This window comes from Photorhabdus asymbiotica (assembly GCF_003634575.1).
Taxonomy (GTDB): Bacteria; Pseudomonadota; Gammaproteobacteria; order Enterobacterales; family Enterobacteriaceae; genus Photorhabdus; species Photorhabdus asymbiotica.
The window spans coordinates 749,728-980,413 of record NZ_RBLJ01000001.1; the positions used below are offsets into that span (position 1 = coordinate 749,728).

General features: G+C 42.9%; 193 protein-coding genes, 2 tRNA genes, 7 pseudogenes and 1 riboswitch (1 of these 203 cut by a window edge). Of the genes and pseudogenes, 77 read left to right on the forward strand and 125 right to left on the reverse strand.

The window, feature by feature from the left end; genetic code table 11:
* The first annotated feature begins 750 nt into the window (after positions 1-750).
* The 4 genes from BDD30_RS03285 (at position 751) to BDD30_RS24950 (ending at position 2,548) form a co-directional block, all read left to right on the forward strand.
* The gene (locus tag BDD30_RS03285) at positions 751-1,200 is read left to right on the forward strand and encodes a hypothetical protein (RefSeq protein WP_015833768.1); all 450 of its coding nucleotides are present in this window, start codon (positions 751-753) and stop codon (positions 1,198-1,200) included.
* A 16-nt stretch (positions 1,201-1,216) separates the two neighbouring features.
* Positions 1,217-1,618: a hypothetical protein gene (locus BDD30_RS03290; RefSeq protein ID WP_015833767.1), complete on the forward strand. Its 402-nt coding sequence runs from the start codon at positions 1,217-1,219 to the stop codon at positions 1,616-1,618.
* 64 nt (positions 1,619-1,682) lie between these two features.
* Positions 1,683-2,084: a hypothetical protein gene (locus tag BDD30_RS03295; RefSeq protein WP_015833766.1), complete on the forward strand. Its 402-nt coding sequence runs from the start codon at positions 1,683-1,685 to the stop codon at positions 2,082-2,084.
* A 59-nt stretch (positions 2,085-2,143) separates the two neighbouring features.
* Entirely contained in the window at positions 2,144-2,548 is a 405-nt protein-coding gene (locus BDD30_RS24950) for a hypothetical protein (protein ID WP_015833765.1), read from the forward strand.
* On the opposite strand, the gene BDD30_RS03305 is transcribed toward BDD30_RS24950, so the two are convergent.
* Together BDD30_RS03305 and BDD30_RS03310 are read right to left on the reverse strand one after the other, a co-directional pair.
* Entirely contained in the window at positions 2,536-3,321 is a 786-nt protein-coding gene (locus BDD30_RS03305) for a DUF4225 domain-containing protein (protein ID WP_015833764.1), read from the reverse strand. The genes BDD30_RS24950 and BDD30_RS03305 overlap by 13 nt on opposite strands.
* A gap of 7 nt (positions 3,322-3,328) precedes the next feature.
* Positions 3,329-3,808: an Hcp family type VI secretion system effector gene (locus BDD30_RS03310; RefSeq protein WP_015833763.1), complete on the reverse strand. Its 480-nt coding sequence runs from the start codon at positions 3,806-3,808 to the stop codon at positions 3,329-3,331.
* Between the two features lie 711 nt (positions 3,809-4,519).
* Here BDD30_RS03310 and BDD30_RS03315 point away from each other — a divergent pair.
* Positions 4,520-4,822, forward strand: a complete 303-nt coding sequence (locus tag BDD30_RS03315) for an addiction module antidote protein (protein WP_015833761.1) — start codon at positions 4,520-4,522, stop codon at positions 4,820-4,822.
* A 110-nt stretch (positions 4,823-4,932) separates the two neighbouring features.
* Here the strand turns inward: BDD30_RS03315 and cobT are convergent, their stop codons facing one another.
* Entirely contained in the window at positions 4,933-5,982 is a 1,050-nt protein-coding gene (cobT, locus tag BDD30_RS03320) for a nicotinate-nucleotide--dimethylbenzimidazole phosphoribosyltransferase (protein WP_015833760.1), read from the reverse strand.
* Positions 5,983-5,986: 4 nt separating this feature from the next.
* Positions 5,987-6,604 carry an adenosylcobalamin/alpha-ribazole phosphatase gene (locus BDD30_RS03325; protein ID WP_015833759.1) on the reverse strand — a complete coding sequence of 206 codons (618 nt, stop codon included), beginning with the start codon at positions 6,602-6,604 and terminating at the stop codon, positions 5,987-5,989.
* Positions 6,605-6,967: 363 nt separating this feature from the next.
* Here BDD30_RS03325 and BDD30_RS03330 point away from each other — a divergent pair.
* Together BDD30_RS03330 and BDD30_RS03335 are read left to right on the forward strand one after the other, a co-directional pair.
* Positions 6,968-7,126, forward strand: a pseudogene (locus tag BDD30_RS03330) (type II toxin-antitoxin system RelE/ParE family toxin); the annotation flags it as partial.
* A 9-nt stretch (positions 7,127-7,135) separates the two neighbouring features.
* A complete protein-coding gene (locus BDD30_RS03335) occupies positions 7,136-7,441 on the forward strand; it encodes a HigA family addiction module antitoxin (RefSeq protein ID WP_015833758.1) in 306 nt (101 codons plus the stop codon).
* A gap of 46 nt (positions 7,442-7,487) precedes the next feature.
* Here BDD30_RS03335 and cobS read toward each other — a convergent pair whose 3' ends face one another.
* From cobS to BDD30_RS03410, 15 genes are read right to left on the reverse strand one after another with little or no spacing between them, the layout of a single operon-like run.
* Positions 7,488-8,234 carry an adenosylcobinamide-GDP ribazoletransferase gene (gene cobS / locus BDD30_RS03340; RefSeq protein ID WP_015833757.1) on the reverse strand — a complete coding sequence of 249 codons (747 nt, stop codon included), beginning with the start codon at positions 8,232-8,234 and terminating at the stop codon, positions 7,488-7,490.
* Positions 8,231-8,776: a bifunctional adenosylcobinamide kinase/adenosylcobinamide-phosphate guanylyltransferase gene (gene cobU, locus BDD30_RS03345; protein WP_015833756.1), complete on the reverse strand. Its 546-nt coding sequence runs from the start codon at positions 8,774-8,776 to the stop codon at positions 8,231-8,233. Before cobU ends, cobS begins: the two co-directional genes overlap by 4 nt.
* Positions 8,773-10,311, reverse strand: coding sequence for a cobyric acid synthase (locus BDD30_RS03350; RefSeq protein WP_015833755.1), 1,539 nt, complete (start codon positions 10,309-10,311; stop codon positions 8,773-8,775). Before BDD30_RS03350 ends, cobU begins: the two co-directional genes overlap by 4 nt.
* 18 nt (positions 10,312-10,329) lie before the next feature.
* Positions 10,330-11,043 carry a cobalt-factor II C(20)-methyltransferase gene (locus tag BDD30_RS03355; protein ID WP_015833754.1) on the reverse strand — a complete coding sequence of 238 codons (714 nt, stop codon included), beginning with the start codon at positions 11,041-11,043 and terminating at the stop codon, positions 10,330-10,332.
* Positions 11,043-11,837, reverse strand: coding sequence for a sirohydrochlorin cobaltochelatase (cbiK, locus tag BDD30_RS03360; protein ID WP_015833753.1), 795 nt, complete (start codon positions 11,835-11,837; stop codon positions 11,043-11,045). The genes BDD30_RS03355 and cbiK overlap by 1 nt, the downstream gene beginning before the upstream one ends.
* A 1-nt stretch (position 11,838) precedes the next feature.
* A complete protein-coding gene (locus BDD30_RS03365) occupies positions 11,839-12,636 on the reverse strand; it encodes a cobalt-precorrin-6A reductase (protein ID WP_015833752.1) in 798 nt (265 codons plus the stop codon).
* A complete protein-coding gene (locus tag BDD30_RS03370) occupies positions 12,633-13,358 on the reverse strand; it encodes a precorrin-3B C(17)-methyltransferase (protein WP_015833751.1) in 726 nt (241 codons plus the stop codon). The genes BDD30_RS03365 and BDD30_RS03370 overlap by 4 nt, the downstream gene beginning before the upstream one ends.
* Positions 13,352-14,413 carry a cobalt-precorrin 5A hydrolase gene (gene cbiG, locus BDD30_RS03375; protein WP_015833750.1) on the reverse strand — a complete coding sequence of 354 codons (1,062 nt, stop codon included), beginning with the start codon at positions 14,411-14,413 and terminating at the stop codon, positions 13,352-13,354. The genes BDD30_RS03370 and cbiG overlap by 7 nt, the downstream gene beginning before the upstream one ends.
* The gene (locus tag BDD30_RS03380; RefSeq protein WP_041381750.1) at positions 14,394-15,167 is read right to left on the reverse strand and encodes a cobalt-precorrin-4 methyltransferase; all 774 of its coding nucleotides are present in this window, start codon (positions 15,165-15,167) and stop codon (positions 14,394-14,396) included. The genes cbiG and BDD30_RS03380 overlap by 20 nt, the downstream gene beginning before the upstream one ends.
* The gene (locus tag BDD30_RS03385) at positions 15,160-15,729 is read right to left on the reverse strand and encodes a decarboxylating cobalt-precorrin-6B (C(15))-methyltransferase (protein ID WP_015833748.1); all 570 of its coding nucleotides are present in this window, start codon (positions 15,727-15,729) and stop codon (positions 15,160-15,162) included. The genes BDD30_RS03380 and BDD30_RS03385 overlap by 8 nt, the downstream gene beginning before the upstream one ends.
* Entirely contained in the window at positions 15,719-16,321 is a 603-nt protein-coding gene (locus BDD30_RS03390; protein ID WP_015833747.1) for a cobalt-precorrin-7 (C(5))-methyltransferase, read from the reverse strand. The genes BDD30_RS03385 and BDD30_RS03390 overlap by 11 nt, the downstream gene beginning before the upstream one ends.
* Entirely contained in the window at positions 16,318-17,454 is a 1,137-nt protein-coding gene (gene cbiD, locus BDD30_RS03395) for a cobalt-precorrin-5B (C(1))-methyltransferase CbiD (protein ID WP_015833746.1), read from the reverse strand. The genes BDD30_RS03390 and cbiD overlap by 4 nt, the downstream gene beginning before the upstream one ends.
* A complete protein-coding gene (locus tag BDD30_RS03400; RefSeq protein WP_015833745.1) occupies positions 17,451-18,083 on the reverse strand; it encodes a cobalt-precorrin-8 methylmutase in 633 nt (210 codons plus the stop codon). The genes cbiD and BDD30_RS03400 overlap by 4 nt, the downstream gene beginning before the upstream one ends.
* 14 nt (positions 18,084-18,097) lie before the next feature.
* Positions 18,098-19,057, reverse strand: coding sequence for an adenosylcobinamide-phosphate synthase CbiB (gene cbiB, locus BDD30_RS03405; RefSeq protein WP_015833744.1), 960 nt, complete (start codon positions 19,055-19,057; stop codon positions 18,098-18,100).
* The gene (locus BDD30_RS03410) at positions 19,054-20,436 is read right to left on the reverse strand and encodes a cobyrinic acid a,c-diamide synthase CobB (protein ID WP_015833743.1); all 1,383 of its coding nucleotides are present in this window, start codon (positions 20,434-20,436) and stop codon (positions 19,054-19,056) included. Before BDD30_RS03410 ends, cbiB begins: the two co-directional genes overlap by 4 nt.
* A 101-nt stretch (positions 20,437-20,537) precedes the next feature.
* Positions 20,538-20,724, reverse strand: a riboswitch (cobalamin riboswitch).
* Between the two features lie 502 nt (positions 20,725-21,226).
* Here BDD30_RS03410 and BDD30_RS23985 point away from each other — a divergent pair.
* The 4 genes from BDD30_RS23985 to BDD30_RS03430 all read left to right on the forward strand — a co-directional run bounded on the left by BDD30_RS23985 (position 21,227) and on the right by BDD30_RS03430 (position 24,951).
* The gene (locus tag BDD30_RS23985) at positions 21,227-21,415 is read left to right on the forward strand and encodes a hypothetical protein (RefSeq protein WP_249039921.1); all 189 of its coding nucleotides are present in this window, start codon (positions 21,227-21,229) and stop codon (positions 21,413-21,415) included.
* On the forward strand, positions 21,336-21,905 hold the full coding sequence (locus BDD30_RS03415; RefSeq protein ID WP_249039920.1) for a molecular chaperone TorD family protein: 570 nt from the start codon (positions 21,336-21,338) through the stop codon (positions 21,903-21,905). Before BDD30_RS23985 ends, BDD30_RS03415 begins: the two co-directional genes overlap by 80 nt.
* A 560-nt stretch (positions 21,906-22,465) precedes the next feature.
* Positions 22,466-23,980, forward strand: coding sequence for a trypsin-like serine peptidase (locus BDD30_RS03425; RefSeq protein WP_015833740.1), 1,515 nt, complete (start codon positions 22,466-22,468; stop codon positions 23,978-23,980).
* Between the two features lie 398 nt (positions 23,981-24,378).
* Positions 24,379-24,951 (forward strand): hypothetical protein, encoded by a 573-nt coding sequence (locus BDD30_RS03430; protein ID WP_015833739.1) that lies wholly within the window; start codon positions 24,379-24,381, stop codon positions 24,949-24,951.
* A gap of 100 nt (positions 24,952-25,051) precedes the next feature.
* Here the strand turns inward: BDD30_RS03430 and BDD30_RS03435 are convergent, their stop codons facing one another.
* From BDD30_RS03435 to BDD30_RS03445, 3 genes are all read right to left on the reverse strand, one after another.
* Positions 25,052-25,747, reverse strand: a complete 696-nt coding sequence (locus BDD30_RS03435) for a class I SAM-dependent methyltransferase (protein ID WP_015833738.1) — start codon at positions 25,745-25,747, stop codon at positions 25,052-25,054.
* Positions 25,748-26,934: 1,187 nt separating this feature from the next.
* Positions 26,935-27,363 (reverse strand): type II toxin-antitoxin system HicB family antitoxin, encoded by a 429-nt coding sequence (locus tag BDD30_RS03440; RefSeq protein WP_015833735.1) that lies wholly within the window; start codon positions 27,361-27,363, stop codon positions 26,935-26,937.
* 48 nt (positions 27,364-27,411) lie between these two features.
* Positions 27,412-27,690 carry a helix-turn-helix domain-containing protein gene (locus BDD30_RS03445; RefSeq protein ID WP_015833734.1) on the reverse strand — a complete coding sequence of 93 codons (279 nt, stop codon included), beginning with the start codon at positions 27,688-27,690 and terminating at the stop codon, positions 27,412-27,414.
* A 423-nt stretch (positions 27,691-28,113) separates the two neighbouring features.
* Here BDD30_RS03445 and BDD30_RS03450 point away from each other — a divergent pair, with 423 nt between their 5' ends.
* Complete coding sequence (locus BDD30_RS03450; protein WP_121302541.1) at positions 28,114-28,749, forward strand: gp53-like domain-containing protein; 636 nt, start codon at positions 28,114-28,116, stop codon at positions 28,747-28,749.
* A gap of 45 nt (positions 28,750-28,794) precedes the next feature.
* Here the strand turns inward: BDD30_RS03450 and BDD30_RS03455 are convergent, their stop codons facing one another.
* The 4 genes from BDD30_RS03455 to BDD30_RS03470 all read right to left on the reverse strand — a co-directional run bounded on the left by BDD30_RS03455 (position 28,795) and on the right by BDD30_RS03470 (position 31,264).
* A complete protein-coding gene (locus BDD30_RS03455) occupies positions 28,795-29,934 on the reverse strand; it encodes a glycosyltransferase (RefSeq protein WP_015833721.1) in 1,140 nt (379 codons plus the stop codon).
* A 34-nt stretch (positions 29,935-29,968) separates the two neighbouring features.
* Complete coding sequence (locus BDD30_RS03460; RefSeq protein ID WP_015833722.1) at positions 29,969-30,724, reverse strand: glycosyltransferase family 25 protein; 756 nt, start codon at positions 30,722-30,724, stop codon at positions 29,969-29,971.
* A gap of 99 nt (positions 30,725-30,823) precedes the next feature.
* Positions 30,824-31,075: a hypothetical protein gene (locus BDD30_RS03465; protein ID WP_041381747.1), complete on the reverse strand. Its 252-nt coding sequence runs from the start codon at positions 31,073-31,075 to the stop codon at positions 30,824-30,826.
* Between the two features lie 24 nt (positions 31,076-31,099).
* Entirely contained in the window at positions 31,100-31,264 is a 165-nt protein-coding gene (locus BDD30_RS03470) for a DinI-like family protein (protein WP_331430144.1), read from the reverse strand.
* A 587-nt stretch (positions 31,265-31,851) separates the two neighbouring features.
* Between BDD30_RS03470 and BDD30_RS24595 the strand changes: the two genes are divergently transcribed.
* Positions 31,852-31,974: a hypothetical protein gene (locus BDD30_RS24595; protein ID WP_015833723.1), complete on the forward strand. Its 123-nt coding sequence runs from the start codon at positions 31,852-31,854 to the stop codon at positions 31,972-31,974.
* A gap of 49 nt (positions 31,975-32,023) precedes the next feature.
* Here the strand turns inward: BDD30_RS24595 and BDD30_RS03480 are convergent, their stop codons facing one another.
* The 4 genes from BDD30_RS03480 to BDD30_RS03490 form a co-directional block, all read right to left on the reverse strand.
* Positions 32,024-32,449, reverse strand: a complete 426-nt coding sequence (locus tag BDD30_RS03480; RefSeq protein ID WP_015833724.1) for a tail fiber assembly protein — start codon at positions 32,447-32,449, stop codon at positions 32,024-32,026.
* 2 nt (positions 32,450-32,451) lie between these two features.
* The gene (locus BDD30_RS23405) at positions 32,452-32,598 is read right to left on the reverse strand and encodes a hypothetical protein (RefSeq protein WP_158307057.1); all 147 of its coding nucleotides are present in this window, start codon (positions 32,596-32,598) and stop codon (positions 32,452-32,454) included.
* Positions 32,599-32,667: 69 nt separating this feature from the next.
* A complete protein-coding gene (locus tag BDD30_RS03485) occupies positions 32,668-32,883 on the reverse strand; it encodes a hypothetical protein (RefSeq protein ID WP_015833726.1) in 216 nt (71 codons plus the stop codon).
* A 131-nt stretch (positions 32,884-33,014) separates the two neighbouring features.
* Complete coding sequence (locus BDD30_RS03490; RefSeq protein ID WP_170152938.1) at positions 33,015-34,100, reverse strand: glycosyltransferase family 9 protein; 1,086 nt, start codon at positions 34,098-34,100, stop codon at positions 33,015-33,017.
* 157 nt (positions 34,101-34,257) lie between these two features.
* Here BDD30_RS03490 and BDD30_RS03495 point away from each other — a divergent pair, with 157 nt between their 5' ends.
* From BDD30_RS03495 to BDD30_RS03510, 3 genes are all read left to right on the forward strand, one after another.
* Positions 34,258-34,383 carry a tail fiber assembly protein gene (locus tag BDD30_RS03495; protein WP_015833728.1) on the forward strand — a complete coding sequence of 42 codons (126 nt, stop codon included), beginning with the start codon at positions 34,258-34,260 and terminating at the stop codon, positions 34,381-34,383.
* 919 nt (positions 34,384-35,302) lie between these two features.
* Complete coding sequence (locus BDD30_RS03505; RefSeq protein WP_015833729.1) at positions 35,303-36,721, forward strand: phosphoethanolamine transferase; 1,419 nt, start codon at positions 35,303-35,305, stop codon at positions 36,719-36,721.
* A 646-nt stretch (positions 36,722-37,367) separates the two neighbouring features.
* Positions 37,368-38,063 (forward strand): methyltransferase domain-containing protein, encoded by a 696-nt coding sequence (locus tag BDD30_RS03510; protein WP_015833731.1) that lies wholly within the window; start codon positions 37,368-37,370, stop codon positions 38,061-38,063.
* 194 nt (positions 38,064-38,257) lie between these two features.
* Here the strand turns inward: BDD30_RS03510 and BDD30_RS03515 are convergent, their stop codons facing one another.
* From BDD30_RS03515 to BDD30_RS03590, 17 genes are all read right to left on the reverse strand, one after another.
* Complete coding sequence (locus BDD30_RS03515) at positions 38,258-38,884, reverse strand: tail fiber assembly protein (protein ID WP_015833732.1); 627 nt, start codon at positions 38,882-38,884, stop codon at positions 38,258-38,260.
* Positions 38,884-40,308, reverse strand: coding sequence for a phage tail protein (locus BDD30_RS03520; RefSeq protein ID WP_121302543.1), 1,425 nt, complete (start codon positions 40,306-40,308; stop codon positions 38,884-38,886). Before BDD30_RS03520 ends, BDD30_RS03515 begins: the two co-directional genes overlap by 1 nt.
* Positions 40,309-40,310: 2 nt before the next feature.
* Positions 40,311-40,883, reverse strand: coding sequence for a DUF2612 domain-containing protein (locus BDD30_RS03525; RefSeq protein WP_041381745.1), 573 nt, complete (start codon positions 40,881-40,883; stop codon positions 40,311-40,313).
* Positions 40,880-42,073: a baseplate J/gp47 family protein gene (locus BDD30_RS03530; protein ID WP_015833718.1), complete on the reverse strand. Its 1,194-nt coding sequence runs from the start codon at positions 42,071-42,073 to the stop codon at positions 40,880-40,882. The genes BDD30_RS03525 and BDD30_RS03530 overlap by 4 nt, the downstream gene beginning before the upstream one ends.
* Complete coding sequence (locus BDD30_RS03535) at positions 42,066-42,413, reverse strand: contractile injection system sheath initiator (RefSeq protein WP_015833717.1); 348 nt, start codon at positions 42,411-42,413, stop codon at positions 42,066-42,068. Before BDD30_RS03535 ends, BDD30_RS03530 begins: the two co-directional genes overlap by 8 nt.
* Complete coding sequence (locus tag BDD30_RS03540; RefSeq protein ID WP_015833716.1) at positions 42,410-43,165, reverse strand: phage baseplate assembly protein V; 756 nt, start codon at positions 43,163-43,165, stop codon at positions 42,410-42,412. The genes BDD30_RS03535 and BDD30_RS03540 overlap by 4 nt, the downstream gene beginning before the upstream one ends.
* Positions 43,165-44,118, reverse strand: coding sequence for a phage protein (locus BDD30_RS03545; protein ID WP_015833715.1), 954 nt, complete (start codon positions 44,116-44,118; stop codon positions 43,165-43,167). The genes BDD30_RS03540 and BDD30_RS03545 overlap by 1 nt, the downstream gene beginning before the upstream one ends.
* A 62-nt stretch (positions 44,119-44,180) precedes the next feature.
* Complete coding sequence (locus tag BDD30_RS03550; protein ID WP_015833714.1) at positions 44,181-44,486, reverse strand: phage baseplate plug family protein; 306 nt, start codon at positions 44,484-44,486, stop codon at positions 44,181-44,183.
* Positions 44,471-45,076, reverse strand: coding sequence for a phage baseplate protein (locus BDD30_RS03555; protein ID WP_015833713.1), 606 nt, complete (start codon positions 45,074-45,076; stop codon positions 44,471-44,473). The genes BDD30_RS03550 and BDD30_RS03555 overlap by 16 nt, the downstream gene beginning before the upstream one ends.
* Positions 45,077-45,078: 2 nt before the next feature.
* Positions 45,079-46,866, reverse strand: coding sequence for a hypothetical protein (locus BDD30_RS03560; protein ID WP_015833712.1), 1,788 nt, complete (start codon positions 46,864-46,866; stop codon positions 45,079-45,081).
* The gene (locus BDD30_RS24955; protein ID WP_231849198.1) at positions 46,859-46,981 is read right to left on the reverse strand and encodes a DUF6889 family protein; all 123 of its coding nucleotides are present in this window, start codon (positions 46,979-46,981) and stop codon (positions 46,859-46,861) included. Before BDD30_RS24955 ends, BDD30_RS03560 begins: the two co-directional genes overlap by 8 nt.
* A gap of 77 nt (positions 46,982-47,058) precedes the next feature.
* On the reverse strand, positions 47,059-47,469 hold the full coding sequence (locus BDD30_RS03565; RefSeq protein WP_015833711.1) for a phage tail assembly chaperone: 411 nt from the start codon (positions 47,467-47,469) through the stop codon (positions 47,059-47,061).
* Positions 47,470-47,581: 112 nt separating this feature from the next.
* Positions 47,582-48,022, reverse strand: coding sequence for a DUF3277 family protein (locus BDD30_RS03570; RefSeq protein WP_015833710.1), 441 nt, complete (start codon positions 48,020-48,022; stop codon positions 47,582-47,584).
* A 9-nt stretch (positions 48,023-48,031) separates the two neighbouring features.
* Positions 48,032-49,498, reverse strand: a complete 1,467-nt coding sequence (locus BDD30_RS03575) for a DUF3383 domain-containing protein (RefSeq protein WP_015833709.1) — start codon at positions 49,496-49,498, stop codon at positions 48,032-48,034.
* Positions 49,499-49,501: 3 nt separating this feature from the next.
* Entirely contained in the window at positions 49,502-50,044 is a 543-nt protein-coding gene (locus BDD30_RS03580) for a phage neck terminator protein (RefSeq protein ID WP_422615642.1), read from the reverse strand.
* A 404-nt stretch (positions 50,045-50,448) separates the two neighbouring features.
* Positions 50,449-50,868, reverse strand: a complete 420-nt coding sequence (locus BDD30_RS03585; protein ID WP_015833707.1) for an antiterminator Q family protein — start codon at positions 50,866-50,868, stop codon at positions 50,449-50,451.
* Positions 50,869-51,931: 1,063 nt separating this feature from the next.
* Positions 51,932-52,007 (reverse strand) — tRNA-Thr (locus tag BDD30_RS03590).
* 594 nt (positions 52,008-52,601) lie between these two features.
* Between BDD30_RS03590 and BDD30_RS03595 the strand changes: the two genes are divergently transcribed.
* Positions 52,602-52,982: a Dabb family protein gene (locus BDD30_RS03595; RefSeq protein ID WP_015833705.1), complete on the forward strand. Its 381-nt coding sequence runs from the start codon at positions 52,602-52,604 to the stop codon at positions 52,980-52,982.
* 174 nt (positions 52,983-53,156) lie between these two features.
* Positions 53,157-53,357 (forward strand): hypothetical protein, encoded by a 201-nt coding sequence (locus BDD30_RS23015; RefSeq protein WP_147408117.1) that lies wholly within the window; start codon positions 53,157-53,159, stop codon positions 53,355-53,357.
* 173 nt (positions 53,358-53,530) lie between these two features.
* On the opposite strand, the gene BDD30_RS03600 is transcribed toward BDD30_RS23015, so the two are convergent.
* Positions 53,531-53,618, reverse strand: a tRNA-Ser gene (locus tag BDD30_RS03600).
* Between the two features lie 201 nt (positions 53,619-53,819).
* Between BDD30_RS03600 and rcsD the strand changes: the two genes are divergently transcribed.
* Both rcsD and rcsB read left to right on the forward strand, forming a co-directional pair.
* Positions 53,820-56,510, forward strand: coding sequence for a phosphotransferase RcsD (gene rcsD / locus BDD30_RS03605; protein ID WP_015833703.1), 2,691 nt, complete (start codon positions 53,820-53,822; stop codon positions 56,508-56,510).
* Between the two features lie 3 nt (positions 56,511-56,513).
* On the forward strand, positions 56,514-57,167 hold the full coding sequence (rcsB, locus tag BDD30_RS03610) for a response regulator transcription factor RcsB (protein WP_015833702.1): 654 nt from the start codon (positions 56,514-56,516) through the stop codon (positions 57,165-57,167).
* A gap of 149 nt (positions 57,168-57,316) precedes the next feature.
* Here rcsB and rcsC read toward each other — a convergent pair whose 3' ends face one another.
* Both rcsC and gyrA read right to left on the reverse strand, forming a co-directional pair.
* Positions 57,317-60,148 carry a two-component system sensor histidine kinase RcsC gene (gene rcsC, locus BDD30_RS03615; RefSeq protein WP_015833701.1) on the reverse strand — a complete coding sequence of 944 codons (2,832 nt, stop codon included), beginning with the start codon at positions 60,146-60,148 and terminating at the stop codon, positions 57,317-57,319.
* 276 nt (positions 60,149-60,424) lie between these two features.
* On the reverse strand, positions 60,425-63,055 hold the full coding sequence (gene gyrA / locus BDD30_RS03620) for a DNA topoisomerase (ATP-hydrolyzing) subunit A (RefSeq protein WP_041381737.1): 2,631 nt from the start codon (positions 63,053-63,055) through the stop codon (positions 60,425-60,427).
* 166 nt (positions 63,056-63,221) lie between these two features.
* On the opposite strand from gyrA, the gene ubiG reads away from it, so the two are divergent.
* The 5 genes from ubiG to BDD30_RS03650 all read left to right on the forward strand — a co-directional run bounded on the left by ubiG (position 63,222) and on the right by BDD30_RS03650 (position 69,479).
* Positions 63,222-63,944 carry a bifunctional 2-polyprenyl-6-hydroxyphenol methylase/3-demethylubiquinol 3-O-methyltransferase UbiG gene (gene ubiG, locus BDD30_RS03625; protein ID WP_015833699.1) on the forward strand — a complete coding sequence of 241 codons (723 nt, stop codon included), beginning with the start codon at positions 63,222-63,224 and terminating at the stop codon, positions 63,942-63,944.
* Positions 63,945-64,309: 365 nt separating this feature from the next.
* Complete coding sequence (gene nrdA / locus BDD30_RS03630) at positions 64,310-66,601, forward strand: class 1a ribonucleoside-diphosphate reductase subunit alpha (RefSeq protein WP_015833698.1); 2,292 nt, start codon at positions 64,310-64,312, stop codon at positions 66,599-66,601.
* A 12-nt stretch (positions 66,602-66,613) separates the two neighbouring features.
* A complete protein-coding gene (gene nrdB, locus BDD30_RS03635) occupies positions 66,614-67,744 on the forward strand; it encodes a class Ia ribonucleoside-diphosphate reductase subunit beta (protein WP_015833697.1) in 1,131 nt (376 codons plus the stop codon).
* Positions 67,744-68,010 (forward strand): class I ribonucleotide reductase maintenance protein YfaE, encoded by a 267-nt coding sequence (gene yfaE, locus BDD30_RS03640; protein ID WP_015833696.1) that lies wholly within the window; start codon positions 67,744-67,746, stop codon positions 68,008-68,010. The genes nrdB and yfaE overlap by 1 nt, the downstream gene beginning before the upstream one ends.
* A 470-nt stretch (positions 68,011-68,480) precedes the next feature.
* A complete protein-coding gene (locus BDD30_RS03650) occupies positions 68,481-69,479 on the forward strand; it encodes a Gfo/Idh/MocA family protein (protein ID WP_015833693.1) in 999 nt (332 codons plus the stop codon).
* 375 nt (positions 69,480-69,854) lie between these two features.
* On the opposite strand, the gene BDD30_RS03655 is transcribed toward BDD30_RS03650, so the two are convergent.
* Together BDD30_RS03655 and BDD30_RS03660 are read right to left on the reverse strand one after the other, a co-directional pair.
* Positions 69,855-70,361: a contact-dependent growth inhibition system immunity protein gene (locus tag BDD30_RS03655; RefSeq protein ID WP_015833691.1), complete on the reverse strand. Its 507-nt coding sequence runs from the start codon at positions 70,359-70,361 to the stop codon at positions 69,855-69,857.
* Positions 70,361-75,622: a DUF637 domain-containing protein gene (locus BDD30_RS03660; RefSeq protein ID WP_015833690.1), complete on the reverse strand. Its 5,262-nt coding sequence runs from the start codon at positions 75,620-75,622 to the stop codon at positions 70,361-70,363. The genes BDD30_RS03655 and BDD30_RS03660 overlap by 1 nt, the downstream gene beginning before the upstream one ends.
* 939 nt (positions 75,623-76,561) lie before the next feature.
* Here BDD30_RS03660 and tyrP point away from each other — a divergent pair.
* The gene (gene tyrP / locus BDD30_RS03665) at positions 76,562-77,767 is read left to right on the forward strand and encodes a tyrosine transporter TyrP (RefSeq protein ID WP_015833689.1); all 1,206 of its coding nucleotides are present in this window, start codon (positions 76,562-76,564) and stop codon (positions 77,765-77,767) included.
* A gap of 56 nt (positions 77,768-77,823) precedes the next feature.
* On the opposite strand, the gene BDD30_RS03670 is transcribed toward tyrP, so the two are convergent.
* Entirely contained in the window at positions 77,824-78,366 is a 543-nt protein-coding gene (locus BDD30_RS03670) for a YfaZ family outer membrane protein (RefSeq protein WP_015833688.1), read from the reverse strand.
* 275 nt (positions 78,367-78,641) lie between these two features.
* On the opposite strand from BDD30_RS03670, the gene BDD30_RS03675 reads away from it, so the two are divergent.
* The gene (locus BDD30_RS03675; RefSeq protein WP_015833687.1) at positions 78,642-80,084 is read left to right on the forward strand and encodes a catalase; all 1,443 of its coding nucleotides are present in this window, start codon (positions 78,642-78,644) and stop codon (positions 80,082-80,084) included.
* An 83-nt stretch (positions 80,085-80,167) separates the two neighbouring features.
* Here BDD30_RS03675 and BDD30_RS03680 read toward each other — a convergent pair whose 3' ends face one another.
* The 8 genes from BDD30_RS03680 to BDD30_RS23025 all read right to left on the reverse strand — a co-directional run bounded on the left by BDD30_RS03680 (position 80,168) and on the right by BDD30_RS23025 (position 87,304).
* A complete protein-coding gene (locus BDD30_RS03680) occupies positions 80,168-80,611 on the reverse strand; it encodes a helix-turn-helix domain-containing protein (RefSeq protein ID WP_015833686.1) in 444 nt (147 codons plus the stop codon).
* A 10-nt stretch (positions 80,612-80,621) separates the two neighbouring features.
* Complete coding sequence (locus BDD30_RS03685; RefSeq protein WP_041381734.1) at positions 80,622-80,963, reverse strand: DUF4258 domain-containing protein; 342 nt, start codon at positions 80,961-80,963, stop codon at positions 80,622-80,624.
* Between the two features lie 53 nt (positions 80,964-81,016).
* Positions 81,017-82,417 (reverse strand): o-succinylbenzoate--CoA ligase, encoded by a 1,401-nt coding sequence (menE, locus tag BDD30_RS03690; protein WP_015833684.1) that lies wholly within the window; start codon positions 82,415-82,417, stop codon positions 81,017-81,019.
* Positions 82,405-83,376 carry an o-succinylbenzoate synthase gene (menC, locus tag BDD30_RS03695; protein WP_015833683.1) on the reverse strand — a complete coding sequence of 324 codons (972 nt, stop codon included), beginning with the start codon at positions 83,374-83,376 and terminating at the stop codon, positions 82,405-82,407. The genes menE and menC overlap by 13 nt, the downstream gene beginning before the upstream one ends.
* Positions 83,376-84,233 carry a 1,4-dihydroxy-2-naphthoyl-CoA synthase gene (gene menB / locus BDD30_RS03700; RefSeq protein ID WP_015833682.1) on the reverse strand — a complete coding sequence of 286 codons (858 nt, stop codon included), beginning with the start codon at positions 84,231-84,233 and terminating at the stop codon, positions 83,376-83,378. The genes menC and menB overlap by 1 nt, the downstream gene beginning before the upstream one ends.
* A gap of 2 nt (positions 84,234-84,235) precedes the next feature.
* Positions 84,236-85,051: a 2-succinyl-6-hydroxy-2,4-cyclohexadiene-1-carboxylate synthase gene (gene menH, locus BDD30_RS03705; RefSeq protein WP_049795196.1), complete on the reverse strand. Its 816-nt coding sequence runs from the start codon at positions 85,049-85,051 to the stop codon at positions 84,236-84,238.
* Positions 85,012-86,685: a 2-succinyl-5-enolpyruvyl-6-hydroxy-3-cyclohexene-1-carboxylic-acid synthase gene (gene menD, locus BDD30_RS03710; RefSeq protein ID WP_015833680.1), complete on the reverse strand. Its 1,674-nt coding sequence runs from the start codon at positions 86,683-86,685 to the stop codon at positions 85,012-85,014. The genes menH and menD overlap by 40 nt, the downstream gene beginning before the upstream one ends.
* A 427-nt stretch (positions 86,686-87,112) precedes the next feature.
* Complete coding sequence (locus tag BDD30_RS23025; RefSeq protein ID WP_147408118.1) at positions 87,113-87,304, reverse strand: hypothetical protein; 192 nt, start codon at positions 87,302-87,304, stop codon at positions 87,113-87,115.
* Between the two features lie 713 nt (positions 87,305-88,017).
* On the opposite strand from BDD30_RS23025, the gene BDD30_RS03720 reads away from it, so the two are divergent.
* Both BDD30_RS03720 and BDD30_RS03725 read left to right on the forward strand, forming a co-directional pair.
* Positions 88,018-89,244: an alpha-xenorhabdolysin family binary toxin subunit A gene (locus BDD30_RS03720; RefSeq protein WP_015833676.1), complete on the forward strand. Its 1,227-nt coding sequence runs from the start codon at positions 88,018-88,020 to the stop codon at positions 89,242-89,244.
* A 44-nt stretch (positions 89,245-89,288) separates the two neighbouring features.
* Positions 89,289-90,350, forward strand: a complete 1,062-nt coding sequence (locus BDD30_RS03725; RefSeq protein WP_015833675.1) for an alpha-xenorhabdolysin family binary toxin subunit B — start codon at positions 89,289-89,291, stop codon at positions 90,348-90,350.
* 183 nt (positions 90,351-90,533) lie between these two features.
* Here BDD30_RS03725 and nuoN read toward each other — a convergent pair whose 3' ends face one another.
* The 14 genes from nuoN to hexA form a co-directional block, all read right to left on the reverse strand.
* Entirely contained in the window at positions 90,534-91,991 is a 1,458-nt protein-coding gene (gene nuoN, locus BDD30_RS03730; RefSeq protein WP_015833674.1) for an NADH-quinone oxidoreductase subunit NuoN, read from the reverse strand.
* 6 nt (positions 91,992-91,997) lie between these two features.
* Positions 91,998-93,518: an NADH-quinone oxidoreductase subunit M gene (nuoM, locus tag BDD30_RS03735; RefSeq protein WP_015833673.1), complete on the reverse strand. Its 1,521-nt coding sequence runs from the start codon at positions 93,516-93,518 to the stop codon at positions 91,998-92,000.
* Between the two features lie 20 nt (positions 93,519-93,538).
* The gene (nuoL, locus tag BDD30_RS03740; protein WP_015833672.1) at positions 93,539-95,386 is read right to left on the reverse strand and encodes an NADH-quinone oxidoreductase subunit L; all 1,848 of its coding nucleotides are present in this window, start codon (positions 95,384-95,386) and stop codon (positions 93,539-93,541) included.
* A complete protein-coding gene (gene nuoK, locus BDD30_RS03745; RefSeq protein WP_015833671.1) occupies positions 95,383-95,685 on the reverse strand; it encodes an NADH-quinone oxidoreductase subunit NuoK in 303 nt (100 codons plus the stop codon). The genes nuoL and nuoK overlap by 4 nt, the downstream gene beginning before the upstream one ends.
* Positions 95,682-96,227 carry an NADH-quinone oxidoreductase subunit J gene (nuoJ, locus tag BDD30_RS03750; RefSeq protein ID WP_015833670.1) on the reverse strand — a complete coding sequence of 182 codons (546 nt, stop codon included), beginning with the start codon at positions 96,225-96,227 and terminating at the stop codon, positions 95,682-95,684. The genes nuoK and nuoJ overlap by 4 nt, the downstream gene beginning before the upstream one ends.
* Before the next feature lie 12 nt (positions 96,228-96,239).
* Positions 96,240-96,782 (reverse strand): NADH-quinone oxidoreductase subunit NuoI, encoded by a 543-nt coding sequence (gene nuoI, locus BDD30_RS03755; RefSeq protein WP_015833669.1) that lies wholly within the window; start codon positions 96,780-96,782, stop codon positions 96,240-96,242.
* Between the two features lie 13 nt (positions 96,783-96,795).
* Positions 96,796-97,773 carry an NADH-quinone oxidoreductase subunit NuoH gene (nuoH, locus tag BDD30_RS03760; RefSeq protein ID WP_015833668.1) on the reverse strand — a complete coding sequence of 326 codons (978 nt, stop codon included), beginning with the start codon at positions 97,771-97,773 and terminating at the stop codon, positions 96,796-96,798.
* Entirely contained in the window at positions 97,770-100,496 is a 2,727-nt protein-coding gene (nuoG, locus tag BDD30_RS03765; RefSeq protein ID WP_121302591.1) for an NADH-quinone oxidoreductase subunit NuoG, read from the reverse strand. Before nuoG ends, nuoH begins: the two co-directional genes overlap by 4 nt.
* Before the next feature lie 75 nt (positions 100,497-100,571).
* Positions 100,572-101,936 (reverse strand): NADH-quinone oxidoreductase subunit NuoF, encoded by a 1,365-nt coding sequence (gene nuoF, locus BDD30_RS03770; RefSeq protein WP_015833666.1) that lies wholly within the window; start codon positions 101,934-101,936, stop codon positions 100,572-100,574.
* Positions 101,933-102,481 (reverse strand): NADH-quinone oxidoreductase subunit NuoE, encoded by a 549-nt coding sequence (gene nuoE / locus BDD30_RS03775; RefSeq protein WP_015833665.1) that lies wholly within the window; start codon positions 102,479-102,481, stop codon positions 101,933-101,935. The genes nuoF and nuoE overlap by 4 nt, the downstream gene beginning before the upstream one ends.
* A gap of 2 nt (positions 102,482-102,483) precedes the next feature.
* Positions 102,484-104,283, reverse strand: a complete 1,800-nt coding sequence (gene nuoC, locus BDD30_RS03780; protein ID WP_015833664.1) for an NADH-quinone oxidoreductase subunit C/D — start codon at positions 104,281-104,283, stop codon at positions 102,484-102,486.
* 121 nt (positions 104,284-104,404) lie between these two features.
* Entirely contained in the window at positions 104,405-105,079 is a 675-nt protein-coding gene (locus tag BDD30_RS03785; protein ID WP_015833663.1) for a NuoB/complex I 20 kDa subunit family protein, read from the reverse strand.
* A 16-nt stretch (positions 105,080-105,095) separates the two neighbouring features.
* Entirely contained in the window at positions 105,096-105,545 is a 450-nt protein-coding gene (locus BDD30_RS03790; RefSeq protein ID WP_015833662.1) for an NADH-quinone oxidoreductase subunit A, read from the reverse strand.
* 706 nt (positions 105,546-106,251) lie between these two features.
* On the reverse strand, positions 106,252-107,181 hold the full coding sequence (gene hexA / locus BDD30_RS03795; RefSeq protein WP_015833660.1) for a transcriptional regulator HexA: 930 nt from the start codon (positions 107,179-107,181) through the stop codon (positions 106,252-106,254).
* A gap of 812 nt (positions 107,182-107,993) precedes the next feature.
* Here hexA and BDD30_RS03800 point away from each other — a divergent pair.
* Both BDD30_RS03800 and yfbR read left to right on the forward strand, forming a co-directional pair.
* On the forward strand, positions 107,994-109,208 hold the full coding sequence (locus tag BDD30_RS03800) for a pyridoxal phosphate-dependent aminotransferase (protein ID WP_041381729.1): 1,215 nt from the start codon (positions 107,994-107,996) through the stop codon (positions 109,206-109,208).
* A 691-nt stretch (positions 109,209-109,899) separates the two neighbouring features.
* Positions 109,900-110,493 (forward strand): 5'-deoxynucleotidase, encoded by a 594-nt coding sequence (gene yfbR, locus BDD30_RS03805; RefSeq protein WP_015833658.1) that lies wholly within the window; start codon positions 109,900-109,902, stop codon positions 110,491-110,493.
* On the opposite strand, the gene BDD30_RS03810 is transcribed toward yfbR, so the two are convergent.
* On the reverse strand, positions 110,490-112,322 hold the full coding sequence (locus BDD30_RS03810) for an SLC13 family permease (RefSeq protein WP_015833657.1): 1,833 nt from the start codon (positions 112,320-112,322) through the stop codon (positions 110,490-110,492). The two genes, yfbR and BDD30_RS03810, sit on opposite strands and share 4 nt — an antisense overlap.
* 199 nt (positions 112,323-112,521) lie before the next feature.
* Positions 112,522-112,977: a terminus macrodomain insulation protein YfbV gene (gene yfbV, locus BDD30_RS03815; RefSeq protein ID WP_015833656.1), complete on the reverse strand. Its 456-nt coding sequence runs from the start codon at positions 112,975-112,977 to the stop codon at positions 112,522-112,524.
* Positions 112,978-113,370: 393 nt separating this feature from the next.
* Here yfbV and ackA point away from each other — a divergent pair, with 393 nt between their 5' ends.
* Both ackA and pta read left to right on the forward strand, forming a co-directional pair.
* Positions 113,371-114,573 (forward strand): acetate kinase, encoded by a 1,203-nt coding sequence (gene ackA / locus BDD30_RS03820; protein ID WP_015833655.1) that lies wholly within the window; start codon positions 113,371-113,373, stop codon positions 114,571-114,573.
* Between the two features lie 84 nt (positions 114,574-114,657).
* Positions 114,658-116,784: a phosphate acetyltransferase gene (pta, locus tag BDD30_RS03825; protein WP_015833654.1), complete on the forward strand. Its 2,127-nt coding sequence runs from the start codon at positions 114,658-114,660 to the stop codon at positions 116,782-116,784.
* A 245-nt stretch (positions 116,785-117,029) separates the two neighbouring features.
* On the opposite strand, the gene BDD30_RS03830 is transcribed toward pta, so the two are convergent.
* Positions 117,030-117,812 carry a TSUP family transporter gene (locus BDD30_RS03830; RefSeq protein WP_015833653.1) on the reverse strand — a complete coding sequence of 261 codons (783 nt, stop codon included), beginning with the start codon at positions 117,810-117,812 and terminating at the stop codon, positions 117,030-117,032.
* A 266-nt stretch (positions 117,813-118,078) separates the two neighbouring features.
* Positions 118,079-119,173 carry a Fe(II)-2OG oxygenase family protein gene (locus tag BDD30_RS03835; protein WP_197535154.1) on the reverse strand — a complete coding sequence of 365 codons (1,095 nt, stop codon included), beginning with the start codon at positions 119,171-119,173 and terminating at the stop codon, positions 118,079-118,081.
* A gap of 433 nt (positions 119,174-119,606) precedes the next feature.
* On the opposite strand from BDD30_RS03835, the pseudogene BDD30_RS03840 reads away from it, so the two are divergent.
* From BDD30_RS03840 to BDD30_RS03850, 3 genes and pseudogenes are all read left to right on the forward strand, one after another.
* Positions 119,607-119,723, forward strand: a pseudogene (locus BDD30_RS03840) (phosphate acyltransferase); the annotation flags it as partial.
* Positions 119,724-119,876: 153 nt separating this feature from the next.
* Positions 119,877-120,059 carry a type II toxin-antitoxin system HicA family toxin gene (locus BDD30_RS03845; protein WP_015833650.1) on the forward strand — a complete coding sequence of 61 codons (183 nt, stop codon included), beginning with the start codon at positions 119,877-119,879 and terminating at the stop codon, positions 120,057-120,059.
* A gap of 34 nt (positions 120,060-120,093) precedes the next feature.
* Positions 120,094-120,507 (forward strand): type II toxin-antitoxin system HicB family antitoxin, encoded by a 414-nt coding sequence (locus tag BDD30_RS03850; protein WP_015833649.1) that lies wholly within the window; start codon positions 120,094-120,096, stop codon positions 120,505-120,507.
* 77 nt (positions 120,508-120,584) lie between these two features.
* Here BDD30_RS03850 and BDD30_RS03855 read toward each other — a convergent pair whose 3' ends face one another.
* The 9 genes from BDD30_RS03855 to BDD30_RS03900 form a co-directional block, all read right to left on the reverse strand.
* Complete coding sequence (locus BDD30_RS03855) at positions 120,585-121,238, reverse strand: hypothetical protein (protein WP_015833648.1); 654 nt, start codon at positions 121,236-121,238, stop codon at positions 120,585-120,587.
* Between the two features lie 417 nt (positions 121,239-121,655).
* A complete protein-coding gene (locus BDD30_RS03860) occupies positions 121,656-122,303 on the reverse strand; it encodes a hypothetical protein (protein WP_015833647.1) in 648 nt (215 codons plus the stop codon).
* Between the two features lie 571 nt (positions 122,304-122,874).
* Positions 122,875-123,516, reverse strand: coding sequence for a hypothetical protein (locus BDD30_RS03865; RefSeq protein ID WP_015833646.1), 642 nt, complete (start codon positions 123,514-123,516; stop codon positions 122,875-122,877).
* A 625-nt stretch (positions 123,517-124,141) separates the two neighbouring features.
* The gene (locus BDD30_RS03875) at positions 124,142-125,596 is read right to left on the reverse strand and encodes an amino acid permease (protein WP_015833645.1); all 1,455 of its coding nucleotides are present in this window, start codon (positions 125,594-125,596) and stop codon (positions 124,142-124,144) included.
* A gap of 101 nt (positions 125,597-125,697) precedes the next feature.
* A complete protein-coding gene (gene astE, locus BDD30_RS03880) occupies positions 125,698-126,681 on the reverse strand; it encodes a succinylglutamate desuccinylase (protein WP_015833644.1) in 984 nt (327 codons plus the stop codon).
* 12 nt (positions 126,682-126,693) lie between these two features.
* The gene (astB, locus tag BDD30_RS03885) at positions 126,694-128,037 is read right to left on the reverse strand and encodes an N-succinylarginine dihydrolase (protein WP_015833643.1); all 1,344 of its coding nucleotides are present in this window, start codon (positions 128,035-128,037) and stop codon (positions 126,694-126,696) included.
* Between the two features lie 27 nt (positions 128,038-128,064).
* Positions 128,065-129,540, reverse strand: a complete 1,476-nt coding sequence (gene astD / locus BDD30_RS03890; protein WP_015833642.1) for a succinylglutamate-semialdehyde dehydrogenase — start codon at positions 129,538-129,540, stop codon at positions 128,065-128,067.
* A 3-nt stretch (positions 129,541-129,543) separates the two neighbouring features.
* Positions 129,544-130,575: an arginine N-succinyltransferase gene (astA, locus tag BDD30_RS03895; RefSeq protein WP_015833641.1), complete on the reverse strand. Its 1,032-nt coding sequence runs from the start codon at positions 130,573-130,575 to the stop codon at positions 129,544-129,546.
* Between the two features lie 21 nt (positions 130,576-130,596).
* Positions 130,597-131,805 carry an aspartate aminotransferase family protein gene (locus BDD30_RS03900; RefSeq protein WP_015833640.1) on the reverse strand — a complete coding sequence of 403 codons (1,209 nt, stop codon included), beginning with the start codon at positions 131,803-131,805 and terminating at the stop codon, positions 130,597-130,599.
* 1,115 nt (positions 131,806-132,920) lie between these two features.
* On the opposite strand from BDD30_RS03900, the gene BDD30_RS03905 reads away from it, so the two are divergent.
* The 8 genes and pseudogenes from BDD30_RS03905 (at position 132,921) to BDD30_RS23420 (ending at position 136,784) form a co-directional block, all read left to right on the forward strand.
* Positions 132,921-133,310: a hypothetical protein gene (locus BDD30_RS03905; protein WP_015833639.1), complete on the forward strand. Its 390-nt coding sequence runs from the start codon at positions 132,921-132,923 to the stop codon at positions 133,308-133,310.
* Between the two features lie 94 nt (positions 133,311-133,404).
* Positions 133,405-133,551: a hypothetical protein gene (locus BDD30_RS23410; protein ID WP_158307056.1), complete on the forward strand. Its 147-nt coding sequence runs from the start codon at positions 133,405-133,407 to the stop codon at positions 133,549-133,551.
* Between the two features lie 118 nt (positions 133,552-133,669).
* Positions 133,670-134,644, forward strand: coding sequence for an Rpn family recombination-promoting nuclease/putative transposase (locus BDD30_RS03910; protein WP_015833638.1), 975 nt, complete (start codon positions 133,670-133,672; stop codon positions 134,642-134,644).
* A gap of 82 nt (positions 134,645-134,726) precedes the next feature.
* Positions 134,727-135,234, forward strand: a pseudogene (locus BDD30_RS24960) (VENN motif pre-toxin domain-containing protein); the annotation flags it as partial.
* A 21-nt stretch (positions 135,235-135,255) separates the two neighbouring features.
* A complete protein-coding gene (locus BDD30_RS24000) occupies positions 135,256-135,636 on the forward strand; it encodes a hypothetical protein (protein WP_015833636.1) in 381 nt (126 codons plus the stop codon).
* 205 nt (positions 135,637-135,841) lie between these two features.
* On the forward strand, positions 135,842-135,982 hold the full coding sequence (locus BDD30_RS23415) for a hypothetical protein (protein ID WP_170152939.1): 141 nt from the start codon (positions 135,842-135,844) through the stop codon (positions 135,980-135,982).
* Positions 135,983-136,292: 310 nt separating this feature from the next.
* Positions 136,293-136,535 carry a hypothetical protein gene (locus BDD30_RS03930; RefSeq protein WP_041381725.1) on the forward strand — a complete coding sequence of 81 codons (243 nt, stop codon included), beginning with the start codon at positions 136,293-136,295 and terminating at the stop codon, positions 136,533-136,535.
* Between the two features lie 60 nt (positions 136,536-136,595).
* Positions 136,596-136,784 (forward strand): hypothetical protein, encoded by a 189-nt coding sequence (locus BDD30_RS23420; RefSeq protein WP_162470160.1) that lies wholly within the window; start codon positions 136,596-136,598, stop codon positions 136,782-136,784.
* 405 nt (positions 136,785-137,189) lie between these two features.
* On the opposite strand, the gene BDD30_RS03935 is transcribed toward BDD30_RS23420, so the two are convergent.
* Positions 137,190-153,563 carry a non-ribosomal peptide synthetase gene (locus BDD30_RS03935; RefSeq protein WP_015833634.1) on the reverse strand — a complete coding sequence of 5,458 codons (16,374 nt, stop codon included), beginning with the start codon at positions 153,561-153,563 and terminating at the stop codon, positions 137,190-137,192.
* Positions 153,564-154,772: 1,209 nt separating this feature from the next.
* On the opposite strand from BDD30_RS03935, the pseudogene BDD30_RS03945 reads away from it, so the two are divergent.
* Together BDD30_RS03945 and BDD30_RS03950 are read left to right on the forward strand one after the other, a co-directional pair.
* Positions 154,773-154,942 (forward strand): annotated as a pseudogene (locus tag BDD30_RS03945) (IS30 family transposase); the annotation flags it as partial.
* Between the two features lie 448 nt (positions 154,943-155,390).
* On the forward strand, positions 155,391-155,756 hold the full coding sequence (locus BDD30_RS03950) for a POTRA domain-containing protein (RefSeq protein ID WP_231849195.1): 366 nt from the start codon (positions 155,391-155,393) through the stop codon (positions 155,754-155,756).
* Between the two features lie 23 nt (positions 155,757-155,779).
* On the opposite strand, the gene BDD30_RS03955 is transcribed toward BDD30_RS03950, so the two are convergent.
* Together BDD30_RS03955 and BDD30_RS03960 are read right to left on the reverse strand one after the other, a co-directional pair.
* A complete protein-coding gene (locus tag BDD30_RS03955; protein ID WP_121302549.1) occupies positions 155,780-156,712 on the reverse strand; it encodes an IS3 family transposase in 933 nt (310 codons plus the stop codon).
* Complete coding sequence (locus BDD30_RS03960) at positions 156,622-157,128, reverse strand: helix-turn-helix domain-containing protein (protein ID WP_012776365.1); 507 nt, start codon at positions 157,126-157,128, stop codon at positions 156,622-156,624. Before BDD30_RS03960 ends, BDD30_RS03955 begins: the two co-directional genes overlap by 91 nt.
* Here BDD30_RS03960 and BDD30_RS03965 point away from each other — a divergent pair.
* The 15 genes from BDD30_RS03965 to BDD30_RS04035 all read left to right on the forward strand — a co-directional run bounded on the left by BDD30_RS03965 (position 157,097) and on the right by BDD30_RS04035 (position 174,656).
* A complete protein-coding gene (locus BDD30_RS03965) occupies positions 157,097-158,503 on the forward strand; it encodes a ShlB/FhaC/HecB family hemolysin secretion/activation protein (protein ID WP_407946583.1) in 1,407 nt (468 codons plus the stop codon). The genes BDD30_RS03960 and BDD30_RS03965 overlap by 32 nt on opposite strands.
* 56 nt (positions 158,504-158,559) lie before the next feature.
* Positions 158,560-167,580, forward strand: a complete 9,021-nt coding sequence (locus BDD30_RS03970; RefSeq protein WP_015833630.1) for a hemagglutinin repeat-containing protein — start codon at positions 158,560-158,562, stop codon at positions 167,578-167,580.
* Between the two features lie 2 nt (positions 167,581-167,582).
* Positions 167,583-168,134: an immunity 42 family protein gene (locus BDD30_RS03975; RefSeq protein ID WP_015833629.1), complete on the forward strand. Its 552-nt coding sequence runs from the start codon at positions 167,583-167,585 to the stop codon at positions 168,132-168,134.
* 187 nt (positions 168,135-168,321) lie between these two features.
* Positions 168,322-168,999 (forward strand): hypothetical protein, encoded by a 678-nt coding sequence (locus tag BDD30_RS03980; protein WP_015833628.1) that lies wholly within the window; start codon positions 168,322-168,324, stop codon positions 168,997-168,999.
* Positions 168,996-169,247 (forward strand): hypothetical protein, encoded by a 252-nt coding sequence (locus BDD30_RS03985; RefSeq protein ID WP_041381720.1) that lies wholly within the window; start codon positions 168,996-168,998, stop codon positions 169,245-169,247. The genes BDD30_RS03980 and BDD30_RS03985 overlap by 4 nt, the downstream gene beginning before the upstream one ends.
* Before the next feature lie 40 nt (positions 169,248-169,287).
* Complete coding sequence (locus BDD30_RS24005) at positions 169,288-169,941, forward strand: hypothetical protein (RefSeq protein WP_147408119.1); 654 nt, start codon at positions 169,288-169,290, stop codon at positions 169,939-169,941.
* Positions 169,938-170,156 (forward strand): hypothetical protein, encoded by a 219-nt coding sequence (locus BDD30_RS03995; protein WP_015833626.1) that lies wholly within the window; start codon positions 169,938-169,940, stop codon positions 170,154-170,156. Before BDD30_RS24005 ends, BDD30_RS03995 begins: the two co-directional genes overlap by 4 nt.
* A 217-nt stretch (positions 170,157-170,373) precedes the next feature.
* Positions 170,374-171,162 (forward strand): toxin C-terminal domain-containing protein, encoded by a 789-nt coding sequence (locus tag BDD30_RS04000; RefSeq protein ID WP_041381718.1) that lies wholly within the window; start codon positions 170,374-170,376, stop codon positions 171,160-171,162.
* A 3-nt stretch (positions 171,163-171,165) separates the two neighbouring features.
* On the forward strand, positions 171,166-171,621 hold the full coding sequence (locus BDD30_RS04005) for a hypothetical protein (protein WP_015833624.1): 456 nt from the start codon (positions 171,166-171,168) through the stop codon (positions 171,619-171,621).
* A 50-nt stretch (positions 171,622-171,671) separates the two neighbouring features.
* A complete protein-coding gene (locus BDD30_RS04010; protein WP_015833623.1) occupies positions 171,672-172,295 on the forward strand; it encodes a hypothetical protein in 624 nt (207 codons plus the stop codon).
* A complete protein-coding gene (locus tag BDD30_RS04015; RefSeq protein WP_015833622.1) occupies positions 172,292-172,534 on the forward strand; it encodes a hypothetical protein in 243 nt (80 codons plus the stop codon). The genes BDD30_RS04010 and BDD30_RS04015 overlap by 4 nt, the downstream gene beginning before the upstream one ends.
* A gap of 16 nt (positions 172,535-172,550) precedes the next feature.
* A complete protein-coding gene (locus BDD30_RS24010) occupies positions 172,551-173,288 on the forward strand; it encodes a hypothetical protein (RefSeq protein WP_015833621.1) in 738 nt (245 codons plus the stop codon).
* Complete coding sequence (locus BDD30_RS04025) at positions 173,285-173,551, forward strand: hypothetical protein (protein WP_041381715.1); 267 nt, start codon at positions 173,285-173,287, stop codon at positions 173,549-173,551. Before BDD30_RS24010 ends, BDD30_RS04025 begins: the two co-directional genes overlap by 4 nt.
* Before the next feature lie 210 nt (positions 173,552-173,761).
* Entirely contained in the window at positions 173,762-173,974 is a 213-nt protein-coding gene (locus BDD30_RS04030; protein WP_041381714.1) for a hypothetical protein, read from the forward strand.
* 232 nt (positions 173,975-174,206) lie between these two features.
* Positions 174,207-174,656, forward strand: a complete 450-nt coding sequence (locus BDD30_RS04035; protein WP_015833618.1) for a hypothetical protein — start codon at positions 174,207-174,209, stop codon at positions 174,654-174,656.
* Positions 174,657-175,145: 489 nt separating this feature from the next.
* Here the strand turns inward: BDD30_RS04035 and BDD30_RS04040 are convergent, their stop codons facing one another.
* The 3 genes from BDD30_RS04040 to lsrR all read right to left on the reverse strand — a co-directional run bounded on the left by BDD30_RS04040 (position 175,146) and on the right by lsrR (position 189,406).
* Positions 175,146-185,078 carry a non-ribosomal peptide synthetase gene (locus BDD30_RS04040; RefSeq protein ID WP_015833617.1) on the reverse strand — a complete coding sequence of 3,311 codons (9,933 nt, stop codon included), beginning with the start codon at positions 185,076-185,078 and terminating at the stop codon, positions 175,146-175,148.
* Between the two features lie 1,647 nt (positions 185,079-186,725).
* Complete coding sequence (gene lsrK, locus BDD30_RS04050) at positions 186,726-188,318, reverse strand: autoinducer-2 kinase (RefSeq protein ID WP_015833616.1); 1,593 nt, start codon at positions 188,316-188,318, stop codon at positions 186,726-186,728.
* Positions 188,319-188,404: 86 nt separating this feature from the next.
* Positions 188,405-189,406: a transcriptional regulator LsrR gene (gene lsrR / locus BDD30_RS04055; protein WP_121302553.1), complete on the reverse strand. Its 1,002-nt coding sequence runs from the start codon at positions 189,404-189,406 to the stop codon at positions 188,405-188,407.
* Positions 189,407-189,805: 399 nt separating this feature from the next.
* Here lsrR and BDD30_RS24015 point away from each other — a divergent pair.
* The 4 genes and pseudogenes from BDD30_RS24015 to BDD30_RS04075 all read left to right on the forward strand — a co-directional run.
* Positions 189,806-190,030 (forward strand): annotated as a pseudogene (locus BDD30_RS24015) (autoinducer 2 ABC transporter substrate-binding protein LsrB); the annotation flags it as partial.
* A 68-nt stretch (positions 190,031-190,098) separates the two neighbouring features.
* On the forward strand, positions 190,099-190,974 hold the full coding sequence (lsrF, locus tag BDD30_RS04065) for a 3-hydroxy-5-phosphonooxypentane-2,4-dione thiolase (protein ID WP_015833614.1): 876 nt from the start codon (positions 190,099-190,101) through the stop codon (positions 190,972-190,974).
* An 11-nt stretch (positions 190,975-190,985) separates the two neighbouring features.
* Positions 190,986-191,285, forward strand: coding sequence for a (4S)-4-hydroxy-5-phosphonooxypentane-2,3-dione isomerase (gene lsrG, locus BDD30_RS04070; protein WP_015833613.1), 300 nt, complete (start codon positions 190,986-190,988; stop codon positions 191,283-191,285).
* A 447-nt stretch (positions 191,286-191,732) separates the two neighbouring features.
* Positions 191,733-192,179: pseudogene (locus BDD30_RS04075) on the forward strand (Hcp family type VI secretion system effector).
* A gap of 24 nt (positions 192,180-192,203) precedes the next feature.
* Here BDD30_RS04075 and BDD30_RS04080 read toward each other — a convergent pair.
* The 3 genes and pseudogenes from BDD30_RS04080 to BDD30_RS23870 form a co-directional block, all read right to left on the reverse strand.
* A complete protein-coding gene (locus BDD30_RS04080) occupies positions 192,204-192,539 on the reverse strand; it encodes a hypothetical protein (RefSeq protein ID WP_041381707.1) in 336 nt (111 codons plus the stop codon).
* A pseudogene (locus BDD30_RS23865) lies at positions 192,532-192,982 on the reverse strand (DUF4225 domain-containing protein). The gene BDD30_RS04080 and the pseudogene BDD30_RS23865 overlap by 8 nt, the downstream one beginning before the upstream one ends.
* A gap of 27 nt (positions 192,983-193,009) precedes the next feature.
* Positions 193,010-193,300 (reverse strand): hypothetical protein, encoded by a 291-nt coding sequence (locus BDD30_RS23870; RefSeq protein WP_015833608.1) that lies wholly within the window; start codon positions 193,298-193,300, stop codon positions 193,010-193,012.
* Positions 193,301-193,557: 257 nt separating this feature from the next.
* Between BDD30_RS23870 and BDD30_RS23425 the strand changes: the two genes are divergently transcribed.
* Positions 193,558-193,737 (forward strand): hypothetical protein, encoded by a 180-nt coding sequence (locus BDD30_RS23425; protein WP_170152940.1) that lies wholly within the window; start codon positions 193,558-193,560, stop codon positions 193,735-193,737.
* Between the two features lie 34 nt (positions 193,738-193,771).
* On the opposite strand, the gene yfcD is transcribed toward BDD30_RS23425, so the two are convergent.
* From yfcD to BDD30_RS04095, 3 genes are all read right to left on the reverse strand, one after another.
* Complete coding sequence (yfcD, locus tag BDD30_RS04090) at positions 193,772-194,317, reverse strand: NUDIX hydrolase YfcD (protein ID WP_015833607.1); 546 nt, start codon at positions 194,315-194,317, stop codon at positions 193,772-193,774.
* Positions 194,318-194,400: 83 nt separating this feature from the next.
* Positions 194,401-194,529, reverse strand: a complete 129-nt coding sequence (locus BDD30_RS24600; RefSeq protein ID WP_282958018.1) for a hypothetical protein — start codon at positions 194,527-194,529, stop codon at positions 194,401-194,403.
* Positions 194,530-194,758: 229 nt separating this feature from the next.
* On the reverse strand, positions 194,759-196,651 hold the full coding sequence (locus tag BDD30_RS04095) for a lipase family protein (RefSeq protein WP_015833606.1): 1,893 nt from the start codon (positions 196,649-196,651) through the stop codon (positions 194,759-194,761).
* Positions 196,652-197,376: 725 nt separating this feature from the next.
* Here BDD30_RS04095 and BDD30_RS04100 point away from each other — a divergent pair.
* Entirely contained in the window at positions 197,377-197,997 is a 621-nt protein-coding gene (locus BDD30_RS04100; protein WP_015833605.1) for a glutathione binding-like protein, read from the forward strand.
* Between the two features lie 127 nt (positions 197,998-198,124).
* The gene (locus tag BDD30_RS04105) at positions 198,125-199,039 is read left to right on the forward strand and encodes a TIGR01777 family oxidoreductase (RefSeq protein ID WP_015833604.1); all 915 of its coding nucleotides are present in this window, start codon (positions 198,125-198,127) and stop codon (positions 199,037-199,039) included.
* On the opposite strand, the gene BDD30_RS04110 is transcribed toward BDD30_RS04105, so the two are convergent.
* The 11 genes from BDD30_RS04110 to BDD30_RS24025 form a co-directional block, all read right to left on the reverse strand.
* Entirely contained in the window at positions 199,020-199,604 is a 585-nt protein-coding gene (locus BDD30_RS04110; protein WP_015833603.1) for a UbiX family flavin prenyltransferase, read from the reverse strand. The genes BDD30_RS04105 and BDD30_RS04110 overlap by 20 nt on opposite strands.
* A gap of 43 nt (positions 199,605-199,647) precedes the next feature.
* Positions 199,648-201,165, reverse strand: coding sequence for an amidophosphoribosyltransferase (gene purF / locus BDD30_RS04115; RefSeq protein WP_015833602.1), 1,518 nt, complete (start codon positions 201,163-201,165; stop codon positions 199,648-199,650).
* Between the two features lie 14 nt (positions 201,166-201,179).
* Positions 201,180-201,686 (reverse strand): colicin V production protein, encoded by a 507-nt coding sequence (gene cvpA, locus BDD30_RS04120; RefSeq protein WP_015833601.1) that lies wholly within the window; start codon positions 201,684-201,686, stop codon positions 201,180-201,182.
* A gap of 199 nt (positions 201,687-201,885) precedes the next feature.
* Positions 201,886-202,578, reverse strand: a complete 693-nt coding sequence (gene dedD, locus BDD30_RS04125) for a cell division protein DedD (protein ID WP_015833600.1) — start codon at positions 202,576-202,578, stop codon at positions 201,886-201,888.
* Positions 202,568-203,866, reverse strand: a complete 1,299-nt coding sequence (folC, locus tag BDD30_RS04130) for a bifunctional tetrahydrofolate synthase/dihydrofolate synthase (protein ID WP_015833599.1) — start codon at positions 203,864-203,866, stop codon at positions 202,568-202,570. Before folC ends, dedD begins: the two co-directional genes overlap by 11 nt.
* Positions 203,859-204,800: an acetyl-CoA carboxylase, carboxyltransferase subunit beta gene (gene accD / locus BDD30_RS04135; protein ID WP_015833598.1), complete on the reverse strand. Its 942-nt coding sequence runs from the start codon at positions 204,798-204,800 to the stop codon at positions 203,859-203,861. The genes folC and accD overlap by 8 nt, the downstream gene beginning before the upstream one ends.
* A gap of 101 nt (positions 204,801-204,901) precedes the next feature.
* Positions 204,902-205,591 carry a DedA family protein gene (locus BDD30_RS04140; RefSeq protein ID WP_015833597.1) on the reverse strand — a complete coding sequence of 230 codons (690 nt, stop codon included), beginning with the start codon at positions 205,589-205,591 and terminating at the stop codon, positions 204,902-204,904.
* Positions 205,592-205,637: 46 nt separating this feature from the next.
* Positions 205,638-206,432, reverse strand: a complete 795-nt coding sequence (gene truA / locus BDD30_RS04145) for a tRNA pseudouridine(38-40) synthase TruA (RefSeq protein ID WP_015833596.1) — start codon at positions 206,430-206,432, stop codon at positions 205,638-205,640.
* Positions 206,433-206,473: 41 nt separating this feature from the next.
* The gene (locus BDD30_RS04150; RefSeq protein WP_015833595.1) at positions 206,474-207,484 is read right to left on the reverse strand and encodes an aspartate-semialdehyde dehydrogenase; all 1,011 of its coding nucleotides are present in this window, start codon (positions 207,482-207,484) and stop codon (positions 206,474-206,476) included.
* A gap of 56 nt (positions 207,485-207,540) precedes the next feature.
* On the reverse strand, positions 207,541-208,668 hold the full coding sequence (gene pdxB / locus BDD30_RS04155) for a 4-phosphoerythronate dehydrogenase PdxB (protein WP_015833594.1): 1,128 nt from the start codon (positions 208,666-208,668) through the stop codon (positions 207,541-207,543).
* Between the two features lie 89 nt (positions 208,669-208,757).
* The gene (locus tag BDD30_RS24025; protein WP_015833593.1) at positions 208,758-208,925 is read right to left on the reverse strand and encodes a helix-turn-helix domain-containing protein; all 168 of its coding nucleotides are present in this window, start codon (positions 208,923-208,925) and stop codon (positions 208,758-208,760) included.
* A gap of 336 nt (positions 208,926-209,261) precedes the next feature.
* On the opposite strand from BDD30_RS24025, the gene BDD30_RS04165 reads away from it, so the two are divergent.
* Positions 209,262-210,176, forward strand: a complete 915-nt coding sequence (locus BDD30_RS04165; protein WP_015833592.1) for a DMT family transporter — start codon at positions 209,262-209,264, stop codon at positions 210,174-210,176.
* On the opposite strand, the gene BDD30_RS04170 is transcribed toward BDD30_RS04165, so the two are convergent.
* From BDD30_RS04170 to BDD30_RS04185, 4 genes are all read right to left on the reverse strand, one after another.
* Positions 210,157-211,578 carry a sensor histidine kinase gene (locus tag BDD30_RS04170; protein WP_015833591.1) on the reverse strand — a complete coding sequence of 474 codons (1,422 nt, stop codon included), beginning with the start codon at positions 211,576-211,578 and terminating at the stop codon, positions 210,157-210,159. The genes BDD30_RS04165 and BDD30_RS04170 overlap by 20 nt on opposite strands.
* Positions 211,575-212,243 carry a transcriptional regulator TctD gene (gene tctD / locus BDD30_RS04175; RefSeq protein WP_015833590.1) on the reverse strand — a complete coding sequence of 223 codons (669 nt, stop codon included), beginning with the start codon at positions 212,241-212,243 and terminating at the stop codon, positions 211,575-211,577. The genes BDD30_RS04170 and tctD overlap by 4 nt, the downstream gene beginning before the upstream one ends.
* A 619-nt stretch (positions 212,244-212,862) precedes the next feature.
* Complete coding sequence (locus BDD30_RS04180) at positions 212,863-213,510, reverse strand: DUF4431 domain-containing protein (protein ID WP_041381705.1); 648 nt, start codon at positions 213,508-213,510, stop codon at positions 212,863-212,865.
* A gap of 399 nt (positions 213,511-213,909) precedes the next feature.
* Positions 213,910-214,551 (reverse strand): DUF7424 family protein, encoded by a 642-nt coding sequence (locus tag BDD30_RS04185; RefSeq protein ID WP_015833588.1) that lies wholly within the window; start codon positions 214,549-214,551, stop codon positions 213,910-213,912.
* 374 nt (positions 214,552-214,925) lie between these two features.
* Between BDD30_RS04185 and BDD30_RS04190 the strand changes: the two genes are divergently transcribed.
* The 3 genes from BDD30_RS04190 to BDD30_RS04200 are packed head-to-tail and all read left to right on the forward strand — an operon-like array spanning position 214,926 to position 217,883.
* A complete protein-coding gene (locus tag BDD30_RS04190) occupies positions 214,926-215,906 on the forward strand; it encodes a Bug family tripartite tricarboxylate transporter substrate binding protein (protein WP_015833587.1) in 981 nt (326 codons plus the stop codon).
* A 14-nt stretch (positions 215,907-215,920) separates the two neighbouring features.
* Positions 215,921-216,352 carry a tripartite tricarboxylate transporter TctB family protein gene (locus BDD30_RS04195; RefSeq protein ID WP_015833586.1) on the forward strand — a complete coding sequence of 144 codons (432 nt, stop codon included), beginning with the start codon at positions 215,921-215,923 and terminating at the stop codon, positions 216,350-216,352.
* A 10-nt stretch (positions 216,353-216,362) separates the two neighbouring features.
* A complete protein-coding gene (locus BDD30_RS04200) occupies positions 216,363-217,883 on the forward strand; it encodes a tripartite tricarboxylate transporter permease (RefSeq protein WP_015833585.1) in 1,521 nt (506 codons plus the stop codon).
* Between the two features lie 332 nt (positions 217,884-218,215).
* Here BDD30_RS04200 and BDD30_RS04205 read toward each other — a convergent pair whose 3' ends face one another.
* Together BDD30_RS04205 and fabB are read right to left on the reverse strand one after the other, a co-directional pair.
* Positions 218,216-218,662, reverse strand: coding sequence for a hypothetical protein (locus BDD30_RS04205; protein ID WP_015833584.1), 447 nt, complete (start codon positions 218,660-218,662; stop codon positions 218,216-218,218).
* Positions 218,663-218,909: 247 nt separating this feature from the next.
* Positions 218,910-220,124: a beta-ketoacyl-ACP synthase I gene (fabB, locus tag BDD30_RS04210; protein ID WP_015833583.1), complete on the reverse strand. Its 1,215-nt coding sequence runs from the start codon at positions 220,122-220,124 to the stop codon at positions 218,910-218,912.
* Positions 220,125-220,915: 791 nt separating this feature from the next.
* Between fabB and BDD30_RS04215 the strand changes: the two genes are divergently transcribed.
* Positions 220,916-221,419: a hypothetical protein gene (locus BDD30_RS04215; protein ID WP_015833581.1), complete on the forward strand. Its 504-nt coding sequence runs from the start codon at positions 220,916-220,918 to the stop codon at positions 221,417-221,419.
* A 345-nt stretch (positions 221,420-221,764) separates the two neighbouring features.
* Here the strand turns inward: BDD30_RS04215 and BDD30_RS23430 are convergent, their stop codons facing one another.
* Positions 221,765-221,920 (reverse strand): hypothetical protein, encoded by a 156-nt coding sequence (locus tag BDD30_RS23430; protein WP_170152941.1) that lies wholly within the window; start codon positions 221,918-221,920, stop codon positions 221,765-221,767.
* 121 nt (positions 221,921-222,041) lie between these two features.
* The gene (locus BDD30_RS04220) at positions 222,042-222,500 is read right to left on the reverse strand and encodes an Lrp/AsnC family transcriptional regulator (RefSeq protein ID WP_015833580.1); all 459 of its coding nucleotides are present in this window, start codon (positions 222,498-222,500) and stop codon (positions 222,042-222,044) included.
* Between the two features lie 214 nt (positions 222,501-222,714).
* On the opposite strand from BDD30_RS04220, the gene BDD30_RS04225 reads away from it, so the two are divergent.
* From BDD30_RS04225 to BDD30_RS04240, 4 genes are all read left to right on the forward strand, one after another.
* On the forward strand, positions 222,715-223,326 hold the full coding sequence (locus BDD30_RS04225) for a LysE family translocator (RefSeq protein ID WP_041381703.1): 612 nt from the start codon (positions 222,715-222,717) through the stop codon (positions 223,324-223,326).
* A gap of 169 nt (positions 223,327-223,495) precedes the next feature.
* Positions 223,496-225,565, forward strand: coding sequence for a bifunctional tRNA (5-methylaminomethyl-2-thiouridine)(34)-methyltransferase MnmC2/FAD-dependent 5-carboxymethylaminomethyl-2-thiouridine(34) oxidoreductase MnmC1 (mnmC, locus tag BDD30_RS04230; protein ID WP_015833578.1), 2,070 nt, complete (start codon positions 223,496-223,498; stop codon positions 225,563-225,565).
* Between the two features lie 103 nt (positions 225,566-225,668).
* Complete coding sequence (locus BDD30_RS04235; RefSeq protein ID WP_015833577.1) at positions 225,669-225,968, forward strand: type II toxin-antitoxin system RelB/DinJ family antitoxin; 300 nt, start codon at positions 225,669-225,671, stop codon at positions 225,966-225,968.
* Complete coding sequence (locus BDD30_RS04240; protein ID WP_041381701.1) at positions 225,955-226,266, forward strand: type II toxin-antitoxin system RelE/ParE family toxin; 312 nt, start codon at positions 225,955-225,957, stop codon at positions 226,264-226,266. The genes BDD30_RS04235 and BDD30_RS04240 overlap by 14 nt, the downstream gene beginning before the upstream one ends.
* 110 nt (positions 226,267-226,376) lie before the next feature.
* On the opposite strand, the gene BDD30_RS04245 is transcribed toward BDD30_RS04240, so the two are convergent.
* The 6 genes from BDD30_RS04245 to BDD30_RS04270 all read right to left on the reverse strand — a co-directional run.
* Positions 226,377-226,655 (reverse strand): YfcL family protein, encoded by a 279-nt coding sequence (locus BDD30_RS04245; RefSeq protein WP_015833575.1) that lies wholly within the window; start codon positions 226,653-226,655, stop codon positions 226,377-226,379.
* A gap of 21 nt (positions 226,656-226,676) precedes the next feature.
* Complete coding sequence (locus tag BDD30_RS04250) at positions 226,677-227,228, reverse strand: elongation factor P hydroxylase (protein ID WP_015833574.1); 552 nt, start codon at positions 227,226-227,228, stop codon at positions 226,677-226,679.
* A 23-nt stretch (positions 227,229-227,251) separates the two neighbouring features.
* Positions 227,252-228,052 carry a sulfite exporter TauE/SafE family protein gene (locus BDD30_RS04255; RefSeq protein WP_015833573.1) on the reverse strand — a complete coding sequence of 267 codons (801 nt, stop codon included), beginning with the start codon at positions 228,050-228,052 and terminating at the stop codon, positions 227,252-227,254.
* Between the two features lie 87 nt (positions 228,053-228,139).
* Entirely contained in the window at positions 228,140-229,225 is a 1,086-nt protein-coding gene (aroC, locus tag BDD30_RS04260) for a chorismate synthase (RefSeq protein ID WP_015833572.1), read from the reverse strand.
* A gap of 80 nt (positions 229,226-229,305) precedes the next feature.
* The gene (prmB, locus tag BDD30_RS04265) at positions 229,306-230,238 is read right to left on the reverse strand and encodes a 50S ribosomal protein L3 N(5)-glutamine methyltransferase (protein ID WP_015833571.1); all 933 of its coding nucleotides are present in this window, start codon (positions 230,236-230,238) and stop codon (positions 229,306-229,308) included.
* Positions 230,239-230,473: 235 nt separating this feature from the next.
* Positions 230,474-230,686 carry the final stretch of an amino acid permease gene (locus BDD30_RS04270; RefSeq protein WP_015833570.1) on the reverse strand. 1,179 nt of this gene lie beyond the right edge of the window, so 213 of the gene's 1,392 nt are visible here — the last part of the coding sequence; its start codon lies off the right edge, out of view — the gene reads right to left on this strand; its stop codon occupies positions 230,474-230,476.

A 230,686-nucleotide genomic window follows, 5' to 3' on the forward strand; every position in this document is an offset into this window, starting at 1 on the left:
AGTGGAAAATCTAAGATCTTAGAAATTCAGGAAATTAGGTGGTACCAGACAGAAATCTATTAACAAATAGGTAAGCTTCCCCATCTAACCATTTACCTAAGAGCTATGTAACTGCGCAAACATACGGAGCAAAATTTTTCACAAAAATGTTAACATGTAAACCCAATTAATCTGCGAAATACAGGATTAAAATCAGCATTTATTAGGTATAATAAAAAAATAGTTATGTTATACTAAGTCATTATATCGACAAAAACATGATGAGATTAAATTAAATGGATTTGGGAAAATTAAGAAAATTAACCCTCAGTAGTGGATTCACATTTAAAGAGCTTCTTATGTTACAAAGGACCTTTAAAAATCTTGACGATGACGAAAGAAGATATGTAATAAAGTATTATACAAAGAGCGATAATATTTACAACGTCATTATAGTGCTTGCTGAAGATGCCGGCGATCCAGTGTTATTTTTTTCTCTCATGTATGTAGGCTGCATAATAATGGAGATTTTCCTCTATGACGAGAATTCAATATCCTATTTATCATTAGTATCGATTCTTTATATAATTTTAACAATAATATGCATATGCTATAAATCTTTTTATCACCGCTATCGTTATAATTTTTGCACATGCATAAAATTAGTCATTTTCTATCTTCGCCTAAAAATAAAAGAACAACTCAAACAGTTATAAGAATAAGCATATTACGGTAAACAATTTATATAGTTAGAAAAACGAGTTTAAAAAAATGAACCTAACTGACTTAAGAAAACTAATATTAAATAGCAGATTCACCTTAAAAGAATTACTTAAGATAAAGAGAAACTTTATTATGCTATATAAAGATGAACCTGATATTTATCATAAATACCAAAGCAGAACAGATTGTTTTTGTCATTATCTGTTACTTATAGCTGAAGAATTAGCCACACCGTTAATACTGTTGAATTCAGTTTGTTTATTTATAATATCAGGTATGTTTTTCAGTGATATGGCATATGGAATTCCATTAATGTCATCTATTTATTTATTTTTTGCCATTTCTGCTTTTATTTATTACAGCCTTTCCGTTAGCTGTAATTTAATCACAGGATTAAAATTAGCAACATTCTATATTCGTTTTAAAATAAAAACAAGCCCAACTCTTAAATTCATCAATAATACATTGATAAAAATAACCAATTATAAAACCAAGTAAAATCGAGCCTAAATAAATGAACCTAACCGACTTAAGAAAATTAATATTAAATAGTGGATTCACCTTGAAAGAATTGCTTAAGAGAAAGAGAAACTTTATTATGCTATATAAAGATGACCCTGATGTTTACGACAAATACCAAAGTAAAACAGATTGTTTTTGTCATTATCTGTTACTTATAGCTGAAGAAGTCGCTATGCCATTATTATTTTTCACGCCGATTTTTTTATTTATAATTTCAGGTATGTTCTTCAGTAATATGGCATATGGAATTCCATTAATGCTTTCAATTTACTTATTTATTTTAATCTCATCTTTTATTTATTACAGCCTTTCCGTTAGCTGTAATTTAATCACAAGCTCAAAATTGTTAATTTTCTATATTCGTTTCAAAATAAAAGATAAATTTAACCCTTGAGTTTATTAATAAAATAGGATTAAAATAACCAATTATAAAACCAAATAAAGTTGAGCCTAAATAAATGAACTTAACTGACTTAAGAAAATTAATACTAAATAGCGGATTCACCTTAAGAGAATTACTTAAGATAAAGAGAAACTTTATTATGCTATATAAAGATGAGCCTGATGTTTATGACAAATACCAAAGTAAAACAGATTGTTTTTGCCAATATCTTTTACTTATAGGTGAAGAAATCGCTATACCATTGATATATTTAACCGCAATTTATTTATTTATGATAACAGGCATGTTTTTCAGTGAAATGGCATATGGAATTCCATTGATGCTTTCAATTTACTTATTCTTTGCCATTTTTGCTTTTATTTATTACAGCCTCTCAGTTAGTTGTAATTTAATCACAGGATTAAAATTAGCAACATTCTATATTCGTTTTAAAATAAAAAATAAATTTAACCATTGAGTTCACCAATAAAACATGATAAAAATAACCATATAATCAAATAAATCGAGACTAAATAAATGAACCTAACCGACTTAAGAAAATTAATATTAAATAGCGGATTCACCTTAAAAGAATTACTTAAGATAAAGAGAAGCTTTATTATTCTACACAAAGATGATCCTGATATTTATCATAAATACCAAAGCAAAACAGATTGTTTTTGTCATTATCTGTTATTTATAGCTGAAGAAGTCGCCACACCATTAATACTTTTAACTTCAGTTTGTTTATTTATAATATCAGGTATGCTTTTCAGTGAAAAGGAATATAGTATTTCATTAATGTCATTTATTTACTTACTCTTTTTTATCTCATTCTCAATCTATTATAGCCTTTCCGTTAGCTGTAATCCTATCACAGGATTAAAGTTAACAACACTCTATATTCGTTTTAAAATAAAAAACAGATTTCAATCATCATAAAGCTTATATATGTCCTCTACTAAAAGTTTGACTTTATATATACTACCAGATATTTGAATGGTTAAAATAGGATTTGGTGTTAACCGCCATTTTCTAGTAAAATCCGAATTAATATATCTGAACAATTTCCCCGTTTCCGGTTTAAGCTTGAGCATTCCATACGTTCCATATAAACTTGCCATTAAATCAACCGAACTATAAGCAACATCAGCTACATCATCACCATAACCTAAAGCATGAGAGATATGCCTATATCCTTCCCTAACCCAGCCTATATCTTGATTCTCATAAAGAATCGGAGTAATAGATTCATAAGCATTATTAATCCCATGTGCCAACAAAACAACCCCCATAGACTTAACCTTTTTAGATTTTAGCAATTTACTTGAATTAAAAATTGCAATACCAGCAGCTGACTGAACAATACCAGCAACAACCCCACCGCCTATTTTTGCGTATTTAACCACGCCCTGATCTTCGAATATATCGGTTACAATATATTTGGTATAATCCTTACGCCTTAAAGCCTGATATTCTTTTTCCGTTATTTCATATTCATCTTTTACTTCATAAACCAATCTCTTTTTTTCATTTACATCAAATGTGTTTTTAAATTCACGTGTTTTTATATTAACAAAATCATCAATTTCTTTTAAATATGACATTCTTAATTGGCTATCTTCTATAAAAAAAGTGGCAGCCAAATGTGCTTTACGCTTCAACGACGAAGCATAATTATTTAAATCATAAGAGAGATGAGATATCCCTTTCATAAAAACCTCAATAAACGTTATCTTCCCATATGCTATATGCACTTGTGCCAGACATAACATGTTCCCACGTGATTGACTGATACATTAAAGATAAACTTTCCTGAGGCTGACACTCATTATGCGTAGATGAATTTGGATAAAAACCATTCAATCCACATATATATGCGCCAGTGAGTTTTATCTTATAATAAAGTTCTAAACCACCTTTACTTGATGTTCTGTAAAAATAAAAAATACATTGTAGCGATTCTTTATTGGTTATAGCTAATCCCAAAAGAGGAGAAGACTTATCTATTGGCTTTCTTATCTCAACCGGTTGATGGTTAACATGTTGACCTCTGGTTATATTGGAAGTCAATTCATAAACAAATATATTGTCTTCATGACCAAGCTGACATGTGTTACCAATAGAATCAACCGTTGAACATCCTTGTGATATCAGCCCTTGCTTATCACCCTTAATTTCCAAATAGATTATATTCGCCATAAAGAACCATCAGTTAGTCAGTCAATGTTCAAAAATATAAGTATATAATATGCTGATAAAAATATAATATAAGTGTTGAGATTTTAATTTCAAAAAACGTGATAAATCTCATGACAAGAAAATATTAGCTAATCCTTTTGTGTTACAAATAGAATTTAATTCATTGAGATATTCCACTTAAATCAATATTGAGATATTTCTTAACCAAAGACAACTATGTATAATGAATCCATTGTCAAGCGAATATTACGAGATATGTTTACTGGAATTCTTAAAATTATTACTTAAGATTAACGATCTTCTTTAAAATTTTAATTTATTAAAAGAATGAATAAATCTTCCATATATACCCAATAGATTTCGAGTTGCAGCGCGGCGGCAAGTGAACGAATCCCCGGGAGCATAGATAACTATGTGACTGGGGTGAGTGAACGCAGCCAACAAAGCAGCAACTTGAAGGATGAAGGATATAAGTTAATAAAATAATTATTAATAATATAAACATGGCTATTTACCAAAAAAATATCATTGAAATAAGTAATTCCTCTTTGATATTCAGATGTTACAACACCAGTGTAAATAAAACTTTCAGCATTATGCTCTGGCAGGAAAGACAATCGTTCTACTGTTACTGGGTGGAGATAAACGAAAACAACAAGCCGACATAAACAAAGCAATTGAGTCTTGGAGAGATTATCAACAGAGGAAACCATGAGCAGATCACGCAGTCACGATGAAGCAGTCATTGAAATGATTCGTAAAGATCCTAAGTTCGCTGAAATATACCTTCATACTGCTTTTGAAGAACTTGATGAAGAGGGCGGAGAAGCTGGTTTTTTATTAGCACTTCGCCATGTTGTTGAAGCACGTGGTGGTATGTCACTAGTCTCCGAACGAACCGGGCTTTCACGCGAAACTTTATACCGGGCACTATCACCTAAAGGCAATCCTACACTGAAAACCATGAAGAAAGTTATTCATGCGACAGGTCTGACTTTTGCAGCCATTGCATAATAGGCAATAACTCAAACCAAATCCCATCTTCTCCGCGTTATCCTTTCCCAAGGTGATAACGCTTTTCTCTCATTCCCTTACGGATGCGGGTTATCAAATTATCCCGACAATTAAAACGGCAACACAATATTACTTTCAGCCAGTAGTCCCATATTGTTATACATAGCACAAGCCGCATCCACCAGATGCATAGCCAACGCAGCGCCACTCCCCTCCCCCAAACGCATGCCCAAATGCAAATAAGGTTCCAGTTGCAGATGTTGCAACGCAATGATTGAGCCTTTCTCTGCCGATAAATGCGAAGGAATCAGGTAATGACACACATCAGGAGCAATACGATAAGCAGCCAGCGCCGCCGCATAAGAGGGAAAACCATCCAGAATCACTGGCAGTCCAGCAGAGGCCGCACCAAGCATCACACCCGCCATCCCCACCAAATCATAACCACCAACCTTTGCTAATACATCAATGCCATCTCTGGCATCAGGCCGATTGATTCCAATCGCCTGTTGCACAACCGCGACTTTGTGATGTAGACGATCTCTGGGGAAGTTAGCCCCAATGCCGACTATTTGCTGAGGATCGCTGTCAGTCAAGATACTGACCACCGCCGCCGCCGGCGTGGTATTCGCCATACCCAATTCACCCACACCAAACAGCTTCACGCCATTTGCAACCTGTTCCAGCGTCAGGTGTGCGCTTGCCAACAGCAGATCTTCAGCTTGCTGGCGGCTCATCGCCGGTCCTTGAGCAATGTTGCCACTGCCTCGCCCCAACTTCATGTTGACTAATCCCGGCAGAGGCTCGCTGTCAATGCCCATATCCACAACTTTCACCTCTGCGCCCGCATTCGCCGCCAACACACAAACACCTGTGATTCCTTTTATCATATTCTGAGCATGAATGGCCGTTGCTGATTTAGGCGATATGGTCACGCCTTCGTCATACACCCCATGATCCGCAACCATAACAATGATTTGTTTACGATCAATATGGTGACCCGATAATCCCCGCATGCCAGCAAGTTGAATTGCCAGATGTTCCAGACGTCCCAAACTGCCCGTTGGTTTAACCAGCCCATCCAATCGGGCAGCCGTGCGCGCCATAGCAACATTATCCAACGGCATAATGGCATTTAGGATTGATGAAAATGTTTGCACAGTGCTATTCCCGTATCTCAGACTGCCAGTCAGCCCGGCTATTAAATGTGCGTAATATAGTAAATCCATGTTGGATTTCCACGACACTGTATGTTCCCTGTTCAAAACGAAAGTGCCACATGGCAGAAGGTGGCATAGTTAGTAAACCTGCCAATAACAGGCTCAAGACCCCTTGATGGGCAACTAATAGCAGATTAGCCTGACTTTCTTGTGTCAGCAGTTGTTGCACCACGTTTTCTACTCGTGCCGCAAATGTCGAAAAGGTTTCACCGCCGGTCGGGGATGCTTGTTGCCAATCGGCTAACCAGTCAGCCCAGGCTTCAGCATCTTCATACTGTAAATCGCGGTGATGGCGCATCTCCCACTCACCAAAATCCATTTCATTAAGTCGCACATCAATGCTGGCTGATAACGAGCTACCTGCCAGAATAATCTCCGCAGTATGACGCGCCCGCCATAGCGCGCTACTTGTCGCTTGCGAAAATGTCACTGCCGATAGATGGCAGGCAACTTGCCGGGCCTGATTTATTCCCGTTTCAGTCAACGCCACATCCGTCATACCACAGAAAACACCGCTCAAATTCGCTTCTGTTTGACCATGCCGAACTAAAAATAGTCGCATTGTCGTTACTCAACCTCATATGTGTTTAAGGATAGCTAATTCAGAAACATGTAGATTCAGATTAGCTTTTTTGGCTGGCAGGTGATAATCACTCCGATTACTCCTTCAAGAGAAAAAACTTATTTGAGAAATATTTTTTAACCAACCAAACACCGCTTCTATCAGATAACGTTTTCTCAGAATGCCCTATCCTATTGCGATAACACCTTTTTCATTAGGTGAACATAATTTATCATAAAAACGCTGCGAGCTATGTCACTGCTCATTCGCACAGATAAAGTATTTCTGTTTTATAATTCCAGCGTATCATATGTTTTTTAGACGCACCTTGTTCCTTTTTGGTTTCATTATGCCTCCACTACAGAGAAATCATTGTTTTCTCCACGTAGTAATAACTATGAGCGCCTTTCAGGAAACTTAGATGGATGGTCTAGCATTCGTGTATCTATTCAATGGAAGCTCATTTTTCGCTGGCGTGATGGTCATGCTTATGATCTTTATCTTGACCCACATAAATACTAAGGAAACTTTATGGATACCAGAACAGCAGAACCTACCACTGTAGGCGAGATGTTGACTGAAGAGTTTTTGAAACCCTTGAAAATAACTCAACAGCAGCTGGCGAATGCGATGGGTGTTTCTCGTAAAGTTATCGGTCAGATTGTGAATAATTCCCGGCGCCTGTCCGTCGAAGAGGCCACACAATTAGCCGGTTTATTTGAAACAGACGAGGATTTTTGGATTAACCTCCAAGCAGCTCATGATCGCTGGGAAAGTCGCCAGATTTCCGCCCGTAAGCATTACGCACCTATTACTGTTATTCTCTCAGCCAGCTAATGCTTGGCGCTAAAATAGGGAGTTGAGCATTCTGTTAGGAAGTTACTCACAGTAACGCCAGTAAAAACACCAACTCCCCAACCTCTACAGACGCTCCAAGGGTATCACCAGTCTGACCACCTAAACGACGATGCAGATACACCGCTAACAATCCGATAACCAACAACGTGATCGCTAACGCCAACACACCAGACCATCGCATCAACAGGGCGATCAACACCACGCCACCTAACAGCGTCAACAAGGTCTGATGACCATTAACCCGACCAATATAAAGGTTTCCCAGCCCAATCCCTTCACGGGCGCAACGTTGGCGATACATTAACAGTACAATCGCGCTCCTGCCTGCTACTGATGCAGCCGCCAAGGCCATTAACATCGGAGCATCACGTAGTGCTAATTCGCTTACCACCAGCACTTTCGCCAAAATAAGGAAGATCAACGCCAATCCACCGTTGGTTCCCAAACGGCTGTCACGCATAATTTCCAGCATTCTTTCCCGCTGACGAGCAGAAAACACACCATCACTGGTATCTGCTAAACCATCAAGATGAAGCGCCCCCGTTAGTGATGACAACGCTAATACGTAACCTAATGCCGCCAATGGCATACCACACCAAGGTGCAAGCAGAGTAAAAATAGCAGCAGCAAGCAGACCGACAATCAACCCAACAAATGGGAAACCCGCAATACCGCGCACGTATTGATCTATTTCCAATCCCTGCGTCCAACGCGACGGTACCGGAATGCGAGTCATAAATTGTAAGGTGGCGAGAAAAAGACGCAGATTCATTTAATTTTAACCTCAATCCCCGATACCATCAGAAATACCTCACTGGCCGCCGCCGCCAACCGCTGGTTAACTCTTCCAGCAATGTCGCGGAAATGACGGGCCAAACGGTTCTCCGGCACAATGCCCATGCCCAATTCGTTCGTCACCAGATATATCGGGGAAGTCATGCAGGCACAAGCCGCTAATAGATCACTAATTTGCTGCTGAATTCCCACCTCCAATACCGCAAAGTCCATTTGTTCCGGTGGGGTTTCTCCTGCCAGATCAAATAATAAATTGGTGATCAATGTGGTAATACATTCAAGAATGACCGCTTCCCCCGGCTGGGTTTGCGTCATAATGACTGCGCCAAGATTGTGATAGCCTTCCCATGTGCGCCAATGGGAAGGCCGGTTTTCGCGGTGCAAACGTATTCGCTCAGCCATTTCACTGTCTGTCACCACAGAAGTCGCAATATAAAACACTTGTTTATTCGCTTGTGCCGCCAGTTTCTCCGCCAGCAAACTTTTACCACTGCGAGCGCCGCCAGTAATCAGGATCACGGTGCCAAATCTTGTTGATGGGTTTTCATACACTGATAAATCCGTTCTATATCCAAGTGCTCGCGCATGGCTTCCGCCAAGCGATCAAACTGAGTTTGTTTATAGTGAGCGTAATCCAAGGTGTCACCTTGGTAAGCCGTTAACCCTTTGCGCTGACGTAAAGCATTAAGCAGAGCACGGGTAAAATTAGCGCTGTCAAACAAACCATGAATATAACTGCCCATCACATTCCCCTCTCGATTAACCGCACCATCAAACCAACTACCGGCTTGGCTGTTACGCTCAGTAATACAGGCAAACGGTGTCGCATTTTCCCCCAGTGACGAACTGCCCATATGAATCTCATAACCCCGGATAGGCTGCTCAATGCAATCTGACAACAAACCCGGCAATCCAGATAAACAACTACCATTTACTCTGGTTGTCACTTTTTCATGGGCAAATCGGGTTTCCATATCCAGTAATCCAAGACCCTCCATCTGTTCAATACCCGATTCCACTCCATCGATAATCCGTTGTCCCAACATTTGATAACCACCGCAGATACCGATCACAGGAATACCAGCCTGATGTGCCGTCAACAGAGCATCCGCTAATCCGTTTCGCCGCAACCATTGCAAATCTCCCAACGTGTTTTTGCTACCGGGCAAGATAATCAGATCCGATGGCTGTAACGCAGCTGGATGAGTCACATAACGCAAACGAACATCAGGTTGCACTGCCAGCGCATTAAAGTCAGTAAAATTAGCAATATGAGGTAAACGAATCACCGCGATATCCAACGCTTTTTCTGCTGCACCATCATATTTACCGGTTTGCAACGCTACGCCGTCCTCATCTTCCAGATCAATATCCAGCCAAGGCATCACCCCCAGAACAGGCACTCCAGTTAAGGTTTCAATCTGTTCAATACCCGGCTGGAGCAGGCTGATATCACCTCGGAATTTGTTGATGATGACCCCTTTTACCCGCGCTTTTTCTTCCGGGCGCAACAACGCCAGCGTGCCGTAGATGGCAGCGAAGACGCCCCCTCGATCGATATCCGCGACCAACAGCACCGGCGCATCAACCATTTCCGCCATTCCCATGTTGACAATGTCTCGATCACGCAAATTGATCTCCGCCGGACTACCAGCCCCTTCCAGCACAATCACGTCATATTCACGGGCCAAACTATAAAAAACTTCACTGATTTGCTGCTGCAAACGAGGCTTGTATTGGTGATATTCCACCGCATTCATGCTACAGGCGACTTTTCCCATTAGCACAACTTGAGCCTTGCGGTCGCTGGTGGGTTTAAGCAATACCGGGTTCATCCGTACATCAGGCTCGATACCCGCCGCCTCCGCCTGAAAAATTTGTGCCCTACCCATCTCTTCACCGTTAATAGTGATACCAGAATTCAGCGCCATATTCTGTGATTTAAACGGTGCGCAGCGATAACCATCCTGAACAAAGATACGGCATAATCCCGCAACTAATACGCTTTTCCCTACATCGGATGCCGTACCCTGCAACATTAAAGATAATCCCATAATGCCACCTCTTTATATTTACTCCCCAGTACGCCACTGTTTATTCACTAAGATGGTGGAGAAATAAGGTAATTTCTGATCGGCGTTCACTTGATCCAAGCGGCGCCAGCATTGCTCAGTTGGCAATGTAGCATCCGCCATTAATAAGGCATGTTCAAATAAATTCAGGCGTGCCAGCAATGCACTCACGGCGGTAAAACGGTTATAAACTTTCATCAGCACGACGCAATCATGGGTTTGCAGTGCCTGCTCCAGCTCAGCTTCCGGCGCGGTACAAGACATAATCACCATTGATTGCTGTTCCATCGCCAGTGGTAATACGGTACGTGCGGCAATCCCAGCAAAAGAGGTGATACCAGGAATAATTTCCAACCACTCCTGTTGACCAATCCGCGCCAGCAAAAAGACCCAGGTGCTGAATAACATGGCATCACCAAGCGTAATAAATCCCACTTGCTGCCCTTTTGTTACTTCATCTTTCAGCTGTCGAGCGACTGCATCCCATACCGACTGTTTTTCTTCGTCATTACTGTTCATCGGGAAATGACATGTGCGAATTTCCGTGTGGGGTAACAAGTATTCGCGCACAATGGAGAGTGCCAAACTATCCCCCCCTTTACGCCCGGCAGGGGCATAAAGTACATCAAGGCGGGGAAGTATCCGGGCAGCCCGTACAGTAATCAAATCACTGGCACCGGGGCCAACACCTATAGCATAAAGCTTGCCATTCATCACACCACCTCCTGCTGATCTGCCTGTAATGCATTCGCCAAGTGTTGAACGAACATCTGGCGAATCAACGGATTTTCACCTAATCCCTGTAACCAGGATTGGGTTTTGATCCCAACAGCCTCCAATTGAGAGCGCCACGAATCCGGCTCGTCTGATGCCATATCGTTAATCGCATGATCGCCAGCCACCAGCATTAATGGCATCAAATGCACTTTACGCACCGCCTGCCGACGCAAGCGAATGATGATCTGGTCGATTTCCGGGTAACTTTCCACCGCGCCAACCAACGCCGGGAAATTATGTGAACTCATCAGGTGATCAAGGCATGCATAGGCAGAAAAGGCATGATGAGTAGCACCATGCCCCATAAACACCACACGCTCATCCTCAGCTAACGGCGGCATTTGACTTTTCAGAGCAATAAGCAGTTGTTGATAATCGGCAAAACTGTTAAGCAACGGCGTACCAACAACCAGACGTTGGAAACGATCACTAAAGGTACGCACTTCACTGACGATCTTTTCGTATTCGTCGCCGTTGATCACATGCAGGGACTGAATAGCGACATCCTGATAACCCTCACTGACTAAACGCTCCAACGCCTGACGTGGGTTATCCACCTGTAAGCCATCACGCCTTTGCAATTTACGAATGATCATTTCAGAGGTGAACGCGCGATACAGATCACGATCATCGTAAGCAGCCGCCAGTTGTTGTTCGCAAGCCTCAATATTCTTTTGTCGGGTTTGCTGATAGCTAGTTCCAAAACTGATAATTAGCAGTGCCTTTTTCATTTTATTGCCCTCGTTGTTGTTGCCAGTGAATCAAGTGCTGGACAAACTCATCCAATGAGCTAACCCGCACTCCTTCATCATGCTGTAAAGACGAAGCAGGACGGCATACCACAATGCAAGGGATATTAAGTGCCAGACAAGGCGCCACTTTCTGCTGATATCCCCCTTCTGCACCAGATTCTTTAGTGATCACCACATCAGGATGGCAAAGTTCATACAGTGCATGATTGAATTCAGCGGTAAACGGGCCGCGCAGAGCAATAATATGATCAACACCTAGCCCCAAAGCCTCACACTGAACCAGTACCTCCGCCGTCGGTAATACCCGTACCAACAAGGTTTTTCCCGGTAGTAAACGCTGATATAGCGCCAGTTGCTTGCTACCGGTGGTTAGCAAGATTCGTTGCCCCAGTGTCCGGGCAACGTCGCAAGCCGCCTCCACACTATCAACTTTGTACAACAACGGGTGATTCAGTAAATCAATTTCACTGGGACGCTGATATCGGGTGAGCCGCAATGACAAACGGCGACAAGCGGTGATCACGTTTTGGCTCAGCACATCCGCATAAGGATGAGAGGCATCAATCACCCAACGTACTTTATGCTGGTCAAAATAATGCACCATCGCCTCGGTATCCATTCGCCCTACCACCACATCGCCGCGAATATCTCCCGCCAGTTGTCTGCCTGCATCAGTAGCAACAGAAAGACGGTAACGTGCTCCTGCCGCGTCTAATGCCTGACAAAGCGCCCGAGCGTCACTGGTTCCCCCGAAAACATGGATTGCCGGAGAATTCATAATTCATATCCTCGTGGTGTGATCATCAGTCCATCACGGCAATAAGTCGTTTGATTGCCAACGATGACCAGACTGGTCATATCCACCGGTGAAAAATCCATCTCGCCAAATGTGGTGATCCATTTATCCTGTTTTTTACGTGCGGCAGCCTTCACCACTCCCACTGGCGTCTGTGCCGCTTTCCACGGACGCATAAGTTCAAATGCTTTGGCAAGATGTCCTTCACGGCCACGGCTGCGTGGGTTATAGAAACAAATAACAAAATCGGCTTGTGCGGCAGCAATAATGCGTTTTTCAATCATCGGCCATGGCGTTAGCAGGTCGCTTAAACTGATATGACAAAAATCATGCATCAACGGTGCGCCTAACAATGACGCCGCGGCAATACTGGCGGTGATCCCTGCCACTAACTTAACTTCAAGATCACATTGTTGCTGGCAAACCAACTCCAGCACTAAGCCGGCCATACCGTAGATCCCCGCATCCCCGCTACTGATTAAGGCCACCTTGCGACCGGACAAAGCCAGATCAATCGCTGTCTGGCAGCGTTCAATCTCCTTACACATGCCGGTTTTAATCACTTCTTTATCCATCGTCAGATGTTTGACCAAATGGGTGTAGGTTTTATAGCCGACAATAATTTCAGCTTCGCGAATCGCGGCAATGGCTTCCTGTGTCATCATGGATTCATTGCCCGGTCCAATACCGATTACGGTTAACATGATTGTGATACCCCCAAAGTGATAGTGACGCCCTGCTCACGCAGGGTCCGACCAACCAGTTTTCCTTCGCTCATTAACCAGGCGACAGGTTGTGAAACACTGCCAACTCCCACCGTCTGGCGTACAAAATCGGAAGCGGGAAAACGCTGTTCATGGCGACTTAGCTCATTAACACTGAACAACTCAAACGGTACACGCCAACGCTGTGCAAGCTGATTCAGCGCTGGTTCATCCTTTTTAATGACAACACTACCAATGGCGCGCAGGGCCATCAGATCAAAATGATTTTCCGCCATCTGCTTCCGCAATAGCTCAACCAGTGTTTGCAATGGTGTATCCCGGCGACAACCGATTCCAGCCACAACACGTTTCGGCACCAGTTTATAAACCGGCAACGACAGCGCCGGCAACGAATCTCGCAATGTGACACACACCAATACATCCAATTCCGGCAACATATCCAAACAGGTTACCGGGACAAAACCTCGGGTATCACAGTGCTCGCATTCGCTAAGTAGTGGTTCATCCCACCACAACCCGACTTTTTGACCACTGACCAACATTTGATTTATTACTTTCACCACGTGGCGAAAATCCTGTATATCGGCATCTAACTGAGTCGCAAGGGTATCCAGCGCCGCCATCCCGTTAACATCAGTGGCAGTCGTAATCACTGGATCAGCCCCCAGAAGTTCCGCCAGAGAGTAAGTCAATGCATTTGCCCCACCCACATGACCGGATAGCAGGCTAATGACATGCTGACCGCGCTCATCAATTACCACCACGGCGGGATCATCCATTTTGTCGTTTATCAGTGGCGCAATCATACGTACCGTGATCCCAAGCGCCGCAACGACGACCAGCGCCGAATAGCTTTTAAATGCCTCGCGCAAAGTGTCACCGAAGCTACCATTAAATGGAATAAACCCCGGCTCCAGCAGCTTTTCACTGGTAAAACAGGTTAGAGGAAGATGCGTTTTCAACCGACGTACCAGTTTGACCCCGCCCGGCGTCAAACAGAACACCGCTATCGACTCATGCCCGGCGATATTCATGGCTAAACCCCGCATCGTAGAGTCTGGAATTGTGATATTCCTCTCCCAGGAAAGCCCCAACCAGAATTAAAGCCGTTTTACGGATACCCGCTGCCTGCACTTTCTCAGCAATATCCGCCAATGTACCGCGTACAGTAAGACTTTCAGCCCAAGTCGCTTTGTATATCACCGCAACCGGCGTTGTGACCGGGTAACCACCGGCCTGAAGACGCGCAGCCACGTGCTTCATCTTCTGTACAGAAAGATAGATAGCCATTGAAGTTTGATGAGCTGCAAAGGATTCCAGTTGTTCAAGCGGTGGCACCGGCGTACGCCCCTCAATCCGGGTAATGATCAGGCTTTGCGACACCTCGGGTACCGTGTATTCCACCCCTAACTGCGCTGCCGCGCCCAGAAAAGCACTGACACCCGGCACCGAGACAAAACCAATACCAGCATCGGTTAAAGCTTCTCCTTGCTCGCGAATAGAGCCATACAACGAGAGATCGCCAGTTTGCAGTCGAACCACCAATTTACCCGCATGGACGCCATCAACCATCAACGTAATAATCTGTTCCAGCGTCAGACCGGCGCTGTCATGGCATTCAGCCTCTGACGGACAATAATCCAGCAATTCGGTATTAATCAGCGAGCCGGCATAAATCACCACCTGCGCCTGTTGTAACAAACGGTAGCCTTTCAGAGTGATCAACTCCTTGTCACCCGGCCCAGCTCCTACAAACCACACTTTCCGGGGATCAAAATACTCAGACATCATTCTTCTCCTTGTAACAGGAAATCAGATAAGTCGGATTATTCGGTTTGAAATAGTGACCATTGCCAAGTGATGCCAGAGTAGATGCTTGTAACTGTATACATTCCAAGTTACTGATTTGACATGTCCGCAAATGTGCCAAGGCATCATTCAAGTTATTCAGCAAAATAAAAGTCAGTACCAGACGGCCACCGGGGTACATGTGCTCCAGCGCCCAGTCGATCAGTGCTGTCAATTGTCCACCACTGCCACCAATAAATACCGCATCTGCCATAACCTCCAATGCTAACGGCGCTTCTCCAGCAATGATTTCCACATTATGACAACCCAGCCGTTGACGATTCTCGCCAATCAAAGCCAGTGCCACCGGGTTACGTTCAATAGCGGTGATGGTCAGTGCCGGGAATCGCAACGCCGCCTCCAGCGCCACACTGCCTGTACCTGTCCCCACATCAATCAACTGTTTGGCATTAATCAACTCCAGCCGCTCTAGTGCTAATGCACGTACTGGCTCTTTAGTCATCGGCACTTTTTGGCCGCGTAAAAATTCATCATCTCTCATTTAGGATCACCACCACGTTCATGTCATAGTCAGTCGCCACCGCTTCAGGTTGCAGGCGGTGAATACGCTCATTGGACAAAGAGAGGTTCTCACCAATAATCAATGTACGGCTCAGGCCACGCTGAATAATGGCCTGCGCAATTGCCCACGGGCCTACGCGCCCATCAGTTACCATCCCTACTTTGTCGTGTTGCAAAAGCCAATCAAAATCTGGGGTACGCCCGTGACTGCTGGTCAGATAGATATCGTTCATATCCAACGCGGCTTTGGCACATAGATACTGAATTGAACTGATACCCGGAATAATGCGCAGATCATCTGCGGTAAAATATTCAGACAATAGTTTGCCGATGCCATACAACAACGGATCACCAGACGCTAATACCACAATATGACGAGTGCTGTTGTTCTGTAGCCAGACAATCAAGCTGGCAAGATCTGCATCCAATATGCGGGTTTCATGGGTTATGCCGCTAAATATCTCCAGATGGCGCCTGCCACCCACCAATACCTCCGCCTCAGTGATATAACGCTGTGCCTGCGGTATCAGATACGCAGTATCACCGGGACCAATACCGACTACGATGATCATTTCATCTCCTCCAAAATGTCATTTAATGGGCGGCTAGTACCTAATATCTGATTATCAAAGGAGAACATAATGGCATCACAACGCGGTGGATTAACGGCAAAACGCAACATCTCACTCATCCGTTCGCAAATACGTTCAGCAATGCGATCATAAACCGCTTGCAACCCCTGTTCTGCGATCAGTTCCATTGCAGCTTCTGTGGTATCGCAGCGATTAACCTCCAACAGCAGTGCCTGCGGTGCGCCCATCAGCGCCAGATATGCAATTAAAGTTTCCATGCGACCATCAGCAATATGACTGTGGGTATGAAAAATGCCTGCGGCCACTTTCACCAGCTTGCCGGGATGTCCTACTAACATGATATGGCGGAATCCAAGCCGCACCGCTTCCTGCAACATGTAACCAACGAAGTTACTCATGGTGACAACTAACTGACCATCAAGCCCCAGTTGTTCACGCACAAAACGCTCACCGTGATTACCAGGAACCAGAATGACTTTTTCGGCTCCTGCTGCTCGTTTCATTTCCAGCTCTAGCGCTAATGAACGCTTCCAGCTCTCCTCCGACATAGGGGTGACAATACCGGTAGTACCAATGATGGAAATGCCACCCAGTATCCCCAATCGCCCGTTGTAAGTTTTCTTTGCCCGCTCTTCACCTTCCGGTGCGAAGATTTCCACTTCCGCGCCCCGTGTAGGACCAATAGCCTCCCGAACCGCTGCCTCAATGGTCTGGCGTGGTGTACGGTTAATGGCAGCACTCCCTATTGGCAACCCAACACCTTTGCGAGTCACAGTGCCAACACCTTCGCCTCCACGCAGATGGATCTCTCCGTGGTCGCACAGGGTGACACGGGCAAAAATCAACATGCCATGGGTCGCATCCACATCATCACCGCCATCTTTACGAATAGCCGCAGTAGCCTGCTGCCCTTCAATCAAGGGTTGCTCGACATTAAGACGCAGTGTCACACCAGAAGGTGTCACAATAGAAACATGGTCAATAACTTGCTGGCGCAGTACCATCAATGCGGCAACCTTAGCGGCGGCAGTAGCACAGGAACCGGTGGTATAACCTTTGCGATACTGTTTACCGTTATGCCAGATGCTATCCAGTTGCATGGTGTCGCTCATGGAGCCTCCCGTAATCGGTACAAAATGGCATTGATAATTGCCGCTGCGACGTTGCTCCCCCCTTTACGGCCTGCGGCTGCGATACAGGGCAAGTCACTTTGCATCAACGCGGCTTTCGACTCCGCGGCACCCACAAACCCAACCGGTACCCCAATCACCGCTAAGGGTGAAGCCTGTCTCTCTAGCAAGCGGAACAAGGCTGTTGGCGCATTACCGAACACGAATATTTTGTCGCCTTCCTCATCCAGTGCGACATCCACCGCCGCCATAGAGCGGGTGATACCTTGCGCTTTCGCCATCGCTACTACGCGCGGATCACTGATATAACAACGACTCTCACAACCCATCTGATGTAACAGCGTTTTGTTAATGCCAGACTGAGCCATCGTGGTATCGGTATACAAGATGCATCCTCGACGCAATGCCTCAGTAATGTGGGTCAGCACATCTGGCGAGAACCACAAAATATCCAGCCAATCAAAATCTGCGGTAGTGTGGATCACCCGTTTAATTACCGCTTCCTGCATCTCATCAACAAAACGATAATCAGGATGTTCATGGGCAATAATGTCGCCAATGATTGCGAAGCTATTCTGTTCAATTTGCTGAGGTTTCTGGAGGTAATTCATATCATTGCCCTTTTCTAAGCCATGCCGACCAACAGTAAGCGCAACAACGCAAACAACAGTAAGGCCAGTTGCGAAGCTACCATCATCAAGTGGATGCTGAGCGGGATATCCGTCAGCTCGATTTTACGGCGTTCATCACCAATCCAAGGTTTATCTACCCGTTCACCAAAGTAATAATTCGGACCACCAAGGCGGATACCCAACGCTCCCGCTACCGTAGCTTCAGGCCAGGCACAGTTGGGACTGGCATGCTGATAACGATCGCGCCAACCAATACGTAGCGCCTGACGAAAATCAACCCGAATAAACCAAGCCGCTACACTCAGCAACAGCCAACTCAGCCGTGCCGGCAACCAGTTTGCCAGGTCATCCATACGGGCGGAAACATACCCAATCGCGCGGTATTCCGGCGTTTTATATCCCACCATAGAATCAAGGGTGTTCACCGCTTTGTAAGCCATTGCCAACGGCACACCGCCAATCATCAGGAAAAACAGTGGGGCAATAACACCATCAACGCTGTTTTCCGCCACAGTCTCCACCACCGCACGCGTCATTTGTGGTACATCCAATTGAGAAGTATCCCGGCCAACAATCCACGATAATTGCTGGCGACTTGCATCCAGTGAGCCATGTTGTAATACGTCATGTACCGCCAGCGCCGCGTCACTCAGACAACGGCCCGCTAACAGGGTATAAATCATCCATACTTCGGCCAGCCAACCAACCCAAGGGTGAATGTAGTTCATCAGCCACAAACATCCCCAACTCACCAGCCAAGTCAGTCCAACAACCACTATCCACAACCCCGCTCCGCCGACTTTCAGTGCACGTTCGCTGTGACAACAGTGCCGGATAGCCCGTTGTACCAGTGAAATCAGCTTGCCAATCCATCGCACTGGATGAGGCCAATGCGGTGGATCACCTAACCAACTATCGAGCAGGAAAGCAGCAAACCAGGCGGCAAGTGTCATAACAACCTCCGGGCGAACGTCAACCAGCGATTAAGCAGACCGGGATGCTGAGCAAAGTGGATATGCAGATAACTCGCCAGAGTTTGCCGTACCTGATAACCTCCGGCCCATTGCTGTATCACCATGTCGTCACGCCACTTAGTACAGTCAAAAACCGAAGGTACCGAACTGATAAAATCTGAATAGTGGAATTCATGCCCTCGCAAGATCTCGCCTTTTTTAGCCAGTAAAGTGTCATAACGGGCTTGAGCCTGACAGTAACCAAAGCGCATGAGTCGCGTCCCCATCCGACTGTTTCCCGGCAAAATGCCCGTCATTTGGTGACGTTTCCCCTCTCCGTCGGTCAATGACTCGCCAAGGTACATCAAACCACCACATTCAGCATAAAGCGGAACCTGCCGGTGATGAGCATCCTGTAAAGCTGCCCGCATGGCACTATTGGCGGCCAATTTAGCGGCATATATTTCAGGGTAGCCCCCACCAAGATAAATCATCTGACATTCGGGCAAATGGCGATCATGCAGTGGACTAAAACGGTGAATCTGTACCCCCGACTGTTCCAGCATTTCCAAATTATCTGGGTAATAAAAGTTAAAAGCTTCATCATCTGCTAATGCTAACGTCAGACCATCAGCCAACGCAGGATCAGGTAATGGCGGTGCCTCACCTTTTGGCAAAGTAGGACAGTCACAAAGCACGAGCAGACGATCAAGATTGATATGCCTCTCAACCTGTTGGGCCAGCCGCTGCCAACGAGCATCATCAGCAACCTGCTCCTGAGCAGGAATAAGGCCAAGATGACGGGATGGTAACGATACATCTTGCATCACAGGCAAGCGCCCCAACACCGGAATACCACAATAATGTTCAATGGCATGACGGATGAGTTCGAAATGATTTTCAGAATTGACGCGATTAACAATGACACCCGCAATCGTTAGAGCAGGATCGAAACGACAGAACCCCAAAACAGTCGCAGCGACAGAAGTGGATACTGCCTTGCCATCTACCAGCAGAATCACCGGGCATCCCAATTGCTTAGCCATCGCAGCGCTGCTGCAATAATCCGGATCAATACCGTAACCATCATACAACCCCATCACACCTTCAATAACTGCGACATCAGCATGACGCATATGCTGATTATAAAGGCCGTTGAGAGTCATTGTTGGCAGCATGAATGCATCGAGATTGCGAGATGCTACACCGCACACAGTGCTATGCCAGCCGCTATCCAGATAATCTGGTCCTACTTTAAACGGCTGGACAGATAACCCTCGCAGCATCAATGCACGTAAAATGCCAAGGGTAACGGTGGTTTTGCCGCAACCACTGCCAGTACCCGCGATAACAAATGCTTTCCTTCTTGACCATTGCATAAAAAATTCCCGACATATCGATCGGAAAATGAGCGCCAATAAGACGTGCCAACACTGCACACACCACTCGAATGACAACCCGCTTCCCACCGAAGGAGTTAATGTCTCATACCTGTCAGGTCGGTCTTCTGGCTTAGCATCATTCTTCTCCACTTCCTTCCCAGTCATTCCGACCAGTGGCATCAGCAGAGTCGTCAGCATCACAGCAGCGGGGGCTGCGGAGGATTCTCACCTCCTTCCCAACTGTACCGTTGAGGTACAGCATTAACCTGATGGCGATTTATTTTTAACGTGGTCTATACCCTTCATCTTTCAAGTTGCTGCTTTGTTGGCTGCTTTCACTCACCCCAGTCACATAGTTATCTATGCTCCTGGGGATGCATTCACTTGCCGCCGCGCTGCAACTCGAAATCTATTGGATCTATTTGGTTTTTAAATTATTAGATTGCTAATGATATATTTATTTTCACTATAATAACCTTATTAAATTCGTTGAATTAAAATGCAAATTAAATACCTATTTTTCACATTAAAAAAATGATGAGCATTATTATTTTCGGCGTTAAATTTATGTATTTTATAGTAAAAATCATCGCCAATTTACTAACAAAGATGGTAACAACACAGCAACAGATTAATCGTTGATCATAATCAACTATCTATCCATATCGTATAAGTTTATGATGCTGTTTATCGTAAAATTGCCTTTTATATCACTGTATATACCCAATAGATTTCAAGATGCATCGCGACGGCAAAGGAGCGAATCCCCGGGAGCATAGATAGCTATGTGACCGGGGTGAGTGAGTGCAGCCAACAAAGCAGCAACTTGAGAGATAACAGGTATAACCCAATCACAATGAGAACTACCGATGTTATTAGATACCACTATTCCGCGGATGCTTGGTGCCTGTTTTTATTACTCACCCCAGTCAGAACAAGTCAGCCCACTGATTCCATTATTTGCAGATATCGATAAATTATTTCCATGGCCAAATAGTAATAAAATAAAAAGCCTGACGAGGAAAATCACTGTCTTGCCAACTGAATTCCTGCAATATGACTACTCCATTTTGTTCGAAGGACAAGGAGCTATGCCCGCACCACCTTGGGGATCAATCTATCTGGACAGAGAAAATCTGTTATTAGGTGAAAGCACCCTAGCTTACCGGGAATTTCTGGTGCAACAAAATATAGTTTTGTCTAGCAAACAGCGGGAACCAGAAGATCAATTCGGTCTAATGTTACTGGCTCTGGTTTATATTTTGGAGCAAGGACATAAACCCGCAGCGCGCATATTACTGGAACAGCACCTACTACCGTGGGCATACCGTTACCTGGAACTCGTTCAAACCACCAAACTGGAAAATGATTTTTATTCGATTTTAGCCGCCATTGCGACTGACTATTTGAAAACCCTGCAAGCTGAACTAAAACTCAGCATAACAGAACTAGAACTATTCCATTAACACTTTTATTATTCCTCAATAAATGCTCCGGATGGAAAATCAAGTAACGATTAATAAACGTACATACTTCCGGAGTTTAAATTCTATTTAATCAACCCATTATTTGTAATATCAGAAAAACAATTATACCCAATAGATTTCAAGATGCATCGCGACGGCAATGGAGCGAATCCCCGGGAGCATATACCCAATAGATTTCGAGTTGCAGCGCGGCGACAAGTGAATGAATCCCCAGGAGCATAGATAACTATGTGACTGGGGTGAGTGAGTGCAGCCAACAAAGAGGCAACTTGAAAGATAACAGGTATATATTGATCGTTACAGCTCTATTGCAGTATATAAAACGGTTCATCTGATTTTTATGTTATTTATTATTAGGTAAGGAGAACAGATATCCAATAGAATGATTTTATGCGCTAAAAAACTGTCTATTAATTCATAAATTAATAAACATTAAATGGATTTATTAAAGTTTTAAAAAATCTTAGCGATACATTTCATTGAACATCTGCCTCCGTTACATGGAAATATTAAAAATGTAAATAACATGAGGTAAAAATATGAAAAAAATTTTTTTAGCTACACTTATTACAGGGATTGTGTCAACAAATTGTTTCGCACAAACACTCTCCGAAAGCAAAAATGAACATACCGCTGATTTGCAATACAACACCAGCAACGAAGCTCCGCTATTAAAATCTACCGATCCGGAAGCTGATCGATTCAAACATGTTGGAAAATTAAAAATTAATTCCCATTGCACCGCTACACTCATTGCCGGTTCAGAAAACCCTAACCCAAATCAACAAGCGCTTATTCTTTCTGCAGGTCATTGTCTTGACGATTCCTTAGGGAGCAACGACGTGACTATTGATCAGCCTGCGGGCGCGGGTTGGACATATACACCAAATTACTTTATTGACTTAATTAATGAACACCAACCCGTTAAAATCGACAGGGTTTTATACGCAACAATGAAAGGTGGTGACCTTGCGATCTTCAGACTCAAAGCAACTTATGGTGAGTTAGCAAAGCGCGGAATACATCCAGTCACTTTACATAAAAATCACGAACCATCAATAAATCAGCCAATTGAACTTGCTCATATTCCGGTCAATGGCGTAGAGGGTGATAAACGTTATTTACGCTATTCGGCTTGCCAAATTCTTGGAAAAACTCCACTTTTATATGAACATGTATGGACTTGGACTCCGGCGGTTCCTGTTAATTGCGCCGGTGTCGCGGGAGGAACTTCTGGTTCACCGGTCATATTGAAAGATCAATCTGCGATAATTGGTGTATTAAATACCACCGTCGAGCAAAATTACACGGGTTGCGGTCTTGGTCGACCTTGCGAAATAGTTAATAATGTTGGTTTCTCACGTGCAGGTGCCAGTTACTATATTCCTGTTGACAAAATTGCACGCGCATTTACCCCTGATGGAAAACTGGATTTAAGTAAACTTGATGATGGAAAAGGGATCACTATTAACGTTAGCGGCCCACAGATTACTAAAAGCACAGTTAACAACAAACCTGCCACATGGAATTTACGTCTTGAGGAACAGGGATTTGATAAGATCCGCTATAAGGAAGGACTGGCGAGTAGTATTGATTGTTCAGATCCTAAAGGATACAGCAAACCTATTTCAGTCACGACACAACCGCTGGATAAACTCACCGTTCCTGCCAAAGAAGGGATTCACGCCATATGTGTTATTGGACAACATTCTGCAAATAAAAGCTGGCAGGATATGTCTAACGCATCAATAAAATTACGTGAAATTGACAATACTCCTCCATCAATAAAACCAGCGATAAGATTAATTTTTGAAGCAGATGATCGGTGGGTTGTTGACCCTAGTTTTAATCCGTGGGAAATCGTTGACTTACGTATAAAATCAGGGCCGGTGAAATCTACAAAATGCGATGATCACACTGGTTACTCTATTTATAGAAGAATACCGATTTCTCTTATGAAGAAAGATGCCCCAGTGCGCTTTTGTGTATACGGCTTAGATCAAGCTGGTAACGCAGGACCAATCTCCTTTGAGGACTTCAAGGAAAATAAATAAATCTTTAAAATTGGCCAGCCTTCGCTGGCCTTTTTTATTTTCACTGATAAATATAAAATCAATTAAAACCTCTCAGTTTCGTTCAAGTTCGATGTAATAAACATTACCTCTAAAAATATTAAAATAACAAACATATAGATGATATCCTTACTCAATTGATAGAATTATTTTAAAATAAAAAAAACCGATTTGTTATTATTTACAAAATAAACCACATTTGTAAAAGATATATTCACTAACATTTCATCAGGTTACATCCCAATACATATCAGAAAGTTAATTTTTTACAAAAATAGCTCAATATATAAAAATATGAATTATACTTATAATTACCATTACGATATCAATAACGTTCAACAATGAAGTTCCGAATAATTTCATCAAAGGAGCTTATTAATATGATGACTTTGAAAACTTTAATTGGTACAGCTATTGTGATTTTATCTTCGTCAACACAATTAGCTTTCGCTACTGAGACAAAAGAAAACGTTACCGAGGAGAAGGCGAAATTAGAAATTTCGAAGGATAAGATCTCTAATCTATCAGCCACATATGCATTAGAAATTAAAAACTCGTCCGCCACAAAGAGCATTACCCTTGTTACGCAATCATCTAATTGCATGTACGATAGTGGAGATAAAAAAATACGTTTAGAAGCGGGTCAAACCTATCTGGGAAATTTGAAAGATAATAATAACTTAGTAGAAGGATGTACAAATGAAACTAAAACTGTAAATTGGAATGTTAGTTATATTAATATTTCCAATACAGACTCAGAAAGCTGTACACTCACATTTCAGCATGGCCGTGGTCATGCTAATTCAGATGGAGCTAGTCCAGAATGGTATACCTTAATTAAAGGCTGTCCTGATATAGTTGAAAATGCCATCTGTGGAGGCCAAATTTGTTATAATAGCCAGGCATTTTGGGTAAGAAATCGCAGTGTAAGTATAGAATTTTCTGTTAAATAAATTTAAATGTATTAGTTGCAACTTTATTTAAATTGCCAGAATTACAAAAATGAGGGGTATTTCCCCTCATTCCATACTATAAATTTACATGTAAATAACTCTATTTTTTTGCTACACCAATGATAATGTAGTTCCATTTTTTAGGAATTATTCTTGAAAATATAAATCTGTCAAGAAAATTTAATATTTTTCTTTGTTTTTCTGTTCTGCCAAAACAGGAAATAAATCCTGTGGTAATATATTCAACACTTGAAAATTGGTGTAAATACTCATTCATCTCGTTTATTGTTATGTATCTCCATTCATCTCCCCATTGGATAAATTTAGATCTTAGTATCTTATGTAAAGGAGATGCTGATAGATTTTCGGCAAACCAATATTCTCCTCCTTTCTTTAAAGATTTGTATATTTCTGATATAGCAATTTTCTGATTTTCAACATTATTACTACGGCCTATACCTCCGATAACTGATTTAGACAGCACAATATCTAATTCATTTTCATATGGTATATCCAGCGCATTTATATTTTCATATGTAATAGAATCACTAAGATTGTAGTCTTTATGTTTCTGATAAGCTTTTTTATTTGGGCCTCCGAGATCTGAGCAAATTACCTTAGCACCATTTAATGATGCCCATAATGACAAACCACCATTATGGCTACCAATCTCCAAAACTTTAGCATTTTCTAGACTGATTTTTCCTCTTGAAAGCCAAAAACCTAAACATTTAGACCAACTATTAATATCCCATTCAATGATATCGTTTAAGGTAGAGCGTGAAATGTTTTTCATTAGATTGCACCTAGCGTTGATTTATTTCGGGCCAATCCCGATATAAGAATATACCCAATAGATTTCGAGTTGCAGCGCGGCGGCAAGTGAACGAATCCCCAGGAGCATAAATAACTCTGTGACTGGGGTGAGTGAAATCAGCCAACAAAGCAGCAACTAGAAAGATGAAGGATATAGATAGGAACTAAAGCCCGGAGAGCCATATATCAGGCTCATAGAGGCATAAATGAGAGTGACGATACCAAGAAATAAAATAAGAACTTTACGAACCTCCATTATAATTTCGTTTAGCAATAAGAAAGTAGATAATATGGCAGGGAAATATGCTGCTATTTTTACTCGGCAACCCAAAGTTACATGAGATAAAAGGCAAAAAATACAGAGTATAGTAGCCAGTAATATTATATATATTTTTTTCATATTTATTATCAATAGGATATCGTACAACGGTAGAAATCAGTTTAACTTTCTAAAAAAAGAAAATGAGATTTATTTTTTCATCCAACCAAGTTCTCCATGAGTACTATGTAGTGTATTATTACACTACGGAATTCAGGGTAATCTAATATCTCAGCAAATCAGAATATTATAAATAGAGAAGCCCTGAATATCTTTTAATAACCGAACGATTAGCCACTTAACTGTTAATTACGTAAGAACCTGATAATACTCTCGAAAGTCTTTACCGCATTAAGGAAGAGTTTGTTAAATATTTCAAACCCTGATCACAATAAATTATTAATTTAAAGATAAAGTAGAGCGTTAGTTCTCCATATGGAGCAGACGTTATTAATTTAATACATCATGATAATTTTAGTCCAAGAATGAAGCCTTGGAAAGATTTGACTGTAATCTGTCAAACAGATAGACCACCAGTAGTAAGCTATGACTATGTAACGGAATATACTGGAAAAAATGGCGGTATCTTTATATCTTATTAAACTCAACCTGGATTAAAACCGCGAATTAATGATAATAAAATAAAAGTATTAGAATATCTTAGCCCCCTGATGGCCTCCCAAAAATTTCGTAACAGATAATTTACAACAAAAACTAGCTAAGCCAGAAATTACACTAAAAATATTATCTGACAACTGGATAGATGATAGGAATATAAGAGGTCAGAACATATAGAAAAGCACAAACATAACATCAATTGAATGCTTGGTGCATCCGTGCACCAAATGCTACCTAAGTTCATGTCTTGCTGCTTCCGCTAAAAAGTGGCTTCTATCTCGATATTGTATTGGGCTTTCTTTGACCCGATTATCAATACGCTGAATGAGCGTATCGGGTAATGAGATATTAATACGCTGCTGCTTCCCGGAAAACTCAGATAAATCAACATCAATAACAAACCAACTATCAATGTATTGATATTCTGTGTTTTTTACATAGACCCGATAGCCTGGGTCCTGAATTTGTTCAACACCGCTACTGTTTGCGACCATATCTTCAACAGTTAACAAGATAGCTTCACGCGCCATTATCGCAATGTCTTCTTTATTATCAGCAGCAGAGAAACAACCATAATCTTCGGTACACAACGCAGGAATAACCAAGTCATACGCGGTGTTTTCATCTTTCGGAAACTCAACACCTACTGAGAAAAACATGATAACCTCCAATTGCATGATAAAGATACCGGGTAGATCTGACGAAAGTTAAAGCGTTATCTGGTTTTTTTCGATACCACAAGCTTGGGCATAACGCGCAAGAGTATCTATGCTGGCTTTGTTAATATTGCTTTCCATGCGAGAAACTGTCGGTGGCTTAACGCCCATACATTCAGCCACTTGAGCGCGTGTAATACCTGCATGATTACGCCATTCAGCTAGCAACGCTTGTAATTTTTCTTTTCGTTCTTCTACTTCGTATGCTGCCCGGTATTCCGGATCTTTCATCCATTCATCATGTAATTCGTCATGGGTTTTTAATTTCATGTTTGATTTCCTCCAGTCTGCGCTTAGCTAGCTCGATTTCGCTTTTTGGCGTCTTTTTTTAACTAGCCGATCATACTTCACTTTGTTTCAATAGCGTTAATCCTGTGAAGTTAAAGCCTATGGGTGGAATTTAGCGGATTAGGAAAGAGACAATAGTTCTATATCGTACTTACCAACTCGATTTGGATCTTGAAGATTTGAGCAAGTGAACCCTACAAATACGCTCATTTATTACCCAAAATTTGTTCGCAATCCACTCACAATCAATTCATGTCTTGCTAAATCATTATTTTGGTCATTTATTGACACGTAAATCTCCTCGATTTTTATCGTATCCAGCCTCGTTCAATGCTTCAAAACGCTACCTTGGCAAGAATTGCGGTGAGTTAATCGGTTACAAAAAACCTTGGTTTAGCGGAAACGGTGACACAGGCGAGAAATGCGTTTCCAAAATCGGGCGGTATTGTCAATGGCAATGTGGATGCCACCGGGTATGTGAAGTCTGGAGATACTGCCGATGTTGTTTCCGGGCAGGACATGTGGGCGAAAAGACACATCTACGAGAGTGGGCTGCGTGTTTATAGTCCGAATCATAAACCGACTGCCGGGGATGTGGGGGCATATCCAAAATCTGGTGGTATTGTAAATGGAAATGTGGATGCCACTGGATATATTTCCGGTAAGGGAGTATATGAAGCATCCGGTATTCGGGTATATAGTTCGATAAACAAGCCGTCACCGGGAGAACTCGGGGCATATACCACAGGTGAGTGCGATAGGAGATATGGCAGCAAAAATACAGCCAATAAAGCTGCTAACGGTTGGTGGAAATGTGGAGATACTGGAATAATGCAACAATGGAATCGATTAAAATGGAGTGCAGGACAATCATTAGATTTTAAATTTCCAACGCCTTTTCCGAATGCGGTATTAGCTATTATGGTTACTGCGGCAGAAGGATATGCAATGTTAGGTACTACTAATAGATCTAAAACAGGGTTTACATTAACTGGTAATGCTGGTTATATAGATTGTTTTTATTTAGCGATTGGGTATTAATATATATTTAATAAGGCAGATATTATATTTATCTGTCTTAATTTTTTACTTTAAAATGGATAGTTCAAATTCTTTTATAAATAAATCATAATTCATAGTTTCTTTTGACCATTCCAATGAATTTTTACTTAGTTGGCTATAATTATTTATCACATATTGCACAGCTGTAGCGCACTTATTTGGATCAATCAATTTAGGTGAAGTTAAGCAATCATTGATTGGATCATAAGCATCATATGAACAATCAGCTTTAATTCCAGTTTGTTGATAATACTCTTCTGTAGTCATGTCGGGAATAATTCCTACACCACAATACTTATCTTTTATTGCTTCAGGTTGACCATTAGACATAGGAAATATTACAGGAATGCCATTAGATAGAGCCTCTATACATGATAACCCAAAAGCTTCTAGAATAGGAGTACTCATATATATATCTATTTTTGAGTAGAAATCGGTCATATTGGATTGATAACCAATGAAGCTTACGTTTTCTTCAACTCCTAACTTTACTGCTAAATTATACAAATCATCTTTTTGCTCACCATCTCCTGCGATAATTAAATTTGCTTTTATGTGTTTATCTAATAATTGTTTTAATGTGAGTATTGAAATACCAATACCTTTTATTCCTACTAATCTAGATGCTGTTCCTAATACAATTTTTTCTCTATTTTTTATTTTGGTGTTTTTTATTGCATTACAGGATAATTTATTTATTACAGTTTGTATTTCTATGCTGGGATTAAATCTTAACTCCATTATACGTTTTGATGCATGAGAAACTGCAATCGCTGAATCTAATATTTGGAAAAATTTTAATGTTTTATTATTAATATCATATTGCCAAGAACAACCATGATCATAATAGATAAGGTCTGTATTTTTAGGTTTTCTTGATAATCTAGGGATAAAATCCCAAATGATAGTTTTATTAGCCTTGGATTTTTCTATTTTCTTTGTAAGAATAAATTTTCTTAAAAAAGTCGGATATTTTATCGATGTTGAAGCAACTTTATTTGCATAAGTGATCTTAAAATCTTCAAGTTCTGAAGTTAAATTTTTATTTAAGTAGTTGCTGGTGCACAATATTTCATTATCAAATGAGCTATTTTTTATATACTCAATAAAAAGTCGCTCAGCACCACCAAAACCTTGTAGATTGATTACATGTAATATTTTCAAAATTATTCCTTATCAAAGGTAGTTTCAATAATAATTATATTTTTATACGTTTAACCCAGCTACGAACAAAAATTCTCCAAAGAAAGGCTCTGAGTTTTACATATAAATTTCTATTTTGATATTGTTCATTAAAGAATGCTATTCTTTTTTCTAATGTTATTGAGCGATCACTTTCTAATGTTGATACTGCTGATAAAGGGGTAACATCAATCACATGCGGAATAATCGCTTTTAACTTAATAGCACCATGCTCTCTCATAAATCTCCACTTATCAGCCTCAATCCAAACTGGTGTTAAAAAATTTAGAAGATTATTGGCAGCTTTGATATTGAGCATGTATCCATAGGTATAGTCTGCATCAATAACATTAACCAAATTATATTTGGTGGAGAGCTTTGTTTTAAATGTATCAATATATTCATTTACTACACTTAAAAGATATACATTAGGTTTATCTTTATTCTTATAATTATAACTTTCAATTAAATTATATGATTCAATAATATTCTCATTCAGTAAGGCATCATCTTCTAGAATTAATGCTATGTCTATATTATCCTTTATCATTTTTTCATATATTTTTATATGACTTAATGAACAACCAAGAACCCCATGAGTCATACCATGTTGATGAAAGTCCTTGCTTAGGATGTTGATTTCATCTTCTGATAAATCTTTTCCATTCACTGCTTCAATAAACTCTACATTTAATCCAAGTCTATCAGCTTGATATTGAATGGACGCTTTTCTTTCTTTGTCTTTTGGTAAGTTGATAACAAATATTTTCATAATTATTAAAATATAATGGCTTTTATATACTTATTCTAAGAGAATTTGATTGAAGTGGCAATGCATATGATGATATTGATGTTAATTATGTTAGTCGCCTTAATTCTTCATTTTGAAACTATCTCTAAAATACCACTCCAACTTCTCAAGCAAATCTCTTGCCACATCCTCGGTCATATACGTTCTCATTGGCTCTCGTCTAACATCCTTCATTTCAAAGGTATTCTCGTCAAACTTTGGATCAGAAAAGATAATATCCATAAATAGATAGCCATAAGGGTTATCTGCAGATAAACGAGCCTCTTTTAGCTGAGCAATATATTCGGCATTATTGATTTCGAGTTTAATCATGGTATCACCTATTTAACTGTATTTTTATGCAGGAACCCATGAGTCATCGAGCCAAATTTCTTCAATGATTTGGTTTATTTCTTTAGCATCATCATCATTTTTGGTACCACTGACTATTAATGATGTTGATGAGCTTAAGGCTACCCTGACGTTTAAAGATCCATATTTATTTCCGACCTTTTGGATGATTCTCTCACGAAGGGCATCGCGTACTTTTTTGAGGGTTTGTTGCTAGATTCTTTATCAAAGAGAATTTCAATACGAAGCATAATGTAATCTCCACGTGTGCTGTTTATTTATGCTATATATATAACCAATAAAATAATTTTTATCAAGCTCAGATTGAAAATTTTTGTGTTACTGGAAGGGGTATTTTTGTGTTACATGTAAAAACGACAGAAAAGCAAATCGCAACACAATATGATAATGTGTTGATTTATAATTAATTTAATCTAATTGATACACATATCACAATTGATACAGCTTTTTTTGATTAATAACGACATTTTAATAACTTAGTTTATTTTGCATTTTATACCAGTGTGTTATCGTCAATTTTAATTTCTTACTATTACACACTTATTGTATTTTTATTCGGCATAAATTACATTGAAAAACCAAATCTGGCAATAAAAAACCATAATATATGAAATTTTTTCTATCTTAGAAAACGCTTGTGGGTAAACTTTATTATTCAGTTAGCTATATAGGAAATATGTCAAGGACGTGTAAAACTTCCAATATTATATGGTTAATAGGTCTTGAGAGAAAATAGCTTGAATAATAACAGAGTATTTACAACCTATACCCAACAGATTTCAATTTGCAGTGCGGCGGCAAGTGAACGCAGCCAACAAAGCAGCAACTTGAAAGATGAAGGGTATATAGTATTAGAATAAATAAAATGATAAAGACCGGGTATTACTCTAATCCCGGTCTTTTTGTTAATTACGATAATGGCGTAATTGGCCAGTCAATTTCTGGTGCGTTTGACGTATCAACTCGGTTAAGCATGACACGGTATTTTTTCCATTCTTTGAGTAATAGCATTTCTTCATCTGTTGCTATATCAAGTTCTTCTGCATCAGAAAGTGGCATTATTTTTTCATTTGCAAGAGATATGAATTGCGCTTTTTGGCTTTCCGCAATAGATATCAATTCCTCTTTTGTTGGTGGTGGGATATCTGCCCATTCTGGTAAACCATTTTTACCCGCTATACGATATTTACCCTTTGGAGGAATACTGCCGGCAAACTCAATAAAAACAGATTTATCGACTTCCACTGCATCGTTTGGAAATGAACCGGCATTAATATAGTCCTGTTTCCATTCGACTGGATAAAATGCGTTAGTTGTTGCACTGTAATAATACATAATTAATACCCCACTGCGAACCAATAATAACCTACACTAATACCACTAACAGCAAAATCGTTAGTCAATTTGAATGAAGATGGACTCAGATCAGCAGCATAACCGTTAGCTACACCACTACCGACTCCTATTCGATTCACCGTCAACATTACAATCATGCATGCGTTAGAGAATCTAACAGGTAGCTGAACCGCGATAATTTCTTGTGGCTTTAAAACTCAAGTTACTCCCCATTGATAAATCACCCCAGTATCTCCACATTTCCACCAACCGTTAGCAGCTTTATTGGCTGTATTTTTGCTGCCATATCTCCTATCGCACTCACCTGTGGTATATGCCCCGAGTTCTCCCGGTGACGGCTTGTTTATCGAACTATATACCCGAATACCGGATGCTTCATACACTCCCTTACCGGAAATATATCCAGTGGGCATCCATATTCCCGTTTACAACAAACCACGGTAAAAAGTATCCCTGGATTTCCCCAATAAGGGTAAGTTTTACTGACGTTATTACTCTCTTCAGAATGAGCCAATATTTTGGTTTTTCTTCTAACTTTCTGTTCTTATTTATTGAATAATATATTATTAACTTCAGATATCACTATATCGGGAGATATAATCTCCATTATATGAGTATGTTTTTTATAATTTATAGCTAATGAGGAGCCTATTATTATTCTATGAATTTCAGGATCTTGATGTGGTCCCGTGGAGAATGGATTTGCGGTAACAAATAAACTAATTGTGGGTACTTTTAGTGCAATAGCTATATGCATAGGACCTGTATCACCAGTAACAAGCAAGTCGAGTTCATTTATTGTTTGAGTTAATTCTACTAGTGTTGTCTTTCCTATTAGTTGACTAATTCTACAATGAAACTCACTTGGCAATAATTTAATAAATTTTTGTTGTAAATATATGTCATCAGGTGATCCCACCAACACTATTTTTGTAGTACTATCATTGTTTAAAATATGAGATGCAACCTGAAAAAAATTTCTTACAGGCCAACAACGTTCAGATGATGATGCCCCCATTTGAAAACCAATAGACAGATGATCTTTCTTAATAGAATCAATATGACATGGAACACGCATTTCAATACTGGATTTAGATGCTACTTCACATCCTAATATTTTTACTAATTCTAATTTTCTCTGAATGAGATGGCCTCTAAATGATTCAACGTAATTGGTTAGCCATTTTTCAATTAATTTATTTTCAAAATAATTATCTCTAAAAATAAACTTGGCACCAGACATTACAGCACTTAAGTAGTCATATGGAGCATGAGAGTGAAGTATAATTGCCAAGTCAGGTTTACCTGATTCTCTTATCTTTTTTAAAAGTGCTGGGACATGATTTATTTTATTACTCCACGTAATAACCTTATCCCAATCGTTTCCACTCTTTAAAAACGACTCTAGTTTTGGATGGCAAATTAATGTAATGAATGCATTCTTAAATCTATTCCTTATGGCATGTATTGCAGGGGTATTCATTAAGAAATCACCCAGTGCTGTAGTAGAATAGATTACTATATATGAAAAATTTTTTTCCTCTAATTCATTAAAGTTATCCCTAGATTTTTCAAAATTTTCGCATTTAGTATAAATTCGTAGAAATAAATCAACAGCTTTATATTTCAAGTACTTCTTCATCTAACATACTCACTTAATGTTATAATTTATTGATCGTATTATACCCAATTTTCTTTTTTGATACAATGAGATACTCTCATCTCTTCCTACATCTCATCAGATCAATGAAGCAAAAATTATTTTTCCGTATGAAGCAGCGGTTGTATTGCTGCAAGACACCGTTGACTTAGATATTGCTACTGAAACTGAAAAAGCAGCTCTGCTGGAATGGAAGAAATACAGAGTGATGTTGAGTCGAGTTGATATTTCACAAGCTCCTAATATTGAATAGTAGGAACAGCCGAAATAAGAATAGTGCCATACGTCCATTGCATCCCAAAAGCTGAATATCCAACTGATAAAGGTGTGGTTCTTATGACCAAGTCACAATGATGAATTTGAGGAATAAATAGAATTTCAAAGGATGGAAGATTTTATTCTCTCCTTCATTATGGGAGGATGTTACTGTACAATTGCACAGTAATCCCCCCCCCTTTTTTTCACCATAAACTATTCAGTGTATGCTAGATGCTAATAAATAAGGGAATGTTTACCCTCATTTCACACTATGAACCTAAATGATTATTACACCCTATACCTCCGATAACTGATTTAGATAGCACAATATCTAATTCATTTTCATATGGTATGTCTAGCACATCTATATTTTTATATGTAATGAAATTACTAAGATTATGGTCTTTATGTTTTTGGTGGTTTTTTTCATTTGGGCCTCCAAGATCTGAAAAAATTACCTTAGCCTCATTTAGTGATACCTATAATGACAAACCGCCATTACGACAACCAATTTCTAAATTAATTTTTCTCTTTTAAAGCCAAAAATGTAAACATTTATCTCAGAAAAATAGAGTAATGTAAACAGGAAATCTCTAATTACTCTTTAGTAACTTAAGTATTAGTTACTAAAAACATGATATAAAGTACATGGTATAGTGAATAAGATGTTTATTGATTCACGCACTCCTGATTTTCAGTAGCTAATAGAGCAGTGTATTGAAGCTATTTTATATTGTTATAAGTATTCAGGTTTACCAAAATACCAGATTATTCTTATTCACATGATGAAAATTAAGAAGTATAGTATTGATAGAAAATTCAGCTGAATGAAGAAATGGAATCTCAGTTTTTCTTGTCTTCTTGAAAGCTAAACTACTTTCCTCCACTATATGATATCTTGTTCATATATAAATATGAAAGCTACGAAAAACCACCTAATCAAGCTATTGCCAGTTGCAGCACTCTTTATTTTTTGTCTCTTAGTTCATATAGCTTTGGGTTATCGTTTAAAAATAGGGTATGTACTCGCTGTATTCTTCATTTTTCTATCGCTGAATAAAGTAATTATAGCTTATAGATCCCTTCTTATCGTTCTTGGTATCGTAGCACTCATTTATTCCCCTATTGGGCTTACATATGGATCACCAAACTTCAACTCAATTCTTTCGTTATTCTATACAAATGAACAAGAAGCCAGTGAATTTATCTCTTCTATTCCAGCTGAACATTATCTTTTTAGCTTGCTAATTCTAATATTTTGTTTGTTATCTTTGAAAGTGAGAATGAATTTATATAAAAAAATCAATATCTTTCTGTTTTCCTTTGCATTAATCATGACAATACACCACCCTTTAAAAGCCTTTATACAAGGTAAAGAATTTAACATCCTCGACTCTGGACTTCCTGAAATTAGGGTAGTTAAAGATGTTCGTAGAGATTTTATGAATGCGTATGGGTTCTCAGTACACAATACACCTTTTATGAGTATTGCTAATGGGACACTTTTTACAAATTATATCTCAGCAGGTCCATCAACCCAGATATCACTGGCAAGTTCTCTAGCAATGGTTAAAAATGGCAAAGATATTTTAAGCAATAATATTGTTACACTAGCAAAAAAAGCTGGCTTTTATACCTACTGGATATCAAATCAAGGTTCTATGGGATTGTTTGACACCCCGGTTGCCAGTATGGGAGCGAGGGCTGATTCTCCATTATTTATTAAAAAAGGTGAATCCAGTTCTGGTCTCAATAGAAATATTCCTGATACAAATATAATACCAATTGTGAAAAAAGCCTTAGAGGATAAGAAAGAGAAAAAGCTAATTGTTATCCATTTGATGGAATCACATTCCCCAGCCTGTATCAGAACAAATTATGAATACAAAGTATTTTTCAAATCAGAGCAGATTTCTTGTTATATACAGAGTATTAAAAATACTGATGATTTGTTGTCAATAATTACTAGTGAAGTACAGAAAAATGAGAAGAGTTGGTCCTTGATGTATTTTGCTGATCATGGAGTTTCTTTCTTTGAAAAAGATACTAAGAAGATGAGGCTTGCTCATAATGACAAATATAAGCAGAATTATCAGGTTCCTATGTTCATTACATCTTACGATGATACATCACGTAAAATTATTAACGCACAGCGGAATTCAATGAGCTTCTTAACGCTATTTTCAGAATGGACAGGAATTCAGGAGCCTACAATACCTAGAAATTGTAAGATGCTATCTAATGAAATATGTGAAAATCAAGATGATGTCTTGAACTTTAGTAATAAGATCGTGAAATATAGTTCATTACCGGAAGATAAAATTTCTAAATGAACTTTACACTACGAAAAATACAAATAAGGCCTGTAGTGAGAAGTAAAATAATCTATACAAAACATAATCATTATCCTGTGTCTTGGTTATCTAGCATCAGATTAAAAAAATTCTATGAATCAATACGCTTTTTGTTTACTACGCTATGTACTTTTGTTATTTTTTTTCGTAATTAATACTCAAGTTACTAAGGGACATTTAGAACTTTCCTGTTTACATTAGCCTGATTTACTGAGATATTAGATTACTCTAAATACTGTAACAGAAGAATACACCATGTAGTACTAACAAGGAACCTGACCAGATCTCGATTTTTTGTCTTTAGAAAACGAAACTAATTTCTACTACTATACGACTCCCTATTGATAATAATATATGAAAAAAAACCATATAATCAATATATTACTGGCAATTTCACTCTGTGTATTTTGCTTCTTAGATTATATAACCTTAGATTGTCATGTAGAAATAACTTATGTACTTACCACGTTCCCCGCTTTCTTCTTGCTAAGCAAGGCTGTTTTATGGAGTTCTTATTTTATTTCTCCCATGGGGCTGATGAATTTCTCTCTAAACTTTTATTCTATCTTAATATCTTTACATATCGGAAGTTATCCCGATATAAATCAACGTTAGGTGTAATGTAATGAAAGATCTTTCACGCTCTACTTTAAACGATATCATTGAATGGGACGTTAACAATTGGTCTAAGTGCTTGTGTTTTTGGCTTTCAAAAGGAAAAAATGACTTAGAAAATGCTAAAGTTTTGGAGATTGGCAGCCGAAACGGTGGGTTGTCATTATGGGGCGCACTAAATGGCGCGAAAGTAATTTGCTCAGATCTCGGCGGTCCAAATAAAAAAGCCTACCAAAAACACAAAGACCATAATCTTAGTGATTTTATTACATATAAAGATATAAATGCAATGGATATACCATATGAAAATGAATTAGATATTGTGCTGTCTAAATCAGTTATCGGAGGTATAGGGCGTAATAACAATGCTGAAAATCAGAAAATTGCCATATCAGAAATATACAAATCTTTAAAGAAAGGAGGAGAATATTGGTTTGCTGAAAATCTATCAGCGTCTCCTGTACATAAAATACTAAGATCTAAATTTATCCAATGGGGAGATGAATGGAGGTATGTGACAATAAACGAGATGAATGAGTATTTACACCAATTTTCAAGTGTTGAGTATGTTACCACAGGATTTATTTCCTGTTTTGGCAGAACAGAAAAGCAAAGAGAAAGATTAAATTTTTTCGACAGGTTTATATTTTCAAAAATAATTCCTGAGAAATGGAACTATATTATAATTGGTGTGGCCAAAAAATAGAGTTATTGACATGTAAGTTCGGAGGCGTTTTACGGCTCATAGGTGGATTGAAAGGTAAAACGCCTTCTGGGACATTTATTGAAAAAATAAGAACTTAAAAATGCTCTGTCAGGCGAGGTCAGAGATCTTACAGTTAAGTAAGCGGCTGCACAGTCAGATAACCAAGCAAAAACCGGACTAACTGGTTCTGTTGTTTACTTTGGTTGCTCCGGCCATTCAATATTAGGAGCTTGGGAAATATCAACCTTGCTCAACATCACTCTGTATTTCTTCCATTCCTGTAGAGCTGATTTTTCAGCTTCGGTGGCGATATCTAAGTCAACAGTGTCTTGCAGCAATGCAACCATTTCATTCGCATTCTGACTTAATGTTGTACGTTGCTGTTCTGCCTGTTCAATTTGACTGGTTTTTTGAGCTTCAGTATCAGTGACCCATTTCTCACCATCCCAAGTATCAAAATCAGTGGCTGGTTGCTTGAATGTCAATGTTTCTGGCAATTCACCCAACTCAGTGATTTCACGTTTTTGACGGGTTTGCGTGTCGTAAGCGATTTTTCCACGGTAATCAGGCACGATTTCCCAACCGTGTTTATCTTCACTGCGGCGAACGGCCACATCATGGGATTTAGGGAGTTCTGGTGCGTCTGGATAGGCCCCAGCTGATAAACTGACACCTAACATTAAGTATTCAATATCTGCACTCGTGAATTCTCTTGTCATCTGATTAGTGTGATAGACCTTGATCCAGCCAGCTTGAGTGGCTAATCCATCTTTACCTAATATTGCGGTTTCCGGTTCTAAAGAATATTTTTGTTCTGCCATTATGCTGCTCTCACTATGTAGTTAAATGCGATGTTCCGGGGTCTATTTTCGTTAGCTGTTGGGACGACACGTGATGCGTCAAATGTCCACTGCACTCTACCGCCCCCACCTCCTGCTGCACGCCCTCCCACCGAATATGAGTAACTGAATGCTCCTGTAGCACTGCCCCCGCTTTCTGCTGTAGGGTTGCCCAACGCACCTGTAATATTTCTAATTGCATCCCCCTGCCACGTCAAAATCCCGCGCCCCATATCAACACCAAGACTATCATCCCAACCACGGATAAATTCGCCTCTTAAATCAGGTAATCTGCCGCTAGGGTAAGCTTCCGCTAATTTTGGGTACTGTGATTTATTAAATGATTGTCCGTTGCATGTAAGGTAACCAGCAGGAGCTTTGGGCAACGGCCATGGAATTGGAGCGCCGACTGGGTGAGTACTAACAATTCCGCCAGTGATTGAGCCGTTGCCATTTAAGAAGTATGCGTGTAGCTCGCCGACTGGTGTGATATATATTTGGCCGACATCGCTACCAGCAAAACCGATATTAATACCTTTTACCCATCCTGCGTTACCTTGCCCAGAGAAGGGGCCTACATATGATCGGGTTGGGATAGATGTAACATAAACAACATCAGGAAAAGCCCCCACATCTCCCGCATTCAAACTGACATCCCCAGTCAACGCTTTCCCATTAATTTTCCGACCACTCGGCACGGCATTTTGGGCTTGTGCCACCGTTTCCGCTAAACCAAGGTTTTTTGTAAACTCACTTTTATTAGGGATATCTGCCCCATTTTGATCTTTTGCCAATCTATTGTTGGCATTATTATTTGCGCTCGTTGCATTGTTGTTTGCATTTGTCGCGTTCGTGTTAGCTCCATCGATCGATTTATTTAACTCATTCCATACAGCATGCATTAATGATGAGGTCGGTACCGTATTCCCCGCATCAGCAACCTGATTACTTAGCTGCACTATCCCCTTTTCCGTCAATGACGCATCAGGAACTCCACTTAATTTACCCTCAGCGATTTTTCTAACGTCATGTACAGCCTTAGGTGTTGCCGCCTGATCTTCGTTGTCAGAATCTGTCGCACTGTTGAGTTGCGATATGCCTTTCTGCGCCAGCGAAGCATCAGGAATTTCTGTAGTGATTTTTTGTTTTAATGCCAAGTCTAACTGGTTAGTCAGTTTCTTTAAATCACCATCATCAATAACATCTTCACCCGTTTTTTCTGCAATATATTTCCCAATTACAGCCGCAATGATTGAAGATTGCCGCCAAACTTTATTTAATCGCTCACTCCTGGCAATTCCTGATTTAAATCCCTCTTCAATAAAATCAGAATTCTCATATTCTTCTTGCGATAAGGTATTCGCGTTTTCACCCGTCGCAAATGCCTTAAAATCATTTTTCGCCATTTCTAACCCTCCACTATATGGTAATTAACCGTTATCCCCATAGGTTTAATCGAGAGATAACCCTGATGGATGATCTCCTTAGTGATGTTACTAATTACTTTACCTTTTACCGTCACGGTAAATGACATATCTAAGTTATCTTCAAAAGATATAGATATGTTGTTATTTGAATGAATAAAACTTAGGATGTCATTAAGTGATTCAGCCGTTCCATCCCAGTTGTTTGCACCTATTTTAGCTTTGATCACTATCCGATAATTATCATCATCCAACTTGACATAACTTTTATCACTATCAAACCGCCCTTTCCATTTGCCACTGTCAAATCCCAATTCATTGATATCAAAAGAGAAGTAATAGTATTCAATTGGGGTTTGAATCATTCTATTTCTTCCTACCCATTCGCCAATAATATCAAGCTGTTTGCCCTCCGCTTTATCAAGATCAAAACTGCTAATTAGTAAATCAGTCGTAGATGCACTCCAGTTAAAAATATCAGTAACAGTTTCAAGCATTCTGACGTATTTTTTACCTTCCATGTGATACGCCGGAATCAGCTTCATATATTTATTCATTCTAGCACCGTGACTATTTTAATATTTTCAGGTGAACACGTCGGCGCTTCATTAAAGGCTATATCAATGTTAGCCGCTCCAAGGGTTGATGCTGATTTACCTACAACCACAGACAGTATTTCATATGTCTGGCTACCATTTTTATTACATAAGTTTGCCGGCACAAATAAGCGAGTAACATATATCCCATCACCGATATAAAGTGAGTTGATATAGTCAGATACCTCAGTACGAATATTATTTCCAATATCCGATGTGTATCCAATAAAAGGTTTAATCTGAATTTCAATATAAATTGGCACCAACGTAGGACGATAGAAGTTAATCGTTTTTTTATTGCCAGAGTTATCCGTGACAATTTCAGAAGTGGTGCCAAATGTCGGTATGCCCGGTGTTTTTTTTATCAGAATGGTTTGAGCAATTTCTTTCGAGTCTCCACCATCAATCACAATCGCAATACTGTGTGCAGGTATGCCGTTTTCATCGGTTTCGTCCGTGTCGTTGTCATATCCCAGATAACGTGAAACACCATGCAGATTGGCAATAGCACCAATAAGTCCATCCATAATGGTTTTCGAAGGCAATGCGACTGAAACTGCTTGCCGAATTCTCAGTTCTGCATCGGTTTCAACACCCCGACCCAGTGTAGCAGCAACAGGGTTTGTCACGGTTTGCCAGCCTAATGTTGGCGTAGCAATCTGGTTAATCGTGTGAGGCAGTGCGCCAATAGCCCCTGTTTTTTGGCATACCGCCGTTACGGTAGCCTGCCCGTGCATGTCTATAGTGACTTCATCCGGTAGTGACCAGGTGTTCCCTATATCATCCCGAATAGAAGCATTACGGATAATGGTACCCGCTCGACCAGTTATTAAAACATCTACAGTCGAGTTACTGGGGTTTTTTCTGGTAATACCGTTGATTTTGACATTACGAGAAAGCCCCTCACCCACCGCTGTTGCTGGGCTAAATGAGTTGTAAGAGGCAATGATCGCGTTATTACAACCGTGAACCACATAAGCAATCAACGATAGAAAAACACCGTCTTTGCTGTCAGATTCAATGTAAATATCTTCTCCGTAGATATCCCTGAATATTGTCTTCCAGCCATTTAAAATGGTTTGATAATCTGGGGCGTTGATCCCGTTTTTATTAATGGCAGGTAACATTGTGTTGATAATATTTTCATACATCAGCCGTTACTCCTGTCTGTCCATAAATCGTGTCAATCGTGACTGTAATGGTGACTTTTCGTGTGTTAGGGTTGCTTTCACTGCGGTAGTGGATAATGTTTGATACACCAGGTGTTTGCAGTATTCGCTGTTTGATAACCAAGTCATAAAAACCCGATGTGCCTTTACCTAGTACTTTGTCGTAATCGGTTCCCTCTTGGTTATCAAGAAACCATTCACCACTGCGCAGCATCAAACGTGTTTTCACTGCCTGCGCAACCGCCTCCGGTGAATCAATAAGAAAACTCGCTTCACCACGACCAAATACATAGTCGTTGTCAATTTCTCTTCTGTATCTCATTGGGGTTTCCCCGTATTGCTTCCACCCGATTGCACACCACTATGCACATGATTTTTAAAGCTAATTCCTGCCGCTGTTACATCGTTGCTCACAGTAACCGGGCCTTGCAGGGTTGCTGTGCCACCACCCGCTCCCATTCCCTGCGATAAGTTGCCGTTAATAGTGACGTTGCCGTTCAGGATGATTTCAGGTGATGTAATTTCGGTACCACCATTTGCGGTGGCAGTAAGTTTTGCCGGCGTGATAACCGTGACGTTGTGGCTACCCGGATCAAGTTCGATATAAGCCGCACCATCATCACTTCTCAGTTGCGCGGTGTTTATGCTGATATTAGATATTTTTTGTTGCTGTGATTGTGGGCCAATAAGCGCAAATCCATCAGATAGGTTGTGTTGCCTAGGATCTACCGGCTCTTGTATGCCGCCCGATTGCCACCAGTAATCAATGCAACGATCAGCAAACACGACCAGACATTCATCACCCGCTTTTACCGGGAATGTTAGCGTCACTCCGCCACCTCTTGGGAATACAACCGGAACATCCACCAACAGCGGTAAGGATATTGATTCCTGTTCCCCGTTTTTTTTCCTGATTTTCCATCTGATAGCCGGTTGGGCTGTCACTGTTACCGCATCAGCATCAAATGATTGAATAATGCAGGGCAGAGAAACATACAATCCGGCGCTAATCACTTCTTGCATAGAAAAAAAGACCGCTTCCGGTCTATTTAGTCGTTCGTCAGTATTTATCATCAGCTATCTGCCTTATCTTTATTGCGAGTTGATTGATTCAGCAGTGTGTGATCGCTCTTAGCGATGCACATCATTTTCATGTACCACTCAGTTTCGCGAGTGTCGCCGGAATAATTGACATTGAAGACAATGTAATCACCGTCAGCATCCAACATTGCTGGCCGTTCTTTCGGCTTCTCATGATTCTCAGGCTTAGATATTTCGCCAGTAGAGAGATCAGCCGGCTGGATTGAGCGGTTATCCAGCCGGATTAATGTGCCAGGGCGGATATTCGGATTAATTAAGCACGTAACGTTAATACCCGATCCGATAGTCTGTTCAGGCATACCAATCAAACCCGTTTTTAATGTGAGTACAACAGCTTCAGTTAAGTATTTATTTTTAGGCACAATATGTAACTGGTTATCTTCATAGCGCCAGTTGGCATCACACTGTTTTGCCAGGTCAGAGACTTCATTGCGGTGCATACCAAAAAGCACTTTTCCTCTGGGTGAAGCTGACTTTCTGAATTCAGGACGCAAGCCAGCGGTAATGCCATATTTGGCAATATCACGCATTAGTAAGTGATCTAAATCTGCTTGCGAATATCCCGCCGCAATGGTGGTATTCACTGTCGCGTAATTATGGGGTTCGTCTCCGTCTGCCGCCTGAATAACAACGCAAGTATCTGTTGGGCTATCCCTCGTTACATGGGTGTACTGAATTTGACCTGCAAATATTTGTCCTGAATTCCCTTTGTAGCCCGCCACAAATTTAATCGTTTTAAACTCATTTTTGCGTAATTTATTACTGGTTTCGTTATTCAGATTATATATCGTAAAAATACCCGTAGCAGGATAGGAAGATTCCGTTACGCTAATATCAAATTTGATTTTCAGGTTTGATAAATCTACTTTTTCGCCTTTTTCGTCAACAACAATAAGGTGACATTCTCTTATCCACTGTTTTGACATAATTCACCTAATTAACAGAAAAAAAAACCGCAATTAAGCGGCATGTGTAATAAATTATCCAGTTAATTTGTTATAAAATATAATTTATCCTCTTCACCAAGATTACTCCTTAAAGGTTTTTCTTGGTTTATATCACCATAGAAAATTAATGAACCGTTAAAACCAAGATGACGATATTGCTCAAGCAAATTAGCACCAAAAATCAGCGGCAAACCGGTGACTATTGGCTCACTGTCCGACGTCATAATATCCAGAATCCAACCCGCAATATCACGCCAAATGAGTTTCATTTTATAGTTAATACCATCCAATTGAACATCGAATTGCTGATTTATCGGTGATAAAGGTATTTCTACAATCCCAGCCATTTTTTCCCCCGCTCTATAATATAGTCAAGAATAACTCGTGGTAATGATGGCTTCACCGTGACTTTGGTTCCTACATTAATCACAGGTGCCGTATCTTCAGGATGTTTCATATTTTCAGCAGGCGCGGCTTGTTCTTCAGATGTTTCAACAATAATGATTTCACGCAGGTTTAAAATCACTGATAGAACATTTTCACTGGTTTTATCCGTTGTGACAGTCATATCTTTAATCAACATATTTTTATATAAGCGTTTCCCGGTTACGACATCAAAAGGTTTATGTGATGCCCTAAGATCGAGTAACTGTTGATACACCGCACGCGGACTGGTTCCAAGGCTCAACCCAGTAGAAATATCAAATACCTTTGTCGTATCCATGATATCAAGCAACGAGCCACCACCCGAAAAACCTAACTCCATTCTCACTTCTGATGGGCTGTCATAAATATGATCACTGATTGTCACCCCCTGTTGGACCGGATGATCCGTTATATTGGATGTATCCGTATGGGTTTCTGAAATAATGACACTCGGGACAATGGCACCTATTTTTCTCGTTTGCTGAGAAAACATAACTGATAATATATCCATTGTTATCTCACCTGTGTTTGCATATTTCGAAGTAGCATACTGTGAGTCCGTTCTACCGCTTCTCCAGTCAATCTTGCCGCTTCTTTAGGAAATTCAACGCCATTAATCTCAATATGATAATTAACTTCCCCTATTCCCTGCATATTATTATTGCCGGCAGGAGCCGGCGAACGAAGCAGGAAATTGTGAGTCACTCCCTGATGATTGATCATATTGTTGATATTCGTCATCGCACCGCTAAGCATATGAGGAACAATGGAAATGTTTTTCCACGAATTAGCTATATTATTGAGATGCTCAGTTAAACCCAAAGGTTTTTTCGCTGGCGGCGGCTCTCCAAGAATCGCCGCCCTAATAAATTCTGGTGAATAAGGATTACCACCAATCTCCACTACCATCATTTTATCAATCAACCTTTGCATCACGTCAGGATCGGTTAAATCAAGGAACGCATCCTTAGAAACTCCCATCATTTTAGACACGCTGGCAATGTAGGCTTTAGTCTGATTACCGTCTTTTGATGGCGCCCATGTCGGAATAATACTTGCAATGGTTTGTAGCTTTTTTCCTGTGGTCTTGCCACTAAAATAACGTCTCAACTGATGAGCGGTAGCCTTTAATCCACTATATGCATCCGGAAACTTAGCAAATCTGTGTCCTGGGCTATCCTCACGGACTGCCCCTCTCTGATTTACAAAGTTCATATTTAACGGGTTGTTATTCCTGGCCCCTCTGGAAGATATGAGTTTCTTTAGTCTTGCTGCTGTAAGCTCAGTGTTAAAAATGTCCATCGACTGATTAACTGTAGCTTTTAAACCGTGATGAACCTCATGATGAACCTCAGGCTGCTTAATAACTCCAGCTTTACGATGTTTTTTATTGAGTGGCTTATTCTTGCGTTGCTTTTTCTCTTTACTTAATTGGCTTGATACCTTTCCGGGAATATCAGCAATTTTCTGACTGTGACCTTTATCAATGACAAGCTTACTACCATCAAGTTGTTTCTGGTATTTTTCATAATTATCTTTGCTAAAAAACGGTGTCGAGTCGGAAGCCATATAAAGTCCATGAGTTGACATCCAACTATTAAGTTGATCAAACGTTAACAGTGGTTTCTTATTTACTTCATGTTCTTTTCGCCGCCGTTGTATGGTTTCACCCACAGTTTCGTGATTTTTCTTTGCTTCTTCTTGTAGTGTATTTAATCGACTATTAAGATCGAATAATGTCCCCAGTGTAGTTTTTCTTCCTGTGAATTTCCATAATTCATTCAGTGTCTTCAATAAGTCGTTAGCTGCAACTTCCCCTTTGTTTAACCATTTAACTAATTCCTCAATCGCATTAAATATGTCATCACTATCAAGTGTGTGGGTATTTTGATTAGCACGCCCCACCGTGGCTTTTAATCGCGGCTCACTCATCGATGTTATCAAAGAAGCAGTATTAACATGGCCGCCATTGGCATCATGCCGCGGAATACCAATCTTCGGTAGCACGCTTGCTACACTTCCCTTTCCCTCCGTCTGGCTAATTCTCTCATCAATGGATTTAATTTTTTCAATCGTTGGACCTGTTTCCTGTAACTTCCCGTAGAACTTATCCAGCCCGTCAGTGATTTGGGTGATAAAATTAACCACCGCTGATGTTGCGCCTTCAATTTCCGCCCTCATTTTGAGAACATTAGCTGTTACTTCGGTGATAACAGCTATAAATTTACGCTGTCCCACCTCGTCGACATCAAACTTAAGTGATACCAGGAAATCTCTCATTGTTTCAGCGTCATTACTCATTTCGCCACCTCTCTATCATGGCCTCATTTTCCGATTTAACATCAAGGGCATCATTCATCAATGCAATATCAGCCAGGTCAAGCATGCCATCTTTTAATGATTCATAACGGCACATGCCTGCAATGACCGGGCGTAACAGATAATCACGCCCTTTCGGGAGAGTTTCAAAATTTAGGCTAGGTTGTCCTGGAATTACATTTCGCTCTCTAATAGGGCGGGAAAAAAATTTCCCAATGAATCTCGGATAATAAAACCCACAATTTTAAGCAGTTGTAAACCGTTGATGTCATCGAACATCAATACCTGACCATCAGGTTCATAAATCTTGCTCCATATGCCACTCTGTTCACGGGAAACTATTGATAAGCAAATATCATTAATTTCATACCGGTTGGACTTTCCCAGCGCAGTAATGGATTCAATCAAATAAGGAATCAGTTCTTCAAAGCGGGTCGCGCTATCATCATTTCTGTCTGCGGCGATCTTTTGCATCAATGGCCCAAGTGCAGGAATAGCTGGAGACAAGGCCACCGCCAGATCCTGTTGTTGAAAAGCGTTCAGTTTGCCAGTGCGATATTTTTTACCGTCAATTTCAAATTCCATAAGCTCCCCTTAAAACTTAGCCTAAAACCGCGTAAGTCACCGAAGCACAAGACTGATTATGAACATGCAGGCAAATGCCCCGGCTAGTTTCAGCGTTTGTAAAGTAAACTGGTTAGAATGTGCCTAACATGATGTCGATTTTTCCGCAATCAAATACCCAAGCAACGGTATTACCTGCTTTGGAATTCTGTAAATCCGGCTGTTTCTGAAAGGCGACGGAACGTGCAACAACAACGTCGTTACTCTCCTTGTTTCGAATCATAATCACGTTATTACCCCATGCGGCTGATGAAAGCGATTGTGTACTCAACATAGCGTTCAGTTTTGCGTTTACCGGGCTGGTTTTAAGTAAGTTAACCGTAATGGTTCCAGATTTGGTAGCGTGCAATGAATGCATAACTTCACCATCTGCACCTGTGGTCATGGTGTTTTTGCTTTCTGACATTGTCACTACGATGCCCTCGTCAGAGAGGGCCGCGCCGTTACCAAGATCAAAAGAACCCCCTACCCCTGTAATAGAAGCAGAGACATCAAGAAAAGAATACGTAGCCATTTTCAATCCTTATCTGTTTACATTAATGATGACATCAGCGTAATGAACAGCGCCTGCTAATTTGATAGCGCACTGAATAACCGGTACTTTTCTGGCCTCTCTGTCAGCTTGTGCCTGCGTTGCAATGGGTGGCGCATAAACGTAATAACCTTTTGTCAATGTTTCCCCAGTATTCAACGCACCAATCGGATCACCACCCCATACCCCATGAGCGATCAACCCATTCATCACAGCTTGAGCAAGTGACTGTTCAACGTTAGTCATTAGGCGTGTGACACCTTCATCAGTTTGGGGAATTTTGCTGGTACTGGTGTAAAGCAGGTTATAAAGATTGTTCTGAACGTAGTTCTGCAACCAGTCCAGACCGTGACGTTCATCAATGAAATCACCGTTTGCCATGACGCCTTCCTGAATAATAGCGGTGTCATTGTTATATTTAACAAAAACGTTGCCGTTTTTCTTTTTCAACGCGTTGGCTTGGGTTGCGGTGAGATTTTCCGCCGTAACCGCAGGTTCTTGTTTAAATTTCAGGGTAATAGTGGTGTTGTTACCGTTGAAATTGACAGTAAACATACGCCCCATCAGAGAAGCCACGATGTAAGGTTTACCCGTTGAATATTGCCAGAGCGTGCGCTGATAATTTCCCTCTTTCAGTTTTGATCCGGTATCAGTACCAACATCAGCATCCAATACCGATGTTTTTTGCACAGTATGCCCATAGATTCGAGAAACAGATGCAGATTCAATGTAATCAGCAACAGACAGAATATCTTCATCTGTCAGCGTGTCGTCAGCAATAACCAGCCCATACCAACCACTAGACGCAGCACCCAATATTGCCACGGCTTCAGCAATCGTTTCTGCTTTGGTAGGTTCGATAACGGTAGCGCCAGATTCTCCGTCTAGTTTTAGCAAATCACCAATGTACGTTCCGCTAGCCTGTGAAACATAACCAATAGTACTTGCAGAATTTGGTGCCACAGTGAAACGTGCAGATGAACTATCATATGTCACTGAACAATCTTTCAGCTTTTCCGCTAGCCGTTGGGCAACACCATTAAGATTTGTCTCCTTACTAAAATCGATATCACTGCATATCACCTCTTTACCGTTAAGCGTTAACTTAAAAGAACCATTTGTAACAGCAGTAAATTTACTAAGCGCTTGTTGTTGCTTAGTCAGTACTGCTCCTTGCAAAGAGGCTCCAACATGGTTTTTAGCCCAGCGGCCAATGTACAAATCGACAGGGCGCGGTGACTGGGAGTAATAAAGCGTTGCGGTTTGGTACTCTGGTGTATCCATACCGAAATCTGCCCCTACGCCATCGATATTAGAATATCGGCGTAAACGCTCATGAGTATTGATCACGTTGCTTGCACCGACGATCAGTAACGCACCAAAGTTTCGGGCCTGAGCCGCATGAGGAGCCATATTCAACGTGACATTGATAATGTTTGAAACAGGTAAACCCTGCATAATTTAATCTCCAAAGAATTTGACTGGCGCTTCTACCAGTGATTTAACACCGTATTCACGCACCACTTTTCGCCGCAAGGTGATCATCATGTCATAACGATGCACCCACTGATTATTGATAAGCTCAGGTAAAGAAGTTAGCCGGGTATATTTGTCTACTGAAAGACCGAAACGCCTCAATTCGTCATTGTTCTGACTAACCGTCAATCCATCACGAAAACAGGTCCCGTACCGCTGGCAGTTCGGGCCATAAAACGAAATCAAACACTCGATTTCTTCATACCGCCATAACTCAGTACTTTCTTCGGTTTGGTTCTCAAAGGCCGGAGATACGTCCGAAATAAAGCCCGTAATGCCAAAATCACACCCATTATCTTCCGATAACAGTGGTGATTGTGATGATGTCCATCGGGAACGCACTTTATCGTCAGGCAAACCAGAAACACCACACACCCAATGACGCAGTACGTGCTCCAGATCATCATCGTACTCAGGCCCAGGAGTGACAGGCGTTAACCAACCAGCTTTATCACTACCGTTGCTCATCAAAAATACCTCCACCAAACAGCAATAACTCGCAATGCAGCTGAATAAACTAAGCCCCTATGAAGGCTTAGTTCACCGCATCAGGTTATGATTGATTTAACAGGGATACCGACCGCAAAGAAGGTAAAAAAATATGCGTAAGTGATTCACGGCGGTAAATACGAAAAAGGCTGCAACTAAAGTGCAGCCCTTACAATTATTATTTAAATTTTTACTTATCTATCAGTATGTAACAACCGATACTTTAAGACGCTTATTCATATCACAACGTCTCTTGAATAACTTGAATTTTTTCAATTGAACTTGATGAATTAAGCGTTATTTTCCCGATTTTCTACATGAAAAAGCCCCGATAAAAATATCGAGGCTTATTAGTTTCTGTGCTTATTCGCAACTTTAACTGGTTAATACACTACCATAGCTTTTTGCGTACGCACAAGCTTTTTGCACTCTTGTATTTCATTATCCATTTCTAACGTGATATCAAGCATGGCTAAACATCCCTGTACAAAGCTTTCGCCCTTTTGCAATCGGGAACGTACTTCAATATCTGATACCTCAATTAAACGAGCTATCGACCGTTTAGAAAGCCCCAAAGCATAGTACATAAATAAAACCTCAATTTCTTCAGACTTATCTACCGTCTGAAGCCTTGCTATACAAGCATCAATGATCAAACCATCATTATCGCAGCAGGAAGGACGCGATGGACGAGTTGACGTAATCAAACCTTTAAACCCCGCAGCGATCGACGGCCAATTAACACCTGTGGCATCATTAGCCCAGCCGCCCCAACGCTCTAGAACTTGTTGAATATTGCGCATACGTTTTTACCTTAATTTTTAGTAACAAATAGTCGTAAAAATTATTTTCGTAATGGTCTCATGCATCCCTGTATTCGACGTTATAACAAATTTCTCATGCTCTATTTCTTGCGTTTCTTTGTTGCTTAACTATATCGTCTAAATATATCTTCTTACTTAATCTATTAAATATAAATCCTATCTGACTGCTATTCCTGCCAAGCTGAGTCTCATAGGAAAAATATAACACTGTGGTTAATACAACTAGTTATAAAGTGCTTATCATCCTTACCTAAGTATTTCTCATATAAATTTTACCTAATCCTGTAATGTACCTCGCCTTAAAAGGTTCAGCACTTAAAGCGTCTAAAGCAATGCTCATGGTTTTTATTATTTCCCGAGAATTTTCAGACAACATAACAACCCCTTTTTATTATCAGATAAAAAATACATTAAATAAAAAGTAGCACAAAATTTTTATCTCATGGATATTAAAGTGTAAAAAATACTTTGGATCAACTCTGAAATCTATAAAAAAATGACGATTAAAAATGTTTTCTACACCTATAACAAAGGTACAGAGAGCATACTGTTTACATAACGATAAGCAACGAATCGGCGAAAATGTAGGATTTGACTAACCGTGATCGAAATATTTCAACCAGATATGACAAAACTTTTAAGACAAAATAGGATTAATGTTACCATCAGTAAATTACCAATTATCAGGTAAGTATTTATGCAAAAAATTTTAACATTGTCAGATATATTTTCTTTTAATCAACGAATTTTCTGAACTCACGTTATTCAATTGGTAGTTTGGAGAAAATATTATCCTGGTATGAAATTGCTTTTATTTAACACGATCTTACGACATCAATACCGACTGTTATCTTCTGTCATATCTTCTCTCTTTTTTTCTGATCTTCTCTAGACAATATAGATGGATACACACCAATATCCATTCAGATAAAAAGATCGCAATAGAAAGTGATAAAATGAACTGTATATAAAAACAGCCATTTTGGAAATAAACAAGAAAAAAGCCGTTATCTTATGAAAGATAACGGCTTCTTATATGATTTGGTGCCGGCTACCGGAGTCGAACTGGTGACCTACTGATTACAAGTCAGTTGCTCTACCAACTGAGCTAAGCCGGCGTATTCCGAGGCAGCCCCCGAAAGCGAGCGCAGTATATTACAACCTGATGCAAACAATCAAGCATAAATAATAGATTTTTTTAAACATATTCAAAACACCATGAAACTGACGACCAAAATCTGCTTATTGATGACATATCGCTATCCCAAAGAACACTCTGACACAGAGACAACTCCCATAAGATTGCTCATAAAAGTGCTATCTTGCTCATTAATGGGCAAAAACTATTCCAATATCCAAATTGAGCTTTATTCTTAATACATCAACAGCAAATCATAACAGCTTCCCTATTATTATAAAGGCAACCATCTTTTCAATTTATTACCACCCAGAAATAGTTGACTACTATAAATGCAATGTGCTATTTAGAGCAAAAAAATAAAGCTCTTGGATAATATTAAGGTTGGGTTTAATTCATATTATTTCTATAAGTCATTATATACCCAATAAATTTCGAGTTGCAGCGCGGCGACAAGTGAACGAATCCCCAGGAGCATAGATAACTATGTGACTGGGGTGAGTGAAAGCAGCCAACAAAGCAGCAACTTGAAGGATGAAGGGTATAAATCGAAATATTAATTATGAGGTGAATCATGCCGGGAAAGAACTACTTAATTGCACATCAAGTTTTTTTTACCTTCAAAGATGGAATAAGCTGGAATAGTGAAAAAGCTATATTAGCAGAGAGAGTTGCCTTAAATCATGTCAACGAGATTAGCGAGATAAAAGGATGGTTTTGTGGTCGTAATATTTGTGATCGTAGCATTGTAGATAGAAAAAAATCCATTGATTTTAGTTTAATCGGTTATTTTAAAAGTTATCAAGATCTGGATATCTATATCAATCATCCCGACCATGTAAAAGGCGTGGTACTTTGGAAAGAAATAAGTACATGGACAGTTTCAGATATTATTATAGATATAAATAGGTTAATTAATTTTACCCAATTAATAGGAAAGTTATATGGAGTTTAACCAAAGACTACATAAAATGCATGGTAATTAGTACGTAAAAGGTGATTCACTTTGCTTACCTTTATAACCTCACTAAAAAGTACGCTTTATAAATTAGGATTCAGAAATTAACAACCTATATGAAAAATAGAACTGTCTTCTATAAGGATTATTTAAAGGCAATAAATTCAAATTATGAATGGCTATTTACTATCATTAAAATGGATTAATCACCATTTGATATCACCTCTAGTTATAAACTATACCCTATGGATTTCAAGATGCATCGCGACGGCAAGGGAGCGAATCCCCGGGAGCATAGATAACTCTGTGACCGGGGTGAGTGAGTGCAGCCAACAAAGAGGCAACTTGAAAGATAACGGGTATATGCTTTAAAAACAAACTGATGAACTTAAAACATTAACAAGCTGCAATAAATTTAAATGGGTTTATAATCCAGTGATTTTTCATAGGAAATGAACGAGAGCTAAGCGATCTTAGCTTATTTTGAATAACACTCTGGAATGAAAAAAAACCTTATGCATAAAAATATGCATAAGGTTAGTATTTGGCGGAAGGATAGAGATTCGAACTCTAGGATGGTTTCCCATCGGCGGTTTTCAAGACCGCTGCCTTCGACCGCTCGGCCATCCTTCCATGGCGCCGGATTATGCTCTATAGTGGGATAATATGTCTAGTCTTTATCGCAAAAAATCTGTGATTTTTTTACTATTCGCTCAATCCTCAATCTACAATACCATTCCAGGCTCTTATCCTGTTAAAATCACCAGAGATACAATCAACCATTAGCGTTCTCGCTAAAATAGCCAAACAATGACTAAGGTTTTTACCTAACGCATGTATAACAGACAATCTTCAATCAATTCATCAACCATAAACCGTTACTATGGCTTGTTCATTGCCCTGCTTTTTATTTCCCTGTTTTTATATAGCTATAACTACTTCAACGCCTGGTTGATGGGAAAAAAGTATGCGCTCAATAGTGTTGCAACCAAAATGGTATTGCAGATAGAAGATTATCGTTACCATGCTAACTCTATCTTTGAACAGGCCAATATCTCGCCTTTTAAACTACAGGAGCCTGTTTCACCGATGAAGCTACGACCTGATGTTTATTGGCTTGAAAGTCGTTATCAGGCTATCGACGCTATTATTTTTGGTCACCATAACGCGACAAGTGCTGCGTTGGCCCAACGCCTTTCCAATTATATAGAGATCTTGTGGGGCGCCCGCAATGAATACAACTCTATGTACTATCTGAATGGTAAAGATAACAATCTGTTTTTAATAACAACCCACTCTATTCTTAAACCTGAATTAAGATTTAAAGAAAGTTATCTGACACTTACCGCCGAATCGAAACGTTCAGAGATGCTGATGCAATCTACCGCTTTAGATGAACGGGAAAATATTTCATCAATCCGTAAGTTAAATGGCGAGAATCTCTATTACTATACTTACAGGGCAACATTCAACTTGCCAGGTCAATTAGCGACAATTATCGCTTTTGATTTACCTATTATCCATCTCCTTCCTATCGATATGGCAGCAGCAAATTTCAGTTTACTCTCTAACGACGCACAAAACCCCTATGAAACCAATAAAGCTAATATCTCACAAAATGGTTTCTGGCTCGAATTTTCGCAACCACTCAATGGCACAAAATACAAATTACTGTATCGGGTATCACTCAAAGATGTGCTGATCGATTTATTGTACAAAAACATCTGGCTACTGCTAGCTGATTCAATATTTATTATTCTATCTCTGGGTGGACTTATTTACATTCGTAAAAAATATATTGCCCCAAATGCTCTTATGAGCCATGAGCTACAGGTCAAGGACGCGTTAAGTAACGATATTATCTCCAATATCCCAATTGGTTTACTAATTTATGATTTTTCGACAAGTCAGATAATCATGAGTAATAAAATTGCTGATCATCTATTGCCTAATATCGATTTAAGTAAAATCAAGATGATGGCAAAACAACATCATGGTGTCATACAAACATCGATTGACGATTCAGTCTATGAAATTAAGATGCATAGTATCCATCTGTTGCCAGAGACTTACCTATTTTTATTGCAAGATAAAGACCAGGAAGCATTGATTAACAGACGATTACAACTTGCACATCTCGAACACGATAAGAGCGTGCAAGCCCGGCGTTTTATGTTAACAAACATTAGCTCAGAGCTGAAACAACCAATAAAGGAATTAAACAATATTGCTTACCAACTGAAACAAACTTCCATAGAGGAAAATAGTCATCATATCATTAATAATTTATTAACTAAGTCCGAATATATATCCGACTGGGTCGAGAATATCTCATTACTCAATGAGTTGGAATTAGGTGACTGGCAAGCAAAAAGCGAATCATTTTCATTATCATGTATTTTAGATGATATTTTGAAAAAAGTGCTACCAAAAATAAATAATAAAGGATTGAATTATTACTATCACTGTAATATTAATCCTGAATCTATATTTATTGGCGATGGCTTCGTCATTAGTAAAATTGTCCGGATGTTAGTTAATTATTCAATTACAATCACATCTTATGGGAAAATATCACTCATAGTCAATTATTCCCAGAAATACAAAGGTCAAATTCAGATTGAAGTTATGGATACAGGTGCCGGACTGAATCCAAAAGATTTGGCAAACTTGAATTATCCGTTTCTAAGCAAAGCAGTAGGTGATAAATATCAGTCAAATTCAGGACTAACCTTTTATCTCTGTGACCAATTATGTCGAAAACTCAGTGGCCATTTTACTATAAATAGCAATCCCAACCTTGGGACACATTACACCATCAGTCTGCCACTGATAATCGACCAAGACCAATGCCCGCAGCTATTGGAAGATATTACCGCCTTACTGGACATTAGCAATACGGAAATCCGTAAGATCATACAAAATTACCTAAAGCATTATGGTGCGACTTACTTTGATAAAAAGAAAGAAAATATCAGTAGAGAATACGATATCATATTGACAGATAAGTCGTATGATTCGGCAAAATCGACTATATTATTGGTGGGTGATCTTGCTGGCTTTGAGCAGATAACACCTGACTATATTAGATGTAACTACAATTTGAGCGAAGCTGTTATCAATGCCATTTCGTTATTAATTGAAAGAAACTTCAGTTTTAACGAATTTAATGCAAATTCGGAAATGTCACCATTTAACGATGAAGACACTGATTATGATATTGAAAATGTTATAAGCAGTTACCAAAAACAGCTGGCAGATAGCGATTATCAGCAATTATTTATCAAGACAGTACCGATAGATATTAATAAACTGTATACTGATATAGAGCAACATGATTTGATATCACTTTCGCAAACAGCACATCGCTTAAAAGGCGTTTTTGCTATGTTAGACTTAGAATTCCTCAAACTTTCTTGCGAAACGCTGGAACAAAACATAACAAACGGTAACGAAATAGAGATTAAAAATAGCATCAGCCACATTGATTCTTTCATCACAAGGCTGTTGCAGCAAGGTAACTAATAGATGAATAGCCTTAACGTCATTATTGCTGATGACCATCCAATTGTTCTGTTTGGCATCCGCAAATCACTTGAGCGACTCGAATGGATCAACGTTGTCGCTGAGTCGGAAGACTCTACTACTTTGATCAACAATCTATCTTGTATTAAAGCAAATGTGCTGATCACTGATTTGTCCATGCCTGGAGACATCTATGGTGATGGACTCAATTTGATTAAATACATCAAACGCCATTACCCCAGGTTATCAATCATTGTTCTGACTATGAACAATAATCCAGCCATTTTAAGTGCTGTGCTTGAACTTGATATTGAAGGAGTCGTCTTAAAACAAGGAGCACCAACAGATTTATCTGACGTATTGACTGCCCTGAAGCAAGGGGAAAGATTTATGCCGGAGAGCGTTTCTGAGTTGTTGAAAAAAGTAACGAAAACCCGCTACGGTGACAAACCGTTATCACAGAAAGAGAGCGAAGTATTACGCCTGTTTGCCCAAGGTTTCCTGGTAACAGATATTGCGAAAAAACTAAATCGAAGTGTCAAAACGATTAGCAGCCAGAAAAAATCAGCCATGGTAAAACTGGGTGTGAATAACGATATTGCGCTACTTAATTATCTCGCTTCTGTGGCTATTAATGCCAATGATAGTGTTCATTAAATGCGCCTCGTTATTTTAATATGAAACGAATTCTGATGCCTGGGACTATCATATACCCAATAGATTTCAATTTGCAGCGAGGCGGCAAGTGAACGCAGCCAACAAAGCAGCAAATTTGAAGGATGAAGGGTATAGTACCAGGCATTATTTTAAGCACTCATACTCCCGACCTCTGTTAGTACCTGTTTGAGAGTAGCAAGGGAAACAGGCTTAGACAAACAATCATTCATCCCAGCATCAATACAACGTTGCTTTTCTTCTGCCAATGCATTTGCCGTAATACCAATAATCGGCAACTCACATCCTTTATTCCGTAAATACATTGTTAGCGCATAACCATCCATATTAGGCATATTGACATCTGTCAGAATGATATCAACATATTCTTTCTTCAAATACTCCAATGCATCCAATCCATCATTCGCCATCGCTGCCTGAAAACCGATAGATTTCAATTGATCAGTCAATAAGTAACGGTTGATAGGATGATCGTCCACGACCAAAACCATAATAGTATTCAGCCAAGTACTTGCCTGCAAGACTGGCAGTGCTGTATTCAATACCTCACTATTACCCGGTGAAATTAACCTATCAATGAGTATGGCTAAATCATGCAAATGGTAAGTATTATGTAACCAATAGTTTTCTCTGATTTGTTCTAGTGAACCAATGTGAGACGTCGATAATTCAACATAAGCATATATAGGGGTAATAACCGCATTAGAGAAATCGCTGATAATAATTTCACTGCCATCTGTATTCTGCCCATGATATACAACCACTTGTAAACCATGATAAATCAGAAAACGTTGTAAAAAATCTTCTAAATAAAGATTACGTATAGCCAATATAACTTTTTGCTGATACTCATTCGTTAGCTGAGTTTTTGGTGTATATTTCGCGCCATATAAAGGTAAACGGATAGAAAACATACTGCCTATTTGTGGCTGTGAAATGACTTCAATATCACCATCCATCAGGTTGATAAGTTTTTCACAAATCGCCAAACCAAGACCGGTTCCCTGAGATGAACTTTCCGTATTTGGCATTATCTGGAAAAATGGATCAAACAACTGAATAAGCTCTTTATCAGAAATTCCTACCCCTGTATCCCTTACTCTGACATACAAGTAATCCTTATCAACAACTACATGTATAGCCACACATCCGGTATCGGTGAATTTAATCGCATTATTCAACAAATTAGATATAACCTGTTGTAATCGAACGGGATCATTGCGGATATAATTCGGTACATCCGGTTCAATATAGCAATATAAACTCAACGACTTTTTCACAACTAATGGCAAGTAATTAGAAATAACATGGGAGATAACTTCCTGACAAGAAAACTCCTTAGGTTCAATTTTAAGCTGTTTAGATTCAATCTTTGAGAAGTCGAGAATATCGCTGATAATTTTCAGTAACAAGGCTGAAGAATTATTCATCGTTGACAATAAACGGGCAGATTCAGCCGGTAATGAATGAGCCTGTAATAACTCTAGGTTGCCAATGATTCCATAAAGAGGTGTTCTCAGCTCGTGGCTGACGGTAGCCAAAAACATAGACTTAGAATAGCTAGCTTGTTCCGATGCTAATGCCATTTCCTGTAATGACTTTTCCATCCGTACACGAGCACTGATGTCAACCAATACACAAATTGCGACTTCTTCATTCCTGTAACGGGAGTGGACAAAGCTGATTTGCAGATGATTATTATTACTGGTTACTACGTCAACATAGCTGCTGGTTCTGTCACAAATAATATGAATAATGCGTTCCCGATCTTCATGAGTTAGCATTTTCAAGTAATTATGTGCCAGTTCATTACTCAAAATATTACTGCCATCACTGACTCGCAATATACTGATCCCAACCGGAGCTGAAGCAACAATTTTATGATTAAACTGCTCGTGCTCCTCCAAACGAATCGCATTCTCTTCCGCCGGAACAAACATTTTCCGCTCAAACAGATACACCAGGATAATGATGACAAAGGCAGATAACACATTAAGCACAATACTGCTAATAATCTGTAGCTTAAAACCTTCAAAAATATTTTTCAGTGGAAGAGCGTAAATTATACTGAATGAAGATGGCATTAACCGACGTTTTAGCAATAAATCAGTGAAATTATCATCATAGCCAAAATAAGGTGCTTCCAACTGATAATCATCATAATGAAGTTTGTAGTCATCATTTGCCGGATAGTGCAACACAGGTTGATTACTACGGTTTAACAATGTTATTGAAATCGGACGGTCTTGTCTTTGAATAAAAGTATCTAATCTGATGAACTGTTCAATTCCTATCATTGCAACCATTTGACTGTTTACATATACCGGTGCCAACACATAGAGATGGCCGCTATCAGATCTTGCACCGGGTATAACCCAATAAACATTTCGTTCTTTACCCTGCTCTTTCAGACTAATAAGCCTACGTGAATTTTCATATACTATTTTTTTCAGCGTATCAGGTTCAGTTGTGGTGTTACGAATAGAAAAATTCACCATACACATGCTTTGCGTACCTACCAGAAAAACCTGGTTCAGACCTTGAGGAGCCGCAAGATTATCTTTCCAATAAAAGATAAGGTTATTCAATGAATTTAAGTAACTATGGGTATTTTTGCGAAAAGTATTACAGTCTGCGCTTTGATTTAAAGGGTGATAAGAAAATGCCGGGTTATTATGCGGAAAATCAAAAACTACACTCTTTTTTTCGTCAGAATTCAGTAAATGCTTCTCTGTCATATATTGGATATCCCGCAGAACACTTGCGGTATGACGCACATAAGAGAGTGTAGAATCATAATTAGCATTATATTCTTGCCGGATGTCAGATTTTACTTCATTAAAGATATTAACCAGGTAAAAAGCCGTTAATAAAGCGCCCAATGTCCACAGCATCAAACCAATTACCCGGAAAAGATAACGGGATATTTTCAGTGATGTACGAAAAGAAGAAAGATATCTCAAAAGGCTACCTGATAAAAACAAACATCATTCAACGTAATGAATTACAGGATATACCAGAGCTTAAGGATTACAAAGAATCATCTGCTTATCCCCTTCATCCTTCAAGTTGCTGCTTTGTTGGCTGCGTTCACTTGCCGCCACACTGCAACTGGAAATCCATAGGGTATAGTTCTAATTTAAAACCCATCCCAATAGGCAGTTAATAAAAACCACCTGAAGAAACAGGTACCGAAGTACCTATTTCTTCATTGAGATTGAGTGAAAAAATATCTTCACTTAAACCAGATCGGCTGATTCTCTGCCACTATCAGCATCAGGTGAATTGGTATTATTATTTTCCAACCCTCCCCCCTCTGCTACCAGCTCATCTTCATCATCTTCAGGTTCGGCAACCCGCTGTAAACCGACAACTTTCTCATCTTCAGCAGTACGGATCAATGTCACGCCCTGAGTATTCCGGCCAACAACGCTGACTTCAGACACCCTTGTACGTACCAATGTACCCGCATCGGTAATCATCATAATCTGATCCGTTGGTTCAACCTGAATTGCACCGACCACATTACCATTACGCTCACTGACCTTAATTGAGATAACTCCCTGAGTTGCCCGAGATTTAATAGGATACTCATTTTCAGCCGTGCGTTTGCCATAACCATTTTCAGTAACGGTTAGGATTTCTCCTTCTCCACGCGGGATAATCAGAGAAACAACTTTGTCTTTGCCGTTGAGTTTAATACCGCGCACTCCGGTGGCTGTACGTCCCATTGCACGGACAGCGTCCTCTTCAAAGCGAACAACTTTCCCTTCAGCAGAAAACAGCATGACTTCATTACTGCCATCAGTCAGGTCAACACCTATCAGTTCATCACCATCATTAAGGTTAACCGCAAGAATACCGGCACTACGTGGACGGCTAAAATCCTGTAACGCTGTTTTCTTCACGGTCCCACTGGCAGTAGCCATAAAGACATACAGCCCATCTTCATATTCACGCACCGGTAGAATCGCAGTAATTCGCTCATCTTGCTCCAGTGGCAGAAGGTTAATAATCGGACGACCACGAGCACTACGGCTGGCTTCAGGTAATTGGTAAACTTTCATCCAGTACAGGCGACCGCGGCTGGAGAAGCAGAGGATGGTGTCGTGAGTATTGGCAACCAACAGCTTTTCAATGAAATCTTCTTCCTTAATGCGTGCTGCGGATTTACCTTTACCACCACGACGCTGTGCTTCATAGTCAGACAGTGGCTGATATTTTACATACCCTTGGTGTGACAACGTGACAACAACATCTTCCTGATTAATCAGATCTTCAATATTGATGTCAGCCGTATTTTCAGTCAGTTCAGTACGACGGGCATCATTATATTGCGCTTTAATTGCCAACAACTCTTCACGAATCACTTCCATCAAGCGCTCAGGGCTTTCCAGAATGAACAGCAATTCACCGATTAACGTCAGCAATTCACGATATTCATCCAGCAATTTTTCATGCTCAAGACCAGTCAGTTTCTGCAAACGCAGATCCAAAATGGCTTGGGCCTGTTGTTCAGTCAGATAATATTTACCCTCATGCACACCATATTGTGATTCCAGCCATTCAGGACGTGCGGCATCATCACCAGCACGTTCCAGCATGGAAGCAACATTGCCTAATTCCCATGGCTGAGCAACTAACGCCGCTTTTGCCTCGGCTGGTGTCGGGGCATGACGAATCAGTTCGATAATAGGATCGATATTCGCCAGCGCCACAGCCAATGCTTCAAGAATATGGGCACGTTCACGGGCTTTACGTAATTCAAAGATTGTACGACGAGTGACCACTTCGCGACGGTGGCATACAAATGCAGAAATAATGTCTTTCAGATTCAGCAGTTTTGGCTGCCCCTGATGCAGAGCTACCATGTTGATACCAAAAGAAACCTGAAGCTGAGTCAGGGAATAGAGGTTATTCAGAACCACTTCCCCCACCGCATCACGTTTCACTTCGATAACAATACGCATGCCGTCCTTATCAGATTCGTCACGAAGAGCACTAATCCCTTCAATGCGCTTTTCCTTCACCAGTTCGGCAATTTTTTCAATCAGGCGAGCTTTGTTAACTTGATAAGGGATCTCATGCACCAGAATAGTTTCACGACCATTTTTTTCGTCAACTTCGATTTCAGCACGAGCGCGGATATAAATTTTACCGCGGCCAGTTCGATAAGCTTCCTGAATACCACGACGACCATTAATGATCGCTGCCGTCGGAAAATCCGGGCCAGGAATAAACTGCATTAGCCCTTCAATACTGATGTTTTCATCATCAATATAAGCCAAACAACCATCAATAACTTCGGATAAGTTATGAGGAGGAATGTTGGTTGCCATACCCACTGCGATACCGGAAGAACCGTTGATCAGCAGGTTGGGTACTTTAGCTGGCATGACTTCCGGGATCTGCTCAGTACCATCATAGTTTGGCACAAAATCGACGGTTTCTTTTTCCAGATCCGCCAGCAGTTCATGGGCAATTTTCGCCATACGCACTTCGGTGTAACGCATAGCTGCGGCTGAGTCACCATCGACTGACCCAAAGTTACCCTGACCATCAACCAACATATAGCGCAAGGAAAACGGCTGAGCCATACGAACAATCGTGTCGTAAACTGCGCTGTCTCCATGTGGGTGGTATTTACCAATAACGTCTCCGACAACACGGGCAGACTTCTTATAGGGTTTATTCCAATCATTTCCCAGCACACTCATTGCGTAAAGTACGCGACGATGTACTGGCTTCAGTCCGTCTCGAACATCTGGTAGTGCACGCCCGACAATAACAGACATCGCATAATCCAGATACGAGCTTTTCAGCTCTTCTTCGATATTGACCGGTGTGATTTCTCTGGCAATGTCGCTCATGGAGCCCACTATCCCTCATAATTCCGGATTCAAAGGTTTAGAACTATACCACAAATCAACAGTTTTATAAAAATCAGATACGGGTATTTAAAAATTAAGCCGTGTATACTGTTACCAGAACAGAATGAACCATCTGTAAAGAAAGTTTAAGGAGCAACAACTGCCGATGAACACCAAAACCCCCTCCACCACAAACAATGTTGATCAACAAGAAATAGAAAAATTTGAAGCAGTTGCTTCCCGCTGGTGGGATCTGGAAGGTGAATTTCAGCCACTACACCGTATTAATCCACTACGCCTGAATTATATTTTGCAACGTTCTGAGGGTATTTTCGGTAAAAAAATATTAGATGTGGGCTGTGGTGGCGGCATTTTGTCAGAAAGTCTGGCGCGTGAAGGCGCAGAAGTGACCGGGCTTGATATGGGAACAGAGCCGCTTCAAGTTGCCAGGCTACACGCCCTTGAAACAGGCATCCCAGTCACTTATGTACAGGAAACAGTAGAAAGTCACGCAGAAAAATATCCACAGGCTTATGATATCGTCACCTGTATGGAAATGCTGGAACATGTACCGGACCCTGAATCGGTTGTTCGAGCCTGTGCTCAGTTAGTAAAACCAGGTGGACATGTCTTTTTCTCTACCATTAACCGCAACAAGAAAGCCTGGTTCATGGCGGTGATTGGCGCAGAATATATTCTGAATATGGTGCCGAAAGGAACCCACGATGCGAAGAAATTTATCCGTCCATCAGAGTTGATAGGCTGGATTGACAGAACTCCCCTGAAAGAACGGCATATCATTGGCCTGCATTATAATCCACTGACGGATAAATTTAGCCTTGGTTACAATGTGGACGTTAATTATATGTTACATACCCAGTATGTCTGATATATTCGTCTGATAGATTAATAAATCGACAAATGAATCATATTTTCAAGAATTTTTTTACTTGGGTTTACTCATATTTCTGTCAGGTCAACTGCTAGTAATGATGCAGTCTTCCGGCTTTTTGATAAATTTAGTCCTCAAGTTATCCACAAAAATCCGTGTTTTTGTACACTTGATAAAAGCTGGTTTTAACATTATCTTGTTGTCATTATTTAGTGTACCCCCTACATATTGTGTTCCTTAACATTCCATTACCACTACTCTCTCGTTGGTTTCTTCACCATTGAGGGAGTTACGTTTTGGCTGAGTAAAGGCACAAAGCAGGTGGGAGTGAGTCTGAAAGTAAATGTAAGGTATGCCTGTCCATGAACCATAGTCTGCTAGTAACAAAGCGTGATGGCCACAAAGAACGAATTGACCTTGATAAAATCCACCGGGTTGTTGCCTGGGCAGCCGATGGTCTGAAAAATGTCTCGGTATCACAAGTAGAACTGCGTTCCCAGATCCAATTTTACGACAGTATCAAAACCTCAGATATCCATGAGACGATGATTAAAGCTGCCGCTGACCTTATTTCTGGCGATGCACCTGACTATCAGTATCTGGCAGCCCGCTTGGCAATTTTCAATTTGCGTAAAAAAGCCTATGGTCAATTTGAGCCACCTGCACTGTATGATCATGTATCTCGTATGGTGGAAATGGGCAAATATGACAAACACTTGCTTGCAGACTACTCGAAAGAAGAATTCGAGCAAATGGATGAATTTATTGATCACTGGCGTGATATGAACTTTTCTTACGCTGCGGTCAAACAACTTGAAGGTAAATACCTGGTTCAGAACCGCGTGACCGGTGAAATTTATGAAAGTGCTCAGTTTCTTTATATTCTGGTCGCGGCTTGCCTGTTCTCCAGTTATCCAAAAGAAACACGTCTGGACTATATCCGCCGCTTTTACGACGCGGTTTCCACTTTTAAAATTTCGTTGCCTACGCCTATTATGGCAGGTGTTCGCACCCCTACCCGTCAATTCAGCTCCTGCGTGCTGATTGAATGTGACGACAGCCTGGACTCCATTAATGCGACTTCCAGCGCTATTGTGAAATATGTTTCCCAACGTGCAGGCATTGGCATCAACGCTGGCCGTATTCGTGCAGTAGGCAGCCCAATCCGTAATGGTGAAGCATTCCACACAGGCTGTATTCCTTTCTACAAGCATTTCCAAACAGCGGTAAAATCCTGTTCTCAGGGCGGCGTTCGTGGCGGCGCGGCGACACTATTCTATCCGTTGTGGCATCTGGAAGTTGAAAGCCTGCTGGTGCTGAAAAATAACCGTGGTGTTGAAGGAAACCGTGTCCGTCATATGGACTATGGCGTACAGCTTAACAAATTGATGTATGAACGCCTGATCAAAGGTGAAGATATTACGCTATTCAGCCCGTCTGACGTCCCAGGATTATATGATGCATTCTTTACGAATCAGGATGAATTTGAGCGTCTATATACCAAGTATGAGCAGGACAGTAATATCCGTCAGCAACGTCTGAAAGCCGTTGATCTGTTCTCCCTGATGATGCAGGAACGTGCTTCTACTGGCCGTATTTATATTCAGAACGTAGACCATTGCAACACTCACAGCCCATTTGATCCATCAGTTGCACCTGTACGCCAGTCAAATTTATGTCTGGAAATTGCACTGCCAACTAAACCATTAAATGATATCAATGATAAAAATGGTGAAATTGCGTTGTGTACACTGTCTGCATTCAACCTGGGTGCAATTGAAAATCTTGATGAGCTGGAAGAATTGGCCATTCTGGCTGTTCGCGCTCTTGATGCGCTGCTCGATTATCAAGATTATCCAATCCTTGCAGCAAAACAAGGCGCTATGGGCCGCCGTACTTTAGGTATTGGTGTTATCAACTATGCTTATTATCTGGCAAAACACGGTGCGCGTTATTCAGATGGCAGTGCTAATAACCTAACTCACAAAACCTTTGAGGCTATACAATATTATCTGTTGAAAGCATCGAATGAATTGGCGAAAGAGCAAGGTGCTTGTCCATGGTTTAAAGAAACAACTTATTCTCAAGGTATCCTGCCTATCGATACCTATAAAAAAACGCTGGATACACTGACCAATGAACCTCTTCATTATGACTGGGAAACATTGCGTAGCGATATCAAGCAGTATGGTCTGCGTAACTCAACGTTATCCTCTTTGATGCCGTCAGAAACCTCTTCGCAGATCTCTAACGCCACCAATGGTATTGAACCACCTCGTGGTTACATCAGCATCAAAGCCTCGAAAGACGGAATCTTGCGTCAGGTTGTTCCGGAATATGAACGTCTGAAAGGGGATTATGAGCTACTGTGGCAAATGCCTGGCAATGACGGCTACTTGCAGTTGGTTGGTATCATGCAGAAATTCATCGACCAATCTATCTCTGCCAATACTAACTATGATCCGGCACGCTTCCCAAGTGGAAAAGTGCCGATGAATCAGTTGCTGAAAGATTTATTGCTTGCTTACAAATATGGTGTGAAAACGCTGTATTACCACAATACACGAGATGGTGCGGAAGACGTTCAGGATGACCTGGAAGAAGTTGTGGAATCTGCTGATTCCGATTGTGAAAGCGGCGCATGTAAGATTTAATTTGAGGAAGTTATGGCCTATACCACCTTTTCACAAGTAAAAAACGACCAGTTACAAGAACCGATGTTTTTTGGTCAGCCGGTAAACGTAGCCCGTTTTGACCAGCAAAAGTACCCAATTTTTGAAAAATTGATTGAAAAACAGCTCTCCTTCTTCTGGCGTCCAGAAGAAGTTGACGTGTCCCGTGACCGCATTGACTACAATGCGTTACCGGACCATGAAAAACACATTTTTATCAGTAACTTAAAATACCAAACGCTGCTGGACTCTATTCAGGGTCGCAGCCCGAACGTGGCGTTTTTACCGTTGATCTCCATCCCTGAGCTGGAGACATGGGTTGAAACCTGGTCTTTCTCTGAGACGATTCACTCACGTTCTTATACTCACATCATCCGTAATATCGTTAACGATCCGGCTGTTGTGTTTGATGATATTGTCACCAACGAAGAGATTCTCAAGCGCGCAAAAGATATTTCCGCTTATTACGATGATCTGATTGAGATGACTAATAATTACCAGTTATTTGGTGAAGGGACACATCAGATTGCAGGTAAAACCATTACGGTTAGTCTGCGTGAACTGAAAAAACAGTTATATCTGTGCCTGATGAGCGTTAATGCGCTGGAAGCGATCCGCTTCTACGTTAGCTTTGCCTGTTCATTTGCTTTTGCCGAACGCGAACTTATGGAAGGTAACGCTAAAATCATCAAACTGATCGCCCGTGACGAAGCACTACATCTGACAGGCACTCAGCATATGTTGAATCTGTTACGCTCTGGTCAAGATGATCCAGAGATGGCTGAAATTGCCAATGAGTGTGAACAACAGTGCTATGACCTGTTTGTTCAAGCTGCGGAGCAAGAAAAAGAGTGGGCAGATTACCTGTTCAGCGAAGGTTCGATGATTGGTTTGAACAGAGATATCTTGTGTCAATACGTTGAATACATCACCAATATTCGCATGCAGGCTGTCGGGTTGAAATTGCCATTTGAAACGCGTTCTAACCCGATTCCATGGATTAACGCCTGGCTGGTGTCTGATAATGTTCAAGTAGCACCGCAAGAAGTTGAAGTCAGTTCCTATCTGGTTGGTCAGATTGATGCTGAAGTTAACCCTGACGACCTGAGTGATTTTGAACTCTGATGACAAGCTATAAAGTGACCCTGCATGGTATGCAGGGTTATCACATTTACAGCTCTCCCAAGCTGCATAACAGTCTGCTAGAAGCACTGGAACAAGGTAAAATACAGGCTGAATACCAGTGCCGTGAAGGTTATTGCGGCTCCTGCCGTGTCAGATTGGTAAAAGGTAAAGTCGGTTATCGGCGTAAACCCCTAGCTTTTGTTAATGAAGGTGAGATTTTACCCTGCTGCTGTCATCCACTCAGTGATATTGAAATTGAACTTTAATATTTCTTTATAAACAAGCTATAACCTTTGGTTATTCACAATAAAAGGTAATCACTGATTTTTCAGTTTCTACCTTTTGTCAGTAATATTACTGCCTTCTTCTTTAATATATTCACTAGAATCTACCATTACATCAGAATTTCCATTCCATAAGTATATCTGTCACTTTATTGAATTAATTATACCTTTCATCTTTCAAGTTGCTGCTTTGTTGGCCGCTTTCACTTACCCCAGTCACATCGTTATCTATGCTCCTGGGGATGCGTTCACTGGCCGCCGCGCTGCAATTTGAAACTTATTGGGTATATATAGTAAATCTGATAAAGATTATATTAATTCATTTGATCCAGAAGTAAAAAATATGTTATATAAACATATATTGCAGCCCAATAAATGGGATAAATAAAATTATAATCGTCATCAAAATTTTATTAAGAAAGAATTCAATATAAATATATTAGGAAAATAAAATGAAAAAAACCATAAAATGGGGCATTATTGGCTGTGGTGATGTTACTGAAGTAAAAAGCGGACCTGCTTTTTATAAATTAGAGAATTCTGAATTAGTTGCAGTAATGAGACGTAATGCTAATTTAGCAGAAGATTTTGCTAAAAGACATCATGTTCCTAAATGGTATTCTGATGCGAATTCATTAATTAATGACAAAGACATCGATGCTGTATATATTGCAACACCACCATCCACACATAAAGAATATACAATTTTAGCGGCTAAAGCGGGTAAGGCGATATATGTAGAAAAACCCATGGCATTAACATTCGAAGAATGTAATGAAATGATAGCGGCTTGTAAGTCACAAAATGTCCCATTATTTGTCGCTTATTATAGGAGAGCATTACCAAGATTTCTAAAAATTAAAGAATTAATTGAATCAGGAGCGATAGGCACACCAAGAATAGTAAATTGCATACTTTACAGGGAGATAGAACCCTGTTACCAAGATCCACAACATTTACCCTGGACTGTGCAGCCAGAAATTTCCGGTGGTGGATTATTTGTTGATTTAGCCTGTCATACTCTTGATATATTAGACTTTCTTTTAGGGAAGATTATTTCTGTCAAAGGGCATGCAAATTCACAAGGAAATGCTTATCCTGCTGAAGATTGCGTATCAATGTCATTCATGTTTGAAAATAATATTCAAGGCGTCGGAATATGGAACTTTGTATCGAATTCCAGACATGATAATGTTGAAATAATTGGTGATAAAGGAAAAATATCTTTTGCCACCTTTGGAAACTCTGCCATTTCATATTATGATCAGAATAACAAATTACACCAATTTAATATTGACAATCCAAAACATATAGAAATGCCATTAATTAATACGATAATTAATGAATTACAAGGAAAAGGATTTTGCCCATCAACGGGAGAATCAGGTTCACGAACAAGTTGGGTAATAGATCAAGTATTGAAAGATTATAGAATGAAAAATTATTTATAAGAGATTGATATATAAAAATGAATAAATCAGTTTTTAGGAGAAAATAAAAACCAAATATATATGAGTTTATTAAAAATATTGGAAGTTAATAGAAGATCTTAAATCCTTTATTAACTTCTTTTTAATTAGTTTGAATGAACTTCAAAGTTGTTACTGAGTAAAAATCACCATTAAATACACATCCGGCATTTTTCCATCGTTCAAAAATTTCACTCATTATTTCACAACTGTAATTTTAGCAGTAAAGCTCATTGAATAACGCTTAAAATCTTTTAAGATAATTAGCGGACACTTAATAGTGATTACATGTCCACCTTAATTAGTTCTATAAATCAAAAATCATGACTAATCAAAACAAAAACCGTTGTTCTATCGTCAAACATAACTTCGACAACGTGAAAAAGCCAATCGTAATGCCGCACCAACTTCCTCAGGGGAACTGTCTGCCGGAATGACGACATTATCAGTTTCAGAAATGCCATCTCCAGACCAGCTATCCAATTTTACATGGCTAGATGGTTGTATCGTTATCTCACCATCAAGCATACAAATACTACAGCTCAACATTTTCTTAAATAATTGGCGTTTTGAACGATAGCCATAAGATTCCATCATCTCAGTTATCCAATTTTTATACTGTTCATTACTTACATCATGATCAAAATAATCGCCATATTCGTCAAGAGAGATTCTTCTGCTTTTTGATAAGGCATCAAGTACAGACGTTCCTAATTCTTGATCAGATACAATTGGCTGTAGTAAATGTTTGCTACCTAAGGGATCCGCCCTCAATAAACCATTGCCTGAATAGGTTTTAACAGAGTAAAAATCCCCATTAAACATAGCGCTTGCATTTAACCCTTGTTTAAAATTCATACTCATTATTTCACCACCACAATTTTGACATTAACATTTTTTTCCAAGCCATAAGCTATCGCGCTGTTAATTTGCTCCCATTGGTCTACCATTGTAGCTTTTGGTACAGCAATCCGAACTTCACGCTGTGAAATCATTGAAGATGTGATTTCAAACTCCCCTTTTTTGTATTTACTAAAACCCACCGCTGAATCAATACTCCTTTTCATTGACGTATATATTTGTTTAGGGTCCTTTATCCGTGCTGCTGTACGAGTATCCACAGTTTTAACACTAATAGCTATACGAGTAGCAGGATCGTAGAAATCAAAAGTCTTAAATCCTGCAGGCAACCGAGAACCTTTAGGCATCTGAGTAGCAACAAAATCCTCAAAAGGATACCCCTGCTTATAGTTACCTTCTCCCCACGCCATTTGGGTTTTACTCCCATCTTTTTCTACCCGATACACATAACGAATGTCTACTGCTGGGCGCAGATCTTTTGAAATGACTTTCGATAACTTAGCCGCGGCAGATGTAGACCCTTTGACCGCGCCAAAGCCACCGCCTGCCATACTAGCTATTCCGGTGACTAGTTTTCCTATCTCCAGACCCGCATTATAGGCCCCTTCTGGACCCGCTTTTTCATATTCGGCTTTGACAGTATCAAGCTGCTTGAGATAACTATCCTTTGTTTCCTGCCAGATAAAACCGGGCATATCCTCCTGAATTAACAGTGTTCTGAGTGATTCAATGACTTCCGAAGGATTAGAGACCGCGCCGACAATAGCCATCACACTATCATAAAGTTCTGATGGAATACCGGAGATAAAACCCGCTGCTAAAGAGCCGTCTTGTGTGTTACTAATCAAGCCCCATTTAGCAAAAATCTGCGCTTTTTTAAGGTAATTGGATTCTGCAGCCAGCTCTTTTTCCATTAATTGCTGCTGGTGATGAGCCAGGTAATTAAAACGAAAAGTGTTCTCCGCACCGCTTGCTCCACTATAAGCACCGTCTGCTTTACCGGTAAATACCGCACCGGCAAAGCCACCCAAAGCACGGGCGATTTGCGCCTGCCGTTCTGATGTTCTCTGCCACTCTTCGGCTTTAATGAGATTATCTCCCATCATGATACCCGCCAGTTCCGCAGCCAAAGCCCCGGCCATTGCCCCTTTGGCATTTCCCCGTCCAATTTCAGCACTGATACCTGCCACAACTGCGTGGCTTAAGGTTTTGCCCGGCACTCCCAGTACCTCGCCATTATCACCAATTAATCTGGCGCCTTCGGCGTTAATCTGACTGCCGATATTAGCCAACAAAGCATTGACCAAATTATCTTTAAAACTGCCACCGTTAATGGTGGTGTTCAGGCTGGAACTGATGACGGACTGGCCCGCTACCCGTTGAGCCACTTTGCTCCAGTCACCATTGCTGATTTGAGGTAATTGCGCTTTTGTGGGATCTAATTTAGTACCATCCACCGCTTTATCCCATCCCATATAGGAATCAAAGCCCGCCAATGCGCCCCCCATCACCATGGAAGTAATGGTGGATTTCACTGCATCACTGCTCCCCAACGCTTTTAATGCTTTGGATAGATCCCCCTGACTATCCACAATAGCGACCGCCGCCTGTGCCGACAGTGATGACATTCCCGCCGTTAACGCCCCGCCGGCCACGCTACTGCCGGCATGAGATGCAACGGATGCAGCCAGAGAACTGCCTGCGGTTGCCGCCGCTGCCGCAATGGCTATCACCGCAGAAACCACCGGATTTAGCTGCTGGCTTTTGTAATCCCAGCTGTCATACGCATCTTTGACTAAATTCCATTGCACATCCTGACGTTCATTCAGCCCTTTCAGCCAGGCGGTTTCCGGCGTATTGCCGAAGACTGACACCGCATTGTGTAACGATTGACCATTCTGGGCTTTGATATCCGCGCTAACCCCATTGGCCGCCTCGACGGTGAATGCTCCGCCGATATAGATAGCAGGAAGCACCCACTTATCTTCGGTATAGCCTTTATCCGTCTGTTTGATATAAAAGCCTTTTGAGTGGGTAATAGTCTGTTCAAAAGTGCTGTCTTTTACTGCTTTGAAGTCGACCTTACCGTGTGTACTGGTCAGTTTGGCATTTTGATGAGTGGCAATTTTGCTGGCTTCATAAGTACTGTCGTCCCGACTTAGCAGATTGATGTCACCCCCCGCGGTAAATTCAGTGACTTTGTTGGTGACATCATGACGGGTACGTTTAATGGTTTTCTTTTTGCCATACCACTGACGTTTAGTTTCTGTTTTTTCATAGTGGCTGGATTCTTCCATGGCCTGAGCGTACAGATAACCCCCTTTCGCCGCGATATCCATGGCCCCTTTGGCAGCCAGTTTGGTGGCCTGAAACAGAATGCTGCCGTTTGAGATAACCGTCAGGACGCCGTCGCTGACCAGTTCAGTGGCCTGCTGAGTGACGGATTCGGTGAATTCCCGGTTACCTTCCCGGTAGATGTGGTTTTGGACAGATTCAAAACGCATATTGCCGCCGGAGGAGAGCGTGATGTCACCCCCCGAAGTCAACTGAGAACCTGCGGTGGTGATGTCACCGTTTGCCGCCATCGTCAATTTTTTATCGCCACGAACCTGAGCAATAATATGCCGGTCATCTTTATTATTATCGTTGGTCTTATTAAGGGCAGAATAAGTCAGGGCAGAGAGAGTAATATTCCTTCCTGCGGATAATAATGTATTACCGTTGGCCTGTATCTGAGCGGATGTCCCATTAATATCTCCACCACTCATCACGCTGATATGATTCTTTGCCGTGATTTTGCTGCTGAATTCGGTTGATTCTTTAGATAAAGGTAAATCAGCCTGATACGTGGGTTCATAGGCACTCAGATCAATATCTTTGGCCGCACTTAAATAAATCTCTTTTCCGGCAGACATCTCTGAGCCTTTGGCAGAAAGATTATTCCCCGCATTAATCGTTAATGATTTTAAGGCATGTAAAATCCCCGATATGGGGGTATTATGCCGATTGGCTGTGTTTGATTTTGCAAAAGTATAAGTATCTGCATGGTTTTCTATCGTAACATCATGATGGGCTGACAAAGAGATATTTTCACTCGGTTGTAAATAGACATTTTGTAAAAGCAGGTTTTTACCCGAGTTGATAGTTAAATTACCGCTGGCATTTAATTGATTAGATGCAGGATGCTCACCCGTTTTATGTTGTTCCCAAATATAACCGATTTCATCACCGTTATGAAATTCAATATCCCCATGACGACTGATAGTGGTCACATCCTTTCCGCTTATATGACTGCGCCAGAGATGAATATTATTGATAGCCGCCATAGATAAACTATTGGGTGACAACAGTATGGAATTTTTTAGGGTGATATCACTCTCGGAAACAATATTGATATCATGAGCCGCTGTGATTTTATCCCTGAGGGTTATTTTTCCCGCATGCAATAAGATATTTTCAGCGGACAGTATTGCTGGCAGTTTTTCACTGTCGACGGGATAATGGAATACACTTAACCCCGTCGGGGAACTGTAAGGATAATGAGTATCAATATGAATACTGTCACTAAAGTCGGCGACAAGATGACCTTTTGTGATGATACTTGCGCGTTCAGCAACCAGTTTGTCTTTTCGAATATCATATTTCACTGCACCGTTTGGTAAGATATGATAATTTTTATCATCCCATTGATGATAGGTTTCAATTTTTCCAGAAATACCATTAGAAGCCAGTTGATAGATACCCGTAGGGATATTAAGTGAATCGGTTATGGAAACATAAGTATCCTTAGGGAAGTATTCAAAGAGATTAAAAGATCCTGATGTGTCCTCAGATATTCTGCTGGTATTGGAAAGATTTTTGCCCGTCAAAAATATATCTTTTCCGGCTTTAATTTTGCTCATTTCCTGATTTGATAACAGGTCACTGTTAACATAAATATTTCCGCCAGACAGGATGACACTGGGTTGCATGCTTTTTAATTTATATTCACTCTTATATTGTGCTGCAAGGATATCAAAATTTTTATCTGTCGGGTTGGGTACGGTTTCTCTTTTTTCGAAATAATAGATACTCCGGATATTATTCAGTTCATGAGTCCTGACAACCAAATCTCCATTGACGGTTTTTATTGTCGCCGATCTATTCTCGACGAGTTTACCTTTATTCCCCTGAGCATCTTTCTGTATCCACATGTTATTATTGGCTTGTAGCAAGGCTTTATCACCGCTATTACGCAGAGTATCACCAAATATCCGCATATCCCGGTCGGCTGTTACACTGCCTTTATTATCCAATTGAGTACTTGCCAGAGTAATATCCTGTCCTGCCTGTATCTGGATATTTGGCGCAATATGAGTTTCTTTAGCACTCAGATTAAAATCGGTTTTAGATTTGATATTTCCCAGTTCAATTTTGCCATTAACATTTAAAGTAATATCACGCTGGTCACTGATGACATCTTTCAGATTAACGCCAACGCCCTCTTCAGTAGCCACCAGCCGAATTTTATTGGCATACATGCCACCTAAGGCTTTGGTATCAACCGCTAATTGCGGTTTAGCCCCTTCTCCGGTGATTTTTCTCACTGTGCCATCGTTAAAATCAATCCGATTAGCGCCCTGTGTCAGGGATAAATTGTTAGCTTGAATTTTTCCATTTAACTCCATTGCCCGGCTGAAAATATCAACATAATCCGTCGCCTTGCCATCCAGCCCTTTGTCACCAATGGTAACCTGGCCTTGTTTTACTTCCAGCGCTTCCAACGCCCCTTGCTTATCAAACTGCGGTTTGCCGGTGGTCAGGGTGGCGCTAGAAGTATTGATAAAACCACAGCCATCACAGGTAATACCATTGGGATTGGCAATTATCACGTTGGCTTTATTGCCGACAATTTCCAACCGACCTTGCAGGTCAGAGCGATCGCTGCCGGTGACTTCATTGATGATCAGCTCCGCCGGTTTGTCTTTCAGATTAGGGTTGGCGTTAAGTTGCCCGGCCAGTTGTGACTGAGCCGCCTGAGTGGCGTTATTGAGCACGGCGCCCTGAGTAGCAACATTGAACGCTTGATAGGTGTTGTGAGATATCCCGGCGCCGTTCGGCGTAGCAATATTCACTACCGGGACATCCCCCTGATGGTGTACCTGTGTTCGGCTATTATCCGGCGTTATTCCCGCAGCAATAGCCGGGTGCAGTGGCTGAATGGCCGTCAGGTAAATTAAAAGATAACTCGTGCTTCTCGCCACAGAGTTGCTGAGTTTGTTCATCGTACTATCCCTTTTGTTGAATTTAAGTGTGACAAAGTCAGTGATGCTGACTAATCAGTGACCCAGTTACCTGCGGTCAGGCTGCGGTGATAAAATGGTCATCTCTCCACAGAAAATATTGATGATTTAATAGTGACATCATTAAACTATTCTAATGGGTAATTAATTAGCCGTCAGAATGGATAGTATGAAATGTGATCAGCGATCAGTTCTTTAATCCTGTTAATGGGGAATTCGATATATTAAATACCGGTAAATCACGATAAGGCTGGAGATATTGTTACCTTACACCAGCTTTGACTCTTTCAGTTCTCTCGTGATGGTATTGCTCCTCTAGCCTGATAATTGGGCCAGGACGAGCTTCCACGATGAAAAGACCCGTAAAAAATTTAATCTTTAAAGGTAAGAGGCCGTAATTAAAGATTTTTTAACGCAGGTAAAAAAACTCAATGAATAGTGATATTGAAAGAGAAAATGTCAGGAAAAACGGGTTTTAAACTGATAAATAATGCTTTCTGTCGTTGATTGATAATTTCCTGATCTACTGGGCTAATAAACTCTGAAGCATAAGCCTCCCCTGATATAACTAATGAAACGGATATCCTCCTCCCTCAGACAAACAAATATTTTTTCCATTGATAACTTTTATTCACAGTAATACTAATTGTTAAAAGAATTAATAATGTCTTATCTTACCCTTCAATTTAGATAGTTTTAATTAATATTTAATTTAAAAAATGTTAACAATCTAATATATTATAAATTAATATAACTAATAACTTTATACATTTAATGAAATACATAACTCATATTGATACAAAAACACACAACGTAATTATTTATTTACACTAAGTGTAACCGTTATTTGACATAAATAAACTAATCCATTAGCCTGCTTCGCTATAACTATTTCAATCAATTTAGAAATATGAGGAAAGCGTGAAGAATCGCACTCTTGGCAGTATTTTCATCGTAGCGGGAACAACTATTGGGGCAGGAATGCTGGCTATGCCACTGGCGGCGGCTGGTGTTGGCTTTGGTACAACTTTCGTGATGCTAGTCGCTCTTTGGATTTTGATGAGCTATACCGCTTTATTGCTGGTGGAAGTTTACCAGTACAATCCGGCAGATATGGGGTTAGGAACACTGGCAAAACGCTATCTGGGGCACGGCGGTCAATGGCTTACCGGTTTCAGTATGCTATTCCTGATGTATGCCCTAACAACAGCTTATATCAGTGGTGCAGGTGAATTGTTATCAGGTAGCCTCTCTTCATGGCTGGATAAACCTGTTCCCGTATCATTTGGGATACTGATTTTCACTCTTGTGGCAGGTGGTGTTGTCTCTATTGGCACGCAATCTGTTGATATGGTGAACCGCCTGTTGTTTACCGCAAAAATCATCTTCCTGATTATTATGCTGGCAGTCATGATGCCCCATATAAAAAGTACTAACTTGCTCTCAATGCCTTTAGAGCAAGGCTTAGTATTATCAGCCATTCCTGTGGTATTCACTTCTTTTGGCTTTCACGGCAGTGTGCCAAGTATTGTGAGTTATATGGGCGGTGATACCCGTAAGTTACGCAAGATATTTGTTATCGGCAGTGCTATCCCACTGACGGCCTATATCCTGTGGCAATTAACCACGCTGGGAGCAATTTCTTCCCATACTTTTGTCGGAATTCTGGCAGAGCAATCAGGGCTGAATGGGCTATTACAAGCGGTAAGAGAAGTTGTCGCGACTCCTCGAGTAGAGCTTGCTGTCCATCTATTTGCCGACTTAGCTCTGGCAACCTCATTTCTTGGTGTCTCTTTAGGTTTGTTCGATTACATAGCCGATCTGTTCAAACGTCGCAAAAATGTGACAGGCCGCCTGCAAACAAGTGCTGTGACTTTTGTTCCACCATTGCTTTGCGCTTTATACTATCCAAATTTTGTCATGGCTCTGACTTTCGCAGCAGTAGCGCTGTCTATTCTCGCCCTACTTTTACCTTCAATGCTGGCATGGCGCAGCCGCCAAATTGAGCAAACCGCTTACCGGGTCAAAGGCGGAAAACCCGCGTTGGTTCTGGTGTTTCTTTGCGGGATCGCTGTTATTGCCATCCAAATTGGTATTGTTAGCGGATTATTGCCAGCAGTGGGTTAATCAGAAGCCGAAGCTGTCCGCATCAGAAATGGTGCGGACGGCATGCAAAAAGTAAATTAGAAATTCAAACCAGCACCAACATAAAATCCGTCAGCCAGTTTGTTATCCCGGTAGCCCTCTTTCCCTCTCATATTCATAATTCGATAACCTGCATCCACGGTCAGCGGTTTAAATACAGTAAAACGCAAACCACCAGTAGCCTCAGTATAAGAATCAATACCAGAAGTTAAACCGGATGGAGCTCCGTAAACTTCACCATACAAGGATAAAGATGGCGTCACAGACCAGCTCAAACCAACACCGCCAGCTAGCGCCCCACCATCTTTTCCATCTTTAGGTGATAGATAGAGCGCTTTACCGCCAACACTGGCGGTTAACGGACCAACAGGCAGGCTAAATGCGGTGCCAAAACTTCCCAGGTGCCCATTATGATCACTGCGTGCCCAGTTACCATTAAAAGATAACCCAGCACTGTTATCACCAATTGCAACTGAAGTATTGGTAAAATGACGACCAACTTGAGCATTAATAGAAATGGCATTTACTGATCCAGCAATTAATAACAAACTGGTCGTTCCCGCAATAAGATAAGCCTTCATGATATTTCCTCTTTATTTACTTAATCTTAAGTATTTTACTTAAACACAATTAAATCTATGGACAACAAAAACAAATGAATCATCTATACTTACTAAATATGTGTGGATTTGTTTTATTGAATTTATTTAATGCAATCATTACTCATATAAAATAATTTTTCTACTCAACAATAAAGAAAAAAATAATATCAGAATAAAATTTTAACATGTTGACCAGAACATTTTTCTTATCAGCGATCCCGCTGTTTTTTTTCATGTAAAACAGGAGAAGTGTGATGAAAAAGAGAGGACTTACAACGGTTGCAGGAGCTCCCGTCGTTGACAACAATAACGTTATTACCGCAGGACAACGCGGCCCGATGATGTTGCAGGATGTTTGGTTTTTAGAAAAACTTGCCCATTTTGACCGTGAAGTTATTCCAGAACGTCGTATGCACGCCAAAGGCTCCGGAGCTTATGGAACCTTTGTCGTCACTAACGATATCACCAAATATACTCGCGCTAAGATTTTCTCTGAAATAGGCAAAAAAACAGAAATGTTTGCCCGTTTTTCAACAGTAGCCGGTGAACGCGGGGCAGCCGATGCTGAACGTGATATTCGTGGTTTTGCACTTAAATTTTATACTGAAGAAGGTAACTGGGATTTAGTTGGTAACAATACACCGGTATTTTATCTTCGTGATCCCCTGAAATTCCCGGATCTAAACCATGTTGTTAAACGTGATCCACATACCAACTTGCGTAATCCTGCTTATAAATGGGACTTTTTCTCTCACCAGCCTGAATCACTGCACCAACTAACCATTGATTTCAGTGACCGTGGTGTACCTAAATCTTTCCGCCATATGCACGGTTTTGGTAGCCATGCATTCAGCTTTATCAACTCAGATAATGAACGTTTCTGGGTGAAATTCCATTTCCGTTGCCAACAAGGCATTAAGAACTTAATGGATGAAGAAGCGGAAGCGCTAGTCGGTAGAGATCGTGAAAGTTCTCAGCGCGACTTGTTTACTGCTATTGAACAAGGCGATTATCCCCGCTGGAAACTGAAAGTTCAGATAATGCCAGAAAAAGAAGCAGCTAAAGTACCATACAACCCATTTGATCTGACAAAAGTCTGGCCTCACGGCGACTATCCAATGATCGAAGTCGGTTATTTCGAACTGCACCGTAACCCTGATAACTATTTCTCAGAAGTTGAACAAGCCGCGTTTAACCCTGCTAATGTCATACCCGGTATTAGTTTCTCCCCGGATAAGATGTTACAGGGCCGTCTGTTCTCGTATGGTGATGCTCAACGTTATCGTCTCGGCGTTAACCACCATCAAATTCCGGTCAATACTCCTCGTTGTCCGTTCCATAATTATCACCGTGATGGTGCAATGCGTGTCGACGGTAACAGCGGCAATACCGTGACTTATGAACCAAACAATGCCGGATTGTTCCAGGAACAACCTGAATTTAAACATCCATCATTAGCTTTAGAAGGAGATGCTGACAACTGGAACCATCGTCAAGATGAAGATTATTTCAGCCAGCCCCGTAAACTGTTTATGTTAATAAACAGTGAAGAGCATCAACGTATGTTTGATCGTATCGCCAGTGAGCTATCGCAAGCACATGAAGATACTCAACGCCGTCAGGTTGAGCTATTTAGAAAAGTTCACCCAGATTACGGTGATGGTGTTGAAAAAGCCCTGAAAAAAATCAAAGGCTAATTTCTAGCAATACCGTTCTTTAACACAATCTCTGCCCATTATTACTCGATAAATAATGGGCAGTAGCAGAGTTCAATTCTTATTTACATCATCAGCTTTTGCCACATATCACCTTTTTCAGCAAAAACTAATTTTTCTACTTGCTGCTGGATACTGGTTTCTGACAACGTTCTCAGTATTTCACCAATATAACTTTGTTCATTAATTGATTCTGTATAAAGAGAACGCAAAGCAACATCAGCAACTCTTGGAATACTGGACTGCCCCTTTTCCCAACGGGCAATTGTCTGAATATCGACGCCTAGCAGATTTGATAGGAGCTTTTGAGACATATTCATTTCAATGCGTAAAAAACGCATTTCTTCTGCTGACAGTGGGCGTTTCAATGAAACTAATGCCTTAGAAATTAAACGATGCAATTCATCAAGATTATCAATACTGATATAAACTTCACCATCAGTTATTTCCTGTTGAAATCCATTCGCTAACCAAATATTTGATAATCCACTTTCAACATAATGATACATAATATTATCCTTATTTAACTATCACCGTAATCACAAAACAAGATGGGTCATACTCACATCTTTTTAAAACAATAACGACTTCAATTAATTCTCCCGCTGCAATGCCTTGAAGATTGAACTTCCAGTCACCACCTGCCGTTTGATGTGGTTGCTCTGTTATATGATTATGTCGGCTCTTTAATATGTTAATGATTTGCCGAATTGTCACCCCTCGCTCAACCATTCTTTGTTTAACATGATGCGTATATTTAATACGCCCCGTGTGATTCTCAGCTAACTCATTGATAATTCTCTTCGCTGATACAGAATTCAGAGGAAATTCTCTGATTATAGGTAATTCATTTTCTTCCATGAAATCTCCTATCAAAAAGATAGGTATCATTATGATAGATTGGTTAATATAGTTCAAGAAAAATCTGGCAAATCCAAAACCCATTTTTTGATTTGCTGACGGGAAATTTTAATGCCGCTATTTTTAAACTGATGAGGTAACAGATAGTAAGCCACTGGACGCTGAAAAGAAGCCAGTTTATCAATCAACCATTCGGGTAATGAATCAATGACCTCAGATGAATTACTGTCGATGACAACAACAGGACGGTAACCAAATTCAGGATCGGGTACAGGAACAGCAAAACTTTGCTCTACTTGTGGGTAGGTATTAATCACTCGTTCAATCTCTTCCGGTTGAATGCCTTCTCCACCACTGAAAAATTGATTATCTATCCGGCCAAGTATTCGTAATTCGCCATTTTGTATCACTCCCCGATCTCGGGTATGAAACCAACCCTCACTATCAGTCAATGGTTGTAATTTACCATCCAGCCAATATCCACTGGCAAGGCTATCAGAACGAATATGAATTTCTTCATTTATCAGCCGAATTTCTTTGCCCGGTAAGGGATTACCGACACCGGGAAGATTATCTGCCCGTTTAACACATACCGTTGAAGCCAGTTCCGTCAAGCCATAACCACACCAACAATGAATTCCTCTCTGTTCTGCCCTGTGAGTCAATTCAACGGGGATCATCGCACCACCCAGAAGCACTTCTTTCAAATTTGGTAGCGGATTTTGTGACTGCTCCAGTAACCGCCAGAGCTGAGTCGGCACCAATGAAGCATGTGTACAATCTGCTAAAGCATGCTCCAGGGGATGAATATCTCTCAGTACCAGAGAAGCCCCTTTCATTAACCAGCGCCAAATAATCCCCTGACCAGAAACATGAAACAGCGGCAATGAGAGCAGCCAACTATCTTGCTGCTGGAAATTCATCACAGATAGTACATCCCGAGCACTAGCAAGATGGGCATAAATTGAGTGAATAGCCGCTTTAGGTAATCCGGAAGAGCCAGAAGTCAACATCATACTGGCCAGGCGTCTTGCATCCCATGCCACAGCATTATCATTATAATTCAGTGAGTTATTTTGCCAATTAAGGGGACTGGCATTTATAACCGGCAAATCATCACCACAGAAATCAGCAACAAAATCAATTTTCAAATGTGGCAGTAATTCAGACAGGAGTATTTCAGGTAATTGAGGATTCAATGGTAATACCCGCGCACCACACTGGAGTGCCGCAAGATAGCAAAACAGCATCTCTTCGCTATTCTTCCCCCGCAGCATTACACCACTTCCTTCAACCACCCCCTGCTGGCGAAAATTGGCCGCTATCGCATCTAAAGAAGTAACCAATTGATACCAATTTAGGGAGCGATCATGCAATCTGATAGCAATACTTTCAGGATTAACCGATGCCCAGTAGCGCCACGGCCACTGGGTAAATGAATTTAACTGCGCCATGCGATTTCTAACTCGTCCAATCCTTTTACTGGAACCGTACTACCCGGCCAACGACGTACTAACTGAAACTGAATCAATTCCAACGTATCCAATCCAGGAATAGTCGCAGGTGTCAACCAATGAGCAACGCGAGCAAGCTGAGTCAGACCGAAACTAGTTTCAATACTGGAGCTGATCACCGCCTCTAATCCAGCATTGTGCGCGGCTGAAATCAACCGACGACAACGGGCAAGACTGCCAACTAAAGTGGGTTTGATAACAATAGCAGCAACACCTTTCTGAACCTCTACGTTAAAACCTTCATCGCGGACACTTTCATCCCATGCGATAGCAATCCCAGTATTACGGGCAAAAGCGAGCGATTCTTCTGGAGTTCGACAAGGTTCTTCCAAAAAGGCAATTCGGTTACGGTAATCAGGATTCACATATTTAGCGAAACCATCCGCTTTAACACGGCTCCAACTACGGTTAGCATCCAGCCGCAAAACTAAGTCCGGTACCGCTTCCAACAAAACATTAACTACCATACCGTCACGTACAGCTTCATACAGCCCAACTTTTACCTTAGCAACTTTTTGTCCACCCATTTTACTGAGACGCACAATCAGTTCATCAGGATCACCATTACACAGTGGCACTTTCCGGTAATCAGCTTCTTCCGGCAATTTACCCTGTAATTCAGCTAATGCGCAGCTCACTCCGAATGCGACAGAAGGTAGTTCACTTTCATCAGGCTCAATACCAAGGTGCCACTGTTTTAGCCATGTCATCGCAGCTTCACCCGCCTGCTCAATCGTTTCCCTACTGAATTCAGGCAGCGGTGCAATTTCACCCCATCCCTGTTGGCCATTGTCCTGTAAGTGGACCAGAAAACCGTCACGGGTTTTAAGCCGCTGATATCGCAGGATAACACCAGCTTCCATCGGCAAGCTAAATCGGTATAAAGTTGCAGTACGCATCATGGGTTACGTTTAAATTTACTGAAATCAGGGTTGCGTTTCTCATTGAAGGCATTGCGTCCTTCTTGACTTTCTTCTGTCATGTAGAAAAGCATCGTGGCATTACCTGCCAATTCCTGTAATCCAGATTGACCATCACAGTCAGCATTCAGAGCAGATTTCAAGCAACGCAGAGCCATTGGGCTATTTTCCAACATTTCACGGCACCAGCGAACCGTCTCTTTTTCCAAATCCGCGTAAGGGACAACCGTATTAACCAGCCCCATCTCTAATGCTTGTTTAGCATCATACTGGCGACACAGGAACCAGATTTCGCGCGCTTTTTTCTGACCGACAATTCGTGCCATATAAGATGCACCCCAACCGCCGTCAAAAGAACCTACTTTAGGCCCAGTCTGACCAAAAATAGCGTTATCAGCGGCAATTGTCAGATCACAGACCAAGTGCAATACATGACCGCCACCAATAGCATAGCCAGCAACCATAGCAACAACAGGTTTTGGACAATTACGGATTTGGCGCTGAAAATCCAATACATTCAGATGATGCATGCCGTTGGCATCTTTATAACCTCCGTAGTCACCACGGATTTTTTGATCGCCACCAGCACAAAAGGCTTTTTCACCCATACCGGTCAGAATGATCACACCAATAGAACTGTCATAACGAGCATCATCTAACACCTGCATCATCTCTTTAACCGTCAGTGGACGGAACGCATTACGAACTTGCGGGCGATTGATGGTGATTTTAGCAATGCCATCGGTGGATTTATGATAAAGAATATCTTCTAATCCTTCAGAACAATCCTGCCATTCAATTTGGGCGTAAAGTTCTTCTTCGCTCGGGTAAATCATACTTATAATTCCTTATAATCAAAGAGTGATAAAAAATGGTTTACTGCCGTAGCAAACGCTGTCGCGTTCGCTCTGTGGGCATTATGCCCAACATGCGGAATAGTTTGCAGCGGCAAAACGCAACGTTTTGCCAATTGTTGGAATTTCTTATCATTTTCGCCGCACAAGTACATGAAAGGTAACGTCAGTTGTTGCAGTTTAGATACCAACCAAGGTTGATGTCCAAGCGAAGTATTTTCCAGCATATCAGCCACACGATCGCCATTATTCTGGCTGCGTACTTTAATCAGTTGCTGACGCTGTTCAGGCAATAAATCAGAAAAAATTTTCTGCTGATACCAGTCAAACAAAACCTGTTCAATCGGCTGGGAACGAAAACGTCTGGCCCAATCTCTGTCGTAGTTGAGACGATCATGCCGCTCCCGTCGGGAAAGTAAACCCGGGTTCCCTCCTTCAACTAGCAATCCACATAACCCCCGAATATCACCATAACAAGCATAATTCATGGCAATGCGTCCACCCAAGGAGTAGCCAATCAACCAATATTGATCAATTTGCTGTTCTCTTAACGTTTCCGACAAAAGATGATTCATATCTGCGAAATCTTTTATCTGCACTGCTACGGAATCGCCGTGACCGGGCAAATCTACTACTAATGAGGGATACTGAGTACACAGCTTGACTAATGGCGACCATTCATCACCACAGCCCAATAATCCATGTAGCCAAATCAGCCACGGACGATTATTCTGACTGTTGAACTTGTGGCAAACCAGATTCACAACATATCCACCTGTTTTAAAAGCTGTTGCAAGCATTCAACCCCTTCTCTATCTGGTACTTTCAGCTCAATCAGTGTAGTTTCATTTCGTTGCCATGCTTGTTCAGTACATTGTTTCAATTCAATCCAACTTTGTGGACTGGCATATTGCAGACCAAACATCGTCGCAGCATGATCAAAATTAACGTATTGAGGCATACAGTAAAAACGTTGCCTTTCCTCTTCCGGCGTCGGCAGTAAAGAGAAAATTTGCCCACCGTTATTATTGACGACTATTAATACCGTTGGAGAGGAAGGATGGCGCAATAGTGCCAAACTATTCAGATCATACAGGGCAGATAAATCACCGATAATAGCCAAGGTTGGCTTTGCTGTTGCCCGTTGCACTCCCGCCGCAGTGGAAATTAATCCATCAATGCCGCTTGCACCTCGGTTACTGTAGACTGGATACCCTACTGGCAATTGTCCAAGTGCATCTATCAGACGAACAATCAGGCTGTTACCCACAAATAGCTGTCCGTATTCAGGTAATAATTCATGCAATCGATAAGCTACAGCAGCCTCACTGAATTTCTCTGCCAGTTCCGCCCTGACGCAATTCACCGCTTTATTTGACCAGATTATAAGTTCTTCTGCCCATGGTGTACGTGATTGTGCCGGGTGAGCCAATAACCAGTCAGCAATATTACAGGTTAATTTTCTGCCACGATGATTAGCAGGATCAAGCCGTCCCGGTATTGCATCAATAATCCAAAACTCCTCTGGCTGACATTTAGCCTGCCACTGTAACAAGCGTTTTCCTGTCAGGCTGGAACCAAACTGCACCACCAATTGCGCCTGGGCTAAAATTTCCTGTGCATGAGGATTATTCAACCATAAATCGGCACAAGGTAATGGCTGACCAGTTTGTGAAAGCACATTACCAATCAGCGGCCAACCCAATGTTTTCGCCCATTTAGCAACCTTAACGCCCTCCTGAGCACTCATTCGACCAGCCAATACAACTCCTTGTTTCTGTTGCCAATAGTGCCAATCCGGAACTTCTGCTACAACATTTGCGACTGGCTGGCTCAACCAAGGTTTGTTGCTTTTCCACCAATCGCCTAACTGCCGCAACCATTCATCATAAGGAGGTTCTTCATTGCCATATAATGGTTCGGCAAATGGGCAATTAATATGCAAGGCTCCATGTTGCAAATTCGCCATAGCATGATCTATGACAGAAATTAACCAGCTCGCTGTTATATCAACTGTTGGTCTTGGCAAAGAAATTGTTTTGCATGGATGAGAAGCAAAAATACCATTTTGACGGATAGCCTGATTCGCACCACAATCCATCAATTCCGGTGGACGATCGGCAGTAAGGAAAATGATTCGTTCGCCCGTCAAACTGGCTTCAATTAATGCAGGATAGAGGTTTGCCACTGCGGTTCCAGAAGTAACGATAACAGCAACAGGCTCTTTACTTGCTTTGGACAATCCCAGTGCCAGATGTCCTAACCCACGTTCGTCAAAATGAGTATGGCAAATCAGTTTGTTATTTGACGCTGCGGCTATTGTTAAAGGTGTGGAACGTGAACCTGGCGCAATGCAAGCATGACGTAATCCATGACGAGTAAGTGCTTCCAATAAAAGTTCCGCCCAGCGGCGGTTAAATGCGCAGTTTGACATACTTTACTCAGAAAATATTTATAAAAGTTGACTATCAGTATCCTAACGACATGGATAATTATTTCTTTATCCTAGTTCAATGAATTGACAGTTAATCGGAAACCATTTTCGTAACTTACTCGTAGGAAGATATCTTGCTTCTCCCGCTTCAGATTGCGTAATACAGGCTGGATGAATCCGATCCCAGGTATTCAGCGCCCAGATCCGCATCTGTGGAAACTGGCCGTTTCTCTGCAAAAAATTTTCGGCTGAAGGGATATCGCTGAAAAAGTGGATTAGCCCGTAATCGGTAGCTTCTTCATGACCATCTCTGTTTCGCTAACTTGTTCATTATTCAGTGTTTTGCATACATTAGCGACAACATCGGCAATTTGATTCACAATTCCTACCCTAAAAGACATGATAGAAAGTAGGATTATACTGGGCATTAGTAATCATTAAAGCCCTGATTATTTATATCCTTCAAGTTGCTGCTTTGTTGGCTGCTTTCACTCACCCCAGTCACATAGTTATCTATGCTCCCTCCAATACTGAAACAAGCCAAATCAGACGTTTTGGCCTTCAGATAACTAATATTAAATCCATTAGTATGATCAATTTTCACTATGCAATTTATCAAAAGACTGTCCTTTTATTTACTACGAAAAATTTACTAAATAAATACCGTTATTATAAACCAAGAAATAAATATTTATCTTTTGAAAAAACACTTTCTATAAAAAACATATTTTATTTGTACAATACCTAAATAGCATTATAAAAAAATCCATCTTATTTATTAATTTCAACCATTACATGAACAATTAAGAATTTAATTAAATACAAATCAAAAAACATCTGACTTATTCTTTACAAGAATACAACATTAACTACCTTTTAAATTAGAAAGGTAGAAATCATATAATCACCACATCATCAAAATAACATCAACCATTTGTTTTAATTGAATTTATTAAAAAACATTTAAATAACTGATATTCCACATCCTAATATCAATAAAAAAACGAATATTTAAGCTATATAAACAAGAAAACAAAAAGAATATTTTCACATTTAATTGCCAAAACAATAATAATTCACACTATTTAATTTCATACATTAGACATACAAAAACCATAAATAAATTTATTTAAAATCAATAGTAATACAAAAAAACATTTAATAAAACTCATGAATTAAACCATTTTTTCAACAATCAATCCCATAAACTTGTGTATTTTTAATTAAGACCATTCAATAAAAAACACAACGTGAATTTAACAATATGAGTATTATGGCGTCCGGTTATGCCTTGATGTATTTAATAATTTTTCAATAAAGCAAGAACCATTAATGGAGAAATATATGTTATTAGCTCAACTTCCAGCGGAAAAAACACTAAACGAAACAGATATTCCCTCGGCTACCTTGCAATTACTGACTGGTAAACAAGAAGGTGTTGCACGCCCCGGAGGAATATTTACCAAAGAAGACCTGATTAATATCAAGCTGTATGTTAAGAAAGGGCTATCACTACCTTTTAATATTGAGGAAGTGAAAAGCTATCTTGGCTACCAAAAAGTCAATATCGCTGGACTAGAACCAGAGGACATTCACGCCCTATTTGAAGAAATCCGTATCCATTCACTTAGCTGGAGTGAAGTAGAAAAAGATGTTCTGCAACAGAGCATAGATCTGGAAGTTGTTGGTAAGCAAATTACCGAAACCGGAGATAATATACTCAGTATCATCAATGAGATGCCAATTATTGAACGCATCAAGAGAAAGTTGGGGGATATCTCAAACAGACAACTTTCCCAGATAATCTATACCCACGAAGACAGAGAAGTATCGTATGCACTGGTAGAAATCCTCGATACCATGAAGAGCGATATTGAGCAACAGCGACAGAAAACCGAAAAAGTCAAAAACGAAGTATCCGATTTCAAATTAAAACTTATCGGCGGCAGACTGACCAACGGCAGTATTGCTATGGGCTTACAACCACAGGTTGAAAGTAAAAGAAAGCTGATGAAAGACAATAAAATGTCGGTCAACATTGAAGATATAGACGAAAAAATCATCGAGAAAAAAGCAGAAATCGACCAACTTAAACAAGATTACAACAAATTTGTGGGTCTGGCTTTTTCCGGTATTGCCGGAGGAATTATAGGTCTCGCAATTACCGGTGGCATATTTGGCTCCAAGGCAGAAGAAGTACGCAAACGGAAAAACATGCTGATCGAAGAAGTACGTAGCCTGGAAGAAAACATTAAAGGTAAACGCTCACTGCAAAAATCTATTACCAATTTATCCCTTGATTTTAGTGATATTGATACCCGTTTGTTGGATGCAGAAGTAGCTCTGAACCACTTAGATTACATGTGGCAATCCATGCTGACCCAGCTCAATGCTTCTAAAGATAAATTCGCCCAAATTAACGATGCACTGAACCTGACCTCTTTTGTAACTAAATTCCAGCAAGTAATCAGCCCCTGGAAAGAGGTGGAAGGTTCTGCGAAACAATTAGTCAGGGTTTTCGATGAAGCGTTGAAAGAATACAAACATCGCTATAACTGATCGTTCCTCGTATTACTCAAGATTACAGAAAAAGGAGTACTAAAATGACTGAAGTCATCACTTTCCCTCAGAAAACTATTATTTATCCAGAAATTAGCGTAAAAACTTTGAGCCAAGCGGTGAAAAATATCTGGCGTTTAGCACACCAGCAAAAATCAGGCATTGAAATCATCCAAGAAAAAATTCTGCGGGTAGGCGTATACAGCCGTGATATTGATGAAGCCGCTCGCGATTCTATACCTCAACTACAAACCGTCCTGAGACAACTTCCTCCTCAAGACTATTTCCAAACCATCATCGACATTGATACAGCTCTGGAAAACCCTGAACTGGATGATGAGACGCGGAATACCCTGTTGGAAGCCCGCTCAGAGCATATCCGCAGTCTGAACAAAGATGTCAAAAACGTCATTTCCAACTTACACAAAGAAGCTAACATAATGGCTAACAAAATTGCCGATGTTCGTAATGTCGTCATTGTTGAACGCCTAGAAGAGAGTCTGAAAGAAGAGCTGGAAAGAAAAACGGAACTACAAGCCGATATCGCCCAGAAAGAGCAGAATAAAGCTAAATTGCTCCCAGATCGCAATAAAATCATCGAAAGCCAAGACATTATTCGCCAATATAATCTGGCCGATATGTTTAAGGACTATATTCCCAATGTCAGTGAATTGGACAAACTAAACTTGGATAGCCCTAAAAAAGAGCTTATTAAGCAAGCGATCAAACAAGGCATCGAAATCGCTAAAAAAATCCTCGGCAATATTTCCACAGGGCTGAAGTATATTGAGCTAGCTGATGCCAGAATTAGATTGGACGCACAAATCTCTCAGTTAAGCAAAGATTGCGACGATTTAAAAACCCAATTAAAAGACGTAGAGCAACGGATTGCCGGTATAGAAAACGCGCATCAAATCGACAAAGAACGCACTACCCTATTACTCCAAGCAACTAAACTGGAGCAAATATGGATTATTTTTGCCAACCAATTACAGGAGACAATCGAGGATCAATCCAGTCAGCAAAATCTGACTAAACTCATACATGATCAATTAGACTACCTTGATAATCTGGAATCGCAATACAGCGGTTTTTTGCTGAAATAAATGCGGCTTGCTCCCTAACCTTCATCAAACAATACAAGTAGTTAGTACGATAAGTGAATAAAACTCGTTATAAAGTACAGTTTAGGGAGAAGAAAGCGTTATCAATAAGCTAGCAACAACCCGGTAAGAATAAATCTTACCGGGTTTTTATGTTGCGAATAATTCGTAACAACAGACTAACGATTAGAGGACAATTTTCGCTTGCTGTATCACATCAATCAGCGGTTGAGGCCAAATACCTAGCGCTAATACGAGTAATGCAGAAATCAGAACAACCATCCCACCGGCAGTCAATGCCCAGTTCCTTGGTGTATCTCGGTTAAGGGCTTTCGGTGCAGGCAAGTACAAGCTAACCATCACCCGCAGATAATAATAAAGACCAATAGCACTACCAACCACAACAGCACCAGTCAGCCACCACAGTTCAGCCTTCACACCCAATACAATCACGTAAAACTTACCAATAAAGCCAAACGTCATTGGGATACCCGCCAGTGACAACATCATCACCGTCATAACTGCCGACAGAATAGGTTTATGCCAGAACAGGCCACGGTATGAGTAGAGGGAATCTGCATCTGGCCCTTTATATGGGCTGGACATTAGGCTAACGACGCCAAATGCACCGATACTGCTAAACAAATAACCTGCCAGATAGATACCCACTGTTTCTTCTGACAGCTGGTGATTCTGTACTGCCACCATCGCCACTAACAGATAACCTAAATGAGCAATAGAAGAATAACCAAGCAGACGTTTAATATTCGTCTGCGTCAGCGCCATCAAGTTACCGAACAGCATAGAAGCAATCGCAATGACAGCTAATACCGCACGCAGTGCTTCATTATCTGCCATCGGTGCTTCAACGAATAAACGTATCACTACGGCAAAAATCGCTATCTTACTGGCTGTTGCCAGAAAGGTAGAAACCGGTGCAGGCGCGCCTTGATAGACATCTGGTGTCCAGAGATGGAAGGGTACCAAAGACAACTTGAAGCCAAGACCAACCACTAACATACCCAGACCGGCCAGTATTAATGGTTGATAGATATAGCTATCAGATAAGCGATGTCCTAATGCAGCAAAAGAGAGATCTCCTGATTCTGCATACAACAGTGCCATACCAAACAGCATAAAAGAAGAGGCTGCCGCGGACAGCAACATATACTTGATAGCCGCTTCCAGCGGGCGTCTCTGACGATATGCATAGCCAATCAAACCAAACAACGGCAAAGTTAATAACTCAATACCGATAAACAATGATGCTAGATGGTTTGCACAGGCCAGTAGAATACCGCCTACCGTTGCAATCAGCACCAGCAGGTAGAACTCTTCTTTATTATCTGGATAATTTTCCAACCAGGAATAGGCGAAAGTAGAAGTTGCCAAGCTCGCAACCAGCACCATACCGATATAGAGCATGGCATAACTGTCCACATGAACCAGCGGGGTGACATCCATTGCCTCCTGTTGTCCGACAAAATAGAGGGACAACAGCGCCAGGTTCAAACCTATCACGGTCAGAGTTGTATTAATAAAGTGATCGCGTCGCCACGCAATGGACAGCATCACAACTACTACCGTCAATCCGACGATCAACAGCGGTAACAGCGCGATCAGTTGTTGAGGAGTTATTGTCATGGCGAATTACGGCCTTGTAGTTGAAATTGAAGCTGAATACCAGGTCTGGACGTTATCCATCGCTGCCGCTGAAGTATCAAGGATAGGTTGTGGATAGAAACCCATAATCACCAGTAATATCAACAGCACCATTACAATGGATATTTCTCGCATATCCATCCGTCTTAGTGGTTCATCTGACTTTGGCGTACCGTAATAAGCACGCTGCATCATATACAGGGCATAGACAGAAGCGAAAACCAGACCAAACACAGAAATCGTTATAATTAACGGAAATTCACTAAAACTACCAAACAGGATCATAAATTCACCGACGAAATTACCGGTTCCCGGCATCCCCAGTGTTGCAACGGCAAAGGAGAGCGATAACGCAGGCAAGAATTGCACACGTTTCCACAAGCCCCCCATAAGATTCATATCACGGGTATGTAAGCGCTCATAAAGCTGACCACACAGAATAAACAGACCCGCAGCTGACAAACCATGAGCAATCATCTGAATAATTGCCCCCTGGTAAGCAAGCTGGCTGCCAGAATAGATCGCAATTAACACAAACCCCATATGAGAGATACTGGTATAAGCAATCAAGCGCTTGATATCTGTCTGGCTGAATGCCATCCATGCGCCATAGAAGATCCCAAGCACACCTAACCACATCGCGATGGGAGTAAACTCATGGGAAGCTTCCGGAAATAGCGGCAAACCGAAACGCAACAAACCATAACCCGCTGTTTTCAGCAAGATACCTGCCAGGTCAACAGAACCCGCTGTTGGTGCCTGACTGTGCGCATCAGGCAACCATCCATGTAAAGGCACAACTGGCATTTTTACAGCAAAAGCAATGAAGAAACCTAGCATCAGCAAGTACTGAACGGTATGTGACATTGGGGTATTCAGCAATTTTTCATAGCTGAATGTCCACTCGCCTGTTCCGTTATAGTGAACCAGTACCAGTGCCATAATCGCAATTAACATTACCAAGCCACTTGCCTGGGTATAAATGAAAAACTTGGTTGCCGCGGTGATACGGGTCTTACCACCTGAGCCTCTGTGTCCCCACAGTGCAATCAGGAAGTACATCGGCACCAACATCATTTCCCAGAAAAAGAAGAATAGGAACATGTCGATAGCGAGGAACACCCCCATCACACCACCAAGTATCCACAGCAAGTTCAAGTGGAAAAAACCCTGATACGGCTGATTTTCCGTCCATGAACAGAGAATAGCCATCAGCCCCAGTAGTGCAGTCAACACCACCATCAGCAGCGATAAGCCATCCAGAGCAAGGTGAATACTGATACCAAAACGTGGAATCCACGGCATAAAAAATTCTGATTGCCATTGAGGAATCCCCTGCGGATTAGCCAAGGTATAGCCCCCCTGCAACCACAGTTGCAGAGAGAGCACCAGAGTCAACCCCATCGAGATTAACGCTATCCAACGCGGTACACGGGTACCAAAGCGTTCAGCCTGCCAACTCAGCAGACCACCGATGAAGGGCATAAGAATTAGCCAAGGTAATAGCATGGCGCAATGTGTCCCTTAAATTAAACCAGTAGCAGCAGAGCTAAAACCAGCACTGCACCCAACCCCATAGAGGCAACGTACCAACGGACCTGCCCGTTTTCACTCAAGCTAAGACCTTTGTTACTCCAGCGTGATAACACCGCCGGAATATTCATTAGTGAATTTAGCGGATCATTTCGCAATAAATGTGTAATGTTCTTGAATGGCTTAACAAATACCCAGTCATACAAAACATCAAAGCCCCAGGCATTAAACCACCATACAGACAGGAAACGGCCCGGAGAACTTTGTGCGACACCATTCACTAATCGACGTTTACCCAGATACAAGGCTACCGCCAGCAAAATACCGGCAACAGCAACCACACCGGAAATCACTTCCAGCATCATTTTTCCTGTATCACTCGTTACATGGTCTTCCGGCAACACACCTGCCAATGGTGGTACAATCAGCGCACCCACAAAGGTGGAGAGCACCAGTAGTACCAGTAATGGCAGATGATGGGTAATACCTTTAACAGGATGAGCTTTTGTTTTCGCTTCACCGTGGAACACAATGAAAATCATCCGGAAGGTATACAGAGACGTCATAAATGCACCAGCCAAACCTGCCAACATCAAGTTGATATGACCATGTGACATTGCTCCCCACAGAATTTCATCTTTACTGTAGAAACCAGCCGTGACAATGGGTAGTGCTGACAACGCCGCTCCACCAACCAAAAAGCAGATATAAACCAACGGAATGGATTTACGTAACCCACCCATTTTGAAAATATTCTGTTCGTGGTGACACGCCAGGATAACGGAGCCCGATGCCAGGAACAGCAGCGCTTTAAAGAATGCGTGAGTCATCAAGTGGAAGATTGCTGCATCCCACGCCTGAACACCCAACGCCAGGAACATGTATCCAATTTGGCTCATCGTTGAATAAGCCAATACACGTTTAATATCTGTCTGCACCAACGCAGCAAAACCAGCTAACACCAGAGTGACAGCACCGATAGTACCAACCAGTTGTAGGATCTCCGGCGCCATCAGGAACAGGCCATGGCTGCGAGCAATCAGATAAACCCCTGCGGTTACCATGGTTGCAGCGTGAATCAGCGCAGAAACTGGTGTCGGACCTGCCATCGCATCGGCCAACCAAGTTTGTAACGGCAACTGAGCTGATTTACCTACTGCACCACCCAATAACATCAGAGTTGCCCAGGTAATCACAGAAGAACCCGCTTCCAGATGTTGCGGAGCCAAAACCGCTAACTCCCGGAAGTTCAGTGTTCCCAGATTGTCATACAGAATGAACATGCCGATAGCCAGGAATACATCGCCTACACGAGTAACGACAAAGGCTTTCATTGCTGCCGCACCGTTTGCCGGGTTGGTATAGTAGAAGCCAATCAGTAAATAACTGCACAGCCCTACCCCTTCCCAACCGAGATACATTAGCATCAAGTTATCAGCCAGAACCAGTATCACCATGCTGGCAATAAACAGGTTGGTATAAGCAAAGAAACGAGAATACCCCTCTTCACCGCGCATATACCATGAGGCATACATATGGATCAGGAAGCCAACGCCTGTTACCACGCTCAACATGGTAAGAGACAAACCATCAAGAACCAGTGTGAAAGGGATACTAAAATTCCCGACTTCCATCCAGTTCCACAGGTTTTGGCTGTAAACCAGATCACCCGCCACATTCTGGCTGTTGAAATCAATAGCAACCCACAAAGTCACCAACGCCGCCAAACCAACAGAACTAACCCCGACGGTGGCTGATGTGTTTTCAGACCAGCGGCCACGGGAAAATGCCAACAGCAAAAATCCCAACAGTGGCAGCAGAATTGTTAAATAGAGTAAGTTCATCCGCGCATCTCACTGACTATATCAATATTCAGATTCTGGCGACGACGATAGAGCTGTAATAACAGCGCCAGGCCGATACTCGCCTCTGCTGCCGCCAAACTAATAGCCAGAATGAACATCACCTGACCATCTGGCTGACCCCAATAGCTGCCTACCACAACAAAAGCCAGCGCCGCAGCATTAATCATCACTTCCAGCCCAATTAACATAAATAACAGATTGCGGCGGATGATGAGTCCAGTCAGGCCCAGAACAAATAAAATTGCCGCCAAAATCAGGCCATGTTGAAGAGGTATCATGGTTGTTCCTCCGAATTTCGGTTGCTGAGCACTTCACCTTGTTTGTGTTCACGACCAATGTGATACGCCACCACCATACCAGCCAGTAACAGCAAAGAAGCCAGTTCAACGGCCAGTACATACGGACCAAACAAACTGATACCCACTTCTTTAGCGCTGATAACTTCACCCGTGATATTGTCAGCAATATTGCCATGAGAAACATTGATAATGGTGTACACAAGGATGACAAGCAGCACTGCTGACAATATGCCCGGACCAATCCAGGTACGCGGCTTCAGCCAGACACGCTCTTGTTCAACAACGGATTTGCCAAGGTTAAGCATCATCACCACGAAAACGAACAGCACCATAATGGCTCCGGCGTAGACGATGATTTCCAGCGCACCAGCAAAGTAAGCACCCAGCGAAAAAAACACCGCTGAAAGTGCTAGCAGAGAAACAATCAGATACAAAAGCGCATGTACCGGATTAGTGTGTGTAATTACCCTGATGGTTGCCAATATCGCAACCAGTCCAGCGGTATAAAACGTAAACTCCATGAATATCGCTCCTTACGGCAATAGACTTTTAACGTCGATGGGTTTCGCTTCATTGTCGGCTTCACCTTTTGATTTGCCGTCAATTGCCATACCTGTCTTACGGTAAAAGTTATAATCAGGATATTTACCTGGACCTGAAATTGTCAGGTCATCTTTTTCATACACCAAATCCTGACGCTTAAACTCACCCATTTCGAAATCCGGTGTTAATTGGATCGCTGTAGTCGGGCAAGCCTCTTCACACAGACCGCAAAAAATGCAGCGTGAGAAGTTAATGCGGAAAAATTCTGGATACCAGCGGCCATCTTTATGCTCAGCCTTTTGCAATGAGATACATCCCACTGGGCAAACTGCCGCGCAAAGGTTACAAGCAACACAACGCTCTTCACCGTCCGGATCGCGCGTTAGCACAATACGGCCACGGTAACGGGGTGGCAGATAAACCGGTTCCTCTGGATACATTTGGGTTTCGCGCTTATGAAAGGCATGCAGGCCAATCATCCAAATACTGCGTACCTGGGTGGCGAAACCAACCACTAACTCTTTCAATGTCATGGTTCTTCCCCCCTTATTGAGCGTTGTACAAAATCACTGCCGCAGTTGCCAGCAGGTTAAGTAAGGTTAACGGCAAACAGATCTTCCAGCCAAATGCCATTACCTGGTCATAACGTGGGCGCGGTAGAGATGCACGTATCAAGATGAACATCACCATAAAGAATGCTGTTTTCAGCGCAAACCAGACAAACGGCGGCAGGAATGGACCATGCCAACCACCAAAAAACATTGTCACAATCAGGGCAGAAACCGTGACAATACCGATATATTCACCAACGAAGAACAAACCAAACTTCATACCGGAATATTCAATGTGGTAACCATCAGCCAACTCCTGCTCTGCTTCCGGCTGGTCAAATGGGTGACGGTGACACACCGCCACGCCAGCGATAGCAAAAGTCAGGAAACCAAAAAATTGAGGAATGATATTCCACATATTTTCCTGTGCATTGACGATATCCACCATATTGAAGGAATCTGCCTGAGCAACAACGCCCATAAAAGAGAGACCAATAAACACTTCATAACTCAGTGTCTGTGCAGAAGCACGCATCGCACCCAGCAACGAGTATTTATTATTACTTGACCATCCAGCAAACAGAACCGCATAGACAGCCAAACCTGCCATCATCATGAAGAACAAAATACCGATGTTCAGATCGGCTGCCATCCAAGTCGGGGTGATCGGCACAATGGCAAATGCAAGCAACAGAGAAACAAAACCAATAACCGGCGCTAAGGTAAAGATCAGTCTGTCAGCAAAACGGGGGACCCAATCTTCCTTGAAGAACATTTTGATCATGTCAGCGACTATCTGTAATGATCCCCCCCAACCTACGCGGTTTGGCCCATAACGGTTCTGAAATAACCCTAGCAAACGACGCTCACCAAAGCTCATCAATGCCCCACAAGCAACCACTACTAACAGGATCACGACTGCCTTTAGAATAGCAATCAGCACATCAATAACTTCAGGGGTTAACCAACTCATTGTGCAACCTCCCGCAGATTATTTACTGAAACACCCGCCATTACCGGAGGAATACCCGGCATTCCCATTGGCAAACCAATCTGCCCCTGAACAAGATTTTCACTCAAGCGGACTGCCAGACGCAGTTGCTGACCAAAACAATCAAATTCCAGAACAGAACCCGTTTTCACACCCAGTTGATCCGCATCTTTACTATTGAGCATCACATAAGGCTCCGGCATACGTTCCTGAATCACATCAGAACGCTGGGTTAATTCCTCACTGCCAAACAAGTGGTGGTAAGGAGCAACTGTCCATTGGTTATCCTGTGCAGTAAATTTCGTCGGAATCTGATCAAAGTAGTTCAGCCCACCGTCAGTCGTTTCAATCAAACGGATACCGGGATCACCAAAACGCAGATGCCCCCCCACTTCCGACTGGAATTTATTCCAAGCCTGCGGTGAGTTCCAGCCCGGTGCCCAAGCAAACGGAACTTGTTGACGGAATGCATCAGGGCTATTGTTACCTTCCATCGAGAAAGCAAACGGTGAATCAATATCCTGCGGCTGACGTTGCTCATGCACACTAAGATTTGCCAGCATAGCGGTACGACCACTGTAACGATGCGGTGAACGCGCCAATTTCTGACCGCGAATACGGAATGTAGAATCTGGTGCCGCATCAACAATGCCTTTAAGTTGTGGCATCACTGCAACACAGGCATCAATCACATGGTCGAGTTGAGTCCAGTCCAAATGACGCTCAGTATAAGTTGCATGCAAAGAGTGTAACCAACGCCAACTCTCTAGCATCACCACCGATTTGTCATAGAAAGAGGGTTCGAACACCTGGAAATAACGCTGCGCCCGGCCTTCCTGATTCACCAATGTACCGTCACTTTCTGCAAAGCTGGAAGCCGGAAGAATCAAATGAGCTTTATCCATGATAGCAGTGCGCTGATGGTCAACTACAACCAGGTTTTTCAAATTATTTAGGGCATTGTCTACCTGATCCGCGGCGGCATGCCGATAGAGATCATTTTCCATCACAATAGCAGTATCAGATTTACCACTGTTTATACGTTGCAAGGCAGCATCCAGTGGCTGAGCCTCCATCATTGCCAACCCAATGCTATTTGCATAAATGGCAACAAACGACAGCCCTACATCTGAACCTTTGTCTTTCAGTGCCCAAGCAACATTAGCTGCCGCCTGAATAATAGCGTCACTACCAACGTTACTACCGCTGATAATCAGTGGTTTCTTCGCGCCAATCAATGCCTGCGCAACCATATCCACTTTAGCTTTCAGTTCATCGGGCAGATTTTCAACCGCCGGCGCAGTATTATCCAATGCATGCGCGACTGCAAAACCAAAACGAGCCTGATCATCAATCGGTGCACGATAATTCCACGCGGCGATATCATCCAGACGAGTATCATCTACGTTAGTCACAAACAGAGGATATTTAGCACGCTGACCAATATTCATCACCGCAGCAATCTGCCAGTCAGCGACTTTCTGGGCTGCCGCCATTTCACGGGCTTTGCCTTTCACTGCCTGACGAACAGACAGTGCCATACGAGCACCAGTTTGCGTTAAATCCTCACCTAAAATCAGCACTGCATCATAGCTTTCAATTTCACGCAGTGACGGAGTATAAACACCACCTTGCTGAAGAATTTCCAGCATCATATCAAGGCGGTGCTGTTCAGCAGCAGAGATTCCGCTATAGAAGTTTTCCGCCCCCACTAGCTCACGCAATGCAAAATTACTTTCTAGGCTGGCACGAGGTGAGCCGATACCAATAGCATTTTTGGCCTGGCGTAAAATATCTGCCCCACCCTGCATTGCCTGTTCAGCGTTAAGTGCGATCCAGTGATCACCACGCAATTGCTGGGGCTGACGAGGCCGATCTTTACGGTTCACATAACCATAACCGAAACGACCGCGGTCACACATAAAATAGTGGTTTACCGTACCGTTATAACGGTTCTCGATACGGCGTAATTCACCATAACGCTCCCCTGGACTGGTGTTACAACCGATGCTGCACTGCTGGCAGATGCTTGGCGCAAATTGCATATCCCATTTCCGGTTATAACGCTCGGAATGGGTTTTATCAGTGAATACCCCGGTTGGACAGATTTCTACCAGGTTACCGGAGAATTCGCTTTCCAGAGTGCCGCTTTCAGGGCGACCAAAATAGACGTTATCATGAGCGCCATAGACACCAAAATCAGTGCCATCAGCATAGTCTTTGTAATAGCGCACACAACGATAACAGGCAATACAACGGTTCATTTCATGAGAAATAAACGGCCCGAGTTCCTGGTTGTTATGAGTACGCTTAGTGAAACGGTATTTACGGAATGTATGACCAGTCATCACAGTCATATCCTGCAAATGGCAGTTGCCCCCTTCTTCACACACAGGACAATCGTGCGGATGGTTAGTCATTAACCACTCAACCACACTCTCACGGAACTGTTTAGCCTCTTCATCATCAATAGAGATAAAGGTGCCATCCATTGCCGGAGTCATACAGGACATAATCAGACGACCGCGCGTATCATTCTCATTTTGGTATTGCTTTACCGCACACTGGCGGCAAGCGCCAACGCTTCCCAGCGCTGGATGCCAGCAAAAATAAGGAATATCTAGCCCTAAAGAGAGGCAAGCTTGTAACAGGTTATCAGCCCCGTCTACATCATATTTTTTGCCGTCTACATGTATCGTAGCCATAGTCAGCATGCTTCCAAGTGACCTGCTTTTCAGCAAGTGTTAATCAAAAATTCTGCTAATTTCGTGAAAAATCCGTTACCAACGCTGCTTTAGCAGGTTTGACTGGATACCCGCAATCAGATGGGTGTTTCCATAGTCTTTGGTTACAATTCCAGCCTCGAATTCATCACGGAAATATTTGATGGCACTCTGTAATGGTTCCACCGCTCCCGGTGCGTGGGCACAGAATGTATTACCCGGCCCAAGGAAGCGACAGAGCTGCTCCAGCGTTTCGATATCCCCTGGTTGCCCTTCTCCACGCTCTATTGCGCGCAGAATTTTCACACTCCATGGCAATCCGTCACGGCACGGTGTACACCAACCGCAGGATTCACGGGAAAAGAACTCTTCAAGGTTACGCGTCAGAGAAACCATGTTAATTTCATGGTCAACTGCCATTGCTAGTGCAGTTCCCAGACGGCTACCCGCTTTAGCGATATTTTCGAAATCCATTGGCAGATCCAAATGTTCAGCAGTCAAAAAATCTGTTCCTGCACCACCGGGTTGCCATGCTTTGAATTTCAGGCCGTCACGCATACCACCAGCATAATCTTCAAGAATTTCACGAGCTGTAATACCGAATGGCAATTCCCACAACCCCGGATTTTTCACCCGACCAGAGAAACCCATCAGTTTGGTACCGGCATCTTTGCTTTTGCCAGCACTTAAGCCGATATACCACTCTTTACCGTATTCAAGAATTGAGGGGACATTACACAAGGTTTCAACATTGTTAACGCAAGTCGGCTTACCCCATACGCCAGAAGTGGCTGGAAATGGCGGTTTTGAGCGAGGATTAGCTCGGCGACCTTCTAATGAATTAATCAGCGCTGTTTCTTCACCACAGATATAGCGCCCAGCGCCGGTATGAACAAACAGCTCAAAATCAAAACCGCTGCCCATAATGTTTTTGCCCAGTAAACCTGCTGCTTTAGCTTCTTCAATGGCTTTACGCAGATGCACAGCTGCTTCCACATATTCACCACGCAAGAAGATATAACCACGATAAGCTTTCAGAGCAAATGCACTAATCAGCATTCCTTCTACCAGCAGGTGAGGAAGTTGCTCCATTAGCAAGCGGTCTTTATAGGTACCTGGCTCCATTTCATCTGCGTTACATAGCAGATAACGGATATTCATGCTTTCATCTTTTGGCATCAGACTCCACTTCAGACCAGTGGAGAAACCTGCTCCACCGCGGCCTTTCAGCCCGGCATCTTTTACCAGAGAAACGACTTCATTCGGAGTCATGCTTTTCAGTGCTTTTTCAGCACCGCGATAACCGCTTTTACTACGGTATTCATCCAACCACACCGGCTGTTTGTCGTCACGCAAGCGCCAGGTAAGAGGGTGGTTTTCCGCAGTACGGACAATTTCTTTTATTCCTGAATATGTTGTCATGGATACTGCTCCAATAACTTCTCGATCTCTTCAGGTTTTACAGAACTGTGAGTATCGTCATCGATCATCATGGTCGGACCTTTATCACAGTTACCCAGACAACACGTTGGCAACAGCGTAAAACGCCCGTCTTGTGTAGTCTGCCCTGGACAGATATTCAGATGTTTTTCAATCGCAGCCTGAACATCCTGATAACCAGTAATATGGCAAACTACACTGTCACAATAACGGATAATGTGACGGCCCACTGGCTGGCGATAAATCTGGCTGTAGAACGTTGCCACACCTTCAACATCACTGGCTGGAATACCAAGAACATCAGCAATCGCATAAATGGCACCATCTGGCACCCAACCACGATGTTTCTGCACAATTTTCAATGCTTCAATAGAAGCCGCGCGCGGATCTTCGTAGTGGTGTTTTTCCTGCTCAATAGCATCGTGCTCTTCAACACTCAGTACAAAATTTGCTTTTGCCTGAGACTCTGTCACGTTAACCACATCAAGGCGCGCCTGTTGATCATTCGCGTTAATTTCACTTTGCATAGTTAGCGATCCACATCAGACATAACAAAATCGATACTGCCCAGATATACGATCAGGTCAGAAACCAAACTACCGCGGATTACCGAAGGAATCTGCTGCAAATGCGGATAACTTGGTGTACGGATACGAGTACGATAACTCATGGTACTGCCGTCACTGGTCAGATAGTAACTATTGATACCCTTGGTTGCTTCAATCATCTGGAAAGACTCATTGGCTGGCATTACCGGCCCCCATGACACTTGTAGGAAGTGGTTAATCATGGTTTCAATATGCTGCAAAGTACGCTCTTTTGGTGGTGGAGTCGTTAGTGGATGATCTGCTTTAAATGGACCTTCAGGCATATTGTCCAGACACTGTCTCAGAATACGCAGGCTTTGACGAACTTCCTCTACTTTCAGCATCACACGATCATAGCAGTCGCCGTTATTGCCAATTGGCACTTCGAAGTCAAAGTTTTCATAACCCGAGTATGGACGCCATTTACGCACATCAAATGCAACACCCGTTGCTCGTAAGCCAGCTCCCGTCGTACCCCAGTCAAGAGCTTGTTTAGAATTATAGGCCGCAACACCTATAGAACGACCTTTCAGGATGCTATTCTTCAGCGCCGCTTTCACGTAGGAATCAAGACGTTTAGGCAACCAGTCCAGCAACTCGCGTAACAATCTATCCCAGCCACGCGGCAAGTCATGAGCAACGCCGCCAATGCGGAACCATGCTGGATGCATACGGAAACCAGTAATCGCCTCCACCAGATCATAAATCTTCTGGCGATCAGTAAAGGCGAAGAATACGGGGGTCATCCCGCCAACGTCCTGGATAAACGTCGAGATATACAACAGATGGCTGTTAATCCGGAATAATTCCGATAACATAACACGAATGGTTTTCACCCGGTCCGGCACTTCAATACCAGCTAGTTTTTCCACTGCCAGTACATAAGGCATTTCATTAACACAACCACCCAGGTATTCGATGCGGTCTGTATAGGGGATATAGCTATGCCAAGATTGGCGTTCACCCATTTTTTCCGCACCGCGATGATGGTAACCGACATCAGGTACACAATCGACAATCTCTTCGCCATCCAACTGAAGAATAATACGAAATGCACCATGAGAAGAGGGATGGTTAGGACCAAGGTTAAGGAACATGAAGTCCTCATTCTCAGTACCGCGCTTCATCCCCCACTCTTCTGGCTTGAAAGTCAGCGCTTCCATTTCCAGATCTTCTTTCTGTTTGGTCAGCTCGAAGGGACTAAATTCTGTCGCACGGGCCGGATAATCCTTACGCAACGGATGCCCTTCCCAAGTCGGTGGCATCATAATGCGGCGTAGATTCGGATGGCCATTAAAAACAATCCCGAACATTTCCCATGTTTCGCGCTCATACCAGTTGGCATTTGGGAACAAAGGAGTGGCAGTCGGGAGGTTCAGGTCTTTCTCATTAAGCGCAACTTTCAACATGATGTCACGATTACGCTCAATAGAAAGAAGGTGATAAAACACAGAAAAGTCCGCATCTGGCAGACCCTGGCGGTGAGTGCGCTGGCGTTCATCCATGCCATGCAAATCAAATAGCATGACATAAGGTTTAGGCAGCTTCTTCAGGAAAATCATTACTTCCAGTAATTGTTCACGCTTCACCCAGACAACCGGTATACCGGTACGAGTTGGCTGAACAGTAAAGGCATCCGGGCCAAAATGGTTACGCAGTTCGCTCACAACCGGATCATCAAGATGGTCATGAGTTTGCCACGCAGGCCGGGCGCTTTCTTGCGCTATCTGATCTATCATCATTTTTCACCACAACGCTTTGATCAGTGTTTGTTTTGATCAGGATTTAGTATCGCAACACATTGCTCTGGTTACATTCATTAGGCTATTTTTAATAAATGCCTACTGCCGAAAAGACAGATTCTTAAACTTCATCTGGTGTACGCAGATTTTTCACCGCAATACGTTCCCCGTGCTTACGTTCTCTTTCTGACTGCATATTGGCACGATAAACCCCTTGATCTCCCACTACCCAAGATAATGGGCGGCGCTCTTTGCCGATAGACTCCTGTAACAACAACAGAGCTTGCATGTAAGCTTCAGGGCGGGGGGGACAACCAGGAATATAAACATCAACGGGAATGAACTTATCGACTCCTTGAACCACAGAGTAAATATCGTACATACCACCAGAGTTGGCACAAGCTCCCATAGAGATAACCCACTTCGGCTCAAGCATCTGGTCATAAAGGCGCTGAATAACCGGAGCCATTTTGGTAAAGCAGGTTCCAGCAACCACCATAAAATCAGCCTGACGGGGCGATGCACGTAAAACTTCAGCACCAAAACGGGCGACGTCATGAACGGCAGTGAATGACGTCGCCATTTCCACATAACAACAGGAAAGACCAAAGTTATAGGGCCACAGGGAGTTTTTACGTCCCCAATTCACCAAATCATGCAGAGCATGCTCCAGTTTGCCCATGTAAACACTACGGTGGACATGTTGCTCTAGTGGGTCAGCGACAATTTCCTGTTTTTGCAGGGGATAACGGTCATTCTCACCGTTCGGATCTATGCGGGTGAGCGTATAATCCATCTTTAATGCCTCGCTATTACTGCGGATGACTGTTATTAGTGTTAATCACAACGCTTGGTTTATTTACCTGGCGATTTGATCGGGATGGCGTCCAATTCAGCGCACCGATACGTACCAGATAGAGCAAGCCTGCCAGTAACACTAAAATGAAAATACTTGCTTCAATAAAGCCTAACCAGCCACTCTCTTTAATAGAGACTGACCATGCATATAAGAACAAAGCTTCAACATCGAAGATGACGAAGAACATGGCGACCAGATAGAACTTTGCCGACATGCGGAGACGAGCACTGCCGACAGAGTCGATACCTGATTCATAAGGGATGTGTTTTGCCCGGGCTTTAGCTTTCCCGCCTAAGAAAAACGCGCCTAACAGCATCAAAGCACACAGACCGAAAGCACCTAAAAGAAATACCGCGAATGCCCAGTGATGGGCAAAGAGTTCAGTGGATGTTGACATACTCATTGCTTACTCATCAAAAGTGGTGTCAAAAGTGTCTGCTCTTCTGTCTGGCAGTGTTGCACCACATCGATTCAAGGGAAGGGGTAACAACCAAATCTGAAACACTGCTAATCAATGATTGATGGAGTGAATCTTCTTGGTTTTTACTCCTCTCAACAATATTTTGTCTGTTATGACAAAATTAATCTAACATTTATTTACAAATCGCGAACTTGATCTTAACGCATTATGTTATCACGCTGCTAAAACGTGTCAGTCAGCCAACACATGAATAGCCGCGGAAGCTAGTTTAACCGATAACTCGCTTTTACTACATCATTATCTCAGGAAAAACCTGCCTTTCCACTGTCTTGTAGGGAATATTTCTTTGATCAAGTACACAATTTGGCAGAAAAAAATTTGAATGCTGATGATAATTCATTCAAATCTGAAGAAATTATATTTTCTTACGCATCGATAAGAGAAAAGTTCCAATTAACTATAGAAATTCTTATTTTATCAATTTAGCAAATTATTACCTTGTTAACAAAATAACATTTTTTTAACCAAATCAGAGCGGCATCAGGAAAAAAGCTACCGTATATTCAGCAATTGGTATAACGGTAAAAGAGGTATGTTTAGTTGATAATTACTTATAAATATATTTGGGATGCTAATACCTCCTTGTCATCCATAATGGAGGCATTAGCAAAGATATGTGTTTCAGATATTACTCTTCAATAATATCTTCATCATCAGAAGGTTCATCAGAAACGCTAGATATCGTGTACGGTGTTTTCTTATTCTCTATTGCACTAAAGACAGTTAGAACAGATTCATTCTGTTCATTACTGTGTCTATATAGAGAGAACTGCGTTTCAGGTAAACGTGGAAGCCCTTCACTCTCACCTAAAATACGCAAATCAGCATTTTGCATTTCCAAAGGACGAGCGGTAATCCCTACTTCCGCATTAACTGCCGTGCGAACCGCAGACAAAGAAGCCGCTTCATAAGCAATACGCCACGACACTCCCACCTCATCCAGTGTATCCAATGCTAACTGGCGAAATGGGTTAGTTTCATCCATCACAACCAGCGGAACAGGCTCGTTTGGCTGTAACTGGAAATCCGGAGCACAATGCCATAATACCGGGGTTGAGCGCAAAACAGTCCTTGGGTGGTGACTGATCTTTGCGGTGGTCAGTGCCAAATCGATCTCATGGTTATCCAGCATACTTTCAATAAATTGAGTTCGTTTTATACGAACATCTATTGCCATACGCGGATAAACGGAAGCGATACGATTTAACAAAAAAGGGAGCAGTGTATCCACAGTGTCATCGGATGCACCAATTCTCAACTCACCTTCTGCATCGCTATAGGTTAATGATGCGCTGGCATCATCATTAGCGCGCAGAATTTGTCTTGCATAACCAAGAAGTTGAAGACCATGCTCTGTAAGAAGCTTATTACGGCCATGGCGGGCAAATAGCTCTCTGCCTACCAACTGCTCCAAACGTTGCATTTGCTGACTTACAGCCGATTGCGTTCTGCATACTGCTGCTGCTGCTGCTGCAAAAGTATTTAAATCAGCAACAGCAACAAAAGTTCTTAGCAGATCGAGATCGAGATTCATTATCGGACGATTTGCATTTATCATTGTTTATTCATCACTTTTTTTTGATTTTAATTACTAACTAACCTGGTGTTTTTACGTAAGCACTATCAAATTAAATAACATCACTTTAGACAGTACTCTACTCTATTAAATAGGGCAAAGACTTACTGCTGTTTTTTTACCTATTGAACCCATTGTGGGGTTTTATTTTCTCCTCTTCTTCGCAAAAGTTACTCGGATTCCTAAATAAATTGAGGACAATCCCTATTTACAACACCCTATATGTGATTTCTAGTTTGGTTATTTTGTTTTCTGACTCACGTCAAAGAATAACATAAGTTATATCAGAAAAACTAAATATAAAGTAAAAATCTTCAATATTGTTAATGTTTAATAATCCTATTCAGATAAATTTACAACTAGTTTCTAGAAATGCTCAAAAATATTGTTCGATCTTTCTAAAATATATAGTCCTGAATTGCTAATTCAAGTTAAATCTTATACATAAGAATAAATTATACAAACACAATAATTTTTATTGGCAAATTGAGCTATGTGCATTTTCTCCCCATAATCACCGAGACATACGGCTTTAACGTTAAAAACACTTCAGATCCACACCAAAAAACGGCAACAATCAAGAATATAATTTCAATTAAATTAATGAATTAAGAATTTAACACCAACATAATCAACATAAAAAGATACTAAAACAACAACATCCTTGCTAAAACAATCATTTTAACCGAATATATCAACACATCTTCAAAACATCAGGGCGGGAGAGTACATTAAATGTTACACGCTATATGTTAAAGAACCCATTTTTTACCAAAATTAAGGCAAGACTCTCTATGCTAGCAGTTAAGAAATCCAGCAAGCTGGATAATGTTTGTTATGACATCCGCGGGCCAGTGCTCAAGGAAGCTAAACGCCTTGAAGAAGAAGGTAATAAAGTCCTTAAATTAAATATTGGTAACCCTGCGCCTTTTGGTTTTGAAGCACCAGATGAAATCTTAGTAGATGTTATCCGTAACTTACCAACAGCGCAGGGTTATTCAGATTCAAAAGGTTTGTATTCTGCACGCAAAGCTATCATGCAACATTATCAAGCCCGCAATATGCTGGATGTGAGTGTTGAAGATATTTATATCGGAAATGGTGTTTCTGAATTAATCGTCCAGGCAATGCAAGCATTACTAAATACCGGCGATGAAATGCTTGTTCCTGCTCCTGATTATCCTCTTTGGACTGCTGCTGTTTCACTTTCTAGTGGTAAAGCAGTACATTATATGTGCGATGAAAGTTCAGATTGGTTTCCTGACTTAGATGATATTCGTAACAAAATTACTCCCCGTACACGTGGAATCGTGATTATTAACCCTAATAATCCAACGGGTGCTGTATATAGTAAAGAATTGTTGTTGGAAGTTGTTGAAATAGCGCGTCAACATAATTTAATCATTTTTGCTGATGAGATTTACGACAAAATCTTATATGACGATGCAGAGCATCATTCAATTGCCGCACTCGCCCCTGATCTATTAACGGTAACGTTTAACGGGTTATCTAAAACATATCGCGTTGCAGGTTTTCGTCAAGGTTGGATGGTATTAAACGGTCCGAAGAAGCACGCTAAAAGTTATATTGAAGGCTTAGAAATGCTGGCATCAATGCGCTTGTGTGCAAATGTGCCAATGCAGCACGCGATTCAAACCGCCTTAGGCGGTTACCAGAGTATCAGTGAATTCATTTTACCTGGCGGTCGCTTATATGAGCAGCGTAACCGTGCATGGGAATTAATTAATCAAATCCCTGGCGTTTCCTGTGTGAAACCCAAAGGGGCTTTATATATGTTCCCGAAAATTGATGCGAAACGTTTTAACGTCCATGATGATCAGAAAATGGTGCTCGACCTCTTATTACAGGAAAAGGTTTTATTAGTGCAGGGAACTGCATTTAACTGGCCGGAACCGGATCATTTCCGCATAGTAACATTGCCAAGACTTGATGAATTGGAAGTAGCGATTCAGAAATTCGCCCGATTTATTGGCAATTATCATCAATAAAGAAATCAGAATCGTTTGCTAAAACGTAAAATCTCACTGATAACGGACATTATTCATACCAGAGTCTTATCAGCTGTATTAAGAAAACCCACTTCTACTACTACAGCTGATAAATTCATTTACTTAGCTCTTCCTGGCTGACGAAAATATCACCTACCAGATAGGAATCCTTGATAGCCATTTCTAATACTTTCTTTACTGACACAAGATGATAGTTCTTTACAGAATAAAGCCAATAAACTTTCATTTTTTTACCGGTAACAAGGGTTAATTTTTTTATTTTTATCGGGGAATTGCAGTGATTATATAAGGATTTGTCAGAACAAAAAAGAATTAAACATTGCATTTGTTAAATTTGATAAAAGAGAATACTTGAAGTAATAGCGAACTATTGTAAATTATATGAAATTTTTGTATACAATTTGTATGCAAAATGGAATAGAAGAATAAATTTCTTTTAAAAAATATTTCCATTACGATTATAACATTCCCAGTAATAGTAAATGTAAATTAGCCAGTCATTCTGCAGATGTTATAGTGTCTGAAAGCCAGTTGACGGATATTGTTAACGTATTTGATAAAAGCGTATTTCCTTATTAAAGACAGGGATAAAATAAGGTGCAACTTTAACGTTTACTTACCTCTGCCAACCACTCACAATAAAAGTTATGTTCCATTGTAAGAGATGATTATGAGCCACTTTTTTGCCCACCTTTCCCGTTTGAAACTGATTAATCGTTGGCCTCTCATGCGCAATGTGCGTACAGAAAATGTCTCTGAGCACAGCCTACAGGTTGCTTTCGTCGCACACGCTTTAGCTATTATCAAAAACCGCAAATTTAATGGCAATGTGAATGCTGAACGCATTGCATTGCTGGCTATGTACCACGACGCTAGCGAAGTTATCACCGGGGATTTACCAACCCCAGTTAAATATCACAATCCACATATTGCTCGGGAATATAAAAAGATAGAAAAAATCGCGCAAAAGAGATTACTGGAAATGCTACCAACAGAGTTACAAGAAGATTTCCGTTCAATACTGGATGACAGCCAGCATACAGCAGAAGAAGCTTTTATTGTTAAACAGGCCGACTCTCTATGTGCTTATCTCAAATGTCTGGAAGAACTATCAGCAGGTAACAGTGAATTCAATCTGGCAAAAACCCGGCTTGAAAAAACCCTGGCTGATCGCCACAGCCAAGAGATGGATTACTTTATGCAAGTTTTTGTACCGGGGTTTAGCCTATCACTCGACGAAATTAACCTTGATATCCCCCATTAAAACGGGAACAGCCAAGGAATAACCAACACACTTATCACCATCACCAACAGGGTAAATGGCACTCCCAGACGGACAAAATCAGAGAATTTGTAACCACCAGGGCCAAGAACCAAAGTATTAACGGGCGATGAAACGGGAGTCATAAATGCGGCTGAAGCTGCCACACCAATAATCATAGCAAATGGCATAGGTGATACAGCCATTTCGCGCGCAGCCGCAATGGCTATCGGTGCCATTAATACCGCCGTTGCCGTATTAGAAATAAACAAACCAATCGCGGCACAAAGCACGAACAAACATAACAACATCACTCTTGGCCCCATATTACCGGCAATATCCATCAGGCCACGGACAATAAGATCAATCCCGCCCGTTTTCTGCAACGCCAATGCAAATGGCATCATGCCGACAATCAGAATTATGCTAGGCCAATGAATGGATCGGTAAGCGCTTTCCATATCAATACAACGAAATTTTCCCATCAACAGGCAAGCTATCAATGCGGCAATCACATTAGGCACTTCATCAGTAAGCATCATGGCAACCATCAACGCCAAACTAAAAAGTGCATGTGGAGCCTGCGACATTGCCGGTGCCACCTCTTCAACCTCAACAGGCAGATTGAGTACGATAAAATCGCGCATTTTAGTTTTCAGGACGCGGATCAATTTCCAGTCACCAATAACCAGTAAAATATCCCCAAGCTGTAGCGGCTCATCCACCAGTTTACCCGACAACGGCTTACCATCACGCCGAATGCCGACAACATTCAAACCATAACAGGTACGAAAACTCATCTCTCGTAGAGATTTACCCAGTAAATCTGATTCCGGGATCAACGATACTTCAGCCATACCCACATTGCGGGATTGTGCAGAAAAATACTCGCCACGCAGCACCATCGGCTCCAGCCATTGCTCACTGCAAAATTCTCGCAAATCCACTTCACTGTCTGACATATCAATCAGCAATACATCCCGTTCTCTCAGCACGGTATTGCCAGTCACGCTCACCATAACACGCCGGAAACGCCGCCAACGCTCAATACCAACAACATTAGCACCATAACGGGCGCGCAAATTTAATTCATCAAGAGAGAGACCAATCAACGGGGAGCCTTGCCGGATTGCCAGACGACGGGCGCGACCGGACAATTTATAGTCGTGGATAAGATCACGGAAAGTACGGCGGTTCCATTTGTCGTGACCATTATCCGGCTGATTGCTTCCCAGCCAACGACGAGCAATCAACATATAGCTAATGCCAGCAAACAAAATCAGAAAACCAATAGGTGTAATCGAGAAAAACTTGAAACCAGGAAGCCCTTCACGTATCAACTCACTGTTAACGACCATATTCGGCGGCGTAGCAACCAACGTCATCATGCCACTGATAAGCCCAGCAAAGCTCAGAGGCATCATCAACCGCCCTGGAGAAATTTTCATTCTTGCCGCAACACTGAGCACAACCGGAATAAAAATCGCAACTACCCCCGTGGAACTCATGAAAGCACCAAGCCCTGCAACAGTCATCATCAACAAAACCAACATCTTGGTTTCGCTGTTTCCGGCAACTCTTACCAGCCAATCCCCCATTTGATAAGCAACACCGGTTCTCACTAACCCCTCACCAATAACAAACAAGGCCGCTATCAGTAAAACGTTGGGATCACTGAAACCACTAGTTGCTTCACCCAGTGTCAGTGTTCCACTCATGACAAACGCAATAATCACCAATAACGCAACAATATCCATACGAAATTTATTGGTGATAAAAAGAACGATAGCTATCAATAACAGGGTCAATACCCACAAAAGTTCACTATTCAATTCAAAATGGCCTCTATCAACGAAAAAGAAGATACGGTGTCGAAAACTTGATTAGTAGACTATTTTATTGAGGGAAAATCTCCAGTTACGATCAACAACATGTCCATTTTTTGCCATGAACCGCTATTTTATCTGTTGATTTCTCAATCAGAGATTTCAAATACCGATCGACCAGCTCCAATCTCGTCATATCTTCCCGCTAAATATCATCAAGAAACGAACGATCAAGTTGTTTAAATGCCCGTCTCAAAATTTCAGCAAGAGATTGATAAGTCGGGGTTTTCTGCACTGGTGCCATGGCAATTCCTGCTTTGACAAATTTATCACGGATTTCATGAAACCATTTCAGTAATGCCACAGGTAACGGCGTTGATGCCCGTTTCCCCAACCACCATAGCCCCTGCATTGGCAAACTACAGGCAAATAGTGCGGTCGCAATAGCGGGACCAAGCTGTCCCCCCAAAGCAATTTGCCAAGTCAAGGTAAAAATAGCCAATGGTGGCATAAACTGGATACCAAAACGGGTTGCCTTAATAATCCGGTTTTCAGGAAACACTGGCGCCAACTGTTTTTCAATCGGCCAGGTCTTCATATATTTTTGCCCCAGTTGCATCTTCTTTATCCATCCGCTACTGGCAGGAGGCATTGTGCTCATCATGACCTCAATCAATTAAAAACATAGTTTTTAAAAAAACATTGTAAATGATAAAACATTTTTTGTAGGATTAGGTATATTTTGTCTTTACTGCTGTCTGTCGGTATCCTACACCCACTTTTATGCTTAACACAGCGGTAAAGCAGCATATTTTACCTTTTTCGCTGCATTTAGGCTCATTTTGTTAACAAATCACCCTATGTCTTAACATTAGAGCCAGCAAAAAAAGGTTTTTTGAAAATTTAAGCCTTATCATCATGCCTTTCACACTTAGCATGATGTTAATCATTTAATGTCATCACTATTATGCGCTACGCTAATGAGTAATTGACGTTTTATTAATCACATGTCTTATCTGTAAGACTCATTGACAAACACGATATAGGTATTTCCATGTCAAGTAAGCTGGTACTGGTCCTCAATTGCGGTAGCTCTTCTCTGAAATTTGCTATCATCGATCCTGCTAACGGTGAAGAATATCTTTCTGGTCTAGCTGAATGTTTTAACCTGCCCGAAGCCCGCATTAAGTGGAAAATGGATGGCGCAAAACATGAAGCCGCTTTAGGTGCTGGTGCAGCCCACAGTGAAGCATTAAACTTTATTGTTAATACTATTCTGGCTGAAAAACCAGAACTTTCTGCCCAAATCGCCGCAATCGGTCACCGTATTGTTCATGGCGGTGAAAAATTCACCTCTTCTGTCACCATTAATGATGAAGTTATTCAGGGTATTAAAGATGCGGTTCCATTCGCGCCATTGCACAACCCTGCTCACCTGATTGGCATTGAAGAAGCGAAAAAAGGGTTCCCACACCTGGCTGCCAAAAACGTTGCCGTTTTCGATACCGCTTTCCATCAAACCATGCCAGAAGAAGCTTACCTGTATGCACTGCCATACAATCTGTATAAAGAGCACGGCATTCGTCGTTATGGTGCCCACGGAACCAGTCACTTCTTCGTTTCCCGTGAAGCGGCAAAAACGCTGAACAAGCCTGTTGAAGAACTGAATGTTATTGTTTGCCACTTGGGCAACGGCGGTTCCATCTCTGCAATCGTTAATGGTCAGTGTGTCGATACTTCTATGGGACTAACGCCACTGGAAGGTCTGGTCATGGGTACTCGCAGCGGTGATATTGACCCAGCTATCATTTTCCACCTACATGATTCACTGGGCATGAGCGTTGAACAAATCAACAAATTGTTGACCAAAGAATCTGGCCTGCTGGGTCTGACCGAAGTCACCAGCGATTGCCGTTACATAGAAGATAACTATGAAACCAAAGCCGATGCCAAGCGTGCTATGGATGTTTATTGCCACCGTCTGGCTAAATACGTTGGTGCGTATTCCGCACTGATGGAAGGTCAGCTGGACGCCATTATTTTTACCGGTGGTATCGGTGAAAACTCAGCACTGGTCCGTGAACTGGTATTGAAAAAACTGGCTCTGTTAGGTTTTGAATATGATCACGAACGTAACCTGACAGCCCGTTTCGGTAAATCCGGTCCTATCACCACCGACAACAGCCGTCTTGCTTTAGTGATCCCAACAAATGAAGAATTAGTGATCGCTCAAGATGCAGCGCGTCTGACAGCGTAATATTTTACCAACCGCCAGCCACCGCTGGCGGTACTATTTTGACCAACGAGCAACCGTAAAGAGGTTTCCGTGTCCCGTACAATTATGTTGATCCCTACCAGCACCAGCGTCGGCCTGACCAGTGTGAGTTTGGGTGTAATCCGCTCAATGGAGCAAAAAGGCGTCAGCCTGAGTGTTTTCAAACCTATTGCCCAGCCTCGTTGTTGCGGCTCCCAAGACCAAACCACGGCAATCATCCGTTCTCATTCCAGTATTAAAACCGCTGAACCATTGAATATGGCTTATGTGGAATCTTTACTAACGACGAATCAGAAAGATGTACTGATGGAAAAAATCGTGGCTCTTTACCACGAAAACACCAAAGACGCAGAAGTTATCCTGATTGAAGGTCTGGTTCCAACCCGTAAACACCCGTTTGCCCAGTCTCTGAACTATGAAATCGCCAAGACATTGAACGCTGAAATCGTGTTCGTGCTGGCGCTAGGTAACGATTCCCAAGAGCAATTGAAAGAACGCGTTGAACTGGCTCGTGCTGAATTTGGTGGTAGTAAAAACCAGAACATTACCGGTGTTATTATCAATAAATTGAATGCGCCGGTTGATGATCAGGGCCGTACCCGCCCTGATCTGTCGGAGATCTTTGACGAATCTTCGAAAGCCATCGTAGCTAATATCGATCCAAACAATCTATCCAAACATAGCCCATTGCCAATCCTTGGCTGCATTCCATGGAGTTTTGATCTAATTGCGACACGCGCAATCGACATGGCCAAGCACCTGAATGCTCGTATTATTAATGAAGGCGCGATCAAAACTCGTCGTGTGAAATCCGTGACTTTTTGTGCACGTAGCATTCCACATATGCTGGAACATTTCCGCCCAGGTTCTCTATTAGTCACTTCTGCTGATCGCCCTGATGTTCTGGTTTCAGCCTGTTTGGCTGCCATGAATGGTGTTGAAATCGGTGCAATTTTGTTGACTGGTGGCTATTCCATCGATGAACCGATTAAACAATTGTGTGAGCGTGCTTTCGGAACGGGTCTACCAGTCTTTATGGTTGATACCAACACCTGGCAGACTTCCCTGAGCCTGCAAAGTTTCAGCTTGGAAGTGCCAGCTGATGACCATGAACGTATCGAAAAGCTGCAAAACTACGTTGCCCACCATATCAACAAAGAGTGGATCGACTCCCTGACAGCGAATTCTGAACGACCACACCGTCTGTCTCCACCTGCATTCCGTTATCAATTAACAGAACTGGCACGTAAAGCAGGCAAACGTATTGTTCTGCCTGAAGGTGACGAACCTCGTACCGTGAAAGCGGCTTCCATCTGTGCTGACCGTGGTATCGCGCGATGTGTTCTGCTGGGCGATCCAGAAGAGATCCGCCGTGTTGCTGCGGCTCAAGGGGTAGAACTGGGCACTGGTATCGAAATTGTTGATCCAGTTGCAGTACGTGAGCGTTATGTTCCACGTCTGGTTGAACTGCGTAAAAACAAAGGCATGACCGAAGTTGTTGCACGTGAACAACTGGAAGACAACGTTGTTCTGGGCACGTTGATGCTAGAACAGGGCGAAGTTGACGGTCTGGTTTCCGGAGCGGTACACACCACGGCAAACACAATCCGCCCACCATTACAATTAATCAAAACTGCACCAGGCAGCTCATTGGTATCATCCGTGTTCTTTATGCTGCTACCAGAACAAGTTTTGGTTTACGGTGACTGTGCGATCAACCCAGACCCGACTGCTGAACAACTGTCTGAAATCGCCATTCAATCGGCAGATTCTGCTAAAGCATTTGGTATCGAACCGCGTGTTGCCATGATTTCCTACTCTACCGGTAATTCTGGTGCAGGTAGTGACGTTGAAAAAGTACGTGAAGCAACCCGTTTGGCGCAAGAGAAACGCCCAGACCTGATCATTGATGGTCCATTGCAGTATGACGCCGCGATCATGGCAGATGTGGCTAAATCCAAAGCACCAAACTCACCGGTTGCCGGTCAAGCTACCGTGTTCATCTTCCCTGATCTGAACACTGGTAACACCACCTACAAAGCGGTACAGCGTTCTGCAGATCTAGTTTCTATCGGTCCAATGCTGCAAGGGATGCGTAAACCGGTGAACGATTTGTCCCGTGGCGCTTTGGTAGACGATATCGTTTACACCGTTGCACTGACTGCAATTCAATCGGCACAAGGAGAAGCGTAACCGTTTCTTGCACTTGCCCCAATTAAATTAATCAAGGTCTGACCTCTTTAATAAGGTTCAGACCTTTGAATTTATTCTTCTGCGTTATATACCCGTTATCTTTTCAAGTTGCCTCTTTGCTGGCTGCACTCACTCACCCCGGTCACATAGTTAGCCATGCTCTCTTGCTATAATATGCCAATCTTAATTAATGAAATTGGGCATAATTCAGTCCACCTAGTGATTTATTTTAATTCAGTACAAATTTATAGAAGATTAAGGATCATAATCCGTAGCGGGTTGTTTTCAGCACTAATAAGTTTAATCGCTAACACACAACATACCAATATCAGCATCGGCCTTACTAAACGAGGACCTATTTTAACAGCATAACGTGCACCTAACTGTGCTCCAGCAAAGGACGCTATAGCCATTGCTAAGGCTAACGGCCATATAATGACGCCTTTAGTGATAAAAATAAACAATGCACCAATATTGCATGAAGCATTTGCTAACTTAGTAAAACTCATTGCCTGCATCATCTCAAGGCCACAGAAGAACATAAAACTCATCATGAGAAAAGAACCCGTTCCTGGTCCAAATATGCCATCATAAAAACCAAGTACCGGCGCGATTAAAAATGAAAATAACAATACAGATATTCTTTTCCTATTACTTCTCCCACTAAGTTTCGGAGCGAAGATAAAATAAATTGCGACGACGATTAATAATATTGGTACACAAGCTTCTAATACTCTCTTACTAACCACACTAACAAATAATGCACCACTAACTCCTCCTAATAGGCTAAAAAGTACTAAAAATACTGAATTTCTCCACTCAATCAATCCATTACGCGCAAAAGTTACAGTAGCTGATATACTAGCCGAAGTTGCTTGAAGTTTATTAGTTGCCATAGCACTGATAGGTTCTATTCCTGCTAGAAATAGCGCGGGCAATGTTATTAATCCTCCTCCCCCTGCTATTGCATCAAAAAAACCTGCCAAAAAAGCAATAGTTGCTAGTATGCCTATTAGGTCCCATTCCATAATGATTCCATATATTATTAAACGTTTTAAAATAGCTTAAATTATTAATAATGCAAGCTATTCAATAGAATTTCATGATTGTACTTCACACTCAGTCAACCCTTTTCGCAAAAGAATGTGACATACTTACAAATCCGATCAAAAAAACCAAAAAGTATTAGTGCAGCACTTTAAAAGTACCATTTAATATAGCATTCCAAATAGTTAAAAATTAAATATAACTATACTTTATTAAATTTCATTGTAATAACACAACAAGTAATTATTTAGCCTTTAAGCAATAAAGGATCATCTGAGATAACAACTCCTTCCGCATATTTTGCAAGACCAAACAACCGAACTAACAATCGACGATTATCCTTTACTATATCCCGACAATGTAATGCTCGATAATTATTAATAGCAATTGCAGATTCCTGTGTTAATACATATTGATACGGTATAGCATCGTTAACTGCCTGACAAAATATTTCATATGCTTTCTTGACAACATCTGAGGCTTTTTCATCAACAGAAAAACGGTAGGAATTATATCGGATGGAGAAAGAGAATTTTTCATTAAAATCTATTATAGATATCCCCTTACCATCTTCTCCCTTTTCGTCGGCATAAGAGTCACTATATGTAAAATTAAAGTTGTATGACGACAGAGCCAAAACATTAGTTGCACCTACCCTTTCTAATACTTCAGGCATTGGAATAACAAATGTAGGTTCCATTAGAGGATTCCACATTGATGATAAAATCAAAGAAGACGGTGCAGGAGAGTGACTATTTTTAACTTTCACTGCACTCCAATATGGCCCTTCGGTGTGAGGGCCAAGGGATAAGCCTGAATGAGAACTTAATTCTACTCTATTATTTTCAGAATCAATATCCTGCAAACCTCCCTCTTTAAAATGAGCAACCAGACGCACTATTTTACCATAATTTTCAATATCATATGCAAAAGCTCTATGTTCAACAAGTTCCAGTAAGATTTGATTACGAGCCGCCAAATAAAGGATAGCATATTGATTATCTAGTGAAGAAAACGAGGGTAATTTATCAGGGAGTATATCATTAGTAACTTTTTTCATCCCTTCAAAAACTAGAGCGGACATTAAACCATCAGAATATACTCTAATCACTTCTTGTTGGATTTCTGAAAATGTTTGTTTTAATTCAATACCAGCTTGTACCACAATCATTCTAATTCCGCTAACCTGTGGACCACCACGCTTAGCAATATCTTCGGAAAAATAGTGAAGCAGGTTAGCTTGATGTTCATTAAATATAAATAAGTTAATTTCCTTATTTTTTTGTACAGTATCCGATGAAATCATCTTTTTATTTTTTTCTACAACTAGATTACATTCCATTTTTATATCCTTAGTTATTTTAATTTAATTATGTGTTTTAAACTATATTATCAATTATTAAAGTAGTTACCAGAACAAAAACACACTTTAAGATTCTATATTATTATTATATTTTGTGACTTTAATGAAATTATAAATCAAAGTTGTATTTTTATTTTTTATAATTTCTTACGCTTATTAATTGTTATTATATTAAAAACACAGTATACCCAATAGATTTCGAGTTGCAGCGCGGCGGCAAGTGAACGAATCCCCGAGAGCATAGATAACTATGTGACCGGGGTGAGTGAAAGCAGCCAACAAAGCAGCAACTTGAAAGATGAAGGGTATTAACCGATATACAATAATCACTAAATAATACAAAATTTTATTTACTCATTTTCTAAAGAAGTTATTTCATAATTATACTCTTCTTCCAACCATCCCTTGCTGGCCAATGCTGCAAGGGATGCGTAAACCGGTGAACGATTTGTCCCGTGGCGCTTTGGTAGACGATATCGTTTACACCGTTGCACTGACTGCAATTCAATCGGCACAAGGAGAAGCGTAACCGTTTCTTATCCATAGCAAATTAATGGCTGATAAGGCTGAATTCTGTATTTCACTGGATTCAGCCTTTTTATTTTCTTTATCTCACTCGCTTTAACATTGTGATAGTGTGTATAATGTGTAATATAACTATCAACCAATATATGGAAGCTAGGTGAAAAGTTCAGAATTAATAAAGCTGCTAGAAAAAAATGGCTGGACTTTAGAACGGATAAAAGGCAGTCATCATCAATTCAGACACCCTGATTTTTCGATAGTGATAACTGTTCCTCATCCTAGAAAAGATATAAAAATCGGAACATTACACCAGATCATGAAAGATGCGGGTCTTAAATAAAGTAACCAGAAACACTCAAATCAGGAGAAAAAATATGTTATATCCCGCTTTTATTGAAGTTGATACCGATGGCAGTGCAAGCGGCTGGTTTCCTGATGTACCCGGCTGTTATTTTGCTGGCGATACACTGGAAGAAACTTGGCAAGATGCTAAAAGTGCTATTGAGGTACATTTTGAATTATTAACGCAAAATGAATCAGAACTGCCGAAAGCCAGAACAATGCAAGAACATCTCGCTGAAAACATTGGTAAATATATTGATGGTCAATGGATCTTAGTCGATGTCAATATGGATAAATTCGATGGCCGAGCAGAACGGATCAATATTACCTTGCCACATCGTTTATTACATCGTATTGATACGATTGTTCATGATCATCCTGAATATGGTAGCAGAAGTGGTTTCCTGGCTCAGGCTGCACGTAATGAACTACAAAAAATAATTTAATTGTGCCGCATATATGCGGCACTTTTTATCGGAATAAATTTAAGATTGATAATTACATGTTGATAGAACAGATAAGCCTATTTTTTCTGTTTCTTTAATAATACATACGCGACTTGAGCTTGTATTTTATTCTTTGATAACCAGCCATTAAATATATTTCCTATTCCACTTTTCTTATATTCATCATCACAACTTGCCGATGTTCCTGTTACACCAAGCCCGTATGTTCCTCCACCTTCAGCTTTAGTCTTACACTTATGTTTAGTTGTAAAGTCATCATATAACCAGCCAGCCTTTTCCGTCTTAAATTCAATAACAACACCGGGCTTTTTATTGGTTAGATAACCTTGTGAGTAAGTGAATTGAGGCGCAATTCCACAGAAACTATTTTTTTCTTGAACGCAAGAAATTTTCTCGTTCCTATTCTTATCAAATGTTTGATATTCTTTTATCTCCATTCCTCGATACCAGTACGTCGATTTTTCTGCCTCATTATCACTATTTACAGTCTTATTACTCTTTAGCGTAAGTTTATTCGGTGTGTTATCTTTAACTCTAAGAACACAATTTGTATATAAAGACATGACTTTGGTTTTTGCCAACCCATTTGCATTTATTGCGTCTTTTACCTGATTTCTAATGTTTTCCGGATCTTTCATACATGCCATACTGACACTGCTAATAGCGAATAAAAGAGGGGCAATAAGGAAAACCTTTTTATTTAAATTCATATTTATCTCCTTGATCTATTTATATTTTTGGTACCTAATTAAATTGATTTAGAAAAACACTATTGCAAATAATATACAATCAATTATCCCACTGTATTAATCTCTATTATTATATTATCTGCCTTAAATAAGGTAGATTATTTAATTAGAAAAAACAAAAACAAATTCCGGCATGATTAAATTAAAAAATATTTCATTAGAATATATGAAAAACCATATAATAATGGCATAAAACAAAGAAACCAATAATTATATGATAATATACCTTTTGAAAAATATTTCTCAGTAAAGACTTTCTTTAACATCTAGTCGCACTCTCTGTAACTTAAGGAAAAGCACCAAAGCTTATCAAATACTCTGTACTAAAAAAATCGTTTAAAACTAATGAGTATATAATCACAGAACAGATGTTAAAGATCATTTCGGTATGGGTAATTGTACATAAGAAACTGTCACCTCCATTTTAACTGGTTTTTCTAATAATAATTTATTAAATTCATTCCCTATATTATAACCTTTAGGCTTACAATTTGATTCATCTTTTATCAATGTACTTATTTCACCAAGTCCATATGATTCTCCTCTCGATTCAACATTAATTTCGCAGTTATGTTTAGTTGTAAATTCATTATACAGCCAGCCAGGTTCTATCGTCCTAAACTCGATAACAAATTTTTTATCCTCTCTCATCGGATAGCTCTTCGCGTAAGTATATTCAGGAGAAATTCTGCAAAAACGATTTGGTATATTAGCACAAGGAATTCTGGTATATTTATTACTATCAAATAGTTTATATTCCTCTATTCCCATTCCTCTATACCAGTATATCGCTAGTTCTGCACGCTCATCACTCTTTCGGGATTCATTATTAGTTAATATAATTTTATTTCCGGTATTAACCACATCAAACTCACACTTTTTATACATAGACATCACTTCGGTTTCTTGTAAACCATAGCTTTTTATTATATTTTCTACCATCTGATCAATATTACATGCCACACTAAATTGACTAACAGATAATAATAAAGGGGAAATCAGAAGAACTTTTTCATTAAAACTCATATTTCTCTCCTTGCTTTATTGATAATATTGACACCCAAAGACATAAAAATATACTTTATAGCTGTTATCAATAAACCTATAATCTTTGCTGACACATAATGACTTAATATATAATGCGACTATAAATAAAAAACAAACCACAAAATGAACTAACAATATAAGCCATATGATTCAATTAGCTCATCTTTTTATTAGCTATCTTAAATAAAGGTAGATGACTAAATCAAAAAAAACAAGCCACATAATAATTAAATTAAAAATAAGACAAAAACATAAAAAAATATAATTTCAATAACATATAAAATAGATAATTCTTCAGTTATTACAATGTCATATGTAATAAAAATTACTTATTTATTATTCTACAATAACATAAAAAACATCATCCAATTACAATTATGACTATCTATATAATTCAAATAATTAATATTTATTTCCCAGTAACACTGATAAGTTCACTTAAAATTTATTATCAATAAAAAGCACCGAGGTTATAAACACTCGGTGCTATTATTTCAACAAATCTCATTTAGAGTTAATAAAAATATAATTACAACACAAATATTAAAGTCTATTTTTTCAATAATACATAAGAAATTATAGGGTCTATTTTAGTTGGTTTTTCTGATAACCACCTATTAAAGACATTTCCTATTCCAAGTCTCTTATATTCCGCATCACAATTTACCGATGTTCCTTGTCCACCCAGTCCATACGATACTGTTCCATCTTCCGCTTTAGGCTTACAGTCATGCCGAGTTGTGAAATCCTTATATAACCAACCAGGTTCTATCGTACTAAACTCAATAACAACCCCAGGGTTTTTAATTACCAAATAACTCTTTGCATAAGTATAGTTAGGTGCAATTCCACAGTACGCATCTTTTAGTGCAACACAGGGGAGATTTTTATATTTATTCCCGTCAAATGTTATATACTCATCTAACGACATCCCCCGATACCAATACATCGCATTTTTTGCCTCATCATCACGTTTTGCCGCTTTACTGTTTGTTAATGTAACTTTCTTCTCTTTAGGTAACGACGAGACAGTAAGGGTACAATTTCTATACATGGACATCACTTTAGTACCGGCTAACCCGTTTTGGGTTATTATTTTTTCTATCTCTGGATCAGGCGTACATGCCATACTAACGTGACTAATAGCTAATAAAAAAGGGGAAATAAGGAAAGCCTTTTTATTTAAATTCATACTTTTTTCCTTGCTTTAATTATGATGTAGGTATCAAATGGAACGAAAATAAATTTCATCGTCATCATTAATATACCCGTATATAGTCTTCAAAAATAATAATAACTTAATTTACAGCTACGCTATAAATAAAAATTTAACAAAAAAATAATATCATAGTATAAACAACTTAATTAAGTTACCTTGTTATTTTTCAACTTAAACAAATATAGATTATTAAATCCCAAAAGACAAACTCCAGCATAATTAAATTTTAATTAAAAAAATCAAAATAAAATAGCGAAGATATAAAAACAAAATAATTTCAATCATCTATATAACTGACAATCCTATAATTTCCACAATATTATATATATAATTAAATAATCACTATATTTTTAATCTAAAGAATACTATCTCATTATTACAATAACGTCTCAAAAACGCGTAATAACCTAACAGACTTTCATGGCAAAAATTTTTCGATCTATACCCAATAAATTTCGAGTTGTAGCGCGGCGGCAAGTGAACGAATCCCCAGGAGCATAGATAACTATGTGACTGGGGTGAGTGAAAGCAGCCAACAAAGCAGCAACTTGAAGGATGAAGGGTATAAATATATTGCAGATGTGAACCACTTACCTGACTATGAACGAGAACCTTCTTTGACTATCTGATAACTTTGTTCTTCCTGCGCTTCATTTTTCTTTTTCACGCGCCATAGAATACTTAACGCGATAAACCACAAAGGTGTACCACAGAGTGCTATCAACGTATCGGGATCAAAAACCATTATTACTATTGTGAGGATGAAAAAAATCAGAGTGATCCACGTCATCGACACCCCCAAAGGCATCTTAAAGATTGATCGTTTATGCAATTCAGGATGGTGTTTACGATAGGCTAAATAAGCCACTAATATCATACACCAGCTATAAATAACCATAATAGAAGCAACCGTTGATACAATAGTAAATAATCGCATGACATCCGGTACGATAAATAAAAGTGATGTGCCAACTATCATACAGAAACAAGAGAATATCAGACTATGTACCGGAATCGCAGTATTACGGGAAAGAATTTTAAATTTCTGGTGAGCATTTCTTTCCGTTGATAACCCATAAAGCATACGTGTACAAGCATATAATCCACTATTAGCAGAAGACATCGCCGACGTTAATGCAACAAAGTTAACAATTGCGGCAGCAGCAGGCAAACCCGCCAAAGCAAATAGTGTCACAAAAGGGCTAGTTTCAGCTGAAATACGTCCCCAGGATGTCACCGCAATAATGCTCAACATGGAGAAAATATAGAAGATAAAAATTCTCATCGGAATCTTATTAATTGCTTTCGGCAATATCTTTTCTGGATCTTTTGTTTCCGCTGTCATCGTGCCAACAAGTTCAACCCCAGTAAAAGAAAAAATCGCTATCTGAAAACCGGCAAAAAAACCAAAAATACCATTTGGCAAGAATACAGATGGATCAGTCAGATTATTAATAGATGCCGTCATACCGTCTGGTGATTTCCAACCTATCATTACCATACCCGCACCCACAATAATCAGCGCTAAAATCGCAATCACTTTAATAATCGCGAACCAGAATTCAGCTTCGCCAAATAATCGGACAGAAAGAAGATTACAAGTACAGAGTAAACCTAGCGTTAAAAATGCAGGTACCCAAAGAGAAACACCGGGAAACCAATATTGAATGTATCCGCCACAAACCACCACATCAGCAATACAGGATACAATCCAACTCATCCAGTAAGTCCAGCCGAGAAAAAAACTTGCTTTCGTCCCTAAATAATCAGACACGAAATCAGCAAAAGAACGATAATTCAATTTAGTGAGAAGCAATTCTCCCATCGCTCGCATCACCATATAAACAAAAAACCCGACAATGGCATAGGTAATAACGATTGACGTTCCGGATACGGCAATAGTTTTGCCCGATCCCATAAATAATCCTGTACCAATCGCACCGCCAATAGAAATCATTTGAATATGACGTGCACTCAGACCTCTATGCAGTTCTTGCGAATCAGTAAACTTTTCTGCCGAAAGGTTTTGTTGAATTTTATTATTTTTTATCATGATAATACCCGTCCGTCATTAAAGCGAAGAAGCACCCTGCTGAATTCTTTCTGAAGAAGAAATTACCGCTGCTTCAGAAAGAAAATGTAGTCATACTTTATTTAGTTATTTTTTTTATTTAGAGCAAGTAACAATCCCGCGCGTAATCCATTAGCGACCTCAGCATTAGGAAATAATATAAAGTTTACTGAAGATGTTATTTTCCAATGACGATCCCGTTGGCTGGCAATTTCAAATCCTGCAGGCAATTCAGTGAAATTCATGGTATCAGCAGGTATATGAAGTTGAAAACTGTCATCACTCTTAATAATCGAATCAACTACCTGATAATGTTTCAGCTCAGGTTTAGTGCGTGCAGTTATTTGCGAATGATCGATTAAGCCATGAAGAGCCTCGATAACTTTTTGAAATCTTTTTAAATCATTTTTACCGAAAGGCATTACTTTGCCAATTTCCATCGTGCAACTGTCAGTGCCGAATTTTTCTCCCAGGAAGTGACTGAAAGTCCCTCCTTTTTCTTTGTGATAAACCAGTGCCTCAATATTACTGTCACTCAACCATTGCATAAATTCAGCAGAAAAGGGGCGGCCCTGAGCAGGTAATAACGCAAATTGCTCATGATGAGAAGCCCGTATTGCTGTATGCAAGTCAATATGCCAGCGAATATTTGTAGCAGACACCGAAGGTTCAGCAAAAAAACGACTCACAACATTTTCCAATTCAGCCGCACGTGATCGCTCATTTCCCAGCGGAAAATTCAGATAACGACCACCAAACATTCGGTTCAAATCATTATGCAAATAACGCCGATTAGCACGTATAGCGGGCAAGTTACCGAAGATAATTAACAAATTATTTTCTAGTGTTAGAGTACCATCAGCCAACTGTGCTAATAACTGAATCAATATTTCAATAGGTGCCGTTTCATTACCATGAATACCAACAGAAACAACCAGAGAGCGATTTTTCCTTTTATCAGGAATAAGTTGCAATACACCTTCTGCCAACCAACTCGCACTAATTGTTTCCGGAAACCTCAAATGATCAGCCAGTTTCTTTTCAAGCAATAACGTTAACAGATCCATATCCACTCCAATTTAGCGTTGAAATTCATAGATCGATCCTAGATTTAGGATCTGCGTAAGCTCATCCAGAGCGGTATAAACTTCACGGAGTAATTGGGGATCAGCCAGATCGCAGGAACATAATTCATCACGATAATGCTGTTCTATCCATTGGGTCAGACGATCATAAAGCTGAGTATTCATCAGTGTTGCAGGATTGACGGCACGGAACTCAGCATCATTTAACACCACCCTCAGGCGTAAACATGCTGGACCGCCGCCATTACGCATACTTTCCCGCAGATCAAAAACGCAGACTTCATTAATAGGTGAAGAGGATTGCGCAATCAGTGACTGCAAATAGGTCCAAACGGCGATATTTTGACGGCACTCTTCAGGAACAACAATCATCATTTTTCCATCAGTTTTACTCAGTAACTGACTATTAAAGAGGTAAGAATCAACCGCATCTTTGATACTGACCTGCTCTGAAAGCACTTTAATCGCGACAAAATCATGCCCTAATCGCGCCATTTTCTGCTCAATTTCTGCCAGAGCTTGCTCCTGATTAAGGTAAGCATGCTGATGATGAAAAAGCACATTTCGATTGCTAACCGCGATCACATCATTGTGGAAAACACCGCTATCAATAGCGACGGGTTTTTGCTGCACGAAGACGGTTTGTGCCGGATCAAGTTGATGCAGCCGCGCAACAGCTTCACTGGCTTCCCGTGTTTGCCGTGCAGGATAAAGCTGAGGTACTGGACCACCGCGCAGCACACTGCGTCCATAAACAAATACCTGTACACCCGGCGTATGATAGTCACCACCGAGGCGATTATGGTTTGCCGCCCCTTCATCACCAAAATCTTCATGTTGTGGCAAAGCATGATGATGGACAAAATAGTTTTGATTAGCAAAAGTGGCTTTTAACGCGGCTGCCGTCGTTTCTACTTCCAGCGAACGATGCAATTTGTTATTTAAATTTGCCACCGTGAAATGGACTCGCTGATCGGCGCTATCCGCCGAAGGTGATACCGTTGCCGCATTTGCTGTCCACATTGATGAAGCAGAACTTAGTTTTGATAATAACACCGGAGAATATTTGGCGGCTTTATGAAGTATCTGTTCATCACTACCCACAAAACCTAAATTACGCAAGGCTGGGATATTAGGACGTTGTTGCGGTGGAAGTACCCCCTGAATAAATCCTGTATCCGCTAGCGACTTCATTTTCATCAACCCTTGAAGCGCGGCTTTACGTGGGTTAGATGCACTATCCCTATTACAGATAGAAGCCTTATTACCTACTGAAAGCCCCGCGTAATGATGGGTCAGACCGACTAACCCATCAAAATTTGCTTCAAAACCAGACATAGATACCTCTGGAAAAATGGTATTAAGTTAATCAGGGAAATGAATTCCCGGTGCCAGCGTTTCAGGTAAAGAAAGTTTATCGGTAACAAGAGATGCCATCGGCCAGGCACAGTAATCAGCAGCATAATAAGCACTGGGCCGGAAGTTGCCTGATGCACCAATGCCACCGAAAGGTGCTTTACTCGACGCCCCTGTCAATGGTTTATTCCAGTTCACAATTCCGGCTCTCGCATCTTCTGATAAGCGCTGAAACAATGCAGCATCTGGTGAAATTAAACCGATAGCTAATCCGAATCGGGTGTTATTGGCGATTGCCAACGCTTCATCAAATGTGTCATAACGCATCAGCGTAAGCAGCGGCCCAAAATACTCTTCATCGGGGATATCCACTACTTGGCTAACATCAATAATTCCTGGGGTCAGCAGTGTTGATTGTGGATTGCATTGCTCCAGCGAAACCAAAGAAATGCCACCGAGTTTTTGTAGCCGTTCTTGCGCTTCCAATAGATTTTGCACAGCCTGTAGCGAAATCACTCCGCCAATAAAGGGTTGAGGTTGAGCATCCCAGTGGGATGGCACGATCTGCTCTGTCACCTCTACCAAACGCTTAATCACCGCATCTCCATGTACACCATTTTTCACCAACAATCTGCGAGCGCAGGTACAACGTTGACCGGCAGAGATAAATGCTGACTGCACAATGGTGTAAACAGCGGCATCAATATCGTCGCAAGCATCGACGATCAGTGCGTTATTTCCCCCCATTTCAAGCGCCAATATCTTCTCTGGCTGACCGCCAAGCACTCGGTGAAAGTGAAAGCCAGTATTGGCACTCCCGGTAAACAGCACACCATCAATCTGCTTATCCTCCAACAATGCGGTACCTGTATTGCGCGCTCCCTGAACCAGATTGAGCACTCCTGCGGGTAAACCGGCTTTATCCCACAGTTTCACCGTTTCCTCAGCGGTCATCGGTGTCAATTCACTCGGTTTAAACACCAACGTATTACCTGCAATCAGTGCCGGGATAATATGGCCATTAGGCAAATGCCCAGGAAAGTTATACGGCCCAAAAACCGCCATGACACCATGAGGACGATGACGTAGTAATGCCCGACCATCTGGCATCATGGTTTCCGATTCTCCGGTGCGCTGCTCCCACGCTTCAATGGAAATAGCGACTTTACCTATCATGGATTGTATTTCAGTACGCGTTTCCCATAGTGGCTTACTGGTTTCTTGACTGATAACACGGGCAAGGGCTTCTTTCTGTTCATTCAGCAAAGCTGCAAACGTTTGGACGATGTTAATTCGCTCACTGGCCGGCAAATGTGACCAGGAGTAAAACGCCTCGCGGGCAGATTGACAAGCGGCTCTGACTTGAGCCGCACTCGCGCTATTCGCTTGCCACAGAACTTGTTGATCTATTGGCGAGAATTTGGTCACTGGCTCACCCTGCCCTTCGATCCACCTTCCCCCAATGTAATGTGCTTTATGATTCATATATTAGTTCTCCTTTGGAAAGAGACTGACGAGTCGCACAGGCTCCCCATCGCTTACTTGCAGTGCATCCATTTCAACGGGCGTTAAAAAAAGCTCACAGCTGTCATCCGCAACATTCAGTAAGAGCGCTCGAAATTCATTAAAGTGCTGATTGGCAACGATGCAAGGAACACCATCGCTGCGGATCACTGATTTAACTTTGCTGACAGCAACCAGCCGACTCTTTTCTACGGCGCGTATCCGGTCGATCTCAGCCTGTAGCAAAGCGCCTGCATCAAAAATATCGATATGGCCTTGATAGGAAAAACCTTCTTTCTCAAGAATCGTGCGAGCAGGAACCGTTTTCTCATGAACTTGTCCAATCACCTTCTGCGCCTCAGCGGGTAATAAGGAGATATAAACAGGATGAAGAGGCATCAGTTCTGCAATAAAGGTTTTCGAACCAATACCGGTTAAGTAATCTGCCTGAGAAAAAGGAATGCCAAAAAAATGTTGTCCCAGCGAATTCCAGAAAGGTGAATTTCCTTGTTCATCGGCAACACCACGCATTTCAGCGAATATTATTTTAGAAAAAAGATCTCTAAATGCGGCGATAAAAAGAAAACGCGCTTTAGAAAGAAATGTGCCATTTTTTTCTTTCTGATATTCCGGGTCCAGGAATAAGGTACATAATTCACTGTTACCCGTCTGATCTTGTTCCAAAGTTAACGCTTCAATCGCCTTATAAACGCCCAATTCACGTGATGAGCGAATCGTTCTTTGTACCCGAAAATTATAAAACGGCTCTTCCAGCCCTACCGCAGCCTCTATGGCGCTAACGCCCACGACGCGATTCTCACTGGTATCTTCCAATACAAACAGGAATCCTTGTTGAGCTCTGGTCAACTTTCCTTCGAAAGTATCGACGCTACGTGTAATACGTGAACGTAATTGATCCAGGTTATTGGGCAAAGATGTCAGACCTATACCCGCACGCTCAGATAGAGCCTGAATACCCTTTAAGTCACTATGCCGGACAGTTCGGAAAAGCATCATAACGTCACCTTCAATTTGCTATTAACCAACGAACCGCATGATGGCACTTTCAAGACGAATCAAACCTTCATCAATATCCGCAAATTCAATGTTTAATGCAGGCGCAAAGCGCAATACATCCGGACCGGCAATCAATGCAATCAATCCCTCCTCTGCTGCAATATTGGTCAACTGTTTCGCTTTACCCTGCCAATTTTTATTCAATTCAGCCCCTAACAGTAGTCCTTTGCCGCGCAGACAATTGAATATTTGATAATGCTGATTGAGTGTCGATAATCTATCCATGAAATAATCATGCCGCTGTTGAACACCAGCAAGAAGTTCTGGTTGATTAACAATGGAAAGCACTGTACTAGCGACTGCTGCTGCCAGGGGATTACCACCAAAAGTTGTCCCATGCGTGCCGGGTTGAAAAGCTTCTGCAATATGCTGTTTTGTCAACATAGCACCAATAGGAAAACCACCACCAAGGCCTTTCGCACTGGTAAGAATATCAGGCTCCACGCCATATTCCTGATAAGCATAAAGGTACCCTGTACGACCTACCCCAGTTTGGATTTCATCGAAAATAAGTAACGCTTGAAAGCGATCACATAAAGTACGTAATTCCTGCAAAAATTCCGGATCAGCAGGAATAACTCCACCCTCACCAATAATAGGTTCAACAATAATCGCACAGGTATTTTCAGAAATATGTTCTCTGATCGCAGACAAATCGTTATAAGGAAGATGAGTAATTTCTTGCGGAAGAGGAGCATAATCTTGTGAATATTTTGGTTGCCCGCCTACGGTTACAGTAAATAATGTCCTGCCATGAAAAGAGTCTTTAAATGAGATAATCTCATTTTTATTTTTTCCATATTTATCAGCAGCATATTTTCTAGCTAGCTTTAATGCGGCCTCATTAGCTTCTGCCCCTGAATTACAGAAAAACACCTTATCAGCAAAAGTATTTTCCACAAGACTCTTTGCTAATTTAAGAACTGGCTCATTCGTGTAACCATTTCCTATATGCCATATTTTCTCAACCTGAGAAATTAACGCATCCTTTAATTCAGGATGAGCATGCCCTAATGAATTAACTGCAATCCCACCAGCAAAATCAATATACTCTTTTCCATCCTGATCCCATACTTTCGAGCCTTTGGCCTGAACAGGTATGAACTTAGCAGGAGAGAAACAAGGTACCATATAGTGATCAAACCAACTTCTCTGAATATTTTCTGACATAGATCATTTCCCCTTAAAAATAGAGAGCATCTGTACGAAAGAAAGTAATATAACGCTCATTACTTTTCAGCCCGTACTGATATAACCAATTGATGAATACTGAAGAAAAGGTTTACTAAGTTGAATGCTAAAAAGCATTGAAAATAAATAAAATTACATGATTTAGTTAATATTATTAATTCTTATCACTTATCAGTATTTTCGAAAAACAATCCCTCAGCCATTGGACAGATACTGTTGCTCGCGCTTAACAAAGTCAACACAAGTCATCAACAAAAAAAATACTTTTTGATCTCGTTCAAAGTTCCAAAAAGTATTTTTATGCATGGTTTATGCGCCAATGATGAATAATCAAGGAATAAAAAGTGAATAAATTAAATCCACTGTATATAGATGAAAAGAATAAATAAATAATTATTCATTAATAACGTCTGAAATTTACCTAATCGAGTATAAAATAAAATTTGACTAGTTCTAATTTTGTAATAACCAAGCTGGTTCTATCATTAAAATAACAAAATAAATGAACAATCTGACGGTTACTTAATAAAAAATTAACTGCCAACTCAGAAGATTAGAGATATCTAAACTCTCTTATATTTCAGATAATAACAGCATTACCGCCTGGTTAATTTATTTATAATAATTTTCTCATATCATACCTTATCTCAATGATTTATCTGGATTAGATAAACGATGCAACTCGAAATTTATTGGGTATATATTGCAACGTATGATTTCGGGTAATAGCCTCAGTATCGTCAGACAAGGGTAAATAGTTTTACCTGTTCAGGTAATGACGAAAATCCTCTTTATTGCAAGTGACTTTTTCCGGTAATTAGACCTATTTTCGTGATTTAAATCACAAAATAAAACAAAAAAATGAAATTATTACCATTGATTATTAAATGATTAATATTAATCTATTTTTTATACGATTCGTAACATAATAATAACATGAGTCTATTTTCTGATTAAAATATAACCCCTTGTTTTTGCTGCTATCTTAACCACATCCCTGCTTTTAGTTACCTGAGTGACAATAAACCATAAACATTGATCGCTAAGTGAAATTCATGGTTAATGCTGCTCCATAATTGTGGAATAGAAATGCAATGAAAAGCAGTATTTTGGTATTAGCGGTTTTTTATAGCACAGCTTCAGGCAGTCAGGCCGCTGACCTCTCAGATCAACAACGTATTCATCAACAGGCGCGTCAGCAAGCGCTGGAGGCCCAATTAGCTCCATCACCTGAAGAAGTTCACCTGTCTGTACTGGAAAAAACCTCGCCCGCCGCCTTTCCGACGGAAGCACACGGCTTTCCCCTTGCCCGAGTCACCCTGACAGGGTCCCGCCATTCGGTACTGGGCCGTATTAATTCAAATAACCCGGCTGCCCGTGTTGCGTATTTTCGTCCTCGGCGATCACCCAATAACGGCGTTTTTCAAGGTAATACTCACCCAATGAACTGCACCCCAAATGTTAGACAATCATCCGGCATTTAAAGGGGGCATTCATTACGTCTGAGAAAAGTAGCTTACAGGCTAAAAAGTCGCGTCAGGGCGTTGTTGGCCAAGTATCAAACAGTATAGGAAAAGATTGGAGATAACTCACTGGCGAGAGAATCCTGTCAGCCAGATTGTTAATGGTGTGTTAACGGCAACGGATGACGTAGGTGATCTCGCTCTTGCTACAGGCGATATGACACTGGATTCCACGTTAGCATTAGGCAGTTGTACGATGTGAGCATCATATTGCGATACAGCCTAATGACTTGAAGAAGAAAAATTAGGGTATGACTAACGCCATCCAGTCGCTGGTTTCTGTTAAAGTGAATACCGGGGTTACAGGGATATGATGAATAATGAAGAAGAACACAACGCCAACATTACATGATGCTATTTTTAAGCAGTTTCTGACACATCCGGATACAGCCAGAGATTTTCTACAGTTCCATTTGCCATTAACTCTGCTGAAGGTTTGTGATCTGAATACGCTGCAACTGGTATCGGGAAGCTTCATTGAAGACGATCTGCGGCCATACTACAGTGATGTTTTGTATTCACTGAAAACGGGTAAGGGTGACGGTTATGTATACTGTCTGATTGAACATCAGAGTTCGCCGGATAAACACATGGCTTTTCGGATGTTGCGTTATGCCATTGCTGCCATGCAACGTCATCTTGATGCCGGCCATAAAACATTACCATTGGTGATACCTATATTGTTCTACCAAGGAAAAGTCAGCCCATACCCGTACCCGATGAACTGGTTTGCAGAGTTTGATGATCCAGAACTTGCCGGCGAGTTGTACAGTAAGGATTTTCCGCTGGTTGATATTACCGTTATTCCCGACGACGAAATAATGAAACATCGTCGTATTGCTGTGCTCGAACTGTTGCAGAAACACATTCGCCAGCGTGATCTGACTGAGCTGCTTGACAATCTGGTAACATTGTTGCAGGAAGGATATACAACGCAGGAACAGCTGATATCTGTGATAAACTACATGTTGCAGGCGGGAGAATCTCACGATCCGGCTGCTTTGCTAAACACTCTGGCATCACGTGTGCCACAGCATGAGGAAGCTCTGATGACTATTGCTGAAAAACTCCGCCTTGAGGGCGAACAACGCGGGATTCAAAAAGGTATGCAGTTGGGCGAACAACGCGGGATTCAGAAAGGTATGCAGTTGGGTGAACAGAAAGGACGTGAAGAAGGCGTGAGGCAGGGTAAATTCGACGTTGCCCACAGCCTTTTGAGAATGGGGATGCCTCGCGAGGCTGTTCTCGAAGCGACTGGCTTATCTGAAGACGAGTTGGCGCAGATCCGTCATTGATTCTGACACCAGAAGGGCGTCGGCCACAGCAACTAACGCCCTTTTTATTAATGTGTTCAATATCCGGATAACAGGAGAGGCGGCCAGAGAGAAATTGATCAAAGCGGGCAATCAACCCCCCCTCTCCGGCGGATATCAACCAACAAATTTATGACACCGCTTACACTCAGGCGCTGAATGACTCCGACCTAGGGACCGGCGGCCAATACCAGAAAGCCTTACAGGCCGCCACGGCAGCGATTCAGGGGTTGGCGGGGAACAATCTGGGGCAAGCACTGGCCGGTGGCACCTCACCCTATCTGGCCGGCGTGATTAAAGAGATGACCACCGACCCACAAACCCATCAGGTGGATATCGCCACCAACACGCTGACCCATGCGATTTTAGGGGCCGTGGTGGCGGAGGTGAGTGGCAACAATAATGCCCTGTCAGGGGCAGCCGGTGCTGCTTCCGGTGAACTGGCGGCTCAGGTACTGATGACGCAGCTTTACGGCGACAAGGCTAAAGTCAGTGAGTTAACGGAAGAGCAGAAACAGACTATCAGCACCCTCTCCACGCTGGCCGCCGGACTGGCCGGCGGCATTACAGGGTGATTTGATTACAGTGCCCGGATGAGCGAAATTCAGGAAAAAGCCAGAATGCAGGGGATGGATTCCCTCACACCGGTAGAAGTGCGGGAATGTGCTGATTTACGGGGTGCGATGTCAAATATTGATGCTTCCCGTAATTTAGTGTTGCATCGTGCCCAAGTCATCGGTGGCTCAGAAGAGACGACCCAAGAAATCGTGAAGATTATGGGTCAAGTGGGAATTTCAGCAGCTCCAGGTGTTGCTAAAGGAATTAGTAAGGTCGGGATAAAAGAAAAAACGTACCAACTGATCAAGCCCCTATGCCAGGACAAAATGGAGTTCAAACTTCTAGTAAAACTATACCCTATGGATTTCAAGATGCATCGCGACGGCCAGGGAGCGAATCCCCGGGAGCATAGATAACTATGTGACCGGGGTGAGTGAGTGCTGCCAACAAAGAGGCAACTTGAAAGATAACGGGTATATATGAAAAGGAGTTGGTAAAGAGCGTATTGATGTAGAGAATCCAAACCCTGGGAAGAGACCAGGACAAATACACTATACCCAATAAATTTCGAGTTGCAGCGCGGCGGCAAGTGAACGAATCCCCAGGAGCATAGATAACTATGTGACTGGGGTGAGAGAAAGCAGCAACTTGAAGGATGAAGGGTATATAATAAAAACAACAAATATTACTACGAACCATCTACTAATTCGTTTTATAGCTTTGATTCTTCAAAAAATAAAATACCTGCCCCATCATCAGTAAATAACTTATTATCTGATTCGAAATTTAAGCAGGCGATTGACAAAGACATGAAACAATATTTGGGGGAAAAATGATTAAATACAATCAGAAAATGGTTAGTTTTTTAGATGCATATATCAAGGAAGAGGTTGTAATACCAAAATTTCTTGCTGAATTCTTAAATCTAGGGTTCACAGTAAGTTCAAATGGTTGTGTATTTTTTCTTCTATATGTCATGTAGCTAGTGTGTCAAGCAAAAATAAAATTAATGGTCATAAAAATTTCTTTGATAAGACAGAAGAGGAGTGTTTTTATAATGAAATAAGATTAAGTGACTATTTGGAATAGCAATATTATAGATGTTGCTCTAAAATTCGCTTCTCTTATTATTACTAAACTAGAACAAGATCTTCCTTCTTTCAAATTCGAACTTATTCTTGTATTTGATGACTTTGAAGGGGAAATCGATTCTGTTATTAAACTACATATGATGAGAGAAAATGAAGTATCATACATTGATGTTGACTCTTTAGACGAATTTATTCAGCCTATACTTGTATTGCAAACCAAATAATCTATTAGACTAAAACCTTACTTAAATTTCCTACTTTAGAACCCAGCCAAAAAACCTGTAGTGGTAATACTCCCCTCTCTTGCCAAACCCTGGGCCGCAGAAGGGAGTATCCTGGCCTTGCCATGGTTATCGGGAGCCGCTGTAACAACGGGCCTGATTGGTGCCGGAGCCAATACCGGTATCCAATATCTTGCTAATGGCAAAATAGAAATAAACATTAATGCAGGTATTAATAATGAAAATAAATAACAGGGTAAATTTATCATTGTTGATATCAGTTACTTATAAAAAGGATTATCTTTACTATTTTTCCACACTCGTAATAACTTATCATTCGAAAATATTAAATCAATATTAATTTAATCATTACACCTTGCTATTAAGAAACACATTGCTATTAATTACACTTTATTATCACAATTATGAATTATTCGTAAAAATAAAAACCAAAATCACACAATTAAATATCTTTTTAATACGATAAAAAATTAATAAAATAAAAATAACAACAATAGTAAAAAAAACACGTAAAGATAACTTATATAGCAATGACCATCTGCCTTGTCCCAAGCATAAAAATAATCCGGTATAAGCAATATATACCGGATTATCACACCAAGACTAAATTATTTCATATTCCTTAATATATTCAGGTCACTGTCCCTCCCCATCACAATGGATTGCTAATGCCATATTCAAAGCCTGAGCTAACGCAATTCGATTCTCACTCTCTTCCAATAAACTAAAATGGTTACCCGGAACAGCAATCAACCGAAGTGAAGTATCAGGCATCACCTGTTCCCAGCCCAGCGACGGTTCTATAGTGACAAGTTCTGGCTTTTCATCCGTCATAAAAGACGTCTCAGGGTAAGGTTCCAGCGCATAAAATTGATGCAACGTTATTACTAATGCCTGTGGCTGATAATCTCTGACTATTTGCGTATAGTTCTCTATCTGCTCCCAACGCTTCGCAATAACCTCAGCTCTCAGATTGGCCGGATATAACGCCAATTGTTGTGCCGCCTCAATAAACTGCACCAAACTCAGCTCATCAATTCGCTGGTACAACGCCGTAACCTCTTCTGGGTGCTGTTCCCCTGACTGCCGGGCCAACTCACTAAAGAAATGACGTTGAGGTGGTATCGGCTGTTCCCCAAAATAATGAGGCGCGGATGTATCAATCAAGCCTAAGAAATTAACCCTTTCTCCGGCATTCAAAAGCTGCTGAACCATCGCATAAGCCAATATACCGCCAGAGGAGTAACCTCCCAGCCGATACGGACCATCCGGCTGAACCGCTTTCATCAAGGTGATCATTCTGGCCGCCTGTGCTTCCATCGTAGCCATCGTCTCCTCATCGATCGACGGCCAAGGTAATGCATAAATCGGCATCCCTGACTGGATATGCTGAGCTAACCCGAAGACATAGGAATAATCGCCCATTCCACTGGGAACAAAGAACAATGGCTGCTCTGTTCCATCAGATCGCACCGATATAGCACTGGTTTGCGGCTCAGACAGCGAATCTGAGGTGATTTTTGCAGCCAGTTCAGTCAGCACCGGGAATTGGAACAATGCATTCAATGTACAAACCCATCCACGACCAGCAGCAAGGCTTGTCATGCGCATGGCGAGCAGTGAGTGACCGCCCAACGCGAAGAAGTTGTCATACCGGCTGACCTGCTTAACGCCCAACAACTCACTCCAAATCGCCGCCAATGCAGTTTCTACTTCTCCAAGTGGCGCTTCGTAAACCTGACGGGCAAAGGCTTGATTGCCCGGTGCCGGTAAAGCACGACGATCCAATTTACCGTTAGGGGTCAACGGAAACTCATCCAAACGCACAAAAGCCGCCGGCACCATATAATCAGGTAAAATTGTATTCAGGTGGGTACGCAGGCTATTAGCCAACCCTTCATTCACTGGCGCCACCACATAGGCAACCAGATGTTTGTCCTGCCCTTCACCCAGCGCTAACACAACGGATTTGCTTACCGCAGGATGCTCCGTCAACCGGGCCTCTATTTCCCCCAGTTCAACACGGAATCCCCGGATTTTCACCTGATGGTCATTACGGCCAAGGAATTCCAGGTTGCCGTCCGGCAGGTAGCGGGCCAAATCCCCGGTGCGGTACATGCGTGCACCCAAATCAACATTAAACGGGTCAGTCAGGAAACGTTCAGCAGTTAGCTCAGGACGATTGAGATAACCCCGTGCAACACCGGTTCCTCCAATATACAATTCCCCCACTGCTCCTAGCGGTACCGGCTGACCATCGACGCCCAACAAGTAAACACGTGTATTCGGCAGTGGACGACCAATGATATTGGCCTGCCCTACCATTTCATTCAGACAGGATATCGTCGACGTAATCGTGGCTTCTGTCGGACCGTAGCAATTAACCAGAACAGGGTATTCACGGTGAACCGATAACCAACGTTGCAACTCATGATTAGATATCGCTTCCCCACCAACGCAAATAATCCTTAAGCCCTTATAGATATCGCCCTCATTAACATTGGATATTATCCGCCAGAATTGAGCAGGTACCGCAATATACGTAATTTCATAGGATTCACACAGATGCCAGAACTCCTGCGCACTAAGGGTCCACTGATTCGTCCTCAAGACTAATCGTGCCCCCCGGGTTATTGCGCAAAATATTTCTGATGCACAGACGTCAAAAGAAAGGTTGCAAAATTGCAATATACGGTCACATGCGCTAAGCGACCACTTCATATTCAGCGAAGTAATTTGATTGACCAGTTGCCCATGTTCAACCATCACGCCCTTCGGCGTGCCGGTAGAACCGGAGGTGTAAATCACATAGGCCAGATGCCGTGAGGTCAATTCAGATATTCGCGGATTGCTGTCCGGCTGATCTGGCAATACATTCGGATCAAGTACCGTCAGTCCAGTAAATGCTTTTTCGCCCAGCGCTGTACGCCCAGCTGCATCGGCCAGTAAAATAACCGGTGAAACATCAGACAAAATATATGATAAACGTTCGCCCGGATAATCCGGATCTAGCGGCACATAAGCTGCACCCGCCTTCAGCACTGCCAACAATCCCACGACCATCGCCGGTGAACGAGCCACACAAATCGCCACCCGCTGGTCAGGTTCAACACCCAACGCAATCAGTTGATGGGCCTGCCGGTTAGCACGAGCATTCAATTCTGCATAGCTGAACGTCTGTTCTTCATATACCAACGCGGTGACATCAGGCGTTCTCTCCACCTGTTGTTCAAATAATTGATGAATATACCCTTGGTCAGGATATGCTATTTCTGTGGTATTCCAGGTTTTCAACAACAGCTTCCGTTCCGCTTCTGGCAAGATCTGTAATACCCGCACCGGCGTTTCCGGTGTCTGTTCCAGTGCCTCCACCAAGCTTTGCAGCGCCTGTTGCATATAACCGCATACCCGTTCTGACTCAAATGGCTGGACAACTTGCGCCGTCAGCCCCAGTGCGTTACCAAAATCTTCTACCGACAAAGCAAATGGATAGTTGGTAAGCTCCCGCGCGTTAAGGAATTCAATGCCTTGTACAATCTCATCGGAAGTCATCGACTGATCATTATGCCGGTAATTCAGCAGAGCGCTAAAGAGTGGACCGCCATCCTGTACACCACTACAACGCTGAGCTAGCGCCAGTGAGGCATGCTCATGTTCTAACAATCCCGCCAGTCGGGTATGTGTTGCCAGTACACTATCACGCACCGGCGTATCATCGATATCCAGCCGTAGTGGTAAGGTATTGATAAACAGTCCCATACCGCTGTCGACGCCTTTTCCTACCGCCATACGCCCAAATACTACGGTACCGAACACCACCTGTTCCTGTCCGCTGGTACGCGACAACACTTGCGCCCAAGCCAAATGACACATAGCCGCCAAACTAACGCCCAAACGTCGGGCCTGACTACGTAGACGATCATTCAGTTCAGGCGCTAACATTCGGTGTGATTCCGTCACCTGTGAACCATCACGATGCACTTCCGTCAATCCGAATGGCAACGTGGGTTCATCCACTTCAGCCAGCATGTCGGTAAAGAAGCGAATATGAGCATCCTGACTCACCCCCAATTGAGCCTGAGCGACCAGATTACGGAAAGATACAGGGGAAGGTAAGCTGTCCTCTTGTCCGGCAAGATACGCTTGAACCTCGCTATTCATCACATCCAGCGTGGTATGGTCGCCAATCAGATGATGCAGCAATTGCAGGGCAATCCAACGTCCATCTGTTTCCTGTGCCACCACAAACCGCAACAACGGTGCCTGATTCAGATCAAGGCGATGGCGACAAGGATCAAAACGTTCAGCCAATTGCTCGCTAACCGATCCATCAGCCGGGTCCAGTGTCAGTTCAGTCACTGACAAGGATGCTTGACGCCAAACCACCTGAGCTGGTATTGACAACCCTTCCCAGATAAAGGCAGTCCGCAGAATATCGTGTCTATCAACCACCTGTTGTACCGCCGCCAGATAACGATCCAGCAGAGTCCGATCAGCAAATGCCATCTGACCGGATAGCAAATACGGATCACCTTCCTTTGCCAGTAAATGGTGGAACAAAATACCGTCCTGCAACGGTGACAGAGCATAGATATCCTGAATATTGGCCATCCCACCCGGCACTTGCCCGACGATACGGTCAATCTCTGGTTGAGTAAGATCTATCAGCGGCAACATCGCCGGCGTCAACGCCGTGGTTGCCGATGTAATGACATTAGGCGGCACGATCACAGCCTGATACTGACCCAACGTTTGAGCCAAGTCTGACAGTACCGGAGACTGGAACAGATCACGTGCCGCCAATGTCAACCCTAAGTGACGCAAGCGTTCAATCATCCGCACAGCGAGCAGTGAATGGCCACCCAACGCAAAAAAGCTGTCATGTCGGCTAACCTGTTCAATCCCCAGTAATTCACGCCAAATCGCCGCCAGGGCAATCTCCGTTTCTCCTCGTGGCGCTTCGTAAACCTGACGAGCAACGGCTTCACTATCCGGCTCCGGTAACGCACGACGATCCAACTTACCATTCGGCGTCAATGGAAACGCATCCAGACGCACAAAAGCTGACGGCACCATATAATCAGGCAAAATGGCGCTCAGGTGATCACGCAAACTATTAACCAACCCTTCATCCTCTAGCGCCACCACATAGGCAACCAGACGTTTATTCTGCCCATCGTCGAGCGCCAACACAGCGGCTTCACGTACCGCCGGGTACTCTGCCAAACGCGTCTCAATTTCTCCCGGCTCAATTCGGAAACCGCGGATTTTGACCTGCTGGTCATTACGGCCAAGAAATTCCAAATTACCGTCCGGCAGGTAACGAGCCAAATCCCCAGTCCGGTACATGCGCGCATCCGGATTGTTACTAAACGGATCAACAAGGAAACGTTCGGCGGTTAACTCAGGGCGATTGAAATAACCCAGAGCCACCCCATCTCCCCCAACATAAATCTCACCGATCACCCCTGGCGGTACTGGCTGTTCATAAGCATCCAACAGATAAACACGCGTGTTAGCGATTGGCCGACCAATCGGAATCCGGGTTACTCCCTGCTGTAACGCCTCGATAGGATACATCGTGGTAAAGGTGGTTCCCTCACTCGGACCATAAGCCTGCAATAATTGTTGTGGTGGGCGATTATCCAGAACCTGAGCAATCACATGCAAATCGGGTATATCTCCCCCGAAAATCAAGATCTTAATCCGTGGAAGGACTGGGGATAACTCTGCCGCCAGCCGGTTAAACAATCCGATAGTCAACCACAGAACCGTGATGCGGTGAGCTTGTAAATCCTGTACTAACTCCTGGGGTGTCAGCAAAGTAGCATGGTTGATAATCACCAGAGCACCACCATTGAGCAACGGCGCCCAAACTTCAAACGTGCTGGCATCGAAAGCCGGATTAGCCGTAAAGGCGACCCGGTCATCCGATCCAATTTCAGCATAGCCATTATTGATGACCAGCCGAACCACTGCACGATGCGGCACGATTACCCCTTTGGGCAGGCCGGTTGAACCGGAGGTATACATGATATACGCGGACCCGGCGCTAGAACGTGGTAAATCAGGGTTGATGTGATCTTCCTCCCTGAGCGTGTCTGTCTCATCAGAGAGACAAAACAGGGAAACAGAGAGGCCAACCGGAACATCAGATTGCCCATCAGTAATCAACAACTTAGCTGAACAATCATTTATCAACCAGTTTTTCCGCTCATCCGGCACGCTGGGATCTATCGGTACGTAAACAGCGCCGACTTTGAGAATAGCCAATTGGGCCACTACCAGTTCAATGGAGCGTGCAAACAGAGTCGCAATATGATCACCGGGACAACCCCCTCGTTCAATTAGCTGACGAGCCAACCGATTAGCACGGGCATTTAACTCCGCATAACTCAGGGTTTTATCTCCCGCTATCAGTGCCGTCGCCTCTGGGGTTTTCTTCACCTGCTGTTCAAACAATTGATGAATGCATAGTTGCTCAGGATACGGTGCTTCAGTAGCGTTCCACGTTTCCAACAGCAACCTCTGTTCCGCTTCAGGTAAGATGTTCAATTCACGTACCGGCGTCTCTGGGGCTTGCTCAAGTGCCTCCACCAGACTCTCCAACGCCTGTTGCATATAACCACATAGGCTTTCCGGATCAAACGGTTGCACTACCTGAGCCGTCAGCCCCAGTGATTCACCAAAATCCTCGACCGATAGCACAAATGGATAGTTGGTCCGTTCCTGTCCGCCAAGAAATTCAATACCGTTTATCAGTTCATCTGACGTTTCCGGCAAGGCATTATGTCGATAGTTCAACAAACTATTAAAGAGTGGGATCTCACCCCGCACACCACTGCAACGTTGGGCCAGCGCCAGTGAAGCGTGCTCATGTGCTAATAATCCGGCAAGTCGGGTATGTGCTATCTGTACACTATCCCTGACCGGGGTATCATCAATATCCAGCCGCAACGGCAACGTATTGATAAATAGCCCCATGCCATTCTCAGCACTCCCTCCCGCCTGCATACGCCCAAATAACACCGTGCCAAACACCACGTTCTTCTGACCACTGGTGCACGACAACACCTGTGCCCAAGCCAGATGACACAACGCCGCCAAACTGACACCCAAACGCCGGGCCTGACTGCGCAAACGATCATTCAGTTCAGGAGCCAACATCCCGTGAGACTCCATCACCTGCGAACCATCACGATGCACCTCCGCCAGCCCGAACGGTAGCGTCGGCTCATCCACTTCTGCCAACATATCGGTAAAGAAACGGGTATGCGCTTCCTGACTGACACCTAACTGAGCCTGAGCCACCAAATTGCGGAACGGAACCGGCGCCGGCAGGCTATCCTCCTGACCCGTCAGATACGCCAGTACTTCACGGTGCATCACTTCCATCGTTTCATGGTCGCCGATTAAATGATGATGCAATTCCAGTAAGAACCAGCGACCATCAGTTTCCTGAGCAATGACAAAACGCAGTAGTGGCGCCTGACTGAGGTCAAGACGATACCGACCCGGATCAAAACGCCGGGCTAACTGATCACTGACCGGACCGTTCGCCGGGTTCAGTGTCAACTCCGTCACTGACAATGGAGCCTGACGCCAAACCACTTGCACCGGAACAGACAATCCCTGCCAGATAAAAGCGGTACGTAAAATATCGTGCCGATCAATTGTCCGTTGAACCGCCGTCAGATAACGATCCAACAGAGCGCGATCAGCAAAAACCATCTGGGAGACTAACAGATACGGATCACCTTCTTTCTCCAATAGATGGTGGAACAAAATGCCATCCTGCAACGGCGATAGCGCATAGATATCCTGAATATTCACTATCCCGCCCGGCACCTGCTCAACGATGTGATCAATTTCAGGCTGGGTCAGGTCAATCAACGGCAGTAGGTCTGGTGTCAGCACCGTAGTATCCGGTGTAATACAGTTGTCCGGTACCCGGATTTCATTATGCTGCACCAAGGACTGTGCCAAAACACGGAGTGTTGGATGTTGAAATAGCGTTTGTACCGATATTCCCAGACCGATACGCCGCAAGCGTTCAATCATGCGCACAGCGAGCAACGAATGGCCACCCAACGCGAAGAAGCTATCATGCCGGCTAATCTGCTCTACGCCCAGTAACTCACACCAGACAGTCGCCAGCATTGTCTCTATCTTCCCTTGCGGAGCTTCATAGACTTGACGGGCAAATGCCGCCTCCCCCGGCGCAGGCAACGCCCGGCGATCCAGTTTTCCGTTCGGGGTCTGAGGGAAGGAGTCCAAGCGCACAAAGGCCGCTGGTATCATATAGTCAGGTAAAATAGCGCTCAGGTATTCACGTAAATCAGCCGTCAATCTCTCATGCGCTTCCGCTGCCACATAGGCGACCAGCCGTTTGCCCAGCTCATCATCCAGCGCCAACACCGCAGCCTCTTGCACCGCCGGGTGTTCCACCAGCCGAGTTTCAATTTCCCCCAGTTCAACCCGGAAACCGCGAATTTTAACCTGTTGGTCATTGCGGCCCAGAAATTCTAGCTCACCGTCCGGCAGGTAACGGGCCAAATCCCCCGTGCGATACATCCGCGCACCGGATACCAGACTAAAAGGATCAAGTATAAAACGTTCTGCACTCAATGCTGGCCGATTCAGATAACCCTGTGCCACCCCCACGCCGCCAATATACATTTCTCCAACGCAACCTAATGGCACCGGCTGGCCGTATCTGTCCAGCAGGTAGACGCAGGTATTTTTAATCGGTCTGCCTATAGAACGATCATCTGCTGGGGATAAGATCTCCTTACAAGTCGCCGTCACGGTATTTTCCGTCGGGCCATAAGCGTTCAATAGCTGAGGTCGGTGGCCTTCTTGCGTAAACCAGTCCTGAATGGCGTTCCTTTTCACCGCCTCACTACCAATGATGATCAGTCTGAGGCAATCTGGCAGTGGCCATCCGTTGTCTCTGGCCGCCAGTTCAGACCAGAATAGAGTCGGCAGAAACGCAACCGTGATGCGGTTTTGCTGGGTTAAGGCAATAAATTCCGGCATCGAAGCCAGCCAACTGTCATCCCGAATAACCAGCGTGGCCCCGTTACATAGTGACGAGAAGCACTCTTCCACCGAAACATCAAACGCAAAAGCGGCAAATTGCAACACTCGGTCTTGCTCGGTGACAGCATAGAGTTCATTAACACCCAGATAACGTTGATACAACGCTTGATGCTCTACCATCACCCCTTTCGGCTGTCCGGTGGAGCCAGAGGTATAGATGACGTAAGCCAGATTCTGTGGCGTCAACGCCGGGATCTGTGGGTTGTCGTCCGGCTGGTCAGGCTGGATATTTGGGTCAAGTACCATCAGCCCGGCCAACGCCTCGTCACCCAGTGCTGCTCGTCCGATTGTATCCGCTAATACCATTGACGGAGCCGTATCATTCAGGATATACGCCAGACGCTCCGCTGGGTAAGTTGAATCCAGCGGCACATAAGCCGCGCCGGCTTTCAATACCGCCAACATTGCCATCACCATCGCTGGGGAGCGTGCTACGCAAATTGCCACCCGTTGCTCAGGCACAATACCCAGCGCAATGAGTTGATGGGCCAGACGGTTAGCACCGGCATTTAATTCGGCATAACTGAGACTGTGCTCCTGATACACCAGAGCTGTAGCTTCCGGGATTTTCTCTGCCTGTTGCTCAAACAATTGATGAAGACATAGCGGGTCAGGGTAGGCGGTTTCTGTGGCATTCCAGGTTTCCAGCAACAGCGTGCGTTCCGCTTCAGGCAGGATGTTCAGTGCCTGTACCGGTGTCTCCGGGGCCTGCTCAAGGGCTGCCACCAGACTTTCCAGCGCCTGCTGCACATAATCGCATATCCTATCCGGTTCAAACGGTTGAACCACATGAGCGATCAGTCCCAACGTGGAACCATCATCCTCTACCGACAGCCCAAAGGGGTAGTTAGTACTCTCATGTTCGCCAAGAAATTCAATACCTTCCATCGTTGCATCGGAATTTCCTGCCTGATCATTATGTCGATAGTTCAACAAGGAGCTAAAGAGTGGCGTACCGCTGGCAACCCCACTGCACCGCTGGGCTAGCGCCAGTGAAGCATGCTCATGCGCCAGCAACCCAGCCAGTCGTAGATGCACCGCCCGCACGCTGTCACGTACCGGGGTATTATCGATATCCAGACGTAACGGCAAAGTATTAATAAACAGCCCCATCCCACTGTCAGCGCCTTCTCCCGCTGCCATACGCCCAAATAGCACGGTGCCAAATACCACTTTCTCCTGACCACTGGTACACGCCAGTACTTGTGCCCAAGCCAGATGACACAAAGCCGCCAGACTGACACCCAAACGCCGGGCCTGATGGCGAAGACGGTCACTCAACCCGATCGTCAGCATCCGGTGAGATTCTATCTCCTGTGATCCATCACGATGCACTTCCGCCAGCCCGAACGGCAACGTGGGTTCATCCACATCCGCCAACATGTCGGTAAAGAAACGGGTATGCTCAGCCTGACTCATCCCCAACCGAACCTCAGCCACCAGATTGCGGAATGGTACTGGGTCAGGCAGGCGGTCCATCTGCCCGGAAAAATATGCCTGCACTTCACGGTTCATCACTTTCATTGTGGTATGGTCGCCAATTAAGTGATGTTGCAATTCCAGTAAAAACCAGCGGCCATCGGTTTCCTGTGCCACCACAAAACGCAACAGCGGTGCCTGACCCAAATCGAGGCGATAATGACGAGGGTTAAAACGTTGCGCCAGTTGATCACAAACCGGCCCATCAATCGGGTCTAGCGTCAATTCAGTCACCGACAAAGGGGCCTGACGCCAGACTACCTGAGCCGGGACGGATAATCCTTGCCAGACAAAAGCGGTCCGCAGAATATCATGGCGATCAACCACCTGTTGTACCGCCGTCAGATAACGGTCCAGCAAAGTCCGATTCGCAAAGACCATCTGACCCGCTAACAAATACGGATCACCTTCGTTTGCCAGTAAGTGGTGGAACAGGATACCGTCCTGCAATGGCGACAAGGCATAGATATCCTGAATATTGGCCACTCCGCCCGGCACTTGCCCGACGATAGAGTCAATCTCTGGCTGAGTCAGATCTATCAACGGTAACATCGCCGGTGTTAATGCTGTGGTTGCTGGCGTAATAATATTAGCCGGCACCATCACAGCCCGATGCCGCCCCAACATTTGGGCCAGTTCTGACAACACTGGAGACTGGAACAGATCACGCGCCGCCAATGTCAACCCTAAGTGACGTAAGCGTTCAATCATCCGTACAGCGAGCAGTGAATGGCCGCCCAATGCAAAAAAGCTGTCATGCCGGCTAACCTGTTCAATCCCCAGTAATTCACGCCAAATCGCCGCCAGGGCAATCTCCGTTTCTCCTTGTGGCGCTTCATAAATCTGACGGGCAACGGCTTCACTATCCGGTGTCGGTAACGCACGACGATCCAACTTACCATTCGGCGTCAGTGGAAACGCATCCAGACGCACAAAGGCTGACGGCACCATATGGTCAGGCAAAATTGCACTCAAATGAGCACGCAAACTATTAACCAAATTCTCATCTTCTGGCGCCACCACATAAGCAACCAGCCGTTTGTCCTGACCGTCACTCAACGCCAAAACCGCAGCCTCACGCACTACAGGGAATTCTGCCAGACGAGCCTCAATTTCTCCCGGTTCAATCCGGAAACCGCGGATTTTGACCTGTTGGTCATTACGGCCAAGGAATTCCAAATTGCCATCCGGCAGATAGCGAGCTAAATCCCCAGTCCGGTACATGCGCGCATCCGGTTGATGACTAAATGGATCAATCAGGAAACGCTCAGCCGTCAATTCAGGGCGATTGAGATAACCACAAGCAACCCCGTCTCCACCAACATAAATCTCTCCGGTCGCCCCCAACGGCACCGGTTGACCATAAGCATCCAGCAGATAAACACGTGTATTAGCGATTGGCCGGCCAATAGGCAGCCGGATCACTCCCTGCGGTAACGCCTCGATAGGATACATTGTGGTAAAGGTAGTTCCCTCACTCGGACCATAAGCCTGTAATAATTGTTGTGGTGGACGATTACCCAGAACCTGAGCAATCACGTGCAAATCGGGTATATCTCCCCCGAAAATCAGAATTTTTATTTGCGGAAGAACCGGGGACAACTCCACCGCTAGTCGGTTAAACAACCCGATAGTCAGCCACAGAACAGTAATACGGTGAGCCTGTAGAGCCTGTACTAACTCCTGGGGTGTCAGCAAAGTATCATGGTCGATAACCACCAAAGCACTGCCGTTAAGCAAAGGTGCCCAGACTTCGAAAGTACTGGCATCGAAAGCGGGATTGGCTGTAAAAGCAACTCGATCATTTGGTCCGATTGCAGCATAGCCATTATTGATGACCAGCCGGACCACCGCACGATGCGGCACGATTACCCCTTTTGGTAGGCCGGTTGAGCCTGAGGTATACATGATATAGGCTGACCCAGTGCTGGAATGCGGTAAATCAAGGTTTATCCCCTCTTCCACTCTGTTCGTATTTTTCTCATCAGAGAGACAAAACACCGGAACAGAAAGGCCGATCGGAATATCAGATTGCACGTTCGTAATCAGCAACTTAGCTGAACAATCATTTATCAACCAGTTCCGCCGTTCGTCCGGTACACTGGGATCTATCGGTACGTAAACAGCACCAACCTTGAGGATAGCCAACTGGGCTACCACCAGTTCAACCGATCGCGGCAACAGGATCACAACGTATTCATCTGGGCAAACGCCTTGTTCGATCAATTGACGGGCTAGTCGGTTAGCACAGGCATTCAGTTCTGCGTAACTGAGGGTCTGATCTCCCGCTATCAGCGCCGTCGCTTGCGGGGTTTTCGCTGCCTGTTGTTCAAACAATTGATGAATGCCTAACTGTTCAGGATACAGTGCTTCGGTAGCATTCCACGTTTCCAGCAACAACTTCTGTTCCGTTTCAGGCAAGATGTTCAGTGCACGTACCGGCGTTTCCGGCACCTGTTCAAGTGCCTCTATCAGACTTTCCAAAGCCTGTTGCATATAACCGCATAGCCGATCCGGCTCAAACGGCTGTACCACCTGAGCAGTTAGCCCCAGAGATTCACCAAAATCCTCCACCGACAGCACAAACGGATAGTTGGTCCGCTCCTGTTCACCCAGGAATTCAATGCCGTCCATCATTTCATCCGCAGTCACCGGTTGATAATTATGTCGATAATTCAACAGAGCACTAAAGAGAGGTGCACCACTGACAACCCCACTGCATCGCTGAGCCAACGCCAGTGAGGCATGCTCATGCTCCAGCAATCCAGCCAATCGTAGATGCACCGCACGCACGCTGTCCCGTATCGGAGTATCATCGATATCTAACCGCAGTGGCAGGGTATTGATAAACAGCCCCATACTACTATCAACCCCCTCCGCCACCGCCATGCGCCCAAACAGGACGGTGCCAAACACCACTTTTTCCTGACCACTGGTATGCGACAGCACTTGCGCCCAAGCCAGATGACACAAGGCTGCCAAACTGACACCTGCACGTCGGGCCTGATGGCGAAGACGGTCATTCAGATCAGGTGCCAGCATCCGGTGTGATTCCATCATCTGAGATCCATCACAATGCACCTCCGTCAATCCAAATGGCAGGGTTGGCTCATCCACTTCCGCCAACATGTCGGTAAAGAAACGGGTGTGGGCTTCCTGACTTACCCCCAGCCGGGCCTCAGCCACCAGATTACGGAAAGGGACCGGCACAGGTAGGTCATCTGCCTGCCCGGCAAAATACGCCTGCACTTCACGGTGCATCACTTCCATCGTTTCATGGTCACCGATCAAATGATGCTGCAATTCCAGTAAGAACCAGCGACCATCGGTTTCCTGAGCAATGACAAAATGCAGTAGCGGGGCCTGACTCAGGTCAAGACGATGCTGATCCGGATCAAAACGCCGAGTTAACTGGTCAATGACTGGGCCATCAGCCGGGTCCAGCGTCAGTTCCGTCACGGGCAACCGCGCCCGACGCAAAACCACCTGCGCCGGGACAGACAATCCTTGCCAGATAAAAGCCGTCCGCAAGATATCATGGCGATCAACCGCCTGTTGCACTGCCGTCAGATAACGGTCCAGCAAAGACCGATTAGCAAAGGCCACCGGATAGAGCACCAGATAAGGGTCGCCTCTTTTTTCCAACAAGTGGTGGAACAGGATACCGTCCTGCAACGGCGACAAGGCATAAATATCCTGAATATTGGCTATCCCACCCGGCACCTGTTCAACGATGTGGTCAATGTCAGTCTGAGTCAGATCAATCAGCGGTAACATCGCCGGCGTCAGTGCCGTAGTTGCCGGAGTGATGACGTTAGGCGGTACCGTTACAGCCCGGTGCCGTCCCAGCACTTGGGCCAATTCAGACAGCACCGGAGACTGGAACAGATCACGCGCTGTCAGTGTCAATCCCCGGTGACGCAGACGTTCAATCATCTGCACGCCAAGCAGTGAGTGCCCCCCCAATGCAAAGAAGCTGTCATACCGGCTAATCTGCTCAATACCCAGTAACTCACGCCAGAGTGCTGCCAGAATAATCTCAGCCTCTCCTTGCGGGGCTACATAAATCTGACGGGCAAAATCTTCCTCTCCTGGTGCCGGTAATGCCCGGCGATCCAGCTTGCCGTTCGGGGTCTGTGGGAAACTATCCAGACGCACAAAAGCCGCCGGTACCATATAATCCGGCAACCGGGTACTCAGGTGTTCACGCAAACGGGCAGCCAACCTCTCATGTTCATGTGCATCCACCGTCACATAAGCGACTAACCGTTTGCTCTGCCCGTCATCCAATGCCAGCACTACCGCCTCTTGTACCGCCGGGTATTCCACCAGCCGGGTTTCAATTTCCCCCAGCTCAACCCGGAAGCCGCGAATTTTAACCTGCTCGTCGTTACGGCCCAGGAATTCCAAATCACCGCCCGGCAGGTAGCGGGCCAAATCCCCGGTACGATACATTCGCGCACCGAATACCGGACTAAAAGGGTCCAGCATAAAACGTTCCGCGCTTAAGGTCGGTCGGTTCAGATAACCCCGTGCTACCCCCACGCCACCAATATACATTTCGCCAGTGCAGCCTAATGGCACCGGTTGACCGTCTCTGTCCAGCAGATAAATGCGGGCATTCTTAGCTGGCCGGCCAATAGAACGCGCATCTGCCAGGGATAACACATCCTTATAGGTCACCGTCACCGTATTTTCCGTCGGTCCATAACCATTCAATAGCCGGGGCCGATGGCCTTCCTGAGCAAACCAATCCTGCACAGCGTGCTGTTTTACCGCTTCACCGCCAATGATGATGAGCCGGAGACAATCCGGCAGCGGTAATCCATGGTCTCTAGCCGCCAGTTCAGACCAGAATAAAGTCGGCAATGACATCACTGTAATGCGATATTGTCGGACTAAAGCAATAAATTCCGGTATAGAAGCCAGCCAGCTATCATCCCGCATGACTAACGTAGCTCCGTTGCATAATGACGAGAAGAAATCTTCCACTGAAACATCAAACGCAAACGCGACAAATTGCAATACCCGGTCTTGCGCCGTAACAGCATAGGTGTCATTAAAACCCAGATAACGTTGATAAATAGCCTGATGCTCTACCATCACCCCTTTCGGCTGCCCGGTGGAGCCAGAAGTGTAAATCACATATGCCAGATGTTGAGGCGTCAACTTAGCCACTAACGGATTACTATCTGGCTGGTCAAACTGAGTATTCGGGTCAAGCACCGTCAGCCCTGCTAACGCCTGTTCGCCCAGCACCGCCGTTCCAACCGCATCAGCCAAGACCACTGACGGAGCCGCATCATTCAGGATATACGCCAGCCGCTCCCCCGGATAGGTTGAATCCAGCGGCACATAAGCCCCACCCGCTTTTAATACCGCCAACAACGCCACCACCATTGCTGGGGAACGAGTTACACAAATCGCCACCCGCTGATCTGGCGCTACACCCAGTGCAATCAGTTGATGGGCCAGGCGGTTGGCACAGATATTCAGTTCAGCATAGCTGAGAGCCTGCTCTTGATACACCAGCGCTGTGGCTTCCGGGGACTGCTCGACTTGTTGTTCAAATCGCTGATGAATACACAACGGATCAGGATAGGGGGTTTCAGTAGGATTCCAGGTTTCTAGCAGCAATGTCCGTTCGGCCTCAGGTAATAAATTAAGCTGCCCAACGGGGATTTCATCATCTGCCTTTTTTGACGCTACCAACACCTGTAAGTGTTCGCTCATCCGTTGAACCACCTCCGCACTCAAACGGTTCTTATCGTAAATCCAACGAAAACTACCCTGCGCATTCATCTGAAGGGTCAGCAATTCGCCGGGTACTTCCCGATCGTATTGCCTGTCATCCTTTAGCACAGAAACGGCGATCTGCCACGGCCTGCTACTTGTTAATGCCGGGATAGCCTGTAATAAAGGAGAGCGGGAAAGGAGATCACGGCTCAATGTACGGTGCTGTGTCAACCGGGCAAGTTCGTCATCAATCTGATCAGCTATCACACTCCAAGGTTCATCAAACACCACCTCAACGGCCATAGGCACCACCGGCATCAAATCTGCCTGGTTATCGTTTACTTCCACGCACCAACCAATTTGGAATTCAGTCTGATGAGTCAAACGCGCAAGATAGATAACGAATGCCTGCAATAGTGTCCGCAATGAATCCTCTTCACCATTTTTTGGCAACGGCGGCTGCCAGGGACTCATTACCCATCTGGGTTCTGTCTGTTTCCCAGTGATTTCGAAAGGTAACTGGAAGGGTTGCAAAGAGGCAAGACGCTCACACCAGAATGATTCACTGGATGTAAATACCTGGGGAATATTCTTTACGTTCTGAATTTGTTGTGAAGTGTTATTTACGCTGATTACATTTTCTGACGTCTGAGCCTGAAGAATATTTCCTACTTCAGCAATGTTATCTTTCATCTATTACCTCAACGAATCTGTTAGAAATTTGAAAACCGTCATTACTGACAGTTATCATCAGTGTTTTTCTCTTACTTCTTGCCCCCAAGAAATAAACACGGACACGTCTGACATTAATTCAAAATACTCAGGTACTGGATGCCATAGCCCGGTTAATAACAACCAATGAGCAATTCTTCGACGTTAATTTCCTCGATAACGGAATAAATAATTCATCTTATGACCCTGGAATAAGACATTCTTTTTTATTCCTGCTTTTGGATAAACACCGTTAATTTGCTCCAATTTTTATTATCTGATGCTGAATTCCATAATAAAGAATGGAATCGTTAACTGCATTGATTCTGCATAAACATCAAATCATTGTTATATCCGTTATACCCTTCATCCTTCAAGTTGCTGCTTTGTTGGCTGCTTTCACTCACCCCAGTCACATAGTTATCTATGCTCCTGGGGATTCGTTCACTTGCCGTCGCGCTGCAACTCGAAATCCATTGGGTATATACCCTTCATCCTTCAAGTTGCTGCTTTGTTGGCTGCTTTCACTCACCCCAGTCACATAGTTATCTATGCTCCTGGGGATTCGTTCATTTGCCGCCGCGCTGCAACTCGAAATCCATTGGGTATATAATTTATCCACTTTATATTAATATCCAATTAAAATTATTTTAAAAAGATATTAAACCTTGAAAAAAATAATTCATCTTAAATTATCAAAATGTTACTTTAATAATCGCCTGTAAAGTATTCCTTCCATTTTGATAAGGAACGAACACTTCAAACGCCAAATACAACCTATGCAATATTGATAAAAAAACTTGTAGGTTCAATTAGGTAAAATATAACATTAAATTAAAATAATTCATAATACATTATTTTTCAACGGCAAAAATATGCCGTCTACGTAAATATCACAAACAGGAAAATACAAATTAAAAACAATTTAATTAAACATTACATTGCAATAATTAGATCATGAAAAAATATAATACCAGTTATATTCAATACCATAAATAAATAATTTTAAAATAAAATAACTTGGCGTATTCGACTAATAAGTGCAATTTTTCAGAAGAGCGATCCGTTGCTAATAGCAAAAATCTTGCTCGCCAAAGGCAAATGCACTATGACCGATACATAATTGACCGAAACAGAAAAATACCCGATTTCCTGTTTAAAAAAGCCGTAAAAATAACACCGAAAATAAAAAATGGGTTAATTAGACAATACTTTCCAAAGGGAACTGATTTTAATGAAGTTTCTGCTAAGGAAATAAATATTGTGGTAAACCGATTAAATAATCGTTCCAAAAAACACGAACTGGGAAAACATCGAATGAATTATTTAAGAGAATACGAATATATTCACTTCCAGATTAACAATATTAAACTTATTATGTGAATCTACCACCCCCAACAGAAGAACGTGCAGCATAAAACGTTTCAACCATCAGAACAACGGAATCGGCACTAATGTATCGTCAGACAAGGGTAAATAGTTTTACCTATTCAGGTAATGACGAAAATCCTCTTTATTGCAAGTGACTTTTTCCGGTAATGAGACCTATTTTTGTGACGCACATCACAAAATAAAACAAAACAATGAAATTAATTTGAAATTATTACTATTGATTATTAAATAACTAATATTAATGTATTTTTTATACGATTTGTAACGCAATAATAACATGAGTCTATTTTTTGACTAAAATATAACCCCTTGTTTTTGCTGATATCTTAACCACTCCCCCGCTTTTAGTTGCCTGCGTGACAATAAACCTCAAACATTGATCGCTAAGTTAAATTTATGGTTAATACCGCTTCGTAATTGTGGAATAGACGTACAATGAAAAGCAGTATTTTGGTATTAACGGTTTTTTGTCGCCTGGCTTCAGGCAGTCAGGCCGCCGACCTCTCAGAGCAACAACTCATTCATCAACAGGCCCGTCAGCAAGCGCTGGAGGCCCAATTAGCCCCACCGCCTGAAGCGGTTCGCCTGTCTGTACCGGAAAAAACCGTGCCCACCGCCTTTCCGACGGAAGCCCGTTGCTTTCCCCTGACCCGGGTTATTCTGACAGGCACAGAGAACTTCCCGCACTGGCTGCCCCTGACGCGACTGGCTCTACAGGGCGAACACCATTGCCTCGGCACTCAGGGCATTAACCAGCTGATGAACCGGCTGCAAATGAACTGACCCCAGAAAGTTGGACATTTTAGTTAAACGGCGTGTAAGGCCTGGTTTCGATATTCTATCGGAGTTAGGCCTTTTAATTTCACCTTGATCCGTTTTGTATTGTAATATTCAATGTATTCTTCTATTTTTTCAATCAGTTCATCCGCACTTTTAAAGTGCTGCTGGTGATACATTTCTGTTTTGAGTAAGGCAAAAAAGTTTTCTGCCATCGCATTATCCAAACAGTTCCCTTTCCTCGACATACTTTGTTTAATATCTTTATCAGCAAGTTGCTTTTGATAAGCCCTATGCCGATATTGCCAACCTTGATCACTGTGAATGAGTGGCTTAGAGTGAGCATCTAGCCCATCTAATGCCCCTTTTAGCATCTCTGTCACTAAAGGCAGACTCGCCTTTTTCGCCACGTTGTAAGCGATAACTTCTTGATTAAATAAGTCAATAATAGGTGATAGATAGACTTTTTGTTCATTCACTTTAAATTCCGTCACATCCGTTACCCATTTCTCATTAGGTTTTGTCGCGCGAAAATCTCTTGCCAACCAATTCGGTGCTGTTTTTCCAACTTCCCCACGATAAGAACGATATTTCTTCGGCCTTACCGTGGATTTTAGGTTTAATTGCCCCATTAATCGTTGGACTGTTTTATGATTGATTTTAAAGCCATTTTTTCTCAATGCTAAATGAATGCGGCGATAGCCATAACGACCTTTATGCTCATGATAGATAGTTTTAATCATCTCTATTTCTTGTTCATAAGCACGCGTTTTTTTAAGCGCTTGGCATTGATAGTAAAACACGCTTCTTGCAAGATTAATGGCACAAAGTAAGTGCTTTAATGGATATTTCTTTTTAAGAGCTAAAACAATTAACGCTTTTTCTTTGCTAGTGGGCGTTTCTTCTGTTCCAGCTCTTCTAACTTTTTTAGGACAGCATTTTCTGCACGCAAATAAGCTAATTCTTCTTTAAGTTCCTCAACTGTCATTTTGTCATCAGACTTCGGCGGGGTTTTAGGTCGGGATTTCATTGGGGGTCTTCCTCGCTGATGACTTTCGAGTCCTTTGATACCGGTTTCATTATACTTATCAAGCCAGACTGATAAGGTACCTGGAGTCGTTAAATTGAGAACTGCACTAGTGTGAGTGAGAGACCAATCATGTGTCCACATTAATTTTAAAGCTTGGAATTTTGTTACAGCACAAAGAGAGTGAGACGTTGGCAAAAAGGCGTTATCGCCATGAATGGCAACAACTTGAGCCCAGTATCGAATTTGTCGAGAAGAGATTGAATATTCCGCTGATAGCTTATCCGATGTGTTACCTGCTAGACATCGTTTAGCAATAATGATTTTTAGTTCACGACTATATTTAGACATAAAAAAACCCCCAGTAAGTGGTTGTCCAACTATTGGGGGTCACTTCAAAAACCGGCTTATTGATTCCGGCTATGTCACCAGCCGAATACTGGCCCCCGCTCAGGATCTGAGTACCGGGACTTTAACGCTGGTTGCGATACCGGGCAAAATCCGGCACATCCGTTACACCCCTGACAGCGGAAATTATATCCAGCGAATCACCCCGTTCCCCGCCAGAGAAGGCCAGCTATTGGATTTACGGGATATCGAACAGGGACTGGAAAACCTGCAACAGGTGCCGACCGTTCAGGCCAATATGCACATTGAACCGGATGCACAGCCGGGCGAGAGTGATATTGTGCTGGACTGGCGTCAGGCCCGACACTGGCGAGTCGCCGCTTATCTGGATGATTCAGGCACGAAAAGCACCGGACGCTATCAGGGCGGATTCACCTTCTTTCTGGATAACCCGCTGGCGTTAAGTGATTTATTCTATCTCTCTGCCGGACGCGATATTCACACCGCTGCCGGTCAGGGCAGCCAAAACGACACCCTGCATTACTCGGTGCCTGTTGGCTATTGGATGGCCGGCATAACCGCCAGCCATTACGATTATCACCAGACCATAGCCGGGCTGAATCAGCCGGTTCAATACCGGGGCAACAGCAACAACCTGTCAGTCCAGCTCAGCCGGGTTTTGTACCGTAACGACGACCAGAAAACCACACTTCACAGCGAAATCTATCGTCGCACCGCCCGCAATTTTATTGATGACACCGAAATTGAGGTTCAACATCGGGAAACCGCGGGCTGGAAGCTGGGTCTGTCCCATCGTCATGACATCGGCAGTGCCACGCTGGATACCCGCGTGACTTACCAGCGGGGGATGCGCTGGTTTGGCGCTCAACCGGCCCCGGAAGAGTCCCAAAATGCCGGAACCGCTTTATCAAAAATCACCCAGTTTTCCGCCACACTGTCCGGCCCCCTGAAGTTATTTTCCCAGCCTTTTTCTTATCAAACCCAGTACTTACGTCAGATAAGTACCACCCCGCTGACTCCCCAGGACCAATTCTCCATTGGCGGGCGCTGGACAGTGCGCGGCTTTGACGGCGAGCTGACCTTATCGGCTGACCGGGGCTGGTACAGCCGCAATGAACTGGATTGGCACACTCCGCTGCACGGGCAATCCCTGTATCTGGCGCTCGATTATGGCGAAGTGGGCGGACGAGGCAGTGAAGCCCTGCTCGGTAAACACCTGGCGGGCAGTGCACTAGGCTGGCGGGGCAGTCTGAAAAGGGTGAACTATGACCTGTTTGTCGGTGTCCCGCTGTCCAAGCCCGCCGGTTTCCAAACTTCCCCTGTCACCGCCGGATTCAATCTGTACTGGCAGTACTAATGACTCATTCAAAATAACCCGGCTGCCCGTGTGTAGCCTGTGCGTGGAGACCCCCCATGAACAAACAGTTATATCGTCTTATCTTTAACCGATCCCGAAATAGGCTGATGGTGGTGGCGGAGATTGCCCGGGCCGGGCAAGGCAGCACCGCGCGCCGTCGCGGTCGGCCATCGGCTCAACGGTTGTGTCGCCTTACCGCGTTCCAGTTCGGTTTATTGCTGGCCCTGGGCGGGATTTCACTCACCGCCCAGGCGGCGATTGTGGCCGATGGACAGGCACCGGGCCAGCAACAGCCGACCATTATCCCCAGTGCCAACGGCACGCCGCAGGTGAATATCCAGACCCCCAGCGCTGCCGGCGTGTCCCACAACACTTACCGCCAGTTTGATGTCGATAAACGCGGGGTTATCCTCAACAACAGCGCAAAGGCGACCGAGACCCAACTGGGCGGCATGGTCGCCGGCAACCCCTGGCTGGCTAAAGGGGAAGCCAAAGTGATCCTCAATGAAGTCAACAGCCGTGACCCCAGCCACCTCAATGGCTGGATTGAAGTCGCCGGGCGCAAGGCTGAGGTGGTGATTGCCAATCCGTCCGGGATTACCTGTAATGGCTGTGGTTTTATCAATGCCCATCGCACCACCCTGACCACCGGTGAAGCCCTGATGGAGCGGGGGCATCTGACCGGTTTTGACGTGAATCAGGGCGAAGTGCGTATTGAGGGGCAAGGGATGGACAGCCGGCAGCAAAATTACACGGACATCATTGCCCGCGCCGTTGCCCTCAACGCCAAATTACACGCCCAGAACCTGAAAGTGACCACCGGGCGCAATCGCGTGGATGCCGCACACCAGACCATCACGAAAAAATCCGCCGCTGAAGATGAGGCCCACCCACTGTTCGCGCTGGACAGTACGGCACTCGGCGGGATGTATGCTCATAAGATTCTGCTGATAGGCACCGAAGCCGGTGTCGGGGTGCGGAATGCCGGCGATATCGGCGTGCCCGCGGGGGAAGTCTTCGTCACCGCCGATGGCCGGATTGAGAACCGGGGCACAATCAGCAGCCGGGACGCGCTGCAATTAACCAGTACCGCCGGGATAGATAATCAGGGCAAACTGCTGTCGCAATCGACGGTCACTTTGCAGGCTGGGGGCCCACTGCACAACCGGGGCCGGATTGAGGCGCGGGGGGATATCACCGCCACCGCCCAGACGATACAGAGTGACCGCCACAGTGTCTGGGCCGCCGGACTGGATGATAACGGGAACACCACCCGCCCCGGCTCACTGACCCTGACCGCCCAGCAGGTTCAGGCTGGCGGGAAAAATCTGGCGACCCATACGCTGAATATTCACGGTCAACAGATTGACCTCAGCGGCAGTCAAACTGTAGCGGGCGACATTCAGCTGACGGCCAGTCAACCGGGCATCAGCACGGCACACGCCAGCGTTAACGCAGACCGTTTTACTGCCCATACCCCGGGCCAGTTTAATAATACCGGGGGGCAATTAACAGCGCGGGAAATCCATTTAACCACGCCCGATATCGCGAACCAGCAAGGAAAAATGACCCAGACCGGTCCCGGTGAACTGACCCTCCACACCCGGACCCTGAATAACCGGGGTGGCACCCTGTTTAATGCCGGATCACAGCTGACGATCACCACCGACCAGCTCGATAACCGTCAGGGCAACCTCGTCAATCAGGGGGATAACTTCCACCTGACCGCGCAAACCGCAGACAACACTCAGGGGCAAGTGCAACTGGCCGGCAACGGTCAGCTGTCCCTGACAGCCCAACACTGGCTGGGCCATCAGGGCAAACTGCTGACCAACGGCACGCTGACGATACAGGCTCACGATTTACAACTGAACCACGCCGTCACCACGGCGAATAAAATCACGGTAACCGCAGACACCCTGAACCATCAGGCCAGTGTCATGCAACAATCGGGCACCGATACCCTGGCCCTGACGGTCAACACGCTGAATAATCAGGGCGGCAAGATTGCCGGTAACGGAAACCTGAATGTTGAGGCAACCACAGTCGATAATCGCCATGGCAACATCGTGGCGGCTGAAAACGGCTCGTTGACATTGACGGTTAACGACACGCTGGATAACCAGAATGGCCGACTGGAAGCCGGTAACGATATCCAACTCACCGCGACCCAACTGGATAATCGCCGGGGAACCCTGGCGGCCTCTGGGGGCAGTGCCACGCTGACTATCGGGCAACAGATTCAGAACACCCACGGCCATATCGAAGCCAAAACCCGACTCACTACGACCAGTCAGGCTTTGGATAACACCGAGGGGACATTACTGGCGCAACACATCACCAGCCAGACGACCGGGCACCGCTTCACCAATACCGCCGGACAAGTGATCGCGCAAGATACCCTGACCTTACACAGTGGTGAGCTGGAAAACACCGCCGGACTATTACAGTCCGGGGGCGACATGACGGTGAAAACTCACGGTCACTGGCTCGCCAACACCGCCACGACGGACCAAAAAGGCGGCCAGTTATTGAGCGGCGGACACTTAACGCTGCATACCGGCGATATCGACAACACCGGCGGGATCATCGCCGCAGACGGCCACACTACCCTGACCAGCACCGCGCTTAACAATACCCGGGGACAGATAGCCGGCAATGGCGGACTGGACATTCACAGCCAGCAACTGACCAACCGTCAGGGCACCTTACAATCCGCCGATGCGCTGAATCTCGATACCGATGGACAGGGACTGGATAACCAGCAGGGCCGTATTCTCGGCGATGGCATCACCACCGTCACCAGCGGCCCGCTGGACAATCGCCACGGTCATCTGCAAGGCGGACAGTTGGTTATTGGCACCCGACAGGCGCAGACAGATAACCGGGACGGCAAATTGTTGTCGGCAGGTACGTTCAACCTGAAAACCCAGCAGCTCGACAATCGTCATGGGCAGGTGCAGGCGGTGGGCGACACCGTATTGAATGTTAAAACCCAAACCGATAACACCGGCGGCCTGATTCGTGGCGGTGCGCAATTGACCTTGAGCACCGCTCACCTGATTAATCGCGACACGGCGCAGACGGATAAAGGACTGGAAGCCCAAAACCTAACGGTTAGCACCCAACAGGCGGACAACAGTCAGGGCACTTTACGGGCAGCCGACCACCTGCAAGCGAATATCAGCCAGACCTTGAATAATACTCAGGGGCTGGTCTCCGCAGGCAAACAGCTCACTATCAACCGCGAGGCTCAGCAACCGCCTCTGAGGATTAACAACCAACAAGGCACCTTGATTGCCGGGAAACAGGTCGATATTCAGGCTAATACGCTCAGCGGTGACGGCCAACTGTTATCGCAGGGCGATATGGCGGTGACCTTAACCGAGGATTTTCACCATACCGGCAACACGGCGGCCAATGGCAATCTGACCCTGAAAACCACCGGCAATCTCCTCAATGACCGCCCGATAAAAGCCGGTCAGGCGCTGCATCTTGGGGCGCAAAATCTTACTAACAGCGCCACCGGTGAAATCAGCGCCGAACAAACGCAAATCAAGGTCCACGATACGCTGACCAATACCGGACTGATTGACGGCAACCTGACCCATCTTACGGCTCACACGTTGACCAACACCGGCACCGGACGGATTTACGGGGACCATCTCGCCCTCCAGACGGGGACCCTGAATAACACCGCGCACGCCGGCAACGCGGCGGTGATTGCCGCCCGTGACCGGCTGGCTATCGGCACTGACACCCTGAACAACCAGCATCATGCGCAAATTTACAGTGTGGGCGAGACGCATATCGGCGGCCAGCTGGATAACACCTTATCCGCCACCGGTCAGGCGCGTGAACTCACTAACCACGCCGCCACCCTCGAAGCCGGCGGTAATCTGACGATTGACGCCAACCAGCTCCACAACACCAACGCCGGGCTGGTGACTCAGGTCGCCGAAACCGAACACGCCCGGCATCACGATGCGGCGCTCAGCGGCCAGACTGCCCGCTATGACTGGTCGCAGGTAGACACCGCCCGGCGGGACAAATACGGCGTGCATACCGCCCGGATGCCGGACGGCAGCCGCAGCGATAACTTCTATGAGTATCAGTACACCCGTACCGTGACGGAAACGCAGGTCAAACACAGCGACCCGGGTAAAATTCTGGCCGGCGGCCATCTCACCCTTAACAGTGCAAACGTGACTAACCACGACAGCCAAATTATTGCCGGTGGCGCGCTGACGGGCACGATTGGCGAACTGCACAATCTCGCCACGCAGGGCGAACGTATCACCACCGAGACCGGCAGCCAGACCCACTGGTACGCCAAGAAAAAACGGAACAAACTCGGCATCGGCGGCACCAAAACTTCGCAGGGAAAAAGTCGCAGTGGTTATAACCCTGCGCCGGTGGTAGAAACGATTGACCTGAAAACGCTGGCCTGGCAGGACCATGCCCGTCCACAGAACACCGATATCACGATTACGGACCGACAGACCGGCCAAATTCACGCGGCTCCCACGGCGGTGAAACCGGTGAGCGGGATAAACGACCAGCCGCGGGTCTTGCCACCTGGTCAACCGTTTGAACTGAGTTTGCCCCCAGAAACGGTGAAAGGGCAACCCATCGACCCGGTGATACGTGTCGTGACCCCCAATACCCGCCTGCCGGATAACAGCCTGTATACGGTGCAACCGGCCAGTGACAGCCACTATCTGGTCGAGACCGACCCGAAATTTACCCAGTATAAACAGTGGCTGGGCTCGGATTATATGCGGCAACAGTTAACGCACGACCCGGCGCTGGTGCACAAACGCCTGGGCGATGGGTTCTATGAACAGCGACTGGTGCGGGAGCAGATTACCCAGCTGACCGGCCAGCGCTACCTGCCCGGTTACCATAACGATGAAGCGCAGTTTAAGGCGCTGATGGATGCCGGAGTGGCTTTCGGTAAGGAACAACAACTCACCCCCGGCATTGCCCTGAGTCCGGCCCAGATGGCGCTGCTGACCGCCGACATTATCTGGCTGACCAACCAGACGGTGACTCTGCCGGACGGCAGCACGCAGGTGGTGACGGTGCCCCAGGTTTACGCCCGGGTGAGACCCGGCGACCTGAGCGGAGACGGCGCTTTACTGGCCGGTAATACCGTGGCCCTTAACAGTCAGGGCGATATCACCAACAGCGGCACGATTAGCGGGCGTGACGTTACCCAATTGACGGCCAACAACCTGACCAACAGCGGCTTTATTCGCGGCGGTAAAGTGGATGTGACGGCCCGGCAGGACATCACCAACCGGGGCGGCCAGATTCAGGGAGATGACCGGGTAACGTTGAAAGGTCGCGATATCACCAGTGCATCAACTGTGCGCGGGGATGAGACTAACCGCGGGTTGGACCGTCCGGCGGGGATTTATGTGCAGAACGACCAGGGCACCCTGTCGCTGAGTGCCATCAACAATGTGCAATTAACCGCCAGTGAGGTGAAGAACGCCGGTAAAGACGGTCGCACCGAGATAACCGCCGGCCATAACCTGACGCTGGATACCCTAAGCACGCACCGTACAGAACAGGGCGACTGGGGGAAAGATAACTATCGCCATCTGAGCCAACAGCAGGATATCGGCAGCCAGATAACCGGCGCCGGTGAGGTGACTCTGCAAGCCGGGCAGGATTTGACCGCTACCGCCGCCCACGTCAATGCCGGTCAACAATTGACGGCGCAGGCCGGAAATAACCTGACATTGACAACCGGTACCGCCTCATCCGACTTAGTGGAGCACAGTAAGCAAACCAGCAAAGGCTGGCTGTCCAAGTCGTCAGTGGAAACCCACGACGAAGTGCATGACCGGCAGGCGCTCAGTACCACCTTCAGCGGCGATAAAGTGACTTTACAGGCCGGTAAAGACCTGCATATCCGCGGCAGCAATGTGGCGGGCACGCAGGATGTCCGCCTGAACGCCGGTCATCAGCTGACCGTCACCACCGCCGCAGAATCTCACGGTGAAACCCATTTGCGGCAGGAGAAAAAATCGGGCTTGATGGGCACGGGCGGTATTGGTTTCACATTAGGCCAGGCCAGCCAGAAAGTCACCACGGACAGCGACAGCCAGCGGAATAAAGGCAGCACCGTGGGCAGCAGCCAGGGCCATGTCACCCTCAATGCCGGTACCCAGCTCAACCTTCACGGCAGTGACCTGGTGGCCGGCAAGGACATCACCCTGACCGGCCAGAACGTGAATATCACCAGTGCGGCAAACCATCACACTACCCTGACCAAAACCGAACAGAAACAAAGTGGCCTGACGGTGGCGCTGAGTGGCACGGCAGGCGGCGCCCTCAACAGTGCGGTGCAGACGGCCCGGGCCGCGCAGCAAACCGAAGACCCGCGCCTCAAAGCCCTGCAACACACTCAGGCCGCCCTCAGTGGGGTACAGGCGACACAGGCTGCCCGGCTGGCCGAAGCCCAGGGCAGTGATAAAGGCAATAACACCCTGGCCGGGGTGAGCCTGTCCTACGGTCGTCAGTCTTCCCGTTCAGAACAGCAGCACCAGCAGACTACCCAACAGGGCAGCCACCTGACCGCCGGGGATAACCTCACGATAACGGCGCACGGTGACGATAAAGGGGCATCCGGTCCGAACGGCGATATCCGCATTCAGGGCAGCCAGTTACAGGCGGGCAAAGACCTACAACTCAATGCCAGTCGGGATATTCAGCTCTCCGCCAGCCAGAACACCGAACAGACCACCGGCAAGAGCCGCAGTCACGGCAGCGCAATGGGCATGGGCGTCACCGCCGGCCCGGGCGGCACTGGCTTTACGGTGTCGGCCAATGTCAGTCGGGGCAACGGCCATGAAACCGGTCACGGTGTCAGCCACAATAACACCACGTTACAGGCGGGACAGACCGTTGAGCTGAACAGTGGCCGGGATACGACGCTGAAAGGGGCACAAGTCAGCGGCGAACAGATGACCGCTGAGGTAAAACGCCATCTGACACTCAGCAGCGAGCAGGACAGCCAGCGCTATGACAGCCAGCAACACAACGCCCGGGCCGGGGTCAATGCCACCGTAGGCCCGCTCACCAACGGCAACGGCACCCTGACTCTCAATGCCAGCCGCAATAAACTGCACAGCAATTACGATTCAGTGCAGGAGCAGACCGGGCTGTTTGCTGGTAAAGGCGGTTATCAGGTTAATGTGGGGGACCACACCCAACTGGACGGGGCCGTGATAGCGAGTCAGGCCGACAACGCGAAAAACACCCTCAATACCGGAACACTGGGCTTTAAAGATATTCAAAATAAAGCGGACTTTAGCGTTGAGCAGCAAAGTGCCGGCGTCAGCCTTGGTCAGCCAACCACCGGTCAGGTGCTGAATAATCTGGCGGTCAATGCGCTGACCGGCTCAAATAATCAGGGCCATGACCGCAGTACCACGCACGCAGCGGTCAGTGACGGCACCCTGATTATTCGGGATAAGGACCACCAGACGCAGGATATCGCGAACTTAAGCCGTGATACCGATAATGCGGCCAATGTCCTGAGGCCGATATTTGATAAGGAGAAAGCGCAACAACGGCTGAAACAGGCGCAACTGATGGGCGAACTCAGCGCCCAGATGACCGAGATAGCCGGCACGGAAGGGAAAATTATCGCCACCCAGGCGGCGAAAGCGAAACTCAATCATATCAGTGAACAGGATAAAGCCGATGCCAGAGAAAAGTTGATCAACGCAGGTAATAAAGCCCCCTCGCCAGCGGATATCAATAAGCAAGTTTATGACACCGCTTACACGCAGGCGTTGAATGACTCCGGCCTGGGGACCGGCGGCAAATACCAGCAAGCGTTACAGGCGGCCACGGCAGCCATTCAGGGGCTGGCCGGAAACAATTTGGGGCAAGCACTGGCCGGTGGTGCTTCGCCTTATCTGGCGGGCGTGATAAAAGAGCTAACCACCGACCCGCAAACCCATCAGGTGGATATCGCCACCAACACGCTGGCCCATGCGATTTTAGGGGCGGTAGCAGCGGAAGTCAGCGGTAACAACGCTGTGGCAGGAGCTGCCGGGGCCGCGTCGGGCGAGCTGGCGGCTCAGGTGCTGATAAAGCAGCTTTACGGCGACGCGGCTAAAGTCAGCGAGTTAACGGAGGAGCAGAAACAGACTATCAGTACCCTCTCCACCCTGGCAGCGGGACTGGCCGGCGGCATTGCCGGTGATTCTACGGCTAGTGTGCTCACTGGGGCGCAGGCTGGGAAGAACGCAGTCGATAATAATCACTTAAGCGTTGACCAGAATCGCTCAAGGAGCGAGGAACTGGTCAACTGTCAGGGAGATAGTAGTTGCCGTACGACGGTCAGGGATAAATATCGGCAGGAATATGACCGGGTTCAGGAGCGGATAGCAACTTGTTCAGGGGCTGACCAGTGCGTTGCGGTTGCCAAAGAATTGCGGGCATTACAGGGTGATTACAGTGCCCGGATGAGTGAAATTCAGGAAAAAGCCAGAATGCAGGGACTGGATTCCCTCACGCCAGCAGAAGTGCGGGAATGGGCTGATTTACGGGGTGCGATGTCGAATATTGACGCCTCCCGGAATTTGGTGCTCCATCGTGCCCAAGTCACCGGCGGCTCAGAAGAAACCACCCAGGAAATCGTGAAGATTATGGGGCAGACAGGGATTGCAGCATCTGCGGGGGTTGCAGGAGGGATCAGTAAAGCTGGCGCAAAAGGGGGTAAGGGAAGTGCTATACCGGCTCCTGATCCTGTGACAACTAATAATGGATTAGTGTATAAATCAAACCCTAAACATACTCCAGGACAAATAGGTTATCACCATAATGCCGGGACTGAACCTAAAAATTCGATCGAATTGTTTGGCAATTCAGTTGCAAGTGGTAAAAAAAGATACGCATTGGATAGTAATGGTAATGTACATCAATTTACCAATACTAATGATGGTACGTGGCATTGGTCCGGTAGCACAGGTGATAAAAGTGCGGCATTAAGCAAGAGCGACGTTCCATCAGACGTTAAAAAGAAACTTGGTTTACCTGGAAAATGGAGATAATTATGATTTTTGGTGATCCAAATCATTTTGCCATACTTATAGAGTATTTATCTGATTGGAGTACAGAAAATGGATATAGAAATGGCTTATTTCATTTTTGTATAGATGGAAAACTGTATCCAAATAGTGCGAAAGTAGCAACATTAGGAGGAGATATCCTTTGTTTATCTGATAGTAATGCTTTGATATTACCTGTTGAAAATAATAATATTTTCAATATGGAAAAAAAAGAAGCTTACTTCTCTATGTTAAAAACAATGTTGCCTGAACGGGCTGAACCAGAGAAAGAAGTATCAGACGATTTTGTTACTTCTTACAAATATCAAGCATCTACATATAATTTAGAAAATGACTGTTGTTATGTTTTTGCTGTATCTAATGGCAGTATGATAAGAATCTTAGGTGCAAAACTGAGTGTTTTAAATGGTAATGATGATGTTGGATATCATTGGGAGGAAATACTAAAACCACATGTTACTGATATTATTTTAGAAAAGGAAACAGTGAAAAACATTGTCACTTCTACAATAAATTATTATTACTGCCTAAAGTAAAATCCCCCCATGTGGACCGTACCCCAAATGTTGGATAACCATCTAACTCTAAAGGTGAGGTTCATCACATCAAGGCAAAGTGGCTTATCGAGCTGAAAAGTCGCGTCGGGGTGTTATTGGCCGGGAGTCAAACCGTACAGGGAAAAACAGGTTGTAACTGACTGAGTACCATAGAAAAAATAGGTGCTTGGCGGTCAACTTCGCACTGGAATGGGTTGTTGTCGACAATAACTCTTTAGCGAATGTACTGGCAGCGGCAGAAGCGAATAAAAAAGGCACAGTTGAAAAATGGCAACAGGACAAGCAAACCGAAATCCAGAAAGCCTGTAGTGGTAATACCCCGCTCTCTTGCCAAACCCTGGTTGCCGCAGAAGGGAGTATCTTGGCCTTGCCGTGGTTATCGGGAGCCGCTGCAACAACGGGCTTGATTGGTGCCGTAGCCAATACCGGTATCCAATATCTTGCTAATGGCAATGTCGACCCCAATGATGCTATTTTTGCGTATTGGACGGGGGTATTCACGGCTAATACTGGTCTGTGGGGCACAGTAGCCTGGAATGCGGGTATGGGGGCGGCTTCGAGCTATGTGAAAGGTGATGATCCGTTAAAAGGAGGCGTGATAAGCGGAGCCGCGTCTGGGATTGGTTATGGGGTAGGTAAACTGGCTCAAAATCCCCTGGAAAAATTCATTAATCCGAACTGGAAAAATTATGAATGGGTTGATATGGGAATGGGGATCTCGAAGTCATTACCTTTAAGTTCATTGCCGGGAGTTGCTGGTAATGTAGTTAGCTCAATTTCAACAGAATTCTCTAACGATCAGATAAACAAAGGAGTTAATAAGATCGAAGGAGAACATAAATGAATATATCAAAGAGAAAGTGGCTAATTATGCTAATTTATTTAGTAGTTGCCTGTATTGTGGTTGTAATCCTAGGAGCAATAATAGCAAAAATAGTTATCTGTACGTTTTATATGATTTTTTATGGCCTACCTTTTGGATTATCTAAAGTTGATGTTTTGTTATGCATCAAAGGTGGTTTTTATGGTGGTTCTGTTAGTGGAATAGGATGTTGGTTTAGATATTACTATTATTATAATTCACATAAATGAAACCAATTCCGTCACTTAAGCCAGAATTGATATTTTTGTTGTGGACAATAATGCCCTAGCTGTACCCATGCCACCGCCACCGATAGCGGGTTCAAACACGGGTGAAGCCGTGAACGAAGCCAATCAGACGATAGCCTCAGCTTTGGACAAGAAGTTGAAGGAGATAGGAGAGGCTGTAGATAAGGCGACTCAATGTTCATTTGGCCGGGTGTGTTCGTCAGATTATGTAGATGGTGAAAATCAACCTAATATATCAAAGGATCTGACAGATTCAGAGAAAGCCGAACTTGGTGGTTCAGGAACAGGAATTCCGGGAGGGCATGAGCCAGAAGATGAGCAAAATGCCCGAAATAACAATCATATTGGCAAATGGTCAATTGATGAATTGTCAAATGGAGCGAAATATACAGATCCTGCCTCAAAAAAAGGAGATTTGACACTTGCTGGTCGCTCTCTACAAAAACATGGCAGTCGGCCAGGTAGTGTTTTTCCAGAGGCTAGAGGAAATCCATCTGCAATAAATGAGCAAGGTCAAAAAATTGTAGATAGTATATTGAATGACCCGAACAAAAAGGTGATTCAAAGCAATACAGGACGATACGGCCAAGTTACTGATGTTATATCTTCTAATGGGCGTGGATTACGTTACGATGCTCAAGGTAGGCTTATAGGTTTTTTGGAACCACCGAAATGACAAATAAATTAACAGCACAAATAGCAAGTTTGCCAGATCGAGAAAATGTTGTTTACGAGATCTTTTGGGGCACAGATCAAGTAGCAGAAATCTCAAATGAACCTGAGCATGGTATGAGAATAGAGATTTTTTCTTGTCCGAATGGGGGAATATGGAACTTCGATTTTAGAGAATTCCGTGCTCTTGTAGAGCAAGTAGAAAAAAATCTCATCTAAATATTTATCCATCCCGATTTGTAAAAATCGGGACTGTTTTTTTAGCTTACTCTGTCAATATCATAATGGCGGCAGTAAAGTTAAGCGAACACTTATTGAACAGAACTGCTTTTTAACTGTATCTGGGTAAAGTGAACTGTTGGTCTAAAAAGTCGCGTCGGGGCGTTGTTGACCGGGTATTGAAGCGTACAAGGAAAAGCTGATGATAATTGACTGAGTGCCTGAGAAAAATCGGTATCCGGCGGTCAACTTCGCACTGGAATGCGTTGTTACTGACAATAATTTCTTGGGTAAACTGGTAACGGAAGGGTGTGCAATAGCTGCCCCATGCCGAGCCAAAGTAGCAGAGAAAGTCCTGGAGATAGGCGTTAAGGCGGGTATAACCGGAATAGTGGCAAAGGAAATTGCTGATAAGATTTCTTCAGAAGACTTAGACCATCTGATCATGCTTCAGATGATGGGAAATGATGAAATTACACAGCGTTACCTAAATACACTTCAGGATAAATACACTCGAGTTGCTAATCCAACTGATCTACCAACACATACCGGTGGTGATCAATCCGGTGATATCAGGAAATCCCCTAATCATACCGGTGGAAACCAACAGTTAGAGCCGGGTAGTATACCGAACCATACAGGCAATGAGGAAAATCGGTCTGGCATTGCACCAAATCATACCGGCAATACGGAAGGTAAGCCGGATACTGGCGGAAATACCACAATTACGCCGATCCCGGAAAAGCCGAATAAAGACGACTTGGCTTATCTGGCTCTGAAAGGAAAAGAAGCTCAAGAGGCAGCAGGGAAATTAGGCTTTGATCGGAGAATAGCGCCTCCTAAAGCACCATTTAATTCACATGGGCAACCTGTGTTTTTTGATGGTAAAACCTATATTACTCCCGATGTTGATAGCCATAATGTTACTAATGGCTGGAAAATGTTTGACCGTAGAGGCAAGCGAATGGGGACTTACGATAGTGATCTGAACAGAGTTAAGGACTGATTGATGTTTGGTATATTTCCCGGTGATGCACCCATCAGAGAAAACAATGAGCTAGTTCTGCCTGCAACAATTATTATTGATACATTTACAGAAGCAGTTCACATACCTTTATCTTATTGGAGCTTTGAGGATTACAAGCGGAGTTGGCGAACTTCTCTTGAAGAGGGTATACACAGTAAAAAGCCTGTGGCGCTAGCTGTATCAATGTATGAGCCTGATTACACAAATTTTATATTTATTTGGGTCATATATTTCGCAGGTGAGGAAGTTTTCTTGCAAAATAGCATTCTCTTTTTAGATGAGTGTCCAGATTTTACTCCTGAGAAGATAAATAACTTCATAGAGTCGCGTATTACGCACAATGAAGATGGGATGAAAATATCTGAATGGAATACTGATCTAAATAGCATTATAGATTTTTATAACAGTCTTAAAATTAATACAGAATCCCAGTCTTGAATTAGGATTTTTACTTTATTTTCCACTAAATTATAACTGACAATAATGCATTGAGTTTGCCCAAAGGGATGGCGGATTACGGTCGGTCAGCATCCAGTCTGGCTATTGCTATGTTAAATGAAGGTCAATCCCCGCAAGAGATTTCAGCAGCATTGTCAAAACATGCCAAAGGCGATCACCCGGCAGGACAAGATCCGGTAAGAGGATTGATAACAGCATGGGAAGCGGGAATGTCCACGGTAGCAGCACCACTGTTGCTACCATCAGGAGCAACGGTGGGAAGTATTTTTGCTGGCGGTATAATCAGTGGAACGGCCAATATTAGTAATCAGCTTACAAATGGTTCTGTGAACGTTACTGATGCCCTGATAGCCACGGGAACGGGAGCGGTAACGCAGGGCAAAGGGTTTTGGTTTACAGAAGTGGCGAGTATAACTGGTGCCTATGTCGGAGCGAAATTGCAGGGTAAAGATCCCGTTGCACCAGTAGCAGGTGCAGCGGTTGGTAATGTTGTAGGTGCAATTGGAGGGAAAATTATTACTGATAAACTCGCGCCAATGGTAGCCAATCCAATTAAAAGTGAAGTCGGCGGTGCTATCGGTGGAGCTTTAATTTCTGAAGCGGTAGGAAATCGAGTTGAAAATCAGTTAGATAAACGTGGGGGTGGTAAATGAAACATCAAAAAGCAACTTATCAGGCTCTTTTATTGCTTACCAGTCTATGGTTTATATTATTTTTTTGTATGGTTTTTATCACCAGCCTTATTCTAGCAACCATTTTTTATTTCAGAGATGGACAATTTTTCTTCACTTTAGAAGATGTTTATTATTCTTTTAAAATGGGTGCTAGTACAGGTATTCCCACAGGGATCGGTATCTGGATTATGTCTAGATTGAAAGAAAATAAAGATTGACAATAATGCCCTTAGCATGGGACGTCTGTTTGGTTCCGAAGGTGCTAAACATTTTGAAGGCGCGGGTTCACTGGCTCAAAAAATGGCTCAATCCGGGGCAACACCGGAAGAAATAAACGCAGCCTTAACTCACTACCTCAAAGGACAAGTCCCTGATGGTCAGGACCCGGCAAAAGGTTTGATTATTGCGTGGGGTAACTTCTTTGGCGTTCCGTTGGATGTCGTGTTATCAAATGAGCAGATGACACCACAGAAAGCGGCGGAAATTGTTGCCGGTGGGATACCCAGCAGTGAAGCGAAGTTAATACAGTTTGCGGCAGCAAAGGCGTATCTGTCTTTGAGCAAAGACCAATCAACGGAATTAGTTGGGGCGACAGGAAGTTCTCTAGCTGACAAGAATATTACTGGAAATAAGACGATAACTCCTTCTGAAAAATTAGAGTGGAATTCATGGCAACATTATCAAAAAACTACTGTTGATGGACGGCAATACGCCAAAATTGGTGATCGTCTTTACTCACAACATGCTGTAGATAGAATGCAACCTTCCGGTCTCGGCTCACCAGCTGGAACAACTGGAGCTGGTCGAAATGTGACACCTAATATCGTAGACTATGTAATTAAAAATGGTACTCCACAAAATAATGTTGTTAATGGTATTACTCGGACAACATATTGGAATGGTGATGTCGGTGTCGTTACTGAGAAAAATGGCAATGTAGTTGTGACAATTCTTCGTAGGAGTGCAAAATGAATGATTGGCTTTACCCTGAAATAATTGAGTGTCTGAAAGGATCTTGTAAGGACTTTCTTGAAGGAAAGATAACAATACAAGATATTCAGTTAGAGATTTATAAAGCAGAAAATCAAGTGGTTGCACTTGAAGAAAAGTGGTTTCGCACAATTTTATTTGATGCAGAGAATGAGATCGAACTATTGACCTATACAGTTGATGAAAAACAGCTGGATGAATCAGTAATATCTATAGTCAAAAACATTTTGACTAATATAGGATAATTCCAAGTAATTTCTTACCTCTTGAACGGATATCTAGTTCAAGAGGTAAGGTTTTTTTGAGATTGTTTGGGCAGCTGTTTTGTTCTACTCAGTCAGTATTAATCCATTGTGATAATACCTTATCCAGTCAATGGCAGCACTGGAAAATCAAATGGTTCAATATTCAGTCCTTCCAGACATTAAAGGTACAAAATAATATTTTGGGGAAAAATGATTAAATACAATCAGAAAATGGTTAGTTTTTTAGATGGATATGTCAAGGAAGAAATTGTAATACCAAAAATTCTTGCTGAACTCTTAAATCTCGGATTCACAGTAAGTTCAAATGGTTGTGTATTTTTTTCTTCTCTATGTCCTGTAGCTAGTGTGTCAAGCGAAAATAGAATTAATGGTCATGCAAATTTCTTTGATAAGACAGAATAGGAGTGCTTCTATAATGAAATAAGATTAAGTGACTATTTGGGAAACAATATTATAGATATTGCTCTAAAATTCGCTTCTCTTATTACTAAACTGGAACAAGACCTTCCCTCTTTTAAATTCGAACTTATTCTTGTATTTGATGACTTTGAAGGGGAAATCGATTCTGTTATTAAACTACATATGATGAGAGAAAATAGGGCTGTTAGTCGCTTGGAGGGCTGGTGCTTCTGCTGTGGGAGGGACTATAGTTGCCCCTGTTACTGGGGCGGCGGCAGTAATTGGTGGAGGTATTTTAGGCGGAGCAACAGATGCCACTAAACAGCTTTTAACGTTGAAACCAGGAGAACACTATAGTGCAACAGATACACTGATAGCGGTGGGAACAGGCGCATTAACTCAAGGTAAAGGAACGCTATTTAGCACCCTTGTTAATACAGGAGGCGCTTATTTAGGTAGTAAAGTTAAAGGAGAAGATCCTGCAACCTCAATGTTAGGCAATGCAGTTGGCACTATAGTTGGTAATAATAAAGTAGGCGGGAAATTTACTAATGAAATGCTCTCTAAAGGTTATTCTAATAAAGCTTCGGAAATTGGTGGGATCATTATCGGAAATTATGCGGGAACTGTGACGGATTACATTGCGGAAGAAGGAATGAAAAAAACACAAGGAAGAAAGAAATGAACAATAAAAGAGGCATTATTTTTAGACTAAAACAATTTATCTATTTAGTCTTGGGATGGGGGATCATTTTTTCAGTATGTTGCATGATTAGCATTCCCTTAACATACCTTATTATACTTTTTAAAGAGGGTTATCTTTACTGCTTTTCCACACTCGTAATAATTTATCATTCGAAAACATTAAACCAATATTAATTTAATCATTACACTTTGCTATTAAGAAATACATTACTATTAATTACACTTTATTATCACAATTATGAATTATTCGTAAAAATAAAAACCAAAATCACACAATTAAATATCTTTTTAATACGATAAAAAATTAATAAAAGAAAAATAACAACAATAGTGAAAAAAACACGTAAAGATAACTTATATAACAATGATCACATTCATTTTCTCATCATAAAAATAATCCGGCATAAGCAATATATACCGGATTATCATGCTAACATTAAATTAATCAATAGCGTTTAATATATTAGCGTTATTGCCCCTCCCCATTACAACTAATTGCTAACGCCATATTCAAAGCCTGAGCTAACGCAATTCGATTCTCATTATCCTCCAATAAACTAAAATGGTTACCCGGAATAGCAACCAATCTCAGCAAAGCATCAGGCATCACCCGTTCCCAGCCTAGCGACGGTTCTATATTGGCTGGTTCTGGCTTTTCATCCATCATAAAAGACGTCTCAGGGTAAGGTTCCATCGCATAAAATTGATGCAACGTTATTGCTAATGCCTGTGGCTGATAATCTCTGACTATCTGCGTATAGTTCTCTATCTGCTCCCAACGCTTCGCAATAATCTCAGCTCTCAGATTGGCCGGATATAACGCCAATTGTTGTGCCGCCTCAATAAACTGCACTAAATTCAGCTCATCAATTCGCTGGTACAACGCCGCGACCTCTTCTGGGTGCTGTTCCTCTGACTGTCGGGCCAACTCACTAAAGAATTGGTATTTAGGTTGCCCAGACTGTTCCTCAAAATAATCAGGCGCTGGCGTATCAATCAGGCCTAAGAAATTAACCCTCTCTCCAGCATTCAAAAGCTGCTGGGCAATCGCATAAGCCAATATACCGCCAGAGGAGTAACCTCCCAGCCGATACGGACCATCCGGCTGAACCGCTTTCATCAAGGTGATCATTCTGGCCGCCTGTGCTTCCACCGTCATCATCGAGCCTTCATTGATGGATGGCCAGGGCAGAGCATAAATCGGGTAGCCTGATGGCAGATGATTAGCCAGTCCGAAGACATAAGAATAGTCTCCCATCCCACTGGGAACAAAGAACAACGGCGGCTCTGTTCCATCAGGTCGCACCGATATAGCACGGGTTTGTGGCTCAGACAGCGAATCTGAGGTGATTTTTGCAGCCAGTTCAGTCAGCACCGGGAATTGGAACAATGCATTCAATGTACAAACCCATCCCCGACCAGCAGCAAGGTTTGTCATTCGCATGGCGAGCAGTGAGTGACCGCCCAACGCGAAGAAGTTGTCATACCGGCTGACCTGCTCAACCCCCAACAACTCACTCCAAATCGCGGCTAGGGCTACCTCCGTTTCCCCTTGCGGGGCTTCATAGACCTGACGAGCAAAATCTTCCTCCCCCGGCGCAGGTAATGCCCGGAGATCCAATTTGCCATTCGGGGTCTGTGGGAAGGCATCCAACCGTACAAAAGCTGACGGCACCATATAATCCGGCAACCGGGCACTCAGATGTTCACGCAAACTGGTAATCAACCCCTCATTCGCTTGCGCCGCCACATAGGCGACCAGATGCTTGTCCGGCCCTTCCTCCCACACCAACACAGCCGCCTCTTGTACAGCAGGATGTTCCACCAACCGGATTTCAATCTCTCCCGGTTCAATCCGGAAGCCGCGGATTTTAATCTGATGGTCGTTACGACCAAGGAATTCTAAGTCGCCATTTGGCAGGTAACGGGCCAAATCTCCAGTGCGATACATCCGTGCACCAGATACCGGGCTAAAGGGATCTGCGATAAAACGTTCCGCGCTCAACTCCGGCTGGTTCAGATAACCACGAGCCACACCGACGCCGCCAATATACATTTCGCCAATGCTGCCTAATGGTACAGGCTGACCGTATTTGTCCAACAGGTAGACACTGGTATTCTTCAGCGGCCTGCCGATAGAACAATCATCCGTTGGGGATAAGACCTCCTTACAAGTCGCCGTCACGGTATTTTCCGTCGGGCCATAAGCATTCAATAGTCGAGGTCGGTAGATTTCCCGCACAAACCAGTCCTGAATTGCGCTCTTTTTAACCGCCTCACCCCCAATGATGATGAACCTGAGGCAATCCGGTAGCGGCAAGCCATTGTCTCTGGCAATCAGTTCGGACCAAAATAACGCCGGCAGAGACATCACTGTGATACGGTTTTGCCAAGCTAAGGAAACAAATTCCTGCATAGAAGTCAGCCAACGATCATCGCGCATAACCAATGTGGCGCCATTACACAACGATAAGAAGCATTCTTCTACTGAAACATCAAACGCAAAAGAGGCAAATTGTAATAGCCGGTCTTGCGCAGTGACGCCATAAGTATCATTAAAACCCAGATGACGTTGATACACCGCTTGATGTTCTATCATCACCCCTTTCGGCTGCCCGGTTGAACCAGAGGTATAAATGACATAAGCCAGATGCTGTGGCGTCAACATGGGTACCTGTGGGTTACTATCCGGTTGGTCAGGTAAGGTATTCGGAGTAAGTACTGTCAACCCTGTAAGCGCTTTTTCACCAAGTGCCGCCCGGCCAGCTTCATCAACCAGTACCACTGACGGCGCAGTATCACTCAAAATATACGCCAGACGTTCTGCCGGATAAGTTGGGTCCAGCGGTACATAGGCTCCGCCCGCTTTCAGCACCGCCAACAGTGCTATCACTACCTCTGGCGAGCGTGCCATGCAAATCACCACCCGCTGATCCGGTATGACATCTAATGCAATCAGTTGATGGGCAAAGCGGTTGGCACAGGCATTTAATTCGGCATAACTGAGACACTGCTCCTCATACACTAACGCTGTCGCATCCGGGGCTTTTTCTACCTGTTGTTCAAATAGTTGGTGAATACATAACGGGTCAGGATACGGGTTTTCAGTGGCATTCCAGGTTTCCAACAACAGGGTACGTTCTGTTTCAGGCAGGACGTTCAACGCACGTACCGGTGTCTCCGGGGCCTGTTCAAGCGCTTCCACCAAACTTTCCAGCGCCTGTTGCATATAACCGCATAGCCGCTCTGGATCAAACGGCTGTATCACCAGAGCGGTCAGCCCCAACGTGGAACCACCGTCCTCCACAGACAGCCCAAAGGGATAGTTCGTCCGCTCCTGCCCTTCCAGAAATTCAATACCGTTGATGATGTCATCCGACGTTGCCGATAAGGCATTATGTCGATAATTGAATAGAGCGCTAAACAATAGAGTACCGCTGGCAATACCACTGCACCGTTGTGCCAACGCTAATGAGGCATGCTCATGCTCCAGCAACCCAGCCAGTCTCAGATGCACCTCATGCACACTATCTTGTACCGGAGTATTATCGACATCCAGTCGCAACGGTAAGGTATTCATAAACAGCCCCATGCCATTGTCTGCACCTTCCCCCGCCGTCATGCGGCCAAACAGGACGGTGCCAAATACCACTTTCTCCTGACCACTGGTATGTGACAGCACCTGCGCCCAGGCCAAATGACACAACGCCGCCAGACTGACACCCAAATGCCGGGCCTGACTACGCAGACGATCATTCAACTCAGGTGACAGCATCCGATGGAATTCCCTCATCTGAGATCCATCACGATGTACCTCCGCCAGCCCAAATGGCAACGTTGGCTCATCCACATCCGCCAACATGTCGGTAAAGAAGCGGGTATGTTCTTCCTGACTTTTACCTAACCGAGCCTGAGCCACCAGATTGCGGAAAGGAGCCGGTGCAGGCAAGTGCTCCCCCTGTCCGGAAAAATGCGCCTGCACTTCACGGTGCATCACTTCCAACGTTTCATGGTCGCCAATCAAGTGATGCTGCAATTCCAGTAAGACCCAGCGGCCATCGGTTTCCTGAACAATAATAAAATGCAGTAACGGAGCCAGACTCAAATCAAGACGATACTGCCCTGGATCAAAACGCCGGGTTAACTGATCAATAACTGGGCCGTCAGCTGGGTCCAGCGTCAGTTCCGTCACGGGCAACTGTACCCGGCGACAAACCACTTGCGCCGGAATTGATAATCCTTCCCAGATAAAAGCCGTCCGCAAGATGTCATGGCGATCAATCGTTTGTTGCACCGCCGCCAGATAACGATCCAACAGAGACCGATTCGCAAAGATCAATGGATAGAGCAACAGATACGGGTCACCTGCTTGTTCCAACAGGTGGTGGAACAGGATACCGTCCTGCAACGGCGACAAGGCATAGATATCCTGAATGTTGGCAACTCCGCCCGGCACCTGCCCGACAATGCGATCAATATCAGTCTGAGTTAGATCAATCAGCGGTAACATCGCCGGCGTCAGCGCTGTAGTATCCGGTGTAATAACGTTAGGCGGCACTATCACGGCCTGGTGCTGTCCCAATGTTTGTGCCAATTCTGACAGTACCGGATATTGAAACAGATCACGCGCCGCCAGTGTCAATCCCAAGCGACGCAAGCGTTCAATCATGCGTACAGCGAGCAGGGAATGGCCGCCCAATACAAAGAAACTATCATGCCGGCTGATCTGCTCAATGCCCAGTAACTCACGCCAGATAGCCGCCAGGGCGATCTCAGTTTCCCCTTCTGGGGCTGCATAAATCTGACGGACAAAATCTTCCTCTCGTGGTGCCGGTAATGCCCGGCGATCTAGTTTGCCGTTCGGCGTCTGTGGGAAGGTATCCAGCCGCACAAAGGCTGCCGGAACCATATAGTCCGGTAAAATGGCACTCAAGTGTTCGCGTAAACTGGCAGCCAACTCCGTATTCGCTTCCGCGGCCACATAGGCAACCAGACGTTTGCCCTGCCCATCCTCCAACGCCAGCACCGCCGCCTCTTGTACCGCTGGGTGTTCCATCAATCGGGTTGCAATCTCTCCCAGTTCAATCCGGAAACCTCGAATTTTTACCTGTTCGTCGTTACGGCCCAGGAATTCCAGATTGCCGTCCGGCAAGTAGCGGGCCAAATCCCCAGTGCGATACATCCGCGCACCAGACACCCGACTAAATGGATCGGGTATAAAACGTTCCGCACTCAATTCCGGCTGGTTAAGATAACCTCGTGCGACACCCACTCCACCAATATACATTTCGCCAACGCTGCCTAATGGTACTGGCTGACCATCTCCATCCAACAGGTAAACACAGGTATTTTTAACCGGTCGGCCAATAGAACGATCGTCTGTCGGGAATAAGATCTCCTTACAGGTCGCCGTCACGGTATTTTCCGTCGGGCCATAAGCGTTCAATAGTCGGGGACGATGGACTTCCCGCGCAAACCATTCTTGAACAGCACTCTTTTTCACTGCCTCACCCCCAATGATGATGAGTCTGAGGCAATCTGGTAGCGGTAATCCATTGTCTCTGGCAACCAGTTCGGACCAAAATAGCGCCGGCAGAGACATCACCGTGATACGGTTTTGCCAGGCTAAGGCAATAAATTCCTGCATGGAAGTCATCCAACGCTCATCACGCATTACTAACGTGGCACCATTACACAATGACAAGCAGCATTCCTCTACTGAAACATCAAACGCAAAAGAGGCAAATTGTAACAACCGGTCTTGTGCCGTAACGGCATAGGTCTCATTAAAACCCAAATGACGTTGATACACCGCTTGATGTTCTATCATCACCCCTTTCGGTTGCCCGGTTGAACCGGAAGTGTAGATGACATAAGCCAGATGTTGTGGCGTCAACCCAGTGACCTGTGGATTACTGTCCGGCTGGTCTGGTAAAGCATTCGAGTCAAGTACCGTCAGTCCTGCAAGTGCCTGTTCGCCAAGCGCCGCCCGGCCAGTTTCATCAACCAATACCACGGACGGGGTTGTGTCATGCAAAATATACGCCAGACGTTCTGCCGGATAAGTCGGGTCCAACGGCACATAAGCCCCGCCGGCTTTCAGCACTGCCAACAACGCTACCATCATCGCCGGAGAACGAGCCACGCAAATCGCCACCCGCTGATCCGGTGTGACACCTAATGCAATCAGTTGATGGGCAAAGCGGTTGGCGCGGGTATTTAATTCGGCATAACTGAGACACTGTTCCTCATATACTAAGGCGGTCGCATCCGGGGTTTTCTCTGCCTGTTGCTCAAACAGTTGATGAATACATAATGGATCAGGATACGGGATTTCAGTGGTATTTAAGGTTTCTAACAACAGGGTACGTTCCATTTCAGGCAGGACGTTCAGCGCACGTACCGGCGTCGCCGGGGCCTGTTCAAGCGCTTCCACTAGACTTTCCAGCGCCTGTTGCATATAACCGCATAGTCTATCTGGCTCAAACGGCTGAATCACCTGAGCAGTCAGCCCCAACGTGGAACCACCATCTTCCACTGACAATCCAAAGGGATAATTAGTCCGTTCCAGTTCGCCCAGAAATTCAATCCCGGCCATCGCTTCATCCAGAGTCACCGGTTGCTCATTATGGCGATAGTTGAACAGGGAACTAAAGAGTGGGGCTTCACCCTGTACACCACTGCACCGTTGGGCCAGCGCCAGTGAAGCATGCTCATGCTCCAGCAATTCAGCCAGTCGCAGATGCACCGCTCGCACACTATCCCGTACCGGGGTTTCATCGATATCCAGTCGCAACGGCAGAGTATTCATAAACAGCCCCATGCCACTGTCTGCCCCTTCCCCCACGGCCATACGCCCAAACAGGACGGTACCAAACACCACTTTCTCTTGTCCGCTGGTACGCGATAGCACCTGCGCCCAGGCCAGATGACACAACGCCGCCAGGCTGACCCCCAAACGCCGGGCCTGACTGCGCAGACGATCATTTAACGTGGTTGCTAGCATCCGATAAGCTTCCCTCATCTGAGAGCCATCACGATGCACCTCCGTCAGTCCAAACGGCAACGTCGGTTCATCCACCGCCGCCAGCATCTCGGTAAAGAAGCGGGTATGTGTTGCCTGACTCACTCCTAAGCGGGCCTCAGCCACCAAATTGCGGAACGGCGCCGGCGCAGGTAAGCGGTCCCCTTGCCCGGCAAAATACGCCTGCACTTCACGGTGCATCATTTCCATCGTTTCATGGTCGCCAATCAAGTGATGTTGCAACTCCAGTAAGAACCAGCGACCATCGGTTTCCTGAGCGATAACAAAATGCAATAACGGAGCCTGACTCAGATCAAGACGATACCCACCCGGATCAAAACGCCGGATTAATTGGTCAATCACTGGACCGTCAGCCGGCTCCAGCGTCAGTTCCGTCACAGGCAACTGTGCCTGGCGGCAAACCACCTGCGCCGGGACTGACAATCCTTGCCAAATAAACGCCGTCCGCAAGATATCATGGCGATCAATCGCCTGTTGCACCGCCGCCAGATAACGATCCAACAAAGACCGGTTAGCAAAGGACACCGGATAGAGCAACAGATACGGATCACCTTCCTGTTCCAATAGATGGTGGAACAAGATACCGTCCTGCAACGGCGACAGAGCATAAATATCCTGAATATTGGCCGTCCCGCCCGGCACCTGTTCGACGATGTGGTCAATATCAGTCTGAGTCAAATCAATCAACGGCAACATCGCCGGCGTCAGTGCTGTAGTATCCGGTGTAATAACGTTAGGCGGCACTATCACGACCTGATGCTGTCCCAACGTCTGGGCCAATTCTGACAGCACTGGAGACTGGAACAGATCACGGGCCGCCAATGTCAATCCGATGTTACGCAGACATTCAATCATCCTCACGCCGAGCAATGAATGACCACCCAGCGCAAAGAAGCTGTCATACCGACTAATCTTCTCAATACCCAATAACTCACGCCAGATAGCGGCCAAGGTGATCTCAAGCTCACCTTGTGGCGCTTCATAAATCTGACGGGCAAAATCCTCCTCCCCCGGCGCTGGTAACGCCCGGCGATCCAACTTACCGTTCGGAGTCTGCGGGAAGGTATCCAGACGCACAAAGGCAACCGGCACCATATAGTCAGGTAAAATCGTACTGAGGTATTTACGCAAATCAGCAGCCAAGCCTTCATTCTTCTCCGCCGCCACATAGCCAACCAGCCGCTTGCTTTGCCCATCATCCAGTGCCAACACCGCCGCCTCTCGTACCGCCGGATGTTCCACCAGTCGGGTTTCAATTTCCCCGAGTTCAATCCTGAAACCACGGATTTTAACCTGATCGTCGTTACGGCCCAGAAATTCCAGATCTCCGCCCGGCAGGTAACGTGCCAAATCCCCGCTACGATACATCCGATCACCAGATACCGGACTAAAAGGGTCTGGCATGAAACGCTCCGCGCTCAATTCCGGTCGATTCAGATAACCCCGAGCCACCCCGACGCCACCAATATACATTTCACCAACACAACCTACAGGTACCAATTCGCCATAGCTGTCCAGCAGGTAGATACGGGCATTTTTAGCCGGATAACCGATAGAACGGGCATCTGCCGGAGATAACACATCCTTGTAGGTCACTGTTACAGTATTTTCTGTCGGGCCATAACCATTTAACAACCGAGGCCGATGGCCTGCCTGCCTAAACCAGTCCTGAACCGCGTTCTTTTTCACCGCCTCCCCCCCAATGATGATGAGTCGGAGATGATCCGGTAGCGGTAACCCAGTGTCTCTGGCCGCCAATTCAGACCAGAATAAGGTCGGCAGCGAGATGACCGTAATACGATATTGCCGGATTAAGGCGATAAATTCTCGCACCGAAGCCAACCAACTGTCGTCGCGGACCACCAGCGTGGCTCCGTTGCATAACGCCGAGAAAAACTCTTCCACTGAAACATCAAACGCAAAAGCGGCAAATTGCACCACCCGGTCTTGCGCGGTGACATTATAGAGTTCATTAAAACCCAGATAACGTTGATAAATAGCCTGATGCTCTATCATCACCCCTTTCGGCTGTCCCGTTGAACCGGAAGTGTAAATCACATACGCCAGATGTTGTGGCGTCAACGCCGGGACCTGTGGGTTGCTGGTTGGTTGGTCAAACTGAGTATTCGGGTCAAGCACCGTTAACCCGGCCAGCGCGGTTTCACCCAACGCCGCCCGGCCAGCTTCATCCACCAGAACCACTGACGGGGCAGTATCATTCAGGATATACGCCAGACGTTCCTCCGGGTAAGTTGAATCCAGCGGCACATAGGCCCCACCCGCTTTCAACACTGCCAACAGCGCCACCACCATCGCCGGGGAGCGCGCAACACAAATCACTACCCGTCGGTCCGGTGCAACGCCCAACGCTATCAGTTGATGAGCCAGACGATTAGCACGGGCATTCAGTTCCGCATAACTGAAGGTCTGTTCTTGATATTCTAACGCGGTGGCTTGCGGAGCTTGCTCTGTTTGTTGCTCAAACAATTGATGAATACATAACGGGTCAGGATAGGGCGTTTCAACGGCGTTCCAGGTTTCCAGTAGCAATGTACGCTCAGCCTCAGGCAATAAATTAAGCTGCCAAACAGGGATTTCATCACTCACTCTTTTTGACGACGCTAGCACCTGTAAATGTTCACTCATTCGCTGAATCACTTCCTCACTCAGGCGATTTTCATCATAGATCCAACGAAAACCACCCTGTGCATTACTCTGGAGTGTCAGCAATTCACCGGGTACATACTGATCACACTGTCTGTCATCTTTTATCACAGCAACAGCAATTGGCCACGGCTGACTTGTTCTTAATGCCGGGATAGCACGCAGAGAAAGAGAACGAGAAAGGAGATCTCGACTAAATGTATGATGCTGTGCCAACCGGGCAAGTTCAGCATCAACCCAGTCAGCTACTACACTCCAGGGCTTATCAAACGCCACCTCAACGGCCATCGGCACCACCGGCGCCAAGTCTGTCGATTTATCTTTTACCTCATCCACCCACCAACCGATTTGGAATTCAGTCTGATGAGTTAATCGCGCAATATAGATGACAAATACCTGCAATAGTGCCTGTAATGGGTCCTCTTCATCATTTTTTGGTAGTGGCGGCTGCCAAGGACTCATTACCCATCTGGATTCTGTCTGTTTCTCGGAAATGTCGAAAGGTAACTGGAGGGGTTGTAAAGAAGCAAGGCGCTCACACCAGAATGATTCACTGGATGTAAGCACCTGAGGGATATTCCTTACGTTCTGAATCTGTTGTGAAGCATTATTTTCGCTGGTTATGTTTTCCAATGTCTGAGAGAGAAGTTCAGCTTCAAGAACACTTTCGGCTTTAGCCACGCTATCTTTCATTTACTACCTCAACAAATCTGTTAGAAATTTAAAAACTGTCACTCTTGACAGTCATCACCAATGCTTTTCTCTTACTTCTTGCCCCCAAGAAATAAAAAGACACGACTGACATCATCAGATATTAGATGCCATAGTCCAATTAACCATTGTCAATTAACCACTCTTTGACGCTAATTTTCCTGACAACGGAATAAATCATTCACCTTGTGATGCAGAATAAAATATTCCATCCTCTCCTGCTCTTTGTATAAGTTCCTTCAATTTTCTACAATTTTTACTAGCTGACAAAAATCCCACAACCAAAAAAACCAAACCATTATCGGTATTTTATTAGCCTATTAGGCAATAGCACAACCTCAGATTAATAATAATCACATCCGACATTATTTAATAACAATCAGGTTATATAACCAATGAAAATATTATGACATTCAATACCACAAATAAACATCATAGATTATAATCAGCTTCATTACATATTATTTTACAATAATAAAACAATGTAACTAGAATAATAACCAACATAATAAGAGATTGATTGCAACGAGATATATTCCAGTTAACTCTTTCTTTGATATGATTTTTCTGACGCCCGGTAATATTTACCAATACGTGGTGCGAACCGAGCCAAAGTTTAATATTATTCAGTTTTCGTATATCTTCAAACATATACATTTAAATGTCCTCTATCACTTTTTCACTCTGACCATCTATACCCATCATCTTTCAAGTTGCCTCTTTGTTGGCTGCACTCACCCCGGTCACAGAGTTATCTATACTCCCGGGGATTCGCTCCCTTGCCGTCTCGATGCATATTGAAATCCATAGGATATATCCCATTAGGGTTATTTTATTTGCCTTTCTAACAGCCTGTAACAACTATTTCTCTGTAACAACTACGCCTAAGTAAGATAGACTATTAATTCTCACGAGTTATTTAAAATAAACCCAATATGTATCAAAGTCAGATCATGAAATTAAAGATAATTAAATCAGTCTATATCACCACCTAAAAACACATTACCGTTATCAATTCTTCGATTATCTTCTCCTAATTATTTATTGCAAGAAATATTTCCAACAATAACCCTACAATTAAATATATGATTGGTATACCAAGGCAATCAATAAGACAAAATAAAATCAACAATAAAATTAGATTTAGATCACACAACAGAAAATAACAACAATAATAACAAAAAAACCTAAAAAGATAACTTATATGTAAATTATCACTTTCCTTATTCTGTTTTAACACATAAAAAATCCGGTATAAGAAATGTATACCGGATTATCACATCAATATTAAATTATTCAATACTTATTAATATATTTGTATTACAGTCATTCATTCATATAGTTTTTATATACCCTTCATCCTTCAAGTTGCTGCTTTGTTGGCTGCTTTCACTCACCCTAGTCACAGAGTTATCTATGCTCCTGGGGATTCGTTCACTTGCCGTCGCGCTGCAACTCGAAATCTATTGGGGTATATATAAATACCTGATTACGAAATGTCCCTTTTCAATTATCGCATCCTCACATATCTTCAGGCATGCAACACTTGGTGCACAAACCACACATCAGCGCAAGCGCACCCAGCAAAATACCGGCCATATAGGCACCAGCAGATCAACTCATTACACGTTATAATCCCGGTGCTTTCCAAAGCGAAGTTGTTAACCCATGATCGACCAATGTTAGCTGATCGGCATATATCGCCTGCCAGTTTTCTTTAGCTTTTTGGTATACCTCATAATGTTCAGGATTAGGTTGATATTCGTGTTGCCAGCGCACCAACTTTTCCCCTGTAGCACCCATTGCATCATAAAGCCCAACACCGACTCCGGCCGCAATTGCACATCCCAAAGCAGTAGACTCTTTGACAATCGGAACCCGCACTGGAAGCCCTGTCACATCAGATAAAATCTGGCTCCATAATTTTCCTTTTGAACCACCACCAGCAAATACCAGTGAATCCAGTTTCACCGCCGAAAATGCAGAAATCAGATCCAAATTGCAAGCCGAAACAATCGCAGCGTTTTCTTCCAATGCACGGAATAATGTCGATTTATTGCATTTTTCAGGATCAATTGACAGGTTAATAAAGGACGGTGCTGCATGATACCAAGCTTTAAACCGCATCACATCAGAGAAAATTGGCATAATACCGTAAGCACCAGCCGGCACTCTGGCTGCCATATCTTCCAATAAACTATAGGCATCAACACCAAGACGTTCCGCCAGTAATTTTTCTTCTGCACAAAATGCATCCCTAAACCAACGCATCGTTAAGCCAGTAAAAAAACTGATGGATTCCGCCTGAACCATACCGGGAATAACATGAGGGTTAATCCGTGTATTCATATTCGGGTCAGTTATTGGTGCCGGTAGGTTTACAACCTGCTGCCAGAAGGTACCACCGATAACAGCGGTCTGTGCCGGTTTTACAACACCTAAACCAAGGCAACCAAGCTGAACATCACCACCCCCCATAATCACCGGGGTTCCAACATCCAGTCCGCATTGAGATGCGGCTTTTTCAGTGACGTAACCTAACAAAGTCCCTGTTTCTTTTACCGGTGAAAGAATATCTGAACGCAGCCCTGCCATCTCAAGCAGATTAGTACACCAGTCACGGCTGACCAGATCCAGCATTCCTGTCGTGCCCGCATTGGAGGGATCTACCGCCAGCTCACCACTGAGCATATTTGCCAGCCAATCGCTGATCATCGTTAAGGCTGCTGCCTGACGATAAATATCTGGGCGATGATGAGCAAGCCATAAAAGACGAGGCATAGCCCCCAACGCCAACGTTTGCCCTGAACGCTGATAAACATCATATTCAAAGGTATTGTTATATAACGCTTTCAATTCACCCACTTCATGGCTGGAACGCGCGTCCACATTAGCACAGGCCCAAATCGGCTCACCATTACGGTTATAGAGAACAATACCTTCCCGCATAGAGCAGGACGCAACACCCTGAATAGCGCAGGCAGGTAATTCTGCTTTTTTCAGCGCCTGACGAATACACTGACAAGCCAACTGCCAGTTCATCACCAAATCAAATTCCATTGAACCGGGCACATCAGGTACAGGCTGATGTGCCCATTCAGCCTGTCCGGTAGCAATTTGATTCCCTTCAAGATCAAATATTACTGCACGAACACTCCCTGTCCCTGCATCAAGCGCCATCAGATATTTTCCTGATGGATTAGCACTACGGCGTTGATTCATGATGCTATCCTCAGTTTAATTATTTTCTAAACTTATAGCCTTACCTCAGATTTTTTTATTTATTCACGGATAGAGTGAGTACGTGGTCAGCGCAATAAATTCAACATCGCCTTGGCGGTCTGCTCTTCAGTCACCAATGCATTGATATATTGACCATTAAGGGCCGCAATAATGGCTTCCGCTTTATCTTCACCGCCCGCAACACCAATAACGGTTGGAATTGTTTTCAGTTCCGGCATGGCGATACCAATAAGTTCATGATGAATCTGTAAATCTTCCACCAACTCACCGTCTGCTTGCATAAAATAGCCAAGAATATCGCCAACCGCGCCTCTTCGGGCAAACATCAGTTGTTCACCACCACTGATATAGCCAGAACGCATAATTGTCGCCTGCTGTTTTTGATTAATGGCACCGATACCCACGATAGCAATATCAGCCGCACCCGCTGCCAGCAAAACGTCACGGACACTATTCTCCTGACGAAATGTTTCGGCGACCTGAGCGGTCGAAGCGCGTAATGGGGCAGGAATAATACTTATTGGGCAGGCAGCATCCAGTTGACCAATTCCGGTCATATAAGGACCAACACCACCGGACAACGTGACCAACCTAATTTGCTGTGATGAGATAAAACCACTCAAATGTTGTAACGTGCACATTGTGGTTTCACCAAATCCTACTGCCAGTAATTGCTGAGGTTCAATCAGTGCCATCAACAAATGTGCCGCCCCAACCCCCAACCTGACACTAAGATTCATATCAGCCAATGCAGGTAAAACACGAACTTGTTTCAAAGAGAAATGTTTTTGCAAAGTATTTTCCAGCGCCAGACACCCCTCATAGCGAGAGTTAATCTGTACCCGAATAACACCTGACTGCCGCCCCTTTTCCAGCAATCTGGAAACCTTTAACCGACTCAGACCAAGTAAATCACCGATATCCCCTTGTGTCAGGCCATCGTGATAGTAAAACCATGCAATACGTGCAAGCAGCTCTTCTTCACTCATGCTATTACCCAGATAAGTGTCCTCAGACAGCATCTGCTTCTCTTTAACTGATTTTTCTTTCGTTAATTTTATCGCCATAACCACTTTCTTTTATCCGCACTCAACAGATAAGCATTAAACCGCATTACACGCCAGAGTCTTACCGCACAATTTGAACATAATATAACGTGGATCAAATTTTTTCATAAATTGTGATCTAAATAGTGCTAAATTCGAAATACAACGGCTACCATATTGAATAATTGTTTTTTAAATAAAAATTTGTTCACTCTTATTACCCCAGCGCCTACATCACAGGATGTCATGATGTTAGCAGATAGCGATGCAGGCAAATCAACGCTATATGAATATTATCGCTGGTATATACCTAATAGATTTCGAGTTGCAGCGCGGCAGTGAGAGAAAGCAGCCAACAAAGCAGCAACTTGAAGGATGAAGGGTATAAAAGGTCTAAAGGTGAAACAATTCAGGCTTTAGGATGTTGTTAATCAGGACAAGATTTCCACTCATGTAGCCAACAAATTACTCAAGAAAGGTGATTTAAATATCTGTGAGAAACGAGATATTCCCCATATTGGCATCATCAAAGTTGCATCAAACCATTTTCAAGGTTACAGCTATGATGCCAAAGGGAACGATATTGTTGTTTTGCCTGAACAAGTAATTTTCACCAAAGACAATATCAATCAATACGATTTCTAATTCTATTGTCCAGCAATCTCCGCCAGTCGTGGTTGCTGGCTCAGTGTAAGCTAGTTAGGAGAAGAAAAATGGCAGATTTAGACGATATTAAAGACGGTAAAGATTTTGGTGTTGATGTTCCACAGAAGAATAGCTTGTTTGAACTAAAAGGCTGTGGCGCACTTGATTGGGGAATGCAATCACGACTATCACGCATTTTCAATCCCAAAACCAACCGAACTGTTATGTTGGCTTTCGACCACGGTTATTTTCAAGGGCCAACAACCGGTCTTGAACGCATTGATATCAATATTGCACCACTGTTTCCGCATACCGATGTATTAATGTGTACGCGCGGTATTCTCCGCAGTCAGGTTCCACCTGCGACTAATAAACCTGTAGTTCTGCGTGCTTCCGGCGCCAATTCTATCCTGACGGAACTGTCCAATGAGGCGGTCGCGGTTGCGATGGAAGATGCTTTGCGTCTGAATGTCTGTGCAGTAGCGGCTCAGGTGTATATCGGATCTGAACATGAACATCAATCAATCAAGAATATTATCAAGTTAGTCGATCAGGGAATGCGTTACGGTATGCCAACCATGGCCGTAACCGGTGTTGGCAAAGATATGGTGCGAGATCAGCGTTATTTTTCTTTGGCAACCCGTATTGCTGCCGAGATGGGCGCGCAAATTATCAAAACCTACTATGTCGATACTGGCTTTGAACGTATTGCTAGCGGATGTCCGGTTCCTATTGTGATTGCTGGTGGTAAAAAACTTCCAGAAAGAGAAGCGCTGGAGATGTGTTATCAAGCAATTGATCAAGGAGCCGCCGGTGTGGATATGGGACGCAATATTTTCCAATCCGAAGCACCGGTTGCCATGTTAAAAGCTGTTCAAGCCGTAGTACATCAGAATGAAAGTGCCAGCAAAGCTTATGAGTTGTTTTTAAGTGAAAAAGAATAAGGAGGATTAAAATGCACGTAACTTTAGTTGAAATTAATATTAAACAAGACAAATTAGATAAGTTTCTTGAAGTTTTCCGTTCCAATCACTTGGGTTCAATTAAGGAAGAAGGCAATTTACGCTTTGATGTATTACGGGACGAAAATATCCCTACCCGTTTCTATATTTATGAAGCATATGTTGATGAAAAAGCAGCTAATGAACACAAGAACACACCTCATTATTTGGAATGTGTTGAACAGCTTGAATCTTTAATGTCTGAACCAAGAAAAAAAACTTCTTTTATTGGCGTGATGCCAGAAGTTAAATAAATAAAGCACTGCAATATAACGATAAAATACAACATCGTTTAAATAACTAAATTGCCCGGGACAGAATATTCTGCCCGGGAATTCTATTTATCAGTAAAATCAACCAATGATAATTTTCAGTAGAATGCCTAGAGTTCAAAACCAGCATTATTCAATGTCGTGTTAGCAATACCGATATCACTAAAATGAGTGATTATTTATAAATTAACTCAAATGGTTGACTTTCACTTAAATTACGCTATTTTAAAAAAATAGAAAGAACCTTGATTACCCCCCCTTTTCTTTGACACTGAACTGGAATACTTAAAAATGCTTTCCAAACAGGCAAACATACCTATGTCAGGTCTACAGAACAAACATTAGAAAAGAGATGAATCTAAAAACCAAACTACTTTCTTTCTTATATATGCAACTCATACAAATGACACCGACAGGAGTAAACATATTGTGGCTAATTTGATTTATTTAACAATAAAAGGAAAAACTCAGGGATTACTTTCCTCTGGTTGCTCGTCAATTGACTCAATTGGTAATAAATACCAAACTGTTACGTAAAAAAATATTAATCATCAACCCGTGATAATTAAGAAGCCCGTTGACAAATCAACACCTTTATTAGGAGTTGCCATTTCTAACAATGAATTAATGGACTGCTTTATTGATTTTTATCGGACAAGTTCAAATGGAGGTCTAGAATTATATTTTAAATTAAAACTCATTGGAGTTCAAATATTGGAATACAGTGTAATCCATCCTAATTCTTTGGATCATAATGACCAGCAACCTCAAGAAACTCTGTCATTGAAATATAAAAGTATAACGTGGAATCATGTTATAGCAGGGACTAGTGGTTATAGCATATGGGAAGATTTGAAAATAAATTCAACTATGTAATTCATTAAGTGAATATCAATTCTTTTACTCTTTTTTTTGTTCTTTCTCACGATAAAATTTACTCACAGGCATCAGGCAGCAATATGCAATGAAAAAAAACATAGTGCCATAAGTAATTGAGTCATAATCGTAAATACTAAAACAATGTGGGAATATATATACCAACACACCACCATTTACTAAAATAGTATATTGAACAATAGTAAAAATTGAAAGAATAATAGTGAAAAACACTGCTTGAATATAGACCTTTACATACCCTCTTAGCTTAAAAAGCATAATAAATATGAAAATAGAAATTGCGTAGTAAATAATAACAAAAAAGAAATTATAATATGATAATGTTACATCGTCATTCATTTTCTTCACCATTAGAAACCGAATAAATACCGAAAGCGGTCACAGCATCACCAGTAAATTCAACAAGCAGAGGTACTTTCCCCATTTCCTGCCAACCTCTGATGTAATCAGTTTTAATATATCTAAATAAACGAAAAGCTCCAGGCTTCAAAACAGATCTTACCATTCCGTATCCAGACAACCCCAAATCTACATAACCGTAAACTTTATCACCATCAGCTTCACTATAACCAAGTGTTTTAGCCGCATCACGATAAACATCTCTTACCTAACCTGAAACCTCTTTTCTTAACAATAGGTAATACCCATTCTCATAAACATTATTTCCTCCCTGCACTAGTAGAGGAACACCGAAACCCGCACATGCCATACCTAGAGTAGTCACACACACCAACACCTGCAAAGATTTGAGAATCCCCACTAATAAAACCAACTTGCTTCAAAAATAAATTGATTCTCTCATCTCTTTTTTATTTTTGAACAATCATATATTGCTGGCTTTTGTTTACTAACAGATCAAATTCCTGTTTTTTCAGATTATCTATTTCATCTTGAATAATTTCAATACCACCATCAACAGATAGGCAATTTATATCTATCTCGCGATTAACCATATTTATTATTTCATTTGTTTCTACAAAAAAGCCATTTCTACTTCTAACATCAGAAAGATATTTCAAACTAAACCTAAATGATATTTCATTTAACTCTCTAATTTTTGGTTCTAAATAACCACGACTCCACTTTGATGAAAATGACATCTTAACCTCCAAAACGAGTTAATTTTGACTTGTGGATTACTCAAACAACAGGATAATCATTTCATTATCCTGTTTAAAAGCTGCTATAAACCCTGAACCTCAAGGTACTGATTATAGACTCTGGCGAGATGCTACAAAACAAGCATAACTATCTTACTTATGTTCAGTATACCTTATCATTACGGACATATACCCAATAGATTTCGAGTTGCAGCGCGGCGGCAAGTGAATGAATCCCCAGGAGCATAGATAACTATGTGACTGGGGTGAGTGAACGCAGCCAACAAAGCAGCAACTTGAAGGATGACGGGTATATTCAATATATAACCACTCGTTACCATAGCGTCAACAATAAGTATCGTTGTTACCTTGTAACTCTAATTTTTTATTCAAAGGAAAAGAATTTAAAAATAAAAAGAATAAGCTCCACCTCTTAGGAGCTTAGCTATTCAACTAAAACAGATAACTAAATCAATCAATCTTTTTATTCATAATAACTTCATCGAAATCATTATTACGAGTCAGCCACAGGGAAAGTGCTTTTAACGAATCAGGTGTGAATTCATCACAACGAATCGTGATCTCCTCCGGTGTCATCCAGCACACCTCGTCAATTTCCGTTGCCTGTAAAGCAAACGGCCCATGACTGATGCAACTGAATAATGCGCCACAAATACGGCAATTCTCTTCTTCATAATAAAAGTTACCATGCTCAGCAAAAGGAACTCCTGCAATACCCAGCTCTTCTTCCGCTTCACGCCGGGCTGAGTCCAGCATATTTTCCCCCATCAATACAACACCACCTGCGGTCGCATCCAGTTTTCCCGGGTAAAAATCTTTAGTTTCTGTACGATGCTGAACCAGAATTTTCCCCATGCCATTATGAACTACAATATAAGTAGCACGGTGCCGTAAACATTGAGCGCGCATCTGCTGACGTGTAGCTTGGGCAATAACCTCATTATCTCCATTAACGATATCGATCCATTCAACACCCACTGTATTCTCTTGTTCCATCTGCAAAAGACCTTTTTTATTAGCAAGAAATCACAAATCTATAGAATGGTTAATCTACTCAGAATAACCAAATTGGTAGGGCTCTACGAAGTTATTCGTTTCAGACGATTCATGCAACCTTTTAACTTAACCTGAAATAGAACATCTGAGGAACTATCCCCTTCATCTTTCAAATTGCTGCTTTGTTGGCTGCTTTCACTTACCCCAGTCACATCGTTATCTATGCTCCTGGGGATGCGTTCACTTGCCGCCGCGCTGCAAATTGAAATCTATTCGGTATATAGTCACCTTCGGCATTTTGGTTTCATCCAATTAGGACGAAACTCTATTTTCCACTTCTCACTCAACAGCAATCCATTGATTATCTTTAGACGGCAAGTATTTCATTAGAATTAGCACATCCAGATATTCATATTACTGACCATGCTGATAAGAATTTTTTCATATTGATGACATCCAATCCTCACCAATCAATGCAAAATTATCCGTATAGCGTTTTAAGGCCAAGCTACCCTGTTTATTTTGTTTAGCATAAATAAGTGCTTTATCTAACTGGCCATCCATATGTAAGAACAGAGTATTACGTTGCCGAATATCGGGAACAATATCAGTCCGTTCCTGCATTGTTTTCTCAAATAATCGTGTCTTATCTCGGTAAAAATGATATTTCTTTGGAGAAGCCAGTTCTGCAATGCGATCACCGATGTAATGAACATATTTAAGCATACGGTGATCAGGTACACTTAAAGCATCTTTCAAAGTCGGGTTTGCATTACGTGGAAACCATTTATTCCTATCAGCATCACTGATATGTTTGAAGAATTCTTTCTGAATCGCCAATGCTTCCTTCATATCACTTTCTGTTTCATTATTCAGTGATGGGATTAAATACATTTTTATTTCAACCGGTAATGTGGCTTTAATCCGTATATAATTACTTGAACCACGCTCTTCTACTCGCTCAATAATCAGATTGGTTCTATAAAAGTGAACTATTTTTCCATGATGCAAGAAAACTTCATCACCTTTTGTCAAACCCAATAATTCAATAGTGCTGAATAAATAGCCCAGCGGCCCCCAATAATCATAAAGCCAGTTATCAAGGTCTTTTTCTGGAGGCGCAGAGGGAACTAAATCATTTTCATTCACATGACGGTAATGCGTAATATCCTCTAGTTCCTTTACCGCACTACGAGTTAATGTCCGTGGCATTCCATAACTGTACAAACAAGGATGATATTTTTTCAGTTGCGCACTGTGCAATAATCCCAACGCGCCTCCCAAGCTATGTCCACCAATAAATAAGTTTCTGTTTTTAGCCAAATCAGTAATTCTATCAAATACACTTTTATTATCAGAGTCGGAAACTTTTAACTTACTAATAAGACTAAACGCTTCCCAAAAACCCCGATGAACCTTACCATTCTCAATAAAACCACTGCATACTCCCCCTTCACCACAACCTAATTTCAGGGGCTGGTACATAATATCGGTAATGGCATTATCTATACTGGCCGTCCCACGCCAACTGACAATAATATCTTGCCGGTTAGCTGCATAAAATAACTCAGTATCTCCTAATGGACTTTCACTCGCTTTTGAGTCAATAAATACAATATCAGTGTAACGTTCACGAAATGGCACATCATAAACAATAGGAGCACGAGCTATTTTTTCTATTTTATTGGGCAGTTGGGATACATCTTGCATTTGTCGATGAAAAAAATGAGCAATAGAGCCTACTACCTCGACAGTATTATGAGAATATGCCAATAGCCCCATTAATGACAAATTATAAGCATTCACCAAAGAGTAATCTTTCTGATGATGTAATAATAACGTCCAAGCCCGAAATGGGCACACTTCCAGAACATATCGGCAATTTATTGAAGGAGCGTAAAACCCTTTCGGCATCGGATCTGGAAAATGATAGTGGGGAGGTTTATCTTCTTTCCATTTATCAATTACAGGCAAGCCACCACTTATTTGCCCAATTGTCACATAGCAATATTGATGACCTTCTGCTTCCGCTTTCGGTTTAACTACTGATGCCCTGATATCACGGCTCTCCCGTAATGGCCGCTGTTCCATCTCATCAGCTAATGGCTGAGCACTGATATATAATATGACTGGGTAAAGTGGCAAGTTTTCTTCCCTAAGTAATCCTTGTTCATTAGTCACACCTTTACGTTCATCACGTTGTCCTCCCTGACTTATTAAGCGATAAGGCATATTAATTAATGGATTACCTTGTTCATCAACCAATTGGAACTCCACCCAATATTCCATTATTTTTCCATTCTCAATAGCATCTCGCAGGAATAATTTACTCATAATTATTTTCCTTTTTTTATTTTTAAATATTAATTAAAAGCTTATTATCAAACTGACACCAATAATAGTGAGAGATAAAATTCATTCTCTCAAGCATGCAGCCGCAATAAAATTCAACAAATGCAAAACGAATATAATTACGAAAAATTACAGAACAAAAAATAAAAAATCAGGAACAACCCAAGTTATTGAATCACCTTGTTTCATAAATGTTAGGTCCACAAAAATAAAAAACCTTGGATTAATTTATTCAGCGAGATAATTACAACCACTACAAAGGAAAGAAACAATACATTGAATAATATGTAAAAAATTTATCGACACAATTACCGTCATGAATCGTTAAATTTTATTTAAAATGAATCAAACAATAATAAATTAGATTTACACCAGACCTAAAGAAAGATAAAAAGGTTAATAATAACATGCCAACATTTTATTATTGATATAAACATAAAATCAATTATTTATTATATATTTTCATTTCAACATTATTCAAAGAATAAATAGCATGCCGTTTAAAGCAAGCCGAAAGAAAACTATACAACTATCTGGCAAAATAAATAACTAAGCGCACAAACCGGGGCATCACCATAAATACTGCCAACATGCATAGTGGTCAATTTTCAAGCCAGGAAGAGTATTAAAGCATCTTACACACTACATAAATTAACGATAATGTGTAATATAATTCTATGTTCATTTTACGCTCTATCGGAGATTCTATGATCGATCTGTACTATGCACCAACACCAAACGGCCACAAAATCACACTCTTTCTTGAAGAGGCCGGCCTTCCCTATAATATTCACCGGATTGATATTGGCGCAGGGGATCAATTCAAACCCGAATTCCTTGCAATTTCTCCCAACAACAAAATTCCGGCTATTGTTGATCAACAACCAGCCGATGGTAGTAAACCTGTTGCCATTTTTGAATCCGGTGCCATTCTTCTCTATCTTGCAGAGAAAACCGGCAAATTACTCAGCACAGATATGCGTGAACGCATCCAAAGCCTGCAATGGCTGTTTTGGCAAGTTGGTGGTTTTGGCCCCATGCTGGGGCAAAACCACCATTTTAATCTTTTCGCGCCTGAAAAAGTGCCTTACGCAATTAACCGTTATCAGGAAGAAACAAAACGCTTGTATAAGGTACTGAATACTCAATTGGAAAAAACACCTTTTCTGGGTGGTCAAAAATACAGTATTGCTGATATCGCAACTTATCCGTGGGCACGCTCCCATGAATATCAAAATATTGTTCTAGACGATTATCCAGCGGTTAAAAAATGGTTTGATATGATTAGCCAACGTCCCGCTACTCAAATAGCATACAGCAAAGCCTGACTCTGTTTGCGGGGTGATTATTTCCCCGCAAAACTTGATCACGTTAACAGATAGCCGTATCTTTAACCATAAGCCCTTATATCCCTGCTATAGTTTTTTATATCAACTTTAGGTTACAGGAGTGGCTATGCGTATTTTAATCACTGGAGGAACGGGTCTTATTGGTAGCCGCTTGGTTTACCAACTTCTCTCCCTATCCCATTCCATTACCATTCTGAGCCGCTCACCTCAGAAAGTTTATTCCCTGTTCTGTAAACAGGCTGAATGCTGGACCAGTCTGAAAGATAAAACCGATCTCAATGATTTTGATGCTGTTATTAATCTTGCCGGTGAACCTATAGCGAACAAACTCTGGACTCCAGCTCAAAAAGAGAAACTGTGTCAAAGCCGCTGGGAATTAACAGAACAGCTCAGCAAACTAATTAATGCCAGTCAAACCCCACCTGAAGTATTTATTTCCGGCTCTGCTGTGGGCTATTACGGAGATCAAAATCAAGCCGTTGTTACAGAAAATGAGCCACCTCATGATGAATTCACTCATCAGCTCTGTACACATTGGGAACAGCTTGCGCTACAGGCTGCTAGTGATAAAACCCGAGTTTGCCTTTTACGTACTGGCGTTGTACTGGCAAAAAACGGCGGCGCACTGAAAAAAATGTTACCACTCTTTCGTCTTGGGCTTGGCGGCCCTATGGGTAACGGAAAGCAGTATCTCCCCTGGATTCATATTGATGATATGGTGAATGGCATTTATTACCTGTTGATGACTGCCGACTTGAGCGGCCCTTTTAATATGACCTCCCCTTACCCAGTACATAATGATCAGTTTGCGGCAACACTGGGGGAAGTGCTGAAACGCCCTGCAATTATCCGGATACCGGCTTTTGTGCTGAAACTACTGATGGGAGAAGCTGCGGTATTGGCACTGAGTGGACAACAGGCAATACCACATAGATTAGAGCAAGCTGGTTTTGGCTTCCGCTATTTTCAGCTAAAAGAAGCCTTTGAAGACCTACTGAACGCTAAATCTCAACACCTTTAGCACCCTGCCAACGGATAAACAGATCATGAGATAACTCAATGTCAAACTGATCGAGTACCCGATTAACCGTCTGGTCAATAATATCCTGAATTTGTTCAGGCTGATGATAAAACGCAGGAACTGGCGGCATAATTACAGCGCCAATTTCTGCCGCCTGTGTCATCAGCCTGAGATGCCCTAAATGCAATGGCGTTTCTCTCACACCGAGCACCAATTTACGGCCTTCCTTCAATACAACATCTGCGGCTCTAGTCACTAACCCATCGGTATAACTGTGAACAATACCTGAAAGGGTTTTCATTGAGCATGGCAAAATTACCATGCCGGAAGTTTTGAACGAACCCGAAGAAATAGCAGCGGCTATGTCTCTGTTGTCATATACAACATCAGCCAACGCCTGCACATCCCGTAAACTATAATTTGTTTCCAGTGCCAGCGTCTGGCGAGCGGATTGACTGATAACCAGATGTGTTTCTACGCTTTCAACTGGCTGTAAAACTTGCAATAGCCTGACGCCATAAATAGCTCCACTTGCTCCTGTAAGCCCCACGATCAATCTTTTCATTTTTTCCTCATACTGACACCGGGCAGTTTAAATCCGAAGGTAATCAACCTTCATTATAGATATCCAAGTCTTCGATTTCGTTCTGAATATTCAGTTTCACTTCATCGTCCTTACGCAGATTTTCCAAATAATAAAGATAAGTCTGGTCAATATCTTTGGTGACATAAATGCCATTAAAAACTGAACACTCAAACTGTTCAATATCCGGATTTTCTTCACGAACAGCCTCGACTAAATCAGTTAAATCTTGGAATATCAACGCATCTGCACCAATACACTGACGAATTTCATCAACCTCACGCCCATGGGCGATCAGCTCATTTGCATTCGGCATATCAATGCCATAAACATTTGGAAAACGCACTTCTGGCGCCGCCGAAGCAAGATAAACCCTCTTAGCTCCTGCTTCACGAGCCATTTCAACAATCTGTTCTGATGTTGTACCACGAACGATAGAGTCATCCACCAATAGCACATTTTTATCACGGAACTCTGCACGATTAGCATTCAGTTTACGACGGACTGATTTCCGACGCTCCTGTTGCCCTGGCATGATAAATGTGCGACCAACATAACGGTTTTTTACAAATCCCTGACGATACGGCTTACCCAATATACGGGCAATTTCCAAAGCAATATCACAAGAAGTTTCAGGAATTGGGATAACCACATCAATATGCAGATCTTCCCATTCACGGGCAATTTTCGCCCCCAGCTTCTGTCCCATACGCACACGGGCATTATAAACCGAAATTTTATCAATAAAGGAGTCTGGCCGAGCCAAATAGACAAATTCAAATAAACATGGCGTTAAAGAAGGGTTTTCAGCACACTGGCGGGTAAATAACTGACCTTTCTCAGTAATATAAACCGCCTCACCTGATGCAACATCCCGCAAGAATTCAAAACCCAGCGTATCCAATGCAACACTTTCAGAAGCGATCATATATTCATTACGACCATCATCCAAAGTACGCTTGCCTAAAACCAACGGACGAATACCATGCGGATCGCGGAAAGCGACCAATCCATGACCAATAATCATCGCAATACAGGCATAAGCACCACTAACTTGCTTATGCATTGCCGCTATCGCAGTAAAAATATTATCAGGCTCCAACGGGTAATGCTGAAAACGATCCAATTCATTAGCAAAAACATTGAGCAAAATTTCAGAGTCTGACGTGGTATTCACATGGCGACGGGCATTTTCAAACAGTTTTTTCTTCAACTCATGAGCATTCGTCAAATTACCATTGTGTGTCAGTGTAATACCAAATGGAGAGTTTACATAAAATGGTTGAGCTTCCGATGCACTGGAGCTGCCCGCTGTCGGATAGCGTACATGCCCAATCCCAATTGTTCCCTGTAAACGCAGCATATGCCGAGCTTCAAACACATCTCTCACTAAGCCATTGGCTTTTCGTAAACGGAATCCATTGTTACCATCAATAGTGGCAATGCCCGCAGCATCTTGTCCACGGTGCTGAAGCACCGTCAACGCATCATAAATCGACTGGTTAACTGGTGTAAAACCGACAATACCAACAATACCGCACATGTAGTTTTTCCTCATCAGCCAAGCGGAGAGGTATATTTCTCCGGCAGGAAACTTGACGCATTTTGCAGGTAGTCAAAGAACCACCTGATAATATGACTGAACTGTGGAATCAATTGTGATTGTTTCCAATCCTCACTTTGAGCAAATGGTGTGAATGTATCCAGAAAAAATAGAATAGCCGCGACAATCAGCACACCACGCAACGCTCCAAAGCAGATCCCCAGCACCCGATCAGTACCTGACAATCCAGTCCGTTGCACAAGAGAACCTATCACATAGTTCACCACAGAACCGACAACTAAAGTAGCAATGAACAGAACCGCAATAGCAATTCCGTTACGCACCAATTCATCTTCAAAACGGGTAAAATAAACCGCTAAGTAAGTGTAAAAATGGCTTGCCACAAAGAAAGCACATCCCCAGGTGACCAGTGACAAAGCTTCTCGAATAAACCCACGAATCAGGCTAACCAATGCCGAAAAGCCAATAATGGCAATAATAACGTAATCAATCCAGACCATGTTTTAATTCCAAAATAGACACCCCGGCATCCGTTTCGGGCGCATTCTAACAGAAAACGAAAACGTTTGCGTAGCAGATTTCCTGTTCCGCTGAAAATAATTGCAATATAGAGAAATCATCATCGCCACAGTCACTTAATGTTTACTGTTTGATTTCATGATGATTATCCCTCTTGTCACATAAACACCGACAATCTTATTACGGCCTATAACCTCTTACCTGCCCTTGTAACCCTGTAAGGCTTTTCAATTCTGATAACGCCGATTCGAGTTGTTGTTTAGAAACATTCGGACCAACATATATTCTGGTCAACTGCCCCTGAACTGGAGAAGAAGGTACAGTATAGACTTGATAGCCAGATAGACGCAGTCTGGCAACTATTTCATCCACCTTTCCTGCGTTTTTCAAAGCGCCAAGCTGTACGATATAAGCTTGTCCTTGCGGTGCTTTTTCAACTGGCTTCTCTGCAAGTTTTGGCTCTGGTGTAACCTCTAATTTAGCTTTAGGTTCCGGTACTTGCGGTTTAGAAGCTGGTTTCTGCTCCGGCTTACTCGGTGATTGAAGTTTCATTTCTGGCTGAACAGCGGGAGGTGCTATCGGCGCTGGCTGCGGCGGAACCGTTACCGATGGCATTTCTGGCTGCTCTAGTATTTCTGGCAACACTACCTCCGTCTCATCCTCCAACGGGACTGATAATATTGTCGTTGTCGAATTAAGAGGAGGAATAGATTCAATTTCCTGCTCATCTCCAGGCTTTGGAACCAAGGGGATTGATGCAAACTTATCTTCGTTGTATTTCTTATTGCCGTCCAATAACGTAGGCAACACAATGACACCTAGTGCTACCAATACAATTGTACCGACCAAACGATTCTGAAATTTACTTGCCACTTCCCTTCTCCCTGTCCAGAGCCTCCATGACATGCGCCACCGTGTGGAATGAACCACAAACTACAACGATATCCTGTTCATCAGCATCTGCCATTGCCTGATACCAAGCCCTTTCCACATCAGTAAATACCTGAGGCTGTTCAAGATGCTGAGCCAGCTCTTGGGCATCAGCACCACGAAATTCAGTTAAAGGAGCGCAATACCACTTATCGATTTGCTGTGACAGGCAAGCCAGTGTGCCAGCGATATCTTTATCGCCAAGCATACCCACTACACCAAGAATTCTACTGTCCGGTTGACGGGGCAAGAGGGTCAGTTTCTGTACCAAATAAGCCGCTGCATGTGGGTTATGTGCCACATCCAAAATCAACAATGGACTTTCACGGACTATCTGGAAGCGACCTGGCAACTGTGCATTTTTCAATCCTTGATGGATTGCCTGCTCATTAATCGCCTGACTGACTTTATCATCCTGCCGCAATAGGCAACAAATCACTCCCATTGCGGTTGCCGCATTCATTAAAGGCACATTTGGCAGAGGCAAGTTACTCAATAGAATATCATCAGATTGCCAATACCAACTTTCCTCCCGTTGAGAAAAACACCAGTCAGTACCACAGCGGAACAACTTAGCACCTAATTCATCGGCGACTTCCGCAATAGAAGATGGCATATCTGGTTCACCAACTACAGCAAAACGATCTTTTCGAAAAATGCCCGCTTTCTCATAGCCAATATGCTCGCGATCTGCTCCTAACCAATCAATATGATCAAGTGCAATACTGGTAATAGCCGCAATATCGGCATCCACAATATTTGTCGCATCCAACCGGCCACCTAAACCTACCTCTAAAATGACAACATCCAGACAAGCTTCTTTAAACAGTTGCAAGGCTGCTAATGTGCCATACTCAAAATAAGTCAGTGAAATCTCACCACGACGGGATTCAATATCCGCAAATACACGGCAAAACTCCTGTTCTGGTAACTCCTTACCCTGAATACGTACCCTTTCAGTATAACGTACAAGATGAGGAGAGCTATAAACACCCACTCGCAATCCAGCAGCCAGCAGAACAGATTCGATAGTACAACAGGTAGTACCTTTACCGTTAGTACCAGATACTGTGATTACCCTAGGTGCAGGATTCACCAGTTCCAGGATTCGGGCAACTTTCCCTACACGTTCAAGCCCCATATCAATAGCTTTAGTATGCAGGCTGTCAAGATAGGAAAGCCACGTCGTCAACGACGACGTGGCTTGAGGAATTCGCAAAGTATCAGACATCTTCTTTATTAGTATTTATTTGAATATCCGCATCAACAGCGGGTTCTGCCACAAATTCAGCAACAATCGGCTTAGCACCTGGTTGTGGCTGATGAGTCAGTTTAGAAAGCAAACTGGCAAGAGTACTACGCATTTCAGGACGACGAACAATCATGTCAATCGCTCCCTTTTCCAATAAAAACTCACTGCGCTGGAAACCTGGTGGCAATTTCTCACGAACTGTCTGCTCAATAACACGAGGTCCAGCAAAACCAATCAATGCTTTTGGTTCAGCAATATTAATATCACCCAACATCGCCAAACTTGCTGAAACTCCGCCCATTGTCGGATCAGTCATCACAGAAATGTAAGGCAAACCACGTTCCTGCAATTTCGCCAGAGCAGCACTGGTTTTTGCCATCTGCATCAGAGACATCAGCGCTTCTTGCATACGAGCGCCACCACTGGAAGAAAAGCACACCAGAGGACAATTGTCTTCCAACGCCTGCTCTACTGCGCGGACAAAACGGGCACCAACAACAGAAGCCATTGAACCGCCCATAAATGCAAATTCAAAAGCAGCAACAACAACGGGCATACCATTCAGGGTACCTTTCATCACGACCAGAGCATCTTTCTCCTGCGTTTGTTTCTGTGCTGCCGATATGCGGTCTTTATACTTTTTGGAATCACGGAATTTCAAAATGTCTTTCGGTTCTAATTCACCACCTAATTCCGTTGTTGCTCCTTCATCAAGAAAAGTCTCCAACCGAGTACGTGCTGAAATACGCATGTGATGATCACATTTAGGACAAACCTCAAGATTGCGCTCTAACTCAGCACGGTAGAGCACCTGACTGCAACTATCACATTTAGTCCAAACCCCTTCTGGGATATTTGCCTTACGGGTTTGGGTAATGTTGCTTTTATTAAGAATTTTTTCAATCCAGCTCATTAATGATCTTTCCGTCTGAATCTGGCTTATGCCAGTTTTGTTATTGTGTGCCATTAAACCACAATGCTATTACAGTGTGGATAAAAAACTGCTCAAACCTGTTACGAGTTGTTTGTTTTCTGTTTCGTCACCGCGCGACGATGACGCCAGATTTCAATTACACCGGGTAGGATTGAGATAAAGATGATAGCGACAATCAACAGTTTCAAATTCTGTTGTACCACTGGCATATCACCGAATATATAACCAGAATAGGTGAATAAAAGCACCCAAACCAGTGCGCCAATCACGTTGTAAGCAGCAAAATGACGATAAGACATTTTCCCCATGCCAGCAACGAATGGCACAAATGTTCTGATAATCGGTACAAATCTCGCCAGAATAATTGCTTTCCCGCCATGTTTCTCGTAAAACTCGTGGGTTTTCTCCAGATAACTACGGCGGAAAATTTTTGAATCTGGGTTTGTAAACAACCTCTCACCAAAAATACGGCCAATAGCGTAATTCACTGCATCACCAATAATGGCCGCAGTAATCATCAACGCTACCATGACATGCACATTGAGATCGTTTGAATCCAAAGCCGCTAAAGCACCCGCAACAAATAAAAGTGAATCTCCCGGCAGGAATGGAGTAACAACCAATCCTGTTTCACAGAATAAAATCAAAAACAGAATGCCATACACCCAGTTACCATATTGTGCGACAAGTTCAGCCAAATGAATATCAATATGGAGAATGAAATCAAAAATAAACTTAGCAAAATCAAATATATGAGCAAAAAATTCCATAATATTCTCCGTTATGCCAAAACATCCATGTCGGCAATTAAAAACGTTAAATCAGATCATCTGCCAGAAACAGAGGCCCCATAACAGATTCCGGCAAATTAAACTGCTCTGGATAGTCAACGGCAACTAAATATAATCCCGCCGATTTTGCCGTCGCAGCAGCTTTTGTCCGGTCTTTTAAGGCAAGCAACCGGGCCATCCAGTTAATATCCTGATTACCACAACCAATTTCCATCAAGCTCCCAGCAATATTGCGCACCATATGGTGTACAAAAGCATTGGCTTTAATATCTATTACCACGTAATGCCCATAACGGTTGACATTAATATGCATCACATTACGCCAAGGAGTTTTGGATTGGCACTGAACGGCACGGAAAGAAGTAAAATCATTTTCCCCCAATAAATACTGCGCTGCCTGATGCATCCGTTTTTCATCCAGTGGATAGTAAAAGTGAGTCACTCCACTGGCTAACACTGCCGGACGATAACGATGATTAAAAATAATGTAACGATATCGCCGGGCCGTAGCACTGAAACGAGCATGGAAATCCTCATCCACTGTTTTCACCCAACGAACAGCAATATCCGCTGGTAAATGTGCATTCACACCCATTGTCCATGCGGCATCCTTGCGCTGGGCAGATGTTTCAAAATGAACAACTTGCCCTGTTGCATGTACTCCAGCATCAGTTCGTCCGGCACAAAATACCGATATGGGTTCATCGGCAACTTTTGATAATGCTTGTTCAAGACATCCCTGAATACTTTTCACTTCCTGCTGACGTTGCCAGCCATAATACTGGCTGCCATCGTATTCAATTCCCAATGCAATTTTCATTTTTGAACCTGGCACAGATTCTATTTGTTCTGTACCAAACATCAGTAAAATTGCTCCTGAATCAATTTTTCTGCTATCTCAATAGCCATCAGAGCACCACCAAACCGGATATTGTCGGCCACAGACCAAAACTGCAATGCTTCTGGTATACCGTAATCACCGCGCAAGCAACCAATATTCAACGAATCATTACCCGATGCTTCTGTCACCGGTGTTGGATAATCACCTTCATCTGAAACGTTAATATCAACTATCCGTTCCAACTCCTCACGGGCTTCTTCCACACCAACCGGACGCAATGTTTCCAAATGGACTAACTGAACATTGCCATAAAAAACAGAAGACTGAACGCAACTGACTGAAATGGGCAATCCCTCATCCTGTAAAACCTTACGCACCTGATCCACAAGACGGCGCTCTTCACTCACAGAGCCTTCAGCATCCGCCAGCAATGGCAAAAGATTAAACGCCAGTTGTTTGCTGAAGCGGCCCGGCTCTGGTGGAATACCATTAAGTAAACGGGCACTCTGTCCAGCTAATTCATCAACTGCCGCTTTGCCATGAACAGAGACAGAAAACAGATTAGTCAAATGCAAACGTGCAATTCCAGCAGTATCAACCAGCGGTTTAATCGCTGTCAGTACCTGGCTGGTCATACTATCTGCCAAAGCAATAATATTACGGTTGCGATAATCCGCCAAAGCATGAGGATTAACACCCGGAACAACCAGAGGTACATCCGGTTCCATAGCAAATAATCCACTGCTATCGATTACCAAACAACCTTCTTGCACAGCCTTTTCAGCATATTGTGCCGTAGCTTCTGTCCCAGCCACAAAAAAAGCGAGTTGTACTTGCGACCAATCAAAATCAGCAGCATCACGAACAATTAAATTTTTACCATTAAAACGTAGGTTTTCACCGGCACTGCGTTCACTGGCAAGAGGATACAATTCACCAACAGGAAACTGACGCTCCTGTAATAACGCCAGTATCGCTTCACCTACTGCACCTGTCGCACCCAACAGGGCAATATTCCAACCTTCTGACATGTTGGTTTTCTCCACATTATTTCTCTTTCTGACATGCAGACATATTTCTACACGAATTAAATCAGTTCTGTACTAAAACCCAGAGCAGCTAACAATTCGGCACTCTCTTTATTATCACAACACACAGTCAAAGATGACCATTCCCGGCGTTCCAAATAGTTTTTACGCAGACGATCAAATTGTCCTTTCTGACCAGCCACTTGTCGTAACGGAACATCATCGCGGCGCACATCATACACTAAATGTATCAGCCGTTTCAGTGTGCTTTGAGTCACACGCCCATGCAGGGTAATACGACTGAAATCTGGCTTAGGCAATAAATCAGATAAAGCAACTTTACCGGACTGACCGAGGAATTCGCAGTAAGCCTCATACACCTGAGTGGTACCACGAGCTTTACCTTCAAGCGTGTATCCGGCGATATGCGGTGTACCAATATCAACTAATTCCAGTAATGGCAGAGATAAATCAGGTTCCGGTTCCCAAACATCCAAAACAACACTGAGTTTTTTACCCGATTCCAACTCGGCAAGCAGTGCCTGATTATCAACAACTTCGCCACGGCTGGCATTAATCAATATGCGGTTATCCGGCAAAGCCGACAACAATTCGGCACTCACCAGATGATGTGTTTTATACGGACCTGATTTATTGAGCGGCGTATGGAATGTAAGAATATCAGCCTCTTTGACCAGTTTTTCCAATGGCCAAAATTCACCAGCGTCCCCTCTGTCAGCTCTTGGTGGATCACATAAGAGTGTCCGGATACCAAGGACGGATAACCGTTCTGCCAGCCTGCTACCAACATTACCTACACCGATAATCCCTACGACCTTGTCTTTGAGTGCAAAATTATCACGTTCTGCCAGCAACATTAACGCAGAGAAAACATATTCAACCACAGCAATAGCATTGCATCCCGGTGCAGCAGAAAACCCAATTCCTGCCTGAGATAACCATCGCTGATCCACATGGTCAGTTCCCGCCGTTGCCGTACCGATAAATTTTACTGTGCTACCTTTCAGCAATTCTTCATTAACTTTAGTCACTGAGCGAACCATAAATGCATCAGCATGCTCCAGTACACCTTCCTGCACCGGACGTCCCGGAATAGCCTGTACATCCCCCAATTGCTGAAACAGTTGCTCAGCATAAGGCATATTTTCATCAACCAGAATCTTCACTTAATTCCATCCTGTGGCATAAAACGGGCGTAGCCTGCTATTTTGCCACTTAATCATAACAAAACCCATAATGACGGTTTCTTTTATTGTTAGCTTTTTCTGAAACGTTCTGGTGTCATACCCACCAGTTGCTGAAACATCGCAATAAGAGCAGAAGATGAGCTATAACCGATATCCAAAACAACTTCATCGACGGTTGTTCCCTGCTCCAGCAGAGATAAGTATGGATAAATCGCAGGCAACCAAAACCTACGCATAAGGACTTTAAGCCATACCCTATGATGCAGTTGATTTTTTTAATAAAAAACCGATGATTATTTAATTTTTTAATGTGTCCACAATATTCATAGCTTGTTCTGTATCTTTATATCGACATTCTGAATGTAGGACCTAAGGCATACCGTCATATATAATATACCCTTCATCCTTCAAGTTGCTGCTTTGTTGGCTGCTTTCACTCACCCCAGTCACATCGTTATCTATGCTCCTGGGGATTCGTTCACTTGCCGCCGCGCTGCAACTTGAAATCTATTGGGTATAAATCAAACACTGTTAAACTAAGCACCATGTTTCTCTCAATGCGATCCACCTATATGAATATGTTTTTCCCGTTTCTAGCCGTCCTAATTTGGTCGATCAATGCCGTGGTAAGCAAAGCCGCTACCACTGCTATTGATCCTGCTGCAATTTCTTTTTACCGCTGGCTCTTGGCTTTTCTCACACTCACCCCTTTTGTTTTGCTGCCTGTTATCCGCCAATGGAAAATAATTTGTCAACATTGGTGGAAATTATTAGTTCTTGGTGCACTTGGTATGGTGCTTTATCAAAGCCTGGCCTATTACGCTGCACACAGTATCAGCGCAATGTTTATGGGAATCTTTAACTCAATGCTCCCTCTTTTAACTATCATCATCAGCATATTTGTTTTGCGTGTTATCCCCACTATCGGTATTGCCCTCGGTACTGTTTTATCTCTATTTGGCTTAGTCTGGTTGATCAGCGCTGGTAATCCGATGTCATTGCTACAACACGGTTTAGGTCATGGTGAACTGATGATGCTAATTGCTTCCATCTCCTACGCATTATATGGCGTATTAACCAAACGCTGGTCTATTCCATTACCAAACTGGCAATCCCTATATGTGCAAATTGCTTTCGGGGTCCTGTTATTACTACCAAATTTCCTGTTGACAAAAGATGTTCAATTAAATGCTAACAATATCCCGTTAGTCTTATTTGCAGGTATTCCAGCCTCAATCCTCGCACCTTATTTATGGATACAAGGTGTCATAAAACTTGGCGCGAATACTACTTCCATATTTATGAATCTGGCCCCAGTATTCACAGCTATTATCGCTATTCTGGTTTTACATGAAAAAATGCACAGTTACCACCTGATAGGAGGTGGAATAACCTTGTTAGGCGTTATGTTGGCACAACAATTACGTATCCCCCTTATTGGGAGTAAAACAACAAAATCTCAGGAAATTAATCATCAGAAAACCTAAAAGGAATTCTTACTAATAAACCGCCCAGTATTTCGCTGGGCAGTAATTGGGGATGAGTACCATGATAAATACTGATATCTTTTACCAGAGCCAATCCTAATCCTGCACCTTCATGTCCTGCGGCATTATCAAGACGATTAAAAGCCATCAGTGACAAACTGACTTCTTCTTCAGCAATTCCTGGTCCACTGTCATCCACTTCCAAATAGCAATACATGTTACAAGGGCTCAGAATAACTCTGGCAGTAACCATTCCGCCTTCCGGAGTATATTTAATCGCATTGTCCAACAGATTGGCGCACATTTCTGTCAGCAGTACAGGTTCCCCCTTTATCCATCGAGTATTTTCCCCCTCATAACCCAAATCAATATTCTTACTTTCAGCCTGTTGCAAACGAGAAAAACACGCTTGTTGCAACAATTCAACTAAATTGACCGGCTTATAATCCTGCACGGCTTCTTTTTCATGCGCTTTCAAACGAGAGAGCTGCAATAAACGGTCTGTTAGAGAAATCGTACCATCCAATGTATTATCAATAGCCTTCAAGCTTTCTTTCCATTGTTCAGGATTTCGACTGGCAAGCGCTACTGCCACTTGGGTTTTTAATACCGTTAACGGTGTTCTGAGTTGATGAGAAGCATCTGCACTGAATCTTTCCTGTCGATTCACCATCAGTTTCAGTCTCTCTATATAGCGATTAAATGCATGTAATAATAGAGAAAGTTCAGACCACGGTAACATATCTGGCAAAGGAGTGAGATCATTCGCGGGACGACGAACCATGACACCAGAAAGTTTATGTAGTGGTTTAAGCAACTGTTTCAATAGAAAATAAGCCAGAATCAAAGTCAGCCCAACCACCGTTCCTTGACTCATCAAAGAAGATATTAATAATTGTTGCGCAAGATAATGACGGGAAGCCACCGTTTCGGCGACTAATATTAATGCCATCCCCATCATGCCACCTTCATTGATCGGCTGATAAAACGCAGCAACTCGGATAGGTTGACCATGATATTCAGCATCATAAAAATAAACCAGAGCCGTGTATAAATTGGATCGCAGCGCATGTTCGGGTATCAATGGTAAATCATCATAACCAGAAATTGTTTTCCCCTCAGGTGATAACACCTGATAGAAAAGTCGATCATTCATATTCCGCTCAAAACTATCCAAGACCACATAAGGTACATCAACAATTAATTGGTTATTCTTGACTGTCAGACGTTCTGCTACTGTGCGGGCAGATGCCAATAAAGTGCGATCATAAGCCAATGTCGCCGCATTTTTCGCACTAAAATAATGGGTATATACAGATAAACCGCCTAATAAAAACAACGGAACACCGAAAAACAAGAGTAACTGATGAAACAATGATTTCGGTATTTTGAACAATTTCATTGATTCTGGCACTCCAGACGATAACCTAATCCGCGTAGTGTGCTGATCCCCACACCACTGCCGGATAATTTTTTCCGAACCCGATGTACATAAAGTTCAATACTTTGTGGATTCGCTTCATCTGATAGCGCAAATACTTGTTCAAAGAGCTGTTGTTTAGAAACGGGTCTTCCGCGACGATGGAATAGTGTTGTCAGAACTGAAAGCTCTCGGGGAGTTAAAGCTAATGGTTCACCATTCAGTGTAAAGTAACCTTCATCCTGATAAACAAGAGAGCCAAATGTCAGAATTTCCTGTGGAATACCCGCACTGCGCCGAAGTAACGCTCGGATACGTGCTTCCAATTCCTGTAAATCAAAAGGCTTAGTCAGATAGTCATCAGCGCCAGAATTCAGTCCTTTTACCCGGTCAGCAACATCAGCTTTAGCCGTCAATAATAATACCGGCAAATTTTGCCCTCGCTTACGCAAACGAACCAATAATGAAAGGCCATCTAGCCTGGGTAAAGAAACATCTAAAATCAACAATGCATAGTTTTCTGTCTGCAATAATTGATCAGCCACTATGCCATCACTCGCTACATCTACAGCAAACCCTGTACTGCTCAGTGCTTTTTGCAACCAATGCAATAATTCAGGGTGGTCTTCTACTAATAAGAGACGCATTTTAGAAATATCTCCATGATTTTAATAAGCATAACCAAGGATACAATTCCATATTATCCTGTTGGTTCTCCAGAATAGATTTGCCAACTGAACATGTACTCAGAACGTATAAGTGCGCCATACTTACATGAGCAGCTGGCATTTATTCAGTCAAGCCGTGGCATACATGGATTGCTACACGTTAGCTACTGAACATGCTTTGGAATTCCACAACCCCGTAAAATACAAGTTGTATGTTGTATATACCCGTCATCTTTCAAGTTGCCTCTTTGTTGGCTTCACTCACTCACCCCGGTCACATAGTTAGCTATGCTCCCGGGGATTCGCTCCCTTGCCGTCGCGATGCATCTTGAAATCTATTGGGTATAGTGAGTTCTACAATACTCTGCGCGGTTATTTCATAACCTTAGTGACTGTAATAATTGGCTGCGTAATCAAGATCACGCTCGAATAAAATACGCCTTACAACCTCGCCTTTAGGAATATTTTTTTCATTAAAAATAGTTATTCCGCGTAGAGTTATTTTCCAAGAAATCATCAAGGCTTCTTAGAATCTGTAGATGTAGACTCACCATAATTATGTTCGTCAGAACGTGCTGCATTACCCCTTATAGGATGTTTAGCCAGCTGCATCAATACGTTGGCTATCAATCATCAGTGGTGTATGGTGGTGACCAGAAACTGCATACATGATTTTCCCGGTTACGCTTACGCGGTGACCAAGAAGGCTTCTGTACAAATCATAAAAGTCAGATGGAACTACCAGTTGCATAAAGTTGCGATCGCCCCAATCTGGCGCTCCCTTCGCGCACTTAATCGGATTATCCGGCTGTAGCACCCAATAAGTTTCAGGAGTATCCCCACTTTCCACGCTCTCGTAATTCGGTGGGCCGGGGTAAGTAATCCTCAACAAAGTTCCCGCCAGAATAATTTTTTGCCTCTCTTTATAGCAACTTTCTGTAGTATTAGCCGCAATCTGCCTGTACATTTCAGATGATCTCCGATACCAGTCCTGAAGACATTTAACTGTGGTGCATTTCTCGCGAAGTTTCCAGTTCTGCTTCGTCAGCGCTTTAAAGTCGGCGCTATTGTCCGTAACCTGCTTAGCACTAAGGTAATCAACATATAGATTATCGTCAGCCTGGGATAGCTCAGGAGTCCCACAAATTAGCATCTCAGCTTTACTGACCGCTTTAGCACAATCGAAACTCGCAGAATGAGCGCTGGCGGACACCAGCAACAAAGTAACAGCAATTTTCTTTAACATCTTTCACCCTCTATAAGATTTATCCAAAGTAAACTCTAGTTATAGGAGTAGACTTTCCAGTAGTCCGCAGCGACACCAAAAGCAGAAAAAACAGCAAAGCTAATTGGAGAATTTTCTTAATTCATCTTTACCCGTCATCTTTCAAGTTGCCTCTTTGTTGGCTGCACTCACTCACCCCGGCCACATAGTTATTCTATGCTCCCGGGGATTCGCTCCCTGGCCGTCGCGATGTATCTTGAAATCCATAGGGTATTTACTTCCCCCTTAAACCAGTTACGTTTAATATTTTGTGATCCGTTAATAATTTTGCCTTGTTTATCAACCGTATCTTTTTAGATTGCTATTTATTTTTCTGCTTTACAATAAGTCTCTCAGTAGCAAACAAAATTACCTTTCTATTCACTCAGGCATTGCCATTAGTACAGGAGTGAAATTAAAACGTTCATCTAATGCAGATGCAACAGACACATTGGACAAAGTTAATTTTATTTCACTCCCAGCTTTCAAACCGAAATTCGATATCACCATCGGATCTTTATCGTTAAGGAACACAGATAAACCTGTCATGTTTAAAACTTTATCTGTATCGTTCCTAACATTAATTGAGATTTTAGTTTTCGATGCAATAGAACTATCTGCCCTGTTAATCTTTTTCTTCATCTCTTTTGGTATGCTGATCGCCAAAATATCTGCATCATTACCGTATAAGTGAATTCCCTTAGTAGAACCATTATCATTTGAGTTCCCCACACTCACAGGGATCTTAAAATGAGCAAATGAATCCATATCTTTTCTGAAACATTCTATATATTCAGCACTGGTGAAAATATCCGGTACTTTTGCTTGAGCCTCTAACAGAGATTTTGATGGCTGCCTTGAATCTTGATAATCACCACAAGCACTGACTTCAACCAATAAATCAGATGTCACTGTTTTTACCTGTTCAGATAAAAGATCACTCACAGATACCGAAGTACTTAGTTCTGTTTTACATCCTGTTAAGGTAAAAGCTATAATACTACAAAGAATCAATTTTCTCATCGTTTTCTCAAATTTAGACTTCATCAGGGTAAAATGTAATTAAATTAAATTATATTCAATAAATTGTCTATTGAACACATCGCATAAATAAATAATTGTCATCCACATCATATTTCCCAAGCAAAATATAAGATTCCCTACCAGCAACATCAAACCACTAAAAACTTACAATAAACCAAAACAAAAAAGAAAGCCTGTAGCCATCTGTTAACTCATTAATGCGAAACGCTCCGCAAATTAGGAGATTAAAATCACATATCAGCAATTTTTTTTGTTAATGAAAGGTAAATGAAAGGTTTTATTATTATCAATTGAGTTAACCAGGTCCATTTATAATGGTTATGTCTTACACGGGTATTTATGAGAGCAAGCAAATGAAAACTATCACGCTTAAAACGTTAGCAACAACCGTTTTATTATTTAGCGCAAGCAATCTTTTTGCTGCCAGTGCACCTGGCAGAACTGAGTGTATTGCCCCCGCAAAACCCGGTGGTGGTTTTGACCTGACCTGCAAGCTGGTACAGGTTTCATTACTGGAAACAAAAGAGATTAGTAAGCCTATGCGCGTCACTTTCATGCCTGGTGGTGTTGGTGCCGTTGCTTATAATGCCATTGTTGCGCAGCGACCTGCTGAAGCGGGAACCATTGTTGCCTTCTCCGGCGGCTCTCTACTCAATCTATCTCAGGGGAAGTTTGGTCGCTATAACGTTGATGATGTTCGCTGGCTGGCAAGCGTTGGGACTGATTATGGCATGATTGCTGTTCGTGCTGATTCTCCTTATAACACCCTAAATGATTTGATGAATGCGTTCAAAGACAATCCAAATAGCATTGTATTTGGTGCCGGAGCATCTATCGGTAGTCAGGATTGGATGAAAACAGCACTACTAGCAAAAGAAGTTGGTATTGATCCACACAAAATGCGTTATGTCGCTTTTGAAGGGGGTGGTGAACCCATCACTGCTTTGCTAGGTAATCATATTCAAGCTGTTTCCGGTGATCTGAGTGAGATGGTACCTTACCTGAATGGAGACAAAATCCGTGTTTTAGCTGTTTACGCTGATAAACGCCTGGACGGTGATTTAGCCAACATCCCTACTGCCAAAGAGCAAGGCTACGATCTGGTATGGCCAATTATCCGCGGCTTCTATATGGGACCAAAAGTTTCTGATGAAGAGTACCAATGGTGGGTTGATACTTTTAACAAACTACAACAAACAGACGATTTTAAAAAACAACGCGATCTCCGTGGACTGTTTGAGTTCAACATGACTGGCAAAGAATTGGACAACTATGTGAAAAAACAGGTTGAACAGTATCGTGAGCAAGCCAGAGCTTTCGGATTAGCCAAATAATAGGGGCTATCATCATGAGCGATCGTATTTTTGCTATTGTCTGGCTGGTACTCTGTGCCATTGGGCTGGTTATCGGTTGGGGAATTAAGAGCGAATACACTTATGAACCACTAGGGCCCAGACCTTTTCCTATGGCTATTCTGTCCCTAATGGCTGTCTGTGCCTTATTACTACTTTTCAGAAAACCAGAGCAAAGCAACTGGCCTCATGCATCTGTTATCTATCGCTTGATGTTAATGATTGTCTCTTTGGTTATTTATGGCTGGGCGTTTGAGTGGTTGGGTTTTCCCCTAGCTACTGCCCTGCTGACATGCAGTATAGCGCTGTTATTTAACGCTACACTGCTTGCAGCAATCATTTCCGGGGTGTTCCTTGGCGTCTCGCTCTATTTCGCCTTTGATCGCCTACTTGATGTAACCCTGCCTCTTGGCAACTGGCTCAACTGACGGAGAATTTATGGAAACCTGGATGTATCTCAGTCAGGGTTTTGAAGTCGCCATGGTGCCACAAAACCTAATGATTGCGTTGATTGGTTGTTTCATTGGAACAATTGTTGGATTGTTGCCGGGGCTTGGACCAATTAATGGTGTCGCTATTCTACTACCATTAGCTTTTGCCTTAAAACTGCCTGCTGAATCTGCTCTGATATTATTAGCAACTGTTTATATCGGTTGTGAGTATGGTGGGCGTATATCATCAATTCTACTCAATGTTCCCGGTGATGCCTCTGCTATTATGACCGCACTGGATGGTTATCCAATGGCCAAACAAGGTCGTGCGGGTGTGGCATTGTCTATTTCTGCGGTTAGTTCTTTCTGTGGTTCTCTGTTGGCAATTTTAGGCATTATTTTGTTCGCGCCATTACTGGCCCAATGGTCACTGGCTTTCGGTCCTGCTGAATATTTTGCACTAATGGTTTTTGCTATTGCCTGTCTGGGTAGCATGATGAGTCAGAATCCTCTGAAATCATTGCTGGCAGCACTGATAGGATTAGGTCTGGCAACTGTCGGAGTAGACGCCAACACCGGGGTTTACCGTTTTACTTTCGACAATGTTCATCTGTCAGATGGCATTCAATTTATCGTTGTGGTGATTGGCCTGTTTTCCGTCAGCGAAATTCTACTGATGCTGGAAAACACATCAACCGGTAAAACCATGATCCGCAAAACAGGCCGTTTGCTGTTTAACCGCAAGGAAGCGGCTGAATGTGCTATGCCAACTATCAGATCATCTTTTATCGGTTTCTTTGTCGGTATTTTGCCAGGTGCAGGAGCAACAATTGCCAGCGCAATTACTTATATGACAGAAAAGAGGATCAGTGGAAATAGTGATTCATTTGGTAAGGGTGATATTCGTGGCGTTGCAGCACCAGAAGCTGCTAATAATGCTTCAGCCTGTGGCTCTTTTATTCCAATGCTAACATTAGGGGTTCCAGGTTCTGGCACGACTGCCGTTATGATGGGCGCATTAACACTCTATAACATTACTCCAGGACCGGGAATGTTTACTGAGCAACCAGATATCGTTTGGGGATTAATTGCTGCATTACTGATTGCTAACATTATTCTGCTAATTATGAATATCCCAATGATAGGTTTGTTTACACGGATGTTAACTATTCCACTATGGTTCCTTGTTCCAGCTATTGCTACCGTTTCAGCCGTTGGTGTATATGCCGTACACAGTACTACATTCGACCTTCTGTTGATGATAGGGTTAGGCGTCTTCGGTTATATTCTGAGGAAAATGAATTTTCCTATGTCGCCATTAATCCTTGGTTTCGTACTAGGAGAAATGCTAGAACAAAATTTGCGCCGTGCACTTTCCATCAGTAATGGAGAATTTGGAATTTTGTGGAACAGCGCTATTGCTCAAAGCCTACTAATATTGGCAGTACTGGTTCTGATTATTCCACCAATATTACGAATTATCCGTAAACGCCGTATTCAACGGGCAACTGCTGAAACTAATACATGATAAATACAAGCCCATAATTATCATATACCCGTTATCTTTCAAGTTGCCTCTTTGTTGGCTGCACTCACTCACCCCGGTCACAGAGAGTTATCTACGCTACCGGGGATTCGCTCCCTTGCCGTCGCGATGCATATTGAAATCCATAGGGTATAAATATATTATGGGCTTTTTCTACTGATAAAACATTAAGAGCATGTTGTCTGTTTAAGGGATGACTATTAATGAAAGCCCAATCTGCTGGGTTCTGATTTTGCGTCAAATATGACATTAATGCAAAAGCATAATAGCCATCAAAATAATCCATAAAAACAAAAAATTACTGTACTCTTGCTTTAAAACTCTCGATTAGCGATTAAATAACCATTAAATAATACCGAACATTCAATATCATTGACGATTGTCGATGCAATAAAAACATTTACCTTGCCTTTTTTATCAAAATAGGTAAATTTTACGATTAGATTATGCGGATTATATTCTGTATAATTTTCATAATAGTCTTCATACCTAAGTCTGATTGAACTATCTCTTAATTTGTCTTTTTCTACCTCTTTTCTAGCAAGTTCCGAGGCGAAAATATTATTTACTTCAACATCAGAAAGCAATTCAATTTTTGTTCTTTTTAAATCAATATCCTGAGAATTCATGTTAAAATCATTTATCATTTTATCCCGCATATTCATCTCAATATAGCCGCTTGTTTGAATGCAAAATTCATTTTCAGCATATAAGTTAAAGGAAAAAAATAGCAGAATATAAGAGAATAAACGCAGTATCATACAGCTTCCAATTCTTCATCATTAAGAGCGCCACACTTTTTTACTTGTGTTGAACTCAACTATGGTACAACCTTCTGACATTCACCACCCGACATAGGAGGTGTCTTTATTCTATGAATTCTGAATTCATCTCTTCTAAGCACATAATGACTAGAATCAGACGACAGAAATAGTGATACGGACAGTGCACCACAAGCCACCACTTTTGTCTAAGCACTGTCCTGAATAACCTGATGATAAAAAGGGCTTAACCCAAATACTTGCTCATAACCAAGGAAGCATTAGTACCACCGAAACCAAAACTATTGGACATCACAGTATTCAGCTTCTGTTCAGTAGGTTCAGTAATGATATTCATACCCGCTGCTTTATCATCGAGATCTTCAATGTTAATGCTAGGTGCGACAAAACCATGCTCCAGCATCAATAAGGTATAAATCGCTTCATGTACACCTGCGGCACCCAATGAGTGGCCCGTCATCGCTTTTGTTGCAGAAATTGCTGGTGTCGTATCACCAAACACTTCCCTAATCGCTTCTAGTTCTTTCAAATCACCAGCAGGAGTAGAAGTACCATGCGTGTTCACATAGTCAATAGGTCCTTTCACACCCTGTAGTGCCATATTCATACAACGAACCGCACCTTCTCCGGACGGAACAACCATATCAGCACCATCAGATGTTGCACCATAACCAACAATTTCAGCGTATATGTGTGCGCCGCGTGCCAAAGCATGTTCCAATTCTTCAACAACAACGATACCGCCACCACCAGCGATTACAAAACCATCACGGTTTTTATCATAAGTACGGGAGGCTTTTTCAGGAGTTTCATTGTATTTCGTGGAAAGAGCTCCCATCGCATCAAATTCACAACTCATTTCCCAGCACAGTTCTTCACCGCCACCAGCAAAAACAATATCCTGCTTCCCTAACTGAATAAGCTCAACTGCGTGACCAATACAATGAGCTGAAGTAGAACATGCAGAACTGATAGAGTAGTTTACCCCTTTGATTTTAAAAGGAGTTGCAAGGCAGGCTGACACACCGGAAGCCATTGAACGGGTCACCATATAAGGTCCCACACCCCGCAATCCACGGGCACGCATACCATCAGCCCCCACAACCTGGTTATACGGGGAACCACCACCAGATCCCACAACGAGTCCACTGCGAATATTGGAAACCTGTCCATCAGTCAGACCAGAATCTTTAACTGCTTCATCCATCGCCAGATAAGCATAAACAGAAGCATCACTCATGAAACGCTGAATTTTGCGGTCAATTAACCCCGCAGTATCCAGTTTTACATTACCCCAGACGTGACTTCTCATTCCTATCTCTTTAAATTCCTCTGAAAAAGTTATCCCAGAGCGACCTTCTTTCAGAGATGTTAGTACTTCTTTCTGGTTATTACCAATGCTGGAGACAATGCCTAAGCCAGTGATCACTGCACGCTTCATTAAATACCTCACCTCGTTAAAATGTTCATCTGCTATCTGCGGAATTTTTATAGTGGCACTTTAGCGTACACTTGTACGCCGAACAAGTCCGATCAGGATAAAATTGCGAAGAAAAGTTCATCTATCCAAAAATTCCAATGTATTTTTTGGTCAAAACCACCACTAACTTGCATTGAACATATTCAAACAGCAATAGATAAAAATAAATTTCAGGTAGAAATCATTCTGGTAAACAATAAATGCTGGTAATTTTTATCAAATACTGGGGAAAATATAATAATATCAATTTAACATCTATAAATTTATCAAACATATGAATAGTAATCGGTAAGTTGATTTAATTAAAGATAGGTACTTTATATCTACTTAACAAAACCATGTTACTGCTTATTGTTCTGTTCTTCACTTTATTGTTAATAACACTATCTTTAAAAAAGAAAAAACCGGCTTACAGATAACAATGAAGGTACTCGCTACTGCTGTACCTGTTATTTTTATACATTTTTCTAATTCAAAAATAAGCTTAAGAACAACTATAACCATGAACAAAGTCTTTATGAAAAAAGCCGCCAGATCTTTTATTTTTGTATTGACATAATTACACGAATTACCCAAAATCAAGTGGTATATGTTTTGAAGTAAAAAATTTTCTGACTTTATCCGGTAGATAAAGCGATCACTTATATGCAAAATGATGGTAATTATGTCATGTAATATACAAATAGTAGATTCATTGTAAGACTTAGCTAAATTAGAGTAATTCCACCTGCTAATTTTAATGAGGATTAATAATGAGAGTAATCGGTTATTTTCTATTCATCATTGGTATCATATGGATATTAGTGGCTTTTAATATGGATACAAACGTTACATCACAACAGAATCATATATTAATTGGAGCATTCATCACACTTTATGGTCTAATTATGATTATATCCAGCAGAAATCAGCGGTTATTAGAGTTCATATGCAAAAAATATAATAAGGATGTTTCTGGATCAAGCTCAGAAAAAGCACTTCCACAAGCCCCCATGCAAAATTCAGATAACTTAAAGCAAGCTAATAATTACCGTTATTATGACTTTATTGATAGAGACTCAAATATTCTTGAAAAAAGAGTGGCTGAATTTTGCGAGTTATGCTCATTTTATATTAAAGAAGTCAAACACAATGGTGGTGACGAAAAAGCAGCTATATTTAAGGTAATGTTAATTATTGATACAATTTCTTCACATTTGACGAAAAAACTATCAAAAGAATTTAAAAAATTGTGTGAACTTCATATTTCTTTATAGATATAAATCTTACTTCATTAATAGGGTTTTTATTTAATCAGGTTAAATTTCTCCGTTACTATTACTAAGGAAACTTGTTAATGATTAAATGCAATATATGATGTGAACCTTTATTTATTTTCTAACAGCATTCAAATGCTGACTATTAAGTGGAACTTAGATTAAATATCTCAGGAGAAAATTCTGAGAGAAAGTTACTCATATTTTTATCAGATAAAAATAACACCAGTTTATTAGTTTATTAGTTTATTAGTTTATTAGTTTATTAGTTTATTAGTTTATTAGTTTATTAGTTTATTAGTTTATTAGTTTATTAGTTTATTAGTTTATTAGTTTATTAGTTTATTAGTTTATAAAAGTAGACAATAAATAATTTATTAAATAAAAGATTATATCTTTCCCCGAAGAATTCCCCTCATCACAGTGAATATCGCCCAGATAACTATACCCGTCATCTTTCAAGTTGCCTCTTTGTTGGCTGCACTCACTCACCCCGGTCACATAGTTAGCTATGCTCCCGGGGATTCGCTCCCTGGCCGTCGCGATTCATCTTGAAATCCATAGGGTATATATCCTTTATCAATGCCTGTTCTGCATAGGAATAGAGGAATAGATTTGCAACTCATATTGGCAACATATGCGTCAGCTTAGCAGTTTCCATCGGTACTTCTGTTTTCACGCTTTGAATACTGTCGATCCGAGTTAGGTGTTCAGCATGGAAACGACGGTAAGAATGGAGATCCTCGGTAACGATTCTCAGAAGCGCATCACATTCTCCCGCCATTAAGTGGCATTCCACAATTTCAGGCATTTCTCGGATAGCATCAGTGAAACGCTGAATCGTCTCTGCATCCTGGGCCTTAAGCCAAATCCGAGCAAACAATGAAAGACCAGCTCCGATCTTCGAACCATCAAGTACTGCAACATAGCGTTTAATGATTCCCGCCTCTTCCAATAACCGTACACGCCGCAAACAAGGCGATGGCGATAAACCAACTTCTTTAGCTAATTCGACATTCTGGAGCCGGCCGTCACGTTGTAAAGCACGAAGGATACGTCTATCAATATTATCTAATTTCATTGGCACTCAATTTCACTAAAAATGAAAATTAATCATATGAGTTTCAATATTACCAGTAAAATTGAAAAATTAGACACAAAATTTCACCAAAATTAGCTTAAAATACCAATTCTTATCTTTCTATAGATTGATTATAACGTCTAACTTACCCAACTTACTTGTTACTAATCCAGTAATTCAGACGTTCTTATTAAACATTTATGGAGGAAAAATCATGCAATTAGAAAATATTTTAGTCTTCGCCGCCACTGTATTGCCGTTAATTTGTACTCCCGGACCCGATATTATGTTCGTGGCATCTCAAGGTCTATCAGCAGGAAAAAGAGCCGCTCTACGTGCCAATGCAGGGGTCATCTCCGGCTATTGTCTGCATGGCATTCTTGGTGCTTTGGGTGTTACCGCTATTGTTGCAACTTCACCAATTCTGTTCGAGGCGATGCGCTGGATCGGAGTTGTCTACCTAACCTATTTAGCGATCCAGATGTTTCATTCAGCAATGCGCCCCAACAAAATCACTTTCTCGCCCTCACCTGCTAAGACCTTACTGACCAAAGGCTTCTTAACCAGTTTCCTGAATCCTAAAGGATTATTGGTCTACTTTGTTATCCTGCCAAACTTCATCATCGCTGATGGCAACCATACACTCCAATCCATAATTCTTTCAGCCATTTTCATCAGCACCTGCGCTCTAGTTTATGGATTAATCGGTATCGTTATAGCCGGCATGGGGCAAAAAGGCTCGTTTAGTGACCACCGCCGTCGCTGGGTTGAAGGCATTGCCGGCGGGCTTTTAAGTTTGGCCGCCTATCATCTAGCCAAGAATTAAACAACAAGTTTATTAGTATGATACCCGATAATAGTCAGCACTTATCCAAACACAGGTGCTGGCTGCTAACCAAGTCACCGTATTTCCAATCTTTATTTTCTGCCAGGTGGTACATCAAGCTTAACCTCGCTAAAATCGCGCTATTATCAGTAACATTGTAGGCATTGCCGTGAAAAATTCTGCCATTTGTACCGCTACCCTAAGCTGGAATGATCAAGGTACCCCGATTTCAACACAATTCGATGACGTTTACTTTTCAAATCAGGATGGGCTGGAGGAAACCCGTTATGTATTTCTTAATGGCAACCAATTTCCCCAACGATTCAGTACTCATCCTCGTTCTAACTGTGTAATAGCGGAAACCGGCTTCGGGACAGGATTGAATTTTCTGACGCTCTGGAAATCATTTGATGCATTTCGACAACAACATCCTGACGCTCCACTACAACGCCTGCATTTTATCAGTTTTGAAAAATACCCACTGCAAACCAGTGACTTACGGGTAGCTCATCAACGTTGGCCTGAACTTAACATTTTTTCTCAACAACTCTGCCGACAATGGCCTCAGCCACTAGCAGGCTGCCACCGATTGATTATGGCAAATGGGACAGTCACACTGGATTTATGGTTTGGTGATGTTAATGATCTATTACCAACCATGGATTCCAGCCTTTACGGGAAGATAGACGCCTGGTTTTTAGACGGTTTTGCGCCAGCCAAAAATCCACAAATGTGGAGCGAACAGCTATTTGCGGCTATGGCGCAATTTGCCCGCCCAACAGGAACTTTTGCAACCTTTACCTCTGCTGGCGTTGTCCGTCGTGGTTTACTACAAGCTGGTTTTGATGTCAGTAAAATCAAAGGATTTGGCCGCAAAAGGGAAATGTTGACTGGAACCCTAGCAACCCCAAAATGTCAATCATTGCCTGCACCATGGTTTGCCCGTCCACCCGCAACAAGTGGTACAGATGATATCGCTATTATCGGCGGAGGCATTGCCAGTATTCTCACCGCTCTTGCCTTACTGCGTCGTGGAGCATGTGTTACGCTTTATTGTAAGGATGAATCTCCAGCACAAGGTGCATCCGGTAATCGTCAAGGAGCACTTTACCCATTACTGAACGGCAGTAATAACGCACTCGAAAAATTCTTTACTTCTGCATTTACTTTTGCTCGCCGCCAGTATGAACTGCTATCAGCACAGGATATCAATTTTGACCATCAATGGTGTGGTGTCAGCCAGCTTGCTTATGATGAAAAAAGTAGCAAGAAAATTGAGAAAATTCTGGCAACAGAATGGCCCGATGAAATAGCCATTGGAATGAATCGTCACCAGTTGAGTGAGAAATGTGGGCTGGATATTAATCATCATGGTATTCACTATCCACAAGGCGGATGGCTATCTCCAACTGAATTGACCAGAGCTGCAACAGAATTAGCACAACAACAGGGGATGATCTGTTTTTTCAATCATGAAGTTACCGCTCTTGCCCACAACAAAGACAGTTGGCAACTGTATCTGATGCATCAAGGACAATCCTTAAACCGGCATCATAAAACGGTAGTTATCGCCAATGGTTATCATCTACCTCAGTTTGAACAAACTCAGAAATTGCCCGTGACTGCTGTACGTGGTCAGGTTAGCCATATTCCGACAACGACAGAACTGAGTAAATTGAAAAATGTGCTCTGCTATGATGGCTATATGACACCAGTTAATCCAGCCAACCAGCACCACTGTATCGGTGCCAGTTATCAACGTCATCAGCTTGATAACAAATATTCAGAAACGGAACAACAGGAGAACCATGATCGACTGCTGAAATGTTTACCTAATGTCGGATGGGTAAATCAGGTTGATGTTTCCGCTGGAAAATCTCGTCAAGGTATTCGCTGCGTTATTCGCGACCATATGCCAATGGTGGGAAATGTACCGGATTTCAATGAAATAATGGCAGATTACCAAGATCTACCAGAACAAATCCGCACTGGAAAACCAATCACAAACGCTCCCAGTTATTCCAATCTCTTTATTATTGGGGCATTAGGTTCCCGCGGTTTATGTTCAGCGCCATTAAGTGCAGAAATTCTTGCAGGGCAAATTTTTGATGAACCATTACCACTGGACAATGAAACACTTGCAGCCCTTCATCCAAACCGCTTTTGGATCAGAAAGCTGCTGAAAGGCCGTAAAGTGAAAACTGAAAAGCCATTAAGGAACTGCACTGCCAAACGTTAGATATTCCTATGAATTTTGGTAATGTAATTTAATATATCCTAACTCTTGCACATAGCTCTCAAATGAGATACATAATGAAATTTGATAAGCGGAGGATAAAAATATGGCAGCTCAAACATCAATGCTGCACGTTCGTGTAGACGATAAACTCAAAGCCGATGCAACAAAAACACTCGCTAATTTAGGTCTAACCGTATCGGATGCTGTACGCATCCTGCTAACCCGTGTTGCCAGAGATGGTGCGTTACCCGCTGGTTTCACCGCTGATACGGAAACTTACGATGCTTGGTTTTTCGCTAAAGTGCAAGAAGCACTCGACGATACGCGCCAACCTGTCCCACATCAGCAAGTAATGGATGAAGCCCAAGAATTAATTGAAAGGAAACTTCGTGCTAACTCTTGAATGGAGGGAAACAGCCAGAGCTGACTTGTTGACAATTATTGATTACATATCTGACGATAATCCCCATGCAGCTCAACAGTTAAAAAACGCAATAGAGAATAAGGTGGCAACACTACCAGAGCGCCCGCAACTTTACCGACTAGGCCGCATTCCCGGTACGCGGGAAATGGTTGTTCAATCCAACTATGTAGTAGTGTACGCCGAAACAACCCACACGATAGTTATCCTACGGGTACTACACACCTCACAACAATGGCCACCATCAAGCGAGATAAAAGCAACGAAAAGCAAAACATAGAAAGAATAAAAATCGCTATTGAGTCTCTAATTCTGACGAACTGCACTGCCAAGCGTTAGATATTCCTATGAATTTTGGTAGCACAGTTCGTTTTCTGCCCCTCAATAAAATTATTGAGTTTTAGCATTGTCCAACAGACGCCGCCAGGTATTGAGAACCAGAATCTGATCCGGTGGTGTCAGTTCTCCCGCTTTAATCGCATTTTGGATACTTTCTTCAACACGATCATGAAGCTGTTCAGCCGTATGAGCACCTTCCTGTTCTAATTCTGCCACTGCTAAAGTGAGATGCCCGCGGAGATAACCACCAGCAAATAATTCATCATCACTGGCGTAATCTACCATGTCATCGATTTGCGATAAAATACGCGTTTCAAACTCAGCGAGCATCATTTTTCCTCAAATTCAGTTTTATTCTGCGAATATATCTTCCGGGTAAGGAAAATGTTCCGCTTTCAGTGGGGGCGTATTGTAGAACGATTGTAGCCCTTGAATAAAGCACTCCGCTCTCGCAGGTATCCCTTCTTCTAAGTAGTCCATTATCTGAACATGAACTTTACGTTGAAAAGCCAATCTGTCAGGTTCAAAATCCCCTTCGAGATTGTCACAACTAACATTAAACGGAAACCCAGCTGCGGTACAAAACAACCAATCAAGTGCTTGTGGTTTAATTTCTACTTTCTCAAATTCACTTTGAGTCCGTGCATCACGACCATCCGGGCAATACCAGTAGCCAAAATCCACCAATTTCCGGCGCTCTTTACCCGCAATGCACCAATGAGCAATTTCATGTAACGCGCTGGCATAGAAGCCATGAGCAAATACAATTTGGTTATAAGGAGTCTTTTCATCTGCTGGCAAGTAAATAGGTTCGTGATCACCCTTTACCAGACGCGTATTGTATTCTTCGCCAAAACAGCGATTAAAAATATCAATAAGTTGTTGATAGTTATGCGTTGTCATGAATTAAAAAACAAAATCCTGAATCAGAAATAAAATGCCAGCCAAGTACGAATTGCATCGCCGTGATTATCATTCAGTAATTTAATGCTCATCAAAAATGAGATAATGACAATCATAGGGCGAATAAGTTTTTGCCCATGAGTCAAAACCAAACTTGCCCCCAATCGTGCACCAATCACCTGCCCTGCCAACATCACAAACCCCAATCCCCATAAAACCTGACCACCAAGGATAAAAAGTATCAGTGACCCCATGTTAGAAGCAAAGTTCAATACCTTAGCATGAGCTGTAGATTTCGCCAGGTTATAACCACATAGGGTAACGTAAACTAACGCATAAAATGAACCAACGCCGGGACCAAATATACCATCATATAAACCCAGTCCACCCCCGGCAAGACAAGCAAATGCCACTGGAGTTAAACGACGATGGCGATCTTCCCTGCCAATTGCCGGAGTCAAAAGAAAATACAAACCAATAATAATGACCATAACCGGTAATAGCTGACTGAGGAAATCTGGTTTCATAAACTGGACAATAATCGCACCAGCCATTGAACCAAACAGTGTCATCAGTATGGCAAAGCGCTGAGATTTGAGATCAACCGCACCATAACGGACAAAATAGAGACTCGCAGAGAAAGAACCTCCCACGGCCTGCAACTTGTTTGTCGCCAACGCCTGCACCGGAGAAACGCCCACTGATAGCAATGCAGGAATGGTTAACAAACCACCACCACCAGAAATCGAGTCAATAAATCCAGCAATCACCGCAACCAGAAAGAGCAGAACATAAACTTCTGCCCCTGATAATAACCAATCCATACTTTATCCCATCAAGAGAAATTGCTTATCAGCATTAAGCTACCCATTTCAACATCCGGGATTTTCAAGGCTAGCTTCATCCTCCGCTCACCAACCAGAAAGTCTGGATTCGACATCAGCACACTGTGCTCTCTGGCGTAATAAATGATCCATCAGGACAATAGCCATCATTGCTTCTGCAATCGGGACTGCTCGGATACCAACACAAGGATCATGGCGACCACGAGTCACCATTTCCACCTCTTCACCCTGACGATTAATCGTTTTGCCCGGTACCATGATGCTGGATGTTGGCTTTAGCGCAATACGAGCAACAATTGGCTGGCTACTGCTGATCCCGCCAAGAATGCCACCCGCATGATTACTGGTGAACCCCTGAGCTGTAATTTCATCCCTGTTTTCGCTGCCACGTAAATTGATAACGCCAAAACCATCACCAATTTCAACACCTTTTACTGCGTTAATACTCATCAGCGCATGAGCAATATCAGCATCAAGACGGTCGAAAACAGGCTCCCCCAATCCAACTGGAACATTTTCTGCAACAATCGTCACTTTCGCACCAATGGAATCACCGGCTTTTTTCAATTCACGCATCAGGGCATCAAGTTGTTCAAGTTTGGCTTCATCAGGGCTGAAGAATGGGTTTTGTTCCACCAGCTCCCAATCCTTCAATTCGCAATGGATATTTCCCATTTGACTCAGGTAGGCACGGACACGAATACCATATTTATCCAGTAGATATTTTTTCGCTATCGCACCGGCAGCAACACGCATTGCCGTTTCACGGGCAGAAGAACGACCACCACCGCGATAGTCGCGGATACCATATTTTTGTTCATAAGTGTAATCGGCATGCCCCGGACGAAACACATCTTTGATAGCACTGTAATCCTGAGAACGCTGATCCGTATTTTCAATGAGTAAACCAATACTAGTGCCAGTAGTTACCCCTTCAAATACGCCCGAAAGAATACGAACCTGATCCGGCTCACGGCGCTGCGTTGTATAGCGGGAAGTTCCCGGGCGACGCCTGTCTAAATCAACTTGCAAATCGGCTTCTGTGATTGCAATACCCGGTGGCACACCATCAACAATACATCCCAATGCCAAACCGTGAGATTCGCCAAAAGTGGTGACCCGGAAAAATTGCCCGATACTATTTCCAGCCATGCCAATTCCTTCTTGTTAATCGTTCTTTTATTTAACTCTGCCGTTTTGCATTATTACAACAGCTACAGCTTATTCAATGATCAATCTTTGAATAAACGAAAATGCTCATGATGTTCAATAAGCTGTTGACGCGTCAACATAAATACGCCGTCACCACCATATTCAAATTCCAACCAAGTAAATGGCACATCAGGATATTGTTCAATCAAATGCACCATACTGTTGCCAACTTCACAAATCAGTATCCCCTGTTCTGTCAGAAAATCTGGGGCTGTTGCCAGAATACGGCGAGCTAGTTTCAAACCATCGGAACCTGCGGCCAGCCCTAACTCAGGCTCACAACGGAACTCCTCCGGTAAATCGCTCATATCCTCAGCATCAACATAAGGCGGATTGGTGACGATAAGATCATATTTAACAGGCGGCATATCGCGGAATAGATCAGAACGGATAGGAATTACCCGGTGTTCAAGGTTGTGATTCTGAATATTCTGTTCAGTTACCACCAGCACATCTGCTGAAATGTCCACTGCATCAACTTCCGCTTCCGGGAAAGCATATGCACAAGCAATCGCAATACAACCGCTACCGGTACAGAGATCAAGAATATTTGCTGGTTTGTCAGGGATCAATCCAGCAAACTCATTATTTATCAATTCACCAATCGGTGAACGCGGCACCAGAACCCGCTCATCAACATAAAATTCATGGCCACAAAACCATGCCCGATTAGTCAAATAAGCAACGGGAATACGTTCATTAATACGGCGAAGAACCCGTTCGACAATACGATGACGTTCAGTTGATGTTAATCGTGCTGTCAGCATTTCCTGTGGAATATCCAGCGGCAGAAACAGCGATGGCAGAACCAGTTGCAGTGCTTCATCCCATGGATTATCTGTACCGTGTCCGTAATAAATATTTGCCGCATTAAACCGGCTGACAGACCAGCGCAACATATCCTTAATGGTATATAATTCAGCCACTGCCTCATCGATAAAAATCTTGTCCAAAAGCCCCTCCAGCCCTGTAAACTCATTGACCCGTTAGTTTGCCACGATCACAAAGACAAATCAGCTTTCATGTCAGGCTAATGATAGAGAATTTTAAGCGATAATGTTCAACGGTCGATAGATTGAGAAATTGCAATAATAAAGAGCACAAGTAATTTATTTCAGATTCTTAATTCATGCTCTGTGGAAACCGTCTTATTCAGCCGGCAACAAGACGATTTTTCCACATATTTAATTACTGCATTTCCCTGACAGATTGAGCACCAATAATAATTACATTATTTCGTATGAATAAATAATAGGCAGATGTCAACAGCAAGATCCATATTCCTCCCACATAGAATGCAATTCGTGTATCCGGAAAATAACTGAGAATAGCAATAATAAATATCATAAACACGATAGTCAGTATCGGTGCAACAGGCCACATCGGTACTGGAAATTGTAA

Excerpts from the sequence above, each read along its gene's own strand:
- BDD30_RS03400 (WP_015833745.1), bottom strand. The coding sequence starts at position 18,083 with ATGAATTACCTCCAGAAACCTCAGCAAATTGAACAGAATAGCTTCGCA.
- BDD30_RS04220 (WP_015833580.1), bottom strand. The coding sequence starts at position 222,500 with ATGAAATTAGATAATATTGATAGACGTATCCTTCGTGCTTTACAACGT.
- BDD30_RS03830 (WP_015833653.1), bottom strand. The coding sequence starts at position 117,812 with ATGGAATGGGACCTAATAGGCATACTAGCAACTATTGCTTTTTTGGCA.
- BDD30_RS03575 (WP_015833709.1), bottom strand. The coding sequence starts at position 49,498 with ATGCAGGGTTTACCTGTTTCAAACATTATCAATGTCACGTTGAATATG.
- menC (WP_015833683.1), bottom strand. The coding sequence starts at position 83,376 with ATGCGTACTGCAACTTTATACCGATTTAGCTTGCCGATGGAAGCTGGT.
- BDD30_RS04235 (WP_015833577.1), top strand. The coding sequence starts at position 225,669 with ATGGCAGCTCAAACATCAATGCTGCACGTTCGTGTAGACGATAAACTC.
- BDD30_RS03965 (WP_407946583.1), top strand. The coding sequence starts at position 157,097 with ATGATTTTTAGTTCACGACTATATTTAGACATAAAAAAACCCCCAGTA.
- astD (WP_015833642.1), bottom strand. The coding sequence starts at position 129,540 with ATGAATCATAAAGCACATTACATTGGGGGAAGGTGGATCGAAGGGCAG.
- BDD30_RS03855 (WP_015833648.1), bottom strand. The coding sequence starts at position 121,238 with ATGAATTTAAATAAAAAGGTTTTCCTTATTGCCCCTCTTTTATTCGCT.
- pta (WP_015833654.1), top strand. The coding sequence starts at position 114,658 with ATGTTGATCCCTACCAGCACCAGCGTCGGCCTGACCAGTGTGAGTTTG.
- BDD30_RS03385 (WP_015833748.1), bottom strand. The coding sequence starts at position 15,729 with ATGAGAGATGATGAATTTTTACGCGGCCAAAAAGTGCCGATGACTAAA.
- truA (WP_015833596.1), bottom strand. The coding sequence starts at position 206,432 with ATGAAAATTGCATTGGGAATTGAATACGATGGCAGCCAGTATTATGGC.
- cbiK (WP_015833753.1), bottom strand. The coding sequence starts at position 11,837 with ATGAAAAAGGCACTGCTAATTATCAGTTTTGGAACTAGCTATCAGCAA.
- BDD30_RS03685 (WP_041381734.1), bottom strand. The coding sequence starts at position 80,963 with ATGGAAGAAAATGAATTACCTATAATCAGAGAATTTCCTCTGAATTCT.
- BDD30_RS03445 (WP_015833734.1), bottom strand. The coding sequence starts at position 27,690 with ATGAAATTAAAAACCCATGACGAATTACATGATGAATGGATGAAAGAT.
- BDD30_RS04110 (WP_015833603.1), bottom strand. The coding sequence starts at position 199,604 with ATGAAAAGATTGATCGTGGGGCTTACAGGAGCAAGTGGAGCTATTTAT.
- BDD30_RS03505 (WP_015833729.1), top strand. The coding sequence starts at position 35,303 with ATGAAAGCTACGAAAAACCACCTAATCAAGCTATTGCCAGTTGCAGCA.
- BDD30_RS24000 (WP_015833636.1), top strand. The coding sequence starts at position 135,256 with ATGAGCGAAATTCAGGAAAAAGCCAGAATGCAGGGGATGGATTCCCTC.
- BDD30_RS03725 (WP_015833675.1), top strand. The coding sequence starts at position 89,289 with ATGACTGAAGTCATCACTTTCCCTCAGAAAACTATTATTTATCCAGAA.
- BDD30_RS03535 (WP_015833717.1), bottom strand. The coding sequence starts at position 42,413 with ATGAGATACAGAAGAGAAATTGACAACGACTATGTATTTGGTCGTGGT.
- BDD30_RS03545 (WP_015833715.1), bottom strand. The coding sequence starts at position 44,118 with ATGTCAAAACAGTGGATAAGAGAATGTCACCTTATTGTTGTTGACGAA.
- BDD30_RS03905 (WP_015833639.1), top strand. The coding sequence starts at position 132,921 with ATGAAAAGCAGTATTTTGGTATTAGCGGTTTTTTATAGCACAGCTTCA.
- BDD30_RS03415 (WP_249039920.1), top strand. The coding sequence starts at position 21,336 with ATGCTTGGTGCCTGTTTTTATTACTCACCCCAGTCAGAACAAGTCAGC.
- lsrR (WP_121302553.1), bottom strand. The coding sequence starts at position 189,406 with ATGGCGATAAAATTAACGAAAGAAAAATCAGTTAAAGAGAAGCAGATG.
- menH (WP_049795196.1), bottom strand. The coding sequence starts at position 85,051 with ATGCTTGCAACAGCTTTTAAAACAGGTGGATATGTTGTGAATCTGGTT.
- BDD30_RS04170 (WP_015833591.1), bottom strand. The coding sequence starts at position 211,578 with ATGAAATTGTTCAAAATACCGAAATCATTGTTTCATCAGTTACTCTTG.
- BDD30_RS23015 (WP_147408117.1), top strand. The coding sequence starts at position 53,157 with ATGAATGGCTATTTACTATCATTAAAATGGATTAATCACCATTTGATA.
- astA (WP_015833641.1), bottom strand. The coding sequence starts at position 130,575 with ATGATGCTTTTCCGAACTGTCCGGCATAGTGACTTAAAGGGTATTCAG.
- BDD30_RS04185 (WP_015833588.1), bottom strand. The coding sequence starts at position 214,551 with ATGAGAAAATTGATTCTTTGTAGTATTATAGCTTTTACCTTAACAGGA.
- BDD30_RS04095 (WP_015833606.1), bottom strand. The coding sequence starts at position 196,651 with ATGAGTAAATTATTCCTGCGAGATGCTATTGAGAATGGAAAAATAATG.
- BDD30_RS04150 (WP_015833595.1), bottom strand. The coding sequence starts at position 207,484 with ATGTCAGAAGGTTGGAATATTGCCCTGTTGGGTGCGACAGGTGCAGTA.
- nuoF (WP_015833666.1), bottom strand. The coding sequence starts at position 101,936 with ATGACAACATATTCAGGAATAAAAGAAATTGTCCGTACTGCGGAAAAC.
- nuoI (WP_015833669.1), bottom strand. The coding sequence starts at position 96,782 with ATGACATTGAAAGAGTTAGTGGTTGGTTTCGCCACCCAGGTACGCAGT.
- BDD30_RS04105 (WP_015833604.1), top strand. The coding sequence starts at position 198,125 with ATGCGTATTTTAATCACTGGAGGAACGGGTCTTATTGGTAGCCGCTTG.
- nrdB (WP_015833697.1), top strand. The coding sequence starts at position 66,614 with ATGGCCTATACCACCTTTTCACAAGTAAAAAACGACCAGTTACAAGAA.
- gyrA (WP_041381737.1), bottom strand. The coding sequence starts at position 63,055 with ATGAGCGACATTGCCAGAGAAATCACACCGGTCAATATCGAAGAAGAG.
- BDD30_RS03585 (WP_015833707.1), bottom strand. The coding sequence starts at position 50,868 with ATGCGCAATATTCAACAAGTTCTAGAGCGTTGGGGCGGCTGGGCTAAT.
- BDD30_RS03555 (WP_015833713.1), bottom strand. The coding sequence starts at position 45,076 with ATGGATATATTATCAGTTATGTTTTCTCAGCAAACGAGAAAAATAGGT.
- nuoL (WP_015833672.1), bottom strand. The coding sequence starts at position 95,386 with ATGAACTTACTCTATTTAACAATTCTGCTGCCACTGTTGGGATTTTTG.
- nuoC (WP_015833664.1), bottom strand. The coding sequence starts at position 104,283 with ATGATGATAGATCAGATAGCGCAAGAAAGCGCCCGGCCTGCGTGGCAA.
- cvpA (WP_015833601.1), bottom strand. The coding sequence starts at position 201,686 with ATGGTCTGGATTGATTACGTTATTATTGCCATTATTGGCTTTTCGGCA.
- rcsB (WP_015833702.1), top strand. The coding sequence starts at position 56,514 with ATGAATAGCCTTAACGTCATTATTGCTGATGACCATCCAATTGTTCTG.
- ackA (WP_015833655.1), top strand. The coding sequence starts at position 113,371 with ATGTCAAGTAAGCTGGTACTGGTCCTCAATTGCGGTAGCTCTTCTCTG.
- BDD30_RS03985 (WP_041381720.1), top strand. The coding sequence starts at position 168,996 with ATGAATATATCAAAGAGAAAGTGGCTAATTATGCTAATTTATTTAGTA.
- BDD30_RS03935 (WP_015833634.1), bottom strand. The coding sequence starts at position 153,563 with ATGAAAGATAACATTGCTGAAGTAGGAAATATTCTTCAGGCTCAGACG.
- menD (WP_015833680.1), bottom strand. The coding sequence starts at position 86,685 with ATGTCAAACTGCGCATTTAACCGCCGCTGGGCGGAACTTTTATTGGAA.
- BDD30_RS03670 (WP_015833688.1), bottom strand. The coding sequence starts at position 78,366 with ATGAAGGCTTATCTTATTGCGGGAACGACCAGTTTGTTATTAATTGCT.
- BDD30_RS24025 (WP_015833593.1), bottom strand. The coding sequence starts at position 208,925 with ATGCGTAGGTTTTGGTTGCCTGCGATTTATCCATACTTATCTCTGCTG.
- BDD30_RS03305 (WP_015833764.1), bottom strand. The coding sequence starts at position 3,321 with ATGAAAGGGATATCTCATCTCTCTTATGATTTAAATAATTATGCTTCG.
- BDD30_RS03835 (WP_197535154.1), bottom strand. The coding sequence starts at position 119,173 with ATGGAATGTAATCTAGTTGTAGAAAAAAATAAAAAGATGATTTCATCG.
- BDD30_RS04245 (WP_015833575.1), bottom strand. The coding sequence starts at position 226,655 with ATGCTCGCTGAGTTTGAAACGCGTATTTTATCGCAAATCGATGACATG.
- nuoE (WP_015833665.1), bottom strand. The coding sequence starts at position 102,481 with ATGCAAAGTGAAATTAACGCGAATGATCAACAGGCGCGCCTTGATGTG.
- menB (WP_015833682.1), bottom strand. The coding sequence starts at position 84,233 with ATGATTTACCCGAGCGAAGAAGAACTTTACGCCCAAATTGAATGGCAG.
- BDD30_RS04205 (WP_015833584.1), bottom strand. The coding sequence starts at position 218,662 with ATGATACTGCGTTTATTCTCTTATATTCTGCTATTTTTTTCCTTTAAC.
- BDD30_RS03460 (WP_015833722.1), bottom strand. The coding sequence starts at position 30,724 with ATGAAAATATTTGTTATCAACTTACCAAAAGACAAAGAAAGAAAAGCG.
- BDD30_RS03410 (WP_015833743.1), bottom strand. The coding sequence starts at position 20,436 with ATGCAATGGTCAAGAAGGAAAGCATTTGTTATCGCGGGTACTGGCAGT.
- BDD30_RS03655 (WP_015833691.1), bottom strand. The coding sequence starts at position 70,361 with ATGAGTATGAATTTTAAACAAGGGTTAAATGCAAGCGCTATGTTTAAT.
- BDD30_RS03480 (WP_015833724.1), bottom strand. The coding sequence starts at position 32,449 with ATGTATTATTACAGTGCAACAACTAACGCATTTTATCCAGTCGAATGG.
- BDD30_RS03425 (WP_015833740.1), top strand. The coding sequence starts at position 22,466 with ATGAAAAAAATTTTTTTAGCTACACTTATTACAGGGATTGTGTCAACA.
- BDD30_RS03785 (WP_015833663.1), bottom strand. The coding sequence starts at position 105,079 with ATGGATTATACGCTCACCCGCATAGATCCGAACGGTGAGAATGACCGT.
- cobS (WP_015833757.1), bottom strand. The coding sequence starts at position 8,234 with ATGAATCTGCGTCTTTTTCTCGCCACCTTACAATTTATGACTCGCATT.
- BDD30_RS04140 (WP_015833597.1), bottom strand. The coding sequence starts at position 205,591 with ATGGAATTTTTTGCTCATATATTTGATTTTGCTAAGTTTATTTTTGAT.
- hexA (WP_015833660.1), bottom strand. The coding sequence starts at position 107,181 with ATGATAAATGCAAATCGTCCGATAATGAATCTCGATCTCGATCTGCTA.
- folC (WP_015833599.1), bottom strand. The coding sequence starts at position 203,866 with ATGTCTGATACTTTGCGAATTCCTCAAGCCACGTCGTCGTTGACGACG.
- yfaE (WP_015833696.1), top strand. The coding sequence starts at position 67,744 with ATGACAAGCTATAAAGTGACCCTGCATGGTATGCAGGGTTATCACATT.
- BDD30_RS04200 (WP_015833585.1), top strand. The coding sequence starts at position 216,363 with ATGGAAACCTGGATGTATCTCAGTCAGGGTTTTGAAGTCGCCATGGTG.
- BDD30_RS04165 (WP_015833592.1), top strand. The coding sequence starts at position 209,262 with ATGAATATGTTTTTCCCGTTTCTAGCCGTCCTAATTTGGTCGATCAAT.
- BDD30_RS03350 (WP_015833755.1), bottom strand. The coding sequence starts at position 10,311 with ATGGGATTATCTTTAATGTTGCAGGGTACGGCATCCGATGTAGGGAAA.
- BDD30_RS03295 (WP_015833766.1), top strand. The coding sequence starts at position 1,683 with ATGAACTTAACTGACTTAAGAAAATTAATACTAAATAGCGGATTCACC.
- BDD30_RS03790 (WP_015833662.1), bottom strand. The coding sequence starts at position 105,545 with ATGAGTATGTCAACATCCACTGAACTCTTTGCCCATCACTGGGCATTC.
- nuoH (WP_015833668.1), bottom strand. The coding sequence starts at position 97,773 with ATGAGTTGGTTAACCCCTGAAGTTATTGATGTGCTGATTGCTATTCTA.
- BDD30_RS04190 (WP_015833587.1), top strand. The coding sequence starts at position 214,926 with ATGAAAACTATCACGCTTAAAACGTTAGCAACAACCGTTTTATTATTT.
- yfcD (WP_015833607.1), bottom strand. The coding sequence starts at position 194,317 with ATGGAACAAGAGAATACAGTGGGTGTTGAATGGATCGATATCGTTAAT.
- BDD30_RS03465 (WP_041381747.1), bottom strand. The coding sequence starts at position 31,075 with ATGATTAAACTCGAAATCAATAATGCCGAATATATTGCTCAGCTAAAA.
- BDD30_RS04040 (WP_015833617.1), bottom strand. The coding sequence starts at position 185,078 with ATGAAAGATAGCGTGGCTAAAGCCGAAAGTGTTCTTGAAGCTGAACTT.
- BDD30_RS03900 (WP_015833640.1), bottom strand. The coding sequence starts at position 131,805 with ATGTCAGAAAATATTCAGAGAAGTTGGTTTGATCACTATATGGTACCT.
- cbiG (WP_015833750.1), bottom strand. The coding sequence starts at position 14,413 with ATGAATATCGCCGGGCATGAGTCGATAGCGGTGTTCTGTTTGACGCCG.
- accD (WP_015833598.1), bottom strand. The coding sequence starts at position 204,800 with ATGAGCTGGATTGAAAAAATTCTTAATAAAAGCAACATTACCCAAACC.
- cbiD (WP_015833746.1), bottom strand. The coding sequence starts at position 17,454 with ATGAGCGACACCATGCAACTGGATAGCATCTGGCATAACGGTAAACAG.
- BDD30_RS03975 (WP_015833629.1), top strand. The coding sequence starts at position 167,583 with ATGATTTTTGGTGATCCAAATCATTTTGCCATACTTATAGAGTATTTA.
- nuoJ (WP_015833670.1), bottom strand. The coding sequence starts at position 96,227 with ATGGAGTTTACGTTTTATACCGCTGGACTGGTTGCGATATTGGCAACC.
- BDD30_RS03595 (WP_015833705.1), top strand. The coding sequence starts at position 52,602 with ATGCCGGGAAAGAACTACTTAATTGCACATCAAGTTTTTTTTACCTTC.
- BDD30_RS04255 (WP_015833573.1), bottom strand. The coding sequence starts at position 228,052 with ATGGATTGGTTATTATCAGGGGCAGAAGTTTATGTTCTGCTCTTTCTG.
- BDD30_RS03540 (WP_015833716.1), bottom strand. The coding sequence starts at position 43,165 with ATGATAAATACTGACGAACGACTAAATAGACCGGAAGCGGTCTTTTTT.
- aroC (WP_015833572.1), bottom strand. The coding sequence starts at position 229,225 with ATGGCTGGAAATAGTATCGGGCAATTTTTCCGGGTCACCACTTTTGGC.
- BDD30_RS03970 (WP_015833630.1), top strand. The coding sequence starts at position 158,560 with ATGAACAAACAGTTATATCGTCTTATCTTTAACCGATCCCGAAATAGG.
- BDD30_RS03680 (WP_015833686.1), bottom strand. The coding sequence starts at position 80,611 with ATGTATCATTATGTTGAAAGTGGATTATCAAATATTTGGTTAGCGAAT.
- BDD30_RS24010 (WP_015833621.1), top strand. The coding sequence starts at position 172,551 with ATGGGACGTCTGTTTGGTTCCGAAGGTGCTAAACATTTTGAAGGCGCG.
- BDD30_RS23405 (WP_158307057.1), bottom strand. The coding sequence starts at position 32,598 with ATGTTGACGGTGAATCGAATAGGAGTCGGTAGTGGTGTAGCTAACGGT.
- BDD30_RS03390 (WP_015833747.1), bottom strand. The coding sequence starts at position 16,321 with ATGATCATCGTAGTCGGTATTGGTCCCGGTGATACTGCGTATCTGATA.
- ubiG (WP_015833699.1), top strand. The coding sequence starts at position 63,222 with ATGAACACCAAAACCCCCTCCACCACAAACAATGTTGATCAACAAGAA.
- BDD30_RS03310 (WP_015833763.1), bottom strand. The coding sequence starts at position 3,808 with ATGGCGAATATAATCTATTTGGAAATTAAGGGTGATAAGCAAGGGCTG.
- BDD30_RS03510 (WP_015833731.1), top strand. The coding sequence starts at position 37,368 with ATGAAAGATCTTTCACGCTCTACTTTAAACGATATCATTGAATGGGAC.
- BDD30_RS03565 (WP_015833711.1), bottom strand. The coding sequence starts at position 47,469 with ATGGAATTTGAAATTGACGGTAAAAAATATCGCACTGGCAAACTGAAC.
- astE (WP_015833644.1), bottom strand. The coding sequence starts at position 126,681 with ATGGATCTGTTAACGTTATTGCTTGAAAAGAAACTGGCTGATCATTTG.
- BDD30_RS04030 (WP_041381714.1), top strand. The coding sequence starts at position 173,762 with ATGATTAAATACAATCAGAAAATGGTTAGTTTTTTAGATGGATATGTC.
- BDD30_RS03800 (WP_041381729.1), top strand. The coding sequence starts at position 107,994 with ATGCTAGCAGTTAAGAAATCCAGCAAGCTGGATAATGTTTGTTATGAC.
- cbiB (WP_015833744.1), bottom strand. The coding sequence starts at position 19,057 with ATGACACTTGCCGCCTGGTTTGCTGCTTTCCTGCTCGATAGTTGGTTA.
- BDD30_RS03290 (WP_015833767.1), top strand. The coding sequence starts at position 1,217 with ATGAACCTAACCGACTTAAGAAAATTAATATTAAATAGTGGATTCACC.
- menE (WP_015833684.1), bottom strand. The coding sequence starts at position 82,417 with ATGGCGCAGTTAAATTCATTTACCCAGTGGCCGTGGCGCTACTGGGCA.
- BDD30_RS03435 (WP_015833738.1), bottom strand. The coding sequence starts at position 25,747 with ATGAAAAACATTTCACGCTCTACCTTAAACGATATCATTGAATGGGAT.
- BDD30_RS03550 (WP_015833714.1), bottom strand. The coding sequence starts at position 44,486 with ATGGCTGGGATTGTAGAAATACCTTTATCACCGATAAATCAGCAATTC.
- BDD30_RS04195 (WP_015833586.1), top strand. The coding sequence starts at position 215,921 with ATGAGCGATCGTATTTTTGCTATTGTCTGGCTGGTACTCTGTGCCATT.
- BDD30_RS03440 (WP_015833735.1), bottom strand. The coding sequence starts at position 27,363 with ATGTTTTTCTCAGTAGGTGTTGAGTTTCCGAAAGATGAAAACACCGCG.
- fabB (WP_015833583.1), bottom strand. The coding sequence starts at position 220,124 with ATGAAGCGTGCAGTGATCACTGGCTTAGGCATTGTCTCCAGCATTGGT.
- nuoG (WP_121302591.1), bottom strand. The coding sequence starts at position 100,496 with ATGGCTACGATACATGTAGACGGCAAAAAATATGATGTAGACGGGGCT.
- yfbR (WP_015833658.1), top strand. The coding sequence starts at position 109,900 with ATGAGCCACTTTTTTGCCCACCTTTCCCGTTTGAAACTGATTAATCGT.
- nuoK (WP_015833671.1), bottom strand. The coding sequence starts at position 95,685 with ATGATACCTCTTCAACATGGCCTGATTTTGGCGGCAATTTTATTTGTT.
- BDD30_RS03315 (WP_015833761.1), top strand. The coding sequence starts at position 4,520 with ATGAGCAGATCACGCAGTCACGATGAAGCAGTCATTGAAATGATTCGT.
- BDD30_RS04215 (WP_015833581.1), top strand. The coding sequence starts at position 220,916 with ATGAGAGTAATCGGTTATTTTCTATTCATCATTGGTATCATATGGATA.
- BDD30_RS24955 (WP_231849198.1), bottom strand. The coding sequence starts at position 46,981 with ATGTGCCGTTATGAATCATTAAAAGATGGCATGCTTGACCTGGCTGAT.
- purF (WP_015833602.1), bottom strand. The coding sequence starts at position 201,165 with ATGTGCGGTATTGTTGGTATTGTCGGTTTTACACCAGTTAACCAGTCG.
- BDD30_RS03530 (WP_015833718.1), bottom strand. The coding sequence starts at position 42,073 with ATGTATGAAAATATTATCAACACAATGTTACCTGCCATTAATAAAAAC.
- BDD30_RS23870 (WP_015833608.1), bottom strand. The coding sequence starts at position 193,300 with ATGTCATTTTCATCAAAGTGGAGTCGTGGTTATTTAGAACCAAAAATT.
- nuoM (WP_015833673.1), bottom strand. The coding sequence starts at position 93,518 with ATGCTATTACCTTGGCTAATTCTTATGCCCTTCATCGGTGGTCTGCTG.
- lsrF (WP_015833614.1), top strand. The coding sequence starts at position 190,099 with ATGGCAGATTTAGACGATATTAAAGACGGTAAAGATTTTGGTGTTGAT.
- tctD (WP_015833590.1), bottom strand. The coding sequence starts at position 212,243 with ATGCGTCTCTTATTAGTAGAAGACCACCCTGAATTATTGCATTGGTTG.
- BDD30_RS03860 (WP_015833647.1), bottom strand. The coding sequence starts at position 122,303 with ATGAGTTTTAATGAAAAAGTTCTTCTGATTTCCCCTTTATTATTATCT.
- BDD30_RS03570 (WP_015833710.1), bottom strand. The coding sequence starts at position 48,022 with ATGGCTACGTATTCTTTTCTTGATGTCTCTGCTTCTATTACAGGGGTA.
- BDD30_RS03650 (WP_015833693.1), top strand. The coding sequence starts at position 68,481 with ATGAAAAAAACCATAAAATGGGGCATTATTGGCTGTGGTGATGTTACT.
- BDD30_RS04250 (WP_015833574.1), bottom strand. The coding sequence starts at position 227,228 with ATGACAACGCATAACTATCAACAACTTATTGATATTTTTAATCGCTGT.
- BDD30_RS04005 (WP_015833624.1), top strand. The coding sequence starts at position 171,166 with ATGTTTGGTATATTTCCCGGTGATGCACCCATCAGAGAAAACAATGAG.
- BDD30_RS04015 (WP_015833622.1), top strand. The coding sequence starts at position 172,292 with ATGAAACATCAAAAAGCAACTTATCAGGCTCTTTTATTGCTTACCAGT.
- lsrG (WP_015833613.1), top strand. The coding sequence starts at position 190,986 with ATGCACGTAACTTTAGTTGAAATTAATATTAAACAAGACAAATTAGAT.
- BDD30_RS03850 (WP_015833649.1), top strand. The coding sequence starts at position 120,094 with ATGTTATATCCCGCTTTTATTGAAGTTGATACCGATGGCAGTGCAAGC.
- BDD30_RS03325 (WP_015833759.1), bottom strand. The coding sequence starts at position 6,604 with ATGCGACTATTTTTAGTTCGGCATGGTCAAACAGAAGCGAATTTGAGC.
- nuoN (WP_015833674.1), bottom strand. The coding sequence starts at position 91,991 with ATGACAATAACTCCTCAACAACTGATCGCGCTGTTACCGCTGTTGATC.
- BDD30_RS04080 (WP_041381707.1), bottom strand. The coding sequence starts at position 192,539 with ATGAATGACGATGTAACATTATCATATTATAATTTCTTTTTTGTTATT.
- lsrK (WP_015833616.1), bottom strand. The coding sequence starts at position 188,318 with ATGAATCAACGCCGTAGTGCTAATCCATCAGGAAAATATCTGATGGCG.
- BDD30_RS03365 (WP_015833752.1), bottom strand. The coding sequence starts at position 12,636 with ATGAATTCTCCGGCAATCCATGTTTTCGGGGGAACCAGTGACGCTCGG.
- BDD30_RS03875 (WP_015833645.1), bottom strand. The coding sequence starts at position 125,596 with ATGATAAAAAATAATAAAATTCAACAAAACCTTTCGGCAGAAAAGTTT.
- BDD30_RS04180 (WP_041381705.1), bottom strand. The coding sequence starts at position 213,510 with ATGTTAAAGAAAATTGCTGTTACTTTGTTGCTGGTGTCCGCCAGCGCT.
- BDD30_RS03660 (WP_015833690.1), bottom strand. The coding sequence starts at position 75,622 with ATGAACAAACTCAGCAACTCTGTGGCGAGAAGCACGAGTTATCTTTTA.
- BDD30_RS03910 (WP_015833638.1), top strand. The coding sequence starts at position 133,670 with ATGAAGAAGAACACAACGCCAACATTACATGATGCTATTTTTAAGCAG.
- astB (WP_015833643.1), bottom strand. The coding sequence starts at position 128,037 with ATGTCTGGTTTTGAAGCAAATTTTGATGGGTTAGTCGGTCTGACCCAT.
- BDD30_RS03995 (WP_015833626.1), top strand. The coding sequence starts at position 169,938 with ATGACAAATAAATTAACAGCACAAATAGCAAGTTTGCCAGATCGAGAA.
- BDD30_RS03285 (WP_015833768.1), top strand. The coding sequence starts at position 751 with ATGAACCTAACTGACTTAAGAAAACTAATATTAAATAGCAGATTCACC.
- BDD30_RS03355 (WP_015833754.1), bottom strand. The coding sequence starts at position 11,043 with ATGAATGGCAAGCTTTATGCTATAGGTGTTGGCCCCGGTGCCAGTGAT.
- BDD30_RS03380 (WP_041381750.1), bottom strand. The coding sequence starts at position 15,167 with ATGTCTGAGTATTTTGATCCCCGGAAAGTGTGGTTTGTAGGAGCTGGG.
- BDD30_RS03430 (WP_015833739.1), top strand. The coding sequence starts at position 24,379 with ATGATGACTTTGAAAACTTTAATTGGTACAGCTATTGTGATTTTATCT.
- BDD30_RS03580 (WP_422615642.1), bottom strand. The coding sequence starts at position 50,044 with ATGAGCAACGGTAGTGATAAAGCTGGTTGGTTAACGCCTGTCACTCCT.
- BDD30_RS03560 (WP_015833712.1), bottom strand. The coding sequence starts at position 46,866 with ATGAGTAATGACGCTGAAACAATGAGAGATTTCCTGGTATCACTTAAG.
- BDD30_RS03960 (WP_012776365.1), bottom strand. The coding sequence starts at position 157,128 with ATGTCTAAATATAGTCGTGAACTAAAAATCATTATTGCTAAACGATGT.
- BDD30_RS03485 (WP_015833726.1), bottom strand. The coding sequence starts at position 32,883 with ATGCCCACTGGATATATTTCCGGTAAGGGAGTGTATGAAGCATCCGGT.
- BDD30_RS24950 (WP_015833765.1), top strand. The coding sequence starts at position 2,144 with ATGAACCTAACCGACTTAAGAAAATTAATATTAAATAGCGGATTCACC.
- BDD30_RS03335 (WP_015833758.1), top strand. The coding sequence starts at position 7,136 with ATGGATACCAGAACAGCAGAACCTACCACTGTAGGCGAGATGTTGACT.
- BDD30_RS03525 (WP_041381745.1), bottom strand. The coding sequence starts at position 40,883 with ATGAATAAATATATGAAGCTGATTCCGGCGTATCACATGGAAGGTAAA.
- BDD30_RS04025 (WP_041381715.1), top strand. The coding sequence starts at position 173,285 with ATGAATGATTGGCTTTACCCTGAAATAATTGAGTGTCTGAAAGGATCT.
- BDD30_RS04225 (WP_041381703.1), top strand. The coding sequence starts at position 222,715 with ATGCAATTAGAAAATATTTTAGTCTTCGCCGCCACTGTATTGCCGTTA.
- BDD30_RS03865 (WP_015833646.1), bottom strand. The coding sequence starts at position 123,516 with ATGAATTTAAATAAAAAGGCTTTCCTTATTTCCCCTTTTTTATTAGCT.
- yfbV (WP_015833656.1), bottom strand. The coding sequence starts at position 112,977 with ATGAGCACAATGCCTCCTGCCAGTAGCGGATGGATAAAGAAGATGCAA.
- nrdA (WP_015833698.1), top strand. The coding sequence starts at position 64,310 with ATGAACCATAGTCTGCTAGTAACAAAGCGTGATGGCCACAAAGAACGA.
- BDD30_RS04100 (WP_015833605.1), top strand. The coding sequence starts at position 197,377 with ATGATCGATCTGTACTATGCACCAACACCAAACGGCCACAAAATCACA.
- rcsD (WP_015833703.1), top strand. The coding sequence starts at position 53,820 with ATGTATAACAGACAATCTTCAATCAATTCATCAACCATAAACCGTTAC.
- BDD30_RS03370 (WP_015833751.1), bottom strand. The coding sequence starts at position 13,358 with ATGTTAACCGTAATCGGTATTGGACCGGGCAATGAATCCATGATGACA.
- BDD30_RS03675 (WP_015833687.1), top strand. The coding sequence starts at position 78,642 with ATGAAAAAGAGAGGACTTACAACGGTTGCAGGAGCTCCCGTCGTTGAC.
- BDD30_RS03520 (WP_121302543.1), bottom strand. The coding sequence starts at position 40,308 with ATGGCGAAAAATGATTTTAAGGCATTTGCGACGGGTGAAAACGCGAAT.
- BDD30_RS03720 (WP_015833676.1), top strand. The coding sequence starts at position 88,018 with ATGGAGAAATATATGTTATTAGCTCAACTTCCAGCGGAAAAAACACTA.
- BDD30_RS03515 (WP_015833732.1), bottom strand. The coding sequence starts at position 38,884 with ATGGCAGAACAAAAATATTCTTTAGAACCGGAAACCGCAATATTAGGT.